The organism is Terrabacter sp. Soil811, assembly GCF_001429655.1.
Lineage (GTDB): Bacteria > Actinomycetota > Actinomycetes > Actinomycetales > Dermatophilaceae > Terrabacter.
The window spans coordinates 96547-319983 of sequence record NZ_LMSX01000010.1; the positions used below are offsets into that span (position 1 = coordinate 96547).

General features: G+C 71.5%; 230 protein-coding genes, 2 pseudogenes and 1 riboswitch (1 of these 233 only partly in view). Of the genes and pseudogenes, 110 read left to right on the forward strand and 122 right to left on the reverse strand.

What is annotated here, in order from left to right:
* Positions 1-495, forward strand: a pseudogene (locus tag ASH01_RS23090) (HNH endonuclease signature motif containing protein); the annotation flags it as partial.
* A gap of 802 nt (positions 496-1297) precedes the next feature.
* Here the strand turns inward: ASH01_RS23090 and ASH01_RS17715 are convergent.
* A complete protein-coding gene (locus ASH01_RS17715; RefSeq protein WP_056779023.1) occupies positions 1298-2173 on the reverse strand; it encodes a CPBP family intramembrane glutamic endopeptidase in 876 nt (291 codons plus the stop codon).
* A gap of 217 nt (positions 2174-2390) precedes the next feature.
* Here ASH01_RS17715 and ASH01_RS17720 point away from each other — a divergent pair, with 217 nt between their 5' ends.
* Together ASH01_RS17720 and ASH01_RS17725 are read left to right on the forward strand one after the other, a co-directional pair.
* The gene (locus ASH01_RS17720; RefSeq protein ID WP_056779029.1) at positions 2391-2843 is read left to right on the forward strand and encodes a GNAT family N-acetyltransferase; all 453 of its coding nucleotides are present in this window, start codon (positions 2391-2393) and stop codon (positions 2841-2843) included.
* Between the two features lie 72 nt (positions 2844-2915).
* A complete protein-coding gene (locus ASH01_RS17725) occupies positions 2916-3308 on the forward strand; it encodes a hypothetical protein (protein ID WP_056779034.1) in 393 nt (130 codons plus the stop codon).
* Between the two features lie 19 nt (positions 3309-3327).
* Here the strand turns inward: ASH01_RS17725 and ASH01_RS17730 are convergent, their stop codons facing one another.
* Positions 3328-3651: a hypothetical protein gene (locus tag ASH01_RS17730; protein WP_056779036.1), complete on the reverse strand. Its 324-nt coding sequence runs from the start codon at positions 3649-3651 to the stop codon at positions 3328-3330.
* Between the two features lie 16 nt (positions 3652-3667).
* Between ASH01_RS17730 and ASH01_RS23865 the strand changes: the two genes are divergently transcribed.
* Positions 3668-3802: a hypothetical protein gene (locus ASH01_RS23865; RefSeq protein WP_268807409.1), complete on the forward strand. Its 135-nt coding sequence runs from the start codon at positions 3668-3670 to the stop codon at positions 3800-3802.
* A 3-nt stretch (positions 3803-3805) separates the two neighbouring features.
* Here ASH01_RS23865 and ASH01_RS17735 read toward each other — a convergent pair whose 3' ends face one another.
* From ASH01_RS17735 to ASH01_RS17745, 3 genes are all read right to left on the reverse strand, one after another.
* The gene (locus ASH01_RS17735; protein ID WP_235508528.1) at positions 3806-4114 is read right to left on the reverse strand and encodes a GNAT family N-acetyltransferase; all 309 of its coding nucleotides are present in this window, start codon (positions 4112-4114) and stop codon (positions 3806-3808) included.
* Positions 4115-4292: 178 nt separating this feature from the next.
* The gene (locus ASH01_RS17740) at positions 4293-5135 is read right to left on the reverse strand and encodes a uracil-DNA glycosylase (protein ID WP_056779038.1); all 843 of its coding nucleotides are present in this window, start codon (positions 5133-5135) and stop codon (positions 4293-4295) included.
* A gap of 37 nt (positions 5136-5172) precedes the next feature.
* Positions 5173-5694 (reverse strand): COG4315 family predicted lipoprotein, encoded by a 522-nt coding sequence (locus ASH01_RS17745; RefSeq protein ID WP_056779042.1) that lies wholly within the window; start codon positions 5692-5694, stop codon positions 5173-5175.
* A 147-nt stretch (positions 5695-5841) separates the two neighbouring features.
* On the opposite strand from ASH01_RS17745, the gene ASH01_RS17750 reads away from it, so the two are divergent.
* A complete protein-coding gene (locus ASH01_RS17750; RefSeq protein ID WP_020141884.1) occupies positions 5842-6330 on the forward strand; it encodes a sigma-70 family RNA polymerase sigma factor in 489 nt (162 codons plus the stop codon).
* Entirely contained in the window at positions 6327-7019 is a 693-nt protein-coding gene (locus ASH01_RS17755) for a zf-HC2 domain-containing protein (protein WP_056779045.1), read from the forward strand. The genes ASH01_RS17750 and ASH01_RS17755 overlap by 4 nt, the downstream gene beginning before the upstream one ends.
* Before the next feature lie 220 nt (positions 7020-7239).
* Here the strand turns inward: ASH01_RS17755 and ASH01_RS17760 are convergent, their stop codons facing one another.
* The 6 genes from ASH01_RS17760 to arfA are packed head-to-tail and all read right to left on the reverse strand — an operon-like array spanning position 7240 to position 15298.
* Entirely contained in the window at positions 7240-8274 is a 1035-nt protein-coding gene (locus tag ASH01_RS17760; RefSeq protein ID WP_056779049.1) for a glycoside hydrolase family 43 protein, read from the reverse strand.
* The gene (locus tag ASH01_RS17765; protein WP_082619959.1) at positions 8271-10592 is read right to left on the reverse strand and encodes a family 43 glycosylhydrolase; all 2322 of its coding nucleotides are present in this window, start codon (positions 10590-10592) and stop codon (positions 8271-8273) included. The genes ASH01_RS17760 and ASH01_RS17765 overlap by 4 nt, the downstream gene beginning before the upstream one ends.
* A 9-nt stretch (positions 10593-10601) precedes the next feature.
* Entirely contained in the window at positions 10602-11429 is an 828-nt protein-coding gene (locus tag ASH01_RS17770; RefSeq protein ID WP_056779053.1) for a carbohydrate ABC transporter permease, read from the reverse strand.
* Complete coding sequence (locus ASH01_RS17775; RefSeq protein ID WP_056779056.1) at positions 11426-12397, reverse strand: carbohydrate ABC transporter permease; 972 nt, start codon at positions 12395-12397, stop codon at positions 11426-11428. The genes ASH01_RS17770 and ASH01_RS17775 overlap by 4 nt, the downstream gene beginning before the upstream one ends.
* A gap of 4 nt (positions 12398-12401) precedes the next feature.
* A complete protein-coding gene (locus tag ASH01_RS17780; RefSeq protein ID WP_056779059.1) occupies positions 12402-13766 on the reverse strand; it encodes an ABC transporter substrate-binding protein in 1365 nt (454 codons plus the stop codon).
* Positions 13763-15298, reverse strand: coding sequence for an arabinosylfuranosidase ArfA (arfA, locus tag ASH01_RS17785; RefSeq protein ID WP_056779063.1), 1536 nt, complete (start codon positions 15296-15298; stop codon positions 13763-13765). The genes ASH01_RS17780 and arfA overlap by 4 nt, the downstream gene beginning before the upstream one ends.
* 244 nt (positions 15299-15542) lie before the next feature.
* On the opposite strand from arfA, the gene ASH01_RS17790 reads away from it, so the two are divergent.
* The gene (locus tag ASH01_RS17790) at positions 15543-16559 is read left to right on the forward strand and encodes a LacI family DNA-binding transcriptional regulator (RefSeq protein WP_268807410.1); all 1017 of its coding nucleotides are present in this window, start codon (positions 15543-15545) and stop codon (positions 16557-16559) included.
* Between the two features lie 10 nt (positions 16560-16569).
* On the opposite strand, the gene ASH01_RS17795 is transcribed toward ASH01_RS17790, so the two are convergent.
* The 4 genes from ASH01_RS17795 to ASH01_RS17805 form a co-directional block, all read right to left on the reverse strand.
* Complete coding sequence (locus ASH01_RS17795) at positions 16570-17262, reverse strand: hypothetical protein (protein WP_056779068.1); 693 nt, start codon at positions 17260-17262, stop codon at positions 16570-16572.
* 142 nt (positions 17263-17404) lie between these two features.
* A complete protein-coding gene (locus tag ASH01_RS17800) occupies positions 17405-18001 on the reverse strand; it encodes a DinB family protein (protein WP_056779693.1) in 597 nt (198 codons plus the stop codon).
* Between the two features lie 49 nt (positions 18002-18050).
* Positions 18051-18218, reverse strand: a complete 168-nt coding sequence (locus ASH01_RS23475) for a hypothetical protein (RefSeq protein WP_200958960.1) — start codon at positions 18216-18218, stop codon at positions 18051-18053.
* Between the two features lie 10 nt (positions 18219-18228).
* A complete protein-coding gene (locus tag ASH01_RS17805; RefSeq protein ID WP_056779071.1) occupies positions 18229-18912 on the reverse strand; it encodes an alpha/beta fold hydrolase in 684 nt (227 codons plus the stop codon).
* A gap of 53 nt (positions 18913-18965) precedes the next feature.
* Here ASH01_RS17805 and ASH01_RS17810 point away from each other — a divergent pair, with 53 nt between their 5' ends.
* The gene (locus ASH01_RS17810) at positions 18966-19214 is read left to right on the forward strand and encodes a DUF2630 family protein (RefSeq protein WP_020141871.1); all 249 of its coding nucleotides are present in this window, start codon (positions 18966-18968) and stop codon (positions 19212-19214) included.
* Positions 19215-19230: 16 nt separating this feature from the next.
* Here ASH01_RS17810 and ASH01_RS17815 read toward each other — a convergent pair whose 3' ends face one another.
* The 8 genes from ASH01_RS17815 to ASH01_RS17850 form a co-directional block, all read right to left on the reverse strand.
* Complete coding sequence (locus ASH01_RS17815; protein ID WP_056779074.1) at positions 19231-21057, reverse strand: glycoside hydrolase family 3 protein; 1827 nt, start codon at positions 21055-21057, stop codon at positions 19231-19233.
* Positions 21058-21096: 39 nt separating this feature from the next.
* On the reverse strand, positions 21097-22722 hold the full coding sequence (locus ASH01_RS17820) for a glucoamylase family protein (protein WP_056779077.1): 1626 nt from the start codon (positions 22720-22722) through the stop codon (positions 21097-21099).
* Positions 22723-22754: 32 nt separating this feature from the next.
* A complete protein-coding gene (locus ASH01_RS17825; protein WP_082619960.1) occupies positions 22755-23678 on the reverse strand; it encodes a carbohydrate ABC transporter permease in 924 nt (307 codons plus the stop codon).
* 1 nt (position 23679) lies between these two features.
* The gene (locus ASH01_RS17830) at positions 23680-24690 is read right to left on the reverse strand and encodes a carbohydrate ABC transporter permease (RefSeq protein ID WP_056779080.1); all 1011 of its coding nucleotides are present in this window, start codon (positions 24688-24690) and stop codon (positions 23680-23682) included.
* A gap of 4 nt (positions 24691-24694) precedes the next feature.
* Positions 24695-25981, reverse strand: a complete 1287-nt coding sequence (locus ASH01_RS17835; protein ID WP_056779083.1) for a sugar ABC transporter substrate-binding protein — start codon at positions 25979-25981, stop codon at positions 24695-24697.
* A gap of 102 nt (positions 25982-26083) precedes the next feature.
* On the reverse strand, positions 26084-27115 hold the full coding sequence (locus ASH01_RS17840) for a LacI family DNA-binding transcriptional regulator (RefSeq protein WP_056779087.1): 1032 nt from the start codon (positions 27113-27115) through the stop codon (positions 26084-26086).
* A gap of 314 nt (positions 27116-27429) precedes the next feature.
* Positions 27430-27960: a pyridoxamine 5'-phosphate oxidase gene (locus ASH01_RS17845; RefSeq protein ID WP_082619961.1), complete on the reverse strand. Its 531-nt coding sequence runs from the start codon at positions 27958-27960 to the stop codon at positions 27430-27432.
* On the reverse strand, positions 27957-28295 hold the full coding sequence (locus ASH01_RS17850) for a VOC family protein (RefSeq protein ID WP_056779090.1): 339 nt from the start codon (positions 28293-28295) through the stop codon (positions 27957-27959). Before ASH01_RS17850 ends, ASH01_RS17845 begins: the two co-directional genes overlap by 4 nt.
* Positions 28296-28406: 111 nt before the next feature.
* On the opposite strand from ASH01_RS17850, the gene ASH01_RS17855 reads away from it, so the two are divergent.
* The 5 genes from ASH01_RS17855 to ASH01_RS17875 all read left to right on the forward strand — a co-directional run bounded on the left by ASH01_RS17855 (position 28407) and on the right by ASH01_RS17875 (position 34011).
* The gene (locus ASH01_RS17855) at positions 28407-29327 is read left to right on the forward strand and encodes a sigma-70 family RNA polymerase sigma factor (protein ID WP_056779092.1); all 921 of its coding nucleotides are present in this window, start codon (positions 28407-28409) and stop codon (positions 29325-29327) included.
* Between the two features lie 42 nt (positions 29328-29369).
* Positions 29370-30383 (forward strand): patatin-like phospholipase family protein, encoded by a 1014-nt coding sequence (locus ASH01_RS17860; protein WP_235508530.1) that lies wholly within the window; start codon positions 29370-29372, stop codon positions 30381-30383.
* A gap of 117 nt (positions 30384-30500) precedes the next feature.
* Positions 30501-31523, forward strand: a complete 1023-nt coding sequence (locus ASH01_RS17865) for a Y-family DNA polymerase (RefSeq protein ID WP_056779101.1) — start codon at positions 30501-30503, stop codon at positions 31521-31523.
* Between the two features lie 33 nt (positions 31524-31556).
* Positions 31557-32354: an arylamine N-acetyltransferase family protein gene (locus tag ASH01_RS17870; RefSeq protein WP_056779105.1), complete on the forward strand. Its 798-nt coding sequence runs from the start codon at positions 31557-31559 to the stop codon at positions 32352-32354.
* A 58-nt stretch (positions 32355-32412) separates the two neighbouring features.
* The gene (locus ASH01_RS17875; protein WP_056779107.1) at positions 32413-34011 is read left to right on the forward strand and encodes an MFS transporter; all 1599 of its coding nucleotides are present in this window, start codon (positions 32413-32415) and stop codon (positions 34009-34011) included.
* Positions 34012-34027: 16 nt separating this feature from the next.
* Here the strand turns inward: ASH01_RS17875 and ASH01_RS17880 are convergent, their stop codons facing one another.
* From ASH01_RS17880 to ASH01_RS17890, 3 genes are all read right to left on the reverse strand, one after another.
* The gene (locus ASH01_RS17880) at positions 34028-34438 is read right to left on the reverse strand and encodes a VOC family protein (protein ID WP_082619992.1); all 411 of its coding nucleotides are present in this window, start codon (positions 34436-34438) and stop codon (positions 34028-34030) included.
* A gap of 296 nt (positions 34439-34734) precedes the next feature.
* The gene (locus ASH01_RS17885) at positions 34735-36270 is read right to left on the reverse strand and encodes an HNH endonuclease signature motif containing protein (RefSeq protein ID WP_056779109.1); all 1536 of its coding nucleotides are present in this window, start codon (positions 36268-36270) and stop codon (positions 34735-34737) included.
* A gap of 132 nt (positions 36271-36402) precedes the next feature.
* Positions 36403-37824: an esterase/lipase family protein gene (locus ASH01_RS17890; protein WP_056779114.1), complete on the reverse strand. Its 1422-nt coding sequence runs from the start codon at positions 37822-37824 to the stop codon at positions 36403-36405.
* A gap of 196 nt (positions 37825-38020) precedes the next feature.
* Here ASH01_RS17890 and ASH01_RS17895 point away from each other — a divergent pair, with 196 nt between their 5' ends.
* Complete coding sequence (locus tag ASH01_RS17895; RefSeq protein ID WP_056779117.1) at positions 38021-38653, forward strand: hemerythrin domain-containing protein; 633 nt, start codon at positions 38021-38023, stop codon at positions 38651-38653.
* Here the strand turns inward: ASH01_RS17895 and ASH01_RS17900 are convergent, their stop codons facing one another.
* From ASH01_RS17900 to ASH01_RS17910, 3 genes are read right to left on the reverse strand one after another with little or no spacing between them, the layout of a single operon-like run.
* Positions 38654-39889, reverse strand: coding sequence for a benzoate/H(+) symporter BenE family transporter (locus tag ASH01_RS17900; RefSeq protein ID WP_056779703.1), 1236 nt, complete (start codon positions 39887-39889; stop codon positions 38654-38656). It abuts the gene before it with no gap.
* Between the two features lie 7 nt (positions 39890-39896).
* The gene (locus ASH01_RS17905; RefSeq protein ID WP_056779120.1) at positions 39897-40697 is read right to left on the reverse strand and encodes an inositol monophosphatase family protein; all 801 of its coding nucleotides are present in this window, start codon (positions 40695-40697) and stop codon (positions 39897-39899) included.
* A 29-nt stretch (positions 40698-40726) separates the two neighbouring features.
* A complete protein-coding gene (locus ASH01_RS17910) occupies positions 40727-42301 on the reverse strand; it encodes a hypothetical protein (protein ID WP_156415644.1) in 1575 nt (524 codons plus the stop codon).
* 454 nt (positions 42302-42755) lie between these two features.
* On the opposite strand from ASH01_RS17910, the gene ASH01_RS17915 reads away from it, so the two are divergent.
* From ASH01_RS17915 to ASH01_RS17925, 3 genes are all read left to right on the forward strand, one after another.
* Positions 42756-43976, forward strand: coding sequence for a GNAT family N-acetyltransferase (locus ASH01_RS17915; RefSeq protein ID WP_235509654.1), 1221 nt, complete (start codon positions 42756-42758; stop codon positions 43974-43976).
* A gap of 130 nt (positions 43977-44106) precedes the next feature.
* Entirely contained in the window at positions 44107-44661 is a 555-nt protein-coding gene (locus ASH01_RS17920) for an SRPBCC domain-containing protein (RefSeq protein ID WP_056779128.1), read from the forward strand.
* The gene (locus tag ASH01_RS17925) at positions 44658-45689 is read left to right on the forward strand and encodes an NAD-dependent epimerase/dehydratase family protein (protein ID WP_056779131.1); all 1032 of its coding nucleotides are present in this window, start codon (positions 44658-44660) and stop codon (positions 45687-45689) included. Before ASH01_RS17920 ends, ASH01_RS17925 begins: the two co-directional genes overlap by 4 nt.
* Here the strand turns inward: ASH01_RS17925 and ASH01_RS17930 are convergent.
* Positions 45686-46438, reverse strand: a complete 753-nt coding sequence (locus tag ASH01_RS17930) for an SDR family NAD(P)-dependent oxidoreductase (protein WP_056779709.1) — start codon at positions 46436-46438, stop codon at positions 45686-45688. The genes ASH01_RS17925 and ASH01_RS17930 overlap by 4 nt on opposite strands.
* Positions 46439-46738: 300 nt before the next feature.
* Here ASH01_RS17930 and ASH01_RS17935 point away from each other — a divergent pair, with 300 nt between their 5' ends.
* Entirely contained in the window at positions 46739-47104 is a 366-nt protein-coding gene (locus ASH01_RS17935; protein WP_020141847.1) for an antitoxin, read from the forward strand.
* Positions 47105-47188: 84 nt separating this feature from the next.
* Here ASH01_RS17935 and ASH01_RS17940 read toward each other — a convergent pair whose 3' ends face one another.
* From ASH01_RS17940 to ASH01_RS17950, 3 genes are read right to left on the reverse strand one after another with little or no spacing between them, the layout of a single operon-like run.
* Positions 47189-48121 (reverse strand): DUF4097 family beta strand repeat-containing protein, encoded by a 933-nt coding sequence (locus ASH01_RS17940; protein WP_056779134.1) that lies wholly within the window; start codon positions 48119-48121, stop codon positions 47189-47191.
* A gap of 10 nt (positions 48122-48131) precedes the next feature.
* On the reverse strand, positions 48132-48773 hold the full coding sequence (locus ASH01_RS17945; protein ID WP_056779137.1) for a response regulator transcription factor: 642 nt from the start codon (positions 48771-48773) through the stop codon (positions 48132-48134).
* Positions 48761-50008, reverse strand: coding sequence for a sensor histidine kinase (locus ASH01_RS17950; RefSeq protein ID WP_082619962.1), 1248 nt, complete (start codon positions 50006-50008; stop codon positions 48761-48763). The genes ASH01_RS17945 and ASH01_RS17950 overlap by 13 nt, the downstream gene beginning before the upstream one ends.
* 174 nt (positions 50009-50182) lie before the next feature.
* Between ASH01_RS17950 and ASH01_RS22645 the strand changes: the two genes are divergently transcribed.
* The 6 genes from ASH01_RS22645 to ASH01_RS17980 all read left to right on the forward strand — a co-directional run bounded on the left by ASH01_RS22645 (position 50183) and on the right by ASH01_RS17980 (position 53745).
* Positions 50183-50617: an NINE protein gene (locus ASH01_RS22645; protein ID WP_082619963.1), complete on the forward strand. Its 435-nt coding sequence runs from the start codon at positions 50183-50185 to the stop codon at positions 50615-50617.
* A 186-nt stretch (positions 50618-50803) separates the two neighbouring features.
* On the forward strand, positions 50804-51355 hold the full coding sequence (locus tag ASH01_RS17960) for a DoxX family membrane protein (protein WP_056779140.1): 552 nt from the start codon (positions 50804-50806) through the stop codon (positions 51353-51355).
* A gap of 84 nt (positions 51356-51439) precedes the next feature.
* Complete coding sequence (locus ASH01_RS17965) at positions 51440-51895, forward strand: hypothetical protein (protein WP_056779143.1); 456 nt, start codon at positions 51440-51442, stop codon at positions 51893-51895.
* A 32-nt stretch (positions 51896-51927) separates the two neighbouring features.
* Complete coding sequence (locus tag ASH01_RS17970; RefSeq protein WP_056779149.1) at positions 51928-52638, forward strand: dienelactone hydrolase family protein; 711 nt, start codon at positions 51928-51930, stop codon at positions 52636-52638.
* 125 nt (positions 52639-52763) lie between these two features.
* Positions 52764-53111 (forward strand): YciI family protein, encoded by a 348-nt coding sequence (locus ASH01_RS17975; RefSeq protein WP_056779153.1) that lies wholly within the window; start codon positions 52764-52766, stop codon positions 53109-53111.
* A gap of 187 nt (positions 53112-53298) precedes the next feature.
* Positions 53299-53745 (forward strand): hypothetical protein, encoded by a 447-nt coding sequence (locus ASH01_RS17980; protein ID WP_056779155.1) that lies wholly within the window; start codon positions 53299-53301, stop codon positions 53743-53745.
* A 77-nt stretch (positions 53746-53822) separates the two neighbouring features.
* Here the strand turns inward: ASH01_RS17980 and ASH01_RS17985 are convergent, their stop codons facing one another.
* The 5 genes from ASH01_RS17985 to ASH01_RS18005 form a co-directional block, all read right to left on the reverse strand.
* Positions 53823-54518 carry a phosphodiesterase gene (locus tag ASH01_RS17985; protein WP_235508531.1) on the reverse strand — a complete coding sequence of 232 codons (696 nt, stop codon included), beginning with the start codon at positions 54516-54518 and terminating at the stop codon, positions 53823-53825.
* 74 nt (positions 54519-54592) lie between these two features.
* The gene (gene idi, locus ASH01_RS17990; RefSeq protein WP_082619964.1) at positions 54593-55225 is read right to left on the reverse strand and encodes an isopentenyl-diphosphate Delta-isomerase; all 633 of its coding nucleotides are present in this window, start codon (positions 55223-55225) and stop codon (positions 54593-54595) included.
* Positions 55222-56343 (reverse strand): NAD(P)/FAD-dependent oxidoreductase, encoded by a 1122-nt coding sequence (locus ASH01_RS17995; protein WP_082619965.1) that lies wholly within the window; start codon positions 56341-56343, stop codon positions 55222-55224. Before ASH01_RS17995 ends, idi begins: the two co-directional genes overlap by 4 nt.
* Positions 56340-56891 (reverse strand): isoprenylcysteine carboxyl methyltransferase family protein, encoded by a 552-nt coding sequence (locus ASH01_RS18000; protein ID WP_056779160.1) that lies wholly within the window; start codon positions 56889-56891, stop codon positions 56340-56342. Before ASH01_RS18000 ends, ASH01_RS17995 begins: the two co-directional genes overlap by 4 nt.
* A 12-nt stretch (positions 56892-56903) precedes the next feature.
* Positions 56904-57974, reverse strand: coding sequence for a type III polyketide synthase (locus ASH01_RS18005; protein WP_056779161.1), 1071 nt, complete (start codon positions 57972-57974; stop codon positions 56904-56906).
* A 93-nt stretch (positions 57975-58067) separates the two neighbouring features.
* Here ASH01_RS18005 and ASH01_RS18010 point away from each other — a divergent pair, with 93 nt between their 5' ends.
* On the forward strand, positions 58068-58874 hold the full coding sequence (locus ASH01_RS18010; RefSeq protein ID WP_082619966.1) for a UbiA family prenyltransferase: 807 nt from the start codon (positions 58068-58070) through the stop codon (positions 58872-58874).
* A gap of 12 nt (positions 58875-58886) precedes the next feature.
* On the opposite strand, the gene ASH01_RS18015 is transcribed toward ASH01_RS18010, so the two are convergent.
* A complete protein-coding gene (locus tag ASH01_RS18015) occupies positions 58887-59288 on the reverse strand; it encodes a PPOX class F420-dependent oxidoreductase (RefSeq protein ID WP_056779166.1) in 402 nt (133 codons plus the stop codon).
* Positions 59289-59470: 182 nt separating this feature from the next.
* Here ASH01_RS18015 and ASH01_RS23950 point away from each other — a divergent pair, with 182 nt between their 5' ends.
* The gene (locus ASH01_RS23950) at positions 59471-61672 is read left to right on the forward strand and encodes an ATP-dependent DNA ligase (protein WP_082619967.1); all 2202 of its coding nucleotides are present in this window, start codon (positions 59471-59473) and stop codon (positions 61670-61672) included.
* Positions 61673-61728: 56 nt separating this feature from the next.
* Here the strand turns inward: ASH01_RS23950 and ASH01_RS18025 are convergent, their stop codons facing one another.
* Positions 61729-62070, reverse strand: a complete 342-nt coding sequence (locus tag ASH01_RS18025) for a hypothetical protein (protein ID WP_235509655.1) — start codon at positions 62068-62070, stop codon at positions 61729-61731.
* Between the two features lie 210 nt (positions 62071-62280).
* Between ASH01_RS18025 and ASH01_RS18030 the strand changes: the two genes are divergently transcribed.
* From ASH01_RS18030 to ASH01_RS18045, 4 genes are all read left to right on the forward strand, one after another.
* Positions 62281-62661, forward strand: a complete 381-nt coding sequence (locus ASH01_RS18030) for a methyltransferase family protein (protein ID WP_056779174.1) — start codon at positions 62281-62283, stop codon at positions 62659-62661.
* Positions 62651-63283, forward strand: a complete 633-nt coding sequence (locus ASH01_RS18035; RefSeq protein WP_235509671.1) for a methyltransferase — start codon at positions 62651-62653, stop codon at positions 63281-63283. The genes ASH01_RS18030 and ASH01_RS18035 overlap by 11 nt, the downstream gene beginning before the upstream one ends.
* 69 nt (positions 63284-63352) lie before the next feature.
* Positions 63353-65014: a hypothetical protein gene (locus ASH01_RS18040; protein WP_156415646.1), complete on the forward strand. Its 1662-nt coding sequence runs from the start codon at positions 63353-63355 to the stop codon at positions 65012-65014.
* Positions 65015-65056: 42 nt separating this feature from the next.
* Positions 65057-65497, forward strand: coding sequence for an SRPBCC family protein (locus tag ASH01_RS18045; RefSeq protein ID WP_056779195.1), 441 nt, complete (start codon positions 65057-65059; stop codon positions 65495-65497).
* 39 nt (positions 65498-65536) lie between these two features.
* Here the strand turns inward: ASH01_RS18045 and ptsP are convergent, their stop codons facing one another.
* The 5 genes from ptsP to ASH01_RS18070 all read right to left on the reverse strand — a co-directional run bounded on the left by ptsP (position 65537) and on the right by ASH01_RS18070 (position 71454).
* Entirely contained in the window at positions 65537-67243 is a 1707-nt protein-coding gene (ptsP, locus tag ASH01_RS18050) for a phosphoenolpyruvate--protein phosphotransferase (RefSeq protein ID WP_056779199.1), read from the reverse strand.
* A 5-nt stretch (positions 67244-67248) separates the two neighbouring features.
* Positions 67249-67518 carry an HPr family phosphocarrier protein gene (locus ASH01_RS18055; RefSeq protein ID WP_020141825.1) on the reverse strand — a complete coding sequence of 90 codons (270 nt, stop codon included), beginning with the start codon at positions 67516-67518 and terminating at the stop codon, positions 67249-67251.
* Positions 67519-67593: 75 nt separating this feature from the next.
* Entirely contained in the window at positions 67594-69684 is a 2091-nt protein-coding gene (locus tag ASH01_RS18060) for a PTS fructose transporter subunit IIABC (protein WP_056779201.1), read from the reverse strand.
* Between the two features lie 67 nt (positions 69685-69751).
* Complete coding sequence (pfkB, locus tag ASH01_RS18065; RefSeq protein ID WP_056779204.1) at positions 69752-70696, reverse strand: 1-phosphofructokinase; 945 nt, start codon at positions 70694-70696, stop codon at positions 69752-69754.
* Positions 70693-71454 carry a DeoR/GlpR family DNA-binding transcription regulator gene (locus tag ASH01_RS18070; RefSeq protein ID WP_056779207.1) on the reverse strand — a complete coding sequence of 254 codons (762 nt, stop codon included), beginning with the start codon at positions 71452-71454 and terminating at the stop codon, positions 70693-70695. The genes pfkB and ASH01_RS18070 overlap by 4 nt, the downstream gene beginning before the upstream one ends.
* A 268-nt stretch (positions 71455-71722) precedes the next feature.
* Between ASH01_RS18070 and ASH01_RS18075 the strand changes: the two genes are divergently transcribed.
* Positions 71723-72649, forward strand: a complete 927-nt coding sequence (locus ASH01_RS18075; protein ID WP_056779209.1) for an alpha/beta hydrolase — start codon at positions 71723-71725, stop codon at positions 72647-72649.
* A gap of 69 nt (positions 72650-72718) precedes the next feature.
* On the opposite strand, the gene ASH01_RS18080 is transcribed toward ASH01_RS18075, so the two are convergent.
* Positions 72719-74503 (reverse strand): alkaline phosphatase D family protein, encoded by a 1785-nt coding sequence (locus ASH01_RS18080; protein WP_056779212.1) that lies wholly within the window; start codon positions 74501-74503, stop codon positions 72719-72721.
* Positions 74504-74685: 182 nt separating this feature from the next.
* Here ASH01_RS18080 and ASH01_RS18085 point away from each other — a divergent pair, with 182 nt between their 5' ends.
* Positions 74686-74874 (forward strand): hypothetical protein, encoded by a 189-nt coding sequence (locus ASH01_RS18085; protein WP_056779214.1) that lies wholly within the window; start codon positions 74686-74688, stop codon positions 74872-74874.
* Positions 74875-74941: 67 nt separating this feature from the next.
* Here ASH01_RS18085 and ASH01_RS18090 read toward each other — a convergent pair whose 3' ends face one another.
* The 3 genes from ASH01_RS18090 to ASH01_RS18100 are packed head-to-tail and all read right to left on the reverse strand — an operon-like array spanning position 74942 to position 78461.
* Complete coding sequence (locus ASH01_RS18090; RefSeq protein WP_235509657.1) at positions 74942-76549, reverse strand: DUF4389 domain-containing protein; 1608 nt, start codon at positions 76547-76549, stop codon at positions 74942-74944.
* 5 nt (positions 76550-76554) lie between these two features.
* Positions 76555-77040 (reverse strand): hypothetical protein, encoded by a 486-nt coding sequence (locus ASH01_RS18095; RefSeq protein WP_056823037.1) that lies wholly within the window; start codon positions 77038-77040, stop codon positions 76555-76557.
* Positions 77037-78461 (reverse strand): cyclic 2,3-diphosphoglycerate synthase, encoded by a 1425-nt coding sequence (locus tag ASH01_RS18100; RefSeq protein ID WP_056779724.1) that lies wholly within the window; start codon positions 78459-78461, stop codon positions 77037-77039. Before ASH01_RS18100 ends, ASH01_RS18095 begins: the two co-directional genes overlap by 4 nt.
* Before the next feature lie 186 nt (positions 78462-78647).
* Here ASH01_RS18100 and rocD point away from each other — a divergent pair, with 186 nt between their 5' ends.
* Both rocD and ASH01_RS18110 read left to right on the forward strand, forming a co-directional pair.
* Positions 78648-79868 carry an ornithine--oxo-acid transaminase gene (rocD, locus tag ASH01_RS18105; protein ID WP_056779218.1) on the forward strand — a complete coding sequence of 407 codons (1221 nt, stop codon included), beginning with the start codon at positions 78648-78650 and terminating at the stop codon, positions 79866-79868.
* A gap of 71 nt (positions 79869-79939) precedes the next feature.
* Complete coding sequence (locus tag ASH01_RS18110; protein ID WP_056779221.1) at positions 79940-80179, forward strand: hypothetical protein; 240 nt, start codon at positions 79940-79942, stop codon at positions 80177-80179.
* A 32-nt stretch (positions 80180-80211) separates the two neighbouring features.
* Here ASH01_RS18110 and ASH01_RS18115 read toward each other — a convergent pair whose 3' ends face one another.
* From ASH01_RS18115 to ASH01_RS18130, 4 genes are all read right to left on the reverse strand, one after another.
* Complete coding sequence (locus ASH01_RS18115; RefSeq protein ID WP_056779727.1) at positions 80212-80844, reverse strand: hypothetical protein; 633 nt, start codon at positions 80842-80844, stop codon at positions 80212-80214.
* Between the two features lie 321 nt (positions 80845-81165).
* Positions 81166-82314, reverse strand: a complete 1149-nt coding sequence (locus ASH01_RS18120; RefSeq protein ID WP_056779224.1) for a hypothetical protein — start codon at positions 82312-82314, stop codon at positions 81166-81168.
* Positions 82315-82407: 93 nt separating this feature from the next.
* Positions 82408-82932 carry a 2'-5' RNA ligase family protein gene (locus tag ASH01_RS18125; protein WP_056779227.1) on the reverse strand — a complete coding sequence of 175 codons (525 nt, stop codon included), beginning with the start codon at positions 82930-82932 and terminating at the stop codon, positions 82408-82410.
* Positions 82933-83000: 68 nt separating this feature from the next.
* Complete coding sequence (locus ASH01_RS18130; RefSeq protein WP_156415647.1) at positions 83001-83222, reverse strand: hypothetical protein; 222 nt, start codon at positions 83220-83222, stop codon at positions 83001-83003.
* A gap of 70 nt (positions 83223-83292) precedes the next feature.
* Here ASH01_RS18130 and ASH01_RS18135 point away from each other — a divergent pair, with 70 nt between their 5' ends.
* The 5 genes from ASH01_RS18135 to ASH01_RS18155 all read left to right on the forward strand — a co-directional run bounded on the left by ASH01_RS18135 (position 83293) and on the right by ASH01_RS18155 (position 87219).
* Positions 83293-83682, forward strand: a complete 390-nt coding sequence (locus ASH01_RS18135; RefSeq protein WP_056779232.1) for a hypothetical protein — start codon at positions 83293-83295, stop codon at positions 83680-83682.
* The gene (locus ASH01_RS18140) at positions 83679-85031 is read left to right on the forward strand and encodes a hypothetical protein (protein ID WP_056779234.1); all 1353 of its coding nucleotides are present in this window, start codon (positions 83679-83681) and stop codon (positions 85029-85031) included. Before ASH01_RS18135 ends, ASH01_RS18140 begins: the two co-directional genes overlap by 4 nt.
* A 72-nt stretch (positions 85032-85103) precedes the next feature.
* Positions 85104-85499, forward strand: a complete 396-nt coding sequence (locus ASH01_RS18145) for a PPOX class F420-dependent oxidoreductase (protein WP_056779237.1) — start codon at positions 85104-85106, stop codon at positions 85497-85499.
* Between the two features lie 63 nt (positions 85500-85562).
* Positions 85563-86519, forward strand: a complete 957-nt coding sequence (locus tag ASH01_RS18150) for an oxygenase MpaB family protein (RefSeq protein WP_056779730.1) — start codon at positions 85563-85565, stop codon at positions 86517-86519.
* Between the two features lie 181 nt (positions 86520-86700).
* Positions 86701-87219 (forward strand): glycine cleavage system protein R, encoded by a 519-nt coding sequence (locus tag ASH01_RS18155; RefSeq protein WP_056779239.1) that lies wholly within the window; start codon positions 86701-86703, stop codon positions 87217-87219.
* 291 nt (positions 87220-87510) lie between these two features.
* Here ASH01_RS18155 and ASH01_RS18160 read toward each other — a convergent pair whose 3' ends face one another.
* The 3 genes from ASH01_RS18160 to ASH01_RS18170 are packed head-to-tail and all read right to left on the reverse strand — an operon-like array spanning position 87511 to position 88741.
* A complete protein-coding gene (locus tag ASH01_RS18160) occupies positions 87511-87942 on the reverse strand; it encodes a type II toxin-antitoxin system VapC family toxin (protein ID WP_056779241.1) in 432 nt (143 codons plus the stop codon).
* A complete protein-coding gene (locus ASH01_RS18165; protein ID WP_082619971.1) occupies positions 87939-88220 on the reverse strand; it encodes a type II toxin-antitoxin system Phd/YefM family antitoxin in 282 nt (93 codons plus the stop codon). The genes ASH01_RS18160 and ASH01_RS18165 overlap by 4 nt, the downstream gene beginning before the upstream one ends.
* A gap of 14 nt (positions 88221-88234) precedes the next feature.
* Positions 88235-88741, reverse strand: coding sequence for a hypothetical protein (locus tag ASH01_RS18170; protein WP_056779247.1), 507 nt, complete (start codon positions 88739-88741; stop codon positions 88235-88237).
* A 166-nt stretch (positions 88742-88907) separates the two neighbouring features.
* Between ASH01_RS18170 and ASH01_RS18175 the strand changes: the two genes are divergently transcribed.
* On the forward strand, positions 88908-89396 hold the full coding sequence (locus tag ASH01_RS18175) for a hypothetical protein (protein WP_056779249.1): 489 nt from the start codon (positions 88908-88910) through the stop codon (positions 89394-89396).
* 30 nt (positions 89397-89426) lie between these two features.
* Here the strand turns inward: ASH01_RS18175 and ASH01_RS18180 are convergent, their stop codons facing one another.
* Positions 89427-90689 carry a hypothetical protein gene (locus tag ASH01_RS18180; RefSeq protein WP_156415648.1) on the reverse strand — a complete coding sequence of 421 codons (1263 nt, stop codon included), beginning with the start codon at positions 90687-90689 and terminating at the stop codon, positions 89427-89429.
* A gap of 136 nt (positions 90690-90825) precedes the next feature.
* Here ASH01_RS18180 and ASH01_RS18185 point away from each other — a divergent pair, with 136 nt between their 5' ends.
* The 10 genes from ASH01_RS18185 to ASH01_RS22660 all read left to right on the forward strand — a co-directional run bounded on the left by ASH01_RS18185 (position 90826) and on the right by ASH01_RS22660 (position 99846).
* Entirely contained in the window at positions 90826-92754 is a 1929-nt protein-coding gene (locus tag ASH01_RS18185) for a glycoside hydrolase family 15 protein (RefSeq protein ID WP_056779256.1), read from the forward strand.
* Between the two features lie 66 nt (positions 92755-92820).
* Positions 92821-93375: an RNA polymerase sigma factor gene (locus tag ASH01_RS18190; RefSeq protein ID WP_056779258.1), complete on the forward strand. Its 555-nt coding sequence runs from the start codon at positions 92821-92823 to the stop codon at positions 93373-93375.
* Positions 93372-94328 carry a hypothetical protein gene (locus tag ASH01_RS18195; RefSeq protein WP_156415649.1) on the forward strand — a complete coding sequence of 319 codons (957 nt, stop codon included), beginning with the start codon at positions 93372-93374 and terminating at the stop codon, positions 94326-94328. The genes ASH01_RS18190 and ASH01_RS18195 overlap by 4 nt, the downstream gene beginning before the upstream one ends.
* Positions 94325-95224 (forward strand): ATP-binding cassette domain-containing protein, encoded by a 900-nt coding sequence (locus ASH01_RS18200; protein ID WP_056779264.1) that lies wholly within the window; start codon positions 94325-94327, stop codon positions 95222-95224. Before ASH01_RS18195 ends, ASH01_RS18200 begins: the two co-directional genes overlap by 4 nt.
* Positions 95224-96174, forward strand: a complete 951-nt coding sequence (locus tag ASH01_RS18205; protein ID WP_056779268.1) for a hypothetical protein — start codon at positions 95224-95226, stop codon at positions 96172-96174. The genes ASH01_RS18200 and ASH01_RS18205 overlap by 1 nt, the downstream gene beginning before the upstream one ends.
* Positions 96171-96773 (forward strand): hypothetical protein, encoded by a 603-nt coding sequence (locus ASH01_RS18210; RefSeq protein WP_056779270.1) that lies wholly within the window; start codon positions 96171-96173, stop codon positions 96771-96773. The genes ASH01_RS18205 and ASH01_RS18210 overlap by 4 nt, the downstream gene beginning before the upstream one ends.
* Positions 96774-96865: 92 nt before the next feature.
* The gene (locus tag ASH01_RS18215) at positions 96866-97480 is read left to right on the forward strand and encodes an isochorismatase family cysteine hydrolase (protein ID WP_056779273.1); all 615 of its coding nucleotides are present in this window, start codon (positions 96866-96868) and stop codon (positions 97478-97480) included.
* 97 nt (positions 97481-97577) lie between these two features.
* A complete protein-coding gene (locus ASH01_RS18220) occupies positions 97578-98132 on the forward strand; it encodes a hypothetical protein (protein WP_056779275.1) in 555 nt (184 codons plus the stop codon).
* Positions 98133-98657: 525 nt separating this feature from the next.
* Positions 98658-99212: a hypothetical protein gene (locus ASH01_RS18230; protein WP_156415650.1), complete on the forward strand. Its 555-nt coding sequence runs from the start codon at positions 98658-98660 to the stop codon at positions 99210-99212.
* A gap of 25 nt (positions 99213-99237) precedes the next feature.
* Positions 99238-99846, forward strand: a complete 609-nt coding sequence (locus ASH01_RS22660; RefSeq protein ID WP_235509658.1) for a GIY-YIG nuclease family protein — start codon at positions 99238-99240, stop codon at positions 99844-99846.
* A 30-nt stretch (positions 99847-99876) separates the two neighbouring features.
* On the opposite strand, the gene ASH01_RS18235 is transcribed toward ASH01_RS22660, so the two are convergent.
* Entirely contained in the window at positions 99877-100590 is a 714-nt protein-coding gene (locus tag ASH01_RS18235) for an HNH endonuclease (protein ID WP_056779283.1), read from the reverse strand.
* A gap of 430 nt (positions 100591-101020) precedes the next feature.
* Here ASH01_RS18235 and ASH01_RS23095 point away from each other — a divergent pair, with 430 nt between their 5' ends.
* Positions 101021-101509: a hypothetical protein gene (locus ASH01_RS23095; RefSeq protein ID WP_156415651.1), complete on the forward strand. Its 489-nt coding sequence runs from the start codon at positions 101021-101023 to the stop codon at positions 101507-101509.
* Between the two features lie 128 nt (positions 101510-101637).
* Here ASH01_RS23095 and ASH01_RS18240 read toward each other — a convergent pair whose 3' ends face one another.
* Entirely contained in the window at positions 101638-102198 is a 561-nt protein-coding gene (locus ASH01_RS18240) for a hypothetical protein (RefSeq protein WP_156415652.1), read from the reverse strand.
* Between the two features lie 188 nt (positions 102199-102386).
* Positions 102387-102932, reverse strand: a complete 546-nt coding sequence (locus tag ASH01_RS18245) for a hypothetical protein (protein WP_156415653.1) — start codon at positions 102930-102932, stop codon at positions 102387-102389.
* Between ASH01_RS18245 and ASH01_RS23100 the strand changes: the two genes are divergently transcribed.
* The gene (locus ASH01_RS23100) at positions 102924-103121 is read left to right on the forward strand and encodes a hypothetical protein (protein ID WP_156415654.1); all 198 of its coding nucleotides are present in this window, start codon (positions 102924-102926) and stop codon (positions 103119-103121) included. The two genes, ASH01_RS18245 and ASH01_RS23100, sit on opposite strands and share 9 nt — an antisense overlap.
* Before the next feature lie 146 nt (positions 103122-103267).
* Here the strand turns inward: ASH01_RS23100 and ASH01_RS23105 are convergent, their stop codons facing one another.
* From ASH01_RS23105 to ASH01_RS18260, 5 genes are read right to left on the reverse strand one after another with little or no spacing between them, the layout of a single operon-like run.
* Positions 103268-105097, reverse strand: coding sequence for a hypothetical protein (locus tag ASH01_RS23105; RefSeq protein WP_156415655.1), 1830 nt, complete (start codon positions 105095-105097; stop codon positions 103268-103270).
* Positions 105094-106071: a PD-(D/E)XK motif protein gene (locus tag ASH01_RS18250; protein ID WP_056779290.1), complete on the reverse strand. Its 978-nt coding sequence runs from the start codon at positions 106069-106071 to the stop codon at positions 105094-105096. Before ASH01_RS18250 ends, ASH01_RS23105 begins: the two co-directional genes overlap by 4 nt.
* Positions 106072-108693, reverse strand: coding sequence for a Z1 domain-containing protein (locus ASH01_RS18255; RefSeq protein ID WP_156415656.1), 2622 nt, complete (start codon positions 108691-108693; stop codon positions 106072-106074).
* Between the two features lie 10 nt (positions 108694-108703).
* Entirely contained in the window at positions 108704-109150 is a 447-nt protein-coding gene (locus tag ASH01_RS22665; protein WP_082619973.1) for a very short patch repair endonuclease, read from the reverse strand.
* Complete coding sequence (locus ASH01_RS18260; RefSeq protein ID WP_056779295.1) at positions 109140-110549, reverse strand: DNA cytosine methyltransferase; 1410 nt, start codon at positions 110547-110549, stop codon at positions 109140-109142. Before ASH01_RS18260 ends, ASH01_RS22665 begins: the two co-directional genes overlap by 11 nt.
* 231 nt (positions 110550-110780) lie before the next feature.
* Between ASH01_RS18260 and ASH01_RS24075 the strand changes: the two are divergent.
* Positions 110781-110882: pseudogene (locus ASH01_RS24075) on the forward strand (hypothetical protein); the annotation flags it as partial.
* Between the two features lie 1147 nt (positions 110883-112029).
* Here ASH01_RS24075 and ASH01_RS18265 read toward each other — a convergent pair.
* From ASH01_RS18265 to ASH01_RS18280, 4 genes are read right to left on the reverse strand one after another with little or no spacing between them, the layout of a single operon-like run.
* Positions 112030-113034, reverse strand: a complete 1005-nt coding sequence (locus ASH01_RS18265) for a glycoside hydrolase family 68 protein (protein ID WP_056779296.1) — start codon at positions 113032-113034, stop codon at positions 112030-112032.
* Between the two features lie 3 nt (positions 113035-113037).
* Positions 113038-113982 (reverse strand): carbohydrate ABC transporter permease, encoded by a 945-nt coding sequence (locus tag ASH01_RS18270; RefSeq protein ID WP_156415657.1) that lies wholly within the window; start codon positions 113980-113982, stop codon positions 113038-113040.
* Positions 113979-114917, reverse strand: coding sequence for a carbohydrate ABC transporter permease (locus tag ASH01_RS18275; protein ID WP_028785260.1), 939 nt, complete (start codon positions 114915-114917; stop codon positions 113979-113981). Before ASH01_RS18275 ends, ASH01_RS18270 begins: the two co-directional genes overlap by 4 nt.
* A 9-nt stretch (positions 114918-114926) precedes the next feature.
* Positions 114927-116222 (reverse strand): ABC transporter substrate-binding protein, encoded by a 1296-nt coding sequence (locus ASH01_RS18280; RefSeq protein ID WP_056779302.1) that lies wholly within the window; start codon positions 116220-116222, stop codon positions 114927-114929.
* A 240-nt stretch (positions 116223-116462) separates the two neighbouring features.
* Between ASH01_RS18280 and ASH01_RS18285 the strand changes: the two genes are divergently transcribed.
* Together ASH01_RS18285 and ASH01_RS18290 are read left to right on the forward strand one after the other, a co-directional pair.
* Positions 116463-117506, forward strand: coding sequence for a LacI family DNA-binding transcriptional regulator (locus tag ASH01_RS18285; protein WP_082619975.1), 1044 nt, complete (start codon positions 116463-116465; stop codon positions 117504-117506).
* Positions 117507-117734: 228 nt separating this feature from the next.
* A complete protein-coding gene (locus ASH01_RS18290; RefSeq protein WP_056779305.1) occupies positions 117735-119297 on the forward strand; it encodes an HNH endonuclease signature motif containing protein in 1563 nt (520 codons plus the stop codon).
* Between the two features lie 124 nt (positions 119298-119421).
* Here ASH01_RS18290 and ASH01_RS18295 read toward each other — a convergent pair whose 3' ends face one another.
* From ASH01_RS18295 to ASH01_RS18315, 5 genes are all read right to left on the reverse strand, one after another.
* Complete coding sequence (locus tag ASH01_RS18295) at positions 119422-119796, reverse strand: hypothetical protein (protein WP_235509659.1); 375 nt, start codon at positions 119794-119796, stop codon at positions 119422-119424.
* Positions 119793-120113 (reverse strand): PadR family transcriptional regulator, encoded by a 321-nt coding sequence (locus ASH01_RS18300; protein WP_235509660.1) that lies wholly within the window; start codon positions 120111-120113, stop codon positions 119793-119795. Before ASH01_RS18300 ends, ASH01_RS18295 begins: the two co-directional genes overlap by 4 nt.
* 96 nt (positions 120114-120209) lie before the next feature.
* Positions 120210-121178, reverse strand: a complete 969-nt coding sequence (locus ASH01_RS18305; protein ID WP_056779313.1) for a cation diffusion facilitator family transporter — start codon at positions 121176-121178, stop codon at positions 120210-120212.
* Between the two features lie 139 nt (positions 121179-121317).
* Positions 121318-123654 carry a glycoside hydrolase family 31 protein gene (locus ASH01_RS18310; RefSeq protein ID WP_056779314.1) on the reverse strand — a complete coding sequence of 779 codons (2337 nt, stop codon included), beginning with the start codon at positions 123652-123654 and terminating at the stop codon, positions 121318-121320.
* 63 nt (positions 123655-123717) lie between these two features.
* On the reverse strand, positions 123718-125082 hold the full coding sequence (locus ASH01_RS18315) for an NAD(P)/FAD-dependent oxidoreductase (RefSeq protein WP_056779317.1): 1365 nt from the start codon (positions 125080-125082) through the stop codon (positions 123718-123720).
* An 85-nt stretch (positions 125083-125167) separates the two neighbouring features.
* Between ASH01_RS18315 and ASH01_RS18320 the strand changes: the two genes are divergently transcribed.
* Both ASH01_RS18320 and ASH01_RS18325 read left to right on the forward strand, forming a co-directional pair.
* Positions 125168-125668: a cupin domain-containing protein gene (locus tag ASH01_RS18320; RefSeq protein WP_235509661.1), complete on the forward strand. Its 501-nt coding sequence runs from the start codon at positions 125168-125170 to the stop codon at positions 125666-125668.
* 3 nt (positions 125669-125671) lie between these two features.
* Complete coding sequence (locus ASH01_RS18325) at positions 125672-126061, forward strand: SRPBCC family protein (RefSeq protein WP_056779319.1); 390 nt, start codon at positions 125672-125674, stop codon at positions 126059-126061.
* A 60-nt stretch (positions 126062-126121) separates the two neighbouring features.
* Here the strand turns inward: ASH01_RS18325 and ASH01_RS18330 are convergent, their stop codons facing one another.
* The 3 genes from ASH01_RS18330 to ASH01_RS18340 form a co-directional block, all read right to left on the reverse strand.
* On the reverse strand, positions 126122-127936 hold the full coding sequence (locus tag ASH01_RS18330) for a hypothetical protein (RefSeq protein WP_162263898.1): 1815 nt from the start codon (positions 127934-127936) through the stop codon (positions 126122-126124).
* A 246-nt stretch (positions 127937-128182) separates the two neighbouring features.
* Positions 128183-129283 (reverse strand): hypothetical protein, encoded by a 1101-nt coding sequence (locus ASH01_RS18335; RefSeq protein WP_056779325.1) that lies wholly within the window; start codon positions 129281-129283, stop codon positions 128183-128185.
* A gap of 1 nt (position 129284) precedes the next feature.
* A complete protein-coding gene (locus ASH01_RS18340; RefSeq protein ID WP_156415658.1) occupies positions 129285-129674 on the reverse strand; it encodes a hypothetical protein in 390 nt (129 codons plus the stop codon).
* 202 nt (positions 129675-129876) lie between these two features.
* On the opposite strand from ASH01_RS18340, the gene ASH01_RS18345 reads away from it, so the two are divergent.
* Together ASH01_RS18345 and ASH01_RS18350 are read left to right on the forward strand one after the other, a co-directional pair.
* Positions 129877-130632, forward strand: coding sequence for a hypothetical protein (locus ASH01_RS18345; protein ID WP_156415659.1), 756 nt, complete (start codon positions 129877-129879; stop codon positions 130630-130632).
* Between the two features lie 160 nt (positions 130633-130792).
* Positions 130793-132337 (forward strand): S8 family peptidase, encoded by a 1545-nt coding sequence (locus ASH01_RS18350; protein ID WP_056779332.1) that lies wholly within the window; start codon positions 130793-130795, stop codon positions 132335-132337.
* Between the two features lie 197 nt (positions 132338-132534).
* Here ASH01_RS18350 and ASH01_RS18355 read toward each other — a convergent pair whose 3' ends face one another.
* Positions 132535-133863: an MFS transporter gene (locus tag ASH01_RS18355; protein ID WP_056779334.1), complete on the reverse strand. Its 1329-nt coding sequence runs from the start codon at positions 133861-133863 to the stop codon at positions 132535-132537.
* A 60-nt stretch (positions 133864-133923) separates the two neighbouring features.
* Here ASH01_RS18355 and ASH01_RS18360 point away from each other — a divergent pair, with 60 nt between their 5' ends.
* The 4 genes from ASH01_RS18360 to ASH01_RS18375 all read left to right on the forward strand — a co-directional run bounded on the left by ASH01_RS18360 (position 133924) and on the right by ASH01_RS18375 (position 137522).
* The gene (locus tag ASH01_RS18360) at positions 133924-134922 is read left to right on the forward strand and encodes a pirin family protein (protein WP_056779338.1); all 999 of its coding nucleotides are present in this window, start codon (positions 133924-133926) and stop codon (positions 134920-134922) included.
* Positions 134923-135049: 127 nt separating this feature from the next.
* Positions 135050-136066, forward strand: coding sequence for a zinc-dependent alcohol dehydrogenase family protein (locus ASH01_RS18365; protein WP_056779340.1), 1017 nt, complete (start codon positions 135050-135052; stop codon positions 136064-136066).
* A gap of 153 nt (positions 136067-136219) precedes the next feature.
* The gene (locus ASH01_RS18370) at positions 136220-136894 is read left to right on the forward strand and encodes an alpha/beta hydrolase (RefSeq protein ID WP_056779343.1); all 675 of its coding nucleotides are present in this window, start codon (positions 136220-136222) and stop codon (positions 136892-136894) included.
* 253 nt (positions 136895-137147) lie between these two features.
* A complete protein-coding gene (locus ASH01_RS18375; RefSeq protein ID WP_056779346.1) occupies positions 137148-137522 on the forward strand; it encodes an iron chaperone in 375 nt (124 codons plus the stop codon).
* 18 nt (positions 137523-137540) lie between these two features.
* Here ASH01_RS18375 and ASH01_RS18380 read toward each other — a convergent pair whose 3' ends face one another.
* On the reverse strand, positions 137541-137936 hold the full coding sequence (locus ASH01_RS18380; protein ID WP_056779349.1) for a VOC family protein: 396 nt from the start codon (positions 137934-137936) through the stop codon (positions 137541-137543).
* A 228-nt stretch (positions 137937-138164) separates the two neighbouring features.
* Between ASH01_RS18380 and ASH01_RS18385 the strand changes: the two genes are divergently transcribed.
* The 4 genes from ASH01_RS18385 to ASH01_RS18400 all read left to right on the forward strand — a co-directional run bounded on the left by ASH01_RS18385 (position 138165) and on the right by ASH01_RS18400 (position 142559).
* Complete coding sequence (locus tag ASH01_RS18385) at positions 138165-138944, forward strand: CHRD domain-containing protein (RefSeq protein ID WP_056779353.1); 780 nt, start codon at positions 138165-138167, stop codon at positions 138942-138944.
* A 54-nt stretch (positions 138945-138998) separates the two neighbouring features.
* Positions 138999-139790, forward strand: coding sequence for a sortase domain-containing protein (locus ASH01_RS18390; protein ID WP_056779357.1), 792 nt, complete (start codon positions 138999-139001; stop codon positions 139788-139790).
* A gap of 339 nt (positions 139791-140129) precedes the next feature.
* Positions 140130-140317, forward strand: a riboswitch (cyclic di-AMP (ydaO/yuaA leader).
* Between the two features lie 4 nt (positions 140318-140321).
* Positions 140322-141209: a CHAP domain-containing protein gene (locus ASH01_RS18395; RefSeq protein WP_056779360.1), complete on the forward strand. Its 888-nt coding sequence runs from the start codon at positions 140322-140324 to the stop codon at positions 141207-141209.
* A 279-nt stretch (positions 141210-141488) separates the two neighbouring features.
* Positions 141489-142559, forward strand: coding sequence for an alkene reductase (locus ASH01_RS18400; protein ID WP_082619977.1), 1071 nt, complete (start codon positions 141489-141491; stop codon positions 142557-142559).
* 163 nt (positions 142560-142722) lie between these two features.
* On the opposite strand, the gene ASH01_RS18405 is transcribed toward ASH01_RS18400, so the two are convergent.
* Positions 142723-143370 (reverse strand): GNAT family N-acetyltransferase, encoded by a 648-nt coding sequence (locus ASH01_RS18405; protein WP_235509662.1) that lies wholly within the window; start codon positions 143368-143370, stop codon positions 142723-142725.
* 9 nt (positions 143371-143379) lie between these two features.
* The gene (locus ASH01_RS18410; RefSeq protein WP_056779364.1) at positions 143380-144147 is read right to left on the reverse strand and encodes a potassium channel family protein; all 768 of its coding nucleotides are present in this window, start codon (positions 144145-144147) and stop codon (positions 143380-143382) included.
* Positions 144148-144785: 638 nt separating this feature from the next.
* Between ASH01_RS18410 and ASH01_RS18420 the strand changes: the two genes are divergently transcribed.
* The 4 genes from ASH01_RS18420 to ASH01_RS18435 all read left to right on the forward strand — a co-directional run bounded on the left by ASH01_RS18420 (position 144786) and on the right by ASH01_RS18435 (position 148306).
* Positions 144786-145112 (forward strand): hypothetical protein, encoded by a 327-nt coding sequence (locus ASH01_RS18420; protein ID WP_156415660.1) that lies wholly within the window; start codon positions 144786-144788, stop codon positions 145110-145112.
* 81 nt (positions 145113-145193) lie between these two features.
* On the forward strand, positions 145194-146021 hold the full coding sequence (yidC, locus tag ASH01_RS18425) for a membrane protein insertase YidC (RefSeq protein ID WP_056779374.1): 828 nt from the start codon (positions 145194-145196) through the stop codon (positions 146019-146021).
* An 81-nt stretch (positions 146022-146102) separates the two neighbouring features.
* A complete protein-coding gene (locus tag ASH01_RS18430; RefSeq protein WP_235509663.1) occupies positions 146103-146783 on the forward strand; it encodes a DinB family protein in 681 nt (226 codons plus the stop codon).
* On the forward strand, positions 146780-148306 hold the full coding sequence (locus tag ASH01_RS18435; protein WP_056779376.1) for a sulfatase family protein: 1527 nt from the start codon (positions 146780-146782) through the stop codon (positions 148304-148306). The genes ASH01_RS18430 and ASH01_RS18435 overlap by 4 nt, the downstream gene beginning before the upstream one ends.
* Before the next feature lie 20 nt (positions 148307-148326).
* Here the strand turns inward: ASH01_RS18435 and ASH01_RS18440 are convergent, their stop codons facing one another.
* Positions 148327-149229: a CHAD domain-containing protein gene (locus ASH01_RS18440; RefSeq protein WP_082619979.1), complete on the reverse strand. Its 903-nt coding sequence runs from the start codon at positions 149227-149229 to the stop codon at positions 148327-148329.
* Positions 149230-149329: 100 nt separating this feature from the next.
* Here ASH01_RS18440 and ASH01_RS18445 point away from each other — a divergent pair, with 100 nt between their 5' ends.
* The 9 genes from ASH01_RS18445 (at position 149330) to ASH01_RS18485 (ending at position 160188) form a co-directional block, all read left to right on the forward strand.
* Positions 149330-150259, forward strand: coding sequence for a S1C family serine protease (locus ASH01_RS18445; RefSeq protein ID WP_235509664.1), 930 nt, complete (start codon positions 149330-149332; stop codon positions 150257-150259).
* A gap of 123 nt (positions 150260-150382) precedes the next feature.
* Entirely contained in the window at positions 150383-151477 is a 1095-nt protein-coding gene (locus ASH01_RS18450; RefSeq protein ID WP_056779386.1) for an AAA family ATPase, read from the forward strand.
* Positions 151456-152466, forward strand: coding sequence for a DUF58 domain-containing protein (locus tag ASH01_RS18455; protein ID WP_056779388.1), 1011 nt, complete (start codon positions 151456-151458; stop codon positions 152464-152466). Before ASH01_RS18450 ends, ASH01_RS18455 begins: the two co-directional genes overlap by 22 nt.
* Positions 152467-152490: 24 nt before the next feature.
* A complete protein-coding gene (locus ASH01_RS18460) occupies positions 152491-153483 on the forward strand; it encodes a VWA domain-containing protein (protein WP_056779748.1) in 993 nt (330 codons plus the stop codon).
* Position 153484: 1 nt separating this feature from the next.
* The gene (locus ASH01_RS18465; RefSeq protein ID WP_056779390.1) at positions 153485-154603 is read left to right on the forward strand and encodes a VWA domain-containing protein; all 1119 of its coding nucleotides are present in this window, start codon (positions 153485-153487) and stop codon (positions 154601-154603) included.
* Positions 154604-154771: 168 nt separating this feature from the next.
* The gene (locus tag ASH01_RS18470; protein WP_056779393.1) at positions 154772-156400 is read left to right on the forward strand and encodes an MFS transporter; all 1629 of its coding nucleotides are present in this window, start codon (positions 154772-154774) and stop codon (positions 156398-156400) included.
* Entirely contained in the window at positions 156397-158130 is a 1734-nt protein-coding gene (locus ASH01_RS18475) for a SulP family inorganic anion transporter (protein ID WP_056779395.1), read from the forward strand. The genes ASH01_RS18470 and ASH01_RS18475 overlap by 4 nt, the downstream gene beginning before the upstream one ends.
* Before the next feature lie 8 nt (positions 158131-158138).
* A complete protein-coding gene (locus ASH01_RS18480) occupies positions 158139-159605 on the forward strand; it encodes a DUF2252 domain-containing protein (RefSeq protein ID WP_056779399.1) in 1467 nt (488 codons plus the stop codon).
* A 49-nt stretch (positions 159606-159654) separates the two neighbouring features.
* Positions 159655-160188, forward strand: a complete 534-nt coding sequence (locus ASH01_RS18485) for a potassium channel family protein (protein WP_056779403.1) — start codon at positions 159655-159657, stop codon at positions 160186-160188.
* Positions 160189-160314: 126 nt separating this feature from the next.
* On the opposite strand, the gene ASH01_RS18490 is transcribed toward ASH01_RS18485, so the two are convergent.
* The 5 genes from ASH01_RS18490 to ASH01_RS23870 all read right to left on the reverse strand — a co-directional run bounded on the left by ASH01_RS18490 (position 160315) and on the right by ASH01_RS23870 (position 164146).
* Positions 160315-162147, reverse strand: coding sequence for a GMC family oxidoreductase (locus tag ASH01_RS18490; RefSeq protein WP_056779405.1), 1833 nt, complete (start codon positions 162145-162147; stop codon positions 160315-160317).
* Positions 162148-162263: 116 nt separating this feature from the next.
* A complete protein-coding gene (locus ASH01_RS18495; RefSeq protein WP_056779409.1) occupies positions 162264-162857 on the reverse strand; it encodes a YdeI/OmpD-associated family protein in 594 nt (197 codons plus the stop codon).
* A 12-nt stretch (positions 162858-162869) separates the two neighbouring features.
* On the reverse strand, positions 162870-163553 hold the full coding sequence (locus ASH01_RS18500; RefSeq protein WP_056779412.1) for an N-acyl homoserine lactonase family protein: 684 nt from the start codon (positions 163551-163553) through the stop codon (positions 162870-162872).
* An 81-nt stretch (positions 163554-163634) separates the two neighbouring features.
* Positions 163635-164009: a YciI family protein gene (locus ASH01_RS18505; RefSeq protein ID WP_056779751.1), complete on the reverse strand. Its 375-nt coding sequence runs from the start codon at positions 164007-164009 to the stop codon at positions 163635-163637.
* Positions 164010-164014: 5 nt separating this feature from the next.
* Positions 164015-164146 (reverse strand): hypothetical protein, encoded by a 132-nt coding sequence (locus ASH01_RS23870; RefSeq protein WP_268807411.1) that lies wholly within the window; start codon positions 164144-164146, stop codon positions 164015-164017.
* Positions 164147-164229: 83 nt separating this feature from the next.
* Here ASH01_RS23870 and ASH01_RS18510 point away from each other — a divergent pair, with 83 nt between their 5' ends.
* The 5 genes from ASH01_RS18510 to ASH01_RS18530 all read left to right on the forward strand — a co-directional run bounded on the left by ASH01_RS18510 (position 164230) and on the right by ASH01_RS18530 (position 167932).
* Positions 164230-164862, forward strand: coding sequence for a dihydrofolate reductase family protein (locus ASH01_RS18510; protein WP_056779415.1), 633 nt, complete (start codon positions 164230-164232; stop codon positions 164860-164862).
* An 85-nt stretch (positions 164863-164947) separates the two neighbouring features.
* Complete coding sequence (locus ASH01_RS18515; RefSeq protein WP_056779418.1) at positions 164948-165457, forward strand: putative immunity protein; 510 nt, start codon at positions 164948-164950, stop codon at positions 165455-165457.
* A gap of 100 nt (positions 165458-165557) precedes the next feature.
* Positions 165558-166019, forward strand: a complete 462-nt coding sequence (locus tag ASH01_RS18520; protein ID WP_082619997.1) for a DUF4440 domain-containing protein — start codon at positions 165558-165560, stop codon at positions 166017-166019.
* Between the two features lie 45 nt (positions 166020-166064).
* Positions 166065-167084: an alpha/beta fold hydrolase gene (locus ASH01_RS18525; protein WP_082619981.1), complete on the forward strand. Its 1020-nt coding sequence runs from the start codon at positions 166065-166067 to the stop codon at positions 167082-167084.
* A 68-nt stretch (positions 167085-167152) separates the two neighbouring features.
* On the forward strand, positions 167153-167932 hold the full coding sequence (locus ASH01_RS18530; protein WP_056779423.1) for a methyltransferase family protein: 780 nt from the start codon (positions 167153-167155) through the stop codon (positions 167930-167932).
* A 23-nt stretch (positions 167933-167955) separates the two neighbouring features.
* Here the strand turns inward: ASH01_RS18530 and ASH01_RS18535 are convergent, their stop codons facing one another.
* The gene (locus tag ASH01_RS18535; RefSeq protein ID WP_056779426.1) at positions 167956-168159 is read right to left on the reverse strand and encodes a hypothetical protein; all 204 of its coding nucleotides are present in this window, start codon (positions 168157-168159) and stop codon (positions 167956-167958) included.
* A gap of 86 nt (positions 168160-168245) precedes the next feature.
* On the opposite strand from ASH01_RS18535, the gene ASH01_RS18540 reads away from it, so the two are divergent.
* Both ASH01_RS18540 and ASH01_RS18545 read left to right on the forward strand, forming a co-directional pair.
* Positions 168246-169346 (forward strand): DNA glycosylase AlkZ-like family protein, encoded by a 1101-nt coding sequence (locus ASH01_RS18540; RefSeq protein WP_056779430.1) that lies wholly within the window; start codon positions 168246-168248, stop codon positions 169344-169346.
* Between the two features lie 33 nt (positions 169347-169379).
* Positions 169380-169961 (forward strand): dihydrofolate reductase family protein, encoded by a 582-nt coding sequence (locus ASH01_RS18545; RefSeq protein ID WP_056779433.1) that lies wholly within the window; start codon positions 169380-169382, stop codon positions 169959-169961.
* Here ASH01_RS18545 and ASH01_RS22680 read toward each other — a convergent pair.
* On the reverse strand, positions 169934-170260 hold the full coding sequence (locus tag ASH01_RS22680; protein ID WP_082619982.1) for a hypothetical protein: 327 nt from the start codon (positions 170258-170260) through the stop codon (positions 169934-169936). The genes ASH01_RS18545 and ASH01_RS22680 overlap by 28 nt on opposite strands.
* 148 nt (positions 170261-170408) lie before the next feature.
* Between ASH01_RS22680 and ASH01_RS18555 the strand changes: the two genes are divergently transcribed.
* From ASH01_RS18555 to ASH01_RS18575, 5 genes are all read left to right on the forward strand, one after another.
* The gene (locus tag ASH01_RS18555; RefSeq protein WP_056779439.1) at positions 170409-171479 is read left to right on the forward strand and encodes a saccharopine dehydrogenase NADP-binding domain-containing protein; all 1071 of its coding nucleotides are present in this window, start codon (positions 170409-170411) and stop codon (positions 171477-171479) included.
* Positions 171476-172858, forward strand: coding sequence for an NAD(P)/FAD-dependent oxidoreductase (locus tag ASH01_RS18560; protein WP_056779442.1), 1383 nt, complete (start codon positions 171476-171478; stop codon positions 172856-172858). Before ASH01_RS18555 ends, ASH01_RS18560 begins: the two co-directional genes overlap by 4 nt.
* A gap of 103 nt (positions 172859-172961) precedes the next feature.
* On the forward strand, positions 172962-173216 hold the full coding sequence (locus tag ASH01_RS18565; RefSeq protein ID WP_056779446.1) for a DUF4287 domain-containing protein: 255 nt from the start codon (positions 172962-172964) through the stop codon (positions 173214-173216).
* Positions 173213-173908, forward strand: coding sequence for a class I SAM-dependent DNA methyltransferase (locus ASH01_RS18570; protein WP_082619983.1), 696 nt, complete (start codon positions 173213-173215; stop codon positions 173906-173908). Before ASH01_RS18565 ends, ASH01_RS18570 begins: the two co-directional genes overlap by 4 nt.
* A 104-nt stretch (positions 173909-174012) precedes the next feature.
* Complete coding sequence (locus ASH01_RS18575; protein ID WP_056779449.1) at positions 174013-174294, forward strand: DUF427 domain-containing protein; 282 nt, start codon at positions 174013-174015, stop codon at positions 174292-174294.
* Between the two features lie 15 nt (positions 174295-174309).
* Here the strand turns inward: ASH01_RS18575 and ASH01_RS18580 are convergent, their stop codons facing one another.
* Positions 174310-174732 (reverse strand): iron chaperone, encoded by a 423-nt coding sequence (locus ASH01_RS18580; protein ID WP_056779451.1) that lies wholly within the window; start codon positions 174730-174732, stop codon positions 174310-174312.
* Positions 174733-174876: 144 nt separating this feature from the next.
* On the opposite strand from ASH01_RS18580, the gene ASH01_RS18585 reads away from it, so the two are divergent.
* Positions 174877-175842: a thermonuclease family protein gene (locus ASH01_RS18585; protein WP_156415661.1), complete on the forward strand. Its 966-nt coding sequence runs from the start codon at positions 174877-174879 to the stop codon at positions 175840-175842.
* A gap of 116 nt (positions 175843-175958) precedes the next feature.
* Here ASH01_RS18585 and ASH01_RS18590 read toward each other — a convergent pair whose 3' ends face one another.
* The 5 genes from ASH01_RS18590 to gndA form a co-directional block, all read right to left on the reverse strand.
* On the reverse strand, positions 175959-176723 hold the full coding sequence (locus ASH01_RS18590; protein ID WP_056779456.1) for a GNAT family N-acetyltransferase: 765 nt from the start codon (positions 176721-176723) through the stop codon (positions 175959-175961).
* Between the two features lie 49 nt (positions 176724-176772).
* The gene (locus tag ASH01_RS18595) at positions 176773-177363 is read right to left on the reverse strand and encodes a dihydrofolate reductase family protein (protein WP_056779458.1); all 591 of its coding nucleotides are present in this window, start codon (positions 177361-177363) and stop codon (positions 176773-176775) included.
* 49 nt (positions 177364-177412) lie between these two features.
* Positions 177413-179404, reverse strand: coding sequence for a vWA domain-containing protein (locus ASH01_RS18600; RefSeq protein WP_156415662.1), 1992 nt, complete (start codon positions 179402-179404; stop codon positions 177413-177415).
* Between the two features lie 9 nt (positions 179405-179413).
* On the reverse strand, positions 179414-180811 hold the full coding sequence (locus tag ASH01_RS18605; RefSeq protein WP_056779461.1) for a sigma 54-interacting transcriptional regulator: 1398 nt from the start codon (positions 180809-180811) through the stop codon (positions 179414-179416).
* A gap of 224 nt (positions 180812-181035) precedes the next feature.
* Entirely contained in the window at positions 181036-182487 is a 1452-nt protein-coding gene (gndA, locus tag ASH01_RS18610) for an NADP-dependent phosphogluconate dehydrogenase (RefSeq protein WP_056779464.1), read from the reverse strand.
* Between the two features lie 91 nt (positions 182488-182578).
* Between gndA and ASH01_RS18615 the strand changes: the two genes are divergently transcribed.
* Both ASH01_RS18615 and ASH01_RS24080 read left to right on the forward strand, forming a co-directional pair.
* The gene (locus ASH01_RS18615) at positions 182579-183463 is read left to right on the forward strand and encodes a DUF429 domain-containing protein (protein ID WP_056779467.1); all 885 of its coding nucleotides are present in this window, start codon (positions 182579-182581) and stop codon (positions 183461-183463) included.
* A gap of 37 nt (positions 183464-183500) precedes the next feature.
* Positions 183501-183725 carry a hypothetical protein gene (locus tag ASH01_RS24080; protein ID WP_056779470.1) on the forward strand — a complete coding sequence of 75 codons (225 nt, stop codon included), beginning with the start codon at positions 183501-183503 and terminating at the stop codon, positions 183723-183725.
* A gap of 138 nt (positions 183726-183863) precedes the next feature.
* Here ASH01_RS24080 and ASH01_RS18625 read toward each other — a convergent pair whose 3' ends face one another.
* Positions 183864-185321, reverse strand: a complete 1458-nt coding sequence (locus ASH01_RS18625) for an MFS transporter (protein ID WP_056779473.1) — start codon at positions 185319-185321, stop codon at positions 183864-183866.
* A 102-nt stretch (positions 185322-185423) separates the two neighbouring features.
* Between ASH01_RS18625 and ASH01_RS18630 the strand changes: the two genes are divergently transcribed.
* The gene (locus ASH01_RS18630) at positions 185424-186023 is read left to right on the forward strand and encodes a TetR family transcriptional regulator (protein WP_056779476.1); all 600 of its coding nucleotides are present in this window, start codon (positions 185424-185426) and stop codon (positions 186021-186023) included.
* A 114-nt stretch (positions 186024-186137) separates the two neighbouring features.
* On the opposite strand, the gene ASH01_RS18635 is transcribed toward ASH01_RS18630, so the two are convergent.
* From ASH01_RS18635 to ASH01_RS18655, 5 genes are all read right to left on the reverse strand, one after another.
* On the reverse strand, positions 186138-187289 hold the full coding sequence (locus ASH01_RS18635) for an SGNH/GDSL hydrolase family protein (RefSeq protein WP_056779766.1): 1152 nt from the start codon (positions 187287-187289) through the stop codon (positions 186138-186140).
* A 150-nt stretch (positions 187290-187439) separates the two neighbouring features.
* Positions 187440-188264 carry an SDR family oxidoreductase gene (locus tag ASH01_RS18640; protein WP_056779480.1) on the reverse strand — a complete coding sequence of 275 codons (825 nt, stop codon included), beginning with the start codon at positions 188262-188264 and terminating at the stop codon, positions 187440-187442.
* A gap of 129 nt (positions 188265-188393) precedes the next feature.
* Positions 188394-189302 carry an alpha/beta fold hydrolase gene (locus ASH01_RS18645; RefSeq protein ID WP_056779483.1) on the reverse strand — a complete coding sequence of 303 codons (909 nt, stop codon included), beginning with the start codon at positions 189300-189302 and terminating at the stop codon, positions 188394-188396.
* Positions 189299-190537: an RNA polymerase sigma factor gene (locus ASH01_RS18650; protein ID WP_056779486.1), complete on the reverse strand. Its 1239-nt coding sequence runs from the start codon at positions 190535-190537 to the stop codon at positions 189299-189301. Before ASH01_RS18650 ends, ASH01_RS18645 begins: the two co-directional genes overlap by 4 nt.
* 13 nt (positions 190538-190550) lie before the next feature.
* A complete protein-coding gene (locus ASH01_RS18655) occupies positions 190551-190946 on the reverse strand; it encodes a YciI family protein (protein WP_056779489.1) in 396 nt (131 codons plus the stop codon).
* Between the two features lie 138 nt (positions 190947-191084).
* Between ASH01_RS18655 and ASH01_RS18660 the strand changes: the two genes are divergently transcribed.
* Together ASH01_RS18660 and ASH01_RS18665 are read left to right on the forward strand one after the other, a co-directional pair.
* Positions 191085-192218: a glycoside hydrolase family 76 protein gene (locus ASH01_RS18660; RefSeq protein WP_056779492.1), complete on the forward strand. Its 1134-nt coding sequence runs from the start codon at positions 191085-191087 to the stop codon at positions 192216-192218.
* An 81-nt stretch (positions 192219-192299) separates the two neighbouring features.
* Positions 192300-193388, forward strand: a complete 1089-nt coding sequence (locus tag ASH01_RS18665) for an alpha/beta hydrolase family protein (RefSeq protein WP_056779495.1) — start codon at positions 192300-192302, stop codon at positions 193386-193388.
* A 22-nt stretch (positions 193389-193410) separates the two neighbouring features.
* Here ASH01_RS18665 and ASH01_RS18670 read toward each other — a convergent pair whose 3' ends face one another.
* The 4 genes from ASH01_RS18670 to ASH01_RS18685 all read right to left on the reverse strand — a co-directional run bounded on the left by ASH01_RS18670 (position 193411) and on the right by ASH01_RS18685 (position 197468).
* The gene (locus ASH01_RS18670) at positions 193411-194328 is read right to left on the reverse strand and encodes an amidohydrolase family protein (protein ID WP_056779498.1); all 918 of its coding nucleotides are present in this window, start codon (positions 194326-194328) and stop codon (positions 193411-193413) included.
* 129 nt (positions 194329-194457) lie between these two features.
* Positions 194458-195792 (reverse strand): aminopeptidase C, encoded by a 1335-nt coding sequence (locus ASH01_RS18675; protein WP_056779501.1) that lies wholly within the window; start codon positions 195790-195792, stop codon positions 194458-194460.
* Positions 195793-195928: 136 nt separating this feature from the next.
* Positions 195929-196528: a hypothetical protein gene (locus tag ASH01_RS18680; RefSeq protein ID WP_056779504.1), complete on the reverse strand. Its 600-nt coding sequence runs from the start codon at positions 196526-196528 to the stop codon at positions 195929-195931.
* Positions 196529-196547: 19 nt separating this feature from the next.
* Complete coding sequence (locus ASH01_RS18685; protein ID WP_056779505.1) at positions 196548-197468, reverse strand: NAD(P)/FAD-dependent oxidoreductase; 921 nt, start codon at positions 197466-197468, stop codon at positions 196548-196550.
* A gap of 81 nt (positions 197469-197549) precedes the next feature.
* On the opposite strand from ASH01_RS18685, the gene ASH01_RS18690 reads away from it, so the two are divergent.
* Positions 197550-197987 carry a MerR family transcriptional regulator gene (locus ASH01_RS18690; protein ID WP_056779508.1) on the forward strand — a complete coding sequence of 146 codons (438 nt, stop codon included), beginning with the start codon at positions 197550-197552 and terminating at the stop codon, positions 197985-197987.
* A gap of 88 nt (positions 197988-198075) precedes the next feature.
* A complete protein-coding gene (locus ASH01_RS18695) occupies positions 198076-199074 on the forward strand; it encodes an NAD-dependent epimerase/dehydratase family protein (RefSeq protein ID WP_056779511.1) in 999 nt (332 codons plus the stop codon).
* Between the two features lie 41 nt (positions 199075-199115).
* On the opposite strand, the gene ASH01_RS18700 is transcribed toward ASH01_RS18695, so the two are convergent.
* Entirely contained in the window at positions 199116-199682 is a 567-nt protein-coding gene (locus tag ASH01_RS18700) for a CGNR zinc finger domain-containing protein (protein ID WP_056779515.1), read from the reverse strand.
* 68 nt (positions 199683-199750) lie between these two features.
* Between ASH01_RS18700 and ASH01_RS18705 the strand changes: the two genes are divergently transcribed.
* Entirely contained in the window at positions 199751-201034 is a 1284-nt protein-coding gene (locus tag ASH01_RS18705; protein WP_056779518.1) for an MFS transporter, read from the forward strand.
* Positions 201035-201220: 186 nt separating this feature from the next.
* The gene (locus ASH01_RS18710) at positions 201221-201421 is read left to right on the forward strand and encodes a hypothetical protein (protein WP_056779521.1); all 201 of its coding nucleotides are present in this window, start codon (positions 201221-201223) and stop codon (positions 201419-201421) included.
* A gap of 49 nt (positions 201422-201470) precedes the next feature.
* Here the strand turns inward: ASH01_RS18710 and ASH01_RS18715 are convergent, their stop codons facing one another.
* Positions 201471-201947 (reverse strand): ATP-dependent zinc protease family protein, encoded by a 477-nt coding sequence (locus ASH01_RS18715; RefSeq protein WP_082619985.1) that lies wholly within the window; start codon positions 201945-201947, stop codon positions 201471-201473.
* 24 nt (positions 201948-201971) lie between these two features.
* Between ASH01_RS18715 and ASH01_RS18720 the strand changes: the two genes are divergently transcribed.
* Positions 201972-203165: a RimK family alpha-L-glutamate ligase gene (locus ASH01_RS18720; RefSeq protein WP_056779527.1), complete on the forward strand. Its 1194-nt coding sequence runs from the start codon at positions 201972-201974 to the stop codon at positions 203163-203165.
* A 62-nt stretch (positions 203166-203227) separates the two neighbouring features.
* On the opposite strand, the gene ASH01_RS18725 is transcribed toward ASH01_RS18720, so the two are convergent.
* The 6 genes from ASH01_RS18725 to ASH01_RS18750 all read right to left on the reverse strand — a co-directional run bounded on the left by ASH01_RS18725 (position 203228) and on the right by ASH01_RS18750 (position 207463).
* On the reverse strand, positions 203228-203650 hold the full coding sequence (locus ASH01_RS18725) for a cupin domain-containing protein (RefSeq protein WP_235509665.1): 423 nt from the start codon (positions 203648-203650) through the stop codon (positions 203228-203230).
* 9 nt (positions 203651-203659) lie between these two features.
* Complete coding sequence (tatA, locus tag ASH01_RS18730) at positions 203660-203962, reverse strand: Sec-independent protein translocase subunit TatA (RefSeq protein ID WP_056779530.1); 303 nt, start codon at positions 203960-203962, stop codon at positions 203660-203662.
* 143 nt (positions 203963-204105) lie between these two features.
* Positions 204106-204978, reverse strand: a complete 873-nt coding sequence (locus ASH01_RS18735; RefSeq protein ID WP_235509666.1) for a DinB family protein — start codon at positions 204976-204978, stop codon at positions 204106-204108.
* An 82-nt stretch (positions 204979-205060) separates the two neighbouring features.
* Entirely contained in the window at positions 205061-205627 is a 567-nt protein-coding gene (locus tag ASH01_RS18740) for a TMEM165/GDT1 family protein (protein WP_056779531.1), read from the reverse strand.
* Positions 205628-205874: 247 nt separating this feature from the next.
* Positions 205875-206657 (reverse strand): metal-dependent transcriptional regulator, encoded by a 783-nt coding sequence (locus ASH01_RS18745; protein ID WP_056779535.1) that lies wholly within the window; start codon positions 206655-206657, stop codon positions 205875-205877.
* A 161-nt stretch (positions 206658-206818) separates the two neighbouring features.
* A complete protein-coding gene (locus ASH01_RS18750; RefSeq protein WP_235509667.1) occupies positions 206819-207463 on the reverse strand; it encodes a DUF4396 domain-containing protein in 645 nt (214 codons plus the stop codon).
* 170 nt (positions 207464-207633) lie between these two features.
* Between ASH01_RS18750 and ASH01_RS18755 the strand changes: the two genes are divergently transcribed.
* From ASH01_RS18755 to ASH01_RS18780, 6 genes are all read left to right on the forward strand, one after another.
* The gene (locus ASH01_RS18755) at positions 207634-208530 is read left to right on the forward strand and encodes a hypothetical protein (RefSeq protein ID WP_056779537.1); all 897 of its coding nucleotides are present in this window, start codon (positions 207634-207636) and stop codon (positions 208528-208530) included.
* A gap of 78 nt (positions 208531-208608) precedes the next feature.
* On the forward strand, positions 208609-209391 hold the full coding sequence (locus tag ASH01_RS18760; RefSeq protein WP_056779541.1) for an ABC transporter ATP-binding protein: 783 nt from the start codon (positions 208609-208611) through the stop codon (positions 209389-209391).
* A complete protein-coding gene (locus ASH01_RS18765; protein WP_056779544.1) occupies positions 209388-210149 on the forward strand; it encodes an ABC transporter permease in 762 nt (253 codons plus the stop codon). Before ASH01_RS18760 ends, ASH01_RS18765 begins: the two co-directional genes overlap by 4 nt.
* A 37-nt stretch (positions 210150-210186) precedes the next feature.
* Entirely contained in the window at positions 210187-210537 is a 351-nt protein-coding gene (locus ASH01_RS18770; RefSeq protein WP_056779547.1) for a DUF1048 domain-containing protein, read from the forward strand.
* A 4-nt stretch (positions 210538-210541) separates the two neighbouring features.
* Positions 210542-211315, forward strand: a complete 774-nt coding sequence (locus ASH01_RS18775) for a MerR family transcriptional regulator (protein WP_056779550.1) — start codon at positions 210542-210544, stop codon at positions 211313-211315.
* A 75-nt stretch (positions 211316-211390) separates the two neighbouring features.
* Positions 211391-211627, forward strand: coding sequence for a DUF1059 domain-containing protein (locus tag ASH01_RS18780; protein WP_056779553.1), 237 nt, complete (start codon positions 211391-211393; stop codon positions 211625-211627).
* 61 nt (positions 211628-211688) lie between these two features.
* On the opposite strand, the gene ASH01_RS18785 is transcribed toward ASH01_RS18780, so the two are convergent.
* Positions 211689-212123, reverse strand: a complete 435-nt coding sequence (locus tag ASH01_RS18785; protein ID WP_056779556.1) for a VOC family protein — start codon at positions 212121-212123, stop codon at positions 211689-211691.
* A 145-nt stretch (positions 212124-212268) separates the two neighbouring features.
* On the opposite strand from ASH01_RS18785, the gene ASH01_RS18790 reads away from it, so the two are divergent.
* Positions 212269-212670 carry a hypothetical protein gene (locus ASH01_RS18790; RefSeq protein ID WP_156415664.1) on the forward strand — a complete coding sequence of 134 codons (402 nt, stop codon included), beginning with the start codon at positions 212269-212271 and terminating at the stop codon, positions 212668-212670.
* Between the two features lie 100 nt (positions 212671-212770).
* Here the strand turns inward: ASH01_RS18790 and dnaB are convergent, their stop codons facing one another.
* From dnaB to ASH01_RS18830, 8 genes are all read right to left on the reverse strand, one after another.
* Positions 212771-215356: a replicative DNA helicase gene (gene dnaB, locus ASH01_RS18795; protein WP_200961822.1), complete on the reverse strand. Its 2586-nt coding sequence runs from the start codon at positions 215354-215356 to the stop codon at positions 212771-212773.
* Between the two features lie 437 nt (positions 215357-215793).
* On the reverse strand, positions 215794-216573 hold the full coding sequence (locus ASH01_RS18800; protein WP_056779563.1) for a glucosamine-6-phosphate deaminase: 780 nt from the start codon (positions 216571-216573) through the stop codon (positions 215794-215796).
* Complete coding sequence (locus tag ASH01_RS18805; protein ID WP_056779565.1) at positions 216573-217667, reverse strand: ROK family protein; 1095 nt, start codon at positions 217665-217667, stop codon at positions 216573-216575. The genes ASH01_RS18800 and ASH01_RS18805 overlap by 1 nt, the downstream gene beginning before the upstream one ends.
* Positions 217664-219094, reverse strand: a complete 1431-nt coding sequence (nagZ, locus tag ASH01_RS18810; RefSeq protein ID WP_056779569.1) for a beta-N-acetylhexosaminidase — start codon at positions 219092-219094, stop codon at positions 217664-217666. The genes ASH01_RS18805 and nagZ overlap by 4 nt, the downstream gene beginning before the upstream one ends.
* 1 nt (position 219095) lies before the next feature.
* Positions 219096-219971, reverse strand: coding sequence for a carbohydrate ABC transporter permease (locus ASH01_RS18815; RefSeq protein WP_056779573.1), 876 nt, complete (start codon positions 219969-219971; stop codon positions 219096-219098).
* Positions 219968-220915, reverse strand: a complete 948-nt coding sequence (locus ASH01_RS18820; protein ID WP_056779576.1) for a carbohydrate ABC transporter permease — start codon at positions 220913-220915, stop codon at positions 219968-219970. Before ASH01_RS18820 ends, ASH01_RS18815 begins: the two co-directional genes overlap by 4 nt.
* An 84-nt stretch (positions 220916-220999) precedes the next feature.
* Positions 221000-222358: an extracellular solute-binding protein gene (locus ASH01_RS18825; RefSeq protein ID WP_056779579.1), complete on the reverse strand. Its 1359-nt coding sequence runs from the start codon at positions 222356-222358 to the stop codon at positions 221000-221002.
* 178 nt (positions 222359-222536) lie between these two features.
* A protein-coding gene (locus tag ASH01_RS18830) for an ROK family transcriptional regulator (RefSeq protein WP_200961823.1) crosses the window boundary here: on the reverse strand, positions 222537-223437 show its 3' portion. Its footprint extends 236 nt past the window's final position; 901 of the gene's 1137 nt are visible here — the last part of the coding sequence; the start codon falls outside the window, past its right edge — the gene reads right to left on this strand; it ends in the stop codon at positions 222537-222539.

Consider the following 223437-nt stretch of genomic DNA (forward strand, 5'->3'; position numbering starts at 1 on the left):
GCGGAGTTCGCCCAGCACGCGACGGTGACCCAGCTGCAGCGCACCGTCACCCGCTACGACTTCACCCTCCAACCCGACAGCGTCGACGACCGCGGCCGCGGCCTGCCCGGAGAGACACCGGCCGGTGAGATGCCGGCCGGTGACGAGAGCGGCGGGGAGGACGGCGGCGGTGGGTACCGGAAGCGGGTGCCGGTCGAGCCGGCCCACTTGAGCATGGGCCTCGACGCCGACGGGCGGTTCCGGCTGCGCTACGACGCCCCGGCCGAGGTCGGCGCCCGCGTCGAATCCGCGTTGGCCGAGGCCAAGGACCACCTCTTCCACACCCTCACCCCCGACGGGCAGGAGCCCGACCGGCAGCTGCTCAACGGCGACGTGCTGCACCCGGACCGGTACTGCACCGACGGAGGCCGGCCCCGCGTCACGTGGGCCGACGCCCTGCTCGTGCTCGCCACCCGCTCCCTCGACGCCGCAGGCAGTGACGGGGCAGGTGGTGCTNGACGTGCTGCACCCGGACCGGTACTGCACCGACGGAGGCCGGCCCCGCGTCACGTGGGCCGACGCCCTGCTCGTGCTCGCCACCCGCTCCCTCGACGCCGCAGGCAGTGACGGGGCAGGTGGTGCGGCCCGCCGGGCTCGCTACCGGGTGCAGGTCCACCTCGACACCGACGGTGGCTGGCTCACCGGCCGCCCCCGCCTGCCCCAACACATCACCAACCAGCTGACCTGCGACGGACAGCTCACCCCGGTCTGGGAGACCGACGGACACCCCGTCAACGTCGGCCGCGCCCACCGCGTCGTCCCCCACCGCACCCGGGTCCTGGTCCTGGACCGCGACCGCGGCTGCCGCTTCCCCGGCTGCGCCTCCACCCACCACCTCGAGATCCACCACCTCCGGCACTGGCGCGACGGCGGCCCCACCGACACCAGCAACTTCTTGGCCCTGTGCACCTTCCACCACGACGGACACCACCGCGGCGAGTTCACCCTCACCGGCGACCCCACCCACCCGGACGACCTCACCTTCCACACCGACACCGGCCTGCTCATCGGCCCMCCCCGGAAACCACCCCCACCACCCCCGCCACACCCTCTCAACCTGGCCCCCGACCCCAACCAACCGGACGGGTCAGACGGGCCGGACGAGTCAGACGAGCCGGACCGCCGCAGACCACCAGCCCGACTCGGTCGCCGCTACCCCGCGCCCTCCGGTGGCACCCTGCACCTGAACCTCGTCGACCTCACCCCGACCTGAGGGCGCGGCCGCCTGACGCGAACGGGGCTCAGGCCCACGTCGGCATCAGGCCCGTGTGGCGCCGATCCCCTCGGCGGCCGTCACGTCGGTCCGCTCCACGACGCGTCCTCGGACGAACCACACGAGGATCAGGCCCGCGACGATGATGATGAAGCTGAATGACCCCGCGACGGTCAGCAGGGTGTTCTGGGTCCCGTTCGTGCCCACCTCGTCGATGCCACCCGTCGACAGCAGGACGAAGGGGTCGGTCAGCCCGTGGAGCACGATCGCCGGGATGATCGATCGCGTCACGCGCATCGTGAGGTACATGCAGACACCGAACCCGAACGTGTAGGCCATCGTGACGCCCACGGTCGAGACCGCTTGACCGCTCAGCAGGTTGACCGAGTGGAGCGCCGCGAAGACCAACGAGGAGACGAGCGCCACGACGCGCTCCGAGTGACCCGCATCGCGCAGCATCTTGACCGCGATGCCGCGCGTCAGCACCTCCTCGACGAGTCCGACGAGCAACCCCGTCACGATCGTGAGCACGATGACGGCGATGCCGTACTTCCCGTAGTCCGGGCCGATCACGCGCAGCACGATGGGGATCGTGACGAGGATCGGGCCCAGCCACATCCACCGCGACCCACCGATCGGCTGCGGGCCGAAGATCTCGCGCGTCCAGCCCATCGCCCACAGGAAGACGCCGAGGACGACAGCGCCGACGATGAGCGCGAAGGTGACGTCGACGAAGACGCTGCCGACGGTCGTCAGCAGCTCCTCCTCACTCTGTCGGGCGAAGACCCTCGACGCGAGCAGGCCCGCGCCGAGGTAGATGGCAAGGTAGACGACGACGAGGGGCACGAGCCTCCAGAAGCCGCCCCGGTCGAAGAACGAGCGCAAACGGCCCCTGAGTGCTGTGGCTGAGACGTCGGACATGTGGACCTCAACTCCCCTGTCGTGCGATGAGGCTGACACGTCGGCGGGTCAGCGAGTCACCACGATCATCACCCATCGCTCCGCTCGATGCCATGCGGGTTCGTCACGCCGCGGCGCCTGCCTGCGCCATACTCCCCACGTGACAGGGGACGAACCGACGCGGTGGGTCGACGGTAACCTTCACCGCTACGGAGGACGGCAGAAAGTTCTCCGCGAGATGACCGCGGCAGACGTATCGGCGGTCGTCTCGGTCCAGGAGCCGGGCGCGGTCCTCGGGCTGGCCGACGTCTTCTCGCAGGACGAGCACCCGTTCCCACGGGAGGCGATCGCCGAACGCTGGCTGCGTGAGATCGACCTCCCGGGGACCGACTGCTTCGTGGTCGGGCGCGACGACGCGGTCGCCGGTTTCGCCGCCACCCGTGGTGACGAGTTACTGCACTTCGGCATCGCCGTCGAGCACTGGGGCACGGGCCTGGCCACGCTCGCGCACGACGACGTCCTCGACCACCTGCGTGGCGGCAGGGTCACGCAGGCCCGGCTCCGCGTCTTCACCGGCAACGGCCGAGGACGCCGCTTCTACGAGAAGCACGGCTGGCGGCCGACCGGCGAGCGCAGCAGGAGCTCGTTCGCGCCCTGCCCCGAGCTCCTCGGCTACGCGCGTCACCTCTGAGAGCGCCCGACCGCCCAGGTCGAGTACGCATACGGACGCGGTCCACGACAGGGAGCCGCGAGGATGGCGCCCATGGGCGCGGCAGAGTCGGCGGAGGGCCGGTGGGGACTCAGCCTGCCGTGGTGGTCACTGGCCATCGGCGTCCTGACGACGGCGTTCCTGGTCGGTCTGGCCTTCGCGCTGCTCGTCATGCACGCCCTGACCTTCGGCTTCACCTCCGTCGCGGGGCTCGGTTCGGTCGACGAGCCGGACGTCGACCGCTACGAGCTGGCACTGGCGGTCGGCATCGGCACCAACGTCTTCGGCGCGCTGGGCCTGTCGCGACTGGCCCTCCGGACGCGGGCCGCCGCGTGGCCCCGGGTGCTGACGGCTCTGCTGATCGCCGTGGTCACCGGTGCGCTGGCCACAGCCGGGATGCTCGCAGTCCTGGGGATCGACCCCCTGCTGCTCGTCGACGGCCTCTGACATCGACGCGCCGACGGCGTCAGCCCTGGGGGTCGACGTCCACGGGGCGGTCAGCCGTCCTGCCCTCGTCGCGGCCGGCGGCGCGCCGGTCACGACGGCCGCGGACGACGGCGATGACGAGGCAGGCCACCATGCCGAGGAGGAAGAGAGGCAGGGCCGCCAGGTAGCCGAGGAAGAGGACGGCGTCCGAGGGAGCCGGGGCGCAGCCGAAGCCGAGACCCGTGCACTGCCCCGAGGCGTTGTAGTCCGGGAGCGTCAGGTGCAGCACGAGCACGAGGACGGCCGGGACGATCCAGAGCAGGCCGAGGGCGACGATGTACGGGCGAACGCTGCGTGGCTCCACACCCCCACCCTCGCCCATGACCGCCGGCCGCGCATCGTCGCCCCTCCTCAGCGCCGCCGACTCCCACATCGCGTCGACGACGCCGAACGTCCGCATCCGCTCCTACGGTGACGGCATGGCCACTCACTGGACCCTCGGCTGCGTCGCCTGACGGTCACAGCTCCTTGCGGAAGTGCACGTCGGCCGCGTCCGCCGTGGGTACGCCCTCCCAGCGGAAGATCTCGCGATAACCCTGCTTCTCGTAGAAGCCGGGAGCCTGGAACGTGAACGACGTGACGAAGACGTGGCTGCAGCCACGCGACCGCGCCTCGGACTCGAAGTCGGCGAGCAGTCGCTCCCCCAGCCCGGTCCCGCGCACGTCCTCACGCACCCAGGTCATGCCGATGCCGGCCGCGACACCCCAGGTCCAGCCGCTGACGCCGGCCGCCAGCTCCCCCGACGCGTGTTCGAGCTCCGCACCCACGACCCGGTCGCGGGCACGTGGCCCTCGATGGTCGAGGGCAGCGACACCGGGTGTTGCCGTCGATGACGGAGTAGTCGCCGGTGCGGGGCCGACGCCGCCCCCCGTGCTGCCGGACCAGCCGATGATGCGTCCCTGATGTCCCCCGACGGGCACGTCGAGCACGACGACGGCGCGCCAGTCAGAGGCGCGCGATGACCTCGTCGAGCATCGTCTCGGTGAGCTTGCCCGTGAAGGTGTTCTGCTGGCTCACGTGGTAGCTGCCGACGAGTCGCACCCGCCGCCCGGTGTCGGTCGCCAGGACGGCCTCGGCACCGTGGCCGAATCTCGGCTTGGGTCTCGGCACGTCCCACCCCCGGCGGCGGGCCGCCCCGAGCGCCGCGTCCCAGGCGATGGACCCGAGGGCGAGCATCGAGCGCAGCCGCGGCTCGGAGAGCTCGAGGTCCCGGTCGAGCCACGCCGCGCACGTCGCCTTCTCCTCGCTCGTGGGCTTGTTGGCGGGCGGGGCGCACCGGACGGCGGCGACGATGCGCAGGCCCGTCAGCAGGAGCCCGTCGCCCGAGGCCACCGACGTGGGCTGGCTCGCGTACCCACCTCGGTGGAGGGCGGCATACAACCAGTCGCCGGAGCGGTCGCCGGTGAACATCCGACCGGTCCGGTTGGTGCCGTTGGCCGCCGGGGCCAGGCCGACGACGAGCACCTCCGCGTCCGGGTCCCCGAAGGAGGGCCCGGGGCGCCCCCAGTACGGCTGGTCGGCGAACGCCGCGCGACGTCCCTCCGTCGCCACCGACTCCCGCCACGCGACGAGCCGCGGGCACGCGCGGCACACGCTGATGCGGGCATCGAGCTCGCGTATGCCGTCCGCACCCGTGGCTAGTCGGCGCACCTGCGCAGGGGTGGCCGCGACCGGTGTCTCGGACGTGGCCGGGTCACCCGGCCAGCCCGAGCCCGCCGGCACCGGCGACAGGAAGAGGCCGCCGGTGACGGGGTGCTGGGCCGGGTTCGGCAGGTCGGCGGGGCACATGGCCCCACGCTAGGCCGACCCGGCCCGCCCGTAGGTTCTAGGACTTGGTCTTGATCGGTGTCCCGGCGGCGTCGAGCACCCACCACACGTCCTTGACCGCCTGCCCCGTCACGTCACCGGGCTTCGTGTCCTTGGCCCAGTAGTACAGCGGCCACCCACCCAGGGTGAGCTGCTTCTTGCCGTCCGGCGTGTCGATCGCCGCGACCGTGCCGGTGACCCCGGACGCCGTGGGCGCGGCCGCTCCCATGAGGGCCGGTGGCCAGGCCGCGAGGCACTGACCCGTGCAGGCGCTCGTGGCGCCACCCTTCGTGTCCTTGTCGAACATGTAGAGCGTCATGCCCTTGCCGTCCGTCACGATCGTCCCGAGGGACGAGCTCGCCGTCTTGAGCTCGGCGACCTCGGCGCCGCCACCTCCGGCCGGAGTTCCGGCGGACGTGGAGGCGGACGGTGACGGGGCTGCCGGGCTGGCAGGTTCGGGAGTCGACGACCCACAGGCCGTCGTGAGCACCAGGACCGCGGCGGCGAGCGCCGTCGTGCTGATGGATCGGGTTCGCATCATGATGACCTCCTCGATCTCGACGCCCGGGTGGCGTCCATGTCGGATACGTCTCCCGGCGTGAGACGGTTCAGGGGTCGACAGAGTGAACCTGACGCGCCGCGCAGGCGTCTCTGGACCGTGGAGCACCAGTGAGGAGGTGGCTGCGGGATGCCGCTGGACGACGAGGCGGTCGCTGAGATCTACCGCGAGCACGGGCCGATGCTGCGACGCGTCGTCTGGCGCGCGACGAGCGACGCCAACCGGGTCGAGGACATCGTCCAGGAGGTCATCCTGCGCGTGTGGAAGCAGGCGCCCGAGGCCGACAACCTGCGCGCCTACCTCATCACGACCGCCCGCCACCTCATCGTCGACCAGCACCGTGCCGCCGGCCGGCGCCCCCAGCAGGCGCAGCTCGTCGACGTGGCCGAGGCGGACTCCGCCCTCGACCGCGCCCTCGACCAGGTGCTCGTCGAGGAAGCCCTCGGCCGCCTCCAGACCAACCACCGAGAGATCGTGCGCTACCTCTACTTCGAACGCCTGACCGTCGCCGAGACCTCCACCCGCGTGGGGGTGCCCGAGGGCACCGTGAAGTCGCGGGCCTACTACGCCGTGCGCAACCTGCGCGTCATCCTCGACGAGATGGGAGTGACGAGATGACCACCGGATCGGACGACCTGCACGTGCTGCTCGGCGCGTACGTGCTCGGTGGCCTGTCCGACGACGACCACCGTGCCTTCAGCGAGCACCTGCGCTCGTGCCGGCAGTGCCAGACCGAGCTCGGCCAGGTCTCCGGGATGCCGCGTCTGCTCGACCTCGCCGGCCCCGAAGGCGGTCCGCACCTCAGCGACACCCCCGTCGCCGTGCCCGCTCCCCTCCTGACCGACCACGACGACGAGCATCTCGTCACCCTGCTCGGTGAGGTCGGCCGACGCCGCCGCCGGCGTCGGGCGTGGATGTCCGTCGTGGCCGCCGCGGCCGCGGTCGTGCTCTTCGCCGCCGGCGCCTGGCTCGGTCCACAGCTGCTGACACCCACCACGCCGACACTGCCGACGACGCACGTCGCTGCGGCCGCCGTCGCGGGCAGCCAGGTCCGGATCGACATCGCCCTCGTGACGCGCGGCTGGGGGACCCAGCTCGACGTCAACTGCGAGGACATGCCGACCAACGGTGAGCTCGCCCTCTGGGTCATCGACCGGAGCGGCAAGGCGACGACCGCCGCGTCGTGGCGTGCGACCCCCGCCGGCTACTCCCGCGTCACCGGCGCGACGGCCTTGCGACCCAACGAGATCCAGGCGCTCGAGGTGCGCACCGGCACCGGCAAGGTGCTCGCCAAGGCCCGCACGTGAGCCGGCCGACCTGACGGCCCGGGCACGCCCGAAGAGCACGCCTGAGGGCCCGGCTCGCGACTGATCAGGTCTGCGATCCCGGGCCCTGATGGCGGTTAACGTACCTCAACGGGCCAGCCGCCCAAGCGATTCGGGGTGTGGTGCGGGGCAGCCCCCCTGCCCCGCACCGTTTCCCCTGACACTCAGAGCCTCTTCAGAGGTGGTTGATACACCGCAGACCTCACAAGCCGGACGGCAGCCGCGTCGCCGGCGGCGTGACCGAGACCTTCTTCCCGGCGACGGTGACCTCACTGAGCCACACCGTCCGGCCGGGCACCTCCGAGCCGATCGAGTCGGGCGCCCACGCGTGGTAGACCATGAGCACGCGCCCGTCCTTCTCGAGGAGCGCGCAGTGGCCCGGGCCCGCCGCGACGTCGCTGCTCGTCAGCACCGGATCGGGGTCCTTCGTGAAGGGCCCGGTCGGGGACGCCGCCGTGGCGTGCCCGACGGCGTACCGGTCGCTGCCGTAGTCGTTGGCGGAGTAGAAGAGGTGGAAGACGCCGTCCCGCTCCCACACGAAGGGCGCCTCGACGAGCTGGCCCTCCCATGGGAGGTCCTGTCGGATCAGGCGTCTCGGCTCGCCCTCGAGTCGCAGTCCGTCGGCCGACAGTCGCTGGACGGAGATCCACGTGTCCCTGCCGACGGCGTTGCCGTCGTTCTTCCAGTAGAGGTATGCCGTGCCGTCCGACGCGACGAAGGGTGACGCGTCGATGGAGCCGCCCTGGTCCTGCTCGCAGACGAGGGGCTTGCCGCTCGTGTCGCGGTACGGGCCCTTGGGGTCGTCGGCGACGGCGAGACCGATGCACTGGATGGCGGGGTCCGGCGCCATCGTCGTGTAGTACATGACCCACCGGTCGCCGAAGCGGTGCGCCTCGGGCGCCCAGACCTTGCCGGGTGTCGTCCACGACGCGAGCTCGGGCAGGGCGTCACTGCCCTGGGTCCACGTGGCGAGGTCGTCGCTGACGAGCGTCTGGACGTTCATCCCGTTGCCGTTGGTGGCGATGGCCACCCAGCCGTCGCCGTCCGGGAGGATCTGCGGGTCGGGGAAGTTGCTCGGCCAGACCGGATTGGTCGCGGCCGGTGCTGCCTGCGTGGCGGGGGTGGTCACGGTGCCTCCGGGATTGGTGGACAGGCTGGTCGGGGCCCCGCCCCCGCACCCGACGAGGAGCACGGCTGCGAGGGCGACGGTGGTGGTGCGGATGAGGGTGCGCCTCATCCGGCGCCCGGGTCGGCCGGCCAGCTCGACGCGTAGAACCGCAGGTGGTCGACCTCGGCGGTGACCGCCGGGCTCGCCCCGCCGTGCGCGACGAGCCCGATGCGCGGGTGGGTGTCGGTGCGGAACGTCCACGTCGCTCCCCACGTCCAGTGCACGCCGTCGCGGCTCGTGCCGGCCCGGTAGAGGTGCTCGCCGGCGGCGTTGCGGTGGTGGGCGAGCCGCAGCCACAGCGTCGTCGCCGACGTGCCGATGACGGCACCGCCGTAGCTCGTCGGCCCGTCGGGAGCGGCCGGGTCGGCGGCGGTCTCCCGCCCGAACTCGGTCTGCCGGGTGTTCCAGATCGCGACGTTGGAGAGGCGCGCGAAGTCGTCGTCGTCCTCGTAGGCGACGAGACCGACCTGCTGGTAGTTGCGCACGGTGTCGACGCCGAGGTCGAGCGTCGTCCTCGCCTCGGCGATCCAGTCGCCGTCGCCCGGGGTGTCGTGGAGCAGGACACTCGCGGTGTTGCCGCCGCCGACGAGGTCGGCGCCCTCGACCGGCCAGCGCAGGCTGCCGCCGGAGACGGTGACGGCCGGGTTGCGCCGCACCCACGTGAAGCCGGCGAGGCTCGGGTCGTCGAACTCCTCGGACTCGAGCAGGGCCCCGGCCACGGGCACGGGCGCAAGGCCGGTTGCGTCCGTGGCTGCCGGGTTGACCACGACGTTGTCGACGACCGCGTTGCTGCTGCTGAGGCGTACGGGGGCGGCAGCGGGCCTGGTGTCGCCGGACACCTGCACCCGGGCCACGACGTCGGCGAGGTCGCTCTCGGTCACCTCGGCGGTGAGCCCGTCGGCCGTCGCCTCGACGGTGAGCGTGCGCCACGCCCCGGTCGGGAGCGGGGGCAGCGCCGTCGTCGACGAGCGCACGGTGCCGTCCCGCTCGACCTGGGCCGTGAGCCGGGCGCCCTTGGGGTCGAGCGTGACCTTGACGGCGGGGTCGCGACCGAGCAGGACCCGCAGCGGCTCGGTGCCGCGGTGGTCGAGGCGCACGTGGACCGGGCCGGTCGGGGCCGAGGCGGTCGTCGAGGCGGTGCCGTGGACGAGGGCCGTCCGCCCGGCCACGGGATCCGTCGGCCCCCCGCCCAGACCCCTGAAGCCGCTCGCGGACGGGTCGGTCGGTGTGACCCCGAGCCCGGAGGCCAGCGACGGCGCCGGCTGGGGCGTGTCCGAGGGTCCGGCGCCCGCACGGGTGCGCGGCCAGCCGTCGACCCAGTCGAGGCGGTCGAGGAGCATCGGTCGACGGTTGATGCCGAAGGTCGTCGTCAGCCAAGGGTTCGTCCGGTCGATGGCGTGGTAGGCGATGAAGTCGCGCCCCTCGGCATCCGTGACGACGGCGTGGTGGCCGGCGCCGACGAAGCGGTTGCCGTTCTGCGTCAGGACCGTCGTGCCGCCGACGCGCGACGTGAGGAGCGAGGTGCCCTCGGCGTCGACGAACGGCCCGAGCGGCGACCGCGAGCGACCGGCGAAGACGGAGTAGCCCGTCGTCGGACCCGCGCAGCAGTTCGCGGCCGAGCCCATGAGGTAGTAGAAGTCGCCGTGGCGCACCACGTAGGAACCCTCGTAGCGGTTGTCGACGGCGACCTGTGTGGCCGGGCCGACCGGGGTCAGGCCGTCGGCCGACATCCTCGTCACCCACAGGCCGCCGAAGTAGCTGCCGTAGTAGAGGTAGCGCTGGCCGTCGACGTCCGTGAAGCCCGCCGGGTCGAACGTCCAGAGGAACCCGCCACCCGACGCCGGCCGGGGTGGGACGGCCGGCGCGGGGGCGGGAGTCCAGGGACCTGCCGGGGTGGGCGCCGTCGCCGCACCGATCGCGGAGTCGTCACCGGGGTTGAGGGTCGTGTCCGTCACGGTGAAGTAGAGGACGTACCGTCCTGCGACATAGCGGATGTCGGGCGCCCACAGGCCCGACGTCGCGGTCGCCCACGAGGGACGGTTGCCCGCGTCGAAGACCGTGCCGAGATACTCCCAGCTCGACCAGTCTCGGGTGCGCGCCACGTGGATCGCGCCCGGTGCGTCACCCGCGCGCAGCGGGTCCGACGTCGCATACGCGTACCACCAGCCGTCGCGTCCGCGGATGACGGACGGGTCGGCGAAGGTGTCCGAGAACGCGTCCGAGACGGCGTTGTCGTAGGTCGATGGGGCGGCAGCGGACGGCATCCGACCGGCCGACGCGGAGGCCGCCGGGACCGCGGCGCTCACACCGACGGCCGTGACGAGTGCTGCGAGACCGGCGGTTCCGCGCCACAGGGCACGGTGGCGCAGGGAGGTCAGGGGACGCATACGGACTCCTCAGCCCTTGACGCCGCTGCTGGCGACGCCCTCGATGACGTAGCGCTGCACGAAGACGTAGAGCGCGAGGACGGGGATCGCGGCGAGCATGGCGCCCGCCATGACCACGGGGTAGTCGATCGTGTACGCGCCCTGGAGGCGACTCAGGCCGGCGGGCAGGGTGAGCCGCTCCGGCGAGAAGAGGACGTAGATCGGCCAGATGAAGTCGTTCCAGTTGGCGAGGTAGCTGAGCACGCCGAGCGTGACGAGCGCCGGCCGCGCGTTGGGCAGCACGATCGACCACCACGTGCGCATCGGCCCAGCGCCGTCGAGCCGGGCGCTCTCCTCGAGCTCCTTGGGCAGGCCCATGAAGAACTGCCGCATGAAGAAGACGCCGAACGCACCCGCCGCTCCGGGCACGACGAGCGCCCAGATCTGGTCGAGCCAGCCGAGCTTGTCGAGGAGCAGGAAGTTCGGCATGAGGAAGATGAACCCCGGCACGAAGAGGGTGAGGATGATGGCGCCGAAGATCGCCTTCTTGAAGCGGAACTCCATGCGAGCCAAGGCGTAGCCGGCGAGGGAGCAGACGACGAGGACGAGCGCGGCGTGCATCGTCGCGGCTGCCATCGAGTTGAGGAACCACCGCAGCACCGGGCTCGCAGCGTCCTGGAAGAAGAGGACGTCGAAGGCGCGCAGGCTCCACTCGGACGGGAAGTACGTCGGCGGCACGGTGCGCGACTCGCTCTGCGACTTGAACGCCGTGAGCAGCACGAGCAGCAGCGGCCCGATGAAGATGACGCTGAGCACGCCCATGCCGAGCCAGAAGAGTGGTCCGTTGCGGCGCTTCACGACTTCTTCTCCCTCAGGGCCCAGACGTTGACGAGGGAGACGAGGGCGAGGAAGACCGCGAGGACGTAGCTCATCGCCGAGGCCTGGCCCATCCGGTACTGCGAGAGGCCGAGGTCGGTGATCTCCATGATCGCCGTGCGAGTCGAGTCGCCCGGTCCGCCCTTGGTGATGAGGTAGCTCTGGCCGAACATGTTGGCGCTGGCGAGCACCGTGGTGACGACGACGAAGACGAGCACGGGCCGCAAGCCGGGGATCGTGATGTAGCGCAGCTTCTGCCACGCCGTCGCCCCGTCGATCTCGGCCGCCTCGTAGTGCTCGGCCGGGATGTCGGCGAGGCCTGCGAGGTAGATGACGGCGTTGAAGCCGATGGTCCACCAGACGGTGACGGCCGCGAGCGAGATCCACGCCCACGGCTGCTCGGTCGTCCACGCCGTGTCGCCCGGCAGGCCGAGCGCGGAGAGCACACCGTTGACCATGCCGAACGACGGGTCGAGCAGGTAGCGCCACATGAGGCCGACGACAGCGACCCCGAGCACGAACGGTGCGAAGAAGACGGCCCGGAAGAACGTGCGTCCGGGGAACCGACGGTTGAGCAGGATCGCGAGCAGCAGCGGCAGCACGACGAGGAACGGCACGCTGATGACGACGAAGATGCCGGTCGCCTTCATGCCGTTCCAGAACGGCTCGAACTGCGGCGACCCGCTGTCGAAGAGGTCGGCGTAGTTCTGGCCCCCCACGAACGGCTTGTTGGGCAGCAGGAAGTCCCAGTCGTGCAAGGAGATCCAGATGCCGAGGAGGCCCGGTACGGCGACGAAGGTGATGAAGAGGAGCAGGAACGGCGACAGGAAGAGGTAGGGCGTCCACCGGGACCCGTGGATGCCGGATGTCGCTCCCCGGGAGCGACGCCCACCCGGCGCAGGCGTCGCTCCCGAGGGCGGTCTCGTGGGCTGTGTCGTGGTCACAGCCATGGCGTCAGCCGCCGTACTTCTTGGCGTTGGCCTCGAGGATCTTCGTCGCGCGGCCGGCTGCGTCGGACAGGACCGTCTTCGGGTCCTGCCCGCCGAGCACCGCGGCGTTGACGGCCTTGTCGAACTCCGGCATGGCGTCGCCGATGCCGGCGACGGCCGGCGTGAAGTGCAGGTCGTCGATCTGGCTGGCGAGCGTCGCCTGCTCGGTCAGGGCCTTGAACTCGGCCGACTCGCGGACGGAGTTGCGGGCCGGCACCTGGCCGCCCTTGGCCCACTCGAGGCTCTTCGTGCTGATCCAGTTGAGGAAGACACGGGCCGCGACCTGCTTGTTCGGGTCGGGCGTGCGCATCGTCGGAAGGACGAACTGGTGGGAGCCGGCCCAAGCGGCCTTGGTGCCACCGATGTCGGGCAGCGGCGCCACGCCCCACTGCAGGCCGGACTTCTCCTTGAGGGTGTTGATCGTCCAGATGCCGTTCCAGTTGAAGGCGGTCTTGCCGTTCTGGAGCGCGACGATGTCGGCGTCCTGGGCGATCTTCCCGGCCGAGTATCCCTTCGTGACGAGGTCCTGGAACCACGTGAGCGCCTTGACGCCGGCGTCGTCGGCCCAGAGCACCTGCTTGCCGTCGTCGGAGAAGAGCGAGCCGCCGAACTGGTAGATGAGCGACTGGATCGACAGGCCGCCGGTGAAGGGGAACGGGCTGGCCCAGTGGCCCTCGATGCCCTTGCCCTTCATCGTCTCGAGGGCCGCCATGTAGTCGTCGGCCGTCATCGGCGGCTTCTCGGGGTCGAGGCCGCCCTGCTCCATGACGCTCTTGTTGTAGAAGAAGCCGAGCGGGTGCACGTCGAGCGGGATCGAGTAGCGCTTGCCGTTGTAGACGCCGGCCTTCCACGGCACGGGCGCGAAGTCGCTCTCGTCGAGCTTGAGGGCGGTGGCGACGTCGTCGAGCGGCTGGACGACGTTGCGTGCGGCGTTCGTCGCGACCGAGTCGACGTGCATGATGCCGATGTCGGGGCCCTTGCCGGCCGCGACGGCGGCCGGGAGCTTGGCGTAGTAGTCGGCCCACTGCATCGTGTTCATGCTGACGGCGATGTTGGCGTGCTCCGTGTTGAACTGGTCGACGAGGCGCTTCATGTACGGGCCGTCGCCACCGGTGAAGCCGTTCCAGAACTGGAGGGCCACCTTCGGGCCGCTGTAGCCGGTCGCTCCCCCGCCGGCCGACACGGCAGGAGCCTGGCCGGGGACGCCGCTCGAGCCGGAGCCGCATGCGGCGAGGCCGGCCACGCCAGCGATCCCGAGCGCTCCCGACAGGATCGAGCGCCGCGAGAGCGGGGTGAGGGGTGACTGGGGGCGGGGCGTGGTGTTCGTCATTGAACGGTCCCTTCGGAGAGTCGGATGCAGTGCCAGGAGATGGGCGGCAGGGTTGCCGTGAGGGTGGTGCCGTCGGTGCCGTCGACCGCCGCCTCCCCCGGGCGCGGGGTCACCCGGTCGGGGTGGTCCTCGGTGTTCGTCGCCGAGGGGTCGTCGTCGTGCACCTGGAGGTGCTCGACGAGGGCGTATGCCGTGGGGTGGCCCCCCACGGCGGCCGCGACGTCGAGCGTCAGCTCGGCCGTCTCGGTGCGGCTGCGGTTGACGACGAAGACGGTGAGGTCTCCGGTGTCGGGGTCGTGGGTCGCGGTGACGACGAGCGCGTCGACGGGACCGAAGGCCTGGGTCGGGGTCGCGTCGCAGCGGACGGCGGGGCGCAGCACGGTGCCCCGGGCATACCTCGCCGTGAGCGCGAAGGGGTGGAAGATCGTCTGCTTCCACGCGGCGCCGCCGGGGCGGGTGGCGATGGGAGCGATGACGTTGACGAGCTGCGCCTGGCACGCCATCGAGACGCGGTCGGTGTGCTGCAGGAGGGTGATGAGCAGGCTGCCGACGACGACGGCGTCGGTGACGTCGTAGACATCCTCGATGAGCTCGGGTGCCTCGCGGATCTCGAGGGAGCTCTCGCCGTGGAAGCGCTCCTGGAACCACACGTTCCACTCGTCGAAGGAGACCATGATCCGCTTGTCGGAGCCCTTGACGGCGGCGACGTGGTCAGCTGTCGCCACGACCGACTCGATGAAGCGGTGCATGTCCTCGCCGCTCGCGAGGAAGGAGTCGACGTCGCCGTCGACGGGCTCGTAGTAGGCGTGCGCCGAGACGTGGTCGACGAGGTCGAAGCAGCGCTCGAGGACGACGCGCTCCCACGTGCCGAAGGTCGGCATGCCGCGGTTGGACGAACCGCAGGCGACGAGCTCGAGGCCGGGGTCGACGCGGCGCATGGCGCGCGCGGTCTCCTCGGCGACCCGCGCGTACTCCTCGGCGGTCTTGTGGCCCATCTGCCACGGGCCGTCCATCTCGTTGCCGAGGCACCAGACGCGCACGTCGTGCGGCTCGGGGTGGCCGTTCTTCGCTCGCTGGTCAGGCCACGAGGTGCCGGTCTCGGCGTTGCAGTAGAGGAGCAGGTCGATGGCCTCCTGCACACCACGCGTGCCGAGGTTGACGGCCATCATCGGCTCGACGCCGACGCCGCGGGCCCAGTCGACGAAGTCGTCGGTGCCGACCTGGTTCGTCTCGACGGAGCGCCAGGCGAGGTCGAGCTGCGTGGGACGGTCGGCCTTGGGCCCGACGCCGTCCTCCCACCGGTAGTTCGAGACGAAGTTGCCGCCGGGGTAGCGCACGACGGTGACTCCGAGCTCGCGGACGAGCTGCGCGACGTCGGTGCGGAAGCCCAGCTCGTCGGCGTCGGGGTGGTCCGGCTCGTAGATGCCGGTGTAGACGCACCGGCCCATGTGCTCGACGAAGGACCCGAAGGTCCTCGGCCGCACGGGCCCCACCGTGAAGGCGGGGTCCAGCCGCACCGTCGCTCGTCCCATGCGGTCCTCCTTGACCGTCGGCGTCGGGTCGCACCGTGATGTACAACGGTTACCCATTTGCATCTGGGCTGAAAATTACAACGGTTACCGAAAAGTGTCCAGAGGTGTCCCGAGGTCATCACGCAGCGCGTCCCCGGGCGCTAGCCTGTTCCTCGACGGGGGCACACGGGTGCACTCAGGGGCAGTCAGGAGCCGACAGGGCTCCGCACGGACGGAGGCACGGTTGGCGGCGCGGCTGCGGGACGTGGCGGAGCGTGCGGGAGTGTCGGTCAAGACCGCCTCCAACGTGCTCAACCACCACCCCCACGTGAAGGCCAGCACGCGCGAGCGCGTCGAGGCCGCCATGGCCGAGCTGCACTACCGCCCCAACCTGTCGGCGCGCAGCCTCAAGCACGGCCGCGCCGGGTTCCTCGCCCTCGCCGTGCCGGCGATGGACTCGCCCTACTTCGCCGAGCTCGCGGCGCGCATCACCGAGGAGGCGGCCGCCCTCGGCTTCATCGTCCTGCTCGACGTGACGGGAGGCGACGCCGACGCCGAGCGCGTCGTCCTCGAAGGCATGCGCTCGCACGTCATCGACGGCGTCATCTTCTCGCCGCTCGCCCTCTCCCCCGACGAGATCAGCCGGCGCGCTGACATCCTGCCCATGGTGCTGCTCGGCGAACGGCCCGTCCCCACGGGCTTCGACCACATCGCGGTCGACTCCGTCGCTGCCGCGAGAGCTGCCACGGAACACCTTGTGGCGCAAGGACGCCGGCGCGTCGCAGCCGTCGGGCGCGAGACGATGAGGGGCACCGCCTCCGCTCGTCTGCGCGGCTACCGCCAGGCGCTCAAGGGCGCCGGCCTCCCCTACGACCCCGACCTCGTCATCGGCGTGCCCCACTTCGAGCGCGCCGACGGCCACGCCGCGATGCAACGGCTGCTCGCGCTGCCCGAGCCTCCCGACGCCGTCTTCTGCTTCAACGACCTCATGGCCATCGGCGCCCTGCGCGCCTGCGTCGAGGCCGGCGTGGACGTGCCGGGCGAGGTCGCCATCGTCGGGTTCGACGACATCGCCGAGACCCGCTACTCCAACCCGACGGTCACGACGATCTCGCCCGACCTCACCGGCCTGGCGCGAGCCGCGCTCGAGCTGCTGTCACGCCGCATCGACGGCGAGCGCGGTGACGCCGAGGAGGTCGAGGTGGCGTGGACGCTCGAGGCGCGCGAGACGACGCTCGGGGTCCCGGCCCGTCGGCACCGCCCGGCGGCGACCCAGGGCTGAGCCGGAGCGCTCAGTCGGCCGAGCTCGCCGTCGCCGCAGCCGGGTCGGCCAGGGCGGCCGCGGGAGCGGCCGACGGAGGCTGGACCGGGAGCGTGACGCGGTAGGTCCGCGTGACGCTCGTGCCGACGCAGGGCGGCGTGGAGGCCCTTGCGGCCGTGCCCGCCTTGCCCGTGGCGCCCGCGGTGCTCGCGGTGCCCGCACCGCTCGTCGTCGTGTAGCTCGCCGTGACGTCGGCCGTGACCACCTTCGCGGCAGAGAAGGCCGGCACGAGGAAGCGCACGGCGGTGTAGTCGTGGACGGATGCCGCGAGACGGTCCTGACGGTAGAAGGAGGAGTAGCCGCCGGTGTTGACCGGGTAGCCGACGTCGGCACCGTCCGCCGTCACCGTCACGGCCACCGAGCAGACGGGGGCGTCCGTCGTCCACGGGATCCGCACCCACGACTGCCGTCCGGCCACGACGGCGCCGAGCGCCCGGGTGACGGGCCGCAGGCCCGTGGAGACGCTGGCGTCCACGAGGTCGCTCTCCGCCGCTAGAGGCGTGACCGGCGCGGCCGGTGCGCTGCTCACGGCCGCCGCTGCGCGTGGCGCCGGCGTGGGCGCCGGTTCCATCGACTGGGCCCCGAGGACGACGGCGCCGGCTCCCACCGCGACCAGGACGGCACGACCGAGCAGCGTGCGGCGCGCCTGGGCGGGGGCAGACATGGGCGGTCCTCCGGGGACGGTCGGTCACGTGACGGCGCCGGGACCGGCGCCGCTGCCCCAGTGTGTCGAGGTCGCCGCAAGGGCAGCCGCGATAAGCAGCAGGAATCCCGCAAGGTCGGCGCAAGAGCAGCCCGGACCGGCGTCAGTCCCTAGGAGCTGAGGCGCCGGATCCCGCTGCGCGAGCGGCCTGCTCGACGCGCTCGCGGTGGGCCGCCCATTCGGCCGCGTCGTCGCTCGTCGACACCGGGTCGTCGCCGACGACGCCGTCGACCTGCTCCCGGAGGATGTCGGCGTGGCCGACGTGACGGTTGGTCTCGGTGAGGACGTGCACCATGAGGTTGAAGAGCATGACGTCCGGCCGCGGCCACCACGGCACGTGGCCGGCCGCGTCGATCGGCAGCGCCTCGATCGTCGCGTCGGCGTGGGCGCAGGCGCGGCGGTAGCGCTCGACGACCTCGGCCCGCGACTCGTCCACCCTGACCCACAGCTGGTCCCGGCTCACGAAGCCCGGGTCGTCGAACTGCGGCAGCGGCTCGGGAAAGGGCCGGCCCACGATGCCGCCGAGGTAGCGCGCCTCGGACAGCGTGAGGTGCTTGACGAGGCCGAGCAGGTTCGTGCCGGTCGTCGTCAGGGGTCGGCGTGCGTCGTACTCCGAGACCCCGTCCAGCTTCTGCAGCAGGGACGCCCGGACCCATCGCAGGTTGTCGTGGAGGTACGCCTTGGCGAAGTCGTCGATCACGGGCCCAGCCTCGCACGCGGGCACCTCGCTCACCCGTCGTGCGGCGCGGTCACACGGACCGGAAGAACCGCAGGTAGAAGGCCCCGAACACGAGGACGATGCCCACGTTGACCATGAGCCGCGCCCACACGTGGTCCCGGAAGAAGAGGACGTCGACGGCCACGACGACGGCCACCATCACGAGCGCGTAGAGCACGCCGAGCACGGGCCGTCCCATACCCCCAGTCCTACTCCCGATGTCCGCCGGAAGCCATGAGGTATGCCGTCAGCTCGGCCGGGTGCGAGAGCGCGGCCAGGTGCCCGCCGGCCACGAGGTCGATGTCGAGTCCCAGCCGGTCGCGCGCCACGCGACGCTGGAGGTCGACGGGGAAGAAGCGGTCGCCGGCGCCGGCGACGACGCGGGTCGGCACGTCGGGCCAGGCGTCGATGGCACACGGCGTCTCGAAGGCACGCTCGGCCTCGGGACGCTGGTGCTCCTCGCCCCTCGCCGCGACCGCCGGGTCGACGTCGTGGAAGAAGTACGTGTCGAGGTCGAACTCCTCGCTCCACCCGCCGGCGCGGGCCGCCGCGACCCGGGCCTCCTCGCACCGCACGGCGTCCCACCACGCCCCGGCGGTCTCGCCCGGCAGCGGGACCATGGCGTTGAGCAGGACGATGCCGGCCACGGGCCGCCGCGCGGCCACCATCGGCACGGTGAAGCCGCCCATCGACTGCCCGACGACCACGACGTCGTCACGGCCCTCGACCGCCGCGATCACGAGGGCGGCATACTCCGGCAGCCCGGCGTCCGGGTCGTCGGCGGGCAGCTCGACGGCGACGGCCTCGTGGCCGGCGTCCTCGAGGAGCGGCACGACCCGGTGCCAGTACCAGGCGGCGCCACCGGCGCCGGGGACGAGCGCGAATGTGGTCACTGTCCACATGCTAGCCCTCGACGGCGCCCGTGGGGCCGTGCGATCGTGGCCCCATGGCTGACGACCCCTCGATCCAGGACCGCATCGGCTCACTCATCGACGAGGAGCACCGGCTGCGCTCCGCCCTGCAGGCCGGCGACATCACCGTCGACGAGGAGCACGCCCGACTGCGCAGCGTCGAGGTCGAGCTCGACCAGTGCTGGGACCTGCTGCGCCAGCGACGGGCGCGGCGCGAGTTCGGCCAGGACCCCGACGGCGCCGAGGTGCGCTCCGAACGCACCGTCGAGGGCTACACCGGCTGACCGCCCCGAACACGCCTCAGATCGTGAGGCCGTGGCCGAAGGGGAAGAGCGCGTCGTCGTAGCCCGGCACGTCCTCGCCGTGCGCCCGCACCTGGTCCATCGACCGCGGGAGGTCGAAGGGCAGCCGCCCCTCGGGCGCGATGGTGCCGGTGACGGCGTCGAGCAGGGCGTCGTCGCTGCTGCCGTAGCTGCCGACGACGGCCGACGCGAAGCGCAGCAGCGGGGTGACGACGGCCGGCCGGTCGAGCACGACGTCGACGACGAGCGGGCAGACCGCGGCGATCCGCTCGAGCCGGGCGACGAGGCCGGGCGGGAAGTCGAGCGAGCCCTGGTGGAACCACGACTCGAGGAAGAGGTCCGACCGCGGGTCGAACGGGGCGTTGAGCCGCACGACGGCGACGTCGGCGTCCTCGGGCCGGTCGACGAGCTTGCCGTGCCGGACGACCGCCTCGGGTGAGACGCGCTCGGCGTAGATGCGCAGGCCCTGCTCGAGCGGGAGCCGATCGTCCTCGTTGTGCAGCACGGTCACCGAACGGGCCTGGGCGGCATACCCCTCCTCGCGGAAGTCTCCCCGACCCACGGTCGTGGCGGCAGCGTCCTCGTCGACGTAGGGGTCGTCGAACAGCCCCAGACGGAACTTCACGGCGAGGATGCGGCGCGCCGACTCGTCGACCCGGGCCTCGGTGACCCGACCCTGGGCGACGAGGTCGAGGAGGATGTCGACGCACTCCTCGCCGCCGAACTGGTCGGCACCGGCCTCGAGGATCAGCTCCATGCGGCCGTGCGGGTCGAGGTGCTCGACGCCCCACGCGCGCGCCGGGAGCACCTGGTCACCGACGTGGTTGTCGTTGACGAGCTCCCAGTCCGTGACGACGACGCCGTCGTAGCCGAGCTTCTCGCGGAGCAGGCCGGTGACGACCTGCCTGTTGTAGCCGAAGCCGATCGGCTCGATCTCGACGCCGTCGACGACGAGGTCGACCGGCATCCCGTAGTACGGCATGATCCCCGCGGTGCCGGCCTCGATGATCGGCGGGAACGGCTTGAGGTGGTCGGCGAATCGCCCACCGGGATAGACCTGCTCGCGGCCGTAGGGGAAGTGCGCGTCCTCGCCGTCCTTCTGCGGACCGCCGCCGGGGAAGTGCTTGCTCGTGCACGCGACACTGCCCGCACCGAGCGAATCTCCTTGGAAACCCTTGAGATACGCCACTCCGAGCTCGGTCACGAGGTCGGGGTCCTGGCCGAAGGTGCCGGCCTGGCGCGCCCAGCGCGGCTCGGTCGCGAGGTCGAGCGTCGGGTGCAGGGCGGCCCGGATGCCGACGGCGGCATACTCCTGGCGGGCGATGTCGGCGAAGCGCCGCACCGCGTCCGCGTCGCGCAGCGCCGCGAGCCCCAGCGGCTCGGGCCACTGCGAGAACGCGCCCGCGGAGAAGGAGACCCCGACGTTCTCGATGAACGCGTGCCGCGGGTCGGTCGACACCGTCACGGGTATGCCGTGTGGCGTGCGCTCGGCGAGCGCCTGCAGCGCGTTGCTCCACCGGGCCGCCATCCGCGGGTCGTCGAGCGCGTGGACGTTGAAGTGGTTGAGGTGCTTGTCGAGCACGACCGTGCTCGTCGGCGACTTGCTGATGGTGCCCGGGTGCTCGAGCACCGTGCCGTCCGAACCGGCCTCGATGACGGTCTGGAACATCAGACCGACCTTCTCCTCGAGGGAGAGCCGGCCGAGCAGGTCCTCGATCCGCTCCTCGACGGTCAGGCGTGGGTCCTCGTAGGGATCCATCCGGCCGTTGCCGTTGAGGTCGCGGTAGGCGACGCCGTCCTCGGAGGTGGAGAGCTCGGGGCGCACGGGTGTGCCTTTCGTCGGTGCGGGAAGTTCATACGCGGGTCAGGCGATCGGGCTCGCGCCGAACTCCTCGACACCGATGACCGGGCGCAGGGCGCGCTCGACGGCCGTGGTGCTGAAGGCGCGACGGAGGACGTCGTTGCCGAGCACGTTGCCCGCGGCGCCCATGACCATGGCCTGGTCGAGCGAGAGGTAGCGGCGGGCGACGGTCCCCGACCGGACGGCCACGGCGTCGAAGAAGCCACCGCGGTCGTAGGAGTGGAAGTCGGCCTTGAGGTTGGCGAGGTTGGTGAACGCCTCGTCCGGCTCGTGCATCATCGCGAGGAACGCCGCGTGCGGCGTGACGACGCCGTCGCCGTAGGTCGGGCTCGGGTTCGTCGCCGCCCGGCAGTCACCGAAGCCGGGGTCGTAGTTCGTGCTCTCCTGGTCGGACATGTAGCCCGTCGGGTTGAGCCCGAGAGCGTCGACGCCGTACTCCCGGTAGCCGCCCTTGGGGTTGCTCGACGGGCTGAAGCCCCAGTAGCCGTAGCCGGCGTCGATGAGCCCGTGCTCCCGCTGCGCCCGGACGTGGAGCGGGTGGTTGCGACCCCACGAACGGGGCGCCCAGGCGGCCTCGTCGACGAAGACGTCGGGCATGAGCTCCTCGAACATCGAGCCGCCCCAGCCGGGCACGATGTGCATGCCGCGGTAGGTGTACGCACCCTCGTAGACGTCGAGGCCGTAGTAGGTGCGGTTCTCGCCGACCGGCTGCATCTCGTGCCACGACCAGTCGCACGTCGCGGGGAAGGTGCGCCACATCGCGAAGTACTGCTTGGCCGGCACCTGGCCGGTGATGATGCCGAGGTAGCTCGTGATGCGGGTCTCCGACACCGTCGTGTCGTAGTGGTGCGTCGTGAGCCAGACGGGGTCGCCGCCGATGTGGGTGCCCTGGTAGGTGCCCCCGGGGCGACCGTCCTCGTAGGGGTAGAAGCCGCCGTGGATGAGGCCACCCGGACGCACCTGGTGCGCGGGGTCGCTGTTGTCGTTGTAGAAGGAGTCCCAGCGCATCCGGCCGAAGATCCTCTTGGCCCACGGAGCGGCCGCGGCGTCGGAGCCGGCGACGACGAGCAGCGCGGCGCCGAGCCAGCCGTTGTCGACGCTCGAGCAGAAGGGGACGACCTTGTCGCCCGAGTCCGGCCACGTGTGCAGCGCCTTGGCGGTCGCCTCGTCGTACCAGTTGTAGTACATGCCGCTCGGCGTGTGGTGCTCCATCCGCTCCACCGTCTTGAGCGTGCGGATGAGGCGGGCCGACGCCTCGCCACGGGTGATGATGCCGAGCTCGCGGGCGACGACGGTCGACCAGAGGTAGCCACCGATGTTGGTCGGCGACGTGTAGCCCGAACGGTCGCCGGCGGCGAGCGACGCGGGGATGTTGTCGGCCGGCAGACCGGTCCTCGGGTCGGTCATCGCGACGAGGCTGCGCCACGTGTCGGCCGCCCACGTGCGCACCGTGGCGCTCTCGAGGGAGCGGACGGCATTCGGGCCCGTCGACCGCAGGAAGGCGGGCGCCTGGCGCGCGCCGGTCGTCGACGCGGACGCCGACGGTGCGAGCGCGAAGGCGGCGACGGAGGCCGCGCCCCCGACGAGCATCGAGCGGCGGCTGGGGGTGTAGAGCTTCTTCTCGGACATGGTGCAGTGCTCCTGTTTCCGGGGTGGGAGGCCTACTTGAGGCCGGTGGTGGCGATGCCCTCGATGAAGCGCTTCTGGAAGATGAGGAAGACGACGAGGATCGGGATGATGACGACGGTGGCGCCGGCGAGCAGCAGCCCGTAGTTCGTGCTGTTCTGGCCGGTCGAGTAGAGGGCCAGGGCCACCGGGAGGGTGTACTTGTCCTCGGACTGCGCCACGACGAGCGGCCACAGGAAGTTGTTCCAGCTGCCGAGGAAGGTCAGGATGCCGAGCGTCGCGAGCGCAGGACCGCAGAGCGGCAGGATGATCTTCCAGAAGATCCGCAGCTCACCGGCACCGTCGACGCGCCCTGCGTCGAGCAGGTCCCTCGGCAGGCCGAGGATGAACTGGCGCATGAGGAAGACGCCGAACGGGCTGACGAGGAACGGCAGGAAGAGGCCGGGCAGGGTGTTGACGAGTCCGGCGTTCGCGACGAGCACGAAGAGCGGCACGAAGGTCACGACGCCCGGGATCATGAGCGTGCCCATGACCGCGATGAAGATCGCCTTCTTGCCCCTGAAGTCGAGCATCGCCAGGGCATAGCCGAGCATCGAGCAGAAGACGAGGTTGCCGGCCGTCACGACGACGGCGACGACGATCGAGTTCGTGAAGAACTGTCCGAAGTTCAGCTTGCTGAACAGCTGCGTGTAGTTGTCGAGCGAAGCGCTCTCGGGCAGCCACGTCGGCGGGATCTGGCGCAGCTCGCCCTCACCCTTGAAGCTGCCGAGCACCATCCAGACGAACGGTGCGATGACGGCGACGAGCGCGACGGTCAGCAGCACGTAGAGCCACCACCGGCTGCCCTGGCTCGAGCCGACCATGCCGGACCCGGTCCTGCTCGCCTTCGCCTTCGGTGCCGGGGCCGGAGCGGTCGGCCCGGTCGGCCCGGTCGGACGCGGTGCGGTGTCGACGGACATGTCAGGTCCTCTCTCGGAGCAGGCGGAACTGCAGGGCCGTGACGATCGCGATGACGACGAAGATGATGTAGCTCATCGCCGACGCGAGACCGTAGTTGCCGAAGCCGAACTGCTGGTAGGTGTACATCGACAGCGAGATCGTGCTGTTGAGCGGGCCGCCCTTGGTCATGACGAACGGCTCCTCGAAGAACTGGAGGTAGCCGATGGCCGTCGTGACCATGACGAAGAGCAGGGTCGGTCGCAGCAGCGGCATCGTGACGTGGCGGAACCGCTTCCAGGCGTTGGCGCCGTCGATGGCGGCCGCCTCGTGCAGCTCGGCCGGCACGGCCTGCAGCCCCGCGAGGAAGATGATCATCGCCGTGCCGAAGTTGCGCCACGAGGCCATCATGATGAGCGCCGGCATCGACCAGTTCGGGTCACCGAGCCAGTTGGGACCGGTGATGCCGAACCACCCGAGGGCGGTGTTGATGAGACCGCCCGGGTCCTGCAGGAGGAAGCGCCACACGACGGCCACCGCGACGATCGAGGTGATGACCGGCATGTAGAAGCCGAGGCGGAAGACCGCGCGGAAACGGGTGATCCCCTTGTCGAGCGCGACCGCAGCGGCGAGCGCCACGACGAGCGTCAGCGGCATACCGACGAGGACGAAGTACGCCGTGTTGGCGGCGGCCTTGCGGAAGGTCGGGTCCGACAACGCCTTGGTGAAGTTGTCGAGGCCGACGATGTTGACGCTGAAGGGGTGTCGCAGGTCGCGGGCCTTGGTGTCGGTGATGCTCATGAAGAGCGACTGGACCACCGGCCAGGCGGTGAAGGCGAGGAAGAGCAGGCAGAAGGGGATCGCGAGGATCCAGGCCGCCCGCCCCTCCCGACGGCGGGCCGATCCGACCCGGCCGGGGGAGCCTCCGTCGCCCGCCCCCCGGGACGACCCGTTCGTGGGTCGTCCCGGGGCGGTGACCGGAGGTGGCGTCACGGGTCCGGCGGGGGACCCGGTCGTGCCGGTCTGGGCGGTCATCGGATCACATTCCCGTGCCGATGGACTCGGCCTGCTGCTGGGCCGTCTTGAGTCCGGTGGCCGGGTCCTCGCCGGTCTTGGTGACCTTCTCCATCTCGGTGTCGAGCCCCTTGACGGCCTGCTCCCACGTCGGGAACGACGGCGGCGCCTTGGCGGTCTCGAGCTGCTTGCCGAAGACGGCGAGCTTCTTGTCCGAGGCGAGCGCGGGGTCCTGCCAGGCGCTCTTGACCGACGGGAGGTCGGTCGAGATGGTGTACCACTTCGACTGGACCTCGGGGTCGGCGAGCCACTGGACGAACTTCCAGGCGGTGTCGCGGTTCTTCGTGTTCTTGAAGACGACGAAGTTCGAGCCACCGACGAACGACGACGACCCGGCCGAGCCGGCGGGGATCGGGGCGACGTTGTACTTGTCCTTGAAGCCGGCGCCGCCGACCTTCTCGACCGCGGACATCATCCACGGGCCGGAGATGAACATCGGGACCTTGCCGCTCGCGAAGTCGGGCTCGGTCGTCGGGGTCGCCGGGGCGCTCTTGTTGGAGATGCCGTCGGTGAAGTACGACTGGTAGTACTTCGCAGCCTTGACCATCTCGGGGCTGTCGAAGTTGTACGCCTTGCCGCCGTCCTTCGTGAGGTCGGCGCCGTCGCTCCAGGCGAACGGCATGAGGGTCTGCCACGAGCCCTCGCCACCGGCCTGGAGGCCGATGCCGTACTGCGCGCCGGCCTTGGTCTGCATGGCCTTGGCCATGTCCTTGAGGCCCTGCGCGTCGGTGGGCACGCTGTCGTAGCCGGCCTTCTTGGCGAGGTCGGTGCGGTAGAAGAGGACGCGGGTCTCGACGTACCAGGGGATGCCGTAGGACGTGCCGTTGACCTCGGTGGTCTTCTGCGCACCCTCGAAGAAGGCGGACGTGTCGATCTGCGCCGGCGTCGGGTCGATGGCGTCGCTGCTCGCGAACTCGCCCATCCACGTGGTGCCGACCATGGCGACGTCCGGCGTGTTGCCGGAGGCGATCGAGGCCGTGAACTTGTCGTGCGCGGCATCCCACGGGATGGCCGTGACCTGGACCTTGACGCCGGGGTTGGCGGCCTCGAAGTCCTTCGTCAGCTTGGGCAGGTTGTCCCCCTCGGCACCCATCGCCCAGACGGTGATCGTGCCGGTGGCCTTGCCGGTGCTGACCGCGGCGCCTGTCTGACCGGCGGTGGTGCCGCCGTTCTCGGCGCTGCGACCGCAGGCGGTCACGGTGAGGGCCGCGGCAGTCATGCACGCGACCGTGATGGCTGTGGTGCGTCTCATCGGTGTCTCACTTTCTCGGGTGTCTCCGACATCGGTGTCGGGGGTTGGGGAGGGACGGACGGGGGCAGGGGGATGGCGGTGGAGGAGCCTGGCGGGTCGCGCTCAGCGGGTGGGGCAGCCGCAGGACCCGCGGATGACCACTTCCGTCGGCAGGATCTGCGGCTCGAGCCGCGGCAGTGCGCCGGAGACCCGCTGGTGCAGGCGCTCGGCGGCGATGACGCCGAGCTCGTGGACGGGCTGGCGCACGGTGGTGAGGCCGGGGCGCACGTAACGGGACGTCATGACGTCGTCCCAGCCGACGACGGCGATCTCGCCGGGGACGTCGCGGCCGGCGTCCTGGAGGTGGCTCATGATCGCGAGGGCGAGCTCGTCGTTGGCGCAGACGAGGGCGTCGGCCTCGATCTCGCCGGCGAGGATGCGCTCGGCGACGGCCTCGCCCTCCCCCTCGCGGAACGGGACGCGGACGGGGGCTGCGGGCTCGAGGCCGCGCGCCCGGTGGGCGGCGACGAAGCCGGCGTGGCGCTCGGCGATGTCGGGTGCGCCCTCGGGGTCACCGACGAAGACGAGGCGCGTGCGGCCGTGGGCGAGCACGTGCTCGGTGAGCTGCTCGGCGCTGTGGGCGTTCTCGGCGCGGACGCTCTCGATGCCCTCCTGGGGCGTGCCCGCGATGATGACGACGGGCTTCTGGCCGTGCAGGGCCCGGGCGACGGCGGGCGGCATGGCGGCCGAGCCGAGCACGGCGATGGCGTCGACGCGGGTGGCGAGCTGGCGCACGGCGCGAGCGAGGTCGGCCTTGCCGTCGGTGAGCATCAGGGTGACGCTCTGGCCGAGCTCGGCGGCCCGCGACTCGAAGCCCATGAGCAGCTCGGAGTAGTAGGGACCGGTGAGCTCGGGCAGCACGAGACCGTGTGCCTCGTGATGGCGCACGGCGAGGCTGCGGGCGGCGCCGAGCGGCACGTAGTTGAGCTGGTCGACGGCGTCGAGGACCTTCTGGGCCGTCGTCGACGACACGGTGCCGGCGCCCTGGAGGACGCGGGAGACGGTGGCGATCGAGACGCCGGCGCGCTCGGCGACGGAGTAGATGGTGGCGCCCGCCGAGGCCGCGCCGTCCGGGTGCTTGCGTGCTGTCGCCATGGGTCCCACCTCTCGCGTCTCGTCGTTGAGTGATGTGTCGCGACCAGGCCCCTGACCGGGTATCCCCGGCTCTGTAAGCGCTTACATCTGCACCTCCATACTGCACAGGTCAGCGCGGGGGCGCAAGACCCGCCCCTCGCTGCGGACAGCCCTGGGGGGCCGGGCGGGCGTCGGCGACACCCCTCCCGGCCCCTCGTCACAGGACGTCACCCACGCCGATCGCGTATGCCGTCACGCCCCGTCGGAGCAGTCGCCCCGTCACCCTGTGGCTGGGGCGGGTTCGACTGTGGCACAGGCGAACTCGACATGCTCGGTCACTCGTCGGACCTGATCCACCGCCCGTCGAGCATCACGTCGCGGCCGCGCAGCTCGTTCTCCTCGCGCCAGGCCTGGATGCGGCTCGGGACGACCCGGAAGAAGAGGTATGAACCCGAGGTCTCCCGAGGGTCGAATCCGGTCCGCTGGGCGAAACGGTCGGCCTCCGCGGGCTCGAGCGCGGTGGTCGGGACCACCTCGACGGACCCGTCGACCATGACGACGTCACGCGTCGCGCCGAGCCCGATCCGCACCCCTGCGCCGGACGCCAGACCGCGTCCCGCGACGCTGCGCTCACCCGTCGAGAGCAGCATCGCGCGCCCGTCCCAGTCGAACGACAGGGGCACGAGGTGCGGTGCGCCGGTGGCGGGATCGGTCGTCGCGACCCAGCAGTCGATCTCCCGGCCCAGCAGCTCTCGGGTGTCCCGGACCCTCTGTGCGGTCGGTCGCGGCGGCCGAGGGGACGCGGGCACCTCGGCGGGCGGACGGCATACGCCCTCGGTGCTGTCGGGGACGTCGTCGGCCGTCATCCCTGCATCACGCCGATCATGTTGCCGTCGGCATCGAGGAGCACGGCCACAGTGCGCCCGCCTCCGACGGCGGTCGGCTGCTGGCTGACGGTCGCGCCGGCCGCGGTGAGCGCGGCGACGGTCGCCTCGAGGTCGTCGACCGACCAGTAGGGCGTCGCGCCGGTCAGGCCCTTGCGGTGCCCGTTCGGGTCGAGGGCGATCTCCTGGCCGTCGACGGAGTAGCCGACGTAGTAGGACTCGTCGGTGTGTGGCTCGGTGCCGAGCAGGGTCGTGAAGACCTGCTTGGCGGCGGCGAGGTCGGCGACGGGGTAGATGAGGGTGTTCACGGCGGACATCTTGGACTCCTGGTGAGTGATCGCGGTGGGTTGCCGAGCGGTGGTGGTGTCACATCCGGTGGCGCCGGCTCGTCAGTGCTATGACGGATCACGACCGGAGGATGTGACGAGATGGACGACGAGACCCGCGAGCAGTGGCTCGCCCGCGACTTCGAGCAGCAGCGGCCACGGCTGCGGGCCGTGGCCTACCGCGTGCTCGGGTCCGCCGCGGACGCCGACGACGCCGTGCAGGAGGCGTGGCTGCGCCTCAGCCGCAGCGACACGACCGAGGTCACCAACCTCGCGGGCTGGCTGACGACCGTCGTCGGGCGGATCAGCCTCGACATGCTGCGGTCGCGCAGCTCGCGCCGCGAGGACAGCTGGGACACCGGGCTCGCCGAGCTCGTCGCGGGTGGTGACGTGCGCACCGCGCCGACCCAGCCGACGCGCCCCGCCCCCGATCCGGCGAGCGAGGTCGAGCTCGCCGACAGCATCGGCCTGGCCCTGCTCGTCGTCCTCGACACCCTCGCCCCGGCCGAGCGGCTCGCCTTCGTGCTCCACGACCTCTTCGGGATGCCGTTCGAGCAGATCGCCGACATCCTCGACCGCTCCCCCGCCGCGACCCGCCAGCTCGCGAGCCGCGCCCGTCGCCGGGTGCGCGCCGCCGACGCGGACGGGTCCGGGCCGGCCCGCACCCGGCAGCGCGAGGTCGTCACCGCCTTCCTCGCCGCCGCACGGGGCGGCGACTTCTCCGCCCTGCTCGAGATGCTCGACCCCGACGTCGTGCTGAGCGCCGACGAGGCAGCGGTCGCGATGGGCTCGCCCGACGTGCTCCGCGGGCCCGAGGCCGTGGCCCAGCGGTTCAACGGCGGCGCCAGGTCGGCACGGCTCGCGGCCTTCGACGGCGGCATCGGCGCGGTGTGGACGCTGCGGGGCGAGGCCATGGTGGCCTTCCGCTTCACCGTGGACGACCGCGACCTCGTCACCGGCATCGAGATGGTCGCCGACCGTGCGCGGCTCGACGCGATGGAGATCTGGTTCCTGACGTCCTGACCGGCGCGCGAGCCGTCCGGGAGGCGGACTATCGTCGAGGACGTGGCTGAGGGGATGCGTGCAGCGGTCGTGCTCGGGTCGGGCGGGGCGCGCGGCTACGCCCACATCGGCGCGCTCGAGGTGCTCGCCGAGCGCGGCTTCGAGATCGTGACGATCGCGGGTACGTCGATGGGCGCGCTCGTCGGCGGGGTGGCGGCCGCAGGGCGGCTCGACGCGTACACCGAGTGGGCCCGGAGCCTGACCCAGCGCGAGGTGTGGCGGCTGCTCGACCTCAGCATCACCTCGCCGAACGGCGCGATCCGGGCCGAGCGGATCATCGCGAAGGTCGGGGAGATCCTCGACGGCGCGACGATCGAGAGCCTGCCGATCCCCTACACGGCCGTCGCGACCGACATCAACGCGCGCCGCGAGGTGTGGTTCCAGCGCGGGCCGGTCGAGCACGCGATCCGCGCCTCCATCGCGATCCCCGGCGTCATCACCCCCGCCGTCATCAACGGCCGGGTCCTCGTCGACGGCGGTCTCATCAACCCGATCCCCATCGAGCCGACCGCGGCGACCTCGGCGGACCTCACGATCGCCGTCTCCCTGTCGGGCATGCGGGCCACCGGCGGACCGACGACCCCCGTCAAGGAGTCGTCGGAGCCCGTGTCGCGCGAGGAGTGGACGACCCGGCTTCGGCGCAGTGCCGCCGAGGTGCTCGAGTCCGATCGGGTCCGCGCCATCACGAGCCGCTTCGGCGGGCACGCCCGCGACCACGACCACGACGTCGAGCACGACCAGCCGATCCCGCCGGAGGCCGTCGACCGGCTGGCGCAGACGCCGACCGATGCGCTCGTCGTCCGGTCGGCCGACGTCGGGCTCGTCGACCTGCTCAACATGTCGTTCGAGACGATGAGCGCCCTCATCTCGCGCTATCGGATGGCCAGCAACCCGCCGGACGTGCTCGTCACCGTGCCGTCCAACGCCGTGCGGACCCTCGACTTCCACCGGGCCGCGGAGATGATCGAGCTCGGTCGGCAGCTGACGACCGAGGCGCTCGACCACGCCGGCTACTGAGCCTCGTCATGACCCGGCGGGTCGTGTCGCGGATGGTGGGGTGATCACCCCACCGAGCGCAGCACCATCACGCACGCCATCCGTCGGCCTGTCGGTGGCCGGGCGGAGACTGGGCCGGTGGTGATCCTGCACGCCGACGCCGACGCGTTCTTCGCCTCCGTCGAGCAGCGCGACGACCCGGCGCTGCGCGGGCGGCCGATGGTCGTGGCCCACGAGGTCGTCGCGTGCCCGTCCTACGAGGCACGTGCGCTCGGCATCCACGCCGGTATGCCGCTGCGGCAGGTCCAGCGCCGTTGGCCGCAGGTGCTCGTCACCGGCTACCGCGCGGAGGCCTACGAGGAGGCGTCCGTCCGGCTGTTCGAGGTGTTCCGCCGCTTCACGCCCCTCGTCGAGCCCGGATCGGTCGAGGAGGCCTTCCTCGACGTCACCGGACGCGACCGCGGCGATCCGCGCGGGATGGCGGTGGCCCTGCGCGCGGCCGCCCGCGCCGAGGTCGGGCTCCCGGTCTCGGTCGGCGTCGGGCGCACCAAGCTCATGGCCAAGCTCGCGAGCCGCCGCGCCAAGCCCGACGGCCTCGTCGTCGTCGACGCCGAGCTCGAGGCGCGCGTCCGGCCTCGTCTGCGCCTTGACGAGCTCTGGGGTGTCGGTCCGACGACCTACGGAAAGCTCCACGCCGCAGGGCTGTTCGTCGTCGCCGACCTCCACGCCCTCAACGAGGACGACCTCAAGCGCCTCGTCACCACGGCGATGGCCCGGCGTCTCGTCTCCATCGCGCGGGGCACCGACGACGCGACGATCCGCCTGCCCGGGCCGCGCAGGTCGGTCAGCGCGAGCCGGTCACTGCCCGCGACGCGGACCAGGTCCAAGGTCGTGGCGGTGCTCGACGGCTGCGTCGAGCGTGCCGTCGCGCGGGTGCTCTCGCTCGACGGTGCGCCGCGTCTCCCCCGCCGCCTCGAGGTCCTCGTCCGCTACGACGACGGCACCCAGGTGCTCGAGCGCGGCCCGCTCGCCGCCCCGTCGCTCGACCCGACCGTCCTGCGGTCCGCGGCGGGAGACCTGCTCGAGCGCACGGCCTACGAGTGGGACGGGCGCGGCGTGACGATGGTCGGCGTGACGCTGCCGCTTCCCGCGCCGGCTTGACCTCAAGGCGGCTCGAGGTCGCAGGATGACCGGGTGACCTCACCGACGACGACCGACGCGCTGACGACGACCGAGGCGACGGCATACCTCCGGCGCATCGGCGCGGCCGCTCCCGAGTCCCCCACCCTAGCGGCGCTCGCGTCGCTCCACCGGGCGCACCTGCTGGCCGTGCCGTTCGAGAGCCTCGACATCTCGCTCGGCCGGCCGATCCGCCTCGACAACGCGTCGCTGCTGGCCAAGGTCGTCGACGCCCGGCGCGGCGGTTACTGCTACGAGCTCAACGGTCTCTTCGCCCTGCTGCTGCGCAGCCTCGGGTATGCCGTCGACCTCGTCTCCGCGCGTGTGACCACCGCGGCCGGTGGGCTCACCGACGACTTCGACCACGTCGCGCTCGTCGTGTCGGGCGGCCGGCTCGAGGAGCCCGTGCTCGCGGACGTCGGGTTCGGCGAGGGGTTCATCGAGCCGCTGCCGTTGCGCGACGGCTTCGAGCGACGCGAACGCGGACACCTCGTAGGACTCGTGCGGCGCGACGACACGTGGGTCTCCCGCGAGCGCCGCGACGGCGAGGACTGGCGCGACTGCTTCGTCTTCTCGACGGTGCCCCACCCGCTGACCGACTTCGCGGCGCGCAACGAGTGGCAGCAGACCTCGCCCGACAGCCACTTCACGCGGTCGCGGCTCGCGTCGCTGCTGACGCCGACGGGCCGGGTCACCCTGAGCGGCGACCGGCTCATCACGACGACACAGGGCCGACGCGAGGAGACCGAACTCGCCGACGAGGACGCCGTGCGCGCCGCCCTCGTCGCCCACTTCCTCATCCTCCTCGACTGACTGACGCACCCCCTCGACCTCGCTAGACTGCGACCCATTCGGTGGCCGAGAGGGTGACATGACGCAGAACCCCGCCCAAGGTTCGGATCCCGATGTGCCGGGGAGCCGCCGCCTGATGCTCCTGCTGGCCATGGCGATGTTCGTCCTCGTGGTCGACACCTCCTTGATGAACGTGTCGATCTCGGCCGTCATCACCGACCTCGACACGACGGCCAGCGGGGTGCAGTCGGCCATCGCGCTCGAGGCGCTCGTCTCGGCCGCGTTCATCCTCATCAACAGCAAGGTCGGCGACCTCATCGGCCGCAAGCGGGCCTACGTCCTGGGCCTGCTCGGATACGCCATCGGGGCGCTCGCGATGACGCTCGCCCAGAGCCTCACGGCGATCATCATCTTCTGGGCGATCATCGGGGGCCTGGGAGCCTCGTTGCTCCTGCCGGCGATGCAGTCACTGATCCACGGCAACTTCGCCGGGGCAGCCCAGAAGCAGGCCTACGCGCTCGTCGGCGCCTCGGCCGCCATCGCCGCCGCGATCGGCCCGCTGCTCGGCGGGTTCGTCACGACGTACCTGTCGTGGCGGGTCGGTTTCGCCCTCGAGGTCCTCATCATCGTCGTCGTGCTGAGCCAGATCCGGCTGGTCCGGGACGTCGAGTACACCGGTTCGCGCCAGATCGACGTGGTCGGCGCGATCCTGTCCGCCCTCGGCATGGGCGGGGTGGTGCTGGGCATCCTCGTCTGGCAGGAGGGCGGTCAGTACGTCGGCCTGCTCCTCGTCGTCGGGGCGACCGCGCTCGTGCTCTTGGCCCGGTGGCTCCGCCGGCGCAAGCGCGCCGGGCAGGTCACCCTGCTCGACCCGGACCTGTTCCGGCACCCGAACTTCACGGCCGGTGTCACGGGCCAGCTGCTGCAGCAGGTCACCCTGGGCGGCGCGATGATCGCCCTCCCGCTCTACTTCCAGATGACGCTGGAGTACAACGCCCTCCAGTCCGGCCTGTCGCTGGCTCCGCTGTCGTTGACGATGTTCGGGGCAGCCCTGCTGGCCGGACGCAAGGCCGGTGACCGGCGACCGGCCTCGATCATCCGCACCGGCTTCGTCCTCACGAGTCTGGGTGTCGCGATCATCCTCCCGCTCGTGCCCCGCGCCGACAGCGCGTGGTACTTCGTGGTCCCGCTCGCGATCACCGGTTGCGGCCTCGGCCTCCTGGTCTCGCAGCTGAACAACTACACCCTCGCCCCCGTGGAGGAGGAGCGCGTCAGCGAGGCCGCCGGCGTCAACTCCGCGGCCGGGTCCTTCGGGCTCTCCTTCGGTCTCGCGATGGCGGGCGGCCTCATGCTCGCTGCGCTGTCGGTCGGCTTCACCCAGCTGGCGCAGAACAGCTCCGTCATCCCGGCCGCGCAGCAGCAGCAGATCGCCCAGGCCCTCGAGCACGACGCCGAGATCATGAGCAACACCCAGCTGGAGCAGCAGATCTCTGGCCAGCCGGCCGAGGTCGAGGCCGAGGTGCTGGCCATCAACGACGAAGCCCGCAACCGCTCTCTCCAGATCGCCCTGCTGGTCCCTCTCCTCGCCGGCCTGCTGGGTCTGGGCAACTCGTTCCGCATGCTGCGGCTCCCCGACCAGAAGCCGTCGACGTCACTCGACGGTCTCGACTTCGGCTGACGGCCGCGGGCCCGCCTCAGCCCCAGGCGTCCGGGGTCGGACGGCAGAGGCAGAACGGGTGGCCGGCCGGGTCGGCGTAGACGCGGAACCCGCGGTCCGGCGCAGGCTGCGGTGGCTCGACAGGATCGAGTGCCGTGCCGCCGAGGGCGAGCACCCGCTCATGGGCGGCGGCGATGTCGGCGACGACGAAGTCGAGGTGCGCCTGCTGCTGGCCGCGGGGCCAGTCAGGAGACTCGTGCCCGGGTGCGAGCTGGGTCGCGATGCGCGGGCCGTCCCACAGCACGTTGAACCAGTCACCCTCGGGGTCGGCCTCCACTGCGCCGCCCAGGAGGTCGGCGTAGAACTGCGCCACCCCTGCCGCGTCCGCGCAGTCGAGCGCGACGCAGTCCCAGCCGATCGTCGATCCAGTGCTCTTCTCTGAAGTCATGCCCACCACCCAACCACCGCCTGACGACAGTGCGTCAGACCGACGGAGCGGGGGTCGACAGAACGGGAGCGACAGAACGGGAGCGACAGAACGGGATGGGCCAGGGCCCGACCGGCGGCACCCCGCGCGTGGCGGCGCACGACATCGCGGGGTCGGAGAGCGTCCGAGCGCGGGAGGCGGGCCGCACCTGGACTTCGCCCCAGCCTTCGCTCGCCTCCTGGTCCCGCCGAGCAGGGATCATCGCCACCGGAATGGACCCGGGACCATGTGGTGCACGCGTCCCGGCCCGTGCCGGGTCAGGGCCGTCGATGCTCGCGCGGTGGCTGCCAGATGACGTCGCTCGGCGTGACGATCGCCGTCACCCCGAGCTGGTGGACGATCGTGTGGTGCCTCCCACAGAGGAGGGCACCGTTGGACAGGTCGGTCGTTCCGCCGTGAAGCCAGTGCACCACGTGGTGGGCCTCGCACCACTGCGGAGGTACGGAGCACCCCGGGTAGCTACAGCCGCGGTCGCGCTGCGCCAGCGCCAGTCTCTGGGCGGGAGTGAAGTAGCGATCCTCGCGTCCGATGTCGAGCGACTGGGACGGACCGCCCAACACCATCGGGATGACCTCGGCCTCGCAGGCCACCCGGCGCACCGTCGCTGCGGACAGGACCTCGTCGTTGTCGGCCAGCCCGGCACCGCGCAGGCGGTCGAGCAACGCCTCCAGCGACATCGTGACCACGAGCTTCGTCCTCGGCGTCCGGGTGACGCCTTGGGGCGCCGCGACGGCGCGTCCGATCAGCTCGAGCAGGGCGTCGGCACGGCGCGTCGCTGCCGACCGGGGATCGACGGACGACCCGCGCTGGACTCTTGCGCCGCCATCCTCCGCATCGATGCCTCGCCCGCGTCGACCAGCCGCCCCACCAGCGGCCTCGCCAGCCGCCCCACCAGCGGCCTCGCCAGCCGCCCCACGCGCGGCGGCTGACCCTCGGCCGATCCGGCCAGATGATTCTCCACTGCCGGGCAGTGTGGGCCAACGACTCCAGTCCAGATCAGGGCGCGGCCGCGCCAAGGCGTCGATCGCTGCGTCGACGATGGCCGAACCCTCGGGATCGAGTCTCCAGAGGTACTCCGTCATCCCGGCGCACCGGCCGATCTTCGTCAGCGACCGGGCTGCGCGGAGGCGCTGATCATCGTCCTCGACCACCGCCGGTGGTCGAAGGCCCGCCCGGGCGTGCGATGCCAGACGCCTCAGGTCCTTGATGCCGAGCGCCGACGCGCCCTCGACCATCGCGTCGACCACACTGTCCACCTGGGCGACATCAGCACACCGGATGACGTCGTCGCGCAAGCGCACGATGACCGCAGCCTTGTCGACCGAGATCGAGCCGTCGCGCACTCCTCCTGACAGTGCAGCCCACCGTGGCTCGTTCATGGCCGCGCCCACGGCGGTCAGAGCGGCCGACGCCCCTGCGGCCAAGCCGGGAGCGTGACCCGCGACCCAGTCGTTGCGGGAGAGCCCGGATCTGTCAGGCAGCCCTCGCGCGCTCACCTCGGCGGCCAGCACTGCGGAGAGGTTGTGCGCCATCTCGCGCACGGCCTGAGCCTGCTCGATCGCGTCCCCGAGTCCCCTCTCGGCCATGGCCCACAGCGGCGTGCTGCGGGCGACCAGCCGGAGCTCCGCAGCCATGGCCGCCAGTCGTGCCGCGAGCCCCGGGAGGTCGGTCAGCCCGATCACCTCTGCGACAGCGGCCTCCCGCTCGCCCACCGGACGCGCCGGCCGCTCGGGATGAGCGACACCCGCGGGGCTCGCGCCGCCCCCGGGGCGCTCCATGGTCGATGCGGTCATGGTTCGATCATATGTTCGACTGCCGACAGTGCTCGCCGACTGTCCACAGGCCCAGAGGCCCTCGACGATCCCCGTCCGCGCGAAGACGATCCCCGTCCGCGCGAATCCGCCGGCACCACCGGGCTCGCGCCCTCAGCGGGTCGGCCTCGGCCAGACGAGGGTCGTCGAGGTGACGGGGCGCACCGTCGAGGTGGGACCGGATCCGGTGACGGTCACGGTGTGCGTGCCTGGGGGAAGGTCGTCGAAGGTTGCGACGCCGTGCCCCTTCCGCAGGGTCGGCTCGGCAGTCGCGAGCACCTTGCCCTTCGCGCTGCTGACCGTGATGGTCACGGCCTTGCGCGGCGGGTCGGCGCCCGGGTCGTCCGACTCGAGGTCGAATGACACCTTGAGCGCCTGACCCTGCGTGACGAGGTCAGGCACGACGGCGCGGACGTTCGTGTCGGTGATCTCCCGCCTCCGGACGGGCTTGGCGCTGAGGATCTCCTGCACCTGGTCGAGGACGAGCTGGTTGCACTGGAGGTTGGTGTGCTGGTCGGGCACGCGGACCGCCAGGTTGGTGTCGAGCGCCTCGCCGAGACCGACGGCCCCGGTCAGCGGCACCGTGCCGTCGCCGAAGTCGTTGTCGGTGCCGAAGTCCTGGTAGGCCGTGGCCGTGCCGCCCGAGAGCTGGGCCGTGGTCGCGGTGGGCTGCCGGATGCCGACGATCATGTGGGCGGAGGTCCGGCTGTCCGGCCGGGCCGCCTCGGCGGCCTGGAGGTCGGTGTGGAAGGCCATCGCGTCGGCGACCATCGTGGTGCTGACGTTGGGCACCGACACCTCGGTCGTCTTGGCGTAGCCCCCGCCGTTGCCGATGCACGCGAACTCCGGCAGCAGCTGGAAGAGCGAGGGCATGCTCCGCGAGAAGTCCGTGAGGTCGATCGACAGCGGGCCGATGCCCTTCTTGACGCCGTTGACGAGCTGGGTCAGCGCGTCGGTCGCCCCGCGCCACGGCGTGCCGAGGGTGATGAGCTTGCGCGTCACCTCGGCGCCGCCGCACTTCTCGATGTACCAGCGGGCGACGAGGCCACCCATGGAGTGGCAGACGAAGACGACCTTCGCGTCGGCATACGCCCCGCCCTGCGCCCGCAGCTGCTCGAGCGCCGGCTCGACGACGGTCTTCAGGCGAGCGCCGTTGTAGCGGTTGGAGAGGCGCCAGTCGTACGCGTACGTGATGAGCGTGGCCGGCTTGCCGCCGGCGCCCCGCTGGTAGCCCTGCTTCTCGAGGGCGCTGACGAGAACGTCGTAGCCGCGGATCGGCGTCCAGATGCCCGGCAGGACGTGGACGTCGGGCATGAGCGCGACCGGTTCGACGCCGTCGCCCGGGTGGTCGTCGCCGATCCCCTCCGGCAGGACCTTCTTGAGGATCGACTGGCCGCCGGTCAGCAGCTTCCAGACGGCCCCGGCGCTCGGGGCCCAGATGAGGTTCTCGCTCGCCGGCGAGCCGTCGTCACCCCGGACCCCGAGCGTGCTGCCGGTGATCCCCGGAAGCACCACGACCAGGTCGTTGCTCGTCATGCGGACCCACCACCCATCCTGCGTCGATGAACTGCGCCGGTGAACTGCGTCGATGAACTGCGTCGGACACTCCCGACCAACCAACGGTGGCACCAGCAGCGCCCGCTGATACGCGAAACGGCCAAGCCCGCGACGGCATCGGGTATGGATGCGGCACAGTGGATCCGGAACCCGCCGGACGACAGAGAGGCCTCCCGTGGACATCACCGACGTCATCCTCCGCCAGCACGACGAGCAGCGACGGATGTTCGCCATGCTCGAGGAGTGGCCGCGCGACGACCACGAGGGCCTCGCCGCCGTCTGGAAGCGGCTCGAGATCCTCCTCGAGACGCACGCCGAGGCCGAGGAGCTCTACTTCTACCCGGAGCTGCTGCGCATCGGCACGGGCGGCGCCGACGCCGAGTCCGTCGACGAGGAGGTCGAGGACGCCGTCAAGGACCACAACGACATCCGCAAGTCCGTGCGCAAGGTCGGGCGCTGCCGCACCGGGTCCGACGCGTGGTGGACGGCGGTCGTCGACGCCAACGTCCACAACAGCGACCACATGGGCGAGGAGGAGCGCCAGGACCTCGCCGACTTCCGCCAGCGCGCGAGCCTCGAGCTGCGCCACGAGATCGCGGTCCAGTTCCTGCGCTACGAGGCGGTCCGCTGGGCCGAGGGGATCACCCCGAAGGACAAGGACCCGGAGCGCTACGTGGCCGCCAGGAAGACGACCAAGGCGTCGGCCACGGCGAAGAAGGCCGCCCGCGACGCGAAGAAGGCCGCCACGACCGCGCCCGCCCGCGCGGCCCGCTCCAAGAAGGCCTCCGCAGGCGCCTCCGAGGAGTGACTAGCCGGTCAGCCGGTCCCGGCGGCGACGTTCGAGCCGGAGGGCGGCGAGGACGAGCACGCCGGCGACCAGCCCCCAGAACGCGGCGCCCACCCCGGCGACGGTGATGCCCGACGCGGCCACGACGAGGGTGACGGCGCCGGCCTCGCGGGTCGAGGCGTCGGTCAGCGCGGCCGCCGCAGCACTCGCGAAGGTGCCGATCAGGGCGAGGCCGGCGATAGTCTCGATGAGGCCTGCGGGCGCCGAACGCGCTGCGGCCGTGACGATCCCGGCGAGCGGGCCGAAGGCGAGGTAGGTGACGCCGCACGCGACACCCGCGACCCAGCGCCGGCTTCGGTCCGGGTGGGCCTCGGGCCCGGCGGCGAGCGCCGCGGAGATCGCGGCCAGGTTGATCGCGTGCGCGCCGCCGACGGCGCCGAGCGCGCTCGCACCACCGGTGTAGAGCAGCGGACCGCGGATGCCGGGCCGGTAGCCGAAGGACGCGAGCACGGCCATGCCGGGGATGTTCTGGCTCGTCATCGTGACGATGAAGAGCGGGATCGCCACGGCGAGAAGGGTCGTCGCGTCCCAGGTAGGTAGGACGAGGACGACGGACGGCGCCGCCGCCCCGAGATCGAGCCGCCCGAAGACCCCCTGCACCGCCATGACGACGAGGGCCGCCCCGAGCGCGCCGATGACCGCCCACCGCCGCGCGACCGCGACGAGGACGAGCCACGTCACCATGACCGGCGCGATCGCGGCCGGCGACGCGACGACCGCCCGGAACGGGGCGACGCAGAGCGTCAGCAGCACCCCCGCGAGCATGGCGCTCGCGAGCGGCTTGGGGATCGCCTCGACGACCCGCTCGAGCGGTCGCACGAGACCGCACAGTGCGAGCAACAGTCCACAGACGACGAAAGCGCCCACCGCAGAGGCGAACCCACCGCTCGGCACCGCGGCCGCAGCGAGCAGCGCCGCGCCAGGCGTCGACCACGCCATGGTGATCGGCAGCCGCAGCCGCCACGAGAAGAGCACGCAGCCGAGGCCCATCGTCACGCAGAGCACGAGCAGACCCGAGGCCGCCTGGTCCGAGCGCGCCCCCACCGCCCGCAGGCCCGTCAGCACGACGGCAAACGAGCTCGTGAAGCCGACGAGCCCGCAGACGACACCGGCCAGCACCGCGTGCGCCGTGGAGCCGGACGGGACGGGCGAGCCGGACGGGCCGGGCGAGCCGGACGGGCGGGTGTGCGACGTCACCGGCGGGTCAGGGCAGGTGGGCGCTCGCGGCGAGCGCACGGCATACGTGGTCGTATGCCGTGGGGCTGCCGGCGGCGACGAGCCCCGGGGGCGCGATGTCGCGAGGTGAGTACGTGACGCCCGCGGTCGTGCCGAGCAGGCCGCCGGCCTCGGAGAGCAGGAGCGAGCCGGGCACGTGGTCCCACGGCGCGGCCTTGGCGTAGACGATGTAGTCGGCCGCGCCCTCGACGAGCTGGGGGTAGTCGATGCCGCACGACACCCACGTCAGGGTCATCGGCTCGAGGCCGTCGAGCGACTGGCCGATCCACGCGCGGCGGGAGGTGCGGCCGCGCAGGGCGCCCTCGGGCCGCTCGGGGACCGTCAGGCGACGCGACCCCTCGGCGCCGTGGCGCCACGTGCCGGCCCCGCGCTCGGCGACGAAGCCGAGCTCGTGCTGCGGCTGCCAGATCCACGCCCGCACGGCCTCGCCGGCGACCGTCTCGGCGACCATGACGGCGTGGTCCTTGGAGCCGTGGACGAAGTTCTTCGTGCCGTCGACGGGGTCGACGGTGAACGCGTGGTCCGCGGCGGCATACCGCTCCATGAGCGCGGGGTCGCCCGCGAACGTCTCCTCCCCGAGCACGACGGCGTCGGGGTAGGCGCCGACGAGGGCTGCCGTGATGAGCACCTCGGCCTCGCGGTCGGCGTCGGTGACGAGGTCGCCGGGTCGCTTCTCGTGGATCTCGCCGGCGGCGAGCGCCCGGAACCGAGGGTTGATGACCTCCTCGGCCACGTCCTTGAGCAGGCTCAGCACCTCGTCGGTCTCCACGCCCCCAACCTAGCGAGCGACGGTCGGCCTCAGCGGAGCGGTCTCAGGTGCTCGGGCACGTCGAGCCACCACACGAGGGTGGCGCGAGCCTGCTCGGCCATCGCCAGCGGGTCGGGCCCCGGCTCGGGGAGGGCGTCGACGAGGGCGGAGACGAGGTCCTGCCGCCCTCGCATGCCGAGGGCGTAGACGAGGCCGCGCAGCAGCTGGACCTCGGGCTCGTCCCGGCCGGTGGCGACGATCTCGGCGATCCGACGGGCGACGGCCTCCTCGCGCTCGTCGCGACGCCGACCGCGCGGTTCCATCGTGTTGCCGACGACGTAGCCCGCCTCCTTGGCGACGTCGGGCGCCGAGGACGGCGAGAGCGCGACGCGCTCGAAGAGGTCGAGGTCCTCGACCTGGGCCATCCACGTCAGCACGGTCATGCTCTCGTGCGCCGCCACGGTGTCCTGGCGCGCGAGGGCGTCGGCGAAGGCCGCGGCGTGGACCCGGCCGATGATCCGGCTCTGCGGCGACAGCATGAGGATGCCGAGGGCGTAGGAGCGGTCCTCCTCGTTCGTCTCGCCGAGCGCCGTCTGCAGCAGGTCGCCGAGGATCGGCTCGTGGGCGGTCGCATGCCCCTCGGCTGCCTCGAGCTCGCCCCGGATGCGCAGGTGCGCCTCGCGGATCGCCTGGGCGGTGATGGCTCGACCGTTGCGGATGATCGAGGCCGCGGCCCGACGGTCCTCGGCCGTGAGCCCCGTCGCGACGCGGTGGCCGTCGGGACCCAGCGTGCGCACGAGGTTGGCGGCGCCGCGGTGCACGAGATAGGGGTGCGAGGGGTCGCGCAGGTGGTCGACTGCGAGCCGGACCGCCTCGAGCCGGGTCTCGGGGTCGAGACCGGTGCCGCGCACGAGCGTCGTCAGCACGCTGAGGCAGGCCCGCAGCGAGCTGGCGTTGGTGGGCTCGCGCAGCTGGCCGACGAGGACCGCGTAGCCCCGCGGGGCCTCCATGAAGCGCAGCAGGCTCAGGGTGTCGACGTAGAACTGCGCGTCGGGGCGGCCCACGACCTCCGCAGCCAGCGAGGCGACGACACCGGCGCTGCGGGGGTGCCCGGCCAGGCGCGCGATGGCCTCGGCCCGCTGCACGTAGTCGAGGCCGAGCCCGAGGCTGACCTCCTGGAGGAGGCGCCGGATCAGCCCCTCCCAGTCGCCGGCCCGCACCATCGCGTGCGGCATCCGTCCCAGGTGGTCCGAGAGCCGGTCCCAGTCGCCGCCGCTCATCCGCTCGTCGGCGAGCGCCCGCTCGAGCAGGACCAGGGTGGCGTCGACGTCGGGCGGGGTCGGCGGAGGGAGCGTGGCGGCCGGGCGCACGGGCTGGTGCGAGCGCGAGAAGAGGTCGACGGCGGCGAGGAGCTGGCCGTCGCGCAGGCCGAGCACCGTCTCGTAGCGGCGCACGAGCGACCGGGTCACCTCGACGCGGCCGTTCTCCCAGCGCCCGACCTGGGCCCGGTGCACCGGCTCGGCCCGACCCGCCCCCTGGGCGAAACCCGCAGCGCTGCGCAGGGCGGGGTCGGCGGCCTGCAGTCGGGCGTTGCGCAGCACCCACTGCACCTGTTCGTTCAGCACGACGACGCCCGGGCACGGCGCCCTGTTGCGCGTGGCGCCCACGTGCGCAACGACGACCCGTCGCGGCGCCCGACCTTCGTATCGTGACTCCTGGCACCGGTGGGTCGGGGCGGGAGTCGAGGCCAGGGGGAGACTCCCGCCCCACCACCGGCCTGTCGCCGCATGAGCGCCGGGCGTCGCACGCCCCGCTCGGCCCCTGTCTCCACGGCAACCCTTCCTCGCGTCGCGAGCCGGTCGGCTCCCACGCATCCTCCCCCGAGTTGCGATGTCGAGGGTTCATCGCAACGCCTGTTCGTCCGGGCGACCCATTGGGTACGGTAAGCCTCGGTACGCAGCCTGTGGAGGGGAAGCGGGCCTATGGACCGGGAGTCAGCACGCTGGCTCCCGGTCCTTCTTCTTTTGGGCGCTCGAATCGCGGGTGACGAGGGCGTATGCCGGCTGGCAGGCTGACGCCGTGACCGACGCCTCCCAGCCGCCCGCCGTGACCTCGCCCGAGACCCCGCCCGAGACCCCGCCCGAGACCTCGCCCGAGACCTCGCCCGTGACCCTGCTGACCGACGGCGTCGTGACCCTGCGCGCCCACTCGGTCGACGACGCCGACGCGATCGTCGAGCAGAGCAGCGACCCGGAGAGCCTGCGGTGGACGACCGTCCCGAGGCCCTACGCGCGCGAGGACGCACTCGGCTGGGTCGAGCACAACCTCAGCGCCTGGGGCGAGCCCCGGGGCACGCGGTCGTGGGCCATCGCGTGGACCGACGCGACGGGCACGCCCCGCTACGCCGGGACCATCGACCTGCGCCCCGGCGCGGCGCCGTCGGCCGGAGAGCTCGGCTTCGGGCTGCACCCGGACGCCCGCGGCCACGGGCTCATGTCACGCGCCGTCCGGCTCGTCGTCGCGCACGCCTTCGCGACGCCGGTCTGGGGCGCACCGGTGACCCGTGTCCACTGGCGCGCCGTCGTCGGCAACTGGGGCTCGCGGCGGACCGCATGGTCCACGGGCTTCACCTTCCACGGCACGCTCCCGGGCAGCCACCCCGACCCCGAGGGCGGCACCGAGGCGCTCGACACGTGGACCGCCAGCATCACCCCGGGCGTCCCGCTCGAGCCGCAGGCGCCGTGGTTCGCCGCGGTGCCGATCGACGGCGAGCGCGTCCGGCTGCGGCCCTGGCGGGCCGAGGACGTCGACGCGATCGAGCCGCGCGACGACCCCGGGCACTGGATGCCGTCCCGGTCGATCCTGCGACCCGAGACCTTCCCGGCGTGGCTGCGCACCCGGCAGGAGCGGATGTCCGAGGGCACGGCGGTCGACTGGTGCGTCGCCGACCTCAGCACCGACCGCGCCCTGGGGAGCGTCACCGTCTTCAGCCGCGGCGGGGCCATCACCGACACGGCCGAGCTCGGCTACCAGTTCTTCCCGAGCGCCCGCGGCCGTGGCGCCGCCAAGGAGGCGGCCCGGCTCGCCGTCGACCACGCGCTGGCCCCGGCGAGCGAGGGCGGGCTCGGCGTGCGGCGCCTCGTCGCCGAGACGGCCGCCGACAACGAGGCGAGCAACGGCGTGCTCCGGTCCGTCGGCTTCGTGGAGTTCGGTCGCGAGCACGCGGTCGACCGCGTGGCCGACGGCGGCTGGGGCGACGGCCTGCACTGGGAGCTGCTGCCGCCCGGCTCGACCGACTGAGGCCACGCGCTGGACCGAGGTGCTCACCCTGGACACCGGGCGCCCCTGTCGGCGGCCGTTCGGGTATGCCACGGTTGACGAAGCGCCGCCGGCCAGCCACCGGGCGGCGCGCCTGACGGAAGGACACGCGATGAGACTCGGGCACGAGCAGGAGCTCGACGCACCGCGGAGCGTGGTCTGGACGAACTTCATGGACCTGCGCCGGATCGGCCACTGCTTCCCCGGTGCCGAGGTCACCGAGGTCGACGGCGACGACTTCGTCGGCGAGATCACGGCCAAGCTCGGGCCGCTCTCGATGTACTTCGACGGCACCGGCTCGATGGTCGAGCGGGACGAGAAGGCCGGACGAGCCCGCCTCACGGCCACCGGGCAGGAGCGTCACGGCCTCGGCAAGGCGACCATCGACATCACGCTGACGCTGCACCAGGTGTTGGGCGACGACACCCGGACCCGCGCGCACCTCGTGACCGACCTCGTCTTCCTCGGCTTCCCGATGGACTTCGGCACCGGCCTCGTCCAGCGCGCCTCCGACCCGCTCATCGAGCGCTTCCTCACGTGCATGTCGGTGTCGGGGCCGGTCCCAGATGCCGACGCGGACGACGACAGCCCGCTCGATCTCGTCCGCTCGGCGACCGACCTCTTCGGCTCCTTCCGGCGCGACCGCCGCGAGCGCAAGCGGCGATGAGGGTCGCCGTCGTCGGCGCGAGCGGCTACATCGGGTCCCGGCTCGTCCCCGAGCTTCTCCGCCGCGGCCACGACGTCGTGGCCACCCACCACCGGAGCCCGGCCACGGCATACCCCTGGTCCGGCGACGTCGAGTGGCGGCGGGTCGACGTGCACGACGAGGACCGCGTCCTCGAGGCGCTCGAGGGCGTCGACGCCATCTGCTACCTCGTGCACGGCCTCGACGCGGACGACTTCATGCAGCGCGACCGCCAGGCCGCCGACAACGTCGCGTATGCCGCTGGCGTCGTCGGCGCGGGCCGCCTCGTCTACTTCTCCGGCATCGTGCCCGACCTGCCCGACGACGAGCTCTCGGACCACCTGCTCTCGCGACTCGAGGTCGAGGAGATCCTCGCGACGGCCGACTGCCCGGTGCTGACCCTGCGCGCGTCGATGGTCGTCGGGGCCGGGTCGACGAGCTTCGAGGTGATGCGCCAGATGTCGACCCGGCTCGGGGTCGTGCAGACCGTGCCCGCGTGGATGGGCAGCTCGGTCATCCAGCCGGTGGCGGTCGCGGACGCCGTGTGGTTCCTCGCCGAGGCGCTCGAGCGACCCGACGTGACGGGACACCTCGACGTCGTCGGGCCCGACCGGCTCAGCTACGTCTCGCTCCTGCGGACGTATGCCGCCCGCGCCCGACTGCTGCGCGTGCAGGTCCCCGTGTGGCTGGCCCCCGTCGAGACGGTCGCGCGCGTGGCCGGGGCCCTCGTCGACGTGCCGAACGGGACGGTGGAGTCGCTCATCCCGAGCCTCGGGCACGACATGGTCGGTGAGCGCGACGCCGCCGACGTGTTCGGCGAGCCGCCGGGTGGACGGCTCGGCGTCTCCGACGCGGTGACCCGGTCGCTCGCGACGACGCGGGCCGGAGACGGGGCCACCGACGGGGCCGCGGTCGACGGCGACCCCCAGGCGCCGTCGGCCGGTGACCCGACGTGGTCCCGCCACCGGTCGGTCCTCGACTGGGCGTGGTCGACCGCCCGCGGGCGCTAACGGGCGATGTAGCCGCCGTCGATGTAGAGCTCGAGGCCGGTGACGAAGGCCGCGTCGTCGCTGACGAGGTAGGCCACGCCGGCCGCGATCTCGTCGGGCCGACCGAGTCGACCCATCGGGGTCAGGTCGATCATCGCCTGCTCGAACGGGGTGCCCCGCGCGCCGTCGAGGATCGGGGTGTCGATGAAGCCGGGGTGGATCGAGTTGACCCGCACGCCCTCCGTGGCCCAGTGCACGGCGACGTTCTTCGTCAGCGTCCGGACCGCACCCTTGGCCGCGTGGTAGGCGGGCGAGGTGCCGAAGCCGCCGCTCGTGCCGAAGATCGAGCTGATGTTGACGACCGTGCCGTGGCCCGAGGCCTTGAGGTGCGCGGCGGCGGTCTTCATGCCGAGGAAGACCCCGGTCTGGTCGATGGCGATGGTGCGCTCCCAGTCGGCGAGGCTCGTCTCCTCGATGGGGGCGAGGTCACCCATCCCGGCGTTGTTGACGAGGATGTCGAGCGACCCGAACGCCTCGACCGCCCGGGCGACGGCGGCCTCCCAGTCCGCCTCGCTCGTGACGTCGTGCCGGAGGAACTCGGCCCTGGCACCGGAGGTCGTGAGCTCCTCGGTCGTCGTGGCCCCGAGCGCCTCGTTGACGTCGGTCAGCAGGACCGCTGCGCCCTCGTCGGCGAGCCGCCGCGCCGTGGCCTTGCCGATGCCGCTCGCCGCGCCCGTCACCAGTGCCACGCGTCCGTCGAGTCGCTTCATGGTGATCACTCCAGTTCAGTTGTGGGGCAGGCCCTCCGCCTGCCCCTCCAGTCTCTGCCGGTGGCGCGGGGGACGCAGTTCCCCACGTCACAGATCGGCCCACGTGACCGACGAGACACGGGCCTGGGGACGATCCTGACCAATGCCGACATGTCGGTCAGAGGGATCGGGAGGCCTGCGAATCAGGGTCGATCGGGGTCGATTTCGGGGTCGACCCCGGTTGCGGGAGACAGGCGCCGGGTATGACTGTGGATGCAGTGAGCCGACGAGGGTCGGACCAGTGCGAGATGAGGAGACACCGTGTCATTCGGTGAGCAGCTGAAGAGCAAGGCGGACGAGGTCCACCTGCAGGAGAAGGCCAAGGACTTCGGCGACGCAGTCGTCGAGATGGCCAAGGCCGCGATGTCGGTTGCCGCGAGCTACGCGCACGACAACCGGGGCAAGGTCGACGGGGCCCTCGACAAGGCCGAGGCCAAGATCGACGAGAAGACCGGCGGCAAGCACGCCGACACCGTGACCAAGGTTCGTGCCTCGGTCGACAAGGGCATCGACAAGATCGTCGAGCATCACGACCAGGCGGCTCCTCCCACCCCCGCCGCCTCCGCCGTGCCCGACGACAAGCACAGCGCCTTCGACGAGGACACCCCCGCCGGCAACCCCACCTGAGCCGGCACCTCCCAGGGCCGTATGCCGCCGAAACCCCCTCGGCGGCATACGGCTTCGTCGTGTGCGGGTGCCGTGTCGGCCGCGTCAGCGTTGGTCGACGGAGATGTCGCCGGACCCGGTCCTGATTCGCAGCGTCGAGGTGCTGCCCGGGTTGGTCGGCACGCTCACCTCCGCGTCGCCGGACCCGGTCTCGGTGTCCACGGCATAGACGGTGTCCTGCGGCAGGCGCACCGAGACCTCGCCCGAGCCCGTCCTGACCGACACCGGCGAGGCCGCGGTCGCGAGCTCGACGTCGATGTCGCCGCTGCCCGCCTCGGCCGTGACCTGGTCGGCGCTCAGGTTTGCCGTCGCGATGTCCCCGGAGCCCGCCTTGAGCGTGACGTCGCCGAGGGAACCGGTCAGCGTGATGTCGCCGGACCCGGTGTCGACCGTGACGTCGGCCGCGTCAGGGACGATGACGACGTAGTCCACCGAGCACCAGGCGACGAAGCCGTGGCACTCCGCGTCGACCGTGAGCGTCGACCCGGTCCACTCCTCTCGCGGCGTCGGCTCGCTCGATCCCGGGCCCCACGACACGTGCCGGCTGACCTGCACCGTGCCCGCCCTGCCGCCGCCCTGGACCTCGATGTCGCCCGCCCCACCCTTGATCGTCAGGGCGCCGGTGGGCCGCTCGTAGGTCTGGTGCTGGTCTGCGCTGCGCCAGAGACCGCCGGTGGCCGCGCCCCACGTCGTGGCACCGGCGGCGCTCGCGAGGACGAGGGTCGCCCCGAGCCCGGCGAGGAGCCACCAGGGGCGTGCCGTCGGGGTAGCGGGTCCGTCGCCGCTGCCGTGCGACCCGGCGGGCGGACCGACGGACGGCTCGGTCGTCAGGGTCGGGCGCAGCCAGGAGTCGCCGTAGGGCTCGGCGCCGCGCAGCGAGTCGCCGTGCACACGGTCGTCGGGGACGGACGTCGGCTGGCTCGTCGGCCGGTTCGGCGGCGGGTTCGTCGGCGGGTTCGTCGGTTCGTGCATGGACATGGTGGATCCCCTATTCCGAGAGGTACTGGAGCACGGCCAGGACGCGGCGGTGGTCGCCCGCCGTCGTCGGCATGTCGAGCTTGGTGAAGATGGCGTTGACGTGCTTGGCGATCGCGCTCTCGCTGACCTGCAGGGCGCGGGCGATGCCGGTGTTGGAGCGGCCCTCGGCCATGAGCGAGAGCGTCTCGCGCTCCCGGTCGGTGAGTCGCTGCAAGGGACTCTTGTCGCGTCGCAGCAGCAGCTGGGCGACGACCTCGGGGTCGAGCGCGGTGCCGCCGTCCGCCACGCGTCGCAGCGAGTCGACGAACTCGTCGACGTCGGCGACGCGGTCCTTGAGGAGGTAGCCGACGGCGGAGGTGGTGCTGGCGAGGAGGTCGGCGGCATACCGCTCCTCGACGTACTGGCTGAGGATGAGCAGCGCGACCTCCGGCCACTGCGCGCGGATGACGAGCGCTGCGCGCAGCCCCTCGTCGGTGTGGCTCGGCGGCATCCGCACGTCGAGCAGGGCGAGGTCGGGTCGGTGCCGCTCCACGGCGGCGAGGGCCGCCTCGGCGTCACCGACGGCCTCGACGACCTCGATGCCGTTGGCGGCGAGCAGCCGGATCAGCCCGTCCCGCAGCAGGATCGAATCCTCGGCGATCACGACCCGCATGGCATCTCCGCCCTGAGCACGGTGGGACCGCCCGCCGGGCTGGTCACGGTGAGGGTGCCGTCGACTGACGCGACCCGGTGGGACAGCCCCGTCAGCCCGGAGCCCGCGCCGGTGGCGGCGCCACCCTGGCCGTCATCGCCGACCTCGACGACGAGACGGTGGGCGTCCGAGGTGACCCGGACCGTGGCCCGCGTGGCACCGGAGTGCTTCGCGACGTTGGTCAGGGCCTCCGACACGACGAAGTAGGCGACGGCCTCGAGGGTGCGCGGCGGACGCTGGGCCAGGAGCACGTGCAGGCTCGTCGGCACCGGCGCGCGGGCGACGATCCCCGACAGGGCCGCGTCGAGCCCTCGCTCGTCGAGCACCGCGGGGTGCAGGCCGCGGACGAAGCCGCGCAGCTCGGCCAGCGCCTGCTTCGCCTCGTCGTGCGCCTCCTCGATGGCCCGTCGCGTCTCGGGCGGCGCGTCGGGCCCCAGCGCCGAACGGGCCATCCCGAGGTTGAGGGCGAGCGAGGTGAGGCGCTGCTGGGCGCCGTCGTGGAGGTCGCGCTCGATCCGGCGGCGCTCGGCATCGGCGGCGTCGATGACCCCGGCACGCGTCTGCTCGAGCGCGGTGACCCGCGGCGAGAGCTGCTCGCCCCGCGTCTCGCCGAGCATCGGCCGGAGGATCGCGAGGTCGAGCGCGCCGAGCCTGCGGGCCGCGTGCGGGGCGAGGACGATGAGACCGAAGCCGACGGCGGTCGAGACCCAGATGCGGCCGACCCCCTGGAGGAGGCCACCGGAGAGGGCGAGCACCTCGGGGCTGATCCGGGCCCAGAGCGGCGACGTCACGAGGACGAGGCCGCCGCCCCAGCAGGACGCGACGACCGCGGCCGAGGCCGCGAGCAGCGTGGGACCGACGAACGCGTGGTACGCCAGCTGCCGCCACGTCGACGCACGCCCCAGCCGGGCCAGCCAGCCGCGCCATCCCGGTTCGACGGGGTCGGCCGGCGCGTGGACGACGACACCGAGCAGCGCCGCGGCCCGCGCGCGGTGCCAGCGGCTCAGCCCCTCCGACACGAGCAGGAGGAGGGCGACGAACGCGACGCCGACGACGACGACGAGCAGTCCCGTCGCGAGGCCCGCGAGCGTCCACACCACCGGAGCCGCCAGGGCACCGACGACCCCGCCGAGCACGACGTATGCCGTGTGGCGGGGTGCGAGGCGCCGCTCGACGCGGGCACGGATCGTGGTCACGCGACCACGGTAGGGGTCGGCGGGCGCGCCGGACCATGACGTTGATGACCGACCTGGGGTGGAGAAAAGTACAGGGCGGTCCGGTGTCGTAGGGGCTGCCACGGGGAAGCGGTGTCCACCATGCTGGGAGTGAGGCCGGGTCCGCCCGACGTCCACCCACCCTCGGAGGCCACCATGACGCAGCAACCCGACCAGCCGATCCCGCCGGCACCGCGCGAGATCCCGGCCGGCTGGTATCCCGACCCGGAGGGCAAGCCCCAGTCGCGCTACTGGGACGGCGACTCCTGGACCGACCAGCTCGGCCCGCTGCTGCCGCCCGCCCCGGCTCAGCCCGTCCAGGCCGCACCGTCCCTCGCGGCGGCCTTCGCGCCCGTGGCTCTCGACGCTGAGGGCCTGCCCGTCAGCGACCGGTCGCGGCTCGCGGCGGCGCTGCTCTGCTTCTTCGTCGGCGTCCTCGGCGTGCACCGCTTCTACGTCGGCAAGGTCGGCACCGGCATCCTCCAGCTCGTCACCTTCGGTGGGCTCGGCATCTGGGCGCTCATCGACCTCATCCTCATCCTCGTGGGGACCTTCCGCGACAAGCAGGAGCGGCTGCTCGTCAACTGGTGACCGCACGACATGCCACCAATGTGCTTCTGCGTCAATCGAATTGAAGGCACCCGCTCAACGTCCGTTTTGCCCGCGTCAGCCCGGGTTTGGTCTAGGTAGATCGACTCAACCCGGCGGTCCGGCGTATCTTCCGGCGGTCCTGCTCCTTCTGAGGTCTCGACAGTTCGACCTCAAGGAGCAACCACCATGTCGCAGTTCGTCCTCGACCGTCCCGGAGAGCCCGGGGCCCACCGATCCATCTCGTCCGGCCGCCTCGGATCCCTCCGAGGGACCGTCACCGGCGCAGCCACCACGGCCGTGGACCGCCTCCAGGCGTTCCTCGTGGCCTACAGCCTCCAGGCCCTGCGGATCAGCCTCGGGCTGGTCTTCCTCGGCTTCGGTGTCATCAAGTTCGTCCCGGGCCTCAGCCCGGCCGAGGCCATCGCCTCGGCGACGATCGACCGTCTGACGTTCGGCCTCGTCTCCGGCCACACCGCGGTGCTGCTCACCGCCGTGACCGAGACCGTCATCGGGCTGACGCTCGTCACCGGCATGTTCCTGCGCGTCGGCATCGTCGTCCTCGGCGGAGCGCTCATCGGGATCATGTCGCCGCTCGCCCTCTTCACGGCCGAGCTCTTCCCGCACGGCCCGACGCTCATGGGCCAGTACGTCCTCAAGGACATCGTCCTGGCCGCCTCGGCCCTCGTCGTCGCTGCCTACGCCCTCGGGGCCCGGCTGCACGCCGGCACGGACGACTGACCGGAACCGCGATCACGCAGCCGCCGCTGGGTGCACCCCGATGGTGATGGGGTGCACCCAGCGGCCGAGTGAAGGCGCCCACCGATGACCGCACTGACCACGAACCCCGCGCCGGCCCCCGGCGCACCCCGACCCCACCTCGTCGACGTCCCCACGGACCACCGGCTGCAGGCGCGCGGTCGCCGCCGCGACACGCACCGCTTCCCGGCCGCGACCTACCTGTGCCGCAGCGTCGCCCGCGAGGAGCGTGCCGTCGCCCAGCAGGCACTCGAGACGACGGACCGGTCCGCGTCGCGCCGGATCGGCGGCCTCGGTGGCGTCGTCGCCCTGCTCTTCACCGCCGCCCTCGTGGTGCTCGCGACAGGTCGTGCCGACACGCGGCCCGGCGTCCTGGCGCTCGTCGCCCTCGGCGGACTCCTCGTCGCCGCCATCGTGGCCCTCGTCGCGGTGCTGCGCAGCCACGAGCGCGAGCACGACGTCCTCGCCGAGCGGGTGCGGATGTACGACGCCCGCCTGCTGGAGCTGCGACCCCGACGCTGACCGTGGGGACGGACGGTCGACATACTGACGGCATGACCGAACACGTGACCATCACGACCGACGCCGGCGAGATGCCCGCGCACCTCTGGCTCCCGCCGACCGGGCAGGGCCCGGGCATCGTCGTGCTGCAGGAGATCTTCGGCGTCAGCGACTACATCCAGCGCCGGGCCGCCCAGCTCGCCGAGCAGGGCTACGTCGTCGTGGCACCCGAGATCTTCTGGCGCCTCGGCGTCACCTCGCCCGTCGAGGGCGAGGACGCGCTGCAGCAGGGCATGGGTCTCGTGCAGCGCCTCGACTGGCCGGCGGCCGTCTCCGACGCCGCCGCGACGGTCGAGTGGCTGCGCGACCGTGACGAGGTCACGGCCGGTGTCGGCGCGGTCGGCTTCTGCTTCGGCGGCGGGCTCGGCTTCAACGTCGCCGGCCACCTCGAGTCCGACGGCTCGGCTCCGCTCGACGCGCTCGTCAGCTACTACGGCTCGGCCCTGCCGGGACTGCACGACGTCGTGACCGTGACCGCGCCGAGCCTGCACCACTTCGGCCTCGCCGACTCGTTCATCGACACCGAGACGGTGCGCCGGATCGAGGCGTCCGTGACCGAGCAGCCCGCCACCGTCTTCGAGACGTATGCCGGCGCCGACCACGCGTTCGACAACGACGACATGCCGTGGCACGACCCGGCGTCCTCGGCCCTCGCCTGGGCGACGACGAGCGAGTTCCTCCGCGAACGGCTGCCCGTCGACTGAGCATCTCCCTCCCTCCCGGAACGTCCTCGTCGAGCCGTGTCGAGGCCGCGCCGCGCCGATCGACGTGGGGGTGAGCCGGCAGCGAGCCGGGACCAGCCCCACCATCGACCCCAGGAGCACCTCCCATGACGCAGTTCCTTCTCTCCGTCCACCACCGCGAGGGCGACGCCATGCCGTCCGAGGACGAGATCCAGCACATGTACGCCTCCGTCGACGCCTTCAACCGGAGGCTCCAGGAGACCCGGGCGTGGGTCCACGCCGGCGGGCTCACCGACGTGAGCCAGGCCAAGGTCGTCGACGCGTCGGCCGGGGCGGGGTCGATCACCGACGGGCCGTTCAGCGAGGCCCGCGAGTGGCTCGGTGGCTTCTGGATCGTCGAGGCCGCCGACCTCGACACCGCACTGGCCCTGGCCCGGGAGGGCTCGGCCGCGTGTCATGGTCCGGTGGAGGTCCGGGCCCTCCAGGGCGAGTGACCTCGTACCGACCCGATGCGGACGACCCCGGGCACTGGGTGCCGCCGGGGCCGTTTGCGTGTGTTCGTGGTGGTCCGGCACGTGATCTCCTGGGCGGACGTCCGCACACCGGGTGGGCGGGTGCCGGAGCGGGTATGGCCCCGTGGGCTGTTGCTGCAGCCCTGCCCGTGACCGTCGAGGAGTACCCGTGAAGCTGCACCCGGTCGAGGCGGTGGCTCCCGGCCTCGCCGCGCGCATCGCGGGCGCCGAGCGCGGGGACGCCCGACGGTTCGCCTTCCGCGTCGCTCGCCTCGCGTGCGCGGTCGCGGGGGTGCACGACCGCAACGCGCTCGAGGTCGCCCGCGGGGGTCTCGAGCACTACCCGGAGGTCGAGGACCTCGTGGCGCTCTGGGACCTGGAGCGCGACCTCGACTCCGCCTGCGAGGCCCATCTCGGCACGCACCCCGACACGTGCAACCTCGACCAGCTCCGGCTGCACGACGAGTGCGTCGAGGCCCGTGCCGTCGCTGCCGTCATCGCCGCCCTCAAGCCCGACGCGCTCGTCGCCGCCCGGCAGGCCACCCACGAGGCATTCGCCGCCGGGTGCGAGGCCGCTGCCCTCGAAGCCCTCGCCGACCAGCTCCTCGTCAACTGACCCAACTCTCACTCGAGTGAGCGCCCCGCCCCACTCGAGTGAGCGCCCCGCCCCACGGGGGCACCACGGGGGCAGTGTCAGGCGTTCCGCCGACCCAGCCGTCGCGCCCACCGATAGGCGGGCTCGCGCACGGCGACGACCCAGGCCGGCGGGGAGGTGCCGGCGAGCTCGTTGACGATCGGGTCGAACCGCGTGGCGGCGTCAGCCTGCTCGAGGCGCAGCTGCAGGAGCCCCACCGCGCGCCAGGGGCCACCGTCGAGCGATGCCGCCAGCTCGTACTCCCGCGGCACGACCTCGTCGCCACTGGGTCTCGCGAGCAGGGCGAGCGAGTGCTCCCCGGCCCTCGTCGGTAGCAGGGTCGTCAGTGATCGGCTCGCGGCCCACCGGACCGGACGCAGGACGTAGCGGCTGACCCGGCCCGTCCCCGTCGTGGCGAGGAGGAGGTCGGCGGGCCCACCGGACGTGCCGGCCGTCGGCAGCCGCACGGCGAGGCCACCGATGTCCCACCAACCGGGCCGGGTGCTCATGGCGCGCGAGACGCGGACCGTGCACGGGTGCACACCACGGTCGACGAGCAGCGGGACCCCCAGGTGCGCGGCCGGCGCGTCGATGCGCAGCTCGGCGTCCCAGGTCCTCCCGACGGCATGGAGCGGCTTGCGTCCGGAGGCCCATGCGACGAGCCCGAGTCCCGCGGCGAGCACGACGCCGGCAGCGCGCTCGGGAGGGGTGGGCACACGAGGCGAAGCGGGTCTCGCGATGGAGGTGGTGGTCACGAGGTCCACCTACCCAGCCGGAGGCGACTGCGCCGCCCCTGGGGCGGAGCGCTCACTCGAGTGGGACGGGGTGCTCACTCGAGTGGGGGTTGCGTCGTGTGGGAGGACATCGCGGGTGGGAGGTCGGCGGCGTCGGCGGTTGGCCAGTCCGCCGGTTCGGCGCCGAGGGCCGCCAGCTCGGCCACCTGCTCCCGGCACCACGTCGAGACCTCACGTCGCCCGGACAGGACGTCCGCGGCGAACTCGCGCCACGGCACCCACTCGGCCGCCTCGACCTCGGCGGGGTCGGGGCCTGGCTGGGGTGCGACCCCGCTGACCCGGCCGACGAGGACCGGGCACAGCTCCCACTCGACGACTCCGTCCATCTCGGCGCGGTACGAGAAGTGGGGCAGCACGAGGCGCAGGTCGTCCACGTCGAGGCCGAGCTCGTCGCGCGCACGCCGGCCGACGGCGTCCTCGACCGGCTCACCGGGTGCCGGGTGACCGCACGCAGAGTTGGTCCAGACGCCCGGGAAGGTCGCCTTGGCGAGGGCGCGCTGGGTCACGAGGAGCGAGCCGGCGTCGTCGAGGAGGTAGACGGAGAAGGCGAGGTGGAGCGGGGTGTCGGCGTGGTGGACCGTCGCCTTGGGCGCTGTGCCGATCGCCTCACCGTCCGGGGAGACGAGGACGACGAGCTCCTCGTCGGCGTCCGGCGTCACGACGGTCACCGGCCGGGCCTCGCGAGCTCGTTGACCGCGCCGCGGAAGACCGGGGGCAGTGTCGCGGCGGCGGGGACGAGCAGCCGCCGGGTCCAGGCCGGTCGCGTGACCTGGACGAGCGCGTGGGTGAGCAGCGTGTAGCGCCGGGTGGCCGCACGCCACGACCGCTCGTAGGACTGCGGGTCATCGGCGACGACCGCCGCGACCGCCGCCCGCGCGTGGGCGAGGCCGAGCGAGATGCCTTCTCCCGTCAGGGCGTCGACGTAGCCGCTCGCGTCTCCGGCGAGCAGGACGCGGCCCTCGACGCGGTGCGTCGTGCGCTGGCGCAGCGGCCCCGCGCCGCGCACCGACGTCACGACCGGCGCCCCGTCGAGGCGGTCGCGCAGCTCCGGGAACTCGGCGAGGCTCTCGGACAGGGGGTTTCGCTGCTTGCTGAGCACCGCCACCCCGACGAGGTCGTCGGCGACGGGCGTCACGTACGCCTCCCCGTGCGCGCCCCAGTGCACCTCGACGTGGTCTCCCCAGGGGCGTATGCCGTAGTGCTGGCGCAGCCCGTAGCGGCGGAGCGGGCGCGTGTCGGCGGTCCGAGCGACGCCTCCGCCCCCGCTCCCGCTCGACAGGCGGCGGACGGTGGTGTGGTCGCGGTCGAGCCCGAGGGAGCGGCGGGTCGGCGAGTGCAGCCCGTCGGCGGCGATGACCCAGGGCGCGGTGAGTGTCGGCCCCTCACCACCCGAGTCGTCGGTGCGCACGGTCACGGCGGTGTCGTCCTGCGTCACCTCGGTCGCGCCGAACGGGAGCACCTCGACGCCGGCGGCGGCGACGGCCTCGCTCAGGGCGGCGTGCAGGGTGGTGCGCCGGATGCCGCGGCCGGGGCCGGCCGTGAAGTCCGCCTCCGCGACCCGGCCGCGGGCGACGTAGCGGATGCCGCGGAGGTCGTGTCCGTCCGGGTCGACCCCCAGGCCGGCGAGCGCCTGGAGACCGCCGGGCATCAGACCCTCGCCGCAGGCCTTGTCGATGGAGCCGGCCCGCGGCTCGAGGACGACGGGAGACAGACCGGAGCGGACGGCATACAACGCCGTGGCGAGACCGACGGGTCCGCCGCCGATGACGATGACGTCGATACTCACGTCACGGCGCCGCTGGGGGCGTCTGCGGGAGAGGCGATCTCGCGGAGGGCGGCATTCTCGACGCGGATGCGGACGGTGAGCAGCGCTGCATTCGCGACGGTGAAGACGAGCGCCGTCACCCAGGCGGTGTGCACGAGGGGCAGGGCGAAGCCCTCGACGACGACGGCGACGTAGTTCGGGTGCGGGATGACGCCGTAGGGCCCGCGGCGGACGAGCGGGAGGCCGGGCACGACGATGACCCGGGTGTTCCACTGGTTGCCGAGGGTCGTGATGCACCACCAGCGCAGGGCCTGGCTGGCCACGACGAGCGCGAGCATGACCCAGGCGAGGGCCGGGACGAACGGGCGGTCGGCGAGCCACACCTCCGCGACGGCACCGACGAGCAGCCCGGTGTGGAGCACGACCATGACGGGGTAGTGCGACTGGCCCCGCTCGACGCCGCCACGCGAGAACGCCCACGCCGCATGGCGTTTCGACACGACGAGCTCGGCGAGACGCTCGAGCCCGACGAGCAGGACGAGGCCGGTGAAGAGCCACTGGGAGGTCATCGGCGCCTCCTGTCAGTCGGCCGCGCGGAGCAGGACGAGCTCGAGGCAGAAGCCGGGGCCCATCGCCATGAGCACGCCCCACGAGCCGGGCTCGGGGGTGTGGTCGGCGAGGGTGTCGGCGAGCACGTGGAGCACGGATGCGGAGCTGAGGTTGCCGATGCGGTCGAGCGAGCTCCACGTGACGCCGAGCGCCTCGCGGTCCACCTCGAGGGCCTCCTGCATCGCCTCGAGGACCTTGGGGCCGCCGGGGTGGGCGACCCACCAGCCGATGTCGGCGCGGGTCAGGCCCTCGCCCGCGAGGAAACGGTCGACGTCGTCGCGGACGTTCTCGCGCACGAGGTCGGGGACCTCGGCGCCGAGGACGATGCGCAGCCCCGTCGCGCCGACGTCCCAGCCCATGGCGCGCTCGGTCCCGGGGTAGAGGCGGCTGCGGGTGGCGACGACGCGCGGCTGGCCGGGCGCGAGCGCGGCGGCGCGGTCGGCCCCCACCATGACGACCGCGGCGGCCCCGTCGCCGAAGAGGCCGCTGGCGACGAGGTTCGCGGTCGACCGGTCGTCGCGCTGGACCGTCAGGCTGCACAGCTCGACCGAGAGGAGCACCGCGACGTCGGCGGGGTGGCCGAGGAGGTAGTCGTGGACGCGGGCCACACCGGCGGCACCGGCGACGCACCCGAGACCGACGAGCGGGACGCGCTTCACGTCGTCGCGCAGCCCGATCTCGGCGGCGACCCGGGCCTCGATCGACGGGACGGCGAGGCCGGTGATCGTCGTCGACACGATGAGATCGACGTCCCGCGGGGTGAGACCGCACGCCGCGAGCGCCTTGGTGACGGCGTGCGAGCCGAGCTCGGTGGCGACCCGGATGAACTCGTCGTTGGCCGCGCCGAAGTCCGCGAGCTGCCAGTAGCGCTCGAGCGGCAGGGCGAGGTGGCGCTGGCTCACCCCGGCGTTGGCGTGGAATCGCTCGAGGAGCGCTCGGTCGGACCCCGTCGATCCGAGCACGTCGGCGAAGGCCGCCGTGACCTCGGCCTGCGCGTAGCTGTGCTCGGGCAGGACGCCGCGGACGGCCGCTAGGTGGCTCACCCGGCCAGCCTAGGCGTCGCCGACGCACCCGGGGGGCGACGTTGGACAGCGGCCGTCGGGGCGCTCGGCCCCGGGGACACCTAGGCTCGGCGCGTGGCGGTGCGGCGGATGGTGCGAGGACTGGCGCTCGCCTGCCATCCGGGCCCGACCGTGGCCGTCACCGTGCTCACGGCGCTGCTCGCCTGGTCGGCCGGACACACGCTGGGTCGCGGCGTCCTCGTGACCACGGCCGTGCTCACCGGACAGCTGTCGATCGGGTGGTCCAACGACCTCGTCGACGCGCGCCGGGACCGCGCCGTGGGGCGCACCGACAAGCCCCTGGCCGCCGGCGCCGTGACCGAGCGGGTCGTCCGGGCCGCCTGCGCGGCCGCCCTGGCCGCGTGCGTCGTGCTGTCGCTCGCGTGCGGCTGGGCCTCGGGCCTCGTCCACCTGCTCCTCGGCGTCGCGTCCGGCTGGGCCTACAACCTGTGGTTCAAGCGCACCGCGCTCTCCCCGCTGCCGTATGCCGTCGCGTTCGCCGCGCTGCCGGCCGTCGTCACGCTCGCCCTCCCCCACCCCGTCTGGCCGCCGGCGTGGGTGCTCGTGACCGGGGCGCTGCTCGGGGTGGGCGCCCACCTGCTCAACGCCCTGCCCGACCTCGCCGACGACGAGGCGACCGGGGTGCGCGGGCTGCCGCACCGGCTCGGGGAGCCGGTCGTGCGGTGGCTGGCACCCGCGGTGCTGCTCGCCGGGTCGGTCGTGGCGGCATACGGCCCCGGTCTCGACGCCACGGGGCTGGGACTGCTCGCGGCGTGCGTGGCCCTCGCGGTCGTGGCCGTCGTGGGGCGCGGGCGGCTGCCGTTCGTCGCGGCGGTGCTCATCGCCCTCGCGAACGTCGTCAGCCTCGTCGCGCGCAGCTGACCCTCGTCGCGCTCAGTCGGTCGGGGTGATCCGGACCACGACGCGGGTGCTGTTGCCGCGACGCACGACCCACTCGATCGCCATGAAGATCCGGAACTCGACGCCGTACTTGCGGCTGAGCCTGCGGTTCACGGCCTCGGAGGCGGCGGAGTCGCGGATGATCTCGGCGCGGCCCTCGACGACGGGCGCGTCGGGCTTGACGTTGCCCCGGCGGTCGCACGGCTGCAGCGTGACGCGCGGGTCGTGGCGCAGGCGCTTGAGCTTGCCGGCGCCCTCGGGGGTGCTGACGATCGCGGCGCCGGCGTCGGGCAGCACCCACACGGGGGTCGGGACCGGCTCGCCGTTGCGGCGGTAGGTCGTCAGCAGCACGAAGCGTTCGCCACCGAGGTTGTGGAGCGTGGGCGCCTGGGTCATGGGCAGGACGTACCCGCTCCGGGCGTGCCGCGAGCAGGGTGCCCCGGTCGGCACCCTGTGCATTGGGTCACCCCGTGACTCACGGCCGGTTCGTCCGGCTCCCGCAGAACTGAGTCACCCGCTGACCCAATGCACAGCGCGTGGTCCGTCCCGTGGTCACACCTCGTGGCTACGATCGGCGGGTGAGCGCCAAGCCCGTCGTCGTCGAAGCGCCCAGTCCGTCGAGCCCGTCGGGCGTGCGGGAGGTCCGCGTCTCGAGCCCTGACCGGGTGCTGTGGCCGGCGTCCGGGATGGCCGACGGCCAGCCGGTGACGAAGCTCGACATGGCGCACTACCTCGTCGCCGTCGCCGACCCGATGCTCCGGGCGCTCGGCGACCGGCCGGTGACGCTCCAGCGCTTCCCGGAGGGCATCGAGGGCGAGGAGTTCTTCTCCAAGAACCCGCCCAAGGGCGTGCCCGACGGCACGCGCACCGTCATGTGCACCTATCCGTCGGGCCGCAAGCACCCGCAGCTCGTCATCGACGAGATCGCCGACGCCGTGTGGGCCGCGCAGATGAACACCATCACCTTCCACCCGTGGCCGGTCCGCACGGCCGACGTCGACAAGCCCGACGAGCTGCGCATCGACCTCGACCCGCAGCCGGGGCGCGGCTTCAAGGACGCCGTCGAGGCCGCCGTCGCGCTGCGCGAGGTGATGGCCGAGATCGGGCTGACCGCGTGGGCCAAGACGTCCGGCAACCGCGGCGTGCACGTCTACGCGCGGGTCGCGCCGACGCACGAGTTCCTCGACGTGCGCCACGGCGTCATCGGCATCGCGCGCGAGCTCGAGCGGCGGCTCCCCGACCTCGTGACGACCTCGTGGTGGAAGGAGGAGCGCGGCGAGAAGATCTTCGTCGACTTCAACCAGGCCTGCCGCGACCGCACCATCGCCTCCGCCTACTCGCCCCGACCGCTCCCGGGCGCGCCGGTCTCGACGCCGGTGACGTGGGACGAGCTCGGGTCCGTCGACCCCAAGGATCTGACGGTGCGCACCGTGCCGCAGCTCGTCGCCGACCGCGGCGACGCGTGGGCCGGCATCGACGACGAGCTGGGCGACGTCGCGGCCGCGATCGCCTTGTGGGACAAGGACGTCAGTGAGCGCGGGCTCGGCGAGCTGAACTTCCCGCCCGACTACCCGAAGATGCCCGGCGAGCCGCCGCGCGTCCAGCCGAGCAAGCGCCGCCAGGACAAGGCGGATACGGAGTACATGGCTCCCAAGGCGGAGCGTGACGCCGACCTGCGCACGACGTGGGGCATGCCGGTCGTCCCTCCCGTGTCCCCGATGCTCGCCAAGCCGGTCAAGGACTTCACGGCGGTCAAGGTCGACGTGCTCTACGAGCCGAAGTGGGACGGCTTCCGGTCGATCATCTTCCGCTCCGGCGACCTCGTCGAGATCGGGTCGCGCAACGAGAAGCCGATGACGCGCTACTTCCCCGACGTCGTCGAGGCGGTGCTCGCCAACTTCCCCGACAAGTGCGTCATCGACGGCGAGATCGTCCTCGTCTCGCCCGAGTCCGGCGACCGGCTCGACTTCGACCTGCTCCAGCAGCGCATCCACCCGGCGGCCTCACGCGTCAAGAAGCTCGCCGCCGAGACCCCGGCGTCCTTCATCGCCTTCGACCTGCTCGCACTCGGTGAGGAGTCCTACCTCGACAAGCCCTTCGCCGAGCGCCGGGCCGCGCTCGAGAAAGCCCTCGCCACGGCCGAGGCCCCGGTCCACCTGACCGCCGCAACCGCCGACCGCGACGTCGCCCAGGGCTGGTTCACCCAGTTCGAGGGCGCCGGGCTCGACGGGGTCATCGCCAAGCCGGTCGACATCGCCTACGAGCCCGACAAGCGCCTCATGTTCAAGATCAAGCACGAGCGCACCGCCGACTGCGTCGTCGCCGGCTACCGGGTCCACAAGAGCGGGCCCGACGCCATCGGCTCGCTCCTGCTCGGGCTCTACGGCGAGGACGGGCAGCTCGCCTCGGTCGGTGTCATCGGCGCCTTCCCCATGGCGCGCCGCAAGGAGCTCTTCGCGGAGCTCCAGCCGCTCGTCGCCGAATGGGACGAGCACCCGTGGAACTGGGCTGCTCCCACGGAGGACACCGGCGGCGTACGCACTCCGCGGTCGTCTGAGTACTCCCGCTGGAACAACCAGAAGGACCTCTCCTTCGTGCCGCTGCGGCCCGAGCGGGTCGTCGAGGTGCGCTACGACCACATGGAGGGCACGCGCTTCCGGCACACGGCGCAGTTCGTCCGGTGGCGTGAGGACCGCACCCCCGAGTCGTGCACCTTCGACCAGCTCGACGAGCCCGTCAGCTACGACCTCGCCGACGTCCTCTCCGCCGGATCCGACTGAGCGACAGCGCGTCTCGGCCGAGTCAGGTGCCGAGTCAGTGCCGAGTCAGCGCCGCGTCAGTGGCGCGGCTGGCGAGGGCGGCGGTCGTGGTGTCGGTCGGCGGCCTCGCGCAGCTGGGACACGACCTTCGTCTCGGCGTCGTTGAGCGCGGCCTTGGTGTCGGTGAGGTGGGAGACGCCGATCACCGTCGGCAGACCGCTGATGCAGACCTCGACGGAGGTGTGCATGCCCGGTTGGCCGCGGTCCTTGACCCGCAGCCCGATGTGGACCATCGACGGGTCGAAGCGCTCCAGCTGGCTGAACAGCTGGCTCAGCGCGTGCTCGATGAAGGGAAGGTCGTCCTCGTGGTACCCGTCCTCGAGACGGACCCGATCCATGAAGAGGCTGGACGTGCTCATGCCGAGCTCCTTTGCCGCGTGGGCGCCGGTGTCGACGTCCACCTCGATTCTATCGAGCCGCCTTGGCGTCCAACTGTTCCGGACCTATGAGGGTGGTCACCACGAAGATGCGACACCGCCTCTCCGTGCCCCCAGCGCCTGACACGGCTGCGGACGTATCGGGCCATGCCGAGTCCGTCCGCCGCCCCCTTTCCGGAGGACGATGGCGAGATGGACGCGACCCGTGACCTCAGATCGATGATCATCGGCTTCCGGACGTCGGCGGCCGTCAGCACGGCCGCCGAGCTCGGGCTCAGCGACGAGCTGGCGTCCGGGTCGATGTCCCTGGCACAGCTCGCCGCACGCGTGGGGGCGGACGAGGACACTCTCAGCCGGCTCATGCGGATGCTCGTCGCACTGGGTTTGTATGCCGTGTCGACCGAGGGCACCTACACCGCAACGTCGCTCGGGGCCGGGTTGCGCACCGATGCCCCCGGCTCGCTGCGCCCCCTGGCCCGCACGCTCCAGGACCCGGCGACGTGGGCGGCCTGGGGTCACCTCACCCACAGCGTCCGGACGGGCGACACCGCCTTCTCGGCCCCTGCACGGTGAGGACGTCTGGACCTACCGGGCCTCCCACGCGCGGGCCAACGCGGTCTTCAACGACACCATGGCGGCTCTGACGTCGAGGGTGGCCACGGCGGTGGCGAGCTCATACGACTTCACGGGGCTGACCTCGGTCGTCGACGTCGGCGGCGGGCTCGGGGCGCTGCTCGAGGCCGTCCTGGCCGGCCACGAGCACCTCGACGGCACGGTGTTCGACCTTCCCCAGGCGCTACCAGCCGGGCCGCCCTCGACGGCGAGCGAGTCGGTCGCGTCCCGGTGGTCGGTCGCGGCGGGCAGCTTCTTCGACGCGGTCCCGCCTGCCGATGCATACCTGCTCAAGAAGGTGCTGCACGACTGGTCCGACACGAAGTGTGTCGAGATCCTGCGCACCTGCCGCCGCTCGCTCGCACCGGGCGGGGTGGTGCTCGTCGTTGAGCTCGTGCTCGACCGACCGGGCCACGAGCTCGAGTCGGCCCTGTCCGACCTCAACATGCTCGTGCTGCCGGGTGGGCGCGAGCGCACGGCGGCGGAGTTCGACGCGTTGTTCGTCGCCGCCGGCTTCGAGCCCGCGCGACTGGTGGAGACCGACGCCGACGTCGTGATCCTCGAGGCACGCACTGACCGCTGAGCGCACTGGCCGGGAGCGGATCCCAGCCAATGTCCTGCGGACGCGTGGCGTGAGCGGTTCCATGGGGTGATGACGCAGGTGGGACTTCGCACCCGGCTGGGAGACGGCTTCCGGGCGAGAGCGCTCCGGGTGGGCACGTCCAACCTCGAGCGCGCCGTCAGGGTCGTGGTGCTCCTGGGTCATGCCTGGGCAGCACTGCTGTGCCTCATGATCGCCACCGGTTGGCGCGGACGCGCCGTGCTCAACGAGATCAGCGGGGACACGTACTGGCCGTGGCAGTCGATCGTCACCGTGGTTGCCCTGGGCGTGGTCATGGTGACGATCAGCATCGGTGCCGTACGCTCTGCCCCACTTCAGCGCGTCGTGCTGAGTGGCGCCGCACTGATCATCGTCCTCTTCACCATGGACGCCCTGTCCCTGGGGTCGGCGCGGCTGTGGCTCGTCGCACTCGGACTCGCTTGCACTGCAGCGGCGCTCACGCTGCCAGCGGGAGGGCGCAACCACGAGGCCGCGCGCTGCTCCCTGGCGTCCGCGCCTGCGGTCATGGCACTCGTCGCCACGGTCCGGAGCTCGGACGTCGACCAGGCGCTCGCCGCGATCCGAGGCCGCAGCCTCGCTCCGGCGGCGTCAATCCTCCTGTCGCTGCTGACGATCTTCGCCCTGGCTACCTCGGTCGAGGGGCAGCGGGAGCGCACCGGCCGTTTGCTGCGCTGGCGCGTCACCCGGCAGGCGGTGATCGCGGCGGTGGTCCTCAAGCTCCTGCTCCTCGCAGGGCTCTACCTCCACGTGACGGGTGGATTCCTCGGCGGAGAGGTCTTCTGGCGACCTCGCGTCGACCAGCCCCTGTCCTGGTTGCATGCCGCGCTCGTTGCCGGGTTGATGGTGTCCGTCGCCGCATGGAGTGCGCGTCGCCCCTTGGCTGCGGGCGGTTTCCCGCCGCGGCTCGCCGCTGTCTCGCTCGGCGTCGGCATCATGGAGGTGGCGGCCCTCGCGACGCTCGTCGCGATCACCGTGGTGGGGACCGTCGTGCCCTCGGCCGACACCAGCTCCTTCTTCGGCCTGCCCAACTGGGTGATCGACCACGTCGAGCGGGTGCAGGTCGTCATCGCGGGCGTCATCCTTCTCGCGGCCCTGGCCGAGCTGCTGGTTCGACGCGCTCTGAGCGCAGGCCTCTACCTCTGGCTCGCGGCGGGGCTCTGGCTGGTCCCCGCCCTGATCGGGATCGCCTTCGCGTCCGACACCTCTCCCACGGCCTGGGCGGCTCCGGGCCAGGTGGAGGCCGTCGTGACCGTCGCCGTGCTGGCGATGGTCGTGACCGGCCGGACGGCGGGTCTCCAGCCTCGAGCCCTGATGGTGCTCGTCGTGGTCCCCTTCGTCGTGCTGCACCTGGACAGCTTCTGGCCGGACGCGTGGATGGACCACGTGACCCAGATCGCGGTCGTTGCGGCGGTCGTCATCGCCCTGTGGCTCAACCCGCCGCCCGCCTACGCCGACCAGCGCCGCAACGAACGCAGTCGCTCGTTGCTCGTGGCCGGGCAGGTCGGGCTGCTCACGCTCTACCTCTACCTCTTCAACGACGCTCAGCTGAGCGGCGTCCTGGGGTCATCGACGACGATTGCCTGGCTCTGGCTCGGCATCCCGATCACGGCCGTCCTCACGGCACGCGTCGCCGGCCGGATGGGGGCCGGCCCCGAACCGACAGCCACGGCCTCCGAGCCGGGTCACGCGTGACGCTTCGACCCGCGTGACGGGCCGCGGCAGTACGGTTCGCGCATGGAGTTCACCCAGGAGGTCGTCGTCCAGGTGCCGCGGGCGCGGTTCATCGAGCTCTTCGACGACCCGGACAACCTGCCGAAGTGGCAGGAGGGCCTCGTCTCGTTCGAGCCGATCCACGGCGAGCCGGGCCACCCGGGAGCCCAGTCGCGGCTGACCTTCCGGCGTGGGCGCGGCACCCTCGAGATGGTCGAGACCGTGACGCGCCGGGACCTGCCGTATGCGTTCGAGGGCACCTACGACGCCAAGGGCGTCCACTCGACGACGCGCAACGAGTTCCACGAGGCCGGTCCCGACGCCACGCGCTGGGTGACCCACAACGACTTCGAGTTCCACGGCGTCATGAAGGTCGTCGGCCTCGTGCTTGCCAAGAGCTTCCCGAAGCAGAGCCTGTCGATGATGGAGGCGTTCAAGACCTTCGCCGAGTCGCAGCCGCGCTAGCGGCCACGACCCGGCCCAGGTCGTCTCAGGGCAACGGGCTCAGAGCAGGTCGGTGAGCTCCGTCCGCGCGGCCTCGCGCACGGCCGTGAGGGCGTCGATGGCGGTGCGCGCCCCGCGAGCCGCGGCCGCGAGGTCCTGACACTCGGCCACGGAGTGGAGCGACAGGGCCAGGCGCACGACCGGCACCTTGCTCGGCGCCATCGACAGCGACGAGACCCCGAGGCCGACGAGGACGAGGGCGAGCAGGGGGTCACCGGCTGACTCGCCGCAGACCCCGATGGGGCGGCCGGCTCGGGCGGCCCCCTCGCACGCGAGCCCGACGACGTCGAGGACGCCCGGCTGCCACGGGTCGAGCAGGTCGGACAGCGCGCCCTGCATGCGGTCGGCGGCCATCGTGTACTGAGCGAGGTCGTTGGTGCCGAGCGAGCCGAAGTCGACCTCGCCGAGCACGTCGTGGGCCCGCAGCGCTGCGCCGGGCACCTCGATCATGACGCCGGCCTTGGGCAGCCCGTTCTCGCGGACGCGGCGCGCGAACCACGCCGCCTCCTCCGCCGTCGCGACCATCGGGGCCATGACGCGCACGTCGGCCCCGGTCTCGCGGGCGGCGATGGCGAGCGCCTCGAGCTGGGCGTCGAGCAGGTCGGGCCGCTCGGCCGAGAGCCGCAGGCCGCGACGCCCGAGCGCGGGGTTCTCCTCCGGCCCGAGGTCGGCGAACTTGAGCGGCTTGTCGGCGCCGGCGTCGAGGGTGCGCACGACGACGCGCCGGCCCTCGAAGGGCGCGAAGACCCCGCGGTAGATCTCGGTCTGCTCCTCGACCGTCGGGGCCTTCGTCGCCGAGAGGTAGACGAACTCGGTGCGGAAGAGCCCGACGCCCTCGAGGTCCTGGGCGCCGGCAGCGACGGCGTCCTCGACGCCACCGATGTTGGCGAGCAGCGCGACCTCGGCGCCGTCGGAGGTCCGACCGGCCCCGGAGAGGTGCGAGAGCGCCTCGGCGCGACGCGCCGCCCGCTCCCGCTGGGCGGTGACGAGCTCCATGTCGGGGTCGATCGTCACTTCACCGGTGTCGCCGTCGAGCGCGACGGGCGTGCCCGGGGCGATCTCGGTGGCCCCGGCCAGCTGGACGACGGCGGGGATGCCCATCTGCGCGGCGAGGATCGCCGTGTGGCTCGTCCGGCCGCCGGCCTCGGTGATGATCCCGACGACGAGCCGCCGGTCGAGCGTCGCCGTCTCGGCGGGCGCGAGGTCCTCGGCGACGATGACGCTGGGCTCGGTGAAGGAGGGTACGCCGGGGGCCGGGACCCCGAGCACCGCGGCGACCGCGCGTGACCCGACGTCACGCAGGTCGGCGACCCGCTCGGCGAAGTAGCCGCCGAGCGCCTCGAACTGGGCGGCATACGTCTCGACGGCGTTCTCGATGGAGTGCGCCCGACCGTGCCCGGCGGCGAGCTCCTTGGCCGCGGCCTTGACGAGGCCCTTGTCGCGGGCGATGAGGGCGGTCGCCTTGAGGATCTGCTGGGCCGTGTCGTCGACCCGGGTCGCCCGCTCCTCGAGCGAGACGGCGACCGACTCGAAGGCCGCGCGCACGTCGGCGAGCGCCGCCTCCTGGTCGTCGACCGCCGTCTCGTCGGCCGGCGGCCGGACCGGAGGTGCGACCTGCACCACCGGTCCGTACGCCGTGCCCGGACTGACACCGATGCCGTGCCTGGTCTCCGAAGGAGTCTCCGAACGGGTCTCCGACTCGGCCATGCTCGTTACTCCGCGTCGAGGTCGCGCGAGAGGAGCTCGACGAGCGAGTCGAGCGTCTCGTCGGCGCCGTCGCCCTCGGCCGTCAGGACGACCTCCTCGCCGTGCCGGGCCCCGAGGGCCATGACGCCGAGGATGCTCGTCGCGTCGACGGGGTCCTCGCCGGGCTTGGCGATCTCGACGTCGAGCCCGGAGGCGCTCGCGGCCTCGACGAAGAGGGCGGCCGGGCGGGCGTGGAGGCCCACCGAGGAGGCGATGGTGACGGTGCGGGTAGCCATGGACGTGCTCCTTCTATGGATTCAGGTGGTCGTGCTGTCGATGTGGATCAGACGGCGATCGAGCTCACGCCCTGGTCAGACCGTAGCGCTCGCGTCGACCTCTGCAAGGTGCGTGTCGCGGGACTTCAGTGCGACGACGATCGCGGTCATGACGAGGACGCCGATGACCAGGGCGAGCAGGAAGAGGAGGAAGTTGCCGATGAGCGGCAGCACCCAGATGCCTCCGTGCGGGGCCCGGAGCGTCGCGCCGAACATCATCACGAGGCCACCGGTGACGGCGGAGCCGATCACGGAGGAGGTGATGATGCGCACCGGGTCGGCCGCCGCGAACGGGATGGCTCCCTCGGAGATGAACGAGGCGCCGAGCAGCCAGGCGGCCTTGCCGTTCTCACGCTCCGGCTCGGAGAAGAGGTGCGGGCGGACCGTCGTGGCGAGGGCCATGGCGAGCGGCGCGACCATGCCGGCCGCCATGACGGCGGCCATGATCTTCAGCTGGGGAGCGTCGGACACCGTGCCGGCCGTGGCGAGGCCCGCGGTGGCGAAGAAGTAGGCCGCCTTGTTGACCGGGCCACCGAGGTCGAAGCCCATCATGGCGCCGAGCACGATGCCGAGCAGCAGCGCGCTCGAGCCGCTCATGTTGTTGAGGCCGCTCGTCAACGCGTCGCTCAGGGCCTTGATCGGACGGCCGAGGACGGTGATGAAGAGCCCGGCGGTGATGAGGGTCGACAGGAGCGGGATGACGACGACCGGCATGACGCCCCGGACCCCCTTGGCCACCTTCCAGTGGGCGATCCAGCGGGCGACGAAGCCGGCGAGGAAGCCGGTGGCGAGGCCGCCGAGGAAGCCGGCGCCCATCGTCGCGGCGATGGAGCCGCCGACGATGCCGGGCACGAGGCCGGGACGGTCGGCGATCGCGAAGGCGATGAAGCCGGAGAGGATCGGCACGAGGAAGCCGAACGAGGCGCCGCCGATGACGAAGAGCAGGCCGGCCCACGACTCGAGGCTGAAGGCGCTGAAGCTCTGCGTGATGTTGTACTTCCCCTCGGCCGTCAGGCCGTACTTGACGATCTCGATCGGCCCCTGCTCACCGAGGGCGATCTGGGCGAGCATGAACGACAGGGCGATGAGGATGCCGCCTGCTGCGACGAACGGGATCATGTAGGAGACACCGGTCATGAGCCACTGGCGGATCTTCGTACCGGTGCTCGCGCCGCTCTCGACCTTCGAGGTCAGACCGCCCGAGGGACCGCCGGCAGCGGCGGCCGCGACGGCGGCTGCGCGCTTGCTCGGGTCGGCGTCCCACTCGGTGACGAGCTGCTCGGCCTGGGAGACGAGCGCCGGGCCGTCGGAGATGCCCTTCTTGACGCCGACGTCGACGAGGGGCTTGCCGGCGAAGCGGCCAGCGTCCTTGACGGGCAGGTCGTGGGCGAAGATGACGGCGTCGGCCGCCGCGATCTCGGCCGCGCTCAGCGGCGTCGAGCCGGCGGAGCCCTGGGTCTCGACCTTGATCGTGTGACCCGCGGCCTTCGCGGCGTTCTCGAGGCCCTCGGCCGCCATGTAGGTGTGGGCGATGCCGGTCGGGCACGAGGTGACCCCGACGAGGTTGAGCACGCGCTTGGCGGCCGGTGCTGCTGCAGCGCCCGTGGTGTCCGTGCCTGCGGCACCAGCACCGGCACCGGCGGCTCCCGCGGCCCCGGCGGCCGCGGCGGCCATGACCGGCTGGTCGAGCTCGACCTCGGCGCTGACGATGCGGACGACCTCGGCCTCGGTCGTCGCGGCGGCGAGCGCCGCCTTGAAGTCCTTCTTCATGAGGGCGCGGGCGAGCTTGGGCAGCATCTGCATGTGCGCGTCGCCGCCGCCCTCGGGGGCCGCGATGAGGAAGACGAGCGTCGCGGGACCGTCCTTGGCGCCCCAGTCGATGCCGTCCGTGCGGCCGAACACGAGCGACGGCTCGGTGATGGCGGCGCTGCGGGCGTGCGGGATGCCGATGCCGCCGGGCAGCCCGGTCGCCATGGTCTCCTCGCGCTTGCGCACGTCGCCCAGGAAGGCGTCGAGGTCGGTGCACCGGCCGGAGGCGACGAGGCGCTCGCCGAGCGTCCGGGTCGCCTCGTGGCGATCGGCACCGGTGAGGTCGAGGACGACCTGGTCTTCGGTGATCAGGGACATGGTGTTTCCTTTCGGACGATCAGGACGATCGGTGCTTGTCGTTCCGGGTGTTCGGCGTCTCGTGGCGTCAGGAGAGGACGCGGTCGAAGTCGGGCTCGCGGGTCAGCTCGGCGCGTATGCCGTCGAGGTCGTCAGGTGAGGGCACGCGGCTTCCGGGGAGGGTGACCGCCGCGGCGCCCCACGTCACCCCCGTCATGAGGGCGTCCGCCGGGGTGAGCCCGGTGGACAGGCCGTGGAGCAGGCCGGCGAGCATGCAGTCGCCGGCGCCCACGGTGGACAGGGGGGCCGTGATCGTCGCGCGTGCGTGGGCGCACTCGTCGGCGGTCACGAGCAGGGCGCCATCGCCGCCGAGGCTGACGGCCACGACGTCGATGCCACCGGCGACGAGCTCACGGGCGGCGTCGCGGACGTGGCCCAGGGTGGGCAGGTCGTGGCCGACGAGCTCGGCGAGCTCCTCGTGGTTGGGCTTGATGAGGTGCGGCTTCGCGGCGACGGCGGCGGCGAACGGCGCGCCGGACGAGTCGATGGCGACCCGCAGCCCGCGCTCGCGCACCCGGCCGACGAGGCCGGCATACAGGTCGGTGGGCGCTCCGGGAGGGAGGCTGCCGCAGCCGACGACCCACTGGGCGCCGTCGGCGTGCTCGAGCGTCGTCGCGAGGAGGGACTCGACCTCGTCGGCCGAGAGGTCGGGGCCGGGCTCGTTGAGCTTGGTCGTCGTGCCGTCGGGCTCGAGGACGCTGATGTTCATCCGGACCGACCCGCACACCGGCACGGAGACGTGGCCGACCCCGGCCGCCTCGAGCAGCTCCTCGAGGAGGTGCCCCTCGGGTCCTCCGCTCGGCAGGACCGCGATGGTGGAGCCGCCCTGCGCGGCGAGGGCGCGGGAGACGTTGACGCCCTTGCCGCCCGGGTCGATGCGGCTGCTCGTGGCGCGGTGCACCTCGCCACGGCGGAGCGCGTCGATGAGGACGGCCCGGTCGATGCTGGGGTTGGGCGTGAGCGTGACGATCATGCGGTCACCACTTCCGGTCCGGCCGCGCGGATCTCGGCGGCGACGTCGTCGTCGAGGTCGGTGTCGGTGATGACGACGTCGACGTCGGCGAGCTGGGCGAATCGGTGGAGGTGGTCGTCGCCGGCCTTGCTCGAGTCGGTGAGGACCACGCACTTGCGGGCGGCGCCGACCATGGCGCGCTTGACGAGCGACTCGGACTGGTCGGGCGTCGTCAGGCCGCGGGCGACGGACAGGCCGTTGGTGCCGATGACGGCGACGTCGACGACGACGTCGGCGAGAGCGCCGGTGGCCCAGTCGCCGACGGCGGCGCCGGTCGTGCCGCGGACGCGTCCACCGAGGAGGTAGAGCTTGATGCCGGGGTGGGTCGACAGGACGGTCGCCGCGGCGAGGCTGTTGGTGAGGACGGTGAGGTCGAGGTCGGGCGGGAGCATCTCGGCGACGGCCAGGGTCGTCGACCCGCCGTCGAGGATGATGCTGCCGCCGCTGGGCAGCTCGTCGAGGGCGCGGGCCGCGATGCGGCGCTTGACGTCGGCGAGGCGGCCGGAGCGGGTGGCGAGGGTCGGCTCGACCTCGAGGCGCTCGACGGGGATCGCACCGCCGTGGACCCGGCGCAGGGAGCCACGACGCTCGAGGGCGGTGAGGTCGCGGCGCACGGTCTCGGCGGCGACACCCAGGGAGTCGGCGAGGGCGGTGACCTCGACCCGGCCGGCACGACGTGCCTCAGCGATGATCCGCTGCTGCCGCTCCGCTGCGTACATCGGACTCCCTCGTCCTGTGTGGTTCCCATCGTGCCCTCTGGGGCCCGTGACACAAGGAAACCACCGGCTCGGCGTGAAGTAAATAGATTCGGGCACCCGTTTCTGTTGATTTCTGCGAGTGGAGCGGGCTAAACGGGCATACCGGGCGGGCCGCGCCCGTGCCCGAGCCAAGACCGAGCCACCTCGTGAGCAGACGCTCCCCCGAGACGCGGCGGACGGCATACGCTGCCGCTCGACGGCCAGTCACCGAGCAGATCGAGGACGATCCATGCAGAGCAGCACGTTCACGCTGACCACGCCCGACGGCACCGACGTCTTCGTCAACCGGTGGCTCCCCGACGGTGACGCGAGGGCGGTCGTCCAGATCGCGCACGGCCTCGCCGAGCACTCGAGCCGCTACGCCCGCTTCGCGCAGCGCCTCACCGACCACGGGTATGCCGTCTACGGCTCCGACCACCGCGGGCACGGCAAGACGTCGAGCCCACGCGGCTCCTTCGCCGAGCGGGACGGCTGGCAGACGGTCATCGACGACCTGCACGCCGTCACCGACAAGGCCCGCGAGGAGCAGCCGGGGCTGCCCGTCGTCCTCGTCGGCCACAGCATGGGCTCGTTCATCTCGAGGGGGTATGCCGCCCAGTACGGTCCCGAGCTCGCCGGCCTCGTGCTCACGGGCACCGCCGGCGGAGCCGGCGCCATCGGCAAGGTCGGCGTCTTCCTCGCCTCGACCCAGGCCCGGCTCCGCGGGCACGAGCACGCGAGCGGCCTGATGAACACGCTGAGCTTCGGGCAGTACAACTCGACGTTCAAGCCGACCCGCACCGACTTCGACTGGCTCTCGAGGGACCCGGCCGAGGTCGACAAGTACATCAACGACCCCGACTGCGGATTCGTCTTCAGCGCAGGCGGATTCGCTGACCTGCTGCGCGGGCTCGAGTCGGTCAACACCGACCGCGTGGCCTCGCGCATCCCCAAGGGCCTGCCGGTCCACCTCGCCTCGGGCGACCAGGACCCGGTCGGCGCCAACGGCAAGGGCGTGCAGCAGGTCGCCGACCAGCTGCGACGGCTCGGCGTCCAGGACGTCACGGTGAAGCTGTGGCCGCAGGCCCGCCACGAGATCCTCAACGAGACGAACCGCGACGAGGTCGAGGTCGAGATCGTCGACTGGATCGACGCGCACCTCGCCGCTCAGGGCTGACCCACACCGCGAGCGCACGGCAGCGCCCACTCGACCACGAACGTCGAGCGGGCGCTGCCGTTCTGGTGGTCAGCCGTCGCGCGGCAGGTCCGAGCGCGGGCCGACCGGCCCGGTCGCCGGCGAGAGGCGGCGTGTGCCCGCGAGCGTCTGGAGGCTGCGCGTGTAGGTGGGCACGATCGTCGGGACGACGCGCGGGTCGGGCTGGGCGCTCGTCGGCACCGGGGTGTGGTGGTAGTCGGCCTGCACGCGCTCGGGCGTCACGTCGATGACGACGTAGCCGTGGCTGACCCCGTCGATGTAGCGCAGCCACGGGTTGAGCTGCTGCGCCGCGCCGATGGCCTGCCGGGTCACGGCCACGACGACCTCTGGCGGCTGTCCGGCGAGCTGCGGCGTGCGGCCGAGCACCTCGAAGAAGCCGTCGCTCGTCACCGACGGGCAGACGAACTCGACCCCGGCGGAGGCGTAGGCCGTCTGGCCGGGTGACGACCTGACGGGAAGGTCGCACGAGAACGACGCGTGGATGTCGCCGGTCAGCACGACCGCGTCACCGGCGGCCGGCGGCTGCGCGGCGAGGTGGTCGAGCAGGCTCGTGCGATCGGCGGTGTAGCCGTCCCACTGGTCGGCGTTGACGAAAGTCATCCCGGCGGCGCCGAGCGCGGCACCCGGGTAGAGGACCGGCGCGACCATGACCTGGTTGCCGAGCAGGTGCCACTGGCGACCCTGCTCGGCGAGGCCGTCCTTGAGCCAGGTCAGCTGCTCCGGCTCGGGCAGGTGCCGGGCCGGCGAGGCGATGGCCCCGTCGATCGCCGGGCTGACCCCGATCGGGACGAACCCGTCGAACGGCACGTCGGGCACGGTCACCTGGGCGCTGCGGTTCTGCCTCGTCTCGAGGATCGAGAGGTCGCCGAGGGCGCCGAACGTGAACCGCTTGAAGAAGCGCGTGCCCCGGTGCGGCACGGACTGGTCGGGCATCCGGAACGGCATCCACTCGAGGTAGGCCTGCATGGCCTGGGCCCGGCGCGCGAGGTAGTCGCCCTCGCCCGCCTGGTGGTTCTGGGCCCCGCCGGCCCACGCGTTGTTGGCGACCTCGTGGTCGTCGAAGATCGTGATCCACGGCAGCTTCTGGTGCGCAGCCTGCGCGTCGGGGTCGGCCTTGTGCAGCGCGTGGCGCAGCCGGTAGCCGGTCAGGTCGATGGTCTCGGTCGCGGGCTGGCCGTCGCGAACGCCGACGAGCGCGGCGGGGCCGTAGCGGTCGGCGCCGTTGCCGTACTCGTAGATGTAGTCGCCGACGTGGAGCACGAAGTCGAGGTCGTCGCGGGCGGCGATGGCGCGGTAGGCCGTGAAGAAGCCGCCCGTGTAGTTGCTGCAGCTGACGAGGGCCATCCGCAGCGCGTGGGTCTCGCCCGCGACGTCGCCAGCGGTCTGAGTGCGCCCGACGTCGCTGAACTCACCGAGCGACTGGAAGCGGTAGAAGTAGCGCGTGTAGGGGTCGAGCCCGGAGACGTCGACCTTGACCGTGTGGTCGCGGTCGGGCGAGGTCATGACGGTGCCGTGGGCGGCGATCCGCGTGAAGCGCTGGTCGCGGGCGACCTGCCAGCGCACCGGGATCGACCGGCCGAGGCCGCTGCCCGGGGTGGCGACGGGCTCTCCGGGTCGGGCCGGTGGCGTGGCGCGGGTCCAGATGATGACGGAGTCGGCGGTGGGGTCGCCGCTGGCGACCCCGTAGCCGAAGATGCCCCGACTCGCCGGCGCCGCAGCGGCGGCCGGGTCGAAGACGCGAGGGACGGCGAGGGCTGCGGTGGCCGCGGCCACACCCTTGAGGAGGGTGCGCCGGTCGAGGGACGGCGTTGTCATGCTCCGGAGGCTATGCCCGCCCGGTGACCGACAGGGGCGTACGCGTCGACCGGCATCTGGCGACCGCGTGACCGACCGTGGTCGGCGACGGCATACGGCCTCGGGGGCGCCGGCGCGTGGGGTGACGTGGCGGATCCGGCGACGTAGCGTCGGCACATGAGCACCTACCTGCGGGTCCGGTCATGACCCGCCCGGTCCGCGTCATCGTCGGCGTCCTCGTGCTGCTCGTCGGAGCGCTGTGGACGCTGCAGGGTCTCGGCTTCGTCGGCGGCAGCGCGATGTCGGGCAACACGCTGTGGGCCGTCATCGGGCCGATCGTCGCCGTCGCGGGTCTCGGGCTCGCGCTGTCGCGACCTCGCCGCCGCCCCTGACCGAGGCGGCAGGAGCCCCTGCCGCCCCTGACGGAGGCGGCTGGAGCCCTGCGGCGAGGTCAGCCGGTCAGCCGACGCGGGTCGGGCCGGTCGGGCGGACGGCGTCGTCGGCCACCGGCGGTGGGAGCGTCGGGGGTGGCGGCGGTCCCGGCAGACCCGGCGGCACCTCGGCACCACCCTCGTCGAGCTGGAACGGCGGGTAGACGTCCGTCATGAGCGCGGCGTAGGCGATGACGCGGTAGACCCACCGGTTGAGGCCGGCGACGAGGTCGAAGAGTGCTCGCGGGTAGTGGCCGGCGAAGAGGAGCGACAGCCCCGCGACGAGGACGAGCAGTCCGAGCAGGCCTCCGCTCAGGATGTTGAGGCGACCGTTCCCGTCGGTGTCCCTCGCCCAGGTCCATGCCCACGAGCCGCCACCGACGAGCAGGCCGACGATGAGGTAGTGCGGGATCGCGAGCAGCCACCACTTGACGAGGACGAGACCCCGCGAGAGCCGCCCCGGGTAGGCGATGTCGAGCCGCGCCGGATAGTCCGGCTCGTCGTCGAGACTGAACGGTGGGTAGCGGTCGGTGCCGAGGCCGCCGCTGCTCGCGTAGTAGGACACGCGCCAGGTCCACCGGAGCACCCCGAGGTTGAAGTCGAAGAGCCCGCGGGGGTAGCGCCCGGTGAAGAGGATCGCGAAGAACGCGAAGACGCTGACGACCGAGAACGCGATCCACAGGAAGCCGAGCACGAAGACGTGCGGGATCGCGAGGAACCACTTGACGAGCCACAGCCACCGCGAGAGCGGCTCGTCGAGGCGCGCATCGAGCGCGACCGGACTCACGGCTCGGGGGTGCGTCGACAGCGACGTCGGTGCGGCGACCGGGGACGCCTCGACGGTCGAGGCGGGCAGGGCGCCGTCCGGCGGCGCGATGCCGCCGGGCTGGGGCGGCCTGGTGCCGTTCGCGCCGCGGACGATCAGGGCCACGGCGACCCCTGTCAGGACGAGACCGATCCCGAGCATGACGAGAGCGAGGGGCAGGAGGAAGCCGGCCCGCACCCCGACGGTCGCGGCGACGGCGACTCCGGCGCTCCCGTCGGCGTTCATGATGACGGCGGCCCACTGCCCCCCGGTGACGCGCCAGGACAGCTGCTGCTGGCCGGAGCCGGTGGCCGAGGTGGTCCAGAAGGTCTGCGCCGTCGGGGCGGCCACGGTCGAGGCGCCCGGAGTCGCCCGCAGCACTGCGGCGCTCGCGCTCCCGTCGCGGGCCCGCGCGATGCCGACGACCTGCTCGTGGGCGACGCCCCGGAGGTATGCCGTGAGGTCGCCCGACGGTGCCAGGCCGAGGAACACGTCCGTCCCGGACGCGAGCGGACGTGCCGTGAGCCGGAGGTCGAGGTCGAGCCGGTCGAGCACCCAGGCGGGCACGTCGGGACCCGTCTCGACGACGATGTCCTCGGCCGTGATGGCCGGCGACTGGCTCGTGAGGGCAGGGAGCGTCAGGGACAGGTAGCCCGCGTCGTCCCGACCCACGGCATACGTGATGGCGAGGCCGGCGCCGCCGAGGAGCAGACCCAGCCCGGGCAGGATGAGCAGGCAGCCGATGACGAGGGCCGCGATGTGGCGCCCAGCGGGATGGAACCCACCCGTCGGGCCCGGAGTGGCGATGGGGTTGGGACTGGTGGTGGTCACGACGATCACATCCTCGGGAAGCGGCCCGTGACGAGCCGCACGATGGCCTCGACGATCCCGACGACGCTGCCGACGACGCCGATCGCGAGCAGCACCCGCGCGACGACCTCCCAGCCGGTGCCGATGACGTCGAGCGGGAAGACCTGCCACATCTGCACCAGGGCGATGAGGCCGAAGCCGATGGAGATGATGTCGCCGAAGGCCCGCGGACGGGGCTGGTCGACGACGACGTTGACGAGGTCGGCGATGGCTCTCGCGATGATCGAGGCGTTGATCGCGCCGATGACGAGGACCGTGCGCGGGGTGAGGAACGGCACGACCTCCCAGCCGGGCCAGACGTTGATGAGCAGGAGCATGACGAGGCTGGTGAGGAGCGACCCGGCGTAGCCCGCACGCCGGCCTCGCTGGGGTACGGGCGCACGGGGGTCGAGCTCATGGCCGGTCCGGTGGTCTCGCGAGTCGGAGGGCAGGTGTCCGGTCGGCGTGGTCATGACGCGCTCCCGGCGAACGTGGAACCCGCATGGGTGCCGAGGACGTCCTGGACGTCGAGGGGCAGCGCGGTCCGGAGCGCGGCCGCGAGGCCACCGGGCACGATCTCGCGCAGCTCGTAGCGAGCCCGCACGAGGGGTGCGGGCACCGTCAGCACCCGGGTGAGGTCGATGGGCGTGCCGCTGACGACGGCTTCGCACTCACCCGCGACGACGGCCGACCGGATCGTCGCCTCGAGGTCGCGCACCTGGCCCCCGCCGTAGCCCATGGCCGGCAGGACGCCCCGCGCGTTCGGGTACTTCGCGTAGGTCGCGGCGATGGACCCCACGGCATACGGGGTCGGGTCGACGATCAGGGCGGCACCGGCCGCGCGCGCGCCGACGACGCCGGCGCCGTAGGTCATCGAGCCGTGCGTCAGGGTCGGTCCGTCCTCGACGACGATGACGCGGCGACCGTGGACGGCGGCGGGATCGTCGACGGTGACCGGGCTGTCGGCGCGCAGCACCGTGGCACGGGGGTTGAGGGCGCGCACCGAGGCCTCGACGGCGTCGATGTCGGCCGGCCGCGCCGAGTCGCACTTCGCGATGACGACGACGTCGGCCATCCGGACGTTGGCCTCGCCCGGGTGGTAGGCCGCCTCGTCGCCGGGTCGCAGCGGGTCGGCGAGGACGACGTGGAGGTCGGGGAGGTAGAAGGGAAGGTCGTTGTTGCCGCCGTCCCAGAGGATGACGTCGGCCTCCTGCTCGGCCTCGCGGAGGATCCGCTCGTAGTCGACGCCGGCGTAGACGACGACGCCCGCGTCGAGGTGCGGCTCGTACTCCTCGCGCTCCTCGATCGTGCAGTCGTGGCGGTCGAGGTCGGCGTAGGTCGCGAAGCGCTGGCACGCCTGGGCGGCGAGGTCGCCGTAGGGCATCGGGTGTCGGACCGCGACGACGCGCTGGCCGAGGTCGAGGAGCATCCGGGCGAGGTAGCGCGTCGTCTGGCTCTTGCCGACGCCCGTGCGCACGGCAGTCACGGCCACCACGGGCTTCGTGCTGCGCAGCATCGTGCGCCGGGCGCTGTGGAGACGGAAGTCGGCTCCGGCAGCGATGCAGCGTGATGCGAGGTGCATGACCTGTTCGTGACGCACGTCGGAGTAGGCGAAGACGACGACGTCGACGTGCTCCCGCTCGACGAGGTCGGACAGCTCGGACTCCGCGACGATCGGAATGCCTTGCGGATAGAGGGATCCCGCGAGCTCCGGCGGATAGCGGCGGCCGTCGATGTCGGGGATCTGCGTCGCGGTGAAGGCGACGACCTCGTAGGCAGGGTCGTCGCGGAAGACGACGTTGAAGTCGTGGAAGTCCCGGCCGGCCGCGCCGAGGATGACGACGCGAGTCCGGGCTGCACGGGGAGTGTCGGTGCTGGGGCTGGTGGTGCTCATGGCCATCTCCACGGCTGGGTCACCGACGTGACCGACACACCTCACCACGGGTAGTCCTGGCTGCGGGACCCGCCTCTTCGAGTGTGCCACCGGGGCGTCGGGGCGGCGATGGTCCGAGAGCGGGATCACCCCGGTTTCGAGTCACATTCGGCGGCCGCCGGAGCGGGCCGGTGCCACGATCGAGGGGTGAGCGACACGGCGGCACGAACCGGGACCACGCACGAGCACATCTCCTTGGCGCAGAGCTGGATCGCCAACAACTACAGCCCGTTGCCCGTCGTCATCGCGTCCGCCGAGGGCGCCTGGGTGACCGACGTCGACGGTCGCCGCTACCTCGACGCGCTGGCCGGCTACTCGGCCCTCAACTTCGGTCACCTCCACCCGACGCTCGTCGCCGCGGCCCGGTCGCAGCTCGACCGGCTGACGCTGACGAGCCGCGCCTTCCACAGCGACCGGCTCGGGCCCTTCTGCCGGGACCTCGCGACCCTCGCCGGCAAGGAGCTCGTGCTGCCGATGAACACCGGCGCCGAGGCCGTCGAGACGGCGATCAAGACGGCGCGACGGTGGGGCTACGAGGTCAAGGGCGTGCCGGACGGACGGGCCCGCATCGTCGTCATGGCCGGCAACTTCCACGGCCGCACGACGACGATCGTCAGCTTCTCCGATGACCCTCTCGCGCACGACCACTACGGCCCCTACACGCCCGGGTTCGACATGGTGCCCCTCGGTGACCTCGAGGCGCTCGAGGCCGCGATCACCGACGAGACCGTCGCCGTGCTCCTCGAGCCGATTCAGGGCGAGGGCGGCGTCATCCTCCCGCCCGACGGGTGGCTGCGCGACGTGCGCCGGCTGACCCGAGACCGGAACGTGCTCATGGTCGCCGACGAGATCCAGTCGGGGCTCGGCCGCACCGGCACGACCTTCGCCTGCGACGTCGAGGGCGTCGTCCCCGACATCTACGTCCTCGGCAAGGCTCTCGGCGGCGGCATCGTCCCGGTGTCGGCGGTCGTCGCGGACCGTGACGTGCTCGGCGTCTTCACGCCCGGCAGCCACGGGTCGACCTTCGGCGGCAACCCGCTCGGGGCGGCGGTCGGGCAGGCGGTCGTCGGACTGCTCTCGACCGGCGAGTTCCAGCAGCGGGCGCGGCACCTCGGCGCGCTGCTCGACGACGGGCTGCGCGACCTGATCGGGCACGGCGTCGACGCGGTGCGCTGTCGCGGCCTCTGGGCCGGTGTCGACCTCGACCCGGGCCTCATGACCGGGCGCGAGGCGTCGCACCGACTTCTCGAGCACGGCGTCCTCGTCAAGGACACGCACGGCTCGACGGTGCGCATCGCTCCCCCGCTCGTCGTCGGCGAGATGGAGCTCGAGATCCTCCTCGACGCCTTCCGGGCGATCCTGCGCTGAGGGTCGGTCCTGCATCCGTCTTGCCACCCGCGTTCCAGCACCGAGAGCTCCACCGTCCCTGAGGAGGGGTCATGGCACAGAAGAAGTGGTCGGACCTGACGAGCGGCCAGCAGCGGGCGATCCTCGTCGCGGGCTGCGTGCAGCTGTCGCTGGCGGCGACGGCATGGGCCGACCTGGCCCGACGGCCGGCGAGCGAGATCGTGGGGAGCAAGGGGAAGTGGGCCGCGATCATCGCGATCAACTTCGTCGGACCGCTCGCCTACTTCGCGAGGGGACGGCGGGTGGTCGCCACGGAGGCGTCGGCCGCCTGATTCGCGATCGCACGCGCTCCGGAGTGCGCGGCCTACGCCATGGCCGCGCGCTCGGCGCGGTCGCGGATGCCGCGGAGCATCTTCTGGCTCATGAGGGAGCTCGCGGCCGAGACCGGCTCGACGAGGAGCGGCGACCAGCGGTGGGTGTAGGCGAAGCGCTCGCGGGTGATGAGCCGTGTCGCGCGGTGCGGGTGGCGGCGCAGGACGAACGACCACGTGAAGTCGTACGGCGCGGCCTCCGGGTCGCCGGGCACGGCCGGCCCGGCGTGCAGCACGAGTGAGCGCGCGGGTGCGACTGAGGCGACGGCCAGAGCGACCTGCGGGTGGAGGCGCACGAGGTCACCGACGGCGAGCTGCTGCCACTCCGGGGCGATGGTGTCGGCGCTGTGCAGTCGGCAGCCGGCGAGGTTCTCGAGCCGGTCGTAGCTGTAGAAGCCGCCCCGATCGGCACCGAGCTGCACGACCCACGGCCAGACGTCCTCGGGCGGCGCCTCGATGGTGATGGCGCGCGTCGCGACGAGGCCGGCGACCGGGAGGATCTCGTCGCCCGGGAGGTGCTCGCGCGTCTCCTCGGTCGTCGCGCCCCAGTGCAGCGCAGACCAGCGCAACGTCACCACGGACAGGACCGCGGCGCCGGCGACCAACGGTGCGACGAGGCGCCTCATGATCTTCACGGTAGTCCGGAAACCGTTGGCGGTCGGCGAGATCCGCGTCACCGTCGGGTCGGGCGCCGGGGCGGTGTCGAGGCGGCGTCGACACGAAACACCCCGGAAAGTGTTGGAGCCCGGCTCGCGTTCGCGAGTCCGGGCTACCAGTGACGGTTCACGTACCACAACGGGCCAACCGTCGAAGTCTTGGTCTTCCTGGGAACGAGTGTCCCGCTCCAGGGCGACCGCGACAGAGTGACACGCCGGTGTCGGCGCAGTTCGTGGAAATGACGCAAGATGGCACAAACGGACCAGAAGTGACTAGTCCCCTACGCCTTCTCAGCTGATCGGCGACCCCGTTGCGAGACCAGTGAGAGCGCCGTCGGGGACGACGCGGACGCAGCCCCACTCGAGGCCGAGCCGGTCCATGACGGCCTGGCTCGTGACGTGACGCAGGCGGCCGCCGTCGACGAGCCACACCGGGTCGGCGGACCGCTCGCGCAGCAGGGTTCGGTCGAGCGGCATCTGGCGCAGGCCACTGAGGGACCCCTGCGGGATCTCGCGGACCTTGCCCCAGTCGAGGCCGAGACCCTCGAAGACCTCGGGCGACGGGATCCAGAAGGCCTTGCCGCCGTAGACGACGTGGATCGGGTCGGTGCCGCGCTCGCGGACGAGCGTGCCGTTGCCGGGGTGGGTCGCGACGTGGGCCATCGACCCGGGCTTGGCCGACACGACGGCGTCCCAGCGCAGCCCGCACGCGTCGAACTCCGCGGGTGACGGCACCCAGAACTGGCCCCCACCGCGGATCACCATGATGCGCGGGTCGGTCGAGTCGTGGATGACGCGGCCGACGGCGAGGTAGCCCGGCACCTTGCGGGTGTAGCTCTCGACGAAGAGCCCTCGCCACGTCTTGCCGTTGCTGCCGGTGATGGCGCGCTCGGCCGGGTCGTCGACGGTGGTGAGCTTGAGCCGGACCTCCTGGCCCGGGTTGTTGTTGTCGTAGACGAGGACGTAGGTGTAGCGGCTGTCCTGCTCCCAGCCGTACGCGACGACCTGGTGGTCGTTGCCGAGCTCGGTGACCGAGCGGGCCTGGGTGAGGCCGAGCAGGACCGGCTGGCCGGAGTTGAGCCTCGCCTTGAGCTTGGGTAGCTCGTCCTCGCGGGTCATCCGGGCGACGCCCTTGCCGCGCAGCCAGGTCGGGTGGTCGAGGCTCGTCGCGTACTGGACGAACGTCAGGCCGTTGTCGACGAACGTGTCCATGAGCCGGGAGTAGACGTAGTCGCCGACGAGCGAGCCGTCCTGCGGCAGAGTGCCGTTCGTCGACATGGCGAGGCCGGCGTACCAGTAGTCCATGGCGGCGGCCGCCATGCCGCCGCAGCGGCCGCGGGTCGTGATGTCGACCCCGACGGCCGGGATCCGCAGGACGTGGTTGGTGAAGCCGTTGCTGAAGGCGAAGCCGTTCTCGGCGGGCGTGAAGCTGATGCGCATGGTCGTGTGTCTCTCCCCGAAGGTTTGTTGGTCGGGGAGAAGAGACACGGACGGCCCGATCGATACTGGGCACCGGTACTCATACCGGTGCCGTCAGGGCACTCCGGACAGGTCCCACGTGGTGCCGTCGGTCGTGTCGATGAGGGCCGCGCGGTCGCACCGAAGCGTCAGGGGAAGCCGGTCGGACACCGCGTCGACGACCGTCTGCAGGCGCGAACCCGGGACCCCGGTCGTGGCCGACACGTGCGGCATCCAGTGTCCGGGCTCGTAGTGCCGGTGGATCGTGGCGCCGGTCCGACGCAGCGCCTCGACCGCCCGGGCCTGCCGCGTGGCGAGAGCGACCGAGGCCGAGCCGGCGAGCGCCACGCGTCCGCGCGGGAAGACGACCGTGCCCTGCACCGAGACCTCGACCGGCCCGCCGTCGCCCAGCCCGGCCACGGCGGCGCCGGCCGCCTCCTGGTCCCAGGTCAGCAGGACGGCATACGACAGGTGGGGCACGTGGTGGCCGTGGGTGTGGGAGAGCAGCGTCGGGACGCCGTCCTCCTCGAGCCGCTCCCAGAGTGCGCGGACGGCGCGGTCGGACCTGCGGTCGAGCAGCAGGCAGAGCGCGAGCGCCATGGCCCATTGTGCGCACGCCGCCCGGCGACGGGGCGCCGTGGGCACGTATCACCGGCCCGGCTCGACCGTCAGATCAGAAGGGGCACCGTCGAGGCGCCCGGTACGAGGAGGGCGAGCCCGATGCCCGAGCAGATGGACCACCACATGACCTCGCAACCACCGGACCGGACCCGGTGGCGCCGGACCGCGATGCTCACGCTCGCCGCGGTGACGGTGGTCCCGTCGTCGCTCTCCGCGTGTTCGACGGCACCGCCGGGTGCGACGCCGAGCCCGGCGACCGTCACGGTCACGCGCCCTCCAACGCCGCTCCCGACGTCGACTCCAGCCCCGGCACCCACCTCGACCTCCACCCCAGCCCCCGTGCCGGACGCGGTCGTCCCGGGCGAGCTCGAGGGCACGTGGCGCAGCCTCGACCAGGGATCGGCCGAGGTGCTCTACACCTTCCGGCCCGACGGCCGGTTCGAGCGGGCGGAGGTCATGATGCAGTCGCGCTCGAGCGGCACCTTCGAGTTCGACATCGGCACCAAGGGCGTGGTCGACGTGACCGGCCCGACGCTGACGCTGACCCCGCAGGGCGGCGTGCAGACCCTCCACGACCCTGACTCGCCGTCCGGCAGCTACGACGGGCGCCCGCTCGACGACCTGTCGAAGGAGACGTACAGGTGGTCGAGAGAGGGAGAGAACCTCGTCCTCGTCGGCAGGTTCGGAGCGGTGACCTACGAGCCGATGACGCAGGAGGCACCCCGGTGAGCGTCCCCGACTCACCGGCCGAACGCGCCGCCGGCCGTCTGGACGGGTGGGCGGCGCGGATCCGCTCGAACCCGGCGCAGGTGGCCGTCTCGGTCCTCGTCGCGGCGCTGCTCGCCGGTGGCACGTGGCTGGCTGCCCAGGCGGGCGGCGACTGGCTGCAGTCGACCCGCCTCGAGACCCGCTCGATGGCGCTCACCGTCGAGGAGGTGCGTCACCTCTACCAGGACCAGGCTCCGGTCGCGCTCGACCTCGCGCTGCTCGAGGTGCGCGCCGACGCCTTCCAGGACGCGTCCGACGCGGTCACGTCGCGGGGCTTCGCCACGCCCGCCAGCCGGCTCGCGGCCGCGGAGGCGGCGACGCTGCGCAAGACCGCGGGCGAGCTCCGGGCCGGGCTGCAGCAGGCGGGCAGCTCCCTGCTGTCCGCGGACTACGAGCGAGGCGACCACGGGTATGCCGTGAGCTCGCGTCTCGCGGACGCGCTCACCCTGACGGGGGCCGACCCTCAGGGCGTCCAGGACGCCGTCGCCGACGGTGACGCCCGAGCGGCGTGGGCGTTGCGGCTCGCTGCCATGTCGGTCGTCGCCGCGGCCGCGTTCGTCGTCGTCCGCACGGCTGGCACCCGTCACCGGGCGCAGGCCGCGATGCAGCCCAGCTCAGCGGGCCCTCCCGACGGCGACGACGACGTCGGGCTGGCGCCCCAGCCGTGGCAGGAGCGGACCCGAGCTCAGCGCCTGGCCGCAGCCGTGGCTCTCGTCGCGTGGCTGCTGCTTCCGGTCCTCACCGCGGCCCAGCTCGTGCTCTCGAGCGGGTCGGCGCGCGACGACGCCGAGTCGTCGCGACGGGCGACGACGATCACGGGCTCCCTGCTCGCGAGCCAGCTCTACAGCTCGTTCGCGCTCCGGAGCCAGCAGGAGCAGGTGCAGCTCGGGATGCTCTCTCTCGCACGGCAGTTCGTCGCCGTGGGAGACGACGTGCCGGGCCAGCCCGAGCTCGCGAAAGCCGACTCCGCCGCGGCGGCGACGTGGGCGCAGGTCGCGGGCGCGATGACGGCGCCGCCCACCGAGTCCGACGGGGTCCCGGCCGAGGTCGTCGCGATGGTGACGTCCGAGCCGGCGGACTACGACCGGCTCCTCGCCGCCCAGCACGAGGCGGTCGACTCCTCGCAGCGACGCGGCGACGCGGCGAACCTGATGACCCTCGGCCTCCTCCTCGCCGCGTTCACGGCGACGGCCGCAGCGTTGGCGCGACGACCGGGACGGGCCGGCACGACTGCGACGACGACCGCGGCGCTCATGGCGGCGACGGCCCTCGCCATCGGCGTCGTCGCGGTGGTCCGGTCGCTCGCCTGAGGACGTCGCCGGGCACGTCCTCGACACGGGCTGGGAGCCGGCGACACGGCATACGCTGACGGCGTGAGCCCCATGCCGAGCGACCTCGACGTCGTCAACGCCAACCGCTACGTGTCGCTGACGACGTTCCGCCGGACGGGCGCTCCGGTGAGCTCGCCCGTGTGGGTCGCCCGCGACGCCGGCCAGCTCGTCGTCATCACCGTCGACCCGAGCGGCAAGCTCAAGCGGCTCGCGCACACCGCCCGGGTCGAGCTGCGTCCCTGCGACATCCGCGGACGCGTGCCAGAGGGGGCGCCGACGTATGCCGGCACGGCCGTCGTCGACCGCAGCCCGGAAGGCGTCGCCGCGGTCAAACGCGCCATGGGCCGCAAGTACGTCATGGCGCGGCTCGGTGACGCCCTGGCCGCGGTCACCGACCGGGTGCGGCCGCGTGGCCCGCGCGCCGGCATCCGCATCACGCTCGGCTGAGGCGTCTCAAACCCTGTACAGGTCGTTTCCGCGTGCCGCTGACCTGCGGTTATGTTGTCGATCATGAGTCCCACCGCAGGAGCCCGGCTGGTGCAGCGCCAGCTCGGCGTCATGCTGCGCAGCAAGGTCGCGGGCGATGATGCGCCTGACCGCGCGCAGCGGATCTGGGGTGCCCAGGGCGAGCGGTGGTTCACGCCCGAGGACCCGGTGTGGCGGGTTCACGCGGACGCCTCGATGTTCCCGGCGGGCGTGACGTCCCTGCTGCTGCAGATGCTCCACCCGATGGCGATGGCCGGGGTGGCCGGCCACAGTGGTTACAAGAGCGACCCGTGGGGCCGTCTCCAGCGCACGAGCCACTACCTCGCGACGACGACCTTCGGCACGATCGAGCACGCCGAGGAGGCCATCGCCATGGTCCGCTCGATCCACGAGCGGGTGCGCGGCAAGGATCACCTCGGGCGGCCCTACCGCGCCGACGACCCGCACCTGCTCATGTGGGTGCACGCGGCCGAGATCGACTCGTTCCTCCGCGGCTACCAGACCTTCGGTGACACGCCCCTGACCGACGAGGAGGCCGACGTCTACGTCGCGCAGGCCGGCATCCCGGCGGGACGGCTCGGCGTCATCGACCCGCCCACCTCGGTGGCCGAGCTGCGGGCCGTTCTCGCGTCCTACCGTCCCGAGCTCGAGACGTCGCCAGCCGCGCGCGAGGCCGCGCGCTTCCTCCTGCTCGACCCTCCGCTGCCCTTCTACGCCCGACCGGGCTACGGGACCCTCGCCTCCGGAGGCGTGTCCCTGTTGCCCGGGTGGGCGCGCGAGATGCTCGGCATCCCGCTGCCCGGCGTCGTCTCGACGCTCGTGGCACGGCCGCTCGGGCACCTCGGCACGGCGGCGGTGCGCTGGGGCATGGCCGGGCTCGCCGAGCGGCGCCCGTCCGACACCCCTCCCGACACCCCGTCGGGCTCCCCCAGACCCCCCGACGAGCCGGATGAACTCGTCGGGGCCCAGGCCGCCAGCTGAGCGGCCACCTTTGACCGGGCCGGGTTGCACTCAAGAAGCGGGTGCACCCGGCCCGGCGCCTACCTCCCGACGGCGAGCCGCCGTCGTCGCCCCGATGGCGTATGCCGTGGGCTGCCTCATCGGGTGGCCCGACGTCGCGCGCGCTGCCGCGCGAGCGGGCCCCGGTCAGTAGGCTGCGGATGTGCCCAGACTCGTGCTCACCGTCATCGGCGACGACCGCGCCGGCCTCGTCAGTGCCCTCGCGGACGTCGTCACCGCGCACGACGGCAACTGGGAGGACAGCCAGCTCGCCGAGCTGGCCGGCAAGTTCGCCGGCATCGTCGTCGTGGGTGTGCCCGGTGAACGGGTGGATGCGCTGACGGCCGCGCTGCGCGAGCTCGACGGACTGCTCGAGGTGGCCGCCCATCCGGGCGCCGAGGCCTCAGGCGTTGCTGACGACGCCGACGCGCAGCGGCTGACCATCGACCTGCTCGGCAACGACAGCCCCGGCATCGTCCGCGAGGTGTCGTCCGTGCTGAACCGGCACGAGCTGTCGATCGAGACGATGACGACCGGGACGCGAGAGGCGCCGATGGCCGGCGGACTGCTCTTCGAGGCGCACGTCGTCGTGCGCGTGCCGGGCGGGTCGGACTCGGCAGCGCTGCGCGCCGACCTCGAGCGACTGGCCACCGAGCTGCTCGTCGACATCGCCGTCGCCTGACGGGGGGTTGCCAGCGGCCCGGGCCGCGGGGCTGTGCATTGGGTCATCAGGTGACTCAGCGGGGCTGGCTGCCGGGATGACGAGGGGGCCCGCCTCGCGATGCGAGCTCGGGCCCCGTGACGGTTCACGTACCACAACGGGCCAACCGTCGAAGTCTGCGTCGTCGGTGGACGACTCCCTCCAGTGGAGACCCGCACGGTTGCCTGAATGTCCGAATTCGAAGGACCTTGCGGGACTCTTGTGGGGCTCTTGCGGGAGCGGACGGCATACGCCCTCTGTGCGTCTGGCGTCCTACCTCGCGGCGCCTATGTCGCAGGTCGCGAGGTGCGCGGCCTGCCAGGTCGCCAGCAGCGAGCGGTCGCCCGAGGCGGCCAGCCCCTCCTGCCCGACGACCATGAGGGCGGTGGCGGCATGGACGGCGTCGTAGCCCCGCAGGCCGTGAGCCGAGGCCAGGTCGGCTGCATGCCTGGACAGTCGGTCGTCGACGACCACGAGGTGCATCTGCCCGATCAGCTCGGCCAGGTGGTCGAGCAGCTCGGCGTGCTGACCGGCGCTGATGCGACGGGAGTGCCGGGCTCGCCACAGGGCGGAGGCGGCCTCGGGTCGCAGGGCCACGGAGGAGACGACGTCGTCGGCGTCGTCCCAGAGCCGCCGGCACCGGGCCGAGGTGGGTTCGGCGACGAGCAGGGGCACGAGGGCCGACGTGTCGAGGTAGAGGATCACCGGCTCTGGTCGCCGACGAGGTCGCTGATCGGGCCGTCGACGTCGAGGGGTTCGGGAGACGGACGCTTGGGGTGTGCGCGCGTTGCGAGCCCCTCGTCGAGGAGGGTCTCGAGGGCCCTGCGGCCGGACAGCGGGCGGAGCTCGGCGACGGGTCGACCGCGGTCGGTGATGACCAGCGTCTCGCCCGCTCGGGCACGGTCGACGTACTCGCTCAGCCGGCTCTTCAGCTCACGGATCCCGACCTGTTGACCGCCCATGGTGACCACCTCATGGGTCATTGTAGTCACTTTGATCACCAGCCTGACGGATCACCGGCGACGAGAGTCTCGGTGGTGATGACGTTGTCGACGGCACGGATCAGGTAGAGCTCGCGCGTGTCCCCACGCTCGGCCGCGATGACTCCGTTGACGACGTGGTCGAAGGTGAAGTCCTCGAAGTCAGCCCGTGCGCCGCGGGCCAGGCCGTCGGGGCCGAGGAAGTGGCCGACGAGGTGCTCGAGCCACGGCACGGCGTGGTTGGACTTCTCGACCTCACGCCAGTGCAGGCAGCACCCTTCGACACAGGGGACCCAGTCGCACATCCCCCACGGGGTCAGGATCTCCGGATCGCTCAGCGGCGCAACGCCCCTGCCCGAGCCGCGCGCTCGTTCCGCTCTCTCGGCTCGCGGGTTCAGAGGGACGTCGTAGCCGTGCTCTCGCGGGTCGATGAGCTCGGCGTAGGCACGGAGCCACTCGATCTCCGGCTCGCGCAGGCGCGGCCTGATGTCGAGTCGCCCGAGATAGTGCGTGCTGTAGCCCATCGGTCCTCCGTGCCGGTCGCAGAAGCAGTAGTGGTGGCGCCGAGCCAACCAGAGCGAGCTGCTGGTGGGCGGGTGTCATCCACAGGCGCGGGGCGACCACTGTGCGGCGGCGCGCTGCTGGGGACAACCTCGACGGGAACACCCGGGTCGCTGGCACGGTCGAGCCATGACCAGATCTCGTGAGCGTTGGGAGCTCGAGGACCCAGAGCTCGTGCTGCAATCCATCGACGACGTGTGTCCACTCATCTGCGGGCGCATCGTGGTGGCGGCCTTGGAGCTCGAGACCCAGGAGGTGGTTGGCGCCTCCGTGGTGCCGGATCCGACCGAACCACAACCGTGCTGGGACCCGTATGACGCAAGTGCGCGGCTGCGCGGTGTCGCGGTCGACCTCGTCCCGGAGCCGAGAGGCACGCCGCGGGGCTGGAGCCCGATCACGCACCTGCTGGTGACGGTCGTGTGTCGCGAGGGCCGGGTCATCGACACCATCGCCGAGCACCGATGGTTTCAGGCGTGGCGCTACAGCAACCACCTCACCAGTGCGATCGATGGTGACGTCTATGTCGTGACCCCGCACGGCTGGACGGGCGTCATGGACCAGCGCGGAGGCCACCTGCCTCGACTCCGCCCGCGCCTCGCCCTCGCACCGGCTCGCTAGATGCCCGAACTGCCCGGGCCTCGCCTTGGCTCAGTCGATCCCCTCCTCGAGGTAGGTGAAGAGGAGGGTCGCGAACTCGCGGCCGAGGTCGGTGAGCCGGTAGGTGTCGCCGTCGACCTCCCAGATGCCCGTGTCGGTGAAGAAGTGCAGGGAGAGGGTGAGCTCCTCGTCGGAGTAGCGCTGGGACTCGGCCTCGAACCCGCTCGGCCTGTAGTCCGGTCCCCACGAGTTGCCCGGATGCGTCTGCCACTGCTCCCGGACCTGCGCACTGGTGATGGAGCCCATGAGCGCGCAGCCGCCGAGCACCGTGAGGACGGGCACCGGTGACCGGTCGTAGGCCGACTCGACGATCAGCCACAGCGCGAGGGTCAGCGCAACACTGACGCCCACCCATTCGTCGTCGCTCACGGGGCGTTCGTCCGTGTTGCGCGCGACGGTGCTGAGGGTCTCGACGAGGCCGGCGGACTGTGCGGCGAACCACAGTCGCTCGAGAGGTAGCGCATCGCCGGCGCGCTTCCACCTGAAGTCGCGGGAGGCGGCGGCATCGGGGCGACGGTGGGTGATTCCATCGACCTCCTCCTGCCATCGCCACAGCTCGAGCTCGGCATAGGCATCACGTGCCTCGGCCAGGCGCAGGACGCCGGTCGCCGTCACCTTCCTGCGGACACCCACCCAGTCAGCCAGCTGGAGACACGCCTGCACGAAGGGGGCCCGCCGGGCCTGGGCTGCGGCTCGGGCGGGATCGCCACGCTCCAGCACCCCGGCGGGTTCGAAGTCGCCGTCGAGGCTCTGGTCGACATCGAAGCCCGCGCCCGTGCCGTGCACGGCCCCTCGATCGCCGGCGAGCGGCATACGGGCCTTGCGATCGTGCTCCGGGAGGGCGTTCCACGCCGCCACGACCTGCTGCATCGTCTCGTCGAGCTCTTCGACCGTGTCGGCATGGTCGACGGGGAAGCCGGCCGCGCGACCGAAGGCCATGAGTGACTTGGTGGGTCCGAAGTTCGCCGGGTCCGCACAGGCGGCCGCCATCCGGGGAGCAGCTCGGTGGGCCTCTCGGGCCAGGGCTCGCGGGTCGCCGGAACCGGAGGCCATCCGTCCCGTCACCCGGAGGAAGCGGACGAACGTGTCGATCGACTCGGCGAGGACGTCGACGTCCGGCATGCCCTGGCCGTGGCTCGGCCAGCGGTGCAGCATGAGGTCCTCCACACTGCCGGCGGGCCACAGGTTGGGCGGGAGGGCGTCATGGACCGATCGCAGCTCCAGCGCCGTCTCGAGGAGTTCGGTGTCACACACCCGCTGACGCTGCAGCGCCCAGTGGGAGGCATGCCGGAGGAGAAGCTCGTGCTCGGACACGCGCCGATCCTGCCACGTCGACGTCCGCTGCAGGGCGTCTCTTGTGCGCGCGGAGGACGGCGAGGATTCTGAGGACATGGACGCATCCGCTGACGTCGCGACCTCGCACGCCCCGACGCGCACTACGGGCTCGCCGGGGCCGACGGGCCACGTGAAGGCGGTTCCGATCGCGGACTACGGGTTCCTGTCCGACGGTGAGGTGACGGCGCTCGTGGCGCCGGGCGGCGACGTCGACTGGATGTGCCTGCCGCGCCTGGACTCGCCGAGCGTCTTCGGGGCGGTGCTCGGGCGGCACTCGGGGCGCTTCCGGCTCGGCCCGTCCGACGTCAGCGTGCCGACGGCGCGGCGCTACCTGCCGGGCACGATGGTGCTCGAGACGAGCTGGGGCACCCCGACGGGCTGGATCATCGTCCGCGACGTGCTGCTCATCGGGCCGTGGCGCCACGACGAGGACGTGTCGCCGAAGCACCGGCGCACGCCGATGGACTACGACGCCGAGCACACGCTGCTGCGGACGATCCGCTGCGTGTCGGGCGAGGTGCAGACGGTGATGGAGTGCGAGCCGGTGCTCGACTACGGGCGCCAGCCGGTGACGTGGGACTACACCGACCTGGGCTACCACCAGGGCCGCGCGACCGGCACGGGATCGGACGTGGTGCTCACGCTGACGACCGACCTGCGGCTCGGCTTCGAGGGCGGGCAGGCTGCTGCGAGAACGTTGCTCCGGGAGGGCGACGTCCGCTACATCGCGCTCTCGTGGGGTGAGAAGGCGCCGCCGACCGACTTCGGGCAGGCGTACCAGCGACTCGTGTGGACGGCCCACCACTGGCAGCACTGGCTCGCCCGCGGTCGCTTCCCGGACCACCCGTGGCGCGGCTACCTCCAGCGGAGTGCCTTGACGCTCAAGGGACTGACGTATGCGCCGACGGGTGCGATCGCCGCCGCGTCGACGACGTCGCTGCCGGAAACCATTGGTGGGGAACGGAACTACGACTACCGCTACACGTGGATCCGCGACGCGACATTCGCCCTGTGGGGGATGTACTCGCTGGGGTTCGACTGGGAGGCCGTGGACTTCTTCTCGTTCATCGCCGACATGGCCGAGCGCGACGAGGACCTGCAGATCATGTACGGCATCGGCGGGGAGCGTGAGCTGCCGGAGTTCGAGCTCGACCACCTTCCGGGGTACGCCGGGTCGCGCCCCGTGCGCATCGGCAACGCCGCGCACTCGCAGGTGCAGCACGACGTCTGGGGCGCGCTGCTCGACTCGGTCTACCTCCACTCGAAGGTGGCCGACCACCTCGACGGGCGCATCTGGCCGATCCTCGGCAAGCAGGTGCGGACGGCGCTCAAGCACTGGCGCGAGCCCGACGCCGGCATCTGGGAGGTGCGCGGCGAGCTCAAGCACTTCACGTCGTCGAAGATCATGTGCTGGGTCGCCGTTGACCGCGGCGCGAAGCTCGCGTCGATGATCGGGGAGGACTCGCAGGCCGCGGAGTGGGAGCTGGCGGCCGAGGAGATCATGGCCGACATCCTCGAGCACGGGGTCGACGAGCGTGGGGTGCTGACGCAGTACTACGGGGCGTCGGCGCTGGACGCCTCGCTGCTGCTGGCGCCGCTCGTGCGCTTCCTGCCGCCGGACCACCCGGTGATCCGAGCGACGGTGCTGGCCATCGCGGACGAGCTGACGGTCGACGGGCTGGTGCTGCGCTATCGCGTCGACGAGACGGACGACGGCTTCTCCGGCGAGGAGGGGACCTTCACGATCTGCTCGTTCTGGCTCGTGTCGGCGCTGTCGGAGATCGGCGAGCACAAGCGGGCGCACGAGCTGTGCGCGAAGCTGCTCTCCTTCGCCGGGCCGCTCGAGCTGTATGCCGAGGAGATCGACACCCACACGGGGCGCCACCTCGGCAACTTCCCCCAGGCGTTCACCCACCTGGCCCTCATCAACGCGGTCATGCACGTCATAGCCACCGAGACGGGCGGCGAGCTGCCTCCCCGCTGACGCCCCGCACCGCGCTTCGTCGCCATACCGAGAACCGATCGGGCCCTCCGGGTCGACAGTAGAGATGTGTCACCGCTCGTCGCTCCCGACGACCAGAGCCTCCTCGAGGCGCTGGCCTCCGGGGACGTCGGCGCCCTCGAGAGGCTCTACGAGCGTCACGCACCGTGGCTCTCGGTCCGGCTGATGCGGCGCTGCAACGACCGTGAGGTCGTGGCCGACGTGCTCCAGGACACCTTCGTGGCCGTGTGGCAGGGGGCCCGGCGCTACCAAGGGACGGGCGAGGTCGGTGCCTGGATGTGGGGGATCGCGATCCGACGGCTCGTCAGTCGTCTCCGGTCGCGCCGGGACGTCGTGCTCCTGCGCGACCCGGGGCCATCCGGCACTGCCTCGCCCACCGCCGAGGACGAGCTGCTCCTCGGCGTCGAGTACGGCGACCTCGGTCGGGCGATGGCCGCACTGTCGCCCGAGCTGCGGGCCGTCATGCAGGCGACCGTGCTCGACGGCCTCACCACCCGGGAGGCCGCGCGCCTGCTGGGCATCCCACAGAACACCGTCAAGACGCGGGCCCACCGCGCACGGGCGCGCCTGCGGGCGAGCCTGCTGGAAGGAGCCTCGTCATGAGTACGAGCCACGTGCGGCCGGACGACCTGCGCGCGTGGGTCCACGGCCACGCTGACGCCGTCACGTCGATGTCGCTCGAGCAGCATCTCGTGCGGTGCCCGCAGTGCCAGGCGAGCGTCGCCGCCGCGCTGCCCCCGATGGCGTATGCCGTCAGCTCCCTTCCCGAGGTCACGCCCCCTTCGGAGGCGGCAGGTCCCGAGCAGCCGGAGCCATTAGCGCTTTCCGAGGTTCCGAACGCGCCCGACCTGCCGGACGCGCCGGACCTGCCGGACCTGCCGGACCTGGCGGCCGTCTGGGGCGCCGTACGCGACGAGATCGAGGTGCCACGCGTGTCGCTGCTGGAGCGGCTCCTCGTGCGGATCGGCCTGCCGCCCGGCGACGCGATGCTCGTGGCCGCGGCGCCGGCGCTGCGCGGATCGTGGATCTGCGCGGTCGCCCTCGCCGTCGCCTTCGCGGTCGGTGGGGCCGTGGCCGCGCGCAACGGCAGCGTCATGATCTTCCTCGTCGTGGCGCCGCTCGTGCCGGTGCTGGCCGTGGCGGCGGCCTTCGGCCCGGAGGGCGGGCCGGCGCTGGAGCAGGAGAGCTCGACGCCGTACCCGCTCGCACGCCTGCTCCTGCTCCGGACCGCCGCCGTGCTCCTCGCGGCGCTCCCCGTCGTGCTCGTCGGGCAGTTCGTCTTCCCGGAATCGGCAGCGTGGGTGTGGCTCCTCCCGGCGCTGGGCTTCACCGCGGCGGTCCTCGCTCTCTCGACGTGGTTCGGGCCGTGGCGTCCGGCGAGCGCCATCACCGTCGTCTGGGTCATCGCCACCGGCGCGGCCTCACGCCTCGACACGATCTGGGCCGTCTTCGCGCCGCAGTACCTCGTCCTCTACGTCCTCATGCTCCTCATCGGGCCGCCCGTCCTCGTCCTTCGAGCCCGGCGACTCGGCACGATCGGAAGGATCGCGTCATGACCGCAACCAGCTCCACCACGGTCTCCCTGCGCGGTGTCACCAAGCGCTACCGCTCACTCGCGGCTCTGGACGACGTCGATCTCGACCTCGGGCCCGGCATCACCGGACTGCTCGGTCCGAACGGCGCCGGCAAGACGACGATGCTCCGCGTCATGGCGACGGTGCTGCGCCCCGACGCCGGCGAGGTGCGGCTCCTCGGCCGCGACCCGAGCCAGCCGGATGCCCGCACCGAGGTCAGGCGGCGTCTCGGATACCAACCGCAGGAGCTCGGCTTCCCGCGCGGGTTCTCCACCTTCGCCTTCGTCAACTACATGGCAGTCCTCAAGGAGTGGGCCGACCGTGACACGCGCACCACCGAGGTGAGACGGGTGCTCGACCTCGTCGGCCTCGGCGACGTCGCGACGAAACGCATCAGTCGGCTCTCGGGTGGGCAGCGGCGCCGGGTCGCCCTGGCCCAAGCCCTGCTCGGCACACCGGAGCTGCTGGTCCTCGACGAGCCGACGACCGGGCTCGACCCCGAGCAGCGCGCGTCCTTGCGTGGCGTGCTCGCCGACATCGCCGCAACGTCCACCATGGTCATCTCGACGCACCAGACCGAGGACGTCGCCGCGCTGTGCCGGCGGGTCGTCGTGCTCGACGCCGGGCGCGTGCACTTCGACGGCACGGTGCCCGAGCTCGTGTCGCTCGCGGCCGGTCGTGTCTGGATGGCCGCGGCCCCGGATGCCGCGGCGCAGGCGTCGTGGCGCACCGCGTCCGGGCGCTATCGCAACGTCGGGGAGTCGGTGCCGAGGGGCGCCGAGCTCGTCGAGCCCAGCCTCGAGGACGCCTACCTGCTGCTGCGGGGCGCCACCGCCCCCACGTCCGCTGACGCCACGACCTCGGCGGAGGTGGCGTGATGACCACCACCCCGCAGGACGCCCTTGCCGTGACGACCGCCCTCGCCCCGCGCGGCGGCTACCGCAGCCCGTTCGCCGCGCTCGCCCGCATCGAGGCGTGGCGCTTCGCCCGACACCCGATGTTCCTCGTGGGCACGGCACTGGGCGTTGTCTTCACGGTCATGGCGCTCAACGAGCAGGCACACCAGGTCACCAGCGACTCGCTCAGCCTGCCCGTCGTCGCCCTGACGGTGGGCGTGGCCTCGATGATCACGGCCTACCACCTGACGCGGTCGTTCCACGGGGCCGGTGAGCTGCTCGAGGCGTCGCCCACCTCCGTCACGACCCGGACGGCCGCGCTCTGCCTGATGGCTGGTGTCCCTGCGCTCGTCGCCTCGGCGTGGCTCGTTCTCTACTACGCCATCGGCCCGTCGGCGTTGAGCGCGCCGGAGTGGATGTACGGCCCCTTGTCGCACACGGCGATCGCGGCGGTCCTCGTCGAGAACTCGGTCGCGACGGCCGTCGGCGGCACCCTGCTCGGCATCGCGGCCGGCCGGTGGTGGCGGTTCCGTGGCGCGTCGGCGGTTCTCGTGCTGGCGGTGGTCGTCTGGACGATCGGCGTCCTCGGCGCCTTCAGCACCACCGAGGGGGCACCGCCAGCGTGGTTCCGCTGGGTCCGCCTCTTCGCGCCGGTCGGCTACTTCTCGTCGGCATCGGCGGACTACGTCACGGTCACCAGCCTGACCGGGTCGCCGGCGTGGTACCTCGTCTGGGTCATCACTCTCTGCGGCCTCGCAGCCCTCGCCGCACTGCTGTGGCGGTCGGAGGGTCAGACCCGGCGGCGGCTCGTCCGGATCGGGGCGGTGACCCTCGTGCTGTCGGTGATCGCCTATGGTCTCGCCTCCGCCACCGGCCTCAGCCAGCCGGTGCGCTCCTACCCCGACGGCCACAGCGTGGTCGTGACGCGATGATCCACTCGCGCGTCCTCGGGCCGGCCGCGGGCATCCCGTGGCGGCCCGTGGCGGCTCTGACCTCAGTCGGACTGCTGCTTCTGGGCGTCGCAGCGACGTGGACCACCAGCGCCGTAGCGGGCACGGCGCTGGTGGTGGGCGTGGCGGCCCTCGCCGCGGCGACGGCATACGTCCTCGACGAGGCGGCGACGGAGGCCGTCGCCGCCACCCCCACGTCCCTGGGGAGGCGCACCCGGGCCCGACTCCTCGTCGTCGGTGCGGTGCTCGTCGTGGGGTCGATCGGGGTCGCGGCCCTGGCGGTTCGGAGCGGGCTGAGCGCTCGGCTCGGGGTCATGGTGTGGCTGACCGGCTGCGTGTTCGTGGCCGTCGCCGCGGCCGCCGCCCTGCGTCGGCACGTGCCCGAGCCCGGGGACGCGGTCGGCGGCGCCCTGCTGACGGTGGTCATCGCGCTGGCCGTCGTGAACCCGCTCTCGCGCTGGGTCGACGTCTTCCCGAGCGAGCCGGACGCACGGTGGGCAAGCTCGTTCGTGCTCTGGGGTGGCGTGGGCGCCGTCTGCCTGGCGGTGCTGACGCGCGCGAGCCGGGACCCGCTCGACTGACGAGTGGCGGCGCTGCTGGTCGATTCGCCGGTGGCGATGGGCCGGCGACCCGTAGCGTGCACCCAGGGGCCGAGGCGACCGGAAGGCGCACCATGATGCAGTTCGAGGTCGACCCGCGCCGGATGGCCCTGCTCAACATCGACGTCCAGAACGTCTTCGTCGAGATGGCGGCGGACGCGCGCGCCGTGGTCGAGCGCATCAACCGCCTGGCGGAGGTATGCCGTGTGGCCGGCATCCCGGTCATCCACGTCCGGCACGCGGTGGCCGAGGGCGCCGATCTCGGGATCCTCGGCGAGATGTTCCCGCCGGTGCGGGAGGGGATGCTCGACCGCACGTCCCACACCGCAGCCTTCCACGAGTCGCTCGTCATGGACCCGTCCGACCACGTGCTCGAGAAGCCGCACTTCGGGGCCTTCCACGACACCGACCTGCTAAGTCGGCTCGAGCTGCTCGGCCTCGACACCATCATCATCACCGGGATCGAGACGAACGTCTGCTGCGAGACCACGGCGCGCGAGGCGATGGTCCGCGACGTGCGCGCGTTCTTCATCAGCGACGCCACGACGACCGGCGGGGTGCCGGGGATGGAGGTCGCCGAGGTGCAGCGCGCCTCGCTGGCCACGGTCGGCACCTTCTTCGCCCAGGTCGCCACGACGGACGAGATGATCGACTGGATCGGTGCTGCGCCTGAGTCCACCGAGCGATAAGCGGTCGACTCGTCAGTGGGTGGGTGACGGCCGCCGAGGCGAAGGGTGGAGACTGGGGGTTCGGCGACTGCACCACGAAGGAAGCGGATGACTGCCCATGTCTGACCAGGAGACGTTCGTGACTCCGAAGTTCGCCCAGCCCTACTGGGCGAAGCACGCCTACGAGGTACTCGTGGAGACCGCGGGTCGCTACAACGCCGTCATCACCTACTCCGAGCTCGCCGAGGAGGTCCAGCGCCGCTCGTCACTGCGGACCAAGTCGCAGATGCGCAACTGGATCGGCGCCCTGCTCGCCGATCTGGTCAAGGTCAACCACGTGCGCAACGAGCCGCCGCTCGCATCCCTGGTGGTCCGCAAGGACGACGGGCAGGTCGGCGCCGGCTACGATGAGGCGCTGCGGGTTGCCGGTGAGGCCCCGATCACCGACCCGCTCGAGCGCGAGAACAGCGCGGCCGCCGCACGGCTCGAGTGCTATCGCCACTGGGGAGCCGACGTGCCCGCCGACGCGGTGCCGACGCTGACCGCCAAGGCGCGGGTCGTCCGGGCGAGTACGCCACGTGCAACGGCAGCCAGCGAGGCGCGACGTGGCGCAGTCTGCCCGACCTGTTTCATGGAGATGCCCGTCTCCGGCCCCTGCCCCAACTGCGACTGACAGAGCGACCTGCCTGAGTTTGTAGGTCGAGAGCTCATGAAGATTGGGACCCCAACTGCCCGGCCCTGGCATCCACATGCGCCGGTCATGGATTGCGCCCATCCCGCCCAGATAGACGCAGCCCCCACCCTTGGCAGGGGGGTCAAGCATCTAGAGCAGCGACCCGGACAGGATCTTCGTCGCACGAGGCGGCATCGCAGAGCTGACGCCCACCATCCTCGCCGCCGACGACGTCCGCGACCTCCTCGAGCGGATGCTCATGAGCAGCGGGCGGAAGTTCGACCTGAGCAAGCCCGTTCGTCGACGCCACGCTGCCCGACGGGTCCCGGCTGCACGTCGTCAGACCGGACATCAGCCGGACCCACTGGCAGTCGTACGTGCAGGCCATCGACGAGGACGACCTTCTGCATCTGGGGTGTATGGCACCGCGGCGAGGCCGAAGCCGCGGCTTTATCCTCGTGGCCGGTGCTCGGCCGCTACCCGGAGGCACTGCGACGGGCTCACTGTGGCTTTACGCTTCGTCAAGTGACGGATTACCCCCGGTGGAGCTACTACCCGAAGAATGCCCGACCGCCCCGATGGGCCGAGCAACTGGTTCAGGCAACGGTGGCCGTCCAGGCCGAAATCCACAGCGTTCCGCTGCCCCTCGAAGACGAAGACCGTAGAAGTGACGCCGTCCTGGCTAGGCTTCGGCCCGACTTGGAAGCGCTCGGCTATCAGGTCGAGTCCGGAAAGACCCGCGCCAACAAGATCACCCGACCAGTCCTTTTCGGAGAGAACGGCAAGCCGTCGGTCTCTTACGAGATCGATGCTTTCCACGATTCGCTAAAGGTCGCCGTCGAGGTTGAAGCCGGCCGGGGAGCGGCCAACAACGCGGACTATCGGGACATCCTCCGCACATCCCTCTTGTTGGATGCCGACTACCTCGCGCTGTTCATGCCGATCGCGTACCACTATCGATCAGGCGGCAAGTCCGGGGTCATGCACGCCTACGACGGGACTCACTCCCAGCTGGACGCGATCTACGCCTCCCGACGGCTTCAGCTGCCGTTCGAGGGTGTTCTCTTGATCGGCTATTGACGACCGTGCACGAGATGATCGTGTCGTGACAGGCGAAAACCCACTCGCGGAGACGCGGCTGCTTCTCAGTCCCATCCAGCTCACCACCCGCGGCCAGGTCCTGAGCCGGCCGTGTCCCGTCCCCGCCGATCCCGGCGTTTATGCCTGGTACTTCGACGAGGCGCCGCCCTATGTCCCGCTCGACGGATCGCACGCAATCGACGCTGGAACCCTGCTGTATGTCGGAATCTCGCCGAAGGCGCCGAGCCGAGACGGACTGCGTCAGAGCAAGGAAAACCTGCGCAAGCGGATCCGGTACCACTACCGAGGAAATGCGTATGGCTCGACCTTGCGGCTCACCTTGGGTGCACTTCTCGCCGACCACTTGGGCATTCAACTGCGACGCGTGGGCTCCGGAAAGCGCCTGACGTTCAGTGATGGCGAACTGGTGCTCTCGGAATGGATGGCCGCGCACGCGCGGGTCTGTTGGGTGACCACGCCGACGCCGTGGGTGCTCGAACGGGATCTCATTGCATCCCTCCGCCTGCCGCTCAATCTGGACCAGAACAAGCATTCCGACTTTCATCAGCATCTGACTGCCGCCCGAGCTGAGCAACGTCGGCGGGCGAGAGACCTCCCGGTTCTTCCGAGGTAGTCCGTGACGACTACGCGGAAGCTCGACGACCTACGCAGTCGTTTGCAAACGGTCGCGCAACTCGACTGGCGTGAGCCAGGGCGAAGACCGGTGGATCATCCGGTGACAGTTCGCGCACAGCAACGCGAGATCGGCCAACCGAGTCTGTGTAGGTCCGGACGCGTGGAGAGGCAGAATGTGGTGGGCCTCGATGTAGTCCCGCCCCAACGCCCCGTAGGCGGCCTCGAAGTCGAAGCCGCAGACTTCGCACGCAACCCGCTTCCCCGCACCCTTCACGGCCTTGATCTTCGCGCGCCGCAGCCGAGGGTTGCGTTCCCGCCGAAGGTGCTTGGCAACTACGAGCCGGCCTTCGGGCGCCGAGATTTCCCCGGCCTCGATCTCGTCGTCGGGCACTGTCACCAGGTACCCGGACTCGATCGTGGTCCGGATCTCGGCGGCGAGTTGACGCATCCGGACCGGATCCGCCTGGAACTTCAATAGGACTTGGCGGTCAAGCTTGTTTCCCCTGGTCGGAGTACCCGTGTAGTCGTCGTGCTGGGTGGCGATGTCGAAGGTCTTGCGCTGGACGCTCGATGGGCTGCGGAAGTTCGCGTCACGTCCGGCCACGGGATGGATCGGGGCAGCGATCAGCAGGTTCGACAGGTCGATAACGGGTTGGTGGTGCGCTCGCAGGCCCTTCCAGCCGTTGTCGGCTACCAGTTCGCACGCCAGGACGATCTCGTCGTAGGTCCAGTCGATGGCCATAGTCGAACCCTAGATCCAACGTGACATGCGTGAGCGGACAGCGGGTTCACCGACCCTCGTGTGACTTAGGTTCATCGGTGTAACGGACGGTCATCGTCGAACTCGGCCTCAGGTGGGAGGCTGGCCGGCGGCCCACGCGGTGAGGGGTCCTCGATTACCGACCCGTCAAGACCGGAGGGGGTCCGTTTTCACCCGTCGATCAGGGGTCAGTTTTCACCCGTCGCTGACACGAAGACGCTCCATGCCATCGGGACGCCGAGCCAACCGTCAACCGCACGGGCGATTTCCCCAGCAGAAGTCTCGTCCTTAACCAGTAATGCGATCTACATGCTTAGGGGCGATGGGGGACCGAGATGGACACTCGATCAGTCGCACATCTCGGAATGTCGCAAGGTCAGGGCCCTGCGGACCTCCTGCTAGTGCTCACTCCTTGAGATCCCGCACGGTCACGGTGGCGTCCTATGAGAGAGACGGGCACTCCGTCGTCTCCTACATCCGATACCAGAAGGGGCTGGGCGAAGCCGCGACACAGTTGCCGGCAAAGAGTTCCCGGTATCTAGGAAAGGTGGCCGGTCGCGCCTTCTTGGTGGTCTCGGCGGTGGACGCCTTCGTCAGCAGCTACTACGATCACTCAGGCCAACAATCGGCGCCACTGATTGCAGCAGCGAAGGCCGCCGGAGCGCTGGGTGGAGGCGTCTTGGGGGCGGCCGTTGGAACCGCAATCGCGGGCACCTGTGCCACTGGTGTGGGTTGTGTCATCCTGGGTGGAGTTGTCGTCGCGGTGGCAGTTTCTGGCGGTGCGTGGCTCGGGGGGAAAGCGGCGGACCTCGTCGTGGAACTTGCATTCGAAGATGTCAAGCAGGCGTGTTTGTACGTCGGCTTCATACCTGTCCAGTGCCCAAACGGGGTTCTCGCCTAGACGCAGCGACGTCGGCGCTCCGCTGAGAGTCGTAGGCATCTTACCGAGCGCGTGACTGAATGCCTTAAATGGCCGTCGCTCATACTGCCCAATCTGGTCGAGAGACGCTCATGCAAATCGACACCACGTCACCGGCGGCCGTCGACCTTGCGTGCCGTGTCTCGCACCAGTTCGACCAACTCCCGATCAGAAAGGATGTCGAGTTGAAGAGGTCCCGTCAGAGCCGTCAGGCCGCGCATCAGTCCTCGCGTGAAATCCATCCTGCCAAGATCGCCTCCGTAAGAGGCCACCTCCCTCGCGGCACACTGAACCAGCCGGGTATTACGCGCGACTGCACTGCGCTCCAAAAGGGCGCCGAACTCATCCTCGCCGAAAGGATCCTGCGTTTCCGTCATGACTTGGCCGAGCACTTGCCATCGCCGCCACGCGAGCTTCAAGTAGTTGCGGTCGCGACCTACCTGATTTCCGATCCACCGGTCCCGAGCGAGTTCGCTCAGGTCACTTGACGCGGGCCACCGGGCCGCGAGGACGTCCGGGAAAAGCATCAGCGACAGGAACGACCATGCTCCGTCGTGGGCCGCATCACTAGGGCTGGGATGGATCACCTCTTCGATCGCTTGACCCAGGTACATGGAGTGCGTCGAATTTTCGGAGATGGTGCCGACCCCTCGTCCGGTCATCAAGTCCAAGACTTCGCGCCTCCACCGTCGCAAATCATCCCCCGTCGCCGCACGCCCGCCTGTTGGGTTCGGCACTCCTTGGCCGAGACTCTCGACCACGAGATCCTCCGCTGGCGTGTTGCGACGGAGTTCCTCCTGAACCTCAGCCAACCGAGTCATGGCTGCGCCTGTAGAGAGTCGCGGAATCAAAACGTACGTCACCGGGAGTTCGCCGCCAGAAAAGAAGTAGCAGCTTGGAGGCGGCAGATTGTCTCCGCACGGTCCTGCACAAGTAGTGAGATTGCCGCCGTCAGGGGAACGCCGAGGTACACCTTCGCGAGGTGTTCCAGTGCCTCACCAACCGAGTCCGCTTGGTACTCGGACTGAGCTTCCGCGGGGAAACGCTCCGCGACGATCAGCAGGAGGTGTTCGACGATGCTGTGGAAGAGCACGGATTGAGTGAGGGATGGTCTTCCTGACAGAAGCTCTGGTGCGCTCGGATGACTGGAGTTAATGAACAGACGCACCGCACCAAGGTATGGCTCATCCAGCGACTCGGGATCGAACTGCAACTTCCAAGCGGCGTCTGGGGGAAGCCCCGCCGGCCCGAAGTCGAAGGCCTCCGTCGGAAATGTAGATGCCGACCCCTCCAATAGGAAGCGGTGAGTCGCCATCGATGTGAGGAGGCGGCTGCCCCTGCGGAAGGCTACTAAGTCGACGGCGTCTTCTTGGCTCGTCCTGTCAAGGAGGATTGCGTGCGTCACTTCAATCTGTTGAGCACATTGATGGGGCCCAAGGTGCACCTGCAGCAGCGCAGGCACGTCGCCTCCGGGCAGTTGGATAGCGACCATTTTCCGCAATCCCGTCGCCCGGCAATCCACCTGCATGACCGCCAAGACTCCAGCGGTTGTCGGCAAACCTGTGGACTCAAGGAACGCGGCCTCATCGATTGAGATCCAAGACGAAACAGTGGAGTCCAGAAAGTAGTCCCACGGAACCACGGGATCGCCAGGAGCGAAGCGCTCGCCGGAAACCTCGAGCCACGGTTCAGTCAGTGTGACCGAGGCTGCGGAGGCAACGCGGTGTGGCATCGCTCGCATCAACGATCACCTGCTTTGAAGGAGAACGAGATTGCGACACCGGCTGGGTAGCTGACGATGGCGCTGACCTCGTCTCCAGGTGGGACCAACACCCCGTCCCCTTCGGGATGACCACCCACCCAACGATCGAGTGCCACATCATCCCCGGACTCCATGGTTCCGCCGTCTACGGCGACCTTCAAGGCAGCGAGCCGCAGCAGGGTCGGGGTCTTTCCCTGGACCGTCACGGTCAGTTTGCTTCGCTGGCGGCCGCTCTCGAGGTCGTTGGCGTCCCGCGGGAGGGGGTCGATCGAGCGCAGGTCGATCTTCGGGCTTGTCCCAGAAGTACGTCGACCTTGCGTCCGTGCAGGGCTCGTTGTTGCACCGGAACCAGGCACAGCTCCCGTTAGGCCAGCCAAGGCCGATGAGAGAGCGCCCGTGGACTTGTTCTCTGACTCGACCGCGAAGTCCACCGGAGCAAGGAAGGCACGAACCTCCTTGCCAACTTCCCGCATGGAGACGGTCACGATGGACTTGGCCCGCTTATCGAGCCCTTCTACGTTTGACCACGAGTCATGAGCCGGCGGTTCCGCCTTGGAAAAGGCCTCGTCGAACGCCTCCACCGGCTTGAACACGCCGACCCACCGAAGAGACTCCGTGACCCGCCCGGGATAGGGCTCGGCACGTACGACCAACTCGGCGGTGTGACGCATGAGCGCGACCCGGTCTTCGAGTCCGCTCATCGCATCAACATCGGATTCCGCACTTACGTTCGTCAGTGCTATGTGCCCGGTGGTGTCGCTGTATCGCCGGGTTGGACGAACGTCTATTCCACTGTCTGGCTGCGAGGCTCCGGCCTGCACCGCTCTGATGGCTCGAAGGCACCTCCACAGGCCCTGAAGCACGCTTGAGTCGGTCAGGCCGGGTAGCGGAAGACTGACTCCATCCAATGTGACGCCGACATCCATCCGCCGCTCGCTCGGTTGGTCGACGGGCAGTTTGGGCCATAGGTTTCGCAAGACGGCGTCAACCAATCTGTCCGCAACCTCCGACGGATCGAAATCTCCGTCGTACTCGAGCTGCCCTTGAGGGGCAAACCCAAGAACAAGGATCGAAGTTCCGGTTTCGTCGACCTCAAAGCCTCGTTCGAAAACCGCTTGCCCGAGGCTGCGAGCTTCATCGCCGACGAGCGGTTCGAAGGCCAATACACCCGGCGGCTGCGGGCTACGGGGGTGCTGACCCCACCACTGGCGGCCTGTGAATCTCTGTCCCTCCTTGTCGAAAACACCCCCCATCGCCGACGCAATCAACCGCTCAATTATCTCGCCGTTCTTATTGCGCGACCTCGACCAGACCACGATCGTGGAGCAACGGCTGGCCAAGTAACTCGCTGTTTTTCCGAACCCGTACGAACCCCCTCCTTGCAGGTCCTCCGGGGGTGCGCCGACCGTAAGAATGAAGTCTGCGTAGTCGTTCGGCTCATCTTGGTCGCGACTGGAGCTGTTCTGTGTGCGGCCACCAAGTCCTTTGGTGCCGCGATCCACGATCTCAAGTGCTGCCAGCCCGTCTTGGGCGAGAAGACTGTCTAGCGGTGAGTCTGCCTGCCGCTCTAGGAACACATGCTGTCGAAGGACGTTCAGAACGCATGGGTCCAGCTCGCGGAGCCGCAACTCGAACCGAGGCACGACGCCCGACATCCGGGCGTCCCAAGAGTTCTGGGCGGTCTCGCGAACCAAGAGATTCAAGAAATCCATCTCGGGACGGCCAAGAACCTTCTTCTCGCCCGATCCGTCCATATCTCCCGGCCCGAAGGGCTTGGGAAACCAAGCCAGTCGCTCATACTGCGTCACTTCGTCATCATTCTGTCGATGTATGTGTCGAGCTCCGATTCTGCCATCTCTCCAGGGGCGTTGAGCAAGTCCAAGGTGTACTTGATCCGCTTCACAGCATCGCGACGATTCTCTGGCAGATCCGCGCTTCTGAGCCCCGGAAAGTCTGTGCCCACGGACCAAGCCAACAGGGGACCGGTGACGACAAAGCGCGAGTCGTCCGCTGTGATGCCAACTTGAAACCCCATGGAATCCAACTTCTCCACTACCGCTGATCTCAGACACCCAAGGCGAACGAGATCGTCCACGAGGTCGCCGATGCTCTGGCCGCCGGGCGAGTCCTCGACACGCACGCGAATCAAACTCAGTGGCACGCCCGCGACCTCATCGAGTTGATTCAAGCTGGAAATCTCAACGTCTCGGCCGTCGCGATTCGTCGCCTTGACCTCAACGTCTCCATTTGCCGTCGCGAAGTCGTGGACGTGTCCGGTCGGACCCAGCCACGCGTCCAAGGCGAAGATCGCATTTCGTTGGGCCAGCAGGCGCAGCACGACCAACTCCCCGAAGAGCCCTCGCAGGACTTCTTCGCTCAGACTCGCCGACGGCTTGAGGAGCCTCTGCCAGTCAGTGAGCGCGCCGAACAGAGCTGCGTGACATTGCTCCCGCCTCTGCTCGATGCGCTCAACGACGCTGTCAGCCAGGCGATAGAAGACAGTTGATAAGCCATCGACGGTGCAAACGAGGTCCAGATACCGCTGTGCCGTCTGAGGATGCCGCCACTCGGTCAACTCCACGGCTGCGCCCCGGATGGCAGTGAAGGAGTAGTCGTCCGCAACTGGAGCAAGGACGTGCCGGCCGCCGGTGCGATCGGCCCCGTACAGGAGATCAGCTCCCAGGCTGTCCGTGGCAGCGACCCGGTGCACCAATGACGGTCCCTGTTGCGCGCCCCAAACCGATGCCAGCAGGAGACCAAACTCCATGAATGCGTCACTCATCTACGCGGCCCCCTCCTCGGTCTCAATCGCGTCGTCCTCGTCGCCCTCGGCCGTGTCGGGAACTTCCCAGGTCGTCCGGACAGAGACGAAGGTCCCCTGATCCCCCGTAGCGTCGTTGACCGCGGGGAAGAAAATGGCAAAGCCAAGCATTGGATCGTGTACAGGCATATCCATGCGCCAAGCGCGTTCGCCGGCGGGCGGAGGCGCCGCCTTCGACTGTCCGCTCAGGGGGTAGATGACCAGCAGTCCCTGACCGCCGGCGTGCGTTCGTCGGATCCTCCTCCGCTGGGCATCGTCGGACTTGGGGCTGTCGCCGTAGTCCTCAGGATCGATATCGGCGATCCGATCGCTAGGAGATGCGATCGCCTTGAAGTCGAGACGTTCGGCCGAGCTGCCCGACAGCGGCGCGCGGTTTAGGCATGGCAGATCCAGTCCTGCCAGTCGAAGCGAACCCAAGGGGGTCGCACCATCCACGGCAAGAAGCCGGGAGTTCGCCGCGATGACTACGTCCCATGAATGCCCCGCTGCGTTCGCGGAGATCCATTGCTGGATATTCGATAGGTTCTCAGGATCGTGGAGCCAGTGCTGATCAGGGTGGACCGCGAAACCGTCGAGGAATGCGCTAACCCGAGACCCACTAATCCCGCGGGCCATGTAGCGGTGGTTCTGCCACGGCACAGGGTCCAGTTCTAGACCCGCCAACAGCTCTTCCACGACCCCAACGTTGTGCTGCGCATCGTTCGCCCTCAAAATGAAAGTCTGATTTGACGTCTCACTCAAGCCAAGTTGGACAACATTTGCAGCCCACATTTTGTTGGCTGCCGTCACTTGCAATCTTCCGGGATGAGCTCGGATGCGCACTCCAATTTGTGCCGGAGTGAACTCACTGCCCTGCACCGACTCGATCTCGGATCTCAGGTCGAGCTCGACCCTGGCCAAGAATGCGTAATCATCGTCAAGACCCTCGGTGACCCAGACACGAGGTAGGTCCTCGTACTTGGGGCGGTACCCGAACCACCGGCCCATCTGCAGAAGGGTGTCGTAGGCATTTGAAGTTCGCGTGAAATAGGACACGACTAACCCCTCCAACGTCAACCCTCGAGAGAGGGTGCCGCCGCCAACGGCTATCACCGTCCGAGGATGGTCGTCGTTATAATTGAGCCTATCGTCCGATCTGCCGTTGTCCACGATGACATCTACTGACGCCAAGACACCCTCTATCTCCGCAGCTACCTGCTGCCATGATGGCAACGGAACGGTTGCCTCGGACGCCACACGAGTGGCTTCCTCTTTCCACGACTTGACGTAGCCACTCATGTCCCCATCGCGAACCTCCTCAAGCGAACGGTTAACGAGGTCGTCCAATCGTGCCTGCAGTGCCGCATGCGGATCCGTGTAGTGAGTGGTGTGGACGAGCATCGAGGAGTGACCTGCCTGCCCACGCGCACGCCGGATCGCGGTCGCCACAACGAACCACCTGAACGCCTCGACGAGTGACTCCGGCGCTTCCGGGTCGAAGACTTGGCGCGCATCCCGATCGCTCGGCGCACGCAGCGACAATGCATCCGAAGCTTTTATCGGACGCACCATGTCCAAGCCTTCCGCGCCATTGCCTTGCTCGTCAACCGTCTCGGAAAGGCCGAAGACTCGCTCGGCGCCGAAGTAACCATCGCCAGGAGGAATGGTCTTTATGAAGTCGGAAGGAAAAAGGTCCTTGGACTCATCTGGGTCGATGAGGACGTTGGCAAAGGGAGTCGCGGTGTAGGCCAAGTAACTCCCTGTCTCGACGAGCCCCCATAGATCCCTGAGGCGGCCGTTAATGGCTGAGATTCGGGCCTGCTGAGCCTTGGAGTTCGGCGTCGCCTGGTCCGCCTCGTCATCGATGATTAGTATCGGAAACCGACGTCTTGCTTGAGGGGAGACGTCTTTCAATGTCCGCACGAGCCGAGCCAGTCGATGCGTGTTCTTCTTGACCACAGCGACGACAACAGGCATGTTCTCCAGTACCTGCTCTGGCCCTGGAATCTCTTCATAGTCTTGACCCGCAGCGGTCAGCGAGTACCAGCGAGCTCCATCAAAAAGCTGCTCGTCCAAACGGGCTTGGGTCTGGTCGCGCAGGTTGTCGTGCATACCCGCCAATACAATGATCATCTTGTACCCAGCGTCCGCGGCCTTGGCTGCGACTCCGGCGAAGTTGCGGGTCTTCCCTGACTGGACGCTACCCATAACCAAACCCTTGCGGCGGCTCCCCGGAGCGTTGGGGTTGGCTAGCAAAGCAACGATCTCCCTCGTCTGACGATCCAATTCGCCCAGTGCCGGAGAGCGCGCAGCCGTCAGCTTGGAGAGGTAGTGGGCCCAGCAGGGACCCACGGTCGAGGGGTGGTACCACGCAGCGCCGGGAGCAGAATACGTCTCAGAATTCGTCACCGCCGAGTCGACCGAAAGGTTGGTGGCCATCTCCAACAGGATCTCGTCGTATGCGGCATCGACGAGCTCAGGCCTCATCACTCGCTTGACCTGACGCCGTGCCTGCTCCAAGGGGATCCGGCCAACCGTGACCTCGCCCAAGATGGTGCGCTTGCACATCTGGATGTCTTCGTGGCTCGGCTTCGACGCATTCACGCACGTCACCCTATCGATGACGGCCGTCGTTGCCCCGCGTTCCGCCTACTAGAGCGCGCCGAACCGCGAGAGCTGAGACAGACACCTCCTCATGTTCCCAAAAGCGCAGGACGGTCCAGCCCTGTGCCTCGAGGTTGCGGCTGGTGTCCTCGTCCCTGGCTCGATTCGCGGCAATCTTCCTCAACCACCACTCGGCGTTGTTCTTCGGTGCCACGCCGTGCAAAGGGCAACCATGCCAGAAGCACCCATCGACGAACACGGCGATCTTGGCACGCGTGAAGGCGATGTCGATCGTTCGTCGGCGCATTCCTGGCACAGGAAACTCCACCCTGAACCTCATACCCATCCCATGAAGGGCTCGCCTCAGCGCAACCTCGGGTGCCGTGTCGCGTCGACGCTGTGAGGCGAATCGGGCGCGAACATCCGGATCCTTGGCCGGCGGCCGCTCATTGCCCAAGAAGCTCGGCGACCTTGTCAGCTATCTTGTGGGCCAACAGCGGAGGCACTGCATTTCCCACTTGATGAAACTGCATAGTCCGAGTCCCATAGAACCAATAGTCATCCGGGAACGTCTGCAGCCTAGCGGCTTCACGCACTGTCAAACTACGCATCTGGTCCGGGTCAGGATGAATGTAGTAGTGCCCATCCTTGCTTATGTGCGAGGCGACGGTACTACTGGGGAGGGACCACCTCTGGACCTTGAAGCGATCGATGAAGGGCGTCCCCGCCACATCAATGTTTTTGTGGTGCGGCTTCAATTCGACAGGAAGATCCGCGACCTTGGGGGCAATCCCGTGCTCCGCCAATGTAGCGAGGAAGGCATAACGCGCCAGGTCAAGTTCCATGTGAGAACGGGCATCGTGTTGAGAGATCGGCGCCCCCCGCCCCTTGAGCCAGTTCTCCAACTCTGGATTGCCCGCACGAACTGGTTCTCTACGGCACGCCTCACCCAAGTCACGCACGGCCAAGTGCCGAGCCAACTCTCGCGCCCTTATCCATGCAATGTCAGAATCCTTGGTGCGCGAGACGCGCGAGCGCCGGTGAGGGAGGTCGCCGATCGCATCATGAACCGTTACGGGGGTCTCACTAAGTCGCAGAGACGTCGCAGGCACCGCCCCCAAGTCGGCTCGGACACCCAGAAGAATCACTCTGTGACGCCGCTGGGGTACCCCGTATGCCTCGGCTCGGATTACGAAGTCACGTGGCGCGAGATCACGGCCTTGGACAACCAAGCTGCGAACTTCGTAGGTCCCATCCAAACCAAGGTCATCAAGGATGCGATCAATCATGCTTCGACCCCCGTGGCCGGCGGACAAAAGCCCCTTGACGTTCTCCATGACAAATACGGAGGGCTTGAAGCGTTTGAGAATGTCGAGGTACTCGCGGTACAGGAAGTGCTTCTTGTCCTGCGCGAAGCTTTGATCGTTCGTCCTCCTAGCGCGCCCGACGAGTGAGTACGCCTGACACGGCGGGCCACCGATCAACACCCACTCCTTGGCGTGTGCCGTCGCACTTTCGATTCGGTCTGCGACTGCGGCGCGGTTGCCCGGACCTAGTTCCACCCGGTGCACGTGTTGCCTTGCACGGGCCACGGCTGCGGCAAAGACGTCATCATCAAGCAGTTGCCCTAGCTGAAGGCGGCCGGCGAGCATGGCCTTGTACGGGGCGTACAGTCCGCCGCCGTCACGTCGCGAGACCTCACGCACCGCCTCCCTCATTACGAGGGTCTCCACGGCGTTCGGCTCCATTTCGAAAGATGAAACGACCTCAAACACGGCCTTGTCGTCGCGCCGTAGATGCGCAAAGCCCTCGTTGAGACCGCCGGGGCCGGCGAAGACGTCGACAACGGGAATCATGAACAACCCTCACACTCCTAGGCAGAGGCCCCAGGTTACCAGGACCTACGGACAGGGTCAGCATCGGCACGGGCGCCGCCTTGCGCCGTTGAGTACGGTCACGACATGCCCTATCCCGGCCGTCCGATCCTGGACGTTCTCCCTCAGTTCGTCGGCACGGCGTCTCCGCGGCAGACGCAGGAGCAACGTGCGCGGTTGCTCGAGTTCTGCACCGAGTAGTACGCGGCTGGCAGGTCGCTCCGCGAACTGGCCGAGCTGACCGGGCGGTCCCAGTCCGCAACACGGCGAGCGCTCGATCAGGCAGGCGTTACGCGGAGGGGCAGCGGCGCGTAACCCATAGGCGATCCGGTCTCGCCGGCCTGATCAAGGGGCCGTCTCGCGTCGGCTGTGGAATCTACGTTGCGTTCATGGCAGATGGACAGGGGATGCCCCAGACAGCAACGACCTGCCCGACGACGTTGACAGGTCGACGGACCTCCCCCAACTGAGCCTCCTCGATGAGATTGCCAACGGCGTCACACCCGATGGCGCGCTCGTGCGCCCGCTGAAGGTTATGAACGACCTCGGCACCCGCAGCAAAGCGGAATCACGCTGGCCCTCCCAGATCCACTAGTGACGGGGGACCTCGTGCCCGCTTACGTCTGGGCGAACGGCGTCAAGGCGCAGCTCGAGGGCACCGACGCGAGCCCGTTGGCGCCACTGTCATCGGGTGTGGTTCCTGTCTGCACGTACACCGTCAACGTCGCGGGGCATGCCGAACCGGGACGCGTTCGGCGCTGAGTCCGCCTGAACTTCGTGAAGTCGACGACGCCCGAGGAACGTCGTCGAGCCACAGCGCCGAATCGCCTCCACTGTGAAACATCAGCCGCTAGACGACTGAGAAGCATCACCCGAGACAGGACAGAGCGAGCGGAGCCCACGGTGAGGAAGGTCTTTTCTCCGTCAAGGTGCCGGCTTCGCCGACGCAGGGGCCCAGCTGCGGGCGGCGCTGGCGCGCCGTCCTCGCCCGGGCCCACGCACGACTCAACTCGGGCACGGCGAAGTCCGACACCTGCAGCCAAATCGTCCGGACCCCGGCGCTGGCCGCTATCAGGGTGCCGGGGAGATGTGGCGCGAGACTCCGGTGACATCAGCCCTGACATCAACGGGACCGGAGTCAGAGATCCACCGCCGGACTGGCTACGCCGGCAAACCCGGGTCAGGCCGACGTCGAAGACCCTTGCCAAGATGGCCGCCGACACCTGAAATCGGAAGGTCGGCGGTTCGACCCCGCCCCTGGCCACCACCCGAAACCGCAGGTCAGAGCCCCTCTGACCTGCGGTTTCGTCGATTTCTCGGGGGGGCTGCCTGGGACTGTCGGGCGCCGACCCGAGTCACCGCAAGTGGTGCGGTCAGGAAGAGGCGTCCTAAGGGTTCCCGCGTCCCTCGACGATCGGACGGCTGGGCCCCACCCGTCGACAAGCTCCCGTCGCTCCCCTGATCAAAGGCGAAGAGGAGCGGCGACCATATCGTCAGAGATTAGGGCCAGGCGGTCGTCGTCCCAGTGCACGAGATACGGGTCCGTGATTTCGCCGATGAACTGGCCACCGGTCTCGTTGCGGAAGGCGAGGAACTTGGTCTCGCCCGTCTCGCGGTCGTCGATGAACTTGCCGACGTAGAGGGTCGGGTCGTCGATCTCCTGAGCACCGGCCAGGTCATAGGGCCCCAGCACCGACTCGGCCGACGCGATCCACACGCCACCCGTGATGCCGGCCGCGCGCGCCGCCTCGGGCATGTCCCCGACCGAGCAGTTGAAGAGCAGCACCTGCTTCCCGTCGACGACGTGCGTTTGGAACACCTCGAGCTGCCCGAAGCCAGCACCAGGCTCCGACAACGGCGACCGCAGCTCCCACGTCTCCAGGTCCGCCGACCACGCGTGCCCGACGACCCCGCGATCCACCCGATCCGAAGGATCGGAGGCAGGACCCACAGCAGACCGCGCCGTGATCAGCATGTGCCACCCGTCGCCGTCCGGATCAGCCACCACCCACGGGTCGCGGAACGCCTCGTCGTGCCAGTTCCCCTCGGGCGGCGGCGCGTACTTCTCGTACCAGTGACCGTCCGCCTCGAGCACCGGCCCGGGCGCCTTGTCCCAAGTGTAGAGGTCAGAGGAGACGGCATACCCGATCGACTGCACGTTCGCGCCGTGCTCGTTGAGCCGGGCCCCGGTGTAGAACATGAACCACCGCCCGTCCGGGTGCCGCACGACCGACCCGGTCCACGTCGCGAGCTCGTCAAAGGCCGGCGCGTCCGAGCGCACGAGCGCATCCACCACCCGCTCCCAGTGGACCAGGTCAGACGACACCGCGTGCCCGATCGACGCCCGGTAGTGGCGGGCGTGCGGGTCGCGCAGCGCCCGCGACGCGTAGAGGAAGAACAGGTGATAGTCCGAGCCGTCGTCGACGAGCCAGAAGTCCCACACCCACGCCTCGGGGAGACGAAACACGATTCAGCCTTTCACGCCGGAGCTGGCGATGGAGTTGATGAACGAGCGCTGGAAGGCCACGAACAGCACGAGCACCGGCGCGGTGATCATCGTGGCGTACGCCATGATCTGACCCCACGAGGTGTTGAGCTGCTTGAAGTAGTCGATGCCGACCATGACCGGCCGCAGTTCCTCGGTCTGCACCGCCATGAGCGGCCAGAGGTACTGGTTCCACATCGGCAGGAAGGTGAGGATCGCGACCGTCGCGATCGCCGGCCCCGACAGCGGCATGACGATGCTCCGGTAGATGCGGAACCACCCCGCGCCGTCGACCTTCGCCGCCTCGTCCAGCTCCTTCGGGATGCTGTCGAAGTACTGGTAGAAGAGGAAGATCGAGAAGGCGTTGGCGATGAACGGGATGATCTGCACCTGATAGGTGTCGAGCCAGCCCTGCGAGATGCCGTCGGGCCCGAGGAAGGGAAGCTGGTTCGACCACCACAGCAGCGGCAGCGCCAGCGTCTCGAAGGGCACGATGAGCGTCGCGAGGATGATCCCGAGCACCGCTCCCGCTCCACGGAAGCCGATGCGCGACAGGGCGAAGGCCGCCATCGAGTTGACGACGATCCCGAGCACCACGGTGACGACCGTGATGACGACCGAGTTCATCATGAACTGCGCGAAGGGCACTCGCCCGAAGACGCCGGTGTAGTTCGCCGTCGAGATGTCCCCGGTCGGCAGGAAGGCCTTGAAGCTGCCGAGGTCGTCGAAGATCTGCAGGTCGGGCTTGAAGCTCGACACGACCATGAAGACCAGCGGCAGACCGAAGACGAGGCACAGCACGATCCGCAGCAGGAGGCCGAGGGCGTGCCGGGCCGGGTGGGGCCGGTCGCCACCACGGTGCTGCTCGGGGACGGCGGTCTCGGCGACGTGGGCCAGGCCCTCGGTGCCGGTGGTGACGGTGGCGCTCATCGGACGACGTCCTTGTCTCGGGTGACGTAGCGGTTGAGCAGCGTGACGGCGAGCACGAGCACGAAGAAGGCGAGCGAGATCGCCGAGGCGTAGCCGGTCTGCTGCTGCTGGAAGCCGGTGCGCACCGCCATGAGCACCAACGTCGACGTCGAGTCGAGCGGTCCGCCCTGGGTCATGATGTTGACCTGGGTGAAGAGCGCGAACGCCGAGATCGTGATCGTGATGAGGATGAACGTGCGGGTCGCGCGCAGCCCCGGCCACGTGACGTAGCGGAACTTCTGCCACGTGTCGGCCCCGTCGAGATCGGCCGCCTCGTAGAGGTCGGCGGGGATGGTCTGCAGCCCGGAGAGCCAGATGACCATGTGGAAGCCCATCGCCTGCCACGCCGACATGAGGATGATCGCGAGCAGCGCCGTCTTCGGGTCGCCGAGCCAGTCCGGCCCGACGATCCCGAACTTGAGCAGCACCTCGTTGATGAGCCCGTTCTTCTGGTACATGAACAGCCACAGCATCGACACGACGACCATCGAGGTGACGACCGGCAGGAAGTAGACGGTCCGAAAGAAGTTGACCCCGCGCATCTTGACGTTGACGAGCAGCGCCAGCCCGAGCGCGCACGCCGACTGCAGCGGCACGATGACCACGGCGAAGACGATCGTGTTGCGCAGCGACTTCCAGAACGTCTCGTCCTGGAAGAGGCGGACGAAGTTGTCGGTGCCGATGAACTCGGCCGGCCGGGGCGAGATGAGCCGGGCGTTGGTGAACGCCAGCCCGAACGTCAGCCCGATCGGGATGAGCAGGAAGGTGATGAGCAGGACCGCCGCCGGCAGCAGCATGAGCAGTGCCGTCGTGGTCGATGAGCGAGAGCCCTTGGCCGGCTTGCGCTCCCGAAGCGTGGTCGCCGACGCGTTCTCGGCAGCGGTGATGGTGGACATGTCAGTCACTCACTGGAAGTAGCCGTTGGACTTCTGGTTGGCGTCGATGTTCTTGACCGCCTGGTCGAGCGCCTGCTTGGGGTCGGCACCGTTGAGGATGTCCTGCGCGGTCTTCGTGAACTCCGTCGCGATGAACGGGTAGCCGGGGGTCACGGGGCGCAGGACGGCGAACTTCTTCGCGTAGTCGAGGAAGATCTCGTTCTCCCCGCCCTTCTCGTAGCCCTTGACCTGGGCCGCCGCAGCGTCCGTCGCCGGGATGTTGTTCGTGTCGCGAGCCACCGAGGCCACGTACTTGTCCTGCGCCGCGAACTTCATGTAGTCGAGCGCGCCGGCCTGGTCGGAGCAGTTCTGCGAGATGCCCCACTGCCACGAGCCGCCACCGATCTTCGGGCCGGTGCCGAGGTCCGGCGGCGGGAGGAAGAGGGTGTCCTTGCCGAAGGCCTTGCGGGTGTCGACGGCCGTCCACGTGCCGTTGTAGAGGATCGCGGACTTGCCGTTGATGAAGTCCTTGGCCGGGTCGGCGCCGGACTTGAGCGGCACGAGCCCGTCGGTGACGAGGCTGCGGAACCACGTCGCCCACTCGACGGCCTTGGGCCCGTTGAGCGACCCCTCCGCGGTCTTGTAGCCGTCGCGGTTGATGAGGTCGCCGCCGAAGCTCTGCAGCATCGGGGAGTACGCGTAGGGCCACCACTCGCCGGTGAAGCTCGTCGCGATGTCGAGCGGGTTCTGGAAGTCGCCGGACGCCTTGATCTTCTTGAGCGCGGCGTTGAACTCGTCCTTCGTCCACGGGGAGTCGGCGGTCGGGACGCGGATGCCGTACTTGTCGAGGATCGTCTTGCGGGTGACCATGACGAGCGCGACGTCGTAGTAGCCGTAGGAGTACGTCTTGTTGTCCCACTTGCCGAGCACCGTCGGCAGGTACTTCGAGAGCGTGGCGTCGAGCCCGTCGAGCGGCGCGAGGTAGCCGGCCCACGCCCAGTTCGGCACGTTGGGGCCGTCGATGTCGAGGATGCACGGGAGCTTCTTGCTGGCCGCCGCCGCGACGACTGACTGGTTGTAGCTGTCCTGCGGGAAGGCCTGGATCTTGACCTTGTACTTGCCCTGGCTCTTGTTGTAGTCGTTGACGATCGCCGTGATGGCCGCGAGCTCGGCCTTGTTGCCGGCATTGTGCGTCCACATCGTCAGCTCGCCCCCGGCGCCGCCGGAGCTGGAGCTGCCGCCCTTGGTGCAGGCGGCCATGGAGAGGGGCAGCGCCGCGGCGAGCAGGCCGACGGCGACGCGCTTGGTGGTGGGGGTGAGCTTCATCGGGTCCTCCGTGGTGGGAAGGTCAGCGTCAGTGCTAAAACCTTTCAGCCCCGAAGGTAGCGGCTCTGTCCAACCTTCCACAAGAGTTTGCTAAAACCTTTTCACCAGCAGGTATGCCGTGTCGACGTCCTTACCGTGGGGTACGCTGTCCGCGGGTGCCCTGGGAGGGAGCACCCGGCATACGCGATCTGGCGGACGATGTGACCATGTGACGATGCGACGAACCGACGGGGGTGGCAGGTGACCAAGCGACCGACGCTTGCCGACGTCGCCGCCCTGGCCGGGATGTCCAAGACGGCGGTCAGCCTCGTGCTCAACGACCGCCCCGGCTCTCGCCTGTCCGCCGACGCTGTGGCCCGCATCCACGAGGCGGCACGCGAGCTGAACTACCGGCCCAACCCCGCCGCCCGATCCCTGCGCCTCGGCACGACCGGCACCATCGGCTTCATCTCCGACGAGGTGACGATCACCCGCTTCGCCTCCGCGATGATCCGAGGCCTGCTCGACGTCGCCGACGAGCGTGATCACGGCGTCCTCATCGCCGAGACCGGCAACCACCCCAAGCAGCTCGCCAAGGCCCTCGAGTTCATGATCGACCGCCAGGTCGACGGCATCGTGTTCGGGTCGATGGCCGCTCGCCTCCTCGACCTGCCACCGCTGCCCGAGTCGATGCACGTCGTCACCGCCAACAGCGCGAGCAACGCCGCCGACGGCACCTACGCGTCCGTGCTGCCCGCCGAGCACGAGGCCGGTCGGGCCATGATGCGCCTGCTCCTCGAGCAGGGCCACGGCGAGGGCATCGGCATCATCGGTAGCGCCCCGAGCGCCCCTGCCGACAAACGCTCCTCGGTGACGATCGGCGCGCGCTTCGCCGGCATCGACGAGGCGCTGACCGAGGCCGGCGCGACACCCGTCGCCATCGTCGACGTCGGCTCCTGGGAGCCGTGGAACGGCTACGCCGGGACCAAGCAGGTGCTCGAGTCCGGCGCCCCGGTCACCGCGCTGCTCTGCCTCAACGACCGCGTGGCGTTCGGCGCCTACCAGGCGCTGGGCGAGCGCGGGCTCCGCGTGCCCGACGACGTGTCGATCGCCTCCTTCGACGACGACGAGATCGCGTCGTACCTGCGGCCCGCACTGACGACGGCGAAGCTGCCCTACGAGGAGATGGGCCGCAAGGCGATGGAGCTCGTCCTCGGCACCGACGAGCCGGGTGGGGAGCACCTCGTCGAGATGCCCGTCCAGGTGCGCGGCTCGATCCGCCCGCTCGACCGCTCGTCATCCTGAGCGCACGCGAACCGGGCGCGGGTCGCCTCGTGGCTCGGCGCGCGCGGGGCAGAGACTGGATGTTGACGGGCCGTGGGCAGGAGGCGACTGGGTGAGGACTGTGGTTGGGCCGGCGCATCAGGGGGCTTGGGGCGCCCTTGGGGCGCCGTTTCCTGGCCGGCTCCGGGCCGCTTCCGGGCCGGCTCCGCGGGCCAGAGCACTGTCAGTGGTCGCGTCTAGAGTCTTTACATGGCAGGGGAACCCACGATGCTCGAGCTCCTGAGGAGCCGGCTCACCGACCTCGAGGCGCGACAGCGCGCCACGGGTGGCGCAGCCGAGGGCGGGTTCTGGGAGCGCTTCGCAGGCCGGGTTGCATCCCGGCAGCCCGAGCCCGACGGGCGGCCGAATCGGGTGGGCAGGCGGGCGCACGGAGTGGCACCTGGAGCTCGTCCGCAGCCCCGTGTCGCGGGTCCTTGGACGGGCCTTGCGCCCCTCCAGGCGGACTCGCTCGATCAGCTGGACCTGCGGCACCCAACGTGGCTCGACGCCGCCGGCTACGAGCAGATGGTCGACGACCCGGCGTGGGTCGAGTCGACCTCCGCTCGCGCCGAAGCCTCGGCGAGCATCGACGAGGCCATCGTCGCCGAGGCGAGCGCCGGGCTGGGCCTGACCCGCCATGCCGAGGCTGAGCTGACCGCGGCCGCCGAGCGCGTGGCCCGGCAGCGGCGCACCCACGAAGTCACGCTCGTCACCATCGTCTCCGAGCTCGTGTCACGCGGCATAGAAGCACCGGACGGCCTGTCGCGCACCGACTGGCTGCGCAGCCACGACCCGTCACTGACCGCCGGTCAGGCCAAGGCGTTCGTGACCGTCGGCACCGCGCTGGCCGACGCCCGGTGGGCGAGGTTGCGGCTGCTCGTCGCCACCCAGCAGGTCACGGTCGGCAACGCCGCACAGATCGTCGACTTCGATGCGCGCACGACCCCGGTCGCCGACCCCGACGACCTCGTGACTGCGCTGGCCAACCTCACCGAGCAGGCGCCGCGGCTCCGACCCGAGGAGCTCGCCCGTCTGGTCCGGCACCACACCGAGCAGGTTCGGCCGCCCGGCGACGAGGACCGGCTCGACCGCGGCCGCCGCGCGGCGCGTGGCCTGTGGTTCACCCCGCCCAACGCCACCGGCATGGTGGGTCTGCGCGGCGTGCTCGACCCCGAGGGCGCAGCCGTGCTCAAGGCCGCGATCGACCCGCTCTCGATCCCCTGCCCCGAGAAGGACGAGCACGGCCGCACGGTCACGCCCGACGACCGCACTCCCGCGCGACGCCGGATGGACGCCCTGCTGACGATGGTGCAGCGCGGGGTCGCGTCGGCCGACGGCGTCCCGACCACCGACAAGGCCAAGGTCGTCGTCCTCATCGACCTCGAGACCCTCGTCGACGACGTCCGCGGCACGGGCACGACCCTCACCGGCGACGTCCTGTCGCCGGGCGTCGTCCGCCGGATGGCCTGCGACGCCGAGATCATCCCCATGGTGCTCGGCCGCGAGGGCGAGCCGCTCGACGTCGGTCGCAGCCAGCGCCTCTTCACCCGCGGCCAGCGCCTCGCGCTCATCGCCCGCGACCAGGGCTGCAGCTTCGACGGGTGCACGGTGCCCGCCACCTGGTGCGACGCCCACCACGTCGTGCACTGGCGACACGGGGGCTGCACCTCCGTCGACAACGGGGCCCTGCTCTGCCCGAAGCACCACACGGAGGTCCACGACCGCGACCTCACCGCGACGGTGACCGCCACCGGCGTCACCTGGGACACCTGACGACCACGCCCCACACCCCGCCGACCCCGGCGGGGTGGCTGGCGCGTGCCCCATGAGCCCTATCGCTCCCGCGACCCGCCCACCTGGGCGGAGTCACCGGCGCGTGCCCCACGAGCCTTGTCGCTCAGGCGCTGCCGATGAACCAGGAGGTGCCCGTGCTCACGTACTCCTTGCCGCACCGGGCGCAGGCGCGGTACAGCTGGCCGTCGGTGGTGTGGGTGGTCCTCCACACGTGGTGCGTGTTGGTGCGACACCCGAGCACGCGGTGGGGCGCCGGCTCAGGCTGCGGGCCGCCGTCGGTCAGGGCCGCGTGCATCGACGATGCCGAGGCGGCGACCCCGACCGCGTAGCGCCAGGCGGCGACGCGTCCGAGCTCGTGCATCTCGGCGACCAGCTCGTCGTGGTAGCGGTTGCGCGCCTCGGAGGGCAGGCCGTTGGTCGCGCGCTCCATCGCCGCCACGGCAAACCGGATCGATCCCCGCTGCTGCTTCCTTCTCATGACAACCCCTCCTTGGGCATCACGGCAAAACCGGACTGCGGTCGACGCGCAGATGTCAGGGCCTGCTGCGCCTGCCTGCCACCGGACTCCGTCAGGCGGTAGTACCTGCGTGCCGGCCGTCCCTCCCTGCTGGGGTCGATGTCCTCCCAGGAGGACTCCAGCCAACCCACGCGCTCGAGGCGCGCCAGGATCGGGTGGACCGTCCCGCTCGGCAGACCCGCGACCTTGCCGATCTGCGAGCCGTACCACTCCGCCCCGAAGTCGCTCATCAGGACGCCGAGGACCAACCGGGTGGCGATGGTCATGCGCGGAGCCATAGTCGTACTCTACCTAGGGGTTGATGAGACGACAAGGCCTCTGCGGCGGCCATACCGACATCGGTCGGCCCGACCGCGTCGGCTCCGCGGTCGAGGTCAGGAGACCGTCGGGCGCTCGAGGCTCGGCGCGTCCGTCCGCGACAGCGTGATCATCGCGAGCTCGACGAGCTCGTGCTTCTCGACCTCGTGACCGAGCGCCGCGAGACGGTCGGCCACCTGGGACTCGGTGTCGTCACCCGTGAGGTCGACGGCGGCGACGAGGAAGACGCGACCCGGCCCGACGAACTCGAGGTGCAGGAAGGTGATCCGCTCGACTTCAGGGCTGTCGTGCAGGGCGTCGAACGCCCGCGCCCACAGCTCCGGCCGCACGGCCTGCCCGACGAGGTAGTCACGGTTGCGGCTGATGAGGAAGATCGCGACGACGCCGAGCAGCAGGCCGACGAGGATCGACCCGAGCGCGTCCCAGACGGCGTTGCCCGTGACCTGGTGCAGGAAGATCCCGAGCCCCGCGATGAGCAGGCCGATGAGCGCTGCGGCGTCCTCGGCGAAGACCGCCCGCAGCGTGGGGTTCGACGTGTTGGCGATGAACTTCAGCGGCCGCAGGCCGAGGGCTCGCGCCTCGGACCGCGTCTGCCGCGTCGCCTGGACGAACGAGACGCTCTCGAGCACGAAGGCGATGGCGAGCACGGCGTACGCCCAGGTGTACGACGTCTCCGGCTCCTCGTGACCGAGCACCGAGATGCCGTGCCAGACCGACACGACCGCACCGGCGCCGAACAGCCCGAACGCCGCGAACATCGACCACACGTACGCCTCGCGCCCGTAGCCGAAGGGGTGTGTCGTGTCGCGTTTCTGCCCGGCGCGACGCTCCGCGATGAGCAGGAAGATCTCGTTGCCCGCGTCGGCCCACGAGTGGGCGGCCTCGGCGACCATCGACGCCGACCCGGTGATGATCGCGACGACCGACTTCGCCACGGCGATCAGGGCGTTCATCGCCAGCGCGATGATGACGGTGAGCAGACTCTCGCTCTTCTGGCCCTGCTCGCGCTCCGCCGTGTCAGCCATGCTCGTCAGTCTTCCGTTCGGGGGTCACCCGCTCAAGGGGCGCTCAGATGGGCGCTCGAGCGGACTGCCCCGACGGCATACCCGATGGGGGCGTATGCCGTTCGCTGCAGTCCCAGCCAACGGCACCGCCCCGCTCGGCTCAGCTGTGGCGCACGACGTCGAAGCCGGTGCGCGCGTGACCGGCATACCCCGGTCCGGCGGTCTCGTGGGCGACGGTCACCTCGCCCGCGGCCCGCTCGACGACGACGGTCGTCGTGAGGCGCTCTGCGTCCCCCGCATCGTCAACGCCTGCGACGGTCAGCCCGTCGTCCTCGACGAGCACCGACTCCCAGCGGCCGTCGACGACCGGGTCGAAGACGTGCAGCTCGACCGAATCGGGGCGGTAGCCGTCGGTCGACATCGGCGCCTCGGCCCACATCGGGATCGCGGCGCCGGCCCGGGCGAAGAGCGGGATGCGCTCGAACGGCGTCTCGACGGTGATCCGCTGACCGCCGGGGTGCAGCTCGCCGGTGTGCCAGTCGTACCAGTCACCCTCGGGGAGGTAGACAGTGCGCGAGGTCTGCCCCTGCTCCGTCACCGGCGCGACGAGCAGGTCGCGGCCGAAGAGGTATTCGTCGTCGAGGTCGACGACGTTCGGGTCGTACTGGTGGTCGAGGACGAGCGGGCGCTGTACTGGCTCCCCCGTCTCCGTCGCGCGGACGAACGCCGAGTAGATGTAGGGCATGAGCCGGTAGCGCAGCCGCACGGCCTCGCGGGCGAGGTCGTGGATCTCGGGGCCGAACGACCACGGGTACTGGTCGATGTTGTTCGTCTCGGAGTGGTTGCGGCAGAAGGGAGTCAGCACGCCCATCTGCATCCAGCGCAGGAAGAGCTCCGGGTTCGTGTCACCCTGGAAGCCGCCGATGTCGGCGCCGACGAAGGGCTGGCCCGAGAGGCCGAAGCCGCACGCCATCGGCATGCTGACCCACAGGTGGTCCCAACGGGCCTGGTTGTCGCCCATCCAGTTCGCGGCGTAGCGCTGGATGCCGGCGAACCCGGCCCGCGACAGGATGAAGGTCCGCGCCTCCGGTCGGGCGGCACGCAGTCCCTCGATGGTGCCCATGGCCATGAGGAGGGCGTACTGGTTGTGGAAGCGCTCGTGCTTGGCGCGCCCCTTGTCGAAGAGCATCGCCTGCGGGGCGATCCCGCCGGTCGCGGGCTCGTTCATGTCGTTCCAGATGCCCGCCAGGCCCGACTCGACGTGCGTGGCGTTGAGCGCGCCCCACCACGACCGCGCCTCAGGCGTCGCGAAGTCCGGGAAGACCGTGTTGCCCGGCCAGACCTGGCCGACGTAGGTGTCACCGCCCTCGGTGCGGCAGAAGACGTCCTGCTCGAGCCCGTCGTCGTAGACCGCGTAGCCGGGGTCGTGCTTGACCCCCGGGTCGACGATCGAGATGACCCGAAAGCCCTGGTTGGCCAGGCCCTTGAGCATGCCGGCGGGGTCCGGGTAGCGCTCCGAGTCCCACGTGAAGACGCGGTAGCCGTCCATGTAGTCGATGTCGAGCCAGATGGCGTCGCAGGGGAACTCGTCGTCGCGGTAGCGCTTGGCGATGACCTCGACGTCCTTCTGCTTGTAGGCGTGCCAGCGGCAGTGGTGGTAGCCGAGCGCCCAGATCGGAGGCAGCGACGCACGGCCGGTGAGCCACGTGTAGCGCTCGAGGATGCTCGCCATCGACGGGCCGGCGAAGACGTACTCGGTCCACTGGCCGCCGTGGAAGGTGACGCGGTACTCGTCGTCGTGGCTGAACTCGTACTCGCCGCGGTAGCCGTTGTCGACGAACGAGCCGACGGCGGCACCGGTGGCGGCGTCGCGCTGGTAGAAGAACGGGATCGTCACGTAGTAGGGGTCGAACTCGATGCTCGCCATGTCCGCGCGAGGGTCGGCCGCGTCGAGCCCCGCCCGGAACTCCGCGGTCGCGTGCTCGTTGAGGACGTCGGTGTTCCACATCGTGAAGTCGCGGCCACGTCGGTTGTGGTGACCACCCTTCTCGCCGAGGCCGTAGATCGCGTCGTCGCGCCCGATCCGGCGGCGCGCCGTCCACGCGTCGTTGAGCGTCGCGTAGGTCCAGTAGCGGCCCTCCGAGTCCGGCGTCGACTCGATGACGACCGACCCGTCGGCGCGGTGCACGTCGACGCGGAAGGGGTCGAGCCAGAGCGTCACGACGAGGTCGTCGGTGACGAGTCGCCACGCACCCTCCGCCTGCTCGGCCCGCCATGTGACGTCACCCTCGCCATCCGGAGCAGCGAGCGGGTCGACGCACACGGCATACGTCGGCTTCTCGTCGAAGACGCCGCCTCGGCTCAGCTGGATGCGCACCACGTCGGAGCGCACCGCGTCGATGCGCAGCTGCTCCCCGTGCAGTCGGGCGAGCAGCCCGCGGGGCGTCTCCTCGACGGAGTCGACGCGCTCGAATCGGATGAAGTGGTCGGTCCTCATGCGTCCACCCTGTCAAAGAAGAGGCGACTGCGTGGCGGGCGCCCGGAGTCAGGCGACCTGCACTCAACTGACCTGGGCCGGCCCGATGCGGGGGTGGCGGATCGCCGCGCCGGTCGCGACGGGCGAGCGGCGGGACTCGCGCAGCACTCTCAGGACGAGCGCCGGGTGGACGAGCGAGGTCGGCGGGTCGGCGAGCTGGAGCACCCGGTTGAAGGCTCGCGCGACGGGCACCGAGGCGTGCGAGGCGCGGATGACGCGCTGGAGGTAGCCGTTGACCTCGGCGGTGCCGAGCGGCCGCGGCCCTTCAGTCGCGGGGTGGCCGAAATCTCCGCCGACCGCGATCCGCCACGGGGACTCGATGATGCGAGCGGCCCTGCGGTGGAAGCGTTTCGGCAGATCGTCCGAACCGACGCCCACCCGCGACGCGACCTCGCCCAGCGCCGCTGCCTGGAGCGCCGATGACGTCATGCCCTGCCCGTAGATCGGGTCGAAGCTGCTCGACGCATCGCCGAGCATGACGAGCCCCGGGAGCAGGTCGCGGACCTTCTCGTAGTGCCGTCGCTGGCTCGACGGGAAGCGGTAGGTCGACACCTCCGAGAGTCGCTCGCACCGGGCGATGAGCTGGCCGACCGCCGGGGTCGGGAGGCTCGCCGCGAACGCCGCGATGCCGTCGTCGTCCGCCGGCGGAGCGTCACCGTGGACGCCGGCGAGCGTCACCTGCCACCGGTCCCCCTCGACAGGCAGCACGGCGCCGGCGCGGAACGAGCCCGGGTTCTCGATGCACACGACGAAATGGCCCTCGAAGTCGTCCGGCGACCGGCGCATCGTGAAGGACGCGTAGCCGATGTCGATCCCGACATGGGTCACGGGTGGGTCGAGCACGTGCGACGCCGCGAGGTCGTGCGCGAGGCGCGAGCTGCGCCCGGAGCAGTCGACGACGAGGTCAGCCGGCCGTTCCTGCCCGTCCACGACGACACCCGTGACGCGACGCCCGGACCGGACGACGCCCTCGACGGTCACTCCGTCCTCGACGGTGACGCCGGGTAGAGCCGCCACCCGTGCGCGCACGACGTGCTCGAGCAGGGGGCGCGTCTGCGAGATGGCGGGTCGGCCCCAGTCACCGCGGGCACGGTAAGCGCCACCCTGGTGCACCCACGCGCCGGTGCCGTCGACGCGTACGGCTCCGTGGCCCTCGAGCTCGTCCTCGATGCCGGGGAACCAGGCGCGGAGCAGGTCGAGGCCCGCCGACAGGAGCAGGTGCAGGTGCCGCCCCTGCGGCACGCGGCCGCGCGGGCCGACGGCCCGGGGCAGGTGCTCGCGCTCGAGCACGACGACCGACTCGGCGTGGTCGGCGAGCGCCCGCGCCGCGAGCAGTCCGGCCATGCTGCCGCCCACGACGACGACCCGACCCGAGCGTCCGGTTGCCATGCGTCACCTCACCTCGCCGACGGACCCGAACAAGGACATATACAAGGACACGACAAGGCTAGAGCCGTGGGGGTTTGATGGGGGCATGACCGAGCACACCGACCTGCCGACCGCCGCCGCCGAGCCGTGCAGCCACGTCGCAGGTGACGCCCTCAGCCCGGCCGACCCGACGCCGGGGATGAGCCGGCAGGTCGCCCTGCACACCGACTCGATGTGGTCGGGCACCGTCGACACCGAGGCCGGCGCCGTCTCCGGGTGGCACCACCACGGCGACCACGACACGACCCTGTACGTCGTCTCGGGTCGGATGCGGCTCGAGTCCGGTCCGGGCGGCGAGGTCGTCGTCGAGGCCGGCCCCGGCGACTTCCTCCGCGTGCCGGCCGGCGCCGTGCACCGCGAGTCCAACCCGGGCGACGGCACGTCACGGGCCGTCATCGTGCGCTGCGGTTCGGGCACGCCGACGGTCAACGTCGACGGACCAGCGCCGGCTCCGGCGCCCGCTCCAGCGCCGGCTCCAGGGCCCGCCACGGGCCCGACAGCGCCTGACGGCACCGGAGCGACCATGCCTGACCGACGAGAGAGCTGAGCGATGCGCGCGACGATCACGGCCAGCGGCGGGGCCGACCCCGCCGTCGCCTGGGCCCGCTACGAGCACCTCGACCTCTGGTCGACGTGGTCGCCGCAGATCCAGGAGGTCATCGCCGCGACACCGCGCATCTCCCCCGGGCTCAACGGTCTCGTCGTCGGCCCGCTCGGGGTCCGTGTCCCGTTCGAGGTGCTGACCGTCGACGCCGAGGCGATGGAGTGGAGCTGGCACGTGCGCCTCGGCCCCGTGCACGCCACCCTCGACCACGTCGTCCGGCCCGCACCGGGTGGCTGCACGACGGAGCTCGTCATCGACGGGCCGGCCTTCGCCGTCGTCGGCTACCGGCCCGTCGCGGCCCTCGCCCTGCGGCGTCTCGTCCGGCGCGACCTCTAGCCCGCGCAACCCCCGGCCCGCGACATCTCTGGCCCGCGCGATCTCCGCCCCGCGGGACCCCTAGCCGGCAGGAGGCACGGCGCCGCCGGCCTGCGCCCGGGCCGCCTCGCGGAGCGACGCGGCCTGCGCGTCCGCGGCGCGGCACGCGTCGACGATCTCGCGCAGCGCCCCGTCGACGTCGACGGCGTGCTCGAGCGCGGTGACCTCGCGCTCCGGACCGTGGACGCGTATGCCGTGTGGCACCGCCGAGCCGATGACGAGCGGCAGCGGGTCGGCCTCCGGATGGCGCAGCGACACGTCCTCCCGGTCGAGCCGCCCGACATAGACCGGCTCGACGCCGCGGCCGTTGCGGGTGGGGCGCACGACGACGACGTTCACGTCGTCGGTCGCCGGCGCGATGCTGTCGACCTGCTTGGCGGCGGCGAGGACGACGGCGGCCAGCCCGGCGGCATACACCCCGTTGCGCTCCCAGGCCGTGCGCGCCCGCCACGACGTGCGCCCCGACGGGGCGACCTCGCGGCCCTCCTCGGCGACGATGCCGATGGTCGCGAAGCGCACGAGGACGGTGACGTAGGCGCGTTCCGTCACGGGGTCGGTCCCGGCGTCGAGGCAGGTGACGTCGCTGCCCGACAGGCGCAACGCCTCGTCGACGACGGCCACGACCGCCGCCGGGTCGTGGGACTCGAGGAGCTGCCACGCGCCCGACGCGAGCGCCTCCCGTCGGTCGGCGAGGACCCGGCGCGCGACGTTGCTCGCGTCGACGAAGACGGACGCCCGCTCCGCAGCGAGCGCCTTGAGCTCCGTGCTCTCCGAGCGCGAGAGCCCCTTGGCCGTCGCCCCGGTCGCGGCGAGAACCTGCTGCCGGACGGCTGCCACCTCAGACGCGGTCAGGGGCGCGAGTGGCGTCACGACCGGCGGTCGGATCGCGCTGAACGGCTGACGGTGGAAGGAGCACAGGTCGCGGTCGACCGCGAGCGCCTCCTCGCGGTCGGACTCGCGACGGGCCGTGAGGGCCCGCCCCGCGAGCTCGCGGACGGAGAGCACCGCCGGGCGTCCGCCGACACGTCGACCCGCAGACGTGTCCGTCGGCAGATCGCTCGCCTCGTGCCGGCCGCGCCTGAGCAGACGCAGCCGGCCCTGCCGCCCTCCTCGTCCCCCGCGGTCGGGGCCTCCGGGAGCCGCGCGCCCCGACGACGTTCCCTGGGTCGGGGTGAGCCCGGGCGTGGCCGCCTCGATGGCGGGCGTCATGACCTCGGCGAGCGCCGCCGCCACCGGACCACCGACCCGGAACTGCACGCGCAGCCCGGAGGGGTGCGCGACGAGCCGCAGGATCGGTGAGAGCCGGATGCCCGGCGTCACCTCGGCCTTCTCGGCCTTCTCGGCCTTCTCTGCCTCCTCGGCCCGGCCCGTCTCGGCGTCGGCGACGGCCGGATCCGCCTGCACGAGAAGGCGCCCGGGCGCGGTGGGTACGGAGCCGTTGAGGACCGACCCGCCGACGGCGGACGAGCCCGCGCCGCCACTCGAGCCGCCACCCCAGCCGCGCGGTTCGTAGTACTCGCGGCCCGCCTTGGTCGCCGCTCCGGCTGCCCCCGTCGAGCTGCCGTATGCCGACGCCGCACCCTGGCGACCCCGCTCGGGAAAGAGTGCGGCGAGCGACACCGTCGACTGTGCGGCGACGGTCGCGAGGGGGAAGGACACCCCGCTCAGGCGGCCGCGCCCGGCACGCCTCGACCCGGCCCGCGGCTGCCGCGCAGTCACCGACCAGAACGTCCAGTCGGCCGGCGGCTCGGGCCACTCGGGGTCCGGCAGCCACTCGTCAGGCGGCAGCCACGTCGCGGGCGGCGTCGGCCACCCCGGCGGCGGGTTGAAACACACGGTCACAGCACGGCCCCCCTCGGCCACCCCTCGTGGCCCTCCCCGCCGGGCATCATCGCGCATCGACGGGCCCGCGGTGGAGGGATGGTCCAGAAGTCCGCGCACCCGTTGTCGCAGCGTAGCGCCGGAGCCCCCGCCGTGGTCGGCTCGCGCAGCCCCCGTCTTCCGACCCAGTCCACCACCCCCCAACCGTCGAGAGGCCAGAGTTCGCGGGTCCTCACCCGTCGAGAGGCCAGAGTTCGCGGGTCAGGCGTGCCCGGTCTCGAGCAGACCGTCGAGCGCCTCGTCGCCGAGCGCGTCGACGCACACGCGCACGATCTCCATGACGTCGGCGTCGGGGGCCACGGCCATGAGGTCGTGCGCCGGCCCGTCGAACTGCATCGGTCGCTCCGCCGACCCGAGCAGCAGCGGAAGCGGGTCCGCGAGCGCCGGGCGCAGGGTGACCGCCTCCCGGCTCAAGCTGCCGACGTAGATCGGCTCGAGCCCCTCGCCCGTCTCGGTCGGTCGCACGATGACGAGGTGGATGTCGTCGGCCGCGACGGCGATGCTGATCGCCCGCCGTGCAGCGGCGAGGGCAAACGAGGCCAGCCCGCCGAGGTAGAGCGCGTTGCGCTCGGAGCGGGTGCGGCGGCGCAGCATCCGACGTCCGCTCGACGAGACGCCGGGGCCGCGCTCGGCGACGATGTCGAGCGAGGGGTAGCGGGCCACGATCGTGACGTAGCCGCGCGAGGTCTCGGCGTCCCACCCGGCGTCGACGCACGTGCATCCGCACGTCGCCGCGGCGAAGTCGGCGTCGAGCTCGGCGATGACGGCGCAGCGGTCGTGCCCGGCGAGGTCGTTCCACTGGTCGTCGAGCGCGGCAGCGCGGTGCTGGGCGACGACGGCGTGAGCGACGTCGAGGGTGCGGCTGAAGCCGTCCGCCTCGGTCTCGGCGATCGCCTTGGCCTTGGAGCGGGCGGCCCGCTTGAAGACCGACACCTGGGGCAGCGCAGCGTTGAAGGCCTTGCGCTCGAGGAGGCTTCGCTCCTTGGCCGACAGCGCCGCCGTCTCGGGCGGCTCGGGCCGACGACGCGGTGGGTGGTTCTCGTGGTGCAGGCCCACGAGCGCCTCCTCGATCGAGCGCAGCGCGTTGAGGTCGCCGGACTCCTGGGCCTGCCGCGACCGCACCTCGAGCTCGGCGAGGCTCAGCGTCTCATCGGAGCCGCGATCGGACACGGCCGAGACGTCGGTGCGGGCGCCGACGCCGGTGCCGACGCGCGTGCCGGCCGTGTCGTCGAGCAGGGCGCGGAGTCCGGACGTCGAGGAACTGAGCCGCACCTCCGGTGCGACCCTGAGCAGCAGGTCCACCTCAGATGTCCAGCCGGCCTGCAGAGGTCAGCAGGCCGTCGAGCTCCCACGAGCTCTCGGCCACGGCGCGCGTCGCGACCGGCTCGACCGTCTGGCCGGGCGAGGTCGCCACCTCGAGGGCGTCGGACGAGGCGCGGGCGCGCAGCCCGGCGAGCCAGCTCCCGCGGTCGGTGCCATAGGCGCCGGAGGTGGCGGCGGTCGTGCGGGGCGGCGAGCCGAAGCGCGGCGTGCCGGCCTCGCCCATGGTGCCGGCGGCGCGCTGCTCGACGACCCAGAAGGTCCAGCCGCGCGGCGGCGTCGGCCAGCTGGGGTCCGGCATCCAGTCGTCACCCGGAGCCCACGACGACGACGGAACCGGCCATCCCGGAGGAGCATTGAAGCGCACCGACATGTCTACCCCTTTGACCAGAGCCTCGACGGGGTCGACCCTGACCTCGACCCCACAAACGCACGGTACGACCCAAAGAGGGTCAAAGTCTCCGAAATGGACAAAAAGGCGCGCGCGTCCACCCGACCGCTCTCAGGGACCGCTCGGGGACGGCTCGGGGTCGACCCCGATGGGCAGCGTCACCACCGACCGCCACGCTGGAGGCATGACGACGAGCACGCTCTCCCCGGCCCGCGCCGCCGGCTCCCCGAGAGCCCACACCGCACCGGCCGCGTATGCCGTCACGCCACCGAGGACGCACCGCACCCCTCCCCCGTCCGCCACCTCCACCACCCCCGTGACCGCGCCGGCACGCGAGCGGGTGACGACGCGTACGACCACCCTCCCGGGCTCGCGGGAGGCGACGGACCGCGTGCCGCTCCTGGCGCTGCTCGCACCGCTCCTGCTCTTCACCCACGGCATCCTCGACTGGGTCGACGGGCTCGACTCCCTCGACGGGCTCCGCGGTCTCGGTGGGCTCGGCGGGGTCGCCGCCGCCCGCGACCAGGGCGCCCTGTCGGTGGCCGCGGGCGTGCTCCTCGTCCTGTCGGTGGCGAGCTTCGCGTGGCTGACCGTGGGCCTCGGCGCCCGGCTGCGCCACCTCCCCCTCGCGGTGCCGACGGCGCTGCTCGCGGCGTTCGGGGCCGGCGCGACGGCCACCGTCTGGATCGGTCAGGTCACGGGTCTCATCGGCCACGAGGCGCCGGCCGCGCTCTCCTCGGGCGGCGGCGTCCTGACGGCCGTGGCCCTCGCGATGGTGCTCGTGGCCCTCACCGTCGAGGGGCGCCTGCCCGTCGGCTCTCTCGCCCTCGCGGCCGTCTCGGTCGGGATCATGCTGCTGCCCTGGGGCCTGGGCCCGCTCGCCTCGCTCGTGCTCCTCATCGCCCTCGCCCCGCTCACCCGGCCGGTCGAGGCGGACTGATGGCCTGACCCGACCGGGGCCTCCCGGTGCGAGCGTCAGCCGGGAGTCAGGAGCCCGTGACGTCTCTCGACGAGCGGACTCACCGGAAGCCCCCAATGATGTGGGGACGCGCCCGACCCAGGGCGCTGCCTTTTGTTCCTCACACCACAGGAGCTCACACATGCGTCATCCCAGCCTGACCAGACGCGGCATCGTTGCCGTCGCGTCGCTCGCCCTCGCCTCCACCGCCGCGATCGGTGGCGTCGCCGTCGCCTCGACCAACGCGACCACCGCCGAGCCGGTCTCGACGCCGGTCACCATCAACGCCCCCGACGGCCAGCTCATGAGCTACGTCGTCAACGCGCGCATCGCCAACCCCGGCCAGACGCGTCTCGTCGAGACCGCGGTCAGGGCCGCGGGCGGCGTCGTCGTCCAGTCGTGGCCGCAGATCGGCGTCGTCATCGCGCACTCCAAGGTCTCGACCTTCCGCGCCGACGTCGTCGCGCAGGGTGGCAACGCCGTCGACTCCGTCGGCGCGACCCGCACCGTCGCCGTCTCCGAGGGCACGCCCGAGGTCGCGGGGGCGTCCTGGGGCCGCGGCGCGTCCGGCTACAAGCAGGGCGCGAAGAAGGCCGACAACGGCGACCTCGAGTCCGACGCGTCGCCGGCAGCAGCCAGCGACCCGCGCGAGGCCGAGCAGTGGGACATGCGGATGATCAAGGCCGACCAGGCCCGTGCCATCACCGACGGCTCCCGCAACGTGCTCGTCGGCGTCCTCGACAGCGGCATCGACCCCGACCACCCCGACCTCGCCGCCAACATCGACGTCGCCGACTCGGTCAACTGCACCGACGCCGGTCGGCCCGACCTCTCGGCCACCGGCTGGTACCCGACGACGAGCGACCACGGCACCCACGTGGCCGGCACGATCGCCGCGGCCCGCAACGGCGTCGGCATCGTCGGCGTCGCCCCGAACGTGCGGATGGCTGCGGTCAAGGTCGTCAACGACGCCGGCTTCATCTACCCGGAGTACGCCGTGTGCGGCTTCATCTGGGCCGGACTCAAGCACATGGACGTGACGAACAACAGCTACTACGTCGACCCGTTCGAGTTCTACTGCGAGGACCAGCCCGACCAGTTCGCCGCCAAGGAGGCCGTCCGTCGCGCGGTGACGTGGTCGACGAAGCAGGGTGTCGTGCACGCGGCCGCGGCCGGCAACTCGGCACACGACCTGTCGGACAAGTCCTCGTTCAAGGACTCGACGAGCCCCGACGACCAGCCGGCCTCCGGCTTCGTCACGCGCACCCTCAACAGCGGGTGCGAGGACATCCCGACCGAGCTCGACGGCGTCGTGACCGTGTCGTCGATGCAGAGCGTGCCCACGGGCAGCCAGACCAGCCGCCTGTCGAGCTTCAGCAACCGCGGCCTCGGCAAGATCGACGTCGCGGCACCCGGCTCGACGATCCTCTCGACGATCGTCACGAACAACGGCTACGGCACGAAGAGCGGCACCTCCATGGCCTCCCCGCACGTCGCCGGTGTGCTCGCGCTGATGAAGTCGGTCCACCCGACGTGGACGCCGGCGCAGATGATCGACAAGCTGCGCGAGCAGGCCGACGACAAGGCGTGCGGCGCCGCGACCGGTGGCCCGGTCTGCGTCGGCCCGGTCGAGGACAACAGCTTCTTCGGTGAGGGCGTCGTCGACGCCCTCGACGCCGTCAGCTGACCGACCCCGCACCCGCGGATCACACTCGAGTGGCCCCGTCGTCCCGTGACGACGGGGCCACTCGAGTGTGAGGGTGGGCGTCTGGGTGGGACGACGGGGCCACTCGAGTGAGCGCACAGTCCCACTCGGGTGAGCGCGCGGTCGCAGTGGCCCCGCGACGGCTGGGGCGGCGCGCTCACTCGAGTGTTACGGAGCGCTCACTCGACGGGGTGGTGGCGGAGGGAGCGGACGGTGCGGTTGAGGAGGACCAGCGCTACGAGCTGGCTGACGGCAACAACGGCGACCAGCGACGGGAGCGAGCGGTCGTAGAGCCAGCCGGCCACGAGCCCGCCGACGATCGCGAACGCCCCCTGCACCCCCGCGAAGACGCCGTATGCCGTCGCGCGCCGCGGTGCCTCCACGACCTCCGCGACGAGCGCCTTCACCGTCGAGTCCTGCACGCCGTACGCCAGGCCCCAGACGGCGACCCCGACGAGGGAGAGCACGACCGAGCCCGACAGCGCGAGCGGGGGCACGAGCGCGACGAGCACCGGCACGGCATACAGCACGGCGCCGCCGCGGCGGTCGTAGACGAGGCCCACCCCGAGGGCTGCGAGCGCCTCGACTCCCATCGCGCCGGCATAGACGACCGGGACCGTGGCGACGGGGACGAGCCCCTCCACGGTGAGGTGGTAGCCGATGATCCCGAAGGTGACGAGGCCACCGGTCATGAGACCGGCGGCGAGCGCATAGCCGAAGAACTCGCGCGGCAGACCCGACCCGACGGCATCGGCGACCCACCCCCGCAGCCCACCACGAACCGCGCCACCACCCGGGACCGACTGCGTTGCAAGGCTCTTCGGCGCGGTCGTGGTCTCGACGTCGTAGACCGACGGATCGGGCACGCGGGAGCGGATGACGGCGAGGAGCAGCATCGCCGCCGTGCCGGGGATCGCGAGGACGGCCATGCTCGGCCAGATCGCGCCGGTGGCCGCGATGACGCCGGCGACGACGAGCGGTCCGGCGAAGGCCCCCACCTGGTCGAGCGCCTTGTGGACGCCGAAGCCGCGGCCACGTCCGACCGCCGACGCGACGTGCGCGAGCAGCGCGGACTTCGACGGGCTGCGCACGGCCTTGCCGGAGCGCTCGAGGAGGATGAGGACGGCCGCGAGCGCGAGGCCCGCCCCGCCGACGAAGGGCGTCACGGCGAGCAACGGCACGCAGACGGCGGTGAGGCCGTAGCCGAGGATCGTCAGCCCCCAGTAGCGCCCGGTCCGGTCGGCGAGCGGCCCGAAGACGAGGCGCAGCACGAGCGCCATCGCCTCCCCCGCACCGGTGACGAGCCCGACGACGAGCGCGGTCGCGCCGAGCGAGGCGAGGAGCGGGCCGTACATCGAGCGCGCGCCCTCGTAGACCATGTCCGCGGCCAGGCTGACGAAGCCGAACCACCACACGACGCGCCACGCCGACCAGCGGCCCCGGCCGGGTCCGAGATCGGCCGCGGTGGCGGGAACGCCGCCGGGAGTGGTGGCAGCCGGGTCGGTCATGCGGGGCAACCTAGCAACCGGACCTGCAACCAGAGCGCCCTCCGGGCCTAGCCTGAACGGGTGAGCAACCCCGACCGCCACCCTGCCGAGGTCGTCTGCGGCGACGACCCGACCCCCTCGACCGCCATCGTCCTGCCCTACCGCGAGGTGCCGCTCGGCGGCCCGCGAGCGATGCCAGTCCGTCGCAGCCTCCCGCAGAGCGAGCGATCGCTCATCGGGGCGTGGTGCTTCGTCGACCACTACGGCCCCGACGACGTCTCGCAGACCGGCGGCATGGTCGTGCCCGGCCACCCGCACACCGGCCTGCAGACGGTGTCGTGGCTCTTCACCGGCGAGGTCGAGCACCGCGACACCACCGGCGCGCACGCCTTCGTCCGACCCGGCGAGCTCAACATCATGACCGCAGGCTCGGGCATCGCGCACTCGGAGTACTCCACCCCCGAGACGACGGTGCTCCACGGCGCACAGCTGTGGGTCGCACTCCCGGAGTCCGACCGCAGCACGCAGCCGGGCTTCGAGCACTACGCGCCGCCGGTCACGGAGGTCGACGGCGCGCGGGTCCTCGTCTTCCTCGGCACCCTCCTCGGCCAGACCTCACCGGTCACGATGTTCTCCGACCTCGTCGGCGCCGAGGTGACGCTCGCCGCTGGCACCTCTCTCGACATCGACGTCGATCCCGAGCACGAACACGGACTGCTCTGCGACACAGGCATGCTCACGGTCGGCGACGTCACCGCCAAGCCCGGTGAGATCGCCTTCATGGGCACCGGCACCAGCCGCATCACCGTCGAGGCCGGCCCCGACGGGCCCGCGCGCCTCCTCGTCCTCGGCGGCACACCCTTCGGCGAGCAGATCGTCATGTGGTGGAACTTCATCGGCCGCAGCCACGACGACGTCGTCGGCTTCCGCGAGGACTGGCAGCGCGAGCGGTCGCCGCGCGAGGAGGGGTCGTATGCCGCCGCGGCACCCGGCGCGCGCTACGGCACCTTCCCCGACGCCTGGGACCACACCCTCCCCGCCCCCGGCCTGCCCAACCTGCGCCTGCGCTCCCGCGGCTGAGCGCGAGGGAACGTCCAGCCTTTGACGTCCAGCCTTTGACGTCCAGCCTTTGACGTCCAGGGTTTGACGTCCAGGGTTTGACGTCGAATGTTTGGGGTCGGGCCACCGGCAGGACAAGGATGGGCCCATGCGCGCGACGACGATCCATTCCCCCGGTGACATCCGCCTGACCGACGTCCCCGACCCGACGATCGAGGCGCCGACCGACGCCATCGTCCGGGTCGTGGCCGGCTGCATCTGCGGCTCGGACCTCTGGCCCTACCGCGGCGCCAACCCGATCACGGCCGGCTCCACGATCGGCCACGAGGCCGTCGGCATCGTCGAGGAGATCGGCCCCGGCGTCCGGCAGATCAGGAAGGGCGACTTCGTCGTCATCCCCTTCGTCCACTGCGACAACACGTGCCCGCACTGCCTCGCCGGCATGACGTCGGTGTGCGACCACCAGGGCTGGACCGAGAGCGGCCAGGCAGAGCTCGTCCGCGTCAACCAGGCGGACGGCAGCCTCGTCGCCACCGATGGGATGCCCGACGACGCGATGCTCCCCTCGCTGCTCACGCTCTCCGACGTCATGGCCACCGGCTGGCACGCCGCCGTGTCCTCGCGCGTGCAGCCCGGCGGCACCGCCGTCGTCATCGGTGACGGGGCCGTCGGCCTCTGCGGCGTCATCGCCGCCAAGGAGCTCGGCGCCGAGCGCATTGTCGCGATGTCGCGCCACGAGCCGCGCCAGGCGCTGGCCCGCGAGTTCGGCGCCACCCACGTCATCGCCGAGCGCGACGACGCCGGTGTCGAGGCCGTCATGGAGCTGACCGGCGGCATCGGCGCCGACTCGGTGCTCGAGTGCGTCGGCACCGACCAGTCGATGAAGACCGCCTTCCGCATCGGCCGCCCCGGCTCGACCGTCGGCTTCGTCGGCGCCCCGCACGGCGTCGAGCTGCCCGTCCGGCAGATGTTCGTCCGCAACGTCGGTCTCGCCGGTGGCATGGCTCCCGTGCGCACCTACCTGCCCGACCTGCTGGGGCGCGTCCTCGACGGCCGCATCGACCCGGGCCGGGTCTTCGACCTGACGCTTCCCCTCGACGAGGTCGCCGAGGGCTACCGCGCCATGGACGAGCGGCGTGCGATCAAGGTCCTGCTGCGCCCCTGACCCAGCCTCACCAACCCTGGACAGTGGCCGACCGGCGACACCGAACGGGTATGCCGTGAGGGCACCAAGCCGTTGACGCTCGCGCTCCGAAGACCGCACGTGACCCGCGAACCCGAGCACACGGCATACCCAGCTGCGGACCAGGAGCGAGACGTGACGCACGCCCGGCTCATCGACACCGCGGCCCCGAGCGCGCCCCGCGGCATCGTCCTCGTGCTCCACGGCGGCGCGGCGCGGCGCACACCGATGCGCGTCAGCCCGACCCAGCTGTCGGTCCTGCGGATGGTGCCGATCGCGGGCCGCATCGCGCGCGCCGCGAAGGGCGAGCTCGCCGTGCTGCGCCTGCTCAACTCGACGCGCGGCTGGGACGCCCACCACACCCCGGTCGACGACGTGCGCTGGGCCCTCGGCGAGGTCGCCGACCGCTTCGGTCCCGACCTGCCCGTCTGCCTCGTCGGTCACTCGCTCGGCGGTCGCGCCGCGCTGCTCGCGGCCGGCGAGGACCCCGTCGTCAGCGCCGTCGCGCTCAACCCGTGGGTCTACCCGACCGAGGGGCACCTCGACCTGACCGGGCGACGCGTCCTCGTCGTCCACGGAGACGACGACCGCATCGCCCGACCGACGAGCTCCGCGGCGGTGGCCCGCGACCTCGCCCGCACCGCCGAGGTCGGCTACGTCACCGTCGAGGGGGGCAAGCACGCGATGCTCCGGCGCCACGGCGTCTTCGACGGCCTGGCCGCCGACTTCGCGGTCGCGACCCTTCTCGGCCGCCGACCCGAGGGCGTCGTCGGCCGGGTCCTCGCCGGTGAGGCCTGGGTCGACGTCTGAGCCGAGGTCTGACCGGACATCGGCTCCAACGCCAGCACCTTCGAGCGTCAGGGCCTTCGAACGTCAGGGCCCCAGACACCCTGGACTCGGCGTCAGCACGTCTTGCGGCGAGATCGTCGGTCCCATTCAGCTTTTGTAGTTTTGTGACCGTTTGGTCACTAAACGTGTACTTACTTTGCAGTCGTCCGTTTCGCCCAATACAGTCGAGTCACCCCCTCCAACGACCGGTCCGGAACTGAAGTGAGGACCAGGATTGGCCCCGAGATTTGCGTCAGTCGATGATTACATCGCCTCCTACCCCGAGGAGACGCGAACTCAGCTTGCGGGGGTCCGCCGCACGATCCGCGAGGTAGCCCCTCACGCGGGCGAGAAGATCAGCTACGGCATGGCGACGTTCACCGTCGACGGCAAGCCCCTCATCTACTACGCCGGCTGGAAGAACCACGTCGGCCTCTACCCCGTCCCGACGGGTGACGCGCAGTTCGAGGAAGCGATCGGCCCCTACCGGCGCGCCAAGGACACCGTGCGTTTCCCGATCAGCCGACCGGTCCCGCTCGAGCTCGTCTCCGAGATCACCGAGCTCTGCCTCAAGCGCCGCGCGGCCGTCTCCGAGGGCCACGACGCCTGACACGCTGCCCGCCGCGGATCAGCCGGGGCCGGGTGCCTCGATGACCGCGAGGACGTTGCGGGCCGGGTCGGTGAACCACGCGATGAGCGGTCCTCCCTTGCGGAAGACCCCCTTGGCATCGGTCTCCATCGGCGTCCCCGCATACGTCTCGAAGATGACACCCTTCGCGGTCAGCTCGTCGACCGCGGCCTCGATGTCGTCGACCGGGAAGTTGAGGATCGTGAACGACGCCGGCTCGTGGTTCGGCTTCGGGTAGACGAGCGTGGGACGCTCGCCACCCTCGCCGGCGAGGTGGAGCGTCAGCATGCCGTTCTCCTCGGTGACGCGCAGGCCGAGGGTGTCGGCGTAGAACGCCCGGGCGGCGGCGACGTCGTCGACGGAGAAGCCGCCGAAGGCGTGGGAGTCCTGGAGCACGATGTGTCCTTCCGTGAGGGGGTTAGCGGTCGGGCGGCGCGCGCCCGCTCCCTCCAGTGAAGACCCGTGGGGCGCGCCACGGCGCGCCTCCATCGAAGAAATTTCGGTGGAACCCCAATCCAGTGGTCCTGCCTGCGGCGAACCCCCGCCCGGAGACGGTCGACGACGACCCCCCGTCTGAAGCAGAGCAGGATGGACGGTTTGTCTCCTCGTCAAGGAGGAACACAGATGCGCACCACCACCACTCGGATCGCCGGCGCCAGCCTCGCTGCTGCCGCCGCCATGGCCCTCAGCGTCGGCCCGGCCTTCGCCGCGGACGCCTGGGTCAGCGCCAACCTCAAGCCCGTCGCCGGCAACGGTGTCGACGGCAGCGGTACCGCCATGGTCGAGGTCACGGGCAACACGATCACCGTGACGATGGCCGCCAACGGCCTGCTCCCCGACAACCCGCACGCCGCGCACATCCACTTCGGCGCCGAGGCCCGCCACGAGTGCCCGGTCCAGTCCGACGACAAGAACGGCGACGGCCACCTCAACACGACCGAGGGCGGACCGGCCTACGGCGACATCGTCGTGTCGCTGACCAAGACCGGTGACACGAGCCCGAAGTCGGGCCTCGCGATCGACCGCTTCAGCACGGCGCCCGGCGGCAAGATCGCCTACCAGCGCGGCAGCATCAAGGTCTCGAGCGGCGTCGCGAAGGCGATCTCGGCCGGCCAGTCCGTCGTCGTCATCCACGGTGTCGACTACAACAAAGACGGCAAGTACTCCGGTGCCACGAAGAGCGACCTCATGCCGTCGCTCCCGACCGAGGCCACCGACCCGGCCCTGTGTGGCGCGCTGCGCGTCGCCCCGGCCGGCGGCATGCACACCGGCGGCGGCCAGGCCGCTGACGGCCTCAAGAGCGGTGGCCAGAACGAGGCCCTCATGCTCGTCGGTGCTGGCGCCCTGCTCGCCGCGGCCGGGACCGGCGCCTTCGCCGCCCGTCGCACCCGCTCGCGCGCCTGAGCGACCGACACCGAGCGACCGACACCGACACGACCGACCGGGAGTGACCCGACCATGAGCGCACCGACCGGCTCCACGCCCGAGCCGACGTCGCCCACCGGCAAACGCAGCACCCGCCGCATCAGCGCGGGCGTGACGGCGGCGCTGGCGGTCACGGCAGTGCTCGTCGTCATCGGGATCGTCGCGCTCGTGGTCGGCCTCAGAGGGAGCTCGGGGACCCCCGGCCCGCCGCAGCCCGCGGCGGGCGGGGTCGCCACGGCCAGCGCCCCCGCGACGCCCGGCCCGTCCTCGTCCAGCCCGTCGGCGTCCCCCGGTCAGGGTGGGACACCGGCGGCGGGCAGGACGGCCGGCGCCGCGCCGGGCACCGTCGGCATCGGTGACTTCCTCGAGGCGTCCGAGCCGACGTCGATCGAGATCCCGTCGATCGGGGTGCGCTCCTCGCACTTCGTCCGGCTCGGCATCCAGGCCGATGGCACGATCTCCGTGCCGGGCACGGCCCAGGAGGTCGGGATCTACGACGCCGGCCCCACGCCCGGCCAGCTCGGCCCGTCGGTCCTCGCCGCACACGTCGACACCCCCTCGGGCGTCCCGGGCATCTTCTACGAGCTGGGCAAGGTCAGGGCCGGTGACGTCGTCAAGGTGTCGCGCCGGGACGGGTCGCACCTGACCTTCACCGTCGACAAGGTCGCGGCCTACAAGAAGTCCCAGTTCCCGACCGAGCTCGTCTACAAGGGCGACTTCACCCAGGCCGAGATCCGCCTCGTGACGTGTGGCGGGCCGACCGACAGCCGCAACGAGTACCGCGACAACGTCGTGGTCTTCGGCCACCTCTCGCGCGCCGCCTGACGACCGCTCCGGGACCGCGCCCGGCCCGACCCGCAGTCGAGCCTCGCTCGAGCCACACTCGAGCCACTTCAGCCCGGCGTATGCCGCGGGGTCCCCACCGAGGGACCCCGCGGCATACCCGTGGGGGGCTTGTCGAGGACCCCCTCCGGATGTGATCCACGTCTCACCCAGCTGAAGGTAAAGCGTTGGTATAGACGGGCACTTCGGACATTCAGGGGCGATCGGCGCGCGTCGTCGTTACCGTGGCGTGACATTTGCCAGCCGCCTCGTCTAGTCTTCCGGGAGTTCGGCCACCTGGCCGGGCTCTCGCGAGGTGGACCGCCTAGTCCTGTCACCGCCTGACGAGAGAGATCGAACCTTGTGACAGGAGCGGAGGAACCACACGTTTCTCCGGACGTCCTACGCAACGACTTCGGACGTCCTTGGGGTGAAGACCCACCCGCCACGCGAGCATCGCGGGGCGGGGGTGGCCCGGGCACCTTTCCGCCCGAACCCGACAGCTAACTTCGTAGGCGCGGAGAGGTAACACGCGTGAACACTGAGAACATCCGCGGTCGCCATCGTGCGCCAGGCCGCCACAACCCCCTCAACGAACTCAAGCTCCTCGCCCGTGAGTCGGCTCAGCCGGCCATGAAGGCGGGCGCCGTCGTCGCCGCCACCGGTGGCCTGGTCGCCACCTTCGCCAACCCGGCGAGCGCCGACACCCTGTCGCCCAACTCGGGCGACGTCGCGGCTGCTGCCGGTGTCGACGCCGCGGCTCCCGCCGCTGTCGGTCCGGCCACGGCTGCCACCCCGGCCGCGTCGACCGCGCTGTCGAAGATCGGCTTCGCCCCGGCCGCGCAGAAGGCCGTCGCCCACCGCGTCGCGCCGGCCAAGCCGCAGGTCATCGAGGACGTCCAGGTCAAGTCCGAGCGGGCTGCCGCCAAGGCCGCAGCCCAGGCCGCCGCCCAGCGCAAGACCGCCTCCCAGCGCGCCTCCCGCGACCTGACCCGCGCCACGCTGACGACGAGCACGTCGTCGGCGAAGGCGAGCGTCAACTCCACGACACCGAGCGCCTCGTCCGGCGTGCGCGCCTCCTCCAACTGGGCCACCGCGGGCCAGTGCACCTGGGGCGCCCTCAACAAGTGGTACCAGTCCGAGGGCTACTACCCCGGCGGCTGGACCGGCAACGCCATGGCGTGGGCCTCGGGCGCAGCATCCGCGGGCTACACCGTGACGGGCACGCCGCGCACGCGGTCGATCCTCGTCATGCAGCCCGGCGTCCACGGCTCCTCGAGCGTCGGCCACGTCGCCTGGGTGACCGCGGTCAACGGCAACGAGGTGACGATCATCGAGATGAACGCCCTCGCCGGTGCGTACAACTACAACACGCGCACGCTGACCGACGGTCCCGGCATGAAGTACATCTACGTGCCGTGACCCACCGGGTCGTCATCTCGACGACCTCCGCGACGACCACCGCGGAGTTCTCCACGAGCTGAGCGCGTACGAAGGGGAGGATGCCTGCGCATCCTCCCCTTCGGCATACCCACCCGAACCCTCCGGCCCGCGTGGGATCCCCCACACGCGCAACCCTGGACACACGGGAATGATCGACCGCCTGCCCTCCTTGTCGCCTAGGTAGTTGAAGGCTCCACCGATAGACGGTGGGGGCCGCCAACCGCCACCGACAGTCCCCTAGACGTGAGGAGCAGGCCTGTGTCCACGGCCTTCGAGAGCATCCGCATCGGCCGCTGGGACCTTCCCCAGCGCTTCGTCATGGCCCCGCTGACCCGCAACCGCGCGGGCGAGGGCCAGGCACCGACCGAGCTCAACGCCGAGTACTACGGCCAGCGCGCGAGCGCCGGCCTCATCATCACCGAGGGCACCCAGCCGAGCGCCGTCGGGCAGGGCTACCTCGACACCCCCGGCATGCACTCCGACGAGCAGGTCGCCGGCTGGCGCCTCGTCGCCGATGCCGTGCACGAGGGCGACGGCCGCGTGGTCGTCCAGCTCATGCACGCCGGCCGCATCGCCCACCCCGACAACAAGGGCGGCCTCGAGAGCGTGGCGCCGAGCGCCATCGCCGCGCCCGGCGAGATCGTGACCCCGAACGGCCAGCAGGCGTATGCCGTCCCGCGGGCCCTGGAGACCGACGAGATCCCCGCGCTCGTGGCGGAGTTCGTCCACGCAGCGCGCCAGGCCGTCGCGGCCGGGCTCGACGGCGTCGAGGTGCACGCCGCGAACGGCTACCTGCCGCACCAGTTCCTCGCGCCGTCGAGCAACGAGCGCACCGACTCCTACGGCGGGTCGCCCGAGAACCGCGCCCGCCTGACCGTCGAGATCACGAAGGCCGTGGCCGAGGCGATCGGCGCCGACCGCGTCGGCATCCGCATCTCGCCCGCGCACAACATCCAGGGCGTCCTCGAGGAGGACGAGGCCGAGACGGCCGCGACCTACGAGTCGCTCGTCGAGGGCATCGCCCCGCTCGGGCTCGCCTACCTCAGCATCCTCGGCGACCCGGAGTCCGACCTCGTCCGCGATCTGCGCAAGCGTTTCGACGGCCCGGTCATCCTCAACACCGGCTTCGGCAAGGTCACCGAGCTGGCCGACGTCGAGGACATCCTCGAGCGCGACCTCGGTGACCTCGTCGCCGTGGGGCGCGAGTTCCTCGCCAACCCGGACCTCGTCCGTCGCTGGCGCGAGGGCGCCCCGCTCAACGAGCCGAACTCCGCCACCTTCTACGGCGGCGGCGCCGAGGGCTACACGGACTACCCCGCCCTCCCCTGACACCCCACCGTCGAGTGAGCGCCCGGTAACAGTCGAGTGAGCGCCCCGTCACAGACCACCTGTGGCGGGGCGCTCACTCGACTGGGACGGAGCGCTCACTCGACTGGGCCAGGTCGGATGGGCATCGGCGTAGGCCGGTCAGGTGGGCACCGGCGCTCGCCGGTCAGGTGGGCTCGGGCGGGTTCTCGGCGCCACCCCCGGACGGGAGCGGGTCGCCGAGGGGTCGCTGGACCCACGCGACGTCGTGCGAGGCGCCGAACTTCCAGCCGATGTCGCGGTAGGTGCCGACCGGCTCGAAGCCCATCGCCGCGTGCAGCCGGCCGCTCGCCTCGTTGGGCTGGGTCATCCCGGCCGCGGCCATCCGGTAGCCGCGGGCCGTGAGCCGCTCGAGCAGCGCCTCGTAGAGCCGCCGCCCGCCGCCGCGACCGCGCTGGTCGCCCGCGAGGTAGACCGACACCTCGCACGACCACCGGTACGCCGCCCGCTCCTTGAACGGTCCGGCATACGCGTAGCCGACGACCTCGCCCGCGTCCTCGAGCACGAGGAAGGCGTGCCGCGCCTGCGCCTTGGCGATCCGGCGCTCCATCTCGGCGACGTCCGGCGGCTCCGTCTCGAAGGTGACCGTCGTGCCGGTGACGTAGGGGGCGTAGATCGCAGCGCACGCGGCGGCGTCGCCGGGCGTGGCATCACGCACCGCCGGCGCATCGGTCGCATCGGTCGTACCCGTCGTAGCGGTCGCCGCGATCCGGTCGAGAACGTCGGGCACGTCGGGCACGTCGGGCACGTCGGGCACGTCGGGAACGTCGGACATGCGCCGATGCTAGGCCGAGCCCTCGGCACCGGGCCTGCCCGGTGGGCCGTCCTCCGGCTCCTCCGGCTCGCCCTCGGGAGGCGGCTGCTGCGTCCTCGACGAGTCCAACGCCTCGAAGAGGGTGCGAGGGGCCCGGGCCCCGCCCGGCACCCCGCCGGCGCCGACAGCGGCCGAGGCACGCGGCATACCCGCCGCGAAGCGAGCGACGATGAGCGCGACGAAGGTGACGAGGTAGACCTGGCCGATGACGGCCTCACTCGCCGCGGCCATCCGCCCGAGATCCGTCACTGCTGCGACGTCACCGAAACCGACCGTCGAGATCGTCACGAGGCTGAAGTACATGTACGTCGTCGTCGGCACGTCCTCACCGAAGAACGGGGTCGACGTGAACGCATCGAGGGTCTGGAAGAGGAAGGCATAGGTCACGGCGATCTGGAGGTAGGCAGCGACCGAGCCCATGATGGTCTGGACGGTGACCACCGTGTGCTGCAGCACCCGTCGGGCGATGAGCACCGGCGTCAGCGCGGCGGCGAGCAGCCACACCGTCTCGGGGGGCACCGTCTGGGTGCCGTCGGCGCGACGGTAGGTCAACGTCGCGACGCTGAGGATGAGGACCGCGGCGACGAGGACGTTGACGGCCCGACGCCAGCGACGTCGCAACCCTGACGCACGGGCGGCCGCGACGAGCGCCAGGCCACTGATCGCGTGCGCGAAGAGCTGGGCGACGACCGAGCCACGGGTGTCGACGAGTCCTTGGACGGCGATCGTGGCCAGCACGAGGACGAGGACGAGTCCGTACCGATCGAGGAGGGGGCGGCGGACGAGGACTTTTCGGCGCTCCGCGCGGCTCGTCGGGCCGGAAAGGTTGGGCCGGTCTGGACGGTCTGGACGGTCTGGACGGTCTGGACGGTCTGGACGGCCGGGCGCACTCGTCGGGGCGGTCCTCGGCGCCTTCGCGTCGTCGTCCGCCCCGCGTTCGGGCCCGCGCTTCTGCCCACGCTCCTGCCCGTGATCGGGCCCGCTGCTGGACTCGGCCATGCCGCCCTCCTCGAGGGTCGCGGGGGATGGGCTCCCGAGTCCGAGGATAGGGCGGTGGGGCCACCCGCGCGCGTAGGTCGTCAGAGACCGCGCCGACCGAGGGCGTACGCGTGGTCGAGCACTCCTCGGCGGTCTCCTCCGGCGTCAGCGCGGACGTGTCGAACCCACCAGCCGATCTCACCGACATCCCGCCGCATCAGGGCCACGAGCGCCTCCCGCCCGTCGGAGTCGAACTGGTCCTCGGGGTCGCGCAGCCCGTTGCGCCGGCACGGGTCGTATGCCGCCGCGAGCGTGGTCGGGCAGACACGGTGACGTACGCTCGAGGTGGGTCGACGAACCCGGGCTGCCGAGCAGCCAGGCCACGAGAGGAGACGGACATGAGCGTCCTGCGCCATCGAGCGTCCGCCGACGTGGCCGCGCTCCCCGCCCTCGCCGCGCATCTCGCCGCGGCGGTCGTCGTCCTCCTCGGCACCGTTCTCGGCACCGTCTCGGGTGCGGGAGCCGGTCAGGTGCTCCTCACCGCGGCGACTGTCGGCGTCCTGACGGTCGTGCTAGCCACGACCGCGGTGCGCACGGTGCGTCCTCTGCCGGTGCGCGTCCACGCGTCGGGGGTCCCCGGCGCCGTGCCCGCGTCGACGGCGTACTGGTGCGCCCTCGACGCGCCGCGCTGCCCCCAGCGTCCTCGGGCCCCGGGTCGGCACTGACCCCGTTCGTCGCACCTACGACGTCCGGGCCTCTGCCCACCCATCCCGGCCCCGCGCGGGCCCGAGCCGAGGAGCTCACCCATGTCTGACCTGCTGTCCCCCTTCACCCATGCCGTCGCCGCGGTGCTCGCGGCCACCCACGACGTCGCCGGCGCGCTCGGCCTGAGCCCGGGCTCCGCGGGCGCCTGGCTGCTCGCCGTCGCGCTGCTCGTCGTCGCCGTCCGCACGGTGCTGCTGCCCGTGACCATCCACGGGGTGCGCAGCTCGCACGCCCGCGCCCACGCCGCGCCCCAGCTGCGTGAGCTCCGCCAGAGGTATGCCGGCAGCCGCGACCTCGAGCAGCTGACCGCGATGCGCGCCGAGCAGAAGGCGATCCACGCCGAGCACGGCGTCTCGGGGTGGAGCCTGGCGCCGGCGCTGCTCCAGCTGCCGCTCTTCTACGCGCTCTACCGCGTCGTCTCCGACCTCACGGCCGGCCACTCGGTCGGTGCGCTCGACGCCGGGCTCGTCGCCTCGGCGTCGGCCGCTTCCCTCGCCGGGCTGCACCTGACGAGCCACCTCGGCACGACGCTGGGGTCGAACCCCCCGGCCGGGCTCGTCCTCGTCGCGGTCGCGCTCGGGGCAGCCGCGCTCAGCCTGCTCGCGCAGCGCTGGTTCGTGCTGCCGATGACCGACGTCACCGACCTGCCCGAGGGGATGGCGACGGTCCAGCGGCTCATGCCGTGGCTCGGCGCGGTCGGCGTCCTCGCAGCGGCGCTCGTCGTGCCGGCGGGCCTCATCGCCTACTGGTTCGTCAACAACGCCTGGACCTTCGCACAGCAGGGCATCATCTGGCGCTTCGCCCCGACGCCGGGCTCACCGGCCGCGAGGCGACGTGACGCCAGGGTGCTGGAAGGCGCCGCATCCTGACGACCCGGTGACGGCGTACCCCGTCTGCGGTGAGGGCGCGACCCCTCGCCGTGGTCGGGGGTGGCGTCTAGCGTGGTCGGCGTGAGCGCGACGCCGAGCGGGACCAGCCACGTGAGTGGGACGAGCGAGTCGACGAGGGTGGGCGGGCCCCACCTCGTCGACGACCTCCTGCGCTACCTGCAGGAGGGGCGTGACGGGCTGCTCAAGGCGCTCGACGGGCTGGGCGACTACGACGTGCGGCGCCCGATCACGCCGAGCGGCACCAACCTGCTCGGGCTCGTCAAGCACGTCGCGGGCGTCCAGCTCGCCTACCTCGGCGACTCGGCCGGGCGGCCGTCGGGCGAGCGGCTGCCGTGGGTCGAGGACGGCTCGATCTGGGACTCGGCCGACATGTGGGCGACGGCCGAGGAGTCGCGTACCGACCTCGTCGGGCTCTACGAGCGGGCCGCGGTGCACTGCGACGCCACCGTGCGCGAGCTCGGGCTCGACGCCCCGGCGAGCGTCGCGTGGTGGCCGGAGGAGCGCCGGTCGACGACGCTCGGGTCGCTGCTCGTGCGCTGCGTCGCCGAGGTGTCGCAGCACGCCGGGCACGCCGACATCCTCCGGGAGACGATCGACGGGCGGGGCGGACGCGACCACGACGACCTGGGCGGCGAGGCGTGGTGGACCGACCACCTGGCGCGCATCCAGGCCGCCGCCGACGCGCACCGCACGCCGTCGGCCGGGTACGGGGCCGCAGCCGACGGCGGGGCCGGCTCATGAGCGACCGCCGGCCCAACATCGTCTTCATGCTGAGCGACGACCACGCCGCGCACGCCATCGGCACCTACGGCTCGGTCGTCAACCGCACGCCGCACATCGATGCGGTCGCGGTGGCCGGCGTGCGTCTCGACAACCTCTTCGCGACGAACTCGCTGTGCGCGCCGAGCCGGGCCTCGATCCTCACCGGCACCTACAGCCACGTCAACGGCGTGACGACCCTCGACACGTTCATCGACGCGTCGCAGCCGACCTTCGTCACGGCGCTGCGCGAGGCCGGCTACCGCACGGCGTTCGTCGGCAAGTGGCACATGGGGCAGGGCTCGAGCGGTGGCGTCGACCACGACCCGAAGGGCTTCGACCGGTGGGACGCCCTCATCGACCAGGGCGAGTACCACGACCCGCGCTTCCTCTCCGCCGACGGGCTGCGCGTCGAGCCGGGCTACGCGACCGACCTCATCACCGACCTCGCCATCGACTGGGTCGAGTCCCTGGACGAGGGCGACCACGACGGGGACGGGGACGGCGACGGGGAGAAGCCGCCGTGGTGCGTGCTCGTGTGGCACAAGGCGCCGCACCGACCGTGGGAGCCCGACGCCGCACACGCGGGGATGTATGCCGAGGGCGGGCCCGCCGGGGGCACACCCATCCCGGTGCCGGCGACGTTCACCGACGACCTGGCGGGACGGTCCGACACGGCCCGTCGGGCGGCCATGCGGATCGCCGACCACCTCACGGAGGAGGACCTCAAGCAGCCGGTGCCGCCCGGGCTGTCGGCGGACGAGGAGGCGCTGTGGAAGTACCAGCGCTACATGGAGGACTACCTCGCGTGCGTCGCGTCCGTCGACGACAACGTCGGTCGTCTGACCGCGTGGCTCACCGACCGGGGCGAGCTCGACGACACGATCGTCGTCTACTCCTCCGACCAGGGCTTCTTCCTCGGCGACCACGGGTGGTTCGACAAGCGCTTCATGTACGAGGAGTCGATCCGGATGCCGTTCGTCCTGTCCTACCCGCGCGCCGTCGCGGCCGACCAGGCGCTCGACCGGATCGTCACGAACGTCGACATCGCGGCGACCCTGCTCGACGCGGCCGGCGTCGACGTGCCGGAGCGGATGCAGGGCCACTCGTTCTGGGGCGACCTGACGGATCCGGCTGGGGCGCAGCGCGATCGGGAGAGGGAGCGGGAGGGCTTCTACTACCGCTACTGGATGCACGACGACCGGAGCCACCAGGTCGGGGCGCACTACGGCTACCGCACGCACCGCTACACCCTGATCTTCTTCTACAACGACGGGCTCGGGCTGCCGGGCTGCTCGGACCGGCGCTTCGCCCAGGAGTGGGAGCTCTACGACCTCGAGGCAGACCCCGAGGAGCTCGTCAACGTCGCAGACGACCCCTCCTATGCCGAGATGCGCGACGAGCTCGAGGCGCGGATGTGGCTCGCGCAGCAGGAGGTCGGCGACGATCCCCACCCGGACCAGCCCGTCCCCCGCCTGATCACCGAGGGAGGCTCGGTCTCCTAGGCGATGTCCTGGCCGATGTCCTAGGCGATGGCCTGCTCGATGGCGCGGTCGAGGCGACGCAGGGCCTTGCCGCCGCGGCGCTCGATACGGTCCGCGGCGCGCTGCTCGTCGGCGTCGAGGTGGCCGAGGAGGAAGGCCGCCGCGACGCCCGCGTCCTCGTCGATGGCCAGGTGCCGCAGCGTCGCCCGGGTGACGACGGCGTCGTGGTGGTCGCCGAGGAGGCCCTGCACGTCGGCCGCCCGCTCGGCCACGAGGCCGACCGTGGACCCGGTCACCGGCGCCACGGCCTCGGCGGCGTAGCGCAGCCGCTTGGCGGCCTTGCGCACGTCGTGGAGGCAGGCGGACCGCAGCTCGGGGTCACCCGTGGCGAGGGCGGCCTCGGCGAGGTCCGCCCGTTCGCGCACCCGCCTGCCCTCCTTGCGCAGCACGGAGCGCACGACCTTCTTCGCGCCGCGCTCGCCGTCGTCCGTGAAGGGCGGGTGCCTGACGACGCTGTCGAGCAGGGCGATCGCGGCGGCATACCGGCTCGACCCGAGGGTCTCGTCGATGACCTCGGTGGCGGCGGTGGCGTCGAGGTGCAGCCGGGCCCGGAGACCGGTCACGGCCTCGTCGAGGCCGGTGAGGCCGGCGGGGCCGATGTCGTCGAGGAGCGTGTCGACGAGGTCCTGGACGACCTCGGCGTCGCGCGCCTCACCGAGGCGACCGGCCGCCCAGCGCAGCTCGTCGCGGAGCGGCTCGGTGACGGCCGGGTCGACGAGCGCGTGGAAGCTGGCGAGGGCGCTGCGGATCCGACGCATCGCGACCCGGAGGTCGTGGACCCCCTCGGGCTCCCCTGCGCGCACGGCGGCCTCGGCCGTCGCGAGGGCCTCCCGCTGCTCGCGGAGGTGCTCGCTCAGCAGGGACGCGGCGGACGGCATACGCATTGTCTACCCCTCAGCACCGTGGACGTCCCCGCTTCGCCGGATCCTGTGAAGACTCGACAGCCCCTGCCGCTCGGGTCCCAGGAAACGTACAGTCGAAAAGGTGGCACGGGTCACCGCTCCTCCCGCGATCGACACCGCCGTCGCCCCAGGCGCCAGGCGCCTCCTCGGTGTGCCCGGTCGTGCGCCCGATCCGGAGCCCGAGCCTCCCCCGCCGAGCCGGTGGACGCGCCTTCGCACCCGGCTGGCCCGGGTGCCGCGCCGCGTGTGGTGGGGCCTCGTCACGCTCGTCGTCATCGTCGCGCTCGTCAGCACGTATGCCGTGACGCGACCTCCGGGACCGCCCGTCCTCACGCAGCGCGACGTCGACACGAGCGTCCAGCGCGGCATCGAGAAGCAGGCCGAGGCAGACGCTGCCGCGCCCGCCGACGGGTCGGTCGCGCACGCGACGATCGCACCGTCGCTCGTGCTCATCCAGACCCGCGACACCGTGGCCGGCGAGCAGCAGGAGGGCAGTGGCGCGGGGGTCGTCGTCAACGAGGACGGCACGGTGCTCACCGCGCTGCACGTCGTCGACGGGTCGACGAACATCACCGTCACCTTCGCCGACGGCACGACCTCGCCGGCGAAGGTCGCGACCGAGAAGCCGGAGAGCGACATCGCGACGCTCACGCCCTCGAAGCTCCCCGAGACCGTCGTGCCCGCCGTGCTCGGCGGTGGCGTGGCGGTCGGGGCGCCGGTCTTCGCCGTCGGCCACCCGCTCGGCCTCACCGACTCGCTGTCGGCGGGCGTCGTGTCGGCACTCGACCGGACGGTGCGCGTCGAGGGCGACCGCAAGCTCGAGCACCTCATCCAGATCGACGCGGCGGTCAACCCGGGCAACTCGGGCGGACCGCTGCTCAACAAGGCCGGGCAGGTCGTCGGGATCGTCACGGGGCTGGCGAACCCGACCGACCAGAGCCTCTTCGTCGGCATCGGCTTCGCGGTGCCGATCGCGACGGCTGGGGGTGCCGCGGGCAGCCCGCCCCGCTGAGACCGAGCCTCCGTGGGGAGGCGAGCACCCGGCATACGCGATCGACGAGCGTGACCCAGCAGCGTGACCCAGCAGCGTGACCCAGCAGCGTGACCCAGCAGCGTGAACGAGCAGGAGGACGGCATGGACGGACAGGCACCCACTGGTCAACACGCTCGACACGCGCTCGAGCAGGCGCTCTACGAGGTGAAACGGACGATCGTCGGGCAGGACGTGCTCGTCGAGCGGATGCTCGTCGCCCTGCTCGCGCGGGGGCACCTGCTCGTCGAGGGCGTGCCGGGGCTGGCCAAGACGATGGCGATCAAGACGCTCGCGCAGGCCATCGGCGGGGAGTTCCAGCGCATCCAGTTCACTCCCGACCTCGTGCCGGCCGACCTCGTCGGGACGCGGATCTACAACCAGAAGGACGGCGAGTTCCAGGTCTCGCTCGGGCCCGTCTTCGCCAACCTCGTGCTCGCCGACGAGATCAACCGCGCGCCGGCGAAGGTGCAGAGCGCGCTGCTCGAGGTCATGCAGGAGCGGCAGGTGACGATCGGGCGCGAGACCTTCCCGGCGCCGGACCCGTTCCTCGTGATGGCGACGCAGAACCCCATCGAGTCCGAGGGGACGTATGCGCTGCCTGAGGCCCAGGTCGACCGCTTCATGCTCAAGGTGCTCATCGGATATCCCTCTGCCGCCGAGGAGTTCGTCGTCGTCGAGCGGCAGATCTCGGCGGCAGTGGCGACGGTCACGGTGCTCGACCCGGAGATGCTGCGCGGCTTCCAGCGCGAGGCCGATGCGGTCTACGTCGACCCCGCGGTCATCGAGTACGCCGTCCGGCTGGCCACCGCGACCCGCGAACCGGCGAGCGTGGGCCGGGACGACCTGGCCCGGCTGCTGACGTACGGCGCGAGCCCGCGCGCATCGATCAACCTCGTGCTGGCGGCGCGGGCGCTGGCCTTCCTCAGGGGACGCGACTACGCGCTGCCCGACGACGTGCGCGACCTCGCGCGGGACGTGCTGCGGCACCGGATCGTGCTGTCCTACGAGGCGCTGGCCGAGGACCTCTCGCCCGACGACCTGCTGACGCCGCTCCTCGCGGCCGTCCCGGTGCCGACGGCTCCGTTGCGCGAGCGGGCGGCCGGATCGGCTTCTGTGGCAGGCGCTTTCGGGGCTGGGCCTGATGGGGGTGCCGGCGGCTCCGGTGGGGACGCGACATGGGCGCGACCACCACGCTGAGCGCCGAGAGCCTGCTGCGGCGCCTCGAGTGGAGGGTGGTGCGGCGGCTCGACGGGCGACTCCAGGGCGACTACCGGACGCTCTTCCGCGGTGCCGGTCTCGACTTCACCGACCTGCGGGAGTACGTGCCGGGCGACGACCTGCGGCACATCGAGTGGAACGTCACGGCGCGGCTCGACGAGCCCTACGTGCGCGAGTTCGTCGAGGACCGCGAGCTGACGGCGTGGCTGCTGCTCGACCACTCGGCGTCGATGGGCTTCGGGCCGGTCGACCGGCAGAAGGACCTCGTGCTCGCCGAGGTGGCGACGACCCTCGCCCACGTGCTGACCCGCGGCGGGAGCCGGGTCGGCGCCATCGTCATGGACACCGGGGTCGACCTCGTCATCCCGCCGGCGTCGGGCCGCAACCAGGTGCTGCGGATCGCGAAGACGCTGCTCGACCGCCGCGAGACTCGCACCCCCCTCCTGGACCGTCGAGAGGCCATGAATCGGGAGGGCGGAGCGTCGAGCCTCCGTCGTGGCGTACGCCGGGTGCTGGGTCGCTCGGAGCAGGCTGGATTCCCAGCCCCGTCGGGGACGGTCACGGACCTCGGGGTGCTGCTCGCGGCGGCATACGGCATCGCGCGACGGCGGTCGCTCGTGCTCGTCGTGTCGGACTTCATCTCGGCGGACGGGTGGGAGGCGCCGCTGTCGCGGCTGGCGCGACGGCACGAGGTGGTCGCGATCCAGGTCGTCGACCCGCGCGAGAGCGAGCTGCCCGACGCGGGCGGGGTCTACGTCGAGGACGCGGAGACGGGCGAGCAGATCTTCGTCGACACGAGCGACGTCGCTTTCCGGGCCCGGCTCGCGGCGGCCGCGGAGTCGCGGCAGGCCGACCTCGAGGCGCGGGCGCGCACGGCCGGCGTCGACCTCTACCCGGTGCGGACCGACGACGACCTCGTGCGGTCGCTGCTGCGCATCTCCGAGCTGCGGCGGAGGCGACGGCGATGAGGTGGCCGCGATGAGGTGGCGGCGATGAGCGAGCTGTCGCTGACGTGGCCGTGGGCGCTGGCGGGGCTGCTCGTCGTGCCGGTGCTCGTCGCCGGCTACCGGCGGGTGCTGCGCGCGCAGGAGACACGGCGGGCGGCGCTGGCAGCGGACGGGCTCGTCATGCCGGCTCCGGGCCGGTCCCGGTGGCGGCACCTGGGTCCGGCGCTGCTCATCGCGGCCCTGGCCGTCATGGTGCTGTCTCTGACCCGGCCGGTGGCGTCGGTCGCGGAGCCGCACCGCGAGGGCACGGTCGTGCTCGCGTTCGACGTGTCGAACAGCATGGCGGCGACCGACGTGAAGCCGTCGCGGCTCGAGGCGGCGAAGGCGGCGGCGCGGGCGTTCGTGGAGAAGCAGCCGGCGTCCGTGCGGATCGCCGTGGTGGCGTTCGGCGGGACGGGGCTCGTGACGCAGCGACCGACGCTGGACCGGGCGGCCGTGCTGGCGGCGGTGGCGCGGCTCAAGCCGGCCGGCGACACGTCGCTGAGCGACGGGATCCTCGGCGGGCTGAGCGCGATCGTCGGCAAGCCGGTCAAGGCGCCCGGCGATGCGGAGAAGGGGACGGACGAGGAGACCCCGATCGGCTACCACGGCGGGACGGCGATCGTGCTGCTCACCGACGGCGAGGACACGACGGACGACGGGCCGTCCGGCGCGGCCGAGCTCGCGTCGGCGGCGGGGGTGCGGATCGAGCCGATCGGGTTGGGGACGCCGGCGGGGACGACGATCAAGGTCGACGGCTTCAGCATCGCGACGGCGCTCGACGAGTCGTCGCTGCAGGCGGTGGCGGAGATGACCGGCGGGACGTACCGCCGGGCGTCGGATGCTGCGTCGTTGGCTTCCGTGTATGACGCGATCGAGCTGCAGTGGACGACGCGGACGGTGCCGCACGAGGTGACGTCGTGGGTGGCGGCGTTCGCTGCGCTGCTGCTGCTCGGCGGGGCGACGGTGTCGGTGCTGCGGCGGGGGCGGGTGATCTGACGTGTCGTTCGGAGTGCCGCTGCTGCTCGTGACGCTGGCCTTCGTGCCGGTGCTGCTCGGGGTCTACGTGTGGCAGCTGCGGCGTCGGCGGAGGCAGGCTGTGCGCTACTCCAACGTCGCGCTGCTGCGGGCGGCGGGGGCCGGGTCGGCGTCGTGGAAGCGGCACGTGCCCATCGCCCTGGTGCTCGGGGCTCTCGGGCTGCTGGGGCTGGCGAGCGCGCGGCCGACGGTGCGGGCCGAGGTGCCGACGTCGAGCGCGACGATCATCCTGGCCCTGGATGTGTCGGGGTCGATGTGCGCGACGGACGTGTCCCCGAACCGGCTGAGCGCGGCGCAGGCGGCGGTGCGGTCGTTCGTCGAGGGGCAGGACGACGAGACGAAGGTCGGGCTCGTCGTCTTCTCGGGGTTCGCGCAGCTGGCGGTGGCGCCGACCGCGGACCGGGGCGAGCTGCTGTCGGCGATCGACGCGGTGACGACGGGGCGCGGGACGACGATCGGTGCGGCGATCATGCGGTCGATCGACGCGATCGCCGAGCTGGACCCGAACGTGGCGCCGGCGGATGCAGTGGACGAGCCGTCGACGGACGGGCCGGGCCTGGCTGACCCGACTCCTGCGCCCACGCCCACGGGCGGTGCAGGTGGGACCGGCGGTGGAGTGCCCGTGGACGTGGCGCCGGAGATCATCGTGCTGCTGACGGACGGAGCGAACACGCGCGGCGTGACGCCGGCGCAGGCCGCGGAGCAGGCCGCGGCGCGGGGAGTGCGGGTCTATCCGATCGGCTTCGGCACGACGAACCCGACGCAGATGGCGTGCACGCGCGACCAGTACGGCGGCTTCCAGCCTCGGGCGCGCGACTTCGGCGGTCCGGGCGGCGGGACGTTGGGTGGTCGCAACTTCCTCGTGGTCGACGAAGGTGCCCTGAAGGGAGTCGCCCAGACGACGGGTGGCGAGTACTTCGCCGCGACCGACGCCGACGGCCTGACCAAGGTCCTGGCCGACCTCCCCAAGCACGTCACGGTCAGCGAGCAGGACATCGACCTCAGCGCGGCAGCCGGTCTGCTCGCGGCAGCGCTCCTCCTCGCGGGTCTGGGCATCTCGATCCGCCGCTCAACCAGCTGAGCTGCTCAGGCCGCGAGGCGAGCTGCAGACCCACCCCATCGGGGTGATGCGCGCCCGCCCCGACCAGGCCGACCATGGAGACCGGTGCTCTCGAGCGGGAGGGGTTGACGATGACAACTGCACCAGCGCAGATGCCCGAGATGTCGCCCGTCAGGAGGGGCGAACGTCATGGCTGACGGGCCACCGACGAGCGGCGCGACCGGCGCGACCGGCGCGGAGGCATCGACCCAGCCCAAGCGCGCGGCGCTCGTCCTGCTCGCCCTGATCACGGTCGCAGCGGTCGCGAATCTCAACCTGTCGGTCGCCAACGTCGCGCTGCCGTCGATCGGCCGCGCCTTCAGCTCCTCCCAGACGACGCTCGACCTCATCGCCGTCGGGTACTCCCTCGGGCTCGCCGGGTCGGTGCTCTACCTCGGAGCGATCGGCGACCGCTACGGCCGCAAGCTGCTGCTCATCCTCGGCATGGCGCTCTCCGTGCCGGCCTGCCTTCTGGCGGCCTACGCCCCCTCCGACGTCCTGCTGTTCCTGGGGCGGGTGCTCGGCGGCGTGTCCGCAGGGATGGCCTACCCGACGACCCTCGCGCTGATCGCCGCGCTGTGGGCCGGCCCCGCCCGGACCCGATCGATCGCCTTGTGGTCTGCGATCGGTGGCGGCATCGCGGCTCTGGGACCGCTGGTCGCCGGCTTCCTGCTCGAGCGCTTCTGGTGGGGGTCGGTCTTCCTCGTCACGCTTCCGTTGGCCGCGATCGCGCTCGTCATGGCCGTGATGCTCGTGCCGGCTCACGTGAACGAGACCACCGATCCGGTGGACAACCTCGGCGGCGTGCTGTCCGTCGTCCTCGTCGGCGCGCTGATCCTCGCGATCAACTTCGCTCCCGTCCCCGGCAAGGGCACGCTGGCACTCGGCCTCGCGGTCGTCGCGGCCGCCGCGCTGGTCGCGTTCGTCGTGCGACAGCGGCGGGCCTCTGTGCCGCTCTATGACCTCCACATCGCTGGGCGCCGTGTCTTCTGGGTGGCGGCATGCGGGGGGATCATCGTCTTCGGCTCGCTGATGGCATCCGCCTTCGTCAGCCAGCAGTACCTCCAGAACGTCCTCGGCTACTCCACCTTCGAGGCCGGTGCGGCCTTCCTGCCGGCCGTGGTCTTCATGGTCCTCGTCGCGCCACGCTCCGCGAAGCTGATCGAGTCACGCGGATCCCGGTTCACGCTGCTCGCCGGCTACGTGTTCCTGTTCCTCGCGTTCGCCTGGATGCTCGGCTTCTGGTCCGAACGAAGCTCCTACTGGCAGATCGCCCTCGCCTACGCCTTCATCGGGATCGGCGTCGGGTTCGCCGGCACGCCGGCGTCGCACTCGCTCACCGGCTCCGTCCCGGTGCAGCGGGCCGGAATGGCTTCGGGCACCGCCGACCTGCAACGTGACCTCGGCGGTGCGATCATGCAGTCCGTCTTCGGGGCACTGCTCACCGCGGGGTATGCCGCCGCCGTCAGTGCCAGCATCGCCGCCGCCCCGAACGGCGACGAGATCACCAGCAGTGTGCAGAACGAGCTCACGAAGTCGTTTGCCGGCGCCGACGCCGTGGCCGGGCAGTATCCGCAGTACTCGGCGCAGATCATCGCCGGGGCCCGGGAGTCGTTCCTGTCGGGCGCCGACTGGGCCTATACGGCGGGCATCATCGCGATCCTCGGGGGTGCCGTCATCGTGTTCACCCTGTTCCCGAAGCACGAGGGAGAGCTGGAGCTGCTGGCGCGGTATCGCGCAGAGGACGCCCGGCCGACCAAGGAGGGAAGCCGCACATGAGTACGGATCGGCCCACGAGCGCGTCCCGGCTGGCTCCGGAGTCGCTGCGTGGCTACCAACGATCGTGGCTGAGGGCGGACATCATCGCGGGGCTCACCCTCGCGGCGGTGGCCATCCCCGAGACCATGGGCTACACCTCGATCGCCCAGGTGCCGGTGATCACCGGTCTCTACACGGTTCTCTTCCCGGCCCTCGTCTTCGCGCTGCTCGGCTCGTCCCGGCTCCTCGTCGTCGGGGCCGACTCCGCCACCGCAGCAATCCTGGCCGGCGGCCTCGCCGCCCTCGGGATCGCCGGGCTCACGCCGAACTCGCCGCAGTGGCTCGCCATGGCCTCGTTGACCGCGCTCATGTGCGGCGTCCTGCTCCTGCTCGCCCGACTGCTGCGGCTGGGGTTCCTCGGTGACTTCCTGTCCGCCTCGGTGCTGATCGGCTTCCTCACCGGCGTGGGCATCCAGGTCTTGACCGGCCAGCTGCCCGACATGCTCGGGATCCCCAAGGGAAAGGGCAACTGGTTCGAGCAGCAGTGGTCGATGCTGACCCGTCTGGGCGACACCAACCTGCCCACCCTGGCCTTCGCCCTGGGGACGCTCGCCATCATCCTCGGCTTCAAGCGCTTCGTGCCGAAGGTCCCGGGCGCGATCGTCGCGGTCATCCTGTCGATCATCCTGGCCTCCACCCTGCAGGTCTCGTCACACGGGGTGGCGATCGTCGGGCCGATGCAGGGCGGGTTCCCGCCGATCGGACTCCCCGGGGGAGTCGGCTGGTCCGATGTGCCGCAGCTGCTGGGCGTGGCCTTCTCCTGCTTCGTCCTCATCATCGCCCAGAGCGCCGCGACCTCGCGCAGCTTCGCCACCCGCCACGGCCAGCGGGTCGACATCAACCGGGACATCGTCGGCCTGAGCGGGGCCAACCTCGCCGCAGGCCTGAGCGGCACCTTCGTGGTCAACGGCAGCCCCACCAAGACACAGATCCTCGACGAGCAGAAGGGCAAGACCCAGGTGGCCAACGCCACCATGGCGCTGGTGGTGCTCGTCATCGTGCTGTTCTTCACCAGCGCCCTGACGAACCTGCCCAAGCCGGTGCTCGGGGCGATCGTGTTCCTCATCGGCGTCGACCTCATCGACATCGCCGGGCTGCGTCGGGTCTGGCAGGCCCGCCCCAGCGAGTTCTACATCGCGGTCCTCACGGCGGTCGTCGTGTTCGCCGTCGGCGTGGAGCAGGGCATCGTCCTGGCGGTGGTGCTCTCCATCGTGGAGATGGTGCGGCGCCAGTACCGACCGCACCGGTTCGTCATGGGCATCGACGCCGAGGGCGAGCCGACCTACGCCCGAGCGCAGCAGGGCATGCAGAGTGCGCCGGGGCTGCTCGTCTTCCGCTACGACGCCGACCTCTTCTACGCCAACGCCAACCAGTTCTCCGACGGGGTCCAGCAGCTCATCACGGCGACGCCGGACCCGGTGCGGTGGCTCGTGCTCGACTGCTCGTCGATCCCTGACATCGACTACTCGGCAGGGGCGGCGCTGCACCAGCTCGTGACGTTCGTCCACAACCGAGGAGCGACGGTGGCGCTGGCCGCCGTCGACCCGGACCTCCGCACGACCCTCGAGAAGCTCGGCGTCCTGCAGATGCTCTCCGTCGACCGGATCTACCCGACCGTCGCGGATGCCGTCGTTGCGTTCCGCTCGTCGTCGCCGAAGCCCGGCCCCGGCGCTCGACCAGCCGAGACGTAGGAGTTGTCATGACCGTCACAGGGACCCCATCGCACCTGAGCGCTGCCGAGCGACGGGCCCTCGGCAGGCAGGCGCGGCACCGCGTGCCGCTCGAGGCGCAGGCCGGCTGGCAACCACCGCCGGGACGACCCGACCCGGTGGGCCTGCTCGAGGCCCAGAACGCGACCCGAGAGCCAGACCTCGTTCCGGTCCGGCACGGCCGGATGATGGTGTCCGCGTTCACCTTCTACCGCGGCTCGGCCGCGATCATGGCCGCCGACCTGGCGACCAGGCGGACCGCGAGGCTCGATGTGCAGCTGTGTGGCGACGCCCACCTGTCGAACTTCGGGGTCTACGCATCGCCGGAACGGCAGCTGCTCTTCGACCTCAACGACTTCGACGAGACGCTGCCCGGCCCGTTCGAGTTCGACGTCTGGCGGTTGGCCGCCAGCTTCGTCATCGCGGCGCGCCACAACCAGTTCGAGCCCTCGGACGTCCGCGAGATCTGCCTGACCGTGGGCAGGTCCTACCGGGAGGCGATGGCGGAGTTCGCACAGCAGGACACGCTGGACGTCTGGTATGCCCGCCTGTCCGAAGCCGAGCTGCGAGCAGGGATGAAGCAGGCCCGCCGGAGCCTGGTGGCCCTGGACAAGGACAGCAAGGGCCACCAGCACGCCGCGGCCAAACACGCAGGCGCGTCGATCAAGTCAGGGGAGGCCCTGCTGCGGAAGGCACACCGCCGGACCAACCTGCAGGCGCTGGCCAAGCTCACCGAGGTCGTCGACGGAAAGCAGCGCATCGTCAGCCAACCACCCGTGCTCATCCCGCGCCGCGAGCTCGAGAAGTACTACGAGCTGGACGCCGCCGACGTCGAGGACATCATCAGGCAGTTCTTCGCGCGCTACAGCGTGACGCTGAGCGACAGCCAGCGGCGCCTGCTCGACCGGTACACGATCGTCGACGTCGCCCGCAAGGTCGTCGGCGTCGGCTCCGTGGGGACCCGGGCCTTCGTGGCGCTGCTGGAGGGTCGCGACGAGAGGGACCCCCTGTTCCTCCAGGTGAAGGAGGCGACCCGGTCCGTCCTCGAGGCGCACCTGCCCAGAAGCGCGTACGCCGACTCGGGCCAGCGCGTCGTCGAGGGCCAACGCCTGCTCCAGTCGGCGTCAGACATCTTCCTCGGCTGGTCCGCGGGCATCGAGACGGACCGCTTCTACTACTGGCGCCAGCTCAGAGACATGAAGGGGGCAGCGGTCGTCGAGGCGATGATCCCGGCCGGCATGACCTTCTACGCGCAGATCTGCGGCTGGACGCTGGCCCGCGCACACGCGAGGACGGGCGACCCCGTCGCCATCGCGGCCTACCTCGGCCGCAAGCGGCGGTTCGAGAAGGCAGTCGCCGAGTTCGCGGAACACTACGCCGTCCAGAACGACCACGACTACGAGGCCTTTCTGGACGCCATCAGCTCGGGCCGGATCGAAGCGCGTGAAGGGGTCTGAGGTGATGGTCGGATCCTCGCCGCAGCACGCTGAAGACCCCGCGCCACCGGTGACGGCCATCCTGATCGCGCCCCCGCGTCGAGTGGTCGTCGTGGCGTTGCTCCGGGTCACCCTGTCGCTGGTCGTGGCCGTCGTCGTCTACTTCCGCATCCCGCTCACAGGGTCGTCGGACGCGCGGTCGATCACGATCTTCGTCTCCGGGTTGGTCGTCGTCGTCGTGACGCTCGCCTTCCAGACCCGCGGAATCGTTCGTTCGCCGTTTCCCCTGCTCCGGACGGTGGAAGCCCTCGCGACGACGGGTCCGCTGTTCCTCATCGTTTTCGCCAGCTCGCACTACGTCATCGACAACGTCGATCCCGGCAGCTACACGCAGCCGATGACACGGCTCGATGCCCTCTACTACACGGTGACGACGTTCGCGACCGTCGGTTACGGGGACATCTCACCCGTGTCGCAGACCGCGCGCCTCGTGGCAACGCTGCAGATGCTGCTCGGTCTCGTCTTCCTGGGCCTCGTGGCGCGGGTCATCACCGGAGCAACGCGACTCGGGATGAAGCGGCGGCGCGAGGACCACGAGAGCTGACCGCCCGATCACGGCGGAGACCACGACCCAGTCCCCCTGCCGGGTCGATCGACCAGCGATCACCCCGTAGGAGTTGGGCTGCGATGGATCGGGATCGTCCGTGGCTCCGTCGAGCCGGCCGGGCCGTCAGCCGACCAGCTCGTGGAGGTGGACGCCGTGGTCCGTGGCGATCAGCTCGGCGGCCTTCTCGCCGATCATGATGGCCGCGGCGTTGGTGTTGCCGCTGACGACGTTCGGCATCACGCTCGCATCGGCGACACGCAGGGCCCCGATGCCGTGCACCCGCAGCCGCGGGTCGACGACCTCACCGATCCGGCAGGTCGACGTCGCGTGGTAGACGGTCAGCGCGTAGTGGCGGGCCAGGTCCTCCAGCAACGCGTCGCTCGGTTCGGATCCGACCTCGTGGCCGTGGGCCCGCGCCAGGTGCGGCGGGATGACCGGCTCACCGAGGCCGCCGCCGGGCCACGCCTTCGCGATCTCGAGGGCCCGGCGCATCACGGCGACCATGACCAACACGTCGTGCGGGTCGCCGAAGTAGTTGAACGCGATGCGCGGTGGGACCGCTGGGTCGGCGCTGGCCAGCGTCACCGAACCCTCGGAGTGGGGTTGCACCGGATTCGGCAGCACGACCACCTGGCCGTGCGTCGGGTCGAGGAAGGACTCCGGGTCCTCGAAGAACGCGGACGGCGGGAGTCGGAAGACGCCCTCCCAGATCGCCGGTGTGTACCCGGTCGCGAGGAAGCCGATCTGCGCGTCATGGGTGTGCTCGTCGCCCAGCCCGGTCGAGAAGAACGCGACGGCGTCGTAGAGCGAGGATGACGCGATGCCGCGGCCGGTCGTGAACCACTCGCCGATGCGGCGCTCGGCTTCGGCCTTGGCAGCGGCCAGGGGCTCGGGGAGGTCGACATCGTCGGCCGGGTCGGCCGGGAGCGGACCAGCCGGCGCCCGGAGCGCGTCCGGGCCGAGGGACATGGCGACCTCGGTCATCGTCTCGCCGATGCCGTCGGCGGCGAACATCAAGGGCGTGTGGAGGTGGTCCTTGAGGTGACGCCCCACGTCCGGGAGGTCGACGAGGCAGTCCACCCCGACGGTGGCGAGCTCGTCGCGGGCCCCGACCCCCGAGAGGAGCAGGAGGTGCGGCGACCCGATGGCGCCCGCGCACAGCACCACCTCGGTGCCCGCGGCCACCTCCTCGAGGGTGCCGTCCCCGGTGCGGTAGGCGACCCCGGTGGCGCGGGCCCCCTCCCCGTCCGCCTCGATGAGGATCCGCTCGACGAGCGCGCCGGTGACCACGGTGAGGTTCTCGCGGTCCATCGCGGGTTCGAGGTAGGCGTGGAAGGTCGAGCTGCGCCGGCCGTCCTTCGTCGTCGTCTGGAAGAGCGAGGCCACCCCCTGGGGTTCGAGGCGGTCGCGACCGTTGTAGTCACCCTGCTTCAGGCCCGTGGCGCCCGCGGCCTCGACGAACTGGTTCGAGGCGCGGAGGATCGGCTGGCGTACCGACACACCCAGCGGTCCGTGGTGGCCGTGCACGTCGAGGTCGGAGTGCAGCTCGGGACTGTGCACGAAGCCCTCGGCCTTGCGGAAGTAGGGCAGGACCTCGTCGTAGGACCAGCCCTCCGCGCCGCCCGCGGCCCACGAGTCGAAGTCGCCGGGGTGCCCTCGCACGTATGCCATGTAGTTGAGGCCGGAGGAGCCGCCGAGCATCTTCCCCCGCGGCACCATCATCTGGCCGCCGACGAGGCCCCTTCCGACTCCACCGGGGTCGCCGTTGTACATCCAGTCGGTCGCGGGGTCGTTCTGCAGGCTCGCGACCGCCGCCGGCACGAGCTCAGCGGGCGGGGGCGGGCCGCCGGCCTCGAGCAGGCACACCGTGACAGCCGGGTCCTCGCTCAGCCGGGCAGCGACCACGGCGCCCGCCGATCCCGCCCCCACGATCACGTAGTCGTACGTCGAGCCCATCGTTACCACCTCGTCGTGGTGCCTCGCCGAGCGGCGGGGACGGTCTCGCCACGCAACCACACTCCGGGAGGGGAGACAAGGGAGCCGGCGTCCCAGCGGAGACGTCGGTCAGCCAGTCAGTGGAGGGTCTCGTGGTGACGGCACATCTCGACGAACGTCGCGATGCGCGCGGCCCGGGTCTCCGGCTTCTTGGCGTCGCCGATGCGGTAGAGGATCGCGTAGCGGTTGGCGCCCGTGAGTGTCTCGAAGAACGCCTTGGCCTCCGGGTCGGCAGCGAGCGCGGCGGCCAGGTCGTCGGGCACGGTCGCGCTCTTCTGACCGGCATACGCTGCCGCCCACCGGCCGTCCGCCTTCGCCGCGTCGACCTTCGCCTGCCCTGCCGGGCGCATGCGGCCGGCCGTGATCAGCGCCTCGGCCTTGTCCCGGTTGATCTGCGACCACGTGCTCCGCGGTCCTCGCGGGGTGAACCTCTGCAACCAGTAGGTCTCGTCGTAGCCCCGCTTCTGCCCGTCGATCCAGCCGTGACAGAGGGCGACGTCGAGCGCCTCGACGTAGGTGACCGTCTCGGCCGCCCCCGCCTTGCCGATCTTGAGCCAGAAGCCGCGGCGGTCGACGTGGTGCTCGTCGAACCAGGCCTCGCAGTCGGAGAGCGTGGCGAACGAGATCACCGGCTCACCGGCCAGTTCCTCCCGCGCCTGCTCGTCGGACATGCGGCCATCCTGTCATCGGCCGCCGACGGGGTGGCCGGCTGCCGCCGGGCGCCAGGGCTCCTGCTGGTGCGAGAGCCAGACCTCGTCGGGGGCGAGTGCCCGGATGAGCCGCTGGCCCTCGGTGCGCGGATGGTCGAGCTCGTCGAAGAAGACCGCCGTGTCACCGGCGATGACGACGGAGCGACCGCCCGTGCGGACGACCACGACCTGCGAGCCTCGCGTGTGGCCGGGGGTCGACACGAGCTGGATGCCGGGCAGCAGCTCGAGCGTGCCGTCGACGGTCTCGTAGTCCACTCCCGGCGCCTCGACCCACTCGCGGATCGTGTAGTCGTCCTGGGTCCGCGCGTCATCCAGCTCCGCCCTCTGGACATACACCGGCTTGCCGGCGAAGAGGTGGTTGCCACCGCAGTGGTCGAAGTGCAGATGGGTGTTGACCACGACGTCGATGCCGGCCACGTCGAAGCCGGACTGCTCGCTCAGTGGAGTCAGCCGAGGATCCATGTCGTCGACCGCAGGGTGCAGCTGCGTCATGCCGGTGTCGACCAGCACGCGCGCGTCGGGATGGTCGATGACGTGCACGTAGACCGGCATCCGCTCGCCGTCGGCCAGCAGCTCGGCAACGAGGACGGGAGTCACCGTCACCGTCGAGAGCCCGCCTTCCGACGCCTCGCTCTTCTCGTCCAGTGGATCACCCATGGCGCAAGTCTGGGGCAGAGCGGCGGACGACGGTGGCCAAGTGCCGAAGTCGGCCACCGTCGCTCGCCGATGCGTCCTGCGTCAGTCGCCGGGCGCGTCCGGGCCGGTGGAGATCTGGCGCAGCGTCGAGATCACCGTGACCTCGGGCCAGTGCTCGGCGTGCAGCTCGGCGAACTTCCGCTGGTCGGCCACGGCCTCCTCGACGGTGTCGTACTGCAGGATCGACCATCCGCCGATGACCTCCTTGGACTCGGCGTACGGTCCGTCGTGCTGGGTGATCTCACCCTGGCTGACGACGAAGTTCACGGCGTCCTCCGTCCCGTAGAGCCCACCACCGTCGAGGAACACGCCCGCGGCGGCCCGCTCGCCGATGTGGACGTCCATCGCGTCGAAGAGCGCCTGCGGCGGCGTCCCGATCCCCTCTTCCATCCTCACGAACCCCATGAAACGCGGCATGTCGATCACTCCTCCTGGTTGCTGTGGTGTCCTTCGTACTCGTACGTCGACCGGGTGGGCAGGTCCTCGACACACGTCTCGAGAATTCTTCGGAAGCCCAGAATGATCCGCTCCGCCGTGCCCGACGGTGTCGTCACCCAGCACTAGAGTCGGCACGGTCGCCGAGCACCTGCCTCGCGGCGACCACCGGCGAGCGCCTGGACCATGACGGAGGACACCGATGTCACGCACCCGGATCCACAACTTCTCGATCTCCCTCGACGGGTTCGCCACCGGCGAGCCGCAGTCGCTCGAGACCCCCTTCGGGCACGCCGGCCAGAGGCTCCACACGTGGATGATGCGCACCCAGTACTGGGACCCGGACGGCACCGACGGGGTTGACCACGCCTACGCCGAGCGCCACGGCCCCGGCATCGGCGCGGAGATCATGGGCGCCAACAAGTTCGGCCCGCCCGGCTGGCACGACGACCCGGACTGGAAGGGGTGGTGGGGCCCCAACCCGCCGTTCCACACACCCGTCTTCGTCCTCACCCACCACGCCCGCCCCTCCCTCGAGATGGAGGGCGGCAACGTCTTCCACTTCCTCGAGGCCACCCCGGGCGAGGCGCTCGAGACGGCCCGCGCGGCCGCCGACGGCCAGGACATCCGGATCGGTGGCGGCGCCACCGTTGTCCGCGACTTCCTCGCCGCCGGGCTCGTCGACCACCTGCACCTCGTCCAGGTCCCGATCGTGCTCGGCCGCGGCGTCCGCCTCTGGGACGGTCTCGAGGGCGTCGAGGACGCCTTCGACATCGAGACCGTCGCCTCCCCGACCGGTGTCACGCACTTCACCTTCACCCGCAAGGCGTCGTGAGGTCACGTCCCACGCGGGCCCGGGCACGCGGCATACGCCATCGGTGGGGGTGACGCGTCCAAACGGGCACTGGCAGGCTGGCTGCATGATCCTGCCGAAGGTGCGCGACCCGCGCCTCGTGACGATCCGCCGTGGCGGACTGCTCACCGACGAGGATCACCGGCTGCTGTCGCTGTGGGCCGCCACGTGCGCTGAGCACGTGCTGCATCTCTTCGAGGCGGAGGCGTCGTCGGACACTCGCCCTCGGGACGCCATCGATGCGGCTCGGGCGTGGGCCCGCGGCGAGATGAGGATGATGGACGCGCGAGCCCGCGGTGGGCTTGCGATGGGAGCCGCCCGGCCGCTGCAGGGAGCGGCCCGGTTTGCGGCATACGCTGCCGGCCAGGCAGCCTGCGTGGGCCACGTGGCCGAGCACGACCTGGGCGCCTCCGCGTACGCGATCAAGGCCGCTCGCGCTGCACACCCCCACGAGGTCGACGCCGGACGGCTCGAGCGTGACTGGCAGCGAGACCAGCTCGACGCCCGGGTCTGCGCACTCGTCCTCGACGACCAGGTCCGCCGGAACGCCATCTGCTGGGGCGTCTTCGAGGACTGACGATGCCAGGCCCCCAACACCGGCCAGGCGGCCACGGGCCCACGCCACACGGCACACGGCACACGGCATCGGTCGCGGTGACGCGGCTAGCGTGTGGGCCGTGACGACAGACCTGACGGCAGACGAGACCACCGACCACGCCGCGATCCAGGGGATGGTGGACGCGTTCTTCGGGGCGTTCGTCTCGGGGCCCGGCTGCGCCGAGAGGATGGACCTGCTGCGCGGGCTGCTGCTCCCGCGGGCCGTCATCGTGCGCACGTGCGGGATGGAGCCCGCGGTCATGGGTGTCGAGGAGTTCATCGCACCGCGGGAAGCGCTGCTGACCGGCGGCTCGCTCACCGACTTCCGCGAGTGGCCCGCTGCGGGGCGCGTCGAGGTCTTCGGCGACATCGCGCACTGGTTCGGAAGCTACGCCAAGGCGGGCACGCAGGAGGGCGAGCCGTTCACCGGGCGCGGGATGAAGACGATCCAGCTCGTCCGCACCGCCGACGGGTGGCGGATCAGCGCAGCCGCGTGGGACGACGAGCGCGAGGGCCTGACGCTGCCGACCGACGCCGGCTGAGACCACCCGGATCCAGCCGGCGCCCGGCTGCGGTTCACTGGGATCGTGGCTGCGCAACGCCTGGGGACCGCGCCCCTGCCGGACGGGACGCGGGTCGCGTATGCCGTCACCGGCGGCGGTCCGTTCCTCGTCGTCGCCCCGGGTTGGCTGAGCCACCTCGAGATGGGGTGGGCCATCCCGGCCGAGCGGATGTTCCACGAGGCGCTGTCGTCCGGACGCACGCTCGTGCGCTACGACCGCCCCGGCTGCGGCCTCTCCGACGCCTACGACGGTCCCCGCACCATGGACCTCGAGGTCGCGACGATCGGTGCCGTGGCCGACGCGGTCGGCGCCGAGCGGTTCGACCTGCTGGGCTGGTCGCTCGGCGCGGCGGCGGCCGTGCAGTGGGCCGCCGAGCGGCCCGAGACCGTGTCGCGGCTCGTGCTCTACGGCGGGTGGCCCACCGGCAGCTCCATCGGTGACGACGACAGCCGGCACCACGTGCTCGGCCTGCTCGCCACCCACTGGGGACTCGGGTCGGACCTGCTCACCGACGTCTTCGCCCCCGACGCGGACGCGGACACGAGGCGCACGCTGGCTCGCTACCAACGCGCTGCCTCCTCGGCCGAGACGGCGGTCGCGCTCCTGCGTCTCGCCTACGACCTCGACGTCAGCCCGGACCTCAGGCAAGTGGCCGCGCCGACCCTCGTGCTGCACCGGCGCGGCGATCGAGCGGCACCGATCGCCGGGGGACGCGCTCTCGCACAGGCGATCCCGGGCGCCGAGCTCGTCGAGCTCGAGGGCCGCTCGCACCTCCCCGCCATCGGCGACGCGCAGTCGGTCGTCGACGAGGTGCGGCGCTTCCTCGGCCTGCCGACGTTGCGCCGGGCCGTGCCGACCGGGCTGACGACGCGCCAGACGGAGGTCGCAGCACTGGTCGCGGAGGGCCTGACGAACCGCCAGATCGCCGACCGGCTCGGCATCACCGAACGGTCCGCCGAGTCGCACCTCGAGCGGATCCGCGTGCGCCTCGGGTTCAGCTCCCGCGCGCAGGTGGCCGCCTGGTACGTCGCCCGGACCCCATAGAAAGAGACCCCGAGAAGTGGGGTAGTTCCACGGCTGTGCTGCTGACTGTCCGTGGACAGCATGAGGAGATGACCCGACGCATCGTGCCCCTCGCCGTCTCCGCCGCCGCCTGGTGCGGCTTCGTCGCCATCACCGCGTGGACGATGGCCTTCCTCGCCGGCGCGCTGCTCCCCCGCACCGTCGACGGCCCGGCACGCACGAGCACCGGTTGGGCCGTCGCCGTCGACCTCGCCCTCCTGCTGCTCTTCGCCCTCCAGCACTCGGTGATGGCGCGCCGCCCGGCGAAGGCCTGGCTCCGGCGCCGGGTCCCGGCCGAGCTCGAGCGCACCACCTACGTACTCGCGACCGACGTCTGCCTCGCCCTCCTGCTGGCGCTGTGGCAACCGTGGGACCAGATCGTCTGGCACGTCGAGGGGATGGCGGCATACGCCCTCTGGTCGCTGTGCGCGGCGGGCTGGGCCCTCGCGGTCGCGGCGACCTTCGCCGTCGACCACCTCGAGCTGATCGGGCTCCGGCAGGCCGGCTGGGGCGCCCGGACGACCCTGTCCGACGACGGACCCGCGGTGCTGCAGGTCAGCGGGCTCCACGCGATCGTGCGGCATCCGTTGATGACCGGGATGGTGCTCGCGTTCTGGGCGACCCCGCGGATGAGCGCGCCCCACCTGCTCTTCGCCGTCGCCGCGACCGGCTACATCGCCGTCGGGATCACCTTCGAGGAGCGCGACCTGCGCCGCACGTTCGGGGCGGACTACGACGCGTATGCCGCCCGCGTCCCCGCGCTCGTGCCCGGCCTCCGGCTGGGGCGTGCGGCGCACGTGGCGGCGCCGTCAGGGCGCGACCGGGCCTGACCACCTCGCGGTCGAGGCAGCAGTCACTCGCCGCGGATGCGGTCCGGCTTGAGGAGCACGAGGGCCAGCGCGACGAGCAGACCGGCGACGATGCCGACGACGAGCCCGCGGCCGACGTCCTGGGTCAGCGCGCCGCCCATGAGCCCGGCGAGCGCCCCGATCGACGCGCACCCGGTGAACGTCGCGATCACCTTGGCCCAGAAGGGCGCCTGCACCTGACCTGCCATGCCGCCACAGTAGTCGCGCACGTGTCCCGCGGATGCCCGGCCGCAGATCCGTCGCCCTGTCCCCGCGCTCGGCTAGCGTCTCGGGCATGGTGGTCCACCGGCTCACGGTCGAGCAGGCACGTCGCATCGCGGTGCACGCGCAGCTGCTCGACCTGCCGCGCCCGACCGATCTCGTGCAGACCGTCGAGCGCCTGACCTTCCTCCAGATCGACCCCACCGCGGCCATCGCGCCGAGCGCCGACCTCGTCCTGTGGAGCCGGCTCGGCCGCACCTATGACCCCGCCGACCTGACGAAGACCGTCGAGCACGACCGCACCCTCGTCGAGACCGTCGCCTACGTGCGCAGCCCGACGGACATCCCCGCCGTCATCGCCGAGGTGCGTGAGGCCGAGCCCTACCCCTTCATGGCCACCTGGCTCGAGGCCAACGACTCCTTCCGCCGCGACATCCTCGCCACGCTAGAGGCCGACGGCCCGCTCCTCTCCCGCGACATCCCCGACACGAGCGTCGTCCCCTGGCCCTCGACCGGCTGGACGAACAACCGCAACATCACGAAGATGCTCGAGGCCCTGGCGCTGCGCGGCGAGGTCGCCATCTCCGGACGCAAGGGCCGTCAGCGCTACTTCGACCTCCCCGAGCGCGTCTACCCGCCCGACCTGCCGAGGCTCACGCTCGAGCAGGCCGTCGACCACCGCAACGAGCGCCGGCTCGCCTCCCTCGGGATCGCCCGCGCCACCGGCACCGTCATGCCCGGCGAGGGCAACTACGTCGGCGACGCCGGTGAGCCCGCCGAGGTCGACGGCGTGCCGGGCACGTGGCGCGTCGACCCGGCATACCTCGACGTCGCCGACGCCTTCACGGGCCGGACCGCGCTGCTCAGCCCGTTCGACCGGCTCATCCACGACCGGGTCCGCGCCGAGCAGCTCTGGGGGTTCGAGTACATCCTCGAGATGTACAAGCCCAAGGACCAACGGCGCTGGGGCTACTTCGCGCTGCCGATCCTCCACCACGACCGTCTCGTCGGGAAGCTCGACGCCCAGGCCGATCGCAAGGCCGGCACCCTCGTCGTCAACGCCGTCCACGAGGACGTCCGCTTCACCAAGGCCGTCCGGTCCGCCGTCGACCGCGAGATCGCCGACCTCGCGGCGTGGCTCGGACTCACCCTCAGCGGCCCCGCCGCGCCCTAGACCCCGCACCACACTGACCTCCAGGAGAGCACCGTGCGCAGGATCGTCGCCTACGTCATCACCTCCCTCGACGGCTCCGTCGACGACCCCACCCGCTGCTTCCCACCCGACGTCGACCCCGACAAGCCGCAGCCGCCGACCTTCGACGACGTCCTCATCGAGCGTGAGACCGCGCTCATCGGGCAGCAGGACGCCGTGCTCCTCGGCCGCCACATGTATGACGAGTGGGCGCGCTACTGGCCGACCTCCGACGAGCAGCCGTTCGCCGACTTCATCAACGGCGTCACGAAATACGTCGTCTCCTCCACCCCGCTCACCACACAGTGGGGCGAGGCCGAAGCCGTCCAGGGACCGCTCGCCGACATCGTCCGCGACCTGAAAGCCCTGCCCGGCAACGACATCGGCGTCCACGGCAGCATTCAGCTCGCGCAGTCACTCCTGGCCGAGGGTCTGGTCGACGAGCTGCATCTCGCCGTCGCGCCGGTCCTCGACCCCGAGGGCCGCCGCCTCTTCGACGGCCTGCCCGAGCTGCAGCGCCTGACCCTCGTCAGCGCGACTCCCACGCCCGGCGGAGCCCTCTGGCTCGTCTACCGCCCTGCCTCCCCGGTCTCGTAGGCGCGCCGCCGACCCAGCGTCCCGCTGACGCGGTAGCCGGGCATCGCCCGCTGCGAACGCGCCGAGAGGATCGACCCGTCGCTCTGGTGCGAGAGCACCGACAGGCGCGACATGTTCGACAGCAGCGACGCCATGCTCATCGACGACCCGACCGACAGGAACGACGCGAACGACCCGACGCTGCCGATCGAGAGCACCGACCCCACGCTCCCGATCGAGAGCACCGACCCCGTCGACCCGATCGACAGGAACGAGTCCCGCGACGCGATCGACCACTTCCCCGTGCGCGATGTCGCCATGACCGCAGCCTAGGCACGCGTACCCAATTCCGATGGCGTATGCCGTCCCGCCCGCTCTTGAGGTATCACCCCCTCCGCCCGCTCCTCCTCTCCTGCAACGGCGGCGCCCCGCGCCACACGGCATACGCAGACCCCTCAGGAGCACCTCGTGAGCAGCACGTTCGCCTTCACCGTCCACCCGCGGGCCCGCCTCGGCGAGGACCTCGCCCGCGTCTGGTCGCCGCTCGGCCGTGTGCCGGACCCCGTCTACGACACCGCCCTGCGCCGGCTCCCGCTGCGCCCGATCTCCATGGCCGGCATCCACATCGGCGGCGCGCACGTCGGCCACGTCGTGCTCGTGCCCTTCGGGGCGCGCCACCTGCTCACCTCCCCCAGCGAAGGCCGGGCCCGCGTTCACCGTGCGGTCGACAAGGCCCGCGCCCTCGGCTGCGACGTCGTGGGGCTCGGCGCCCTGACCGCCACGGTGACCGCGGGCGGGGTCTCGCTCCGCGGCCGCTCCGACATCGGCGTGACGAACGGCAACGCCTTCACCGCAGCGATCGTCGACGACCAGGCCCGACGCCTGCTGCGCGACGCCGTCGACCACGCCTCCGATCCGCACGTCGCCATCGTCGGGGCCACCGGCAGCGTCGGCGGGGCGGTGACCCGGCTGCTCGCCCGCGACTGCGCCGCCGCCCGGCTCACCCTCGTCGCCCGGTCGACGGGACGGCTCGACGCGCTCGCCGCCGACGTCGGCCGTCAGGTCCCGACGACGACCGCCACGACGATGGATGCCGTCGCGACGGCTGACCTCGTCATCCTGCTCACCGCCTCCGCCGACGCGCTCCTCGAGGCGCGGCACCTCGCGCCCGGCGCGGTCGTGCTCGACGCGACCCAGCCGCGCAACACCTCGCCGACCCTCGTCGACGAGCGGCCCGACGTGCTCGTCGTCGACGGCGGAGTCGTCGACATCCCCAGCCTGCGCCTCGTCGGCGGCAACATCGGCCTGCCCGACGGCCGCTCCTACGCCTGCTTCGCCGAGACCGCCCTCCTCGCCCTGACCGGCCACCGTGGCCACTTCTCCATCGGGGTGCCGACGCTCGAGCTCGTCGACCGGACCCGTGGCATGGCGGCCGACCTCGCCCACCTCGGCTTCCGGGCCGCGGAGCCGACGAGCTTCGGCCGCTCCGTGACCGTCGGCCGCTCCGCCACCACCCCGGCGTTGGGAATGGCGTCATGACGACGCTCGTCCGCGGCGGCCACCGCGCCCGACACCGGGTCGTCCTCCTCGGCGGCGGCTACGTCACCCTCCACGCGTATGCCGGCCTCATGCGTCACGCCGGACGTGCCGTCCGCGCCGGCGAGGTCCAGGTCGTCGTCATCAGCACGGACGACGCACACAGCTTCCACGGCTTCACCGGGGAGGTGCTCGCGGGCTTGCTGCCCTACGACCGGACGCGCACGCCGCTCGTCGACGCGATGCCGCACGCGCACGTCGTCCTCGGCCGTGCGACGGCGATCGACGCCGACCGTCGGGTCGTGCGCTACATGCTCGCCGACGACGAGGCGGGCCGGCACGTCGACCCGCAGCACGACTCGGACTCGGACTCGGGCTCGCACTCGGACGCGAACTCCGACCCACACCACGAGCGCGTCCTCGACTACGACGCCCTCGTCGTCGGCACCGGGGGCCGCGAGCCCGCGACCGCGGTGCCCGGCCTGGCCGAGCACGGCTTCACCCTGCGAGCGCCCGGCGACATCGCCGTCCTCACCGAGCGGGTCCGAGAGGCGGCGGCGCACCGTGGCCTCCGCCGACACACGGTCGTCGTCGCCGGAGGCGGGATGGCCGGGGTCGAGATGGCGGCGGCCGTCGCCGACTTCGGCGGGGCGCGCGTTCGCGTCGAGCTCGTCCACTCCGGCGACGCGATCCTCCCCGAGCTGCGTGACGAGCAGCCCCGTCTGGCCCGCCGTGCCGAGCAGGAGCTGAGGCGTCTCGGTGTCCGGGTCCGGCTGGGAGTGCGCCTCGCGTCGGTGACGGAGGACCACGCATACCTCTCCGACGGGACGAGTCTCCCGGCGACCACCGTCATCGCGACCATCGGACAGCGCCCCGTCCACGTCCCGGGACTCGACGCCCACCGCGACCCGCGCGGCCGGCTCGTGACGCGCCCCGACCTCGCCGTCGTCGACGGGGTCTGGGCTGCCGGCGACGCGGCGTGCGTCGTCCACCCCACGACCGGCGAACCCGTCCCGGCCAACGCGCTGTGGGCGATCAAGGGCGGCGAGCACGTCGGCCGCAACCTCGCGCGGACGCTGCGTGGTCGCCCGACCCGGCCCTTCGCCTACCGCGGCCTCGGCCAAGCGGCCTCCTTCGGGGTCGGCCGCTCGATCTCCGAGCTCTATGGCATCCCCTTCACCGGCTGGGTGGCGTGGGTGCTGCGGCTGACCTTCTTCCTGCGCTTCATGCCGTCGCGGCGCAAGGCGGCGCAGGTCGTGACCGACTTCGCCCGCCATGCCGCACACGGCCGCAACGCTCCGGCACCCGCCGGGCCCGCGGTCGCCGAGCCAGCGGTCGCCGAGCCCGCGGTCGCCGACCTCGCCGCCGCCCGCACTGCCTAGCGCGACCCGGTCGTCCATTCGCGCGGGGGCGGATGTCGCCGGAGTGTCGAGATGCGAGGGCGCCGTTCGACGTGGTGGCATGACGACCACCTCAGGAGGAGCCATGACCACGCAGCCCATGACTGGCAACCCCGCCAGCCCCGCACCCAAGGGCCCGGCGTCCTACTTCCCGTCGATCGAGAAGACCTACGGCCAGCCGATCGAGCACTGGATCGGCCTCGTCCGCGAGCAGCACGCCGCCGGCACGGTCAGGCACGGCGAGCTCGTCGCCTGGCTCAAGACCGAGCACGGCCTCGGGCACGGCCACGCCAACGCCGTCGTCGCCCACACCCTCGGGCTCATCAAGGCCGAGGCGTGACCGAAGCCCACGTGACCGAGCCGAGCCACCACGAAGAGCCGAGCCACCCCACCGAGCCGAGCCACGTCACCGAGACGCGAGCCGCCTACGACACGGTCGCCGTCGACTACGCGAGCCTCCTCGAGGGCGAGCTCGCGCGCAGCCCGCTCGACCGGGCGCTGCTCGGGCACTTCGCGGAGCTCGTCGGCCTCGAAGGCGGCGGCCCGGTCGTCGACGTCGGCTGCGGGCCGGGTCGTATCACCGGCCACCTAGCGAGCCTCGGGCTCGACGTCAGCGGCATCGACCTCTCGCCGGGCATGGTCACCGAAGCGCAGCGGCGGCACCCCGACCTCGACTTCCGCACCGGGAGCCTCGCCGCGCTCGGCCTCCCCGACGCCTCGGTCACGGGCGTCGTCGCGTGGTACTCGATCATCCACACGCCCCCTGACCTGCTCCCCGAGGTCTTCGCCGAGCTCCACCGGGTCATCCGGGCGAACGGCTTGCTGCTGCTCGCCTTTCAGGCCGGCGGCTTCTCGGTGCGGCACGAGCAGGCCTACGGCCACGCGGTCACCTTCGAGGCCCACCGCCACGACCCGGACGGCGTCGCCGCACAGCTGGCCGACGCCGGCTTCCGCGTCACCGTTCGCACCGACCGGGTCCCGCAGGACTACGAGAAGACGCCCCAGGCCTTCCTCCTCGCCCGCCGCGGCTGAGCCTCGCCGTCGCTGAGGCTGTCCAAGGTTCGGAAGGAATCCGCCGCACCGGGAGTTGTCGCTGAGGACGGCCCAACCGGGGCCCGACCGATGAGGAGCTCAGCGTGCGTGCGATCTGGAACGGCAAGGTCATCGCCGAGAGCGACGACACCGTCGTCGTCGAGGGCAACCACTACTTCCCCCGCGAGTCCGTCGACGACAGCGCGCTCATCGACAGCAGCACACAGACGAGGTGCCCGTGGAAGGGGGAGGCGTCGTACTTCTCGGTCGCCGTCGACGGAGACACCAACCGCGACGCCGCCTGGTACTACCCGACGCCCAAGAGCGCCGCAGCCGAGATCAAGGACCGCGTCGCCTTCTGGCGCGGCGTCACCGTCACCGACTGAGCGCCGCCACGACACTCACGCCCGGTGGCGCGCCGCGAGCGCCCGGGCGACCCGCTCGATGAGGTCGTAGGGCACCGGGTCCTTGTAGAAGAACTGCACCGTGTCCTTGGCCGCCCGGTGCGGCGCGATCTCGGCCTCGAGATCGGGGTCGAGCTCGCCCACCGGGTAGAGCCCGACGTGCTTCTTCCACCCCGCGAAGTGGATGCCGTAGCGGTCGGCGAACATGATGGCCGGCATGCCGTAGCGGATCTTCTCCTCGCCGCCGGGCACCGCCCGCCGGAGCGCGGCATGCACCTGCTCGAGCACCTGCCGGGGCCCGTCAGGAAACCCGTGGACGTAGGCGTCGACGGTCGTCGGTGCGCCCGGGGCCTCCGCGTCGGGCGTGGTGTCTGTCGTGGTGTCGGGCGTGGTGTCGGGCGTGGTCTCCGGCTCGCTCATCGGTCCCCCTCGTGCCCTTCATGGCTGCTGCGTCGTCCCTCGCCAGTGTGACCCACTCCCGGCCCGGCGACCATGGTCCATTCGCCGGACAGGGCGGTGCCGATCACCTACGGTGAGCCGATCACCAGGGGATCAGGGAGCACGATGCGCAGTCGCAGGACCAAGGGACTCGTCACGGTCGCGGCTCTCGTCGCGCTCGCGGCGATCGGCGGCAACGCCGCACGAGGCTCGGACGAGATCGCGCCCACGGGCGCGGGTGCGTCGCCCGTCGTGACCGAGACGAGCACGCCGGCGCCGAGCGTGACGACCGACGGGGACGCAGCACGACGCGCCGCCGAGGCCACCGCCGACCAGGCTGCTGCTGACCAGGCTGCTGCTGACCAGGCTGCTGCGGCGAAGAAGGCGGCGGATGCCAAGGCTGCCGCCGCTCGCGCCGCCGCGGCCACGGTCGCGGCCGACCAGGCTCGGGCCGCTGCGGCGGCGAAGGCCACGGCGTCTGCCGCCACGTGGACCGTCAAGAAGGTCGTCGACGGGGACACGATCTGGGTCTCGCGCTCGGGGATATCCCGCAAGATCCGCTTCATCGGCATCGACACCCCCGAGACCGGCCAGTGCGGCTTCACCGAGGCCCGCAACGCGCTGCGCGGCATCATCGGGGGCCAGCGCGTCACCCTCACCGCGGGTGCCCGGGACGACGTCGACCGCTACGGCCGACTGCTGCGCTACGTCGACGTGAACGGCGTCGACGCGGGCCTGCGCCTCGTCAAGCAGGGGTATGCCGTCGCCCGCTACGACTCGCGCGACGGCTACGGCTCGCACACCCGGGAGGCGGCCTACGTCCGCGCCGACGCGGCAAGCCCCAAGGCCGCCTGCGCCGACCCCGGTGCCGGCACGTCCAGCGGCAGCACGGCCGGCAGCGGGTTCACCGGGTCCTGGCCGCTGGCCGGCGACACGTACCCCTGCCCGCAGTCGCGTCCGGTCAAGGGCAACGAGAACTCGATGATCGCCCACGAGCCCGGCGACCGGTACTACACCGTGACGAAGCCCGAGCAGTGCTTCGCGACGATGGCCGACGCCGAGGCGGCCGGCTTCCGCCCCGCCAAGGTCTGACCGTGCGTCGACCCGTTGTCGGGAGGACGCCGCGGTCACCCGGTCCCGCGCCCCACGCCGGAGCTCCACCAGCGGGAGCAGTGACGCAGGGCGCGCGTGATGATGCACCCGGTGCCTCAGTCGTCGAGCTCGAGGATGCAGGCGGTCCCGACGTCGACGAAGCCGACCCGGCGGTAGATGTCGGCAGCCGCATCCGATCCGGCCGACAGGAAGACGATCTCGACGCCCTGCTCGCGGCAGGCGGCGACGAGGGTGCTCGTGATCGCCGTGCCGTGACCGCGGCCTCGGTGACCCGGGGGCACGGCGATGCCCATGAGCTCGGCGACGTCACCACGCGGAGCCGCCGACCCGGCGCCGCAGAGGCGGTTGCCCTCGAACGAGGCGACGACGAGGAGGTCTCCGCGCTCCATGAGCTCGGGCCGTTTGCCCGGGTCCTTCGGCTCCACCTCGTCGCGCCCGGCGAAGCCCGCAGACACCGCGCCCATGGCCAGCGACAGGTGCGGCTCGGCCGGGTTCAGCGCCAGGGCCCGTGGGTCCGCCGCCACCGGGACGTCCGACGGCATGACGAGCAGCGGGTAGCGGTGCGGCTCGTGGCCGGCCGCACGCACCGCAGGCAGCAACGACGGCGTGACCTCGTCGACCCACTCGACGGCCCGCGGCACCTCGAGCTCGCGCTGGGTCTCGAGCACACGGCATACGTCATCGGCGCTGAAGGCGCCCCGGCCACCCAGCCGGGGGCGCGCGTAGAACTGCCACCCGGTGCCCTCCTCGGCGACGAAGAGGGTGAAGGGCCCGACCTCCATGGCGCGGGCGACGGCCCGCGGGACGCAGTCGTAGTACGCCTCGATGCGGTCCAGCCGCGGCTCGTGAGCTCGCCCCATGGCGCCACCATGACAGTCGGCGGCACGAGCGAGCGACCGGATTACGGCGTCAGCGCTGGACCGGGTAGACGAGGTGCGTGACCCGCTCACCCTCGACGACCGTGGTCGGGTCGCCGAGCACGACCTGGCCGGCGGCTTCGGTGAAGTACGGACGCCCGACGCCCAGGAAGCACGGCACGAGGTCGATCGCCACCTCGTCGAGCAGCCCCTCGGCGAGGCACTGGCTCGCGATCTCACCGGCCGCGACACCCACGGCGGAGTCACCCGCGACCTCGCGCGCCCGGGCCACCGCCTCGTGGACGCCGCCCGTCACGAACTCGACGGTCCCGCCGGGATAGCCCCAGCCTTCGGGCGGCTCGTGGGTGAGCACGACGACCGGGACCCCGAGCGGATGCGTGCCCTTCCACCCGTCGGTGATGTCGAAGAGGTGCCGGCCGACGACGAGCGCGCCGAGGCTGCCGGCCCACGACCGCCAGTAGTCCGCGTCGGTCCGGGTCAGGTGGAAGGTCATGTCACCGCCGGCCGACTCCCACGGCACATCGCCGGCCTCGTACCAGTCGAAGAGCGGACCGACCTCGTCGTTCGGACCGGCGACGAACCCGTCCAGCGACATCGATGCCGATGACACGACCTTGCCCATGGTGCTCTCCTGTCTGCGAGGTGCTCGTCCACCAGTGCGGCCCCAGCGCTCAGCGGCGGCCCCGGCGGGTGCGAAGGTAGTCGGCGACGACGTACTCCCCGAGCCGCGAGATGTCGGGCGTGAAGACGCGCCCACCCGCCCGCCGGGCCACGGCGTCGACGAAGCGCGCCAGCCCCGGGTCGTCCCCGAGCATGAAGATGTTGAGCTGGGCCCCCGAGCGCCGCAGCTCGTCGACCTGCGCCACCGTCGCGCGCACGGTCTCCTGCGTCGCCGGCCAGTGGAAGGTCGGGCGCCCGTCCACCTCGATGTGCGCCGTCGGCTCACCGTCGGTGACGACGAGGACGACCGGCTCCGCGTCCGGGTGCCGCCGCAGGTGCCGCGAGGCGAGCATGAGCGCGTGCTGGAGGTTGGTGCCCTGCACCCACTCCGGCTCGGCCTCAGTGAGCTCCGTCGGCGTGAGCGTGCGGGCCGCGAGGTTGAAGCCGATGATCTGCAGCGCGTCGTGCCGGAAGCGGGTCTGCACGAGGTGCGAGAGCGCGAGCGCCGTCTGCTTCATCGGCCCCCACCGGCCCTCCTGCATCATCGAGAACGACATGTCGACGCACAGCGCGACCGCCGCCACCGAGCGCCGCTCCGTCTCTGCCACCTCGAAGTCCTCGACGAGCAGCTCAACCCCACCGCCCGAGGCCGTGCTCCGTCGGGCCGCGTTGCGCTGCAAGGCGTTCGACACGGTGCGCACCGTGTCGATGGGCAGCTCGTCGCCGAACTCCCACTGACGGGTGAGCCCGGTCGGCTCGTCGGCCTGACCCGCCGCGCGGTCGTCGTGGTCGCCGCGGCCGGCCGCCTCGACGCGGTCGAAGACCCGCTTGAGCGCGGTCTCGCCGAGGCGTCGCACGGCACGCGGCGTGAGTCGCAGGCCGTCGTCCCCGCGGGAGACGTAGCCCTGGCGTTCGAGCTCGCGCTCGAGCTGGCGGAGGGCCTCCATGTCACGGGCGGCGTCCGCGCCGAGGTACTGCTCGAGCCGCTCGACGTCGACGTCGTCGAGGGTCGCGCCGAAGTAGCCCTGACCGAGCTGCTCGCCGAGCTGCTCGAGATCGGCGAGCTCGGCGACCGCCCCGACGGCCTCCCCGTAGCCCATCGGCTCGCCGCCCTGACCCGGCTGCACGGGGCTGCGCCGGTCGAGACCGGGCCGCAGGGCGCGCAGGTTGTCGGAGAGCTGCGCCATCTGCGACGCGAGGTCGGGGTCGCCGAGGGCGTCGGACATGAGCTGGCCGAGCTGCTCGCGCTGCTCGGGGGTCAACGAGGCCATGAGCCGGTCTGCCGCGGCCTGTCGCCGGGCCAGGGCGTCGATGAGCTCGTCGACGTTCTCGGGGTGCTCCGGGAAGAGGTCGCCGTGCTTGTCCATGAAGTCGCGGAACTGGTCCTCGGTGTCCTCGTCACGGGCGTGGGCGGCGAGGAGCTGGTTGAGGTCGGCGAGCATGTCCTTTACCGCCTGCATGGCCTGGGGGTCGTTGCCCGACAACGCCTGCTTGAGCCCCTCGAACTGCGCCCCGACGACCTCACGCTGGAGCATCTGCTGGATCTGCTCGTACGTCTGCTGCGCCTCGGGCGAGTGCCACGCGTAGTCCCCGAGCGCGCGGACCGCGCCGGCCACGTCGTCGGGGATCGTCGCGAGGTCCATCTCGGCCAGCCGGGCGTCGTCACCGTCCTCACCGGCGAGGGTGTCGCGCTCCTCGGCGAGCGCCTGGTCGAGCATGGCGCGCACCTGGTCGAGGGTGCCGCCGAGGTCGCCGCGCCGACGCGCAGCCTCCCGCAGACGGCGTACGCGGTCAGCGAGGTCGTCGAGGCCACGACGTCCGTCCATGCCCCGTCGCATGAGCTCGCGCAGCGCCTCCCGCAGGGAGCCACCGGCGAGGACGTCGTGCCCGACGTCGTCGAGGGCCGAGCGGACGTCGAAGGGCGGCGCGAGTGGGTCGGGCCCACCGGACCACGGCGCATAGCGGAACCGCCCGTGCACCTCGTCCCCGTCGCGCGGCGTCATCGGCACGACCTACGCCCCGTAGACGGTACGGCCGGCGACGGAGTCCTTGTCGATGCGTCGCGTCAGGTGCAGTCCCTCGAGCACGAACTCGACTGCGGCAGCGACCTGCCCGGGGGTCGCGTCGTCGCCGTGCCCGAGGCGGTCGAGTACCTTGGACAGGCCCGGCACCGGGCCCACCTGCGCAAGCAGGTCGGCGCCCGGCACGAGCTCGCCGGTCTCGACGACGGCGCCCTCGGCGAAGAGGTTCGTGAAGCCGGTGAGGTCGAGGCCCGCGAGGCGCGAGCGGTAGGTCTCTGCGACGGCGAGGCGCAGCAGGTGCGTCAGCACGTCGCGCTCCCGGCCCTCCTCCCCCATCTCGAACTCGACCTTGCCGAGCAGGGTCGGCACGACGGTGGGGACGTCGCAGACGCGCGCGACGGCATACGTCTCCCCGGAGCGGGCGGCGCGGCGCAGCGCGGAGCCGGCCACGCCCTCGGCCCCCGCGATGGCGAACCGCGCGGAGACACCGGAGCGCTGGTCGACGGCCGACGACTCGCGCAGCCCGCGGGTGAAGCGGGCGACGACCTCGAGGAGGTGCTCGGGCACGTCGGCGACGAGCGCTGACTCCTGCGCGATGAGGGCGACCTCGTCGCTGACCTCGGTCGGGTAGTGGGTGCGGATCTCGGCGCCGAAGCGGTCCTTGAGCGGCGTGATGATGCGGCCGCGATTCGTGTAGTCCTCGGGGTTGGCCGTCGCGACGAGGAGGATGTCGAGGGGCAGCCGCAGCGAGTAGCCGCGGATCTGGATGTCGCGCTCCTCGAGCACGTTGAAGAGGGCGACCTGGATGCGCTCGGCGAGGTCGGGCAGCTCGTTGAGGCCGAAGATGCCACGGTTGCTGCGCGGCACGAGGCCGTAGTGCACCGTCTCGGGGTCGCCGAGCGTGCGGCCCTGCGCGACCTTGACGGGGTCGACGTCACCGACGAGGTCACCGACGCTCGTGTCGGGCGTCGCGAGCTTCTCGGTGTAGCGCTCGCTCCGGTGGCGCCACACGACGGGCAGGTCGTCGCCGAGCTCGGCAGCGAGCCGGCGGCAGCGGGTGCACGACGGCGCGTGCGGGTCGTCACCGATCTCGCAGCCCTCGACGACGGGGCTCCACTCGTCGAGCAGGCCCGAGAGCGTGCGCATGAGGCGGGTCTTGCCCTGGCCGCGCTCGCCGAGCAGGACGAGGTCGTGGCCCGCGAGCAGCGCCGTCTCGAGCTCGGGCAGGACGGTCTCCTCGAAGCCCACCATCCCGGGGAAGGCGTCGTCGCCCGCGCGCAACCGGGCCAGGAGGTTCTCGCGGATCTCGCTCTTGACGCTGCGGTGGACGTGGCCGCTGTCGCGCAGCTCGCCGAGGGTGGTGGCACGACCGGTGTCGGGGTGGGTCATTGCTTCACGCTACGTCCGACTCCCGACCCTGTCGAAGGGTGCGTCGAGGGCTGGTCCGGCATCGCCCCGCACGAGCCACCGCCAAGGCCCGTGACGCCGGCTCGCGCCCCTCGTTGAACGCGTGGTGTCCGGCGCTGCCCTGCTTCCGTATGCCGTGTGCCCGGATCCGCCGGGACGCGTGACGTGCGCGAGGTGTCGTCGTGCGCGCCTGGGCGGTCCTCCGTTCAGTCGGTGGAGGACTCGGCGCGGCCTCCGGCCCAGTCGGTGTGGAAGGTGCCCCCGCGGTCGACGCGCGTGTAGGTGTGCGCACCGAAGTTGTCGCGCAGCGCCTGGATGAGCGCGGCCGGCAGACGGTCGCGGCGCAGGCCGTCGAAGTAGGCGAGCGACGACGCGAAGGCCGGCGCCGGGACGCCGCGCTCGGCCGACACGGCGACGACGCGGCGCCAGGCCTGCACCCCGTCGCCGATGGCGTCGGCGAACCACGGCGCGGTCAGCAGCGTCTCGAGGTCGGGCTCGGCGGCATACGCCTCCTTGATGCGGTCGAGGAAGCGGGCGCGGATGATGCAGCCACCGCGCCAGATCGTCGCGACCTCACCGAGGTCGAGGTCCCAACCGTGCTCTTCCGAGCCGGCGGCGAGCTGGTCGAAGCCCTGGGCGTAGGCGACGATCTTCGAGGCGTAGAGGGCGGCCCGGACGTCGTCGACGAAGGCGTCGCGCTCGACGTCGCGCTGCGTGGCGGGGTCGAGGTCGGCGAGGTCCGAGAAGGTCTCGCGCACCGCGGCGCGCTGGCTCGTGTGGCCCGACAGGCTGCGCGCGAAGGTCGCCTCCGCGATGCCCGTGACGGGGACGCCGAGGTCGAGGGCGCTCTGCACGGTCCAGCGGCCGGTGCCCTTCTGCTCGGCCGCGTCACCGACGACGTCGACGAACGGCTTGCCCGTCGAGGCGTCGGTGTGGGCGAGCACGTCGGCGGTCATCTCGATGAGGAAGGACTCGAGGTCGCCCTCGTTCCACTCTCGGAAGACGTCGGCGATCTCGGCGGGCTCGAGCCCGAGGACGCTGCGGAGCAGGTCGAAGGACTCGGCGATGAGCTGCATGTCGGCGTACTCGATGCCGTTGTGGACCATCTTGACGAAGTGACCGGCGGCGTCGGGGCCGAGGTGCGCGGCGCACGGCGTCCCGTCGACCTGCGCGGCGATCGACTCGACGACCGGAGCCAGGCGCTCGTAGGCGTGGTCGGACCCGCCGACCATGATCGAGGGGCCGTTGAGCGCGCCCTCCTCGCCGCCCGAGACGCCCATGCCGACGAAGTGGATCCCCTGGTCGGAGAGAGCCTTCTCCCGTCGGAGCGTGTCGGCGAAGTGCGCGTTGCCGGCGTCGACGACGATGTCGCCCTCGTCGAGCAGCGGCACGAGCTCGTCGATGACGGCGTCGGTCGGGCCACCCGCCTTGACCATGACGATGATGGCTCGTGGCTTCTGGATCGCGGCCACGAAGTCCTCGACCGTCTCGGCGGGGACGAAGTCGCCCTCGTCGCCGAACTGCTCGACGAGGCTCGTCATCCGCGAGGTCGTGCGGTTGTGGACCGCCACCGTGTGGCCGTGGCGGGCGATGTTGCGAGCGAGGTTGCGACCCATGGTCGCGAGGCCGGTGACGCCGATCGTTGCGCGTGTGTCCATGTGGGCGGCAACCTCCCCGGCGACCGGTCCATTCCGCGGTGTCCACCCACCGGGCCGGACCGCACAGCCTCCGATGGGGTTGAGTGGTGCCATGGGAACGGACGCGCAGCGGATCCGCGAGCTCGCCGAGGGGTTGACGACAGCGCTGGCCCGGCCGGTCGGCGCCAGTGACGAGATCGCCGGCGCCCTCGCGGAGAGCGTCGCCGCGCTGCGCCGGCTCGCCGACGTCGTCGAACGGCACTCCGATGCCGCCGCGGCCTCCGGGCGCCCCGCTCCGGTCGAGGTCGTCGCGCCCGTGCTCGGTGTCGACGGGTGCACCGCCGGCTGGGTGGGCGCGCTGCTCGAGCCGGGCGCCCCACGTCCGCGCATCCTCGTCGCCCCGACGATCGCCGAGCTCGTCGCCATGGTGCGCGAGTCGACCGGCATCCGAGTCGTCGGCATCGACATCCCGATCGGCCTGCCGGACAGCACGATCCGCCAGGCCGACGTCCTCGCACGCAAGGCACTGCCCGGCAAGGCGTCGTCGATCTTCTCGACACTGACCCGAGCCGCCTACGCCGCGGCCACGCGCCTCGACGCCGACGCCGTCAACCGTGGCCTCGTCGGCCAGGGCGTGGGTGCCCAGGTGTTCGCCCTGCGCGACAAGATCGTCGAGGTCGACTCCTGGCTGCGCACGCGCCCCACCGTGACGGTGCTCGAGGTCCATCCGGAGGTGTCGTTCGCGACGATGACCGGCGCACCGATCCTCGCGAGCAAGAAGACCGACGACGGACGCGACCAGCGGCTCGCAGCGCTCGCGGCCGCGGGCATCGCGCGCCCGTCCGTGCTCCAGGGCCAGGGGTATGCCGCCGACGACGTCCTCGACGCCTGCGCGGTCGCGTGGTCGGCCGCGCGCCACGCGGCAGGCCTGGCCCGGTCCCTGCCCGACCCGCCGGAGGTCTTCTCCGACGGCATCCCGGCCGCCATCTGGGCCTGAGCGACGCACGCGCGCAGTCGTGTCCGACGATGGGCGCATGCAGATCACGCTCGACGACCTCACCGACCCGGCCGTCATCGCCCTGCTCGACGGGCACGTCGCGCAGCTGCGCTCCATCTCGCCGCCCGAGAGCTCGCACGGTTCGGCCGACTTCTTCGCGCCCGCCCGGGCTCTGTACGCCGCCCACGGCTTCGCCGAGTGCGGGCCCTTCGGCCGCTACCGCCTCGACCCGCACAGCACCTTCATGACCCTCGAGCTCTGAGTCGCCGGTCCGACGCCGGCTCCGTGTGCACGGGGCGGCGTCAGTGCCCCGCCCGGTGCACACGGCACCACGATGCGACCGAGGTATGCCGTCACGACCGGGCGCGACGGCATACCTCGTCCGGTGGTGGGCCGGGGCTCAGGCGGCAGGTGCCACCTGCGGAGCCCGACGGATGAAGAGGACGACGACCGCGGCGAGGAGAGCCGCGCCGGCGCAGAGCGCGAAGAGCTGGCGGTACGCCGTGAGCGACGGCACCGCGAAGCTGCCGAGGATCACGGTGTTGGCGGCGAGGATGCTGCCGCCGAGGGCCGAGGCGAGGGAGCTGCCGAGGCTGCGGAAGAGCGCGTTGAGCCCGTTGGCGGCGGCGATCTCGGTGCGCGGCGTGTGCTCGTTGATGAGCGAGGGGATGGCGGCGTAGCCGATGCCCGTGCCGATCCCGACGATGGTCGTGCCGATGATGACCTCGGTCAGGCTCGAGGTCCAGACGATGCGCATGAACCACCCGGCGGCGACGACGACCGCGCCGAGGGCGAGGGTCTTCGGGGCGCCCCACGATCCGATGAGGCGCGCGGCGATCGGCGAGAAGATGATCATCGCGATGCCGCTCGGGAGCAGGGCGAGACCGCCGGTCATGAGGCTCGCGCCGAAGCCGTAGCCGCTCGCCTCGGGGGCCTCGACGAAGGCCGCCGTGCCGAGGAACGACGCGAAGAGGGCGAAGCCGAAGAGGACCGAGGCGACGTTGGTCAGCACGATGGGACGGCGGCGCAGCGCCCGGAGGTCGACGAGGGGGTCCTGGATGCGGGTCTGGCTCCAGCCGAAGACGGCGAAGAGCACGGCGGACGCGGCGAGCAGCCACCACACGCGGGGGTCGGACCAGCCCCAGGCGGCGCTCTGGGTGAGCGGGAGCAGGAGCGTCAGCAGGGCGGCACCCATGAGGGTCGCACCGACGAGGTCGACGCGGCCGCCGCTGCGGCCCGGAGCCTCGGGGACCATGATCCGGATGCCGGCGAAGGCGATGAGCCCGGCGACGGAGGTGATCCAGAAGAGCGCGTGGAAGGAGAAGTGCTCGGCGACGAAGCCGGCGAGAGGCAGGCCCAGCGCACCGCCGACGCCGAGCATGGCGCTGACGAGGGCGACCGACGACGCGACGCGTTCCTTGGGCATCGTCGTCATGAGCAGGCTGATGCCGAGCGGGATCGCCGCAGCCGCCATGCCCTGGATCGAGCGCCCGAGGATGAGCAGGCCGATGTTGTCGGTGAGGGCCGTGAGGAGCGAGCCGAGGGTGAGGGCGGCGAGGGCCACGAGGAGCATCCGGCGCTTGCCGAACATGTCACCGAGGCGGCCCAGGATCGGCACGGAGATGGCGGCGACGAGCAGCGTCGAGGTGAGCAGCCACGAGACGTTGCTGGCCGACGTGTTCAGGTCGGCCGGCAGTGACGAGAGGACGGGGACGAGCAGCGACTGCGAGAGCGCGACGACGAGCGCACCGAGGCCGACGAAGACGAGCTGGACGGTGGCCCGGCTCGACTGTGCCCTCGACGTCGTGCTCGGTGCGGTGGCGACGGCCGTCTCGGGCGGCTCGGTGCTGACGGACATGCGGACTCCTCCGGAGGATCTGGGTGTGGTGACACTGTACGCCCGTTGTGACACCGAGTGTCAAACGCGGCATGAGATGCCATCCGATGCTAGGATCGGGACATGCCGCCGACGCCGACCACCCTCCGCGACCGGGCGCGCGGGGCCGTGCGTGACGAGGTGTCCAAGCAGGCGTGGCGCCTCTTCGCGGCCCAGGGCTTCGAGCTGACCACCGTCGACCAGATCGCCGCCGCGGCAGGCATGTCGCGCCGCACCTTCTTCCGCTACTTCGAGAGCAAGGAGGACCTCGTCCTCGACCGCCTCCTCGAGTCGGGTGAGTCCGTCGTCGACGCGATGCACGAGCGGCCGGCGGACGAGCCGCCGTGGACGGCGCTGCGCGGCGCCTTCGAGGCCATCGTCAGCGTGATGGAGGCCCATGCCGTCAGCTCCCGGCCGCTCCAGCTCATGCTTCATCGCGAGCCCGTGCTGCGTGGCACCGTCACCGAGCTGCACCGACGCTGGCTCGAGTCGCTGACCCCCCTGGTGGCCGGGCGCATGCCCCGCCGCCGTGGCCACCGAGGTCCCGACGTGCGCGCGGCCGCGATGACGAGCAGCGCCCTCGCCTGCCTCGAGATCGCGCAGACGACGTGGGCCGCCGACCCCTCGGTCCGACTCTCGTCGCTGCTCGACGAGGTCATGGGCGCCGTCTCGCCGCTCGACTGAGCACCGCCCGCACACCACCCGGATCCGCCACGACGTGACCGAGGTATGCCGTCGCGACCGGACACGACGGCATACCTCGTCCCAGCGGGGCCTGGCTCTCTGACCCCGTGGAGCTCAGCCGGTGACGGCGACCCGGAGGGCTCCGGCGGTCGCGTCCCAGCCGGGCTGGGTCGGGTGGACGAACTCGGCGACGTCACGGCCCGGCGTGCCGACGGGCACGAGCCACGCCTTCGAGTTGTCGGCGACGACGTGCGGGTCGAGACCGTGGACGCGGCCGCCCCAGGCCGCCTTGACGGTGTCGACGAAGTGGTACTGCGTCGTGGCGTCCTCCGCGTCGAGCTCGGCGATGCCGCGCGCCTGGAGGTCGTCGCCGAGGCGCTGGAGGTCATTGAGCGCCGTGCCGGCGTCGTAGACCGGCGCGACCTCGGGGATGCCGTAGCTCTCGGTGTTGACGAGGAACGGGTAGCTGAGCAGGTAGACCTGCGCGTGCCCACCGGACCGGGCGACGACGGCACGCAGGGCCGCCTTGGTGCGGTCGACCATCTCGGGCGCCTTGGCCGTCGCCGCGTCCAGCGCCTGCTTGCAGCTCGACGGGTCGCGGACGGTCAGGCAGTTGACGACGATGGTCGAGAAGCCGATGTCGTTGCCGCCGATGGTGACGAAGACGTAGTCGGTGTCGGGCGTGACCGCGTCGATCTGCGGCCGGGCGACGAGCTGGCACGAGACGGTGCCGGTGTAGAGGCCGCCAACGCCGACTCCGGCGACGAAGGTGTAGGTGTAGGAGAAGTCGGGCTGGGTCGGGACGCCGCAGAGTCGCTCGTTCTGCGCCCGGCGCAGCCACTCGGTCTTCTGGTCGGGGTGGCGCGCCGGGTCGATCGAGTACGTCGCACTCTTCGTGGACGGGTCGCCGAGCTCGCGCGGCTCGAGGATGTCGGCGACGACCCCACCGCTGCACGCCACGTCGCTGTAGCTCGCGCCGATCGAGGCCGCGACCTGCGAGCCGTAGTTGTCGGGCGAGCGGTAGCAGCTGCGCTCCTCGTAGCTGCCCGTGCCGTTGCCGGCCGAGTAGGAGTCGCCGAGCTGGACGACGTGCGGCGCGGTCGTCGTGGTGGACGGAGCAACGGCGGACGGAGCAACGGCGGACGGGGAGGCCGCGGCTGACGGAGCGGTGGCCGCGCCGGCCGTGAGTGCTGCGGCCGTGGCGAGCGCCGCGACGAGGGCTGCGGCGGGGCGGGCAGGGCGGCCGGTGGGTGCGGAACGGGGCACGGCGGGACTCCTTCGTCCGGTGTCGGTCTCCGAGGAGAACGACACCGACACGACGGAGGTCACGCGGGCGCCATGGCCGCCACCCCACGCGGAGGAGGTATGACGTCACGGACGTGCGTGACGGCATACCTCCTCGGGTCGTGGCGGGGGTCAGCCCTGCGCGAGCTGGGACACGTCGTCCCACTTCTCCCAGGTCTCGATCCGCGAGGCGTAGTCCGCCTTGGCGATCGAGAGCGGGGCCGCGCCGAAGAAGACGCGCAGCGGCGGCTCGTCGGCGTCGACGACCTCGAGCACGGCCGCCGCGGAGGCCTTGGGGTCGCCGGGGCCGGAGGTGTTGCGGGCTGCGCGCTCGCGGTGGGTGCGTTCGCGGATCTCGTCGTAGGTGGACGACGGCTCGGAGTGCTTGGCCGACGGGCCGGCCCAGTCGGTCGAGAAGCCGCCGGGCTCGATGAGCGTGACCGTGATGCCGAAGGGCGCGACCTCCTGGGCGAGCGACTGGCTCAGACCCTCGAGCGCCCACTTCGACGCGTGGTAGGCGCCGACGATCGGGAACGCGGAGATGCCGCCGATCGAGCTGACCTGGATGATGTGGCCCGATCCCTGCTCGCGCATGATCGGCAGCGCCGCCTGTGTCACCCAGAGCGCACCGAAGAAGTTCGTCTCGAGCTGGTCGCGCACGTCGGCCTCGCTCAGCTCCTCGACGAAGCCGAAGTGGCCGTAGCCGGCGTTGTTGATGACGACGTCGAGCCGGCCGAAGCGACCGTGCGCCTGCTGCACGGCGGCGAAGTCCGCGTCGCGGTCGGTGACGTCGAGGGCGATCGGCAGCAGCCGCTCGCCGTAGGTCTGGACGAGGTCGTCGAGGGTGGAGGTGTCGCGGGCGGTCGCGGCGACGTTGTCGCCTCGCTCGAGTGCGGCGATCGCCCACTCGCGACCGAACCCACGGGACGTTCCGGTGATGAACCACGTTTTCGTCATGCGTTCGACGCTATGACTTCGAGTGCGCTCCAACGCAAGCCGCGCCGTCGCTGCCAGACCCCGGTTCGAGGTGATGCCGACGCCCCGCGTGGACCCCGCGATCACCTCGAACCAGCCGGGGGCCGGCCCTCAGGATCGTCGGGCGGTCCGGGCCAGCCAGGTGAGCGCGTCCTCGGCGGTGCGGAGCACCGAGATGTGGCCGTCGCCGGGCTGGAGCCAGAGGTCGGCGTCGGGCACGGCGCCGGCGAGCCACTGGCCGTGCGAGGCCGGGACGATCCGGTCGGCCCCGCCGTGCACGACGAGCGTGGGGGCCGACACGGCGCCGGGCTCGAAGCCCCAGTCGGAGACGTAGGCCAGGTCGTCGTCGATGAGCGCCGCAGGTCCCGCAGCGAGGGCGGGCCCGACGACGGAGCCGAACCAGCCCCACGGTCCGGCTAACGCCGCCTCGTCGGCCGGCACGAACCCGAAGTCGATCTCACCCTCCGGCCCCTGTGCGGCGGCGGCCTCGTGCGCCTCCTTGGACTCGCGACCAACTGCCGCAGCGCGGAGGGAGGCCTCACCGCCGGGCGCCATGCCGGCGAAGAACGCCAGCCCCGAGGCGCTGAACGGGGCGACCGCGGAGACGCTGACGACGGATCGCACCCGGTCGCCGAGCAGCGCGCCCGACGCGAGGGCGTGCGTGCCGCCGCCCGAGTGCCCCATGACCGCGAAGGACCCCACGCCGAGGTGGTCGGCGACGGCAGCCACGTCCCGGGCGGCCGAGGCGACGTCCCGACCCGGCCGAGGCGTCGACCCGCCGTAGCCGGGCCGGTCGTAGGACACCCAGCGGATGCCGAGCCGGGCCGCGGCCTCGAAGAGGGGCCGTGGCGGTGCGCCGATGTTGGGCGTCCCGTGGTGCCACACGACGACGAGCGGCTCGACGTCGGTGGCTCCGCCGGCCCCGAGGTCGCCGGTGTCGTAGACGTGCAGCACGTGCCCGTCGCCGAGGTCGACGTCGCTCTCGGTGACGGCGCTCGGGGCGGCTGGGGTGTCGCTCACAGGGCTTCGGCCTTTCGTCGGAGGTGGTCCTGCTCGGGGATGCTCGTCGTGAGCCGGGACGCGAGCAGGTAGCTGTCGCGAGCCCCGGCGGCGTCTCCCGACATCTCGAGGAGGTGGGCGCGCACCGCGTGCAGCCGGTGGTGCCGGGCGAGCCGCTTGTCCTGCTCGAGGTCGTCCAGCACGGCGAGCCCGGCGACAGGTCCCTCGACCATGGCGAGCGCGACGGCGCGGTTGAGCGTCACGACCGGCCCGGGCGCGAGCTGCTCGAGCAGCCCGTAGAGGGCCAGCACCTGCTCCCAGTCCGTCTGCGCCGCCGTCGGCGCCTCGTCGTGCACGGCCGCGATCGCCGCCTGCACCTGGTAGGGCCCGAGCCGGGTCCGCGTCAGGGCGTCGGTCACGAGGGCGACGCCCTCCCGGACGTATGCCGTGTCCCACCGAGAGCGGTCCTGCTCGGCGAGCGGCACGAGCTCACCGGCCTCGCTCGTCCGGGCCGGCCGTCGCGCCTCGGTGAGCAGCATGAGGGCGAGCAGCCCGGCGACCTCGCCGTCATCGGGCAGGAGGGCGTGCGCCTGGCGCGTCAGGCGGATCGCCTCTGCCGTCAGGTCGACCCGGTGCAGCGAGTCGCCACTGCTCGCCGTGTGACCCTCGGTGAAGACGAGGTAGAGGACGTGGAGCACCTCCCGCAGCCGCTCGGGCACGTCGTCGGGCGGCGGCATCCGGAACTCGGCCCCCGACTCGCGGATCCGCTGCTTGGCGCGGCTGATCCGCTGCGCCATCGTCGCCTCGGGCACGAGGAACGCATGGGCGATCTGCGCCGTCGTCAGACCGCCGACCGCCCTGAGGGTCAGGGCGATCCGTGACGCTGGAGCCAGCGCGGGGTGGCAGCAGAGGAGGAGCAGCGTCAGGGTGTCGTCGTGGTCGGCCGGCCCGGCGGCATACGCAGGCGGAACGACGAGGTCGCCGACCGGCACGTTGGTCGCATCGGCGAGCTCGCGTCGGATCCGCGCCTCGTCGCTGCGCAGGCCGTCGATGAGGCGACGCGAGCCGACCCGGATGAGCCACGCCTTGGGGTCGTCCGGCACGCCCTCCTCGGGCCACTGCGCTGCCGCGGCGAGCAGCGCCTCCTGGGCGGCCTCCTCGGCACGGTCGAAGTCCCGGTAGCGACGCACGAGCGCCCCGATGACCTGCGGCGTCACGCTGCGCCACAGGTCGTCGGTCACCACGGATCCGCCCACGTCACAAGCCTTCTCAGAGGTCCTCGGCCGACCCACCCATGAGCGGGCGCACCTCGACGACAGCGAACCGGGCGTCGGGGAAGCGTCCCGCGATCTCCTCGGCCCGCTCGGGAGTCGCACAGTCGACGACGAAGTAGCCGGCCATCTGCTCCTTCGACTCTACGAAGGGACCGTCGGTGACGAGGCTCTCGCCGTCGCGCACCCGCACGCTCCGAGCCGTCAGCGGGTCCGCGAGCGCCTGCGCGGTCACGAGCTCACCCGACTCGCTGATCTCGCCCATGAGCTCCTCGAAGTCGCGCAGCATCCCGGCGCGCTCGTCGTCGGTCATGGCCGCGGCCTCGGGCGTGCGCAGGAAGATCGGGTGCCCCCACGTCTGCGGGTTGCTCCAGATCATGAGCAGGTACTTCACGTCGACTCCTTCGTCCTGGCGCCGTCGTGGCGGCCGGTTCACGTCTCGTCAGGGACGTCGGAGCCGTGGCCGCGATCTCGACACCGCCACCGACCCTTCCACAGACCGGTGCGCCGGGGGTCGCGGTAGCGTCGCAGCGTGTCCGCCGCCGCCCCCTCGACCGCTCCCCCGACGCCCCTCGACGAGCGCGCCGCCGAGGCCGAGCGGTCCGTCACGGCGCTCTTCGCCGGGCGGCTCGGGCGTATGCCGTTGACGCACCTCGCGCGCATCGTGCACCCCGCGCCGCCCGGGTCACGGACGTTCGGCGGCCTCCGCGGGGCGTGGCACTACTGGTGGCAGGCGCACTACCTCGACGCGGTCGTCGACGCCGGCCTCCGGTCCCTGCGCACCGGTGACCCGGCAGGCGCGGAGGCCCGTGCCCGGCAGGGTGACCGGCTGCTCTCGACGATCCGGCTGCGCAACCGGGTGCGCTGGGTCAACGACTTCTACGACGACATGGCCTGGCTCGCGCTGGCCTCCGGTCGGCTGCAGGACCTGCACGACGAGATCGGGCGCACCGCGCGTGGCCGACGCCTCCGCGCGGCCGGCAGCCACCTCACGGCGCAGCTGCGGTCGGCGCACACGGACGACCTCGGGGGCGGCCTCTTCTGGAGCCGGGACCGCGACTTCAAGAACAGTCCCGCGACGGGCCCGGCCGCGCTGCACCTCGCCCGTCTCGGCGACACGGACGAGGCCCGCCGGCTCGTCGACTGGCTCTACGCGCGCCTGTGGTCGGTGGAGAGCGGGCTCGTGCTCGACGGCATCCGGCTCCTGGGTGGTGAGGAGGTGCTCGTCCCCGACGTGTGGTCGTACAACCAGGGCACGGTGCTCGGCGCGCTCGTGACGCTCGGGGACGACCAGAGCCTCGCGCGGGCGGCCGCGCTCGTCGCCGCGGTGGACGCGCGGCTGACGACCGAGGTCGGTGGCGCCCGGGTGCTACGGACGCACGGCGGCGGCGACGGCGGCCTCTTCACCGGGATCCTCGTGCGCTACCTCGCGCTCGCCGCGAACGTCCCGGCCCTCGACCCGGAGGCGCGGGAGGCCGCACGGCGGCTCGTCACGGGCACGGCCGACGCGCTCTGGACGGGTCGCGGCAGCCTCCGGGTCGCGGGTCGGCGTGACCCGTCGGTCTTCGCCGTCGAGCCGGGCGGGCCCGCACCGGTGCCACCGTTCGAGCTGTCGCCGCAGCTTCAGGCCTGGACCGTCCTCGAGGCCGCCGCCGCGCTCCGCTGACCCCGTCGGGAAGGTCTCGGATCGGGCACGAAGGCTGGGAGCGGGCTGGGAATCCTGCCTCCCACGGGTGAGACTCGAGACGTGCGCACCCCACGAGCCCTCGCCGCCGGCCTCACCGCCGCGGTGCTGCTCGGCGCCTGCTCGACCATGGGGCCCACCGATGACCGAGGAGGCGGCACGACGGGAGCCGGCCCGACGGCATACGCCAGCGCGTCGAGCGCTCCGTCCCCGGCGCCCTCCACGACGGCACCGGAGCAGACCCCCACACCCGGTCCGACCAGCACGCCGAAGCCCGCGCCCGATCCGGCGTCGATCGCGGCGCTCTTCGCGATGCAGTACGACGGCGGCAACCTCAGGCTCGGGCGCGAGCGCGGCAGCACCGACGCGTACCGGCAGTACTTCGCGACCTACGAGAGCAACGGGCTGACGATCTCGGGGCGCATCAACATCCCGCGCGGCATGGGCCCGTTCCCGGCTGTCGTCCTCGCGCACGGCTACGTCGACCCCGCGGTCTACACGAACGGCGAGACCATGCTCCGCGAGCGCGACCACCTCGCGCGGCAGGGCTACGTCACGCTGCACATCGACTACCGCAACCACGCGCAGTCCGACAAGGACCCGCGCAACGACGCCAACCTCCGGGCGGGCTACGCGGTCGATGCCATCAACGCCGGGCTGGCGCTCAAGAAGGCGCAGGTCGTCGACCCCGACCGCATCGCGCTCATCGGCCGGTCCATGGGCGGCGGGGTCGTCTACACCGCCCTGGTCGTACGCCCGGGGCTCTTCCGCGCTGCCGTGGCCTACGCGCCGGTCAGCTCCGACACCGTCGACAACTTCGACAAGTGGGTGCGGCGCGACGCCTCCCGCTCGGGCGCGGCCCGCGCCGTGATCGGCCGCCTGGGCACGCCCGAGGCACAGCCGGCGGCCTGGGCGGCGACCAGCCCGCGCACCTATTTCGGCCGCATCGCCGAGCCGCTCCTCATCCACCACGGCACCGCCGACGAGGACTGCCCGCTGTCGTGGTCGCGCGAGTCCGTCGCGGCGCTGAAGGCCGAGGGCAAGGACGTCGAGCTGCGCATCTATCCCGGCGGGCGGCACACGCTGACGTCCCCGCAGTGGGACACCTCGATCCGCCGCACCGAGGCCTTCCTCGCCGAGCACCTGGGCTGACGTCCGGTGCGACTTGCCACGGCTACGTGGTGGGCAGACCCAGCAGACGGGCGCCGTTGTGCCAGAGCACGGCACGCATCCAGTCGTCGCCGAGGTCGAGACGGGCGAGCGCGTCGACCTGGTGGGCGTAGGGGTAGGGGATGCTCGGGAAGTCCGAGCCGAGCACGACCCGGTCGCGCAGCCCGCCGAGACGGTCGACGTAGCCGTCCGGGAAGGGCGCGAAACGGTTCGTGAAGTCCGTGCCGCTCATCGTCGTGTCGAGGTGGACGCCGGCGAACTCCTCTGCGAGGTCGGCGAACTCGTGGTACTCCGGCATGCCGAGGTGGGCGACGACGAGGACGAGGTCGGGGTGCCTGCGCAGCACCTCACGCACCGCTCCCGGGCCGGTGTGGGTGCCGCGGATGGGCGCCGAGCCGGCGTGGACGACGACGGGCACGCGGGCGGCCTCGAGCCGCGCCCACGCCGGGTCGAGCCGGTCGTCGTCCGGGGTGAAGTCCCCGACCTGGACGTGGATCTTGAAGAGGCGGGCCCCGTCGTCGAGGGCCGCCGCCACCTGGTCACCCACGCCCGGCTCCGGGTAGAACGTCGCGCAGTGCACGGCGTCGGGCACCTTCCGGGCGAAGTCCGCACACCACTCGTTGAGCCACGTCGTCATGCCGGGCTTGTGCGGGTAGACGAGAGCCGGGATCGCCCGGAGGCCGAGAGCGCGAAGCGTCGCGAGACGCGTCGGCTCGTCGTCGCGGTACGTGATCGGCCACGGCGCGCCGTAGTGGCTCTCGGCCTCGTCGAAGTAGGCCCACACCTTGCGTTGCATGGCGTCGGGCAGGAAGTGCACGTGGACGTCGGCGAGCCCCGGCAACCCGAGGGAGCGGACGTATGCCGGCACGTCGGCGTCCGTCGCCGGGCCCGATGTCGTGCGGGGTGCGTCAGAGGTCGTCATCGTCTGGCAGCGTAGGTCAGGCCGGTCGCCCTCGCCGGGCGGGCGATCACGTGCCCCGCACCACCCGCCGACGCAGAGCGCGCCGCCGCCTGACCGGCAGCGGCGCGCTCGACGCGGAGCGGAAGGGAGTCAGCCGGCGAGGGCGCCCATCGGGTCCCAGGCGGGGAGCACGATCGGGTCGCGGGTCAGCGCCTCCTGCAGCTCGGCGGGCAGCGCGTCGCGGCGCACGGCCACCTCGAAGACGAACTCGGCGAACCACGAGTCGTTCATCGTCATGAAGCCCTTGTCGCCCTTCTCGGTGCCCCAGCTGTTCTCGACGCGCCAGCGACGCGGGACGTCGTCGAGCAGGTCGACGCCGGTGAAGAGCATGGCGTGCGTCATGAGCGACTCGTGGTGCAGCAGCCGGTCGGCCTTGCCGAGACTCGGCTCGGTGCCGTAGATCGCGGCGCGGTCGAAGAGGCCGGCGTCCCAGAGGCCGAGGGTGGCATTGGACATCTGGCCGGTGTCGCAGCCGAACCAGACCGGCTCGCCGCCGACGATCGCCTGGGCCGCAAGGGACTTCATGAGGTCCGGCTCGACGTTGAGGTAGGTGACCGGCGGCGCCCCGACGACGTTGCCGAGGTGCTCGACCGTGAAGGTGTGCCCGTAGGGGCTGCTCGCGCGAGGGTCGTTGACGAGGCACACGTAGTCCTCGAGCGGCACCGTGACGTAGCGCTCGGCGAACTCGAGCGGCGTCATCGTGCCGTCGCGGTGGAAGCCGCCGTCGGTGTCCTTCCACTGCCACACGAACGACTCCGGCGGCGTGCCGAGGTGGATGCAGAGCAGCCGGTGCACCGTCGCGAGCACCTGCTCCTTGGCGTCCTGGAGGTCCTCGGCGCCGGCGCCGTCGGCTGCCTCGGCCCGCAGGTCGCGCGCGGCCTGGCGCAGGATCGTGCTGAGGTCGCGGTTCATCTGACCGGTGTTGCTCGAGCTCTTCGTCTCGGGCATCGCGACCTTGGGCACGAGGCCGTGCTTGACGACGAGCGCGACGAACATGTTCCACTGCCCGCCGTCCTCGGCCGGCGTGGTGAGCAGGTGCGCCACGGTGCGGTCGTCGACGTCGCGGTCGGCCGTCGCGATGACGGACTCGAGCCAGTGGTTGGCCTTCTCGAACTTGTCCCAGAAGAGCAGGTGGTTCTGCGAGAACTCGAAGTCCTTGACCTTGAGCTTCTCGCGGGCACTCGCGCGCAGCAGGTTGGTGCCGGCGAAGAGCCAGCAACGGCCGCTCTTCTCCTGGGAGGTCGCCGTCCAGTCGTCGAGGAGGTTCGAGACCGAGTGGTCGATGCCCGTCACCACCCGGCGGTCGAGCGCGATCTCGTCGACCGACGTCGTCGTGACGGCATTCTGGAGCATTCGTGCGGTGGGGTCGGCCTCGAACGCCTTCGTGAGGCGCTCGACGAGGTCGGGGGCGAGGTCGCGCGGCATGGGCCACTCCTTCGAGCTTCTCGGGATCCCAGCATCGTATGCCGCCCCGCCGGCACCCACCCGGTCCCATCCCACTCGAGTGAGCGCCAGGCCCCACTCGAGTGAGCGCCCCGCCACACCCATCGCGGCAGGTCGGTCACACGCTCTCGGCGACGACCTCGATCGGCACCACGCCGGTGTACGCCTGCGCGGCAGCCCGGACCTCGTCGGCGGTGAGGGAGCCCGGGACGAGCGCCGGGTCGGGCCGGAACTGGACGACCGTCCCCGTCGACGCCTGACCGGGCACGGCCCCCAGCACCCCCTGTGGCAGGCCGTGCTCGAAGCGCTGGCTCCAGCCGCCCTCGGCACGCCGGTTGGTGTGGACGACCCACTCGCTGAGGGCGGCGACGACCGAGATGCCGGCTCGCGGCGACCCGTCGGGCAGCAGCGGTGCGTCGTCGCGGCCGTAGAAGCGCAGGTCCTTCGTCGCCATGATCGGCTTGACGCGCGCGACACCGTCCTCGTCGACGCGGGTCTCGGTGCCGCGGCCGTCGTCGGCCACCGAGACCGAGCCGTCGGCGTGGAGCACGACACGGATCCGGGTCGTGCGTCCCTCGACAGCCTCGTCGACGGGGTAGGCGAGCACCTCGAGGACGAGCCGCACCGGGCCGCCGGCAGCGAACGCACCTGCGTTGGTGCGGATCTCGTCGAGATGGTCGGTGTCGACAGCCCTGCTCCAGTCGTGCGTGGTTCCCACGCCCCCACCCTGTCAGAGGTCAGCGCGCCGTCAAGGCCATGATCGCCGCCGAGGCCGCGAGCTGGCCGGACGCCGCCGCGGCGACGACCGAGGCCATCGGCATCGGGTAGGTGGGCAGGTGCGCCATGTCACCGGCACAGAGCACCCGCTCCCGGCTCGACCGGGCGAACTCGTCGACCCGCACGGCGCCGGACGCGTTGAGCTCGAGTCCCAGCTGCTCGGCGAAGGGCGCCGACTGGCTCAGCTCCGGCTTCACGAAGAGCCCGGCGACCTGCTCGGTCGTCCCGGCGGGCACCGGCTCGCCGTCAGCACCCGCGAGCACCACGCGTACGCCCCCGTCGTGCCGCTCGGCCGAGACGACACGCTCGGTGCGCACGATGGTCCCCACCGGGAGGCCGTCGGGCACGGCGTCTCCGTCGGTGAGCACGACGATCTCGGACGCGATGCGTCCGAGCAGGCCCGACAGGTGCGGGGCGATGGTCGTCCCGAGGATGCCGACGCGCTGACCGCTGAGCTCGTGGCCGTGACAGAAGGGGCAGTGCGCGACGAGGTCGCCCCACATCGCGTCCAGCCCGGGCACGGGCGGGAGGATGTCACGGACGCCGGTGGCGAGGACGAGGGCCCGCGCCGTCACGGCCGTGCCGTCGGCCACGTACAGCCGGAACAGCCCGTCAGCCTCCTCGACCGACTCGACGCGCTGCTCCCGCACGCTCACGGTGTCGTATGCCGTGAGCTGCTTTCGCGCGTCGGCGCGGAAGTCCGCCGGCGGAGTGCCGTCGTGGGCGACGACGTTGTGCATGTGGCTGACCGTGGCGTTGCGATAGGTGCCGTCGTCGAAGAGGACGGCGTCGCGGTGGACGCGACCGAGGGTGAGTGCGGCCTGGAGGCCGGCGGGGCCTCCGCCGATGACGGCGACGTCGGTGTGTGTGCTGGCGGTCATGGTGGCTCCTTGGGTGATTGATCCGGCGAGTGCTGGGCGGCTCTGTGCCTGTTGCGATCCAGCGTGTACCTTCATGTCGACATGAAGGCAAGGGCGCGCGACGCGAGCTGGACCGTCGGAGAGCTGGCGGCACGCTTCGACCTGCCGACGAACGTGCTGCGCCACTGGGAGACGCTCGGGCTGCTCACGCCCGATCGCGACGGGTCCGGCTACCGGCGCTACGGCCGGGGCGACCTCGTCCGTGTCGCGGTCATCCTCCGCAACAAGGCGGCCGGCATGACGCTCGAGCAGATCGGCGTGCTGCTCGACGGCGAGGCGGCCGGACGGCACGAGGTGCTCGAGGCCCACCTGCGCAACCTCGACGAGCGGGCACGGTCGATCGAGCGGTCACGCGAGATGACCGAGCACGCACTGCGGTGCAGGGCGCACGACATCGTCGCGTGCCCGCGCTTCTCGCAGCACGTCGCTGATCTGACCGACGGTCGCGCGGCGACGGCGCGCATCGACGACTGGGCGTAGGCACACGTCCCATCCGGACCCGCGCTGGTCTTACGTCGACAGCGAAGGGGCCTTGGCGCGGCGGCCGGCGCAGGCGAGGATCGTGCCCATGAGACTGCTCGTGCTCGGAGGCACCCACCACGTCGGCCGCGCATTCGTCGAGGCTGCCCTCGCCCGCGGCGACGACGTCACGACGGTGACCCGGGGCCTCACCGGCACCGCCGTCGAGGGCGCCGAGGCGCGCCACGCCGACCGCCTCGACCCCGGCGCGCTGCGCACGGCGCTCGGGGACGACGAGTGGGATGCCGTCGTCGACACGTGGTCGGCCGAGCCCGTCGCCGTGCAGACGTCGGCGCGGCTGCTCCGCGGTCGCGCAGGGCACTACACCTACATCTCGTCGTGCTCGGTCTACACGTGGCCCATCGCCGTGGGATCCGACGAGGGCGCGCCCGTCGTGGAGGGCGACCCGGCCTCGACGGACGCCTCCGACTACGCCGCGGCCAAGCGGGGCGGCGAGCTCGCCGCCCTGGCGGAGTTCGGCGGTGACGTGGCCATCGCCCGGGCGGGCCTGATCCTCGGGCCCTACGAGATGGTCGGCCGGATGCCATTCTGGCTCAAGCGGATCGCGGCGGGCGGGCGCGTGCCCGCGCCGGGACCCCACGAGCGGCCGCTGCAGTACGTCGACTGCCGGGACATCGCGGACTGGGTGCTCGGGTCACGGCCGGTCGGCACCTTCAACATGGTGAGCGAGCCGGGTCACACGACGATCGGGGCGCTGCTCGACGAGGTGCGCACCGTGACGGGGAGTGACGCCGAGCTCGTCTGGCTCGACCCCGCTGCCGTCGAGGCGGCCGGGGTGCAGCCGTGGACCGAGCTGCCGATCTGGGTCCCGCCGACGGGCGAGCTCGCGGGCCTGCACGCACTCGACACCTCTGCCGCCCGGGCGGCGGGGCTGCACTGCCGGCCGATGCCCGAGACGGTCGCCGACACGTGGGCCTGGCTGCTGCGCGAGGGCCTGCCGGAGCGGCCGACGAACCGCGGTGGTGGCCCGATGGACGCCGACGCCGAGGCCCGCCTCTGGGCCGCCCACGACGCCGCCGCCACCTGAGAGCCCCACCCCCCCGTCGCGTGGGTCCGGGGATCGTGGGGTCAGCGGGTGCGGGCGCGGTGAGCGGCGGCCTTGACGCGACTCTGGCACCGGGCAGAGCAGTAACGGCGTGTGCCGTTCTTCGACCCGTCGACGTAGACGCGGTCGCAGACGGGCGCGTCGCACACGCCGAGCCGTCCGCCGAGGTCGCTGCCGATGGCCACGGCCAGGCCCGAGGCGATCCCGGCCTGCCAGCCCCGGACGTAGCCGTCGTCGGGGCCGTGGAAGTGCAGCTGGTGCCGGCCTTCCTCGTCGGGGTCGAGCCGCGGCCGCGCGGCCGTCGATGCCAGCAGGTCGTTGACGACGGCGGCCGCCGCCGCGAGGTCGTCACGGTCCGCGGCCTCGAAGACGACACGCGCCTGCGGCACGACCTCGAGCAGCCCCCGCGCGTTCACGGCCGTCGGCCGCGAGCGCCGGTCGGGCGAGGACGTCGCGTCGGCCACGCCGCGGACGAGGTCCGCCCCCACCGGGGGGTCGTAGGCCGCCCCGTGCGCCTCTCCGGGGCTCGCAAGGTTGACGAGGGCCACCGTCGCGTCGAGCAGTCGCTCGACATGACTGTCGAAACGCATTTGACCAGTCACCATTCCCTTCGTAGCCTCGTGACCACCAAAGTCTAGTTCGACAGTCAGGAGCCGCCGTGGACCGACCACCGCGCACGACGTCCCTGCCGCCCCGGCTGCGGGTGCTCATCGCAGCCCGCTGCGTCAACCGACTCGGCGGCTACTCGATGGCCTTCCTCGGCGTGCTCCTCGTCCGCGAGCTCGGTGCGGGACCTGCCGAGACGGCCCTCGCGCTCACCTGCTTCGGGGTCGCGACGATCCCCTCGCGCATCCTCGGTGGTCACCTCACCGACGCGTGGGGCCACCGGCCGACGATGCTCCTCGGCCTCGTCGCCTGCGCCGCGGCACAGCTCGTCATCGCCGGCGCGCCGACCCTCGCCTGGGCCCTCGTCGGCGCGGTCCTGCTCGGGCTCGCCTACGAGATCGTCGAGCCGCCGACGCAGGCCCTCGTCTCGGACCTCGTGCCCGAGCAGTCCCGGGCCTTCGCCTACTCCGCGCTCAACGCCTCGCTCGCCGTCGCCGGCATCCTCGCCGGTCTCGTCGCCGCAGCGGTGTCGGGTCTCGGGCTGCGCTGGCTCTTCGTCGTCGACGCCGCCACCTGCCTCGCCTGCGCGGCGCTCGTGGCCCACCGGATCCCCAGCCCGGCCACGCCCGCGACGGGCCGCCCCCTCGACGAGGACGGCCGGGGAGCGGGCACCCACCCCCGCCCCCACCCCCCTCGCGCGACCGACCGGCAACCGACCGCACCCCGCTCGACCCCGGCCCGCGCGCGCTGGGTCGCTGCCCTGACGGACCGCCGCCTGCGCCCCGTCGTCGCCTTCGGGACGGTCGCGGCGACGGTGACGATGGTCGTCGTCTTCGGGGTGCCGCTCCTCGTCGAGCAGCGGGGCCTGTCGCCGGCCGTGACGGGCTGGGTCCTCGCCGCGGGAGCGGCGGCCAGCGTCCCGGGCGCCTGGCTCGCGGCTGCACTCCGTCACCGGACCGACGACGCGGGGGTCCTCCTCGTCGGCGAGGTGGTCGCGTCGGCGGGGCTCGCGACGATCGCCCTCGCCGGCCAGCCGGTGACCCTCGCCGCCGGTCTCGTCGCCTTCGACGTCGGCGGGCTGCTCGTCATCGCGACGACGATGGCCCGCGCCGGCACCCTCGCTCCCGACGGCGCCCGCGGCACCTACCTCGCCGTGCTGGGACTGACGTGGGGTCTCGCCACGTCCGTCGCGCCGGCGATCCTCACGACGCTCGGGACGGCATACGGCCCCGGGGCACCTTTCGGCGCAGCAGCGGCCCTACTGCTCGGGACAGCCGTCGTCCGCGCCGCGCTACGGGCACCGCGGGTTGCCGGTCACCTCTCGGCCGGTCACTGACCCGGCGAGCCCCCGGACTTGGCGCGGCGGCATACCTCATCAGTGGCAACCCGGCCTGCGGGGCTGGTCGACGCGGCCGGGGTCCGCAGCGCCGGAGGTCGCGTCCGCGTGTCAGGGATGCGGGCCCATCGGGCATGGGGGGAGGGCGACGTCAGACGACGCGCCCCGTCGAAAGGACCTTCCCCCATGTGGGCTTTCTTCTCCCGCCGCGCCCGACTGTGGCTCATCACCGTGCTCGTCGCTCCCGTGGCCAGCCTCGTCCTCGGCCGGCTCGGAGTCGCGCTCGAGAAGCGCAACGGCCCGAGCACGATCAGCCGCAGCCTCCGCGGCGGCAGCCGACTGCTCGACCGGACACGGTCGAAGGCCAAGGCGAAGCGGCGCTCGTAGGTCACGACGGCCGAGCCCGCACCCTCCGGCCGGCGCTAGCCCCCGGGGCTCAGCGACCGCGGTTGCGGCGGCGGACGTCCTTGGGGGGCCTGCCGCCGGCATACGAGCGCGACGGGTCGACGACGTAGCCCTGGCGCAGGGCCTCGCGGCCGACGAGCATCCGGAAACCCATCCGATCGCGCTTGCTCAGCGTCACCTCGGCCGGCACCGTGCGCCCGGCGAGCGAGAGGTCGAGGCGCACGACGTAGCGCTTCGTCACGTGGCCCGACGAGCTGCGCACGCTGCGGCGGTCGTGGACCGGGCACTCGATGGTGCGGCCGTCGTCGTCGGCGTCCTGCCAGGGGTGCACGGTGAAGCGCACCCAGGGCTGCCCGTCCCGGTCGAACTCCTCGATCTCCTCGGCGTGCAGCGACGACGTGCGAGCGCCCGTGTCGATCTTGGCCTTGAGCCACGGCAGGTCGATTCCGGGCATACCGACCCACTCCCTCCACCCGACGGGAGTGCTTGAATAGGCCGGCCCAGACACCCGCCCATCTTGGCAGGACCCTGCATGAAACTCGCGATCCTCTCCCGCGCGCCGCGTGCCTACTCGACGCAGCGCCTGCGCACCGCAGCGCTCGACCGCGGGCACCAGGTGCGGGTGCTCAACACGCTCCGCTTCGCCATCGACCTGTCGGGCCCGGAGCCGGACCTCCAGTTCCGCGGACGCCCGATCTCCGACTACGACGCGGTGCTGCCGCGCATCGGCAACTCGATCACGTACTTCGGCACGGCCGTCGTGCGGCAGTTCGAGCAGATGGACGTCTACACGCCCAACACGGCCAACGGCATCTCCAACGCCCGCGACAAGCTCCGTGCCGCGCAGATCCTCTCGCGCCACCAGATCGGCATGCCCGCAACGACGTTCGTGCGCAACCGCGCCGACGTCATGCCGGCCATCGAGCGGGTCGGCGGCGCTCCCGTCGTCATCAAGCTGCTCGAGGGCACCCAGGGCATCGGCGTCATCCTCGCGCCCGACATCAAGATCGCGGAGGCGATCATCGAGACGCTGCACAGCACGAAGCAGAACGTCCTCATCCAGAGCTTCGTCACCGAGAGCCGGGGCCGCGACATCCGCGCCCTCGTCGTCGGCGACCGCGTCGTGGCGGCGATGCGGCGACGGGCCAGCGGCGACGAGTTCCGCTCCAACGTCCACCGCGGTGGCACCGTCGAGGCGGTCGAGCTGACGCCGGAGTACGAGCAGGCTGCCGTGCGCTCGGCCCAGATCATGGGCCTGCGCGTCGCCGGCGTGGACATGCTCGAGGGCAACGACGGGCCGCTCGTCATGGAGGTCAACTCCTCCCCCGGCCTCGAGGGCATCGAGGCCGCGACGAAGCTCGACGTCGCCGGCGCCATCATCGACCACATCGCCGGCCAGGTCGCCTTCCCCGAGATCGACGTGCGCCAGCGCCTCACCGTGTCGACGGGCTACGGCGTCGCGGAGCTCGTCGTCCACGCCGGCGCCGACATCATCGGCAAGACGATCGGGGACTCCGGCCTCGAGGAGCGCGACCTCCAGGTGCTCACGCTGCACCGCGGCACGAGCGTCATCCCCAACCCGCGCCGCCGCGTCGTGCTCGAGGCCGAGGACCGGCTGCTCTGCTTCGGCCGCCTCGAGGAGATGCGCTCGATGATCCCGGAGCGCCGGCGCCGCCGCGCCAAGGTGCGCAAGCTGCCGAGCGACCCGATCCACACCGTCGCCTGACCGAGCGGGCGTGTGCGGTCAGGCCCGATGGCGTATGCCGCAACGCCCGATGGCGTATGCCGTCAGCCCCGGGGCGTCACGTAGACCTTGCGGAGCGTCTCGGTGACCGTCCACGTCGTGCGAGCACCCTCGGGCAACCGCACGACGGAACCGGGTCCGAGCTCGAGCGTCGCACCGCCCTCCACCCCGAGGGTGGCGCGACCGGAGAGCACGACGAAGACCTCGTCGGCCTCGACGTCGGTGACCGTGCCCGGGGTCATCTCCCAGACGCCGACCTCGGCACCCGCGACCTCGGCGAGAGACGTGACGGCCGCGGTCGGCACACCGGCGAGCACCACCACCCCTGCGGGGACCTGCTCGTCCAGGGGCTCGGCACCCACGTCGGCCACGAGGAGAGCCACCGCTGCTGGCAGTGCGGGGCGCTCGGCGGCTGACGGGTTCTCGGGCTCGGCGTCGGGTCCCGCGGTGGAGGGGTCGCTCGTCACCGTCGCAGACTAGTGCGAACCGCTCGCGTGCCTCCGCGTCTCGAGCTCGGCGCGGAGCCGGGCCACCTCGGCGTCGGCAGCCGCCACGCGGTCGTCGGCCGCCGAGAGGGTCCCGTCGGCGGGTCCGGCGGTGGTGCTCCCGGCGGGGCCGGCGGTGGCGTCGGGCTCCGACCGCATCTGGTCGACCTCGGACTTGAAGATGCGTGCTGACCGTCCGAGGCTGCGGGCCATGTCGGGCATCCGCTTCCAGCCGAAGAGGAGCACGACGGCGAGGGCGATGATGCTGAGCTCCGGCCACCCGAGATCTGCCACGGGAACCTCCTGATGTCGGCGGCACCGGCGACTTCCGGCGCCCGGGCACGCATGGTGATGGGGCACCGTAGGAGCCGCGGGCGGGAAACGGCCGGGAGCCGGCTGTGAGCCCGCCGAGCGCGGGGTCAGCACCGGTCGGCGCGTCAGCGCGCGACAGCTCCTGCGTCGACTCCGGCGTCGACTGCGGCGTCGACTCCGGCGTCGACTCCGGAGTCCTCGCGGGCAGCGAGCGTGTCGAGGTCGCGCTCGGCGTAGAGGCGGTGCTGCCACTCCTCGTTGAGGATGGTGCGCAGGATCCGGGTCACGGCGTACGGCTCCGGCTCGGGATAGCCGGCGGCCGTGACGGGCTCGGTCGTGCGGGCGAGGTCGTCGTCGGTGAGGCCGTCGACGACGCGACGCACCGTCGCCATCCGGTCGGCCCGCAGGGCGAGCACCTCGTCGAGCGTCGGGCGCGCAACACGGTCGCGCGGCACGGGCGGGCTGTCCGGCATGTCGTCGTGCGGCAGGTCGAGGGCGTCCCAGGGCTCGGGGTCGCCGAGGAGCGCTCGGCACACCCACGCGTCGGTGGCGAAGACGAGGTGGCGCTGGGTCTCGATGAACGACCACTCGCCGTCGACCCGCTCGTGCAGCTGCTCGGGCGTGAAGGTGCGCGCCCGCTCGACCGTGCCGGCCCAGAGTCGCTCGACGACGTCCCAGCCCTCGCGATAGCCGGCAGCGTCTGTCGGCCGCATCTTGGGCCGGTCGGGGTCACGGCGGTCGAGCTCGGCCTCGATGAGCGGCGCGACGTCGACCCCGTTGATGACGAGGTTCCCGACGTCGCCGGTGATGTCGACGTCCTCGAGCCAGACGTCACGCGCCCGCAGGCCACGCAGGTCCACCATCCGCAGGGAGGCACCCCGCAGGTCGACGTCGTGCAGCCGGGCTCCGTCGAGGTAGACGTCCTCGAAGGTTGCCCCGGTCAGCCGCACTCTCTCGAAGCGGGCGCCCTGCTGGTCGTCGTAGGTCACGTCGCTCATCCCGGTCTCCTTGGCTCGTGGTCGCTGGCGCCAGAGGAAGCCTAGAACCGGTCCCGGACGATCCGCGTCCCGAGACCTCCGGTCAGTGGACTCCCTCGACGATGAGCAGGACACCGAAGACGACGAAGGCCGCGGCTGCGCCCCACGTGATGACGCGCTCGGGCAGACGCTTGCCGAGGGTGGCGCCGACGACGATGGCGAGGGCGTCCGCGGCGACCATGCCCACGGTGCTGCCCAGCCAGGTGCCGAACCACCCGTGCTGGGTCGCCAGGGTGATCGTGGCGAGCATCGTCTTGTCGCCGAGCTCGGCGAGGAAGAAGGCGACGGTGACGGCGATGATCGCCGTGCGCCTCGTCGTCCGAGCGACGGCGGCCTCCTCGTCGGAGAGGGAGTCGCCGCGCAGCGTCCAGGCGGCGAAGAAGAGGAAGGCGACCCCGGCGGTGATCGAGATGGCGTCGCGCGGGAGGTTGTCGCCGATGGCGACGCCGATGGCGACGGAGCCGAGGTGGACGACGGCCGTCGCGATCGTGATGCCGGCGAGGACGTGGAGCATCTTGAAGCGGGTGGCGAAGGTCATCGCCATGAGCTGGCTCTTGTCGCCGAGCTCGGCGACGAAGATGACTGCTGCACTCAGCAGGAACGCGGACATCGGATCGGTCTCCTCGGCGCAGCCACGAGGCACCGCAGGGAGCCTCGACCTGGCGCGCCCGTCGGTGGGTCGGCACGAGGTCGAAAGTCTCGTCCGCCGCGGGTCCGCGCCTGCCGTGCTGGCGTCGCGCTCAGGGCCGACCGCACCGGGCCGGAGCCAGTATGTCGATGCGGTCGTTGGGGACTACTCCCTTTCGATGCGCCGACCGTAGGCCGAACGCCACGCGTCGTGCAACGTCTCGGTGCGCCTAGCGATTCTTCTCGGAAACCCTTGGGACGCCGATGTGCCGACAGCCGACGTAGTGACATCCCTTGTCGTTCAACGGATCCGGCGAGGCCGGTTCGAAGCTGACGAGGAGGGCGGCGACGGCCTGGTCGCCGAGCTCGACCTCGTGGGACACCTCTGCCGGCTCGCCGGGTGGGGTGACCTCGACCCGGGTCGCGCCGCCGAAGGGCTTGCGCTCCCGGACGACGACCTCGGCGTCGACGGCGATTCCGGTCTCGGCGAACCAGCGGAGCAGCGCCGGGTCGTCGTCGTCGATGCGAGCGACGAAGCGGCGCTCCCCCGCGGGGCTCGTCGCGAACGGCTCGGCGGTCGGCTGGTGCAGCACGCCGTCCGGCGTGGGGATCGGGTCACCGTGCGGATCGCGCCACGGGCGGCCGAGCTGGTCGTCCATCCGGTCGACCATGAGCGTCGAGACGGCGTGCTCGAGCACTTCGGCGTCGTCGTGCACCTCGTCCCAGGAGTAGCCCAGGGACCGGACGAGGAAGGTCTCGACGAGGCGGTGACGGCGCACCATCCGCAGCGCCTGCTCGAGACCCTCGTCGGTCAGCCGCATCCCGCCGTAGCGCTTGTGGGCGACGAGCCCGCCGTCGGCGAGCTTGCGCGCCATCTCCGAGACCGACGACGTCGAGACCCCGAGCCGGGCGGCGACGGCCGCGTTGCTCACCGTCTCGTCCTGCCACTCACCCAGGGAGAAGATGACCTTGAGGTAGTCCTCGACGGCGGTGCGGTTCTCGGTCCTGGCCACCGCCAGAGACTACGTGAGCAGCCGGGCCAGCAGCACGAAGCAACCGACGAAGAGGATCGTCGTGAGCGTCCCGGTGGCGAGCCGCCTGGTCTCGAAGTTCGGCATGCCTAACTTCTATCATGGGCGCACCGAGCGACGGTCGGATCCCCGACGAGAGCGCGTCACGCCAGGCCGTCGGCGACCGCGACGACGAGCCCGCCGAGCATGAACGCAGCGATGGCCGCTGCCAGCGCCGGAGCGGGCAGGTCGGGGATGAACCGGCGCCAACCGGTGACCGCCCCGCTCGCCCCGTGGTGCGCGTGGGTCAGGGCGTGGCCCTTCCCCCGCGAGAGGAGCTGTCGGTTGACCGGATAAGCCGCGGCGAACGCCGCAACGAGCGAGATCGACATACCGACCCAGAAGACGGCGTTGACGAGGCCGGCATCCATGGCGCCGGGGATCACGGCCATGACGAGGTTGTCGACGACCTCCATCGTGAGGATCGAGACGGTGTCGGCGGCCAGGACGAGCGCGAGCGCGGCGCGCAGCGACAGGCCGCTGCGCAGCAGGGGGAGGCTCGAGAGCGCGTAGCCGAAGAAGAAGGCGAGGGCCACGGAGAGGGCGATGGTCGCGCCGGCGGCGAGCCCGACGGCGGTGCCGATCATGAGGCCGAGGATCTCGCCGATGGCGCAGCCGGTGAGGCAGTGCAGCGTGGCGCCGGCCGCCATGGAGGCCAGCCCGCCACCCGGGCCCCCAGTCGCGTCCTGGGCACCAGGGTGCTCGTGGGCGTGGTGGTGCTCGTGCGCTGACGTCGCCGCCTCGTTCATGGTCGTCCCTCCGGTCGCGGGGGCCACGGGACCCGCTGGGGCCGCCGCCCGGCATACCCCCCATGGGTATGCCGTCCGCTGGCGTCAACGCGCGCCCGCCGTCGAGCATTCCCGTCCGAAGTCGGGCGTTCGCCACTCCAACGGTGGAGCCATGCACAAGGATTGGATGCGTGACACAGCACGTCGACGGCGAGCACGCGCACCGGATCCTCCTCGACCACGCCGACCGGAAGGTGACCGGCCCGCTCGAGGACCCGGCGGTCCTCGCCGCGGTCGTCGGGATCGAGCGCCTCGTCGTCGCAACGGGATCCACCGACGTGCAGGTGCTGCACGCAGCGCTCGCGGGGCGGCCCGTGCCGGGCGCGGACCCCGAGCGCGTCGCCGCCCTCGTCGCCGAGGCGACCCGTCACGTCGTGGCCGGACTCATCCGCCGCAGCACGGGCCAGGCCATCGACGCCGGCGTCGTCAACCCGGCCTCCGGCGGCTACGAGATCACGACGGACGCGACCCTGCTGCGTGCCGCCGTCCGGGCCGCGCAGGGCTCGATCGACGCGATGCCCTACTACGGCATCCGCTACGGCGAGCGCGGCTCCCGCTTCGCCACGACGGACTCCGCGTGGCTCATCTCGCTCGCCGCGCTGGCCGAGAGCCGCGCCGTGCACCAGGTCCAGTGGCTCTCGCGCGTGCTCGCCGCACGGGGGATGCCGACCTGGCTGCTCGAGATCCACCTCGACGCCCTCGTGTCCGAGGTGCGCTCCGTGGCCGATCCGGCCGCGGTGGGGTCGCTCCCCGCGGCGGCGGACGTGTTGGCGGTGGCCCGACGCCGACACGTCGACGACGAGCTGATCCGCTCGGCAGACGACTGGGCCGACGAGGCGCTCCGCCAGGACCTGCCGGTGCCGCGCACCGGCGCCCTCATGGCGGCAGCGATCGCCGACGAGCGGTCCGGGGTGACGCGGGACGACCGCGCCCTCATGGACTGGGTCACCGACCCGGCGCGGGTGGAGACCGACGTCGCGACGCGGCTGCTGGCCCTTCGGCGACGTCTTCTCGCCAGCGCGCGCTGACGGGTCGCGGGCGCACTCGAAAGTCAGTCGCGATCAGCGCTTGACCTTGACGCGGCGTCAGGGTTGCACGCTGTCCACATGACCACGACAACAGCCATCGAGATCGTCGGGCTCACCAAGTCCTACGGCGACCACGCAGTGCTCAAGGGAGTCGACCTCAGCGTCCCCGCGGGCACCATCTTCGCCTTGCTCGGCTCCAACGGCGCCGGCAAGACCACCGCAGTCAAGATCCTCTCGACCCTGCTCAAGGCCGACGGCGGGACCGCCGCCGTCGATGGCCACGACGTCGCCACCGAGCCCGAACAGGTCCGCGCGGCGATCAGCCTCACGGGGCAGTTCGCCGCCGTCGACGAGATCCTCACCGGACGCGAGAACCTCGTCCTCGTCGCCCAGCTGCGACGTCTCGACGGCCCGGGAGCGATCGCCGACTCCCTGCTCGAGCGGTTCGGCCTCACGGAGGCCGGCGGGAAGCGCGTCGCGACCTACTCGGGCGGCATGCGCCGCCGACTCGACATCGCGATGAGCCTCATCGGCGACCCGCCGGTGCTCTTCCTCGACGAGCCGACGACAGGGCTCGACCCGCAGTCGCGCATCGAGGTGTGGAAGACGGTGCAGGAGCTCGCCGGCCGGGGCACCACCGTCCTGCTCACCACGCAGTACCTCGACGAGGCCGAGCACCTCGCCGACCGGATCGCGGTGCTCCACGAGGGCCGCATCATCGCCGACGGCACCCTCGCGCAGCTCAAGCAGCTCCTCCCGCCGGCGAAGGTCGAGTACGTCGAGAAGCAGCCGTCCCTCGAAGACATCTTCCTCGCGATCGTCGGCCACGACGACGCCGCCCACCAAGGAGCCCAGCGATGACCACCTACGTCTTCCACGACACCGACGTCCTGCTCAAGCGGTCCCTGCGCCACATCCTGCGCAGCCCCGACACCATCATCACCACGGCGATCACGCCGATCGCCATGCTGCTGCTCTTCGTCTACGTCTTCGGCGGTGCGATCGACGTCGGCGGCGCCTCCTACGTCAACTACCTGCTGCCCGGCATCCTGCTCATCACCGTCGCCTCCGGCATCGCCTACACGGCCTTCCGCCTGTTCACCGACGTCTCGGGCGGCATCTTCGAGCGCTTCCAGTCGATGCCGATCACCCGCTCGGCCTTCCTCTGGGGGCACGTGCTGACCTCGGTCGTGGCCAACCTGACCTCGCTCGTGCTCGTCGTCCTCGTCGCCCTGGCGATGGGCTTCCGCACCGGCGCAGGCGTGCTCGCCTGGCTCGCGGTCCTCGGGATCATGCTGCTGTTCACCCTCGCCCTCACCTGGCTCGCGGTGATCCCGGGCCTCACGGCCAAGACCGTCGACGGCGTCAGCGGGTTCTCCTACCCACTGATCTTCCTGCCCTTCGTCAGCTCGGCCTTCGTGCCGACCGAGAGCATGCCCGGCCCCGTCCAGTGGTTCGCCGAGCACCAGCCGGTCACCTCGATCGTCAACACCATCCGCAGCCTCTTCGAGCAGCAGCCGGTCGGCAGCGACGGCTGGGTCGCCCTGGCCTGGTGCGTCGGGCTCCTCCTCGTCGCCTACGCGCTCGCGATGCGCACCTACCGCAGCAAGCTCGCCTGACCCGGCATACGCCATCCACCTCGTGAAGGAGACCCTCATGAACAACCTGCTGAGCAAGATCATCGGCGACAAGAAGGAGTGGAAGGCCATGGAGGCGCGGGCGCACGCGTTGCCCCACGACTACCGGGTCGTCTACGGCGAGATGAAGTCGTACATGTGGCGCTTCACCTCGGGCGACGGCATGGACGTCGTCGCGGTCCTGCGCGACGTCCTCGAGCTCTTCGAGACCAGTGCTCGCGAGGGGCGGCGCGTCCTCGACGTCACCGGCCGCGACGTCGCCGCCTTCTGCGACGAGCGCCTGAGCGGCGTCACGACGTATGCCGACACGTGGCGGTCCGAGCTGAACCGCGCGGTCGCGTCGAAGGTCACCTCGAAGGTCGCAGAATAGGGCCATGCTGACCATCAGCCAGCTCGCGGCGTACGCCGGCGTCACCGTGCGCACCGTCCGGCACTACCACGCCAAGGGTTTGCTGCCCGAGCCCGAGCGCGACCACTCGGGCTACCGGCGCTACGACGCGGCGGCGGTGGTCCAGCTCGTCCGGATCCGCACCCTCGCCGACGCCGGGGTCCCCCTGTCCCGCGTCCACGAGCTCCTCGACGCCGGCGACGAGGAGTTCGCAGCGGCGGTCGAGCAGATCGACCGCCGCCTGCGCACCGAGATCCGCGAGCTGCAGCGGCATCGTGAGCGCATCGCCAAGCTCGCGGCCGGAGACAGCCTGGCCCTGCCGCCCGAGGTCGTCGCCTACGTCGACCGGATGCGCGAGCTCGGCTTCCCCGAGCGGCTCATCGAGGTCGAGCGCGACAGCTGGATCCTCATCGCGGCGCAGATGCCCGACGAGGTCGCGGCCTTCATGGAGATCAAGCAGAGCCAGATCGAGCACGAGGTGCTGCGCCGGCTCTACCTCGACATCGGCGACCTCGTCGACTGCGCCCCTGACGACCCCCGGCTGCCCGCGCTCGCCGACCGGGTGGCCGCCTTCATCGAGGCGGCGTCCGCCGAGGCCGAGGGCATCGAGGACGTGCACCCCGTGAGCGACGACCTCATCGCCCTGCTCGACGCGGCGTTCCTCGAGTCGTTCGCCTGCGCCGCCCGGCTGCTCGAGCTGCTCGAGGAGCGCGGGTGGACCGGGTGGACCGACATCCGGCGGATGGAGCCGGCGCGCTGAGCGATCGCGGACTGTCACATCTGCCGCGTCCCGCTCGTCAGTAGAGCGAGACACCCCCGCGAGAAGGAGACGACCATGAAGACGATGACCTGCCGAGACCTCGGCGGACCGTGCGACCTCGCCCACCAGGCCGGCACCGCCGACGAGATCATCAAGGCCCAGGACCGCCACCTCAAGGAGGCGGAAAAGTTGGGCGACGCCACCCACGATGAGGCCCGTCAGGCGATGAAGGCCCGGTGGCGGCACCCGAAGAAGTCGATGGCCTGGTACACCGGGACCAAGCAGACCTTCGCCGCCCTGGCCGACGACTGAGAGCTGGCGTCGATCCGGCCACCCGCCGTTCGTGTGGACGGGCAGGGTGGCCGTGTCGCGCTCAGTCCAGGCAGAACTCGTTGCCCTCGACGTCCTGCATCACCTGGCACGACTCGTTGAAGCCGTCGGCGCGCAGCAGCGTCCCCCGGGTGGCTCCGAGGGCGACGAGCCGTGCGCACTCGGACTCGAGGGCCGCCAGGCGCTCGTCACCGACGAGCCCCGTGCCGACCCGGACGTCGAGGTGGACCCGGTTCTTGACGACCTTGCCCTCGGGGACGCGCTGGAAGAACAGGCGCGGACCCACCCCCGTCGGGTCGGAGCAGGCGAACGCCGAACCCTGACGCTCCGACGGCAGCGACCGGTCGAACTCGTCCCACGAGGCGAAACCCTCGGGCGGTGGCGGCACCTCGTAGCCGAGCACCTCGCACCAGAAGCGAGCCACGCGCTCGGGATCCGCACAGTCGAACGTGACCTGGACCTGCCTGACCGTCGCCATGCGCTCACCCTAGAGGCGCCCCCGCGGGGCTCGCCACGCCGATTCCGTTGAGGGTGCGGGCGTCTCCGGTTGTCGGCCCCACCCACCTGTGTGAGCCTTGAGCGCGGCCGACCAAGGGCGTCGGCCCTGAACCAGGGGATGGGACATGCGAAATCGAACGCTTGCCCGCGGCGTCGCGGCCACGGCCGCGATGGCCGCGATCGTCATGGGAAGCAGTGGTGCGGCTTCCGCCAACGACAAGACGATGGTGCTCAAGAAGGCCGACGGCACCGTCGTGGTCAAGGCGACGTGGGATGACCTGACCGACAACCTCTGCGTCATCGTCTACGGCGGCTCGGGCGCGTGGGGACAGGTGGCGATCGGCTCCCACTACGGGCTGTCCGAGCCCGACCGCGCCATCCGTTCCGCGTCGAACTCGGGTGGGGCCGGGTGGTACTGCACCGGCAACCTGAGCATCCGTGAGGACGCGTTGTACGACATGCAGCTGCGTTGGGAGAGCTCCGCCGGCACCTGGCTCTACTCGCAGAAGCAGACCTTCTACACCTGAGCCGGCGACCGCCTCGGCGCCCGCCGCTGCTGCCACCACGATCGAACGCCGGTCCGACGTCAGTCGGGCCGGCGTTCGTCGTGCCACCTCGGGAGGCGTCTCAGAAGTTGTTGGCCATGTTGGTGAAGCGGCTGAAGTGGCCCTGGAACGCGACGACGATCGTGTCGGTGGGGCCGTTTCGGTGCTTGGCCACGATGAGGTCGGCCTCGCCCTCTCGCGGAGAGTCCTTCTCGTAGGCGGCCTCTCGGTGGAGCAGGATCACCATGTCGGCATCCTGCTCGATCGATCCCGACTCGCGAAGATCGCTCATCGCGGGCTTCTTGTCGGTGCGCTGCTCGGGACCACGGTTCAGCTGCGAGATCGCGATGACCGGCACCTCGAGCTCCTTGGCGAGCAGCTTGAGGGCACGGGAGAACTCCGAGACCTCCTGCTGGCGCGACTCGACGCGCTTGCCCGAGCTCATGAGCTGGAGGTAGTCGATGACGACGAGCTTGAGGTTCTCGCGCTGCTTGAGCCGGCGGCACTTGGCGCGGATCTCCATGAGCGACATGTTGGGCGAGTCGTCGATGAAGAGCGGCGCATCGGAGACACGGCCCATGGTGGAGGCGAGGCGGGTCCAGTCCTCCTCGCGCATCGTGCCCTTGCGCATGTGCTGCAGCTGGATGCCGGCCTCGGCCGAGAGCAGACGCATGGTGATCTCGGTGCGGCTCATCTCGAGCGAGAAGACGACGGCGGCCATCTTGTGCTTGATCGCGGCCGACCGGACGATGTCGAGACCGATGGTCGAGTTGTGCGTCGGGATCATCGACTCGCCGGCGAGGTACAGGTGGTCATCCGCCGCCACCTCGATGCAACGAACCGGGACCGACGCGATGCGACGCACGTCGGTGATGAACCGCGATGACCGGCGGGTGAGCGTCTTGCGTCGAAGCTCCTTGTGCAGGAGCGCCTTCCGAGGAAGCCAGAACACGTCGTCGTCACACGTGAAGTTGACGTCGTAGGCCGTGGACGACTCGACCGAGCGGCCCTTGACCGCGCGCGTCGCGATGGTGCACCGGTAGCCCAGGCTGACGACGAGCTCACGAACGCCCTCGGCCAGGACGCGGTTCGTCACGGTGAACTGCACACAGCCGGCATTGGTCACGGTGCCGTCGGTGTCGAGCAGACCGGCCAGCAGATCGCGACGCTGGGCCTCGCTGGCGCGCAGGTACGCCTGCGGGACGTGCTTGTCGCCCAGGACGCCGAGACCGCGCAGCAACGCGGTCACCGTTCCGTGCTCGTCGCGACAGACCTGGCACCTGCGGAGACCGGATGAGGGCCGGCCGCAGTCGGGGCACGAGGGGTGGGCACTGGCACCGAGACCCTTCGCGCGACCTCCACACGACCTTCCGCAGGTCTTGACCTGAGAAGTCCGCGGGACGAACTCTTCGCCGCAGACGACACACGTCCGGGCGGCGACGGGCTCGTCGGGCAGGGACAAGGAGTAGCGCATCCGGGCCCCAAGGGGCTTGACGACGAGACCCTCGGCCTCGAGTCGCATCACCAGCTCGGGGTCCGCCGTGGTGATCGAAGCCCCGGCACTCGTGCCGTCTCCGAGCCAGGCACCGAGTACATAGGGCGGGACAGGCAGCGACCGGCTCTCGAGCTGAAGGGCGCCCGCGTTCGCGATGGAGTGGTTGAGCCTCGCCTCGACCGTGGTCGTGCGCACAGAGAGCGCAATCTCTCCGGTGGTGCGCACCGACCCCACACCCTTGCCACGCCGCTCGGCGCGCGAGTGCGTCAACCACTGGTGCTGCTCGTCGGCGACCAACACCGAGCCGTCCGAGAACTCCACCTCGTAGCAGGGGCGGTCGTCCATGGCCTCGGTGGCCGCCACGACGCGAGTGGGACGGCCGTCCGAACCGATGACGAAGTCACCGACGGCGACCTCGCCCATCGTCGTCCACCCGGCGGGTGTCGGGAGCGGCGTGTCGAGGGCGAGCGCCTTGCCCATCGCCGGTCGGGCGGCGATGACGATCATCTGGCCGGGGTGCAGGCCGTTGGTGAGGGCGTCGAAGTCGGTGAATCCCGTTGGCACACCGGTCATCTCACCGGAACGGCCCGACGCGACCTCGATCTCGTCGACCGTGGCCTCGATGATGTCGCCGATGGCGTGGTAGTCCTCGCCGCCGCGCTTGTCGGCCACGGCGTAGACCTCCGCCTGCGCCGCGTTGACGATGTCCTCGACGTCGCCACCACCCTGGGCGTAGCCGAGCTGGACGATGCGGGTGCCGGCCTCGACGAGGCGGCGCAGCACGGCGCGCTCGGCGACGATCTGGGCGTAGTAGCCGGCGTTGGCCGCGGTGGGCACCGAGGCGATGAGCTGGTGGAGGTAGGCCTGGCCGCCGACGCGCCCGAGGTCGCCGCGCTTGGTCAGCTCGTCGCTGACGGTGATGGCGTCGGCGGGCTCGCCGCGACCGTAGAGGTCGAGGACGGCGTCGTAGATGAGCTCGTGGGCGGGACGGTAGAAGTCGGTGCCCTTGAGCTGCTCGACGCAGTCGGCGATCGCGTCCTTGGACAGGAGCATGCCGCCGAGGACGGACTGCTCGGCCCCGACGTCCTGCGGCGGGAGACGGTCGTCCGGGGGGCCTCCGTCACGGGTCGACGACGACGCGAACGCGCTCGTGCTCAGCTCAGCGAGCGACACGTGCTCCCCTTCCCCTGAGTAATGAATGACATCGGTGCAACCCGGTCCACACCAGTAGACAGCGTGGCGCTGACAGCGCCGGGCAGGACGGCGCCGACGAGACCTACCCAGCCCGTCGCGCGCCCTTCCCGAGGAGCACCCGCCCCACCGTAGGTGCGGGGATCCACGGACAACAACCTCAGCCGCCCCTCGACCTCGTCCCCCTGTGGACAACCGGTGGACGGACACCCCCGACACGCCGTCAACAGGTGTGGACAACGTGTGTGAACAACTGTGGGCATGTGGCGCCGGTCACATCACGTCGTGCTCGGTGACCTGCACAAATGGCTGTCCACGGGCTGTGGAGAACAAGTTCCTCACCCCTGTGCGTTGTCCACAGCCCGTCGCGACACGCCCGACCATGGGGTATGCCGTCCGCCGCGGTCGCGCGGGCACGCTCAGAGCCCGGCGGCCGAGGCGTCGTAGTAGTCCCGGTTGCGCAGCATCGAGGCGGCAGCCTCGTCGAGCAGCGCGGTCGCGTCGGCGTGCCACTGGAGCACCGAGGCCGGGCACGAGGCCGACAGCGGACCCTCGAGCGCGGCCGCGACGGCCGCGGCCTTGCCGGGTCCGGAGGCGACGAGCACGAGACGTCGCGCGTCGAGGACGGTGCCGAGACCCTGGGTGACGCAGTGGGTCGGCACGTCCGTGATCCCGTCGAAGAAGCGTGCGTTGTCGTGGCGCGTGCGGTCGGACAGCCGCTTGACGCGCGTTCGCGACGAGAGTGCCGAGCCGGGCTCGTTGAAGCCGAGGTGACCGTTGGCACCGATGCCGAGGATCTGCACGTCGACCCCACCCGCGTCACGGATGAGTCGCTCGTACTCCGAGGCCCCGGCGACGAGCTCGTCCTCGTCGTGGCCGGAGCCGTCGGGCACGTGGAGCCGGTCGGGCGACAGCCCCAGCGGCCCGCAGACCTCGCGGAGTAGCACCTCGCGGTACGACTGGGGGTGACCGGCGGGCAGGCCGACGTACTCGTCGAGCGCAAAGCCACGGGCGCCGCGCAGGTCGAGACGACCGGTCGCCACGGCCCGCGCGAGCTCCGCGTAGAGCCCCAGGGGCGACGACCCGGTCGCGAGCCCGAGGACTGGCTCGTCGCGGTGTGCGGCCCCGAGGCCGTCGATGACGACCTCGGCCGCCCGGCGGGCGACGTCGGCGGGCGTGGGCAGGACGAGGACCTCCATCACCCCACCCTCTCACCGGGCACGGTGACGCCGTTGAGCCCGTCCGGGGAGCCGACGGAGGCCAGCCGCGGGGCGCCGGGGAGGTCCGGTGCGGACAGCCACGCGGCGCCGAGGGCCGCCACGGGCACGTCGGCCGGCAACAGCTCGACGCGGTCGGGCAGGCCGAGGGCGTCGATCATCCGAGAGCTGCGTGCGCGCCGTTCGAGGTCAGCGCGGATCCCGCCGAGGAGCGGGGCCCCCAGCCCGGCCAGGCCGCCACCCACGACGACGCGTTCGGCCCCGGACGCGAGGGCGAGCAGCTGGACCGCCAGCCCCACCCCCGTGCAGAGCACGTCGACGGCGGCGGCCGCGAGGGCGTCGCCGGCAGCGGCGGCCGCGAACGGGTTCGTCGCCCGACGCCCGGCCACCGGCCAGAGACGGGCGAGCGCCGAGCCCGAGGCCACGGTCTCGAGGCAGCCGACCTGGCCACACGTGCACGGGGCGTCCCCACCGACGGGCAGGTGCCCGATCTCGCCTGCCGCCCCGTCGATCCCGCGGACCACGACGCCGCCGCGCACCACGGCCGAGGCGAGCCCCGTCCCGAGGTTGAGGTACGCGAGTGCCAGACCACCGGGGCCGGCGGGACCACCAGGACCACCAGGACCACCAGGACCGATGTCGGCAGCCGTCGACCCCTCGGCCCATGGCGCGCGCAGCCGCCAGGCGCCGAGGGCGGCGGCCTTGACGTCGTTCTCGACCGCGACCGGCACGCCGAGGCGTACGGACAGCTCACCGGCGAGGTCGAGCGACTCGACCCCGAGGTTGACGGCGTGCCGGGCGACCCCGCTCACGGGGTCGACGAGCCCGGGCATGCACGCGCCCACCGACACGACGTCCGCGGCACCCCCGGCGGTCCCGGCACCCCCGGCGGCCCCGACACCCCGAGCCTCGGCGGCGAGGACCTCCCGGGCGAGGCGCACGGCAACGTCGACGACCCCTGACGCGCCGCGTCCGGACGGTGCCGAGCGCATCGCCCGCACCGAGCCGTCGGCCACGAGGACCACAGCCGTCTTCGTCCCGCCGATGTCGATCCCGAGCCGCGGCTCGGCCGTCATCGCGCCGGCACCCCGAGGTAGTGGCCGAGGGCCTGGGCGACGACGACGGAGCCCCCGAAGGTCACGAGGTCCGCGCCGCCGCGAGGCCAGCCGCAGTCGACGACGATCGTCGGATGCCCCTGCGTGCGAAGGCGATCGGCGACCTCCCAGAGCGGGTGCCCCGCGGCGAGCCCGCGGCCGGCCACGGCGACCCTGGCACCCTCGGGCACGTCGCCCTCGGGTGTCGTCAGCCCGGCCGCCGTCGGCCCCCAGGCGACCCGCCCGACGGCGAGGTTCGGGTCGGAGGCCACCTGCACGATGACGGCCTCACCCGGGGCGTCGAGCCACGTGCGCACCGCGTCCCCGACCTCGAAGCCGCCGACGAGCGCGCCGTTGGACCAGCCGGGTTCCACCACGTCGGCGGTTCTGCCGTGCGCACCCGGGCCGCCGGCCGCGAAGCCCTGGGACAGCAGGACGACCCGCGCCGCCGCCTCCTCGAGTCGCTCGAGAGGCAGCCGACCTGACTCCGCCGCCCGCACGACCGCCTCGACGACGGCGAGGTAGCAGTCCTCCGTCGTCTCGGACCCGACACAGAGCAGGTCGCACCCCGCGACGAGGGCGCGCACCGCGGCCTCGGGGATGCCCGTCTCGGCCGAGGCCCCGGCCATGTCGAGGGCGTCGGAGACGATGACCCCCTCGAAGCCGAGCCGGTCGCGGAGCACGTCGCCGAGGACGACGGGCGAGAAGGTCGCCGGACGTTCGGCGTCGATGGCGCTGACGACGACGTGCGAGGTCATGATGCACGCGACCCGCGCCTCGATCGCCGCACGGAACGGCTCGAGCTCGCGCGCGTCGAGCACGTGCGCCTCGGCATGCACCCGCGGCAGCGCGTGGTGTGAGTCCGTCACGGTGTCGCCGTGGCCCGGGAAGTGCTTGGCGCACGCGGCGACCCCGACCGACTGCACACCGTCGACGTAGGCGGCCGAGTGCCGCGCGACGTGGGCCGCCTCGGCGCCGAAGCTGCGGACCCCGATGACGGGGTTCTCGTCGGCGGAGTTGACGTCGACGACGGGCGCGAGGTCGAGGTTGATGCCGTATGCCGCGAGCTCGCGTCCGATGGCCGCGGCGGAGTCCCGCGTCAGCGCGGTGTCGTCGAGGCGACCGAGCAACGCGTTGCCGGGCTGCGTCGACCCCGTCGGGTAGTGCAGCCGCGTCACGTCACCGCCCTCCTCGTCGACGGCGACGATGACGTCCGGCGCCACCGACCGCAGCGACCCACACAGCTGGGCCAGCTGGTCGGGGTCCACGACGTTCGCGCCGTAGAGACAGACGGAGGCCAGCCCGGCGGCATACTCCCGCTCGATCCAGGCAGGGACGGTGGTGCCGACGAATCCGGGCATGAGCGTGCCGACGGTGAGGCGCCGCAGCGCCTCTCGTGAGGTGTTCATCTCAGCCCTTCACCGCCCCGCCGACGAGGCCGTTGCTCATGCGCCCCTGGACGACGAGGAAGAAGATGATGACCGGCACGGCGACGACGGTCGACGCGGCCATGACCTGGCCCCAGTCGGTCTCGCGGGTCGCGCTCGCCTGGACGAAACCACGCAGCCACAGTGGCAGGGTGCGCGACTGCTCCTCGGTCATGACGACCAGGGCCACGGTGAACTCGTTCCACGCCTGGAGGAACGCGTAGACGCCCGACGCGACGAGCCCGGGAGCCAGCAGCGGGAACGTGATCCGCAGGAAGGCCTTGGTGCGTGAGAGCCCGTCGACCATGGCCGCCTCCTCGAGCTCGACCGGCACGCCCGCGACGAAGCCGCGGAGCATCCACACGGTGAACGGCACGACGGCAGCGGTGTAGAGCAGCGCGAGCCCGAGCACGTTGTTGAGCAGCCCGACCGAGCTCATCATCTTGTACTGCGCGATGAAGAGGCCCTCTGCCGGAAGCATCTGGATGAGCAGCAGGGCGAGGATGAACGAGCGCCGGCCCCGGAAGCGGAAGCGGCTGATCGCGAGGGCCCCGAGGAAGGCGATGACGATCGCGGCAGCCACGGTGACGAGGGTGACGGCGAGCGAGATCCCCAGGGCGCGAACGAATCCCGCGTCGCCGAAGACCGTGGCGAAGTTGTCGAACGACCCGCCGAAGGGCAGGAAGGTCGGCGTGCTCGACTGGAGCGTCACCTTGTCGAGGAAGGCCGAGTTGATCATCCAGTAGACGGGGAACGCCCAGACGAGGGCGAGGAGGACCGCGACGACGGTGAGGACCGAGCGCCTCCTCGAGCCACGGGTCGAGTGACGGGAGCTGACGGGGCCGAGGATGCGGGTCACGACTCCTCCTTCATGAGCGAGCGGACGTAGTACCAGCTGACGGCGACGGTGAGCAGGAGCATGAGGATGGAGACCGCGCTGGCCATCCCGAAGTCCCCGGCGCCCGTGCCGAGCTGGTAGATGTACGTGCCGAGCAGGTGGGTCTCGTTGGCCACGCCACCGGCGTCCTGGAGCAGCTTGATCTGCGTGAAGACCCTCAGGTCCCAGATGAGTTGGAGCAGCAGGACGATCGAGATGACCGGCGCCACGAGGGGAAGGATGATGTGCCGCAGGCGTTTCCAGCCGCCGGCACCGTCGATCTCGGCCGCCTCGAGCACCTCCGGGGAGAGCTGGGTCAGGCCGGCGTAGATCGACAGGGCGACGAAGGGCACGCTCATCCAGACGACGATGACGGCTGCGACGACGAGGAACGAGAGCGGCTCGACGAGCCAGTTGTGGCCCTGGGCGTCGACGCCGACGCGCTCGAGCGCCCAGTTGAGCAGGCCGTTGCGCCAGTTGACGATCCACGTCCACACCGTCATCGAGGCGACGACGGGCATGGCCCAGGCGAGCAGCAGTGCGACCTGGAGCACGAGGCGGCCGGCGCGGCTGACCGCGCCCATGAGCAGGGCGAGGCCGAGGCCGACCGCCACCGTCGACAGGGCGCACACGAGGCAGAAGGCGATGGAGCGCCCGACGATGACCCAGAGCTCCGGGTCGGTCACGAGGGACGCGTAGTTCGCGAGGCCCACCCACTCGGGCGGCTGGCCGAACTGCTGCATCATCCCGAAGTGCTGGAAGCTCGTGACGACCTGCCACCCGACGGGGTAGCCGAGCGCGGCGACGAGCAGGACGAGCGAGGGAAGCACGAGCCACGCGGGCGTATGCCGTCGGGCGGGGCGGGCGGGAGCCGTGGGCTCCGGCGCGGGGGCGGTCTCGGGGGGAGCGGTCGCCGTGGAGGTCATGGGCGGGCCTTTCGAACCTGACGGCCGGCGGTCGGGGTGGAGGGATCTCCCGACCGCCGGACGTGGTGTCACGCGAGGGTCAGGTCACTTGAGGTTGAGCAGCGGCGTGATCTTCGCGTCGTACTCCTGGGCCAGGGCCGTGAGGTCCGAGGCGTCCCGGATCTTGGAGAAGAACTCCTCCATGACCATCTTCGACTCGACGGTGGCCCAGCCCGGGGCCGCCGGCGTCAGCTTGGAGTTCGTCGCGGAGTCGATGAGGGCCTTGGCGAACTGGTCGTCACCGAGGGAGCTGACGTAGTCGGTGTTGGCCGGACCGAGACCGGCACCGCCGAGCTTCTTCTGGTAGTCCGCGGAGAAGATGATCTTGAGCAGCTCCTTGGACAGGGCCTGGTTCTGGCTGGCCTTGGAGATAGCGATGTTCGAGCCACCGGCGAAGACCGGGGCGGCCTTGCCGTCGTTGCCCGGGAGCACGAAGGCGCTGAACTTCGCGTCGTTCCACTCGCGGACCTTCTTGCCGTCCTTGTCCTTGAGGTCGCCGATCGACCAGTGCGCCCAGCCGGGAGCCATGATCGTCGCGGCGGCGAGCGACGTCTTGCCGGTGACGTTCCCGGACTCGTCGAGGATCTCGTCGGCGTCGTTGACGTAGAGCCACGGGGTCTGGTCCTTGGCATCGGCCGGGGCCTTGGACGCGTTCCTGTAGAGATCCTGCAGCTGGGTCAGACCCTTGACCGTGTTGGGGTCCGCGAGCGTCGAGACCCACTGGCCGTTCTCCTGCTTCGCGAGCTCGCCGCCGTTGGCGAAGATCCACGAGATGCCGTTGCGCCAGTCCTGGCCGCCGAGGAAGAAGCCGGAGAAGTTCTTGATGGTGCGGGGGTTCTTGGCGGTGATCGTCTTGACGGCGGCGTTGAACTCGTCGAGGGTCTTCGGCGCGGCGACACCGGCCTCCTTCCAGAGGTCCTTGCGCGCGAACATGTAGCGCGAGCCGAAGTAGTAGGGCAGCGCGTACTGCTTGCCGTCGACGCTGCCGACGTCGACGAACGACTGCAGCAGCTTGCTGCCGCCGAGCTCCGGGTAGAGGTCGGAGACGTCACTGAAGGCACCGACGTTGGTGAAGGTCGGGCTCTGCGTGTTGCCGATCTCGGTGACGTCGGGGGTGTTCTTCGGGTCGGGCAGCGACGTCGTCAGCTTCGTGACGAGGTCGCCCCAGCTCTGCTCCTCGATCTTGAGGGTGGCGCCGGTCTTGCTCTTGAAGGTGTCCTGCAGGTAGGTGCGCAGCTCCTTCGGGGTGTCGGTGCCGGCGAGCCAGAGGGTGATCGTCTTGCCGGCATTGCCCGACGCGCCCGCGGTGGGGTCGGTGGTCGAGCCGGTGGCACCCCCACCGCACGCGGTGAGGACGAGCGCCGCGGTGGTCGTGGCCACGGCCAGACCCAGGGTCTTCTTCATTCCTTGTCTTCCTTTCGAAGGGCCGCGGTGCGGACCGGTTGTTCGCTGGACGCGAGTGGAGGGGTGTCCCTGTGGAGGGGAGTTCGAGGGGAGGTGCGGTGTCGGGGTGCGGTGTCGGGGTGCGGTGTCGGGGACCGATGGCGTATGCCGCCGGGCCGGGTCGGGGTGGACCGCGGCGTCAGGCGACGCCGAGCTGGTCCCAGAGCACGAGGACGGCGGCGCCGCGCAGGACGATGTCGTCGGAGCGGTGCGCGAGGCGCACCGTGAGGTCGGTCGTCGTGCGGGCGAGGAGGCGGGCCCGGAGGGTCTCCTCGACGGCGTCCCGCAGGACCCCGCCGAGCAGGTGCTCGGGACCGCTGAGCACGACCTCCGACAGGTCGAGGGCCGCGACGACGGGGGCGAGGGCGATGCCGAGCCGTTCGCCGGCCTCGCGCAGCGGCTCCTGCGGGTCATCGCCCGGGGCCGCGGCCAGCGCCTTCTCGAGGTTGGGGGCCGAGATCCACGTCTCGAGGCAGCCGACCTTGCCGCAGCGGCACGTCGCGCCGCCGTCGGTGCCGACGGTGACGTGGCCGATCTCGCCGGACGCGAAGTGCGCACCGCGCACCCGCTGGCCGCCGACGATGAGCCCGCCACCGACACCGCGGCCGATCTTGACGAGGACGAGGTCGTCGCCGCCGTCGCCGAGGGTGTAGTCGGCGTGGACCGCCGCGTCGGCGTCGTTGACGACGAAGACGGGCAGGCCGGTCGCGTCGGCGACGATGTCGCGCAGCGGCACGTCGGTCCAGCCGAGGTTGGGGGCGGTGTCGACGACGCCGCCCGGGCCGACGATGCCGGGGGTGCCGACGCCGATGCCGAGCAGGGGCGCGGTGGCGGCGCCGATGACCTCGTGGACGAGGTCGAGCACCGTGTCGACGACGGCCTGGCCGGAGTCGTCGCCGATCGGGCGCTCGGCGCGGACGAGGATGTTGCCGTCGAGGTCGAGCACCGCGGCGCGGAGCACCTCGTGGGCGGCGAGGTCGACGCCGATGGCCTGCAGGCCGGTGCGGTTGACGTCGACGAGCGTGCCCGGCTTGCCGGGA

Bases quoted from the DNA above. Each gene is read 5' to 3' on its own strand.
- ASH01_RS18460 (WP_056779748.1), top strand. From the start codon at position 152,491: ATGAGCGAGCTGTCGCTGACGTGGCCGTGGGCGCTGGCGGGGCTGCTC.
- ASH01_RS18700 (WP_056779515.1), bottom strand. From the start codon at position 199,682: ATGCGTTTCGACAGTCATGTCGAGCGACTGCTCGACGCGACGGTGGCC.
- ASH01_RS18075 (WP_056779209.1), top strand. From the start codon at position 71,723: ATGCAGAGCAGCACGTTCACGCTGACCACGCCCGACGGCACCGACGTC.
- ASH01_RS18450 (WP_056779386.1), top strand. From the start codon at position 150,383: ATGGACGGACAGGCACCCACTGGTCAACACGCTCGACACGCGCTCGAG.
- ASH01_RS17890 (WP_056779114.1), bottom strand. From the start codon at position 37,824: ATGACGAGCAACGACCTGGTCGTGGTGCTTCCGGGGATCACCGGCAGC.
- ASH01_RS18305 (WP_056779313.1), bottom strand. From the start codon at position 121,178: ATGGCTGACACGGCGGAGCGCGAGCAGGGCCAGAAGAGCGAGAGTCTG.
- ASH01_RS18320 (WP_235509661.1), top strand. From the start codon at position 125,168: ATGACCGAGCACACCGACCTGCCGACCGCCGCCGCCGAGCCGTGCAGC.
- ASH01_RS18530 (WP_056779423.1), top strand. From the start codon at position 167,153: ATGACCCGACGCATCGTGCCCCTCGCCGTCTCCGCCGCCGCCTGGTGC.
- ASH01_RS18420 (WP_156415660.1), top strand. From the start codon at position 144,786: ATGAGCGTCCTGCGCCATCGAGCGTCCGCCGACGTGGCCGCGCTCCCC.
- ASH01_RS18120 (WP_056779224.1), bottom strand. From the start codon at position 82,314: ATGCGCATCAGCTTCACGCCCGCCGAGAACGGCTTCGCCTTCAGCAAC.
- ASH01_RS18770 (WP_056779547.1), top strand. From the start codon at position 210,187: ATGAACAACCTGCTGAGCAAGATCATCGGCGACAAGAAGGAGTGGAAG.
- pfkB (WP_056779204.1), bottom strand. From the start codon at position 70,696: ATGATCGTCACGCTCACGCCCAACCCCAGCATCGACCGGGCCGTCCTC.
- ASH01_RS18325 (WP_056779319.1), top strand. From the start codon at position 125,672: ATGCGCGCGACGATCACGGCCAGCGGCGGGGCCGACCCCGCCGTCGCC.
- ASH01_RS18565 (WP_056779446.1), top strand. From the start codon at position 172,962: ATGACCACGCAGCCCATGACTGGCAACCCCGCCAGCCCCGCACCCAAG.
- ASH01_RS18115 (WP_056779727.1), bottom strand. From the start codon at position 80,844: ATGAGGCGCCTCGTCGCACCGTTGGTCGCCGGCGCCGCGGTCCTGTCC.
- ASH01_RS18200 (WP_056779264.1), top strand. From the start codon at position 94,325: ATGACCGCAACCAGCTCCACCACGGTCTCCCTGCGCGGTGTCACCAAG.
- ASH01_RS18040 (WP_156415646.1), top strand. From the start codon at position 63,353: ATGACGCAGGTGGGACTTCGCACCCGGCTGGGAGACGGCTTCCGGGCG.
- ASH01_RS18590 (WP_056779456.1), bottom strand. From the start codon at position 176,723: ATGGGGCGAGCTCACGAGCCGCGGCTGGACCGCATCGAGGCGTACTAC.
- ASH01_RS17775 (WP_056779056.1), bottom strand. From the start codon at position 12,397: ATGGCTGTGACCACGACACAGCCCACGAGACCGCCCTCGGGAGCGACG.
- ASH01_RS18215 (WP_056779273.1), top strand. From the start codon at position 96,866: ATGATGCAGTTCGAGGTCGACCCGCGCCGGATGGCCCTGCTCAACATC.
- ASH01_RS17850 (WP_056779090.1), bottom strand. From the start codon at position 28,295: ATGTCCGCCGTGAACACCCTCATCTACCCCGTCGCCGACCTCGCCGCC.
- ASH01_RS18345 (WP_156415659.1), top strand. From the start codon at position 129,877: ATGACGACGAGCACGCTCTCCCCGGCCCGCGCCGCCGGCTCCCCGAGA.
- ASH01_RS18540 (WP_056779430.1), top strand. From the start codon at position 168,246: ATGGTGGTCCACCGGCTCACGGTCGAGCAGGCACGTCGCATCGCGGTG.
- ASH01_RS18735 (WP_235509666.1), bottom strand. From the start codon at position 204,978: ATGAGCGACGTGACCTACGACGACCAGCAGGGCGCCCGCTTCGAGAGA.
- ASH01_RS17875 (WP_056779107.1), top strand. From the start codon at position 32,413: ATGACGCAGAACCCCGCCCAAGGTTCGGATCCCGATGTGCCGGGGAGC.
- ASH01_RS18470 (WP_056779393.1), top strand. From the start codon at position 154,772: ATGGCTGACGGGCCACCGACGAGCGGCGCGACCGGCGCGACCGGCGCG.
- ASH01_RS18495 (WP_056779409.1), bottom strand. From the start codon at position 162,857: ATGTCCGACGAGCAGGCGCGGGAGGAACTGGCCGGTGAGCCGGTGATC.
- ASH01_RS18440 (WP_082619979.1), bottom strand. From the start codon at position 149,229: ATGCGTATGCCGTCCGCCGCGTCCCTGCTGAGCGAGCACCTCCGCGAG.
- ASH01_RS18585 (WP_156415661.1), top strand. From the start codon at position 174,877: ATGCGCAGTCGCAGGACCAAGGGACTCGTCACGGTCGCGGCTCTCGTC.
- ASH01_RS18510 (WP_056779415.1), top strand. From the start codon at position 164,230: ATGTCACGCACCCGGATCCACAACTTCTCGATCTCCCTCGACGGGTTC.
- yidC (WP_056779374.1), top strand. From the start codon at position 145,194: ATGTCTGACCTGCTGTCCCCCTTCACCCATGCCGTCGCCGCGGTGCTC.
- ASH01_RS23865 (WP_268807409.1), top strand. From the start codon at position 3,668: ATGACCGCCGGCCGCGCATCGTCGCCCCTCCTCAGCGCCGCCGACTCC.
- arfA (WP_056779063.1), bottom strand. From the start codon at position 15,298: ATGGGACGAGCGACGGTGCGGCTGGACCCCGCCTTCACGGTGGGGCCC.
- ASH01_RS18435 (WP_056779376.1), top strand. From the start codon at position 146,780: ATGAGCGACCGCCGGCCCAACATCGTCTTCATGCTGAGCGACGACCAC.
- ASH01_RS18790 (WP_156415664.1), top strand. From the start codon at position 212,269: ATGCGAAATCGAACGCTTGCCCGCGGCGTCGCGGCCACGGCCGCGATG.
- ASH01_RS18080 (WP_056779212.1), bottom strand. From the start codon at position 74,503: ATGACAACGCCGTCCCTCGACCGGCGCACCCTCCTCAAGGGTGTGGCC.
- ASH01_RS18455 (WP_056779388.1), top strand. From the start codon at position 151,456: ATGGGCGCGACCACCACGCTGAGCGCCGAGAGCCTGCTGCGGCGCCTC.
- ASH01_RS17925 (WP_056779131.1), top strand. From the start codon at position 44,658: ATGAGGGTCGCCGTCGTCGGCGCGAGCGGCTACATCGGGTCCCGGCTC.
- ASH01_RS18170 (WP_056779247.1), bottom strand. From the start codon at position 88,741: ATGGGCTACAGCACGCACTATCTCGGGCGACTCGACATCAGGCCGCGC.
- ASH01_RS18765 (WP_056779544.1), top strand. From the start codon at position 209,388: ATGACCACCTACGTCTTCCACGACACCGACGTCCTGCTCAAGCGGTCC.
- ASH01_RS18220 (WP_056779275.1), top strand. From the start codon at position 97,578: ATGTCTGACCAGGAGACGTTCGTGACTCCGAAGTTCGCCCAGCCCTAC.
- ASH01_RS17820 (WP_056779077.1), bottom strand. From the start codon at position 22,722: ATGTCCGAGAAGAAGCTCTACACCCCCAGCCGCCGCTCGATGCTCGTC.
- ASH01_RS17960 (WP_056779140.1), top strand. From the start codon at position 50,804: ATGTCGCAGTTCGTCCTCGACCGTCCCGGAGAGCCCGGGGCCCACCGA.
- ASH01_RS18490 (WP_056779405.1), bottom strand. From the start codon at position 162,147: ATGGGCTCGACGTACGACTACGTGATCGTGGGGGCGGGATCGGCGGGC.
- ASH01_RS18300 (WP_235509660.1), bottom strand. From the start codon at position 120,113: ATGGCTCCGCGCATGACCATCGCCACCCGGTTGGTCCTCGGCGTCCTG.
- ASH01_RS18640 (WP_056779480.1), bottom strand. From the start codon at position 188,264: ATGACGAAAACGTGGTTCATCACCGGAACGTCCCGTGGGTTCGGTCGC.
- ASH01_RS17970 (WP_056779149.1), top strand. From the start codon at position 51,928: ATGACCGAACACGTGACCATCACGACCGACGCCGGCGAGATGCCCGCG.
- ASH01_RS17845 (WP_082619961.1), bottom strand. From the start codon at position 27,960: ATGACGGCCGACGACGTCCCCGACAGCACCGAGGGCGTATGCCGTCCG.
- ASH01_RS17745 (WP_056779042.1), bottom strand. From the start codon at position 5,694: ATGATGCGAACCCGATCCATCAGCACGACGGCGCTCGCCGCCGCGGTC.
- gndA (WP_056779464.1), bottom strand. From the start codon at position 182,487: ATGGACACACGCGCAACGATCGGCGTCACCGGCCTCGCGACCATGGGT.
- ASH01_RS18055 (WP_020141825.1), bottom strand. From the start codon at position 67,518: ATGGCTACCCGCACCGTCACCATCGCCTCCTCGGTGGGCCTCCACGCC.
- ASH01_RS18475 (WP_056779395.1), top strand. From the start codon at position 156,397: ATGAGTACGGATCGGCCCACGAGCGCGTCCCGGCTGGCTCCGGAGTCG.
- ASH01_RS18275 (WP_028785260.1), bottom strand. From the start codon at position 114,917: ATGTCCACCATCACCGCTGCCGAGAACGCGTCGGCGACCACGCTTCGG.
- ASH01_RS18030 (WP_056779174.1), top strand. From the start codon at position 62,281: ATGGACGCGACCCGTGACCTCAGATCGATGATCATCGGCTTCCGGACG.
- ASH01_RS18045 (WP_056779195.1), top strand. From the start codon at position 65,057: ATGGAGTTCACCCAGGAGGTCGTCGTCCAGGTGCCGCGGGCGCGGTTC.
- ASH01_RS17720 (WP_056779029.1), top strand. From the start codon at position 2,391: ATGACCGCGGCAGACGTATCGGCGGTCGTCTCGGTCCAGGAGCCGGGC.
- ASH01_RS18710 (WP_056779521.1), top strand. From the start codon at position 201,221: ATGTGGGCTTTCTTCTCCCGCCGCGCCCGACTGTGGCTCATCACCGTG.
- ASH01_RS18600 (WP_156415662.1), bottom strand. From the start codon at position 179,404: ATGACGCCGCGCGACGGGGACGAGGTGCACGGGCGGTTCCGCTATGCG.
- ASH01_RS18290 (WP_056779305.1), top strand. From the start codon at position 117,735: ATGGCAGGGGAACCCACGATGCTCGAGCTCCTGAGGAGCCGGCTCACC.
- ASH01_RS17945 (WP_056779137.1), bottom strand. From the start codon at position 48,773: ATGCGGGTCGTGATCGCCGAGGATTCGATCCTGCTGCGGGACGGGCTG.
- ASH01_RS17765 (WP_082619959.1), bottom strand. From the start codon at position 10,592: ATGCGTCCCCTGACCTCCCTGCGCCACCGTGCCCTGTGGCGCGGAACC.
- ASH01_RS17880 (WP_082619992.1), bottom strand. From the start codon at position 34,438: ATGACTTCAGAGAAGAGCACTGGATCGACGATCGGCTGGGACTGCGTC.
- ASH01_RS18205 (WP_056779268.1), top strand. From the start codon at position 95,224: ATGACCACCACCCCGCAGGACGCCCTTGCCGTGACGACCGCCCTCGCC.
- ASH01_RS17840 (WP_056779087.1), bottom strand. From the start codon at position 27,115: ATGGCGACAGCACGCAAGCACCCGGACGGCGCGGCCTCGGCGGGCGCC.
- ASH01_RS18535 (WP_056779426.1), bottom strand. From the start codon at position 168,159: ATGGCAGGTCAGGTGCAGGCGCCCTTCTGGGCCAAGGTGATCGCGACG.
- ASH01_RS17940 (WP_056779134.1), bottom strand. From the start codon at position 48,121: ATGTCCATGCACGAACCGACGAACCCGCCGACGAACCCGCCGCCGAAC.
- ASH01_RS18185 (WP_056779256.1), top strand. From the start codon at position 90,826: ATGGACGCATCCGCTGACGTCGCGACCTCGCACGCCCCGACGCGCACT.
- ASH01_RS18480 (WP_056779399.1), top strand. From the start codon at position 158,139: ATGACCGTCACAGGGACCCCATCGCACCTGAGCGCTGCCGAGCGACGG.
- ASH01_RS18515 (WP_056779418.1), top strand. From the start codon at position 164,948: ATGATCCTGCCGAAGGTGCGCGACCCGCGCCTCGTGACGATCCGCCGT.
- ASH01_RS18060 (WP_056779201.1), bottom strand. From the start codon at position 69,684: ATGTCCCTGATCACCGAAGACCAGGTCGTCCTCGACCTCACCGGTGCC.
- ASH01_RS18630 (WP_056779476.1), top strand. From the start codon at position 185,424: ATGCCGCCGACGCCGACCACCCTCCGCGACCGGGCGCGCGGGGCCGTG.
- ASH01_RS18780 (WP_056779553.1), top strand. From the start codon at position 211,391: ATGAAGACGATGACCTGCCGAGACCTCGGCGGACCGTGCGACCTCGCC.
- ASH01_RS18085 (WP_056779214.1), top strand. From the start codon at position 74,686: ATGACCCGCCCGGTCCGCGTCATCGTCGGCGTCCTCGTGCTGCTCGTC.
- ASH01_RS18595 (WP_056779458.1), bottom strand. From the start codon at position 177,363: ATGGGCAAGGTCGTGTCATCGGCATCGATGTCGCTGGACGGGTTCGTC.
- ASH01_RS18295 (WP_235509659.1), bottom strand. From the start codon at position 119,796: ATGAGAAGGAAGCAGCAGCGGGGATCGATCCGGTTTGCCGTGGCGGCG.
- ASH01_RS18505 (WP_056779751.1), bottom strand. From the start codon at position 164,009: ATGCCGCGTTTCATGGGGTTCGTGAGGATGGAAGAGGGGATCGGGACG.
- ASH01_RS18390 (WP_056779357.1), top strand. From the start codon at position 138,999: ATGAGCGCACCGACCGGCTCCACGCCCGAGCCGACGTCGCCCACCGGC.
- ASH01_RS18350 (WP_056779332.1), top strand. From the start codon at position 130,793: ATGCGTCATCCCAGCCTGACCAGACGCGGCATCGTTGCCGTCGCGTCG.
- ASH01_RS18805 (WP_056779565.1), bottom strand. From the start codon at position 217,667: ATGACGGCCGAGCCGCGGCTCGGGATCGACATCGGCGGGACGAAGACG.
- ASH01_RS18785 (WP_056779556.1), bottom strand. From the start codon at position 212,123: ATGGCGACGGTCAGGCAGGTCCAGGTCACGTTCGACTGTGCGGATCCC.
- ASH01_RS18125 (WP_056779227.1), bottom strand. From the start codon at position 82,932: ATGGCGCTCGCGCTCTGCCTGCTGCTCGACCGCAGGTCCGACCGCGCC.
- ASH01_RS17830 (WP_056779080.1), bottom strand. From the start codon at position 24,690: ATGACCGCCCAGACCGGCACGACCGGGTCCCCCGCCGGACCCGTGACG.
- ASH01_RS18740 (WP_056779531.1), bottom strand. From the start codon at position 205,627: ATGTCCGCGTTCCTGCTGAGTGCAGCAGTCATCTTCGTCGCCGAGCTC.
- ASH01_RS17825 (WP_082619960.1), bottom strand. From the start codon at position 23,678: ATGTCCGTCGACACCGCACCGCGTCCGACCGGGCCGACCGGGCCGACC.
- ASH01_RS17930 (WP_056779709.1), bottom strand. From the start codon at position 46,438: ATGAAGCGACTCGACGGACGCGTGGCACTGGTGACGGGCGCGGCGAGC.
- ASH01_RS17810 (WP_020141871.1), top strand. From the start codon at position 18,966: ATGGCTGACGACCCCTCGATCCAGGACCGCATCGGCTCACTCATCGAC.
- ASH01_RS18025 (WP_235509655.1), bottom strand. From the start codon at position 62,070: ATGAGCACGTCCAGCCTCTTCATGGATCGGGTCCGTCTCGAGGACGGG.
- ASH01_RS18175 (WP_056779249.1), top strand. From the start codon at position 88,908: ATGACCAGATCTCGTGAGCGTTGGGAGCTCGAGGACCCAGAGCTCGTG.
- ASH01_RS18720 (WP_056779527.1), top strand. From the start codon at position 201,972: ATGAAACTCGCGATCCTCTCCCGCGCGCCGCGTGCCTACTCGACGCAG.
- ASH01_RS18675 (WP_056779501.1), bottom strand. From the start codon at position 195,792: ATGCCGCGCGACCTCGCCCCCGACCTCGTCGAGCGCCTCACGAAGGCG.
- ASH01_RS18580 (WP_056779451.1), bottom strand. From the start codon at position 174,732: ATGAGCGAGCCGGAGACCACGCCCGACACCACGCCCGACACCACGACA.
- ASH01_RS18165 (WP_082619971.1), bottom strand. From the start codon at position 88,220: ATGACCCATGAGGTGGTCACCATGGGCGGTCAACAGGTCGGGATCCGT.
- ASH01_RS17755 (WP_056779045.1), top strand. From the start codon at position 6,327: ATGACCACCGGATCGGACGACCTGCACGTGCTGCTCGGCGCGTACGTG.
- ASH01_RS18355 (WP_056779334.1), bottom strand. From the start codon at position 133,863: ATGACCGACCCGGCTGCCACCACTCCCGGCGGCGTTCCCGCCACCGCG.
- ASH01_RS18615 (WP_056779467.1), top strand. From the start codon at position 182,579: ATGGGAACGGACGCGCAGCGGATCCGCGAGCTCGCCGAGGGGTTGACG.
- ASH01_RS18260 (WP_056779295.1), bottom strand. From the start codon at position 110,549: ATGATTCCCGTTGTCGACGTCTTCGCCGGCCCCGGCGGTCTCAACGAG.
- ASH01_RS17760 (WP_056779049.1), bottom strand. From the start codon at position 8,274: ATGAGGCGCACCCTCATCCGCACCACCACCGTCGCCCTCGCAGCCGTG.
- ASH01_RS17855 (WP_056779092.1), top strand. From the start codon at position 28,407: ATGGACGACGAGACCCGCGAGCAGTGGCTCGCCCGCGACTTCGAGCAG.
- ASH01_RS17795 (WP_056779068.1), bottom strand. From the start codon at position 17,262: ATGTCTGCCCCCGCCCAGGCGCGCCGCACGCTGCTCGGTCGTGCCGTC.
- ASH01_RS18015 (WP_056779166.1), bottom strand. From the start codon at position 59,288: ATGACCCAGGCGCCCACGCTCCACAACCTCGGTGGCGAACGCTTCGTG.
- ASH01_RS17975 (WP_056779153.1), top strand. From the start codon at position 52,764: ATGACGCAGTTCCTTCTCTCCGTCCACCACCGCGAGGGCGACGCCATG.
- ASH01_RS18775 (WP_056779550.1), top strand. From the start codon at position 210,542: ATGCTGACCATCAGCCAGCTCGCGGCGTACGCCGGCGTCACCGTGCGC.
- ASH01_RS17885 (WP_056779109.1), bottom strand. From the start codon at position 36,270: ATGACCGCATCGACCATGGAGCGCCCCGGGGGCGGCGCGAGCCCCGCG.
- ptsP (WP_056779199.1), bottom strand. From the start codon at position 67,243: ATGGCCGAGTCGGAGACCCGTTCGGAGACTCCTTCGGAGACCAGGCAC.
- ASH01_RS18750 (WP_235509667.1), bottom strand. From the start codon at position 207,463: ATGAACGAGGCGGCGACGTCAGCGCACGAGCACCACCACGCCCACGAG.
- ASH01_RS18210 (WP_056779270.1), top strand. From the start codon at position 96,171: ATGATCCACTCGCGCGTCCTCGGGCCGGCCGCGGGCATCCCGTGGCGG.
- ASH01_RS18670 (WP_056779498.1), bottom strand. From the start codon at position 194,328: ATGACGACCTCTGACGCACCCCGCACGACATCGGGCCCGGCGACGGAC.
- ASH01_RS22645 (WP_082619963.1), top strand. From the start codon at position 50,183: ATGACGCAGCAACCCGACCAGCCGATCCCGCCGGCACCGCGCGAGATC.
- ASH01_RS18250 (WP_056779290.1), bottom strand. From the start codon at position 106,071: ATGAGTGACGCATTCATGGAGTTTGGTCTCCTGCTGGCATCGGTTTGG.
- ASH01_RS18825 (WP_056779579.1), bottom strand. From the start codon at position 222,358: ATGAAGAAGACCCTGGGTCTGGCCGTGGCCACGACCACCGCGGCGCTC.
- ASH01_RS17835 (WP_056779083.1), bottom strand. From the start codon at position 25,981: ATGAGACGCACCACAGCCATCACGGTCGCGTGCATGACTGCCGCGGCC.
- ASH01_RS18270 (WP_156415657.1), bottom strand. From the start codon at position 113,982: ATGAGCGCCACCGTCACCACCGGCACCGAGGGCCTGGCCCACGTCGCC.
- ASH01_RS18235 (WP_056779283.1), bottom strand. From the start codon at position 100,590: ATGGCCATCGACTGGACCTACGACGAGATCGTCCTGGCGTGCGAACTG.
- ASH01_RS18625 (WP_056779473.1), bottom strand. From the start codon at position 185,321: ATGTCCGTCAGCACCGAGCCGCCCGAGACGGCCGTCGCCACCGCACCG.
- ASH01_RS18760 (WP_056779541.1), top strand. From the start codon at position 208,609: ATGACCACGACAACAGCCATCGAGATCGTCGGGCTCACCAAGTCCTAC.
- ASH01_RS18690 (WP_056779508.1), top strand. From the start codon at position 197,550: ATGAAGGCAAGGGCGCGCGACGCGAGCTGGACCGTCGGAGAGCTGGCG.
- ASH01_RS18800 (WP_056779563.1), bottom strand. From the start codon at position 216,573: ATGGAGGTCCTCGTCCTGCCCACGCCCGCCGACGTCGCCCGCCGGGCG.
- ASH01_RS17725 (WP_056779034.1), top strand. From the start codon at position 2,916: ATGGGCGCGGCAGAGTCGGCGGAGGGCCGGTGGGGACTCAGCCTGCCG.
- ASH01_RS22680 (WP_082619982.1), bottom strand. From the start codon at position 170,260: ATGGCGACATCGCGCACGGGGAAGTGGTCGATCGCGTCGCGGGACTCG.
- ASH01_RS18340 (WP_156415658.1), bottom strand. From the start codon at position 129,674: ATGTCGGTGCGCTTCAATGCTCCTCCGGGATGGCCGGTTCCGTCGTCG.
- ASH01_RS17780 (WP_056779059.1), bottom strand. From the start codon at position 13,766: ATGACGAACACCACGCCCCGCCCCCAGTCACCCCTCACCCCGCTCTCG.
- ASH01_RS17740 (WP_056779038.1), bottom strand. From the start codon at position 5,135: ATGTGCCCCGCCGACCTGCCGAACCCGGCCCAGCACCCCGTCACCGGC.
- ASH01_RS18405 (WP_235509662.1), bottom strand. From the start codon at position 143,370: ATGTCCGACGTTCCCGACGTGCCCGACGTGCCCGACGTGCCCGACGTG.
- ASH01_RS18695 (WP_056779511.1), top strand. From the start codon at position 198,076: ATGAGACTGCTCGTGCTCGGAGGCACCCACCACGTCGGCCGCGCATTC.
- ASH01_RS18365 (WP_056779340.1), top strand. From the start codon at position 135,050: ATGCGCGCGACGACGATCCATTCCCCCGGTGACATCCGCCTGACCGAC.
- ASH01_RS17715 (WP_056779023.1), bottom strand. From the start codon at position 2,173: ATGTCCGACGTCTCAGCCACAGCACTCAGGGGCCGTTTGCGCTCGTTC.
- ASH01_RS24080 (WP_056779470.1), top strand. From the start codon at position 183,501: ATGCAGATCACGCTCGACGACCTCACCGACCCGGCCGTCATCGCCCTG.
- ASH01_RS18150 (WP_056779730.1), top strand. From the start codon at position 85,563: ATGAGTCCCACCGCAGGAGCCCGGCTGGTGCAGCGCCAGCTCGGCGTC.
- nagZ (WP_056779569.1), bottom strand. From the start codon at position 219,094: ATGAACACCTCACGAGAGGCGCTGCGGCGCCTCACCGTCGGCACGCTC.
- ASH01_RS18110 (WP_056779221.1), top strand. From the start codon at position 79,940: ATGGCACAGAAGAAGTGGTCGGACCTGACGAGCGGCCAGCAGCGGGCG.
- ASH01_RS18820 (WP_056779576.1), bottom strand. From the start codon at position 220,915: ATGACCTCCACGGCGACCGCTCCCCCCGAGACCGCCCCCGCGCCGGAG.
- ASH01_RS17750 (WP_020141884.1), top strand. From the start codon at position 5,842: ATGCCGCTGGACGACGAGGCGGTCGCTGAGATCTACCGCGAGCACGGG.
- ASH01_RS18145 (WP_056779237.1), top strand. From the start codon at position 85,104: ATGCCGAGCGACCTCGACGTCGTCAACGCCAACCGCTACGTGTCGCTG.
- ASH01_RS17965 (WP_056779143.1), top strand. From the start codon at position 51,440: ATGACCGCACTGACCACGAACCCCGCGCCGGCCCCCGGCGCACCCCGA.
- ASH01_RS23475 (WP_200958960.1), bottom strand. From the start codon at position 18,218: ATGGGACGGCCCGTGCTCGGCGTGCTCTACGCGCTCGTGATGGTGGCC.
- ASH01_RS18100 (WP_056779724.1), bottom strand. From the start codon at position 78,461: ATGAGCACCACCAGCCCCAGCACCGACACTCCCCGTGCAGCCCGGACT.
- ASH01_RS17920 (WP_056779128.1), top strand. From the start codon at position 44,107: ATGAGACTCGGGCACGAGCAGGAGCTCGACGCACCGCGGAGCGTGGTC.
- ASH01_RS18685 (WP_056779505.1), bottom strand. From the start codon at position 197,468: ATGACCGCCAGCACACACACCGACGTCGCCGTCATCGGCGGAGGCCCC.
- ASH01_RS18385 (WP_056779353.1), top strand. From the start codon at position 138,165: ATGCGCACCACCACCACTCGGATCGCCGGCGCCAGCCTCGCTGCTGCC.
- ASH01_RS18500 (WP_056779412.1), bottom strand. From the start codon at position 163,553: ATGGGTGATCCACTGGACGAGAAGAGCGAGGCGTCGGAAGGCGGGCTC.
- ASH01_RS18095 (WP_056823037.1), bottom strand. From the start codon at position 77,040: ATGACCACGCCGACCGGACACCTGCCCTCCGACTCGCGAGACCACCGG.
- ASH01_RS18280 (WP_056779302.1), bottom strand. From the start codon at position 116,222: ATGAAGCTCACCCCCACCACCAAGCGCGTCGCCGTCGGCCTGCTCGCC.
- ASH01_RS18560 (WP_056779442.1), top strand. From the start codon at position 171,476: ATGACGACGCTCGTCCGCGGCGGCCACCGCGCCCGACACCGGGTCGTC.
- ASH01_RS18605 (WP_056779461.1), bottom strand. From the start codon at position 180,811: ATGACCCACCCCGACACCGGTCGTGCCACCACCCTCGGCGAGCTGCGC.
- ASH01_RS18315 (WP_056779317.1), bottom strand. From the start codon at position 125,082: ATGGCAACCGGACGCTCGGGTCGGGTCGTCGTCGTGGGCGGCAGCATG.
- ASH01_RS18070 (WP_056779207.1), bottom strand. From the start codon at position 71,454: ATGTACGCAGCGGAGCGGCAGCAGCGGATCATCGCTGAGGCACGTCGT.
- ASH01_RS18000 (WP_056779160.1), bottom strand. From the start codon at position 56,891: ATGACCTCCCAGTGGCTCTTCACCGGCCTCGTCCTGCTCGTCGGGCTC.
- ASH01_RS18310 (WP_056779314.1), bottom strand. From the start codon at position 123,654: ATGAGGACCGACCACTTCATCCGATTCGAGCGCGTCGACTCCGTCGAG.
- ASH01_RS18195 (WP_156415649.1), top strand. From the start codon at position 93,372: ATGAGTACGAGCCACGTGCGGCCGGACGACCTGCGCGCGTGGGTCCAC.